This is a genomic window from Fervidobacterium sp. (genome assembly GCF_059913585.1).
The window spans coordinates 1-230,686 of record NZ_DBOLZL010000014.1 but is presented as its reverse complement, the minus strand read 5'-3'; the positions used below and the strand labels follow the sequence as shown (position 1 = coordinate 230,686).

Sequence of the window (230,686 nt, the reverse complement as noted above, 5' to 3'; positions counted from 1 at the left end):
AAGTGATTTTTGGACAACTTCTGGATTTTCATAGTTCAAATCAGGCGAAGAGCCTCCGAATACTCCATAATACCACTTTCCATTTCTGTTGTGCCAAAGTAATTCTTCGTCCCAGTGCCTCTTTTCGTTTAGATTAAAGTGTGGCTGAGCCCAGAGGAAATAGTCTACGTATGGTTTCTCACCGTTCATCGCTGCTTTAAACCAAGGATGTCTGTCTGAGACGTGATTGAGTGGAAGGTCAATGACGACCTTTATGCCTTTTTCATGGAGCGTATCAACCATCGCTTTGAAATCTGAAAGTGAGCCGAAAGAAGAGTTCGTGTCAAAATAATCAATAATATCGTATCCATGATAACTTGGTGATTTGAAATGTGGTGTGAGCCAAACAAGGTCAACACCGAGCATCTTTAAATAGTCTGCTTTCTGAGCTATACCTTTGAAATCACCTATCCCATCATCGTTTGAATCTGCAAAGGATCTAACAAATATCTCGTAGCCAATCATCTACCTTCCCTCCAATTTGAATATTGAACGCATTTTTGAAATTATTGTTCCATAATCTTTTTAACTATCGCTTTGAAATGGTCTCCGCGTTCTTCGAAGTTTTTATACGCATCGTAACTTGCACCAGCTGGTCCCAAGAGCACGTAATCACCTTCTCCTGCCATTTTTGATATTTCAATAACGGCTTCTTCGATATCTTTGTATCTTTTGTAATTAATCTCTCGTTCTTTCAAATATGGTTCAATCTGGTCCGCGATAGGTCCGACTATAGCAACGTGTTTGCACTTTTTCTTTATCTCGTCTGCCAAGTTTGTGTAGTCTTCGTTTTTGCCCTTTCCTGCAATTATCAAGAAAAGATTCCCGTCGAAATTTTCGAGAGCTTTCAATACTGCCGCAGCATTTGTGGCTTTTGAGTCGTTGTAATAATGTGCGCCGTTTATTGTCCCACAATACTCCATTCGATGTGGCAATGGCACAAAGTCTTTGAGCATGTCCATGTCGAATGGGAGGTTCAGCACTTTCAAGACGGTCTTTGCCGCTGCGATGTTTTCAACGTTCTGTTTTGTGCGGATATGGAATGGAATATCTTCGAACTTAAAATCGGCGGTGAATGGAACACGTTTGGCTTGGATGAGCGAGAGCCTTTTGAATGTTTCCATATCTTTTGGATTGTAGATGAAGTGGTCTTCGTTATCTTGGAATTTTGTTATTTTAAATTTCGATTCAACGTAGTGTTCCATAGATGGATGCCAGTCGAGGTGGTTCGGATATATGTTTGTGATAACTGCTACTTGTGGTTTGAAATATTGTGCCCAGTAGAGTTGGAAACTGCTGATTTCTATGACAAGATACTCAGGCTTTTTGCCTTCAAGAAGAACCTGTGCAATGGGAATACCTATATTGCCTGAAAGTTGAGATGTGGCACTCTTTGAGATGAGATGGTGAATCATAGATACAGTTGTGCTCTTTCCAACGGAACCTGTGACAGCGATGATGGTTGGGTTCCAATCAAGATTTTTCGTAAAATAAGTGATTTCTGTGTCAACGTGTTTGCCCAATTCTTTTGCTTTCATGAGGATGGGATGGTTGTATGGAACGCTTGGGCTGGTTAGTATAACGTCTGCTTCGAGGATTTTTTCACTGTTGATCCCCTCTTCGTAAGGTATGCCCGCTTCTTCTAAGTATTTTTTATCCTCTTCTGAAAGCTTGCCCGATTCACTTACAAAAACTTCTTCTCCAAGTGATTTCAAATATCTTGCTGCATATTTGTTACTTAACCCAAACCCCAGGAGTGCGAATTTCAAACAGCTCACTCTCCTTTTTAAGTCTAAATTTGTCTGAATTTTCTCAAATTCTGGATATATTTTATCACAAAGTAGGTCGTGAAACCGATTTTTGTGGAAATGTTCAATGAATGTTCATATTTCTAAGCTCTATATTCTTAATTCGAGATTTTCCAATATTGTTTGACTTTGATAATCGTTTTGTGGTATACTATACTTTAGTAAACTATACAAATGTTAAGTATATATTGTCAAACATCATTGATGAATTGATGAATGATAAGCGGGGGTGACATTTGTGCTTTACAAATGCGTTGCTTTGCTTGATATGGATGCTTATTTTGCTTCCGTTGAGGAGGCGAAGAATCCATCGTTGAGGGGAAAGCCGTTTGCGGTAATTGGGAATGGTGAAAGACCTATAGTGATAAGTGCAAATTATGTGGCAAAGAGCTTTGGGGTGAAGACTGGAATGGGTATAACACAAGCACGAGAGCTGTGTCCGAAGATTATTTTTGTAAAGGCGGATTTTTCGCAATACGAGTTTACAACGCTAAAGATTATTCAACTTGTTGAGAAATACTTTCCTGTCTACAAAGAGGCAAGCATAGACGAGGTGTATATCGCTGTTGATAGAGTTGGAGATGTATTATCGTATGGGTTAGAAAGGCTCAAAGAACTGAAAGAAGAGATAAAAGAAAAGCTCAACCTTACTTGTACAATAGGAGTTGGTCGAAATCCGATAATTGCAAAGAGCGCATGTGAAGTAGCCAAGCCAGATGGTTTCTTTGTCGTTGAAGATTTTGAAGGATTTGCAAAGGATTTGCCAATAAAGAATGTAGTTGGGATAGGCAAGGAAAGTGCGAAGATTTTGGAAGAGTTAGGAATAGAAACATTGGAGCAATTTTTGAACGACAAAAGGTTAGACAGTTTAAATGGATTTCAAAAATTGAAGACGTTGATTTTAAAAGAATACACAGAGCCTGAGTTTTTCAAATTTGTTCCTCCAAAGAGCGTGGGGCATTCACTTTCGTTGGATAGACATGTGAAGGATTTGGATGAATTAATTGAAGTGTATAAATATCTTACGTTCGGTCTATACGCAAAGCTTTTGAGAGGTCGGATGGGAACAAAAAGCGTAAGTTTGTATTTAAAAGACAGGTTTGGCTCTTTTTCAATCTCCCGTTCGTTTATTTTCTACACAAATGATTTTTTGCTCATTTCGAAAGTTGTTGAGAATTTAGTCGAAAAGTTGTTCAGGGGGTATCCCGTTTCGAAAGTAGGTATCTCTCTTAATAATTTGAAGTTAATCGAGGGTGTTCAGAGTTCGTTGTTTTGGGACGAACAACAAAAAAAGTTTGAGAAGTTGGCAGAATTTGAGAATATCTTTTTTGGGGGTTATTTTGTGTTGCGCACAAAGAAGATAGTTTAAGGTTAGTTTGAGATAATTTGGACAGTTGGAAATGTTGAGGTGTTATAATTAGATTGGAAAAGAACAAAGCAAAGGAGTTGAGAGAGTGTATGAGGTAATCGATGTAACCGAATCTGTAAAGGTGTTGAGGGCGCCTGTTAATGTTGTGTTTTTCTTCAAATCTACTTTGGGAAAAAGCGAGTGCCTGGTTATAGATTCTGGAAGTAGCAGTGAATATGGGAAAAAGATATTGAAATACCTTGAAAGCCAAGGTGTGGCTAGGTTATCTATACTCAATTCACACTCCCATGCAGACCATATCGGAGGAAATAGCTTTTTGCAGGAAAAACTCAAGTGTAAGATTTACGCAACAGAGTTTGAGAGCGTTTTCATCGAACATCCCCAGCTTGAACCGATGTATCTTTGGGGAGGACCTATTTTTGAGGGGATAGATAACAAATTTCTAATGGCGAAACCTTCAATAGTTACGGATACTGTGGAATACGGATGGTCTTCTGAACTCGGTGTCGAAATCATACCACTCAAAGGGCACTCTTTCGATATGGTTGGAGTGTTGATTGATGATAGTGAAAAGAGGGTATTGTTCATTGCTGATGCTGTCGTTTCGATGCAAACGATAGAGAAGTATAAGGTTTATTTCTTATACGATGTGCACGAACATCTGAAAACTTTGCAAGGTCTAAATAGATGGGTAGAAAACATAGATGTTGTCGTGCCAAGCCACGGTGAGGTTTTTGACTTTAGTAAGGGCAATTGGGAAAGCACAAAAAAAGATTTTCTGAAACTAATTAGGGAAAATGAGAAAGTTATAGAAGACGTTTTGAACTTGATTTTGGGAATTGTCGTGGAACCGAAGACGATAGATGAGATTTTGAGTGAGGTTGCTTCCAACTTCTCAATCCCCATTGATGCCACGTCTTACGTGTTGCTACTCCAAACTCTCAAAGCCTATTGTGGTTATTTGGTTAGTGTAAACGAGATAGGTCTTACTTTCGAAAGAGGGAAATTAGAATATATTAGAGTATATTAGAATGCATTGAGCTAGGAACGAGAAATCGGAGGTTTGAGCGTAATGGCGGAATTTTTCAAAAAACGTTCGGAAAATGTGCGTAAGGCTATTTCAATAGTGTTATTCGTTAGTGTTTTGTTTTGGGTTGCTACTATATTTTATTTCTCAACCCGACCACCGGAGAAATCGCACCAGCAATCGAATTTTGCGTATAGGGTTATTAAGAAAATCGATAATGTTTTAGATTTTTCCAATACGCAGATTTTCAAAAGAGTTGAGAGGAAGTTGAAGTTGATTTGGTTTGGAACAGAATACGTGCCGGCGGAGATGGTGATTAGAAAGACGGCACATTTTGGACTGTACTTTGTATTTGGATTTTTAGTTGCCTTAACATTTTTTTGGTGGAAGAGGGATATAATAATTTCTATGATAACAGGTTTCACAGTTCCTTCAACTTATGCGATTTTTGATGAATACAACCAAATTTTCTATCGACGTGGTTCTTCACTTAACGATGTTGTTATCGATTCTTCCGGAGCATTAGTTGGTGTTATCGTATTTCTATTGTTACTTGCTATTTTTTGGGTAGTAAAAAGGTTAATTCAAATTCTCAAATGAACTTGTTTGAAATTGCTGATTATATCTCAACTGCTCTTTTATTTGAGGGGTGATAACATGTGTATGAAAAGCATGCTTAAGGTAGTTTTTAAAATTTTTATAATGCTTACTTTGTTTTTCACAGGTTCTTTAGTGATTGGTCAAAAATTTCTCTACACATATGCTCAAAACGTTGAACCAAAATTCATGTTAAGTGGCGGCAATATAACAGGGCTTTGCCACGACATAATTCAAAAGTTGAACGAGGAACTCGCAGGTCAAGGAATTCGAATCGAATACAAATCAAAAGAGCTGAAGAGTATCTCTGAGATTTTTGATGCGCTTTCAAAAAATGAAATTCAGATATTCGTTGGGGCTGCTTACAGTAAAGAACGCGAAAGTTATACTACATATCTCCAACCTCCGCTCTACGGATTGAGAGAGATGTTCATTATTAATTCAAATGAGTCTAAAAAGTTTGACAAAAGGCAGTATGTAAGGATAGGTGTTATCGGTGGCACAGTAACATCGGAAAGTTTACCTTCCATTGCGTTAAGACAGGAAGTTGTTCCATTCAAGAATATAACCGAGGCTATTAAAGCTCTTGAACGAAAAGAGATAGACACGGTGTTTTATTCCAGCTTAACGCTTGGATATATGCTTAAAAATTCGAAAGGAAAATTTGAAACCTTGAAAGGTCCTTCGGAAAAGTATTACCATTACATCGTTCTTTCAAAGAGCGTTAGCAGAGATGTTGCGTCAAAACTTGAAAATACGCTGGGGAGATTGCACAAAAATGCGGTGGTGAAGGAACTTATAAAAAAATACGATCTCGATGATTTTGTTGTTCCTGGAAATGTTGTTGAGATACTTACAGCTGATTGGAAGCCATACGAGTGGTATGATACCACAAAGAAAGAATGGGTAGGCGTGGATGTCGACGTTGTGAGGGCAGTTTTAAGTAAGATGGGATACAAAGCAACTTTTTTGACATTTCCATGGACCAGATGTGTTGAACTGATGAAAATAGGAGCTTACGATGGAATTATGAGTTTAAGGGTTACACAAGAGCGCTTAGCGTTCTTAAGCTTTCCGGAAGAACCACTTAGCACGGGAAATGATGTTTTGTTTAAGCTTAGAAATTCGAAAATTAACCTTTCACGCTTGGAACATATACCAAATAGTGTGTTATGTGGTTATACCGAGGGTTACGCCTATGGCGACTGGTTCTGGAATGCAAAGTTCAAAAAGATAGCTGTCCCAGACGATGTGACGGGGTTTAAACTTTTAAAGAGTGAAAGGATACAGCTTTTTGTCTGTAACTTAATTGTTGGAAATGAGTTAGCAAAAGAGTTAGATGTTGATGTTGAGCACTCACCCGTTTTTGGAGAGCAGATGATTTATTACTTGGCTTTCTCAAAAAACTATCAGGGAAGTTATCTATCAAACGTTTTCTCTCAAAGATTGAAGGAGTTTAAGCTTACAAATGATTATTTGAGAATCTTGAAAAGATATGGGATAACTTATGATGATTTTTGGAGATAAACAAGCTTGTGGTATAATGATATAAAGTGCTAAAATAAAGAGTGATAAGTTGTTTTTTATTTGTTACTCAATTTTTTTTGACGACTTTAGAAGGTGATGAAATGATAAACAAAAACAAAAAAAGAGAGTCAAGCAGCTTTTATTTAATCATCAACATAGTTATATTAATACTTATCACCATCATTTTTGTATTGTATGCAACCAGTTACTACAAAAACTGGAAAAATGGAATGGAAAATTTTACGAAAACAATGGCTGTTAGCCTTTCTTATCCTGCTTGGACTTACGACAAGAGGATCGTTGAACAATTTACCGCAGTTATGATTGAAAAAGAGGAAATAATATCAGTGGTAGTCTACGATGACAAAGACAACAAATTTGCGGTCAGAGAAAAAGAGTTTAAGCTGACAACTTTTGATTTGTTATTTGGAACAAGGCAATTGAGTAAAGCGTATAGCTTAATCTACGCAGATACATATGTTGGAAAGGTTGTTTTCACTTATATGGATCGTACAGCCAGGAGATTTTTGGTTGTCTCGGGGTATGGTGCTGCGCTGCTTTACTTAGTGTTGGTGCTTTTGATTTTAAATTTAAAAAAGAATAAAGAGCTTGCAGCGATGGTTAACGAGCTCAATGAAATGAATACGGAACTTGAAATGGCATTTAACGAGCTTGAGGAGACACAGAATAAAGTAATCAATGCGGAAAAAATGGCTGCGTTAGGGAAGCTAATGGTGAATATCGCACACGATATTAACACACCTGCGGGGATTATATATTCCTCACTGACCGAACAGCAAAATAGACTTGTTAATATATTGAAGAAATTCGAAGCAGATGAACTCACCGAAGAAGATTTCAAAAGCTGCGTAGACACAATATCAGAATTAACCCAGATAATGCTCAGAAATGCGAAAAGAATCATAGAGCTTGTTCAAAGTTTGAAACGCACAGCTATGAATGAGATGACGCAAACTTGGTCGGAAGTCAACATAAAGTCCGTTGTTGATGATGTTTTGAACGCAATGCATCCGAGGTTGAGAAAGACAAAGATAGAGGTTGTCACAAAGATAGATGATAACCTTGTAGTTTACACCATCCCAGGCGCAATAGCACAGATATTGATGAATTTGATAGACAACGCGATAGTCCATGCTTTTGAATACGACAATCCTGGCAAGATAATGATAAGATTTGAGAAGATAAAGAGCCAAAATGATAAAGAATATCTGCTTTTAACATTTTCGGACAACGGGAAAGGTATGGATGAGGAAACGAAAAAACGAGCTTTTGAGCCGTTTTACACAACTGATAAAGAATCTGGAACTGGTTTGGGATTGAGTATCGTTTACAATCTTGTTGTAGATATGCTCGGTGGTGATATAGAACTTGAAAGTAAAGTTGGAAAAGGAACAACCTTCCGTATTAAAATACCTTTGACCAAAAAGAACGCGTGATTTTGATGTGTAATTTTACCCTTATAAACACCAGTAACCTTTTTTGTTATTTGTGAGGTGAAGAAACATGCCTAGTTTTTTGAAGAAATCGACCTCAAAGGATAGTAATGGTGAATTTTGGAAAATATTAGTTGTAGATGATGAACCCGATGTGCATGCTATCACATCGGTCGTCGCGAGGGATATAGAGTTCGAGGGAAAGAAGGTGAAACTTTACAGTGCGTTTTCTTCAGAGGAAGCTAAGAGAATACTTCAAGAAGTGCCAGATATAGCCTTGGCTATAATTGATGTTGTTATGGAAAAAGATATGGCAGGACTTGAATTAGTTAGATATATCAGAGAGGAGTTGAAAAATCCGTACATAAGGCTTGTAATCAGAACTGGTCAACCAGGGTTTGCTCCTCCAAGGGAGATTGTTCTGAAATACGACATAAATGACTATAGGGAAAAGGCAGAGCTCTCAAGTAACGGTTTGTTTACCATGATAATCGCAAGATTGCGTGAGTACAGAGACATTGTGGAACTTGAAACCCAAAAGAGACTTTTAGAACGTAGCTCTTTCTATTCTTCTGTCGTACTGAATTCTAACGTTCAAGATTTTGAGGACACGCTAACAGAAGCATTGGACAGTTTTTCCAAAATCCTGGGACTGACTGTGAAGATTGAGAAACTTGGCGAAATAAGAGAGGATAAATTCAACGGAAGTCTTTCGGTTGTGAATCTTTCTTGGAGTCAAGACAAGAGTGTAGAATTTAGCTTGAGGAAGGAAATAAACCTAAGCGAGAGAATGAAAGTAGAGTTTTCTAAGCCATTGACACTCCATCAGTTGGAAATCGTGTCCATGTTTTTAGAGCGCTACTTAGTTACCGTGAATAATTACGTGCTATCTAAAGATTTGATAGAAACACTCTACAAAGTAATTTACATTATTTCAGAGGTTACTGAAACAAGGTCTCTTGAAACAGGCGAGCATGTAAGAAGGGTTGGAAGGCTTGCGAAGTTGCTGGCGTCAAGATTTGGGTATGAGGGAGAATACCTTGAGTTCTTCGAAATTGCCGCAATGCTCCATGATGTTGGAAAGATAGGTATACCGGATGCTATTTTGAATAAACCTGCGAAGTTATCGGATGAGGAATTTGAAATCATGAAAAGACACACGGTCATTGGTTACGAAATTCTTTCCACTGTCGACCATCCACTTTTTGAATTGGCTGCAAATATCGCACTTTATCATCATGAAAACTGGGATGGAACAGGTTATCCGAAAAGATTAAAAGGAGAACAGATACCACTTGAAGGTAGAATTGTTAGTATAATTGACGTCTACGATGCGTTGGTTTCTGACAGAATTTATAGACCTGCCTGGAGTGAAGAGGATACGGTTAGATACATAAAGGAAAACTGCGGTAAGAAATTTGACCCAAAGGTCTGTGAAGTATTTTTTGAGAATTACGAAGAAATTAGAAACATATATGGTTTCAAAAAGTGAGAGAAGTGAGAAAATTTAATGCACTGTTATTAAATCTTTCAGTTTTTCAAATGTTTTTTCACCTATCCCTTTAACGTTTTTTATTTCTTCGATATCTTTAAAAAGACCATTGGTAGTGCGGTAATCGATAATCGCCTGCGCTTTTGAAGGACCAATACCAGGGAGCTTTTCAAGTTCTTCCAAACTTGCTGTGTTAATGTTAATCTTTTCGTTCTGCAAACTTACTCGAGTAGGTTGTAATTCGTTGCTCTTTTGCTCAATTGTCACGTTTTTATTTTCTTTTTCAAAAGTGGTTACATTTTGAATAGCGTTGTTTTGAATCTGGGCACTGATATTCTCAACTTTTATTCGTTCTTTCAATTTTTCATAAGTTTTTTGACCTATCCCGGGAACGTTCATCAGGTCTTCTGGTTTTGTAAATGGGTGCTCTTTTCTGTATTCAATTATCGCTTGTGCTTTCGCAGGCCCTATACCTGGCAGTGTTTGGAGCTCCTCGATAGATGCAGTATTCAAGTCTATTACCGAAGATACGTATTTACGCTGAGTCTGTGTGGTTAAGCTATCTTGGTTTGCACCTGGTTGGGCATTTAAACTGGCAACTTGTGATTTGAGCCTGTCGTAACTGGGATGAAAGAACACACCGGAGAAAACTATCAGTGCAGAAAATATCAAAAAGAACGTTCGCTGTTCTTTTGAGAGGTTCTCATAAGCACTTTTAAAGAATTCCACAATGGAGTTTAAAAATGAACCCGAGGTATGAGAATCAGAAAGGTTGCGATTTTCCTCTGGTCCAGAACCATTAGAAAAATTCCTAAGCGTTAACATGAGTTAAATCCCCCTGAGACACACCCCGTTCGTTTCGTTTATTCTTTACCCTCCTATTCTACTTACCTTTGCTCCTGCTATATGACCATATTTTGATAGTTCTGCCCAGTCTTGAGAGTAATAAAAGCTCTTTGCCTGGTTATCGTTGGTAAAAACACCAAGACAGATGACATATCCCTCGTTTGTGGAGATGCTGAATGCACTTATACCCAGCGTTCTTAAGTTAACTACTGATTTGAACGCTTCTTTCGAACTGGATATCGGGTCAGTTTTTATCGTCCAGAATCCTTTGGATGGATTTAGCTCAGGCATTACATTGGTCGGTGTCACGATAACATATTTACCAGCACTAACACGATCTAACACATAGTTTTGTGTTAATTTGGCGATTTTTAAAGCAGTTTCTCCATCAACAAGATATACGTAAGCGTTAGTTAAAATACTTGCCGGTAAATTTTCAGCCATTCTTGAAACTAATAAGTTGTAATCGAATTTTGTGATATCTTTGAGAAATTTGTTTTCATCTTGTGCAAGCTTTTGTTGTTGAATTTCCGAAGTAGGTGATGTAGCTTCCTGCACTGTTTTACTTTCGGAAGTTTTTGCGCTTTCAATAGAAGCTGTGTTTGTCGCTTGTATGAGAGGTATCAATTTGTCTGTCTGCTCATCTTTTTGAGTTGGAACCTGTGAAGACTGTTCGAGTTTAGCTGTGGTAGTTGTAGTATCAATTTCATCAGGTTCATCAGATTCATCAGATACCGATGGTGTGAGTTGAGAAAGTGTGCTTTCCGGAGCTGGCTCAACGATTATTATAGTTTGGGTTGCCGTTGTCAGAGTTTTTTCAACGGGCGGATTGGTGTTAGCACCTAAGTCTTTTATCACAACCTCCACTTTCGATTTTTGCATTTTTAAGTAAAATGCATACAAAGCCAGCGATATGGTGGCTAACGAAAGGACTATGATAACGACCGAGAGGACTTTCAAATCAAAATCTGTTATTTCTTTCCATTTTCTTGAGCCTATTGGAATTCTTTGCTTCATCCTGAATTATAGCCCCTCTTCACAATATTTTATGGTAAGTTCTATCGCAGCTTCCACATCTGGTTCGTATACCATTTCATTTGGAGTGTGGATATACCTTGTAGGTATCGATACTGTAGCACTTGGTATACCTGCTTTTGTTGCCTGATAACCTGCCGCATCTGTACCTCCGAATATCAACACTTCCATCTGGTGTGGTATGTTGTGTTTTTCAGCAAGTTCTTTTAGTTTGTCAACAATGTATCTATTGCTTATAGAAGCCATGTCTTTGATTTTTATGCAAGCACCTTTTCCAAGTTCCATAGGTACTCTCTTCAATCCTTTTGGCGTATCTCCAACACCTGTAACATCAATGGCTATTGCAACGTCAGGGTCAATATCGTATCCAGCCACGTGAGCACCAATAAGTCCCACTTCTTCTTGAACGGCAAAAACACCGTATATGTTGTTAACAGGTTCTTTGATACGTTTGAATACTTCAATGATAACTGCACATCCGATTCTATCATCCATAGATTTGCTTATTAAATATTCGCCTTGTTTGTGGAAGTAGCTATCAAACGTTCCAAATGTCCCTATTGGGCAAAGTTTTTGAGCTTCTTCTTTGGATTTTGCACCGATATCGACAAAGAGTTTTTCAAACGACATCTTCTGAATGTTGTTTTGGAGTTCTTCAGGAGTTTCCCCTTCGATTCCCACGATACCAATAACATCTCCGAATCTCAACCTCGATTGGTATATCGTGTATGGAGAAACACCACCGACTCTGTCTATTTTGAGAAAGCCTTTATCATCGATATTTGTAACAACAACACCGATTTCATCCATATGAGCATCAAGAAGGACTTTTTTATCACTCTTTCCCTTCTTCCATACGATTAAATTGCCAATCTTGTCTATTCTATAACCATCGATATGTCCCTCGAGTTCTTTGAGGATTATCTGGGTTATTTCCGATTCTCTTCCACTTGGACTCTTTGCCATCGTTAGTTTTTCAACCAATGTCTCCAACACAATGAACACCCCCGTTTTGCTTTTAGTTTTGTGCTTGTTTTTTCACTAAATGCAATTATACCACAACTTATGGATGGGACAAACAATTAATTAAGGTTTAAACAACACAATCTAAACACAATCTAAATTTTTCGAGCACTTTTGTGTGGTATAATCAAAATTGCGAAAATTTCCGATTTAATCTGAGAGGTGCTTGACGGATATGGGAATTGGAATAGATGCTCTCAACGAGTGCACTTTATGTCCAAGAATGTGTAAAGTGGATAGAAGAACCACCAAAGGTGTTTGCACAGTAGGTTATCTCCCAAAGCTTTCCAATATTGTCTTGCATAAAGGTGAGGAGCCACCTTTGTCAGGAGAAAAAGGTGCCGCTGCCGTGTTCTTTACAGGATGCCAGATGAAGTGCATTTATTGTCAAAACATGGGCTTTTCACAGAAAGGCGTGGGGTTTGAGATTACAGTTGAGGAGTTAGCTTGTGCATTTTTAAAGGTCCAGGAAGCTGGTGCAACAACGCTCGATTTGGTCACTCCAACCCCCCATCTACCTTGGATTATTAAGGCATTGGATATGGCTAAGGAAAGAGGCTTTTCATTACCTGTTGTTTACAACACATCAAGCTACGAACGTGTGGAAATACTCAGAGAAATCGAAGGATATATCGATATATATCTTGCCGATATAAGGTACACCGATAACGAATATGGTAAAAGGTATTCAAAAGTGCCGGATTATTGGGATGTTGCACAGCAGGCGATTGTTGAGATGTATCGACAAGTTGGTCCTTTCGATGAAGAAAGAATGAAAGGATTGATAATTCGAATACTTGTTTTGCCAAACAACGTCAGTGGCCACGAAAAAGCCCTCGAGTTCGTTGCTAAACTTGACAAAAGGATACCCGTTGCCTTAATGTCTCAATACATACCGCACTTTGGTGCAAAAAACGACCCACTGATAGGCAGGAAGATAACAAAACAAGAATATGAAAGTGCCCTTGATAAATTAATTGAACTTGACCTCGATGGTTGGATGCAACTCGATGAAAAAGAAAGAGTTACAACAGCACCGCTTGATTGGAGATGTAAGCTGTAACAGTATAAAGATTCACAGTTTTTGAAAGGAGAGCCATCACATGAACAAAGGTTTATTCATAGGGATAGACCCGTCCACTACATTATCTGTTAGCGTTACTCGAGGATGTCCTCTTAACTGTGCACACTGTGGAGGCCATTATTTGAAACATATGATTTATGTCGAAGAGCTGGAAAAGTATGTGGATAGGTATAAATCTTTCCTCGTCAGTGGTGGGATGTTACCAAATGGTGAAATACCTTTTGGCAGATATATAAGCTATTTAAAAGAACTCAAGGAAAAGTATGGGTTGAAGTATAACTTTCACATTGGGTTTCCTTTACAGCCACCTTATGAAATTGAAGAAGTTGCCGACGTGGTGAGTTTTGATTTCTACGCTGATAGGAATGTTCTTAGAGAAGTATACGGTATAGAGAGGGAACCTGAGCAAATTCTGAACGCAGTTTTACCATTGAAGGTAAAAAAAGTGCCACATATTACGATAGGTGTGTTATGTGGTAAAATATCTCACGAAGAAAAAGCGGTAGAAATACTTTCGAAATATTTTGAAAGCATTGTTTTGAACGTGTTTATTCCTACTCCATTAACAAAGTATGCGAATTGTCAACCACCACGAATCGATGATGTGGAAATTATATTTGCAAAAGCAAGTGATTTGTTTAAGAATGTTGTGCTCGGTTGTATGCATCCAAAAGGTGAATACAGAAGAATGCTACAAGAAAGGATACAAAAGTACGCAGGGTTCATTGTAAAACCAACAACAAAGAGCTATGATTACCATGGGTGTTGTTCGTTTTATGTTTGATTTATATGATTTTGGAGATAAAAATACGAAGAGGTGAAGGTGATATATATGAAAAAGAACATTCTTGATTTTAGCTATGAAGAATTGGTCGAAGAATTTTCAAAACTTGGACTTGAGAGATTCCGGGTTGACCAGGTATGGGATTGGATATTCAAAAAGAAGGTATTTGATTTTAACGAGATGACGAATTTATCGAAGGAACATAGGACTCTGCTTTCGGAAAGATTCTACGTAGGAATACCTGAGTTATTGGATATGCAAGTTTCGAAAATCGATAAAACTACGAAATTTCTCTGGCAGCTGGAAGATGGTAACACCATAGAATCTGTTTTGCTGTTCCATCCAGATAGAGTAACTGCTTGCATTTCATCTCAAGTTGGCTGTCCTGTTAAATGTGCATTTTGTGCGACCGGTCAGAGCGGTTATGTCAGAAATCTTTCCGCTGGTGAAATAGTTGCTCAAGTTATTGCGATGGAAAAAGAAAGGCGTGTGAACATCGGTAATATCGTTTACATGGGTATGGGAGAACCATTTCTGAATTACAACGAAGTGGTGAAAAGTGTGCGGATATTGAATCACAAAAAAGGTAAGAATATAAGTATGAGAAGAATTTCGATATCAACGGTAGGTATACCGGAAAAGATAGTGCAACTTGCGAACGACTTGCCCGAGGTCAAGCTGGCAATCTCGTTGCATGCACCAACCAACTACAAAAGAGATATGATTATTCCTCTGAACAGAAAGTATTCCGTCGAAGAGATAATCCATGCTGTCAAAGAATATCAAAAGATTACCAAAAACCGTGTCACGTTTGAGTATATTCTTATTAGGGAATTCAACGATTTTGCGGACGATGCTGAAAAGCTTGCAGAACTTCTCAGAGGTATAGGTGCTTACGTGAACCTTATTCCTGTTAATCCCGTTCAGACCGATAGTGGAATAAAAATGGAAAGACCACACCACTGGGCTATTGAACGGTTCAAAGAAATCTTAGATAAGCATAACATCGAAAACGAAATACGAAAAGAAAAAGGAACTGATATAGACGCGGCTTGTGGGCAACTGAGAAGAAGACACATCACAAGCATTAAAACGAGACAGGCTAAATAAGGGAGTGGTGCTGTTGATAGACAAGAGAATCAAGAAAGCAAAAAATGGTTCTTCAAAGAAGAAAAAACACATTGGCGTAACTGTCATTTCTTTCCCAGTCTTAGTTGTAATGACCATAATTTTGGCGGTTATTTCGGGATTACTCGCTTTTTATCTGGTGATGTTCCTGGAAACGAAAAGGGGAACTGTGCTCCTTCCAAATTTTGTAGGGACTGATGTTCAAACTGCAGAAAGACAGCTGAAAGATTTGGGGTTCAAGGTTGAGAAAATTGGAGACGTGGGAAGAGTAATTAATATGGACCCTCCAGGGGGCACGGTTGTTAAGAAAGGAAGGAAGGTAAAACTTTTTGTAGAAAATGCAGTCCAAAAATCTCTAATTCTCCCAGATTTTAAAGGGACATGGTATGGGAGTGTTCAAAAGATATTTGATTTGATGGGAATACATTCAACCGTTAAAAAGGTTCCAGAGGCGGAATTGGATGGCACAGTTATACAAACATCACCAACTCCAGGTAACAGGGTTGTCACGGGAGATGTTGTTACATTGTTTGTAAGTAGTGGAGCTGGTAGGACAGATACGAGCGTCCCTGAAAACAACCAGCAATCAGTTGAAGAGACCGATACACAGTCCACATCTTCTGTCTTAGAAAATTCACAGGAAGTTATACCCCCATCTGTGCCCGTTGAATCTCAATCTGTGCCTGTTGAATCTCAGAACTTTGATGAGACTGCCCCGGGACCAATTTATATGCCGGAAGATAATTGGGAACGCCCTGAGAACGAAGAAGAAGATGGTGAAGATGAAGAAAGTCCAATCATCCAAGGGGGGCAGTTTTAAAATATGAAACAAGAAAGAAGATTGGGGAGAGTTATCAAATTTTATTCTAACCTTTTAGTGGTGCAAGACATTGAAAGTGGTGAGAAGCTTCTGTGTAAGTTACGGGGTAAATTCAAAAAGCAAGGTATCAGACCCATTGTGGGAGATGTTGTTGAGTATGTAAGGGTGGTTGGTAACGAAGGTGTAGTGGAAAATATTCTCAACAGAAACAACGAACTTAAAAAACCGAGTGTTGCTAATGTAGACCAGGTAGTCATAGTTACCACTCTTGAAAAGCCGGAAGTTCCATACGATATACTTGATAGATTTATTGTATTGGTAGAATATGAGAATTTACCTATTGTTATAGCTCTCAACAAAGTGGATTTGCTATCCAAAGAACAAATAGCAAAATTCGAATCTATATATGGGAAGCTTTATCCAATAATAAAGACAAGTGCAACTCAGAAGATAGGTTTGGAGGACTTAAAAAGGTATCTTACAGGAAAGGTATCTGTCTTTGCGGGGATGTCTGGTGTTGGGAAGAGCAGCTTGCTAAACGCTTTAGAAAGCACACTTAGACTAAGAACGGGCGAAATTTCTGAAAAACTGGAACGAGGTAGGCACACAACAACTGCAGCTGAACTGCTCTCACTCTCTTTTGGTGGATGGGTGGTTGATACTCCCGGATTTGCAAGTCTTGAAATTTCACACATAAAGCCTTTGGAACTTCGCGAATTATTTATTGAATTTGAAAACGACAAATGTTTCTTTCCAGATTGCTTGCATTTGAACGAACCAGAATGTTATGTAAAAAAGGCAGTTGAAAAAGGAAAAATAAGTCCTACAAGATACGAGAGCTATGTGAAATTCTTAAATGAATTGCTCGAGATTGAAGAAACAAGCGGACGAGATTAAAAACGCAAGAGCTGTTGTGTTTAAAAACAAAAGCGCTCCACATGATTTTTGGAGCGCCTTTCATTTTCTATTTAATCGAAGAGTTCAATGAGCTTTTTGAATATAGCATTCAGTTTCAATTGTAATGATGTGTTGATTATGGATGGCATTGTAAAGTCTATGAATCCTTGTTGCAATGCGGTTTGATAGATTTTTTCCAACTTATCAACCATAGTATTCATCGACCAGTATTTTTCTACATATTCAATGCCCTTCTTAGAAAGTTCTTCTCTTCTATCCAAAGCAACTTTTATTGCGTGATAAAACTCCTCTTCATTGATGCCAGTGGTTATAGCTCCTTCACCATTCACAAGCACGTTTGCTATACCTTTGTAAGCTATTGCAACAACAGGTGTGCCACTTGCTAAGGCTTCGAGAACAACTAACCCTTGAGTTTCTGTAAGAGATGCGAAGACAAACAAATCTGCAGCTTTGTAATAATCCTTAATCTCTTTATGGGGAATGTATCCTGTAAAGATTGTCCGGCTCGTAAGACCTTCATCTTCAAAGAAGCTCTCAAGAGCTTTTCTTTCTGGTCCATCACCTACGATTAAAAACCAAACGTTACTATTTTCATGCATGTAACGAGAAACCACTTTTGAAAGGAACTCTAAGTTCTTCTCCTTTGCTAGTCTTCCTGCGTACATTAGTAGTGTGGCATTGTGTGGTATGCTGTACTCTTTCCGGATATCCTTTTTTGGTAGTTGGGAAAATTCTATTGTATCGATGCCCGTTGGAACAACTTCAATGGGTCGTTGAACACCGTAAGATATGAGTTCCTGCTTTATTTCTTCCGTTGGGGCTATGACTATGTTGACTTTGTTGCAAAACCATTTTGAAAATTCTTCGACGGTTCTTCTATCTGGAGTAAACGGTGGCGGAACGTAATGTCTGTATTCCGTTAAAAGTGTGTGATAGGTATGAACATGTGGCAATTTTAAATCTTTTTGGACCTTTAATGCCCTCATACCAAGAGCCATGGGGTCGTGGCTGTGGATTATCTCTATTTTGTTTTCGAGTGCAAACTCTATAATTTTTATATGATTTGCAAAAACTACTTTGTGTTGTTTTTCTAGAAGAAAAGGTATGCCGGGAACTAAAAGAATTTTTTCTTCACCTTCTGGTTTTACAGGAGCAACTATAAAAACCTCATGGCCTCGCATCTCCAAATATTTTTTTGATAAATAAATCGAGGTAGCCACACCATTTATTTGAGGTAAGTATGTATCCGATATCATCAATATCCTCATCACTTGTCCTCCTTATTGATGGTAAAGTTCGATGCTTCAACTTTTTTGAATTCACGATACGATTTCTCCGCTGTGTTAAGATACCAGCACAAGGAAATAAGCAAGGCACCTATGAGACCTGCCGATGTGACAAATCCAAACTCTCTAAGTAACTGTCCCTGGGCGAATACAAAACTACCAAATGAAGCAACCGTTGTAATAATGCTCATAATGACTGCTTTTTCTGTTTTTATAATACTCTCTTTCCCGTATCGAATGCTGTGGTCTAGTTCAACTAAACTATCGACACCTATTCCTAAGAATATTGGTAACACTATGAAGGTTATGAACGTTGTTTTGATGCCTACAAGATAAGAAATACCAAAAGCTGCAAGAGTGTTTAGCGTTGTCAGGAATATTATATTCCAGGATTTTCTAACATTTCTAAAGTCAATGTAAAGGATTATAAATTCTATCAGGAAGACGATACCAAAAACCCAAGTTGTGGAGATTAGCAACTCTTCTATGATTCCATAAAAGAGTGTTGTGTATCCGTAAGTTCTTATGTTTCCTATTTTTTTAATCGACTCAAAGAAAGTTTTTATGTTGTTGCCCTTCCAAATTTCTATTGCGGGTGTCACAAACGCAAGTAGGTATTTTTTCCCGTGGATGTCTTCGTAGAACAAGCTGGGGATATCTTTCTCCATGAGTTTAAAGAGGTCTTCTGTTGACGAGATATTTCTTATCACATCAACTGTTGAGACAAAGCTTTCATAAAGCCCATATTTTCTAAAGAGAATCTCTAAAAATGGGGTGTTAGTTATTTCAAGAACTTGAACGTAAATATTGGACTTTTCTTCCGCTATTTTTTCGGGATTTTGGATGAATGTAAGTATCGAAAAATCTGAAGTTATTAATCCATTTTCTTTGAGCTTTTCAAGAAAGTTCTGTAGTTCTTCAGATGTTTCTGCAGCTATAACCACATCACTGGAAGCGATACTACCAAATTTTTTAGATATTAGTTCACTGGTGATATTTGTTTCGGATTTCTTTGGAATCAGGCTAGAAGTTGTATATGAGAAATTTATGATTGAGTAAATTCCAACAGCTGACAAAAGCAACGTAGTTATTATTGTCAATGTCATTAGTACACGGCTCTTTCTTACTATATCAACCACTCTTACATAAGTTTCCCTTTGACGACCTTTGAATTTTGGAAGGAGCACATCGTGAGCTATTGGAACAAGCGTATTAAAGACAAAGAAGTAAACAACAACACCTAGAGCTACGGAAAAACCCATCTGTTTAATTGCATTAGAAGGACTCAAGAGCATTCCAAGGAATGCAAGCGATGTTGTAGTCATGGATATGAACGCTGGCCTAAAATTTTCAATAAATGCATCTACTATGCTTTGACGCGAGATACCTTCCATATTAAATCGTTCCTGAATTCTGGTGACAATGTACATGGCGTAGTCTATACCCATTCCCAATAACATGGCGTTAACGAAAGTGGTTACTATATTCAATTCTTTTAGGAATAAAGCTATAAGTCCAAGTGTTATGCCCATCGCCATTAGAAGTCCTGTGAAGAGAATAAGGAGCTCGAATATATTACCAAAACCGATGATTATTATAAGTATGATGGCGACAAGAGATATGAAAGTAGTAAGCGTAAAGTCTTTCGATGCCTGGAGGTTTGCTTCGTATGTAGACATCACACCTCCGGTAAAATATATTTTTACATTATGTTGGTCTTCGAATTTCTTGGACAACTTTTTCAGCTCTCGAACTGCTTCGGTAACGAATTTTACATCAGACATTGGCTTTTTCATGGAGAAATTCATGACTAAAAGTTCTTTGTCGGGTGAGAGCAAATAGTATTTCTTTATACCACTTTTTTCTACTATACCTTGTATATAACTGTGCAAATCGTAAAGTGCAGAACCTACATTTCTCCAGAATCTGAAGTCAACGAGAGTTTTTGGTTCTACCCTCGTAAGTGACTGGTAATATCTAATGGTATCGTTGATAGTCCCCTCACCAAAAGAAAGCATTCCATATTTAACCAATGTTTCTGGATTGTCAAATGGCTCTGCGTGGTTTACATACGGGGTGTTCTCAAAAAGTTCTTTAATCATTTTGGCAATGCTATCTGGGTTACTTGTTTTCACACCATCAATGGCAACTATTAATGTATTAGAAGTTACCTTCTCTGAAGTATATTTTACAAGGTCCTGGAATCTGGGATCGTCCTTTGGTGCCAATCCAGTTATATCTGCGTTGATTCTCAAGCCCAAAACAGCGTAAAGACCCAAAAGTACGGAAATTACAATTAATGTCAGAGTAACTAATTTTTGTTTGCTAAGAATAGTTTCCACATACCATTTCGCAAACCTTTCCAATTCAGCTCGCCCTCCATACTAAAAGTAGTAACAACGCTATTCCATTGAATATAATTACGGGGAAGCGCTTTTGGAAATGAGGTTTTATGAAATTACCAAGCACATAACATACTACATAACCATACTGGAAAGAAAATCCATACCATCCAAGCCTAAAAGCAAAAATTGGAACCATTGAATATACGATAAGCCTTTGCACTTCCTGGAAAACTTCTTCTACGTTTAGGAACAAACTTGAGAAAAAAACGAGGGTTGGAAGGTAAAGTATGAAAAAATTAAAGACTTCAATGTCTAAAAGAAATACTCCAAGGTTCAAGTATTTAGCACACCATGGGTAAAGAACGATTAAGAATAAGAGTGCTATAAGCGATTTTAGCATTTCTTTAGTTGCCTTTGATTTTATTTTTGCCATTAACCGGCTCTCCCCTTGTTTTTCAAGCATCTGCAAATTTTGATCTAATGAGCTGGAAATTTGGTCTCCACCACAAATTCCACGTTATATTTTTCCGCAATTAGTCTTGCTATCTCTTCATCTGATTTGCCAAGTTGAAAAGATGTATTTGTCCCATTGAGCGCTTTCCACAGAGCATCACCAAAGGTTTTGCCTGGAAAATAAGAACCTTCACTCATGTATATTCTTGGATACCATAAAAGGTCAATATGCTTGATTTTATATTTTATCCATTCTACTCCATATCCCCACCAATAGTGCCAAACCTTTTTTGTGATATACTTGGCAGCGCGTCTATCTTGAATCGAAAGTATCGTTTGCTCAAGTGCTTTTGAGTCGTCATATACTTTTATTCTTTTTCTGTACTCGAGAAAGAATAGTTGCTGATTTATCTCGTTTGTTTTTCTTAAAATGAGATACTTATAAGGATTTCTCAAAAAAAGAGACGGAGAAGGTAAAACCTCCTCCATCGTTACGGGTTTTCTCTCTGAAATCAAAATACTTAAGGTAACAGCTGAGAAGAGAAAAAAGACAAATGCATAAAATTCTAACCTCATCTCTCAAACTTCGCTTTCTTCTTGTAATACAGTCCTTTCCCAATTTAGTAAGAAGACATTTTCAAAGGTGATTAAGCCTATTACTTTGCTTGATTTACAAGGTAGTCGAGTGCAACTTTTATAACCGGGTCATTTTGGTCAACTTCTATCTCGGTTAACGTGTATGTTTTAGCATCAAGCTTTTTAGAAAAACTCGTTGTTCCTTGGGATTCCTCCACGCTAATATTCGGCTCAATTCCTACTTTGTGTATATCTTTTCCAGATGGTGTTAAGTAATGTGCGATTGTCAAAAAGACAGTTCCGCCGTTGCTAAGTGGGAAACCTCTCTGAACAGAACCTTTTCCGAAAGTCTTCTGACCTATGAGTACTGCTCTTTTGTTTTCTTTGAGTGCAGCAGCAACGATTTCCGAAGCGGATGCAGAACCATTGTTTATGAGCACTACCATAGGAACCTTTGGATAATTGTTACCCTGACTAATATATCGCTCGGTAATTTTTCCATCTCTGTCTTTCACTGAGACGATAACCTTGCCCGCGTCTAAAAATTGATTTGCCACGTGAATTGCAACGTCAAGCAACCCACCAGGATTATTGCGCAAATCAAGAATCAATGCGTCTATTTTCTTATCATAGAGTTTTCTGAGAGCTTTTTGTAATTCATTTGGGACAGGTTCGTTAAACTTAGTTAAAAGAACATAACCTATCTTTTTGTTTTCATACTCCGTTATTCCTGACTTAACAGGAATTATCTGAATGATTTCTCGAACTATAGTAACTTCGATAATCTCATTTCCTCGCTTTATTGTCAATTTTACGGAAGTTCCAGGTTTTCCTCTCATTTTGTTAACCGCTTCCATGTATTCCATTTCGCTGACTGGTTGGTCATCGATACCGATGATAAGGTCTCCTGCTTGCAATCCTGCACGCCATGCTGGTGTACCATACATTGGACTTACAACTTTAACGGCTTTGTTCTCACTGTCGTAGGTTACCTCGATACCAAGCCCGCCGTATTGACCTTCCATTTCTATTTGTTGTTCAGTCATTTGTGATGGTGGGTAATAGTAACTGAAATCATCTCCGAGCCCTTTAATCATACCATCTATGGCAGAATCTATGAGTTTGTTGAAATTAACGTTTTTGATGTCGTAGTAGTTGTAATTAATTCTATAAAGTGTTTCATAAAGCGGTGAAATGTAATTCAGTAGCTCTTTGTCAGAGGCACCGGATAGAATCATACTTGATGCAATAACTACAATAGCCAAAAAGACGTATGAAAGAACTCCCTTAAAAATGCTTCTCATACCTCACACCTTCCTTCTAAATTACAGAATTTTAAATATTTGCATTCTCGTTTGTGTTTTCACTTTGAATTATTGGTTCTGTTTCTTTCGTTTGCTCTTTGCTTGACTCTTCTTTAATTTTGACGAAAGCATTCACCTTTCTTGCGAAAATCATATAGGTTGTGTGTGCAACCATTCTGTCAACAGGTCTCAGTCTATTCGGGTAAGGTTTGAACTGTCGCATTAAAGATTCCCAAACTTCGACATCTATGAAAGGCAGTTCGTACATTTTTTCAAGCACCATAGAGACTTGATTAACTGTTGGACAGATTACACCTATCCGTCCGCCTCCACCTAACGCTTCCCAGCAGACTTGTATGTAGTTCTCCGGATCAGGTACGTCCAAAAGCAATGCATCTACGTTTGTTTCGTCAAATCCGAAAGCAATATCACGCAGTTTTAACTCGACTCTATCTATAAGTCCCCATTCAGTGAGATTTTGAGTTGCGAGTTTGTAAAAATCTTCCCTTCTTTCGTAAGCGTAGACTTTTCCTTCGTTTCCCACAAGCCTTGCAATCGCTGCGCACATAGCACCACTACCAACGCCGGTGTCTATAACCCTGCTGCCTGGTTTAATGTCTAGTTTCATTACAATATAGCTCGAATCCTTGGGATAGACAATTTGTGTTTTTCTTTTCATTGAGAATATGTCATCGATGTAAGTGGGTTGTAAGAGGTAGTAGGATTTGTTTGTTTTTCCTATAGTAATTACATCCCCGTAGTTTTTTCCAATAATTGTATCAAATTCGACAACGCCAAGGTGGGTTCCTTTCTTTTTTCCCGCTTCAACTCTGACAAGGAACTTCGTTCCATCTTCACCATATAGCAAGACTCTGTCTCCATCCTTTATCAATTTATTCACACCTGCCTTCTTTTTTCAATCACTGTTGGTTATTTTTAATTTTAGCATGGGAGTTCAAAAGTTCAATAACTACTAATCCAGCGATTAATAGACCAAGAATGTAACTTGATGATTGTATACCAATGACATCTATGAAAATCCCTGTTAAGATGATAGATATGTATACCACAAGAAGATTTACTGGGTGGATTTTAAATCTGTTCGTTTCATTATTCGAATTGTATTCTGATAGAAATCTCACTATTCCCGGAAGGGTAAAACCAAGGCGTTTTTGTATTTGGTGACAGATGAAGAAACCAACCAAGAAAACAGACGTAAATAACCAACCTGTTGTTGGAAATATGAAAGTTGTTGCATAAATAAAGAATGCAAGCGCAATAGTCACAGGACCCAATAGGTCGAGCTTCTTAGAATAATTTTTGAAAAAAGTAACTAAAATTGTATTTAAAACATAGCCTAAAACAAAGAAATATAAGGCTTTAGCAGACGCAAATTCGGCAGGTATACCTTTACGGATATTTAGTTGATACCACGCATGCAAAGGTAATAGGAATTCTATCTGGTAAAGAAACACCTTTGCAAGTCCCTCTGTTACAATTTGCTGGGGACTAAAGTTCAGTTGTTTCCAAGAAGTTTTCTTTGCTTGGAATTTATCGTATATTTCTGTTTTTTCACTGATAGTAAGCTTTACTTTGTATTTCTTATCTTCAACTATCAAAAACGCTACAGCAAAGACGGAAATGAAGAATAAAAGACTGACGTGCGAGACTATTTCGCTATTTGAATCCGTTGTGAAAAGTCTGAATGAGTTACCGTATGACCAAAGAGCGCCAAGGATACTCCAGAGCATGGGTTGAATGCTTAGTAACCTTTGGTTAAAAAAGTTTTTCTTATCTTCCAGCATTCCAAGTAAGGATAGTGCATAAATAAACAACGAAAAGTTGAAAGTTATCACAATCAAAATGAGACCTAGCAAATTCTGTCCAACTGTTAGCAAGTTAGAAATTGTGGAAAGCAAAAAGGCAGACATTGTTCCAAACACAAGTATGTATGGTGTTCTTCGACCTATAGCTGTTCTTGTTATTTCAAAAAGGAAGAGTATTTTATCTTTTAGGAAAGCGATTAGTATCAGCTCCGAATAAAAGCTTCCAAGCAAAATCGACTTGGGAATAGAAGACCTCAGCAAGAAGTTGAGCATTATGTAAATGTATGTTGGTATGAAAAAACCAATCCCAAAAAAGCCAAACGATAGGACGACCATGTCTTTAATATCTTCCGTCCTCAATTTTCTTAGGTTGTACCTTTCACTACCTTTTGTTGCCATCAATTACTCACCTCCGTGCCGTTTAGTTCACGGCACTGCCGTGTAACTACATTTTTGGCTTCTGAAAACATCATTTGTATCTTTCGACTGTGAATTTGTATATTTCAAAATCATCGTCAAATATCCCTGCTTTGAGTTTAGCTATGCGTATTTGTTCTTCAACTGTATCTACGCCTTCTATATCTGGCAAAAGTAATCCTCTTCTCCATCCTTTTTGAACGATTATTCCATACTTTTTTGGGTCAAGTTCAGCGATACTTCTCACCGGTTCATATGGGCTAAGAATGTCAACATTAACGATGATGTTATCAAGCTCGTAAGGTTGGACTGGTGGAAACCTGGGGTCACGAGTTGAAGCTGCTATTGCGTTGTCACGAATCTCGTATGCAAGATTTTCACGAACGGGCATGAACGTTCCAATACATCCTCTTAACGAGCCATCTGTATTGTGTAAGGTTACAAAACATCCAGCCCTTCTCTCGAATAGTTCTTTAGGTAATCCTTCGTGTGGTTCTATAATCCTTCTGTGCTTAACGTAATTTTCTATCACTTCTATAGCCCATTTTACGTAAGGGTGCTCGCCTATCATATTGGTCCCCCCTTACCACACTAATCTCGCCTTTTGATGTTAATCATGGCTTTTGCCTTTTCATAAGGTCGATTATCAACTGAACTTCTCCAACACCCATCTTCATTTTCTTGGCGATTTCAATTGGTTCCAAACCACTTAGATACATGTCGAATATTAATACTTCTTTCTTGTTTTTTGCAACGTCATCGTCATATTCGTTCTTTTCATAGTTTGCATATTCGTCAACAGTTTTTTTCATTGTTTCAAGAACACGCGTTGAGGAGGTTGATTTGTTTTTGAGAACATATCCTTGTATTAATGCCTTTTCGGCAGCGGAAAGCTCTGTATCGATGTCGGAGATCTTTTTAGTGGCCTCATTTTTGCTATTTTCTTTGAAGCTTTCGTTTTTGAGTTCTTGGTTAGATAATGTTTCACTTGAGATTTCTGTTTTTTGCAATTGGTTTTGCAACTGGACTGCTAAGGCGGATAATGATACATACTGCTCGTTAAGGTCTTTAATCAAAGCTTTCGCTTCTTCCATTTTCCTATCGAGTTGTTCAAGTTTTGAGTCAACGAAGATTCTTACCTTTCCAATAAGTTCCACAGGTTTTTCTTCTTCCTCGTCTATTTCGCTCTTTTCTGTCTTTTTCTTGAAGCTTTCCAATATATAGGTAGCCCACGCAAACACAAGGGAACTTACTGATGCCAAAACTACAAACCAATGGAAGGCGGACATCTTTTATTCACCCTCCTTTTGATAGTCTTGGAGGGACAATCTTTTGTATCCAATTCTCGGAAATGTCTTTATATCTTCTCCGCTCCAAATAATCAAGGTTCCAAGATTTTTCGTTGGTGTTGGTTCAATACTTTCAACGCGAGCATCTTCTGGCAAATGCACCTTGAACGTGGAATTCGCAACAGAATTCATGCGAATTTGTCCCATGTCAAGGATGTAAGTATCGTTTTCTGATTGCACAATACCTTTTAGAACAACCGTTTCAGTGATTTCTAAGATGTTTCCGTTGTTCTTTATATTTGACTTGAAATCCAATACTTCGATATTCTTGCCTATATCCTTTGAGACTTCGCTGAAATATTTTCTGAACGTATCAAGAGAAGTTTGGTTATACGTAGTGATATATTCCTCTTTCTTTTTCTCACTTTTGAACTTTAACCCGCTCACGGTTGTTATTGTAGCAAACTCGCTGTAACCAACTAAAACGTCTGAGTTGTAGTATTCAACAGTAAAATTAGGACTTCTGAATATCAGTGTAATCACATCGGTAATTAAAAAGAATAGGACTATGAGTATAAGTAAATAGATCACCGTTTTATTTCCCATATCAAACATCCTTTCCCTACTGGTATCATTCAATTGAAGAACCTGAGCTTATTCTTTTTGATAGCCTTTTTTCGTCAATTTTTTCGTTTAAGTCGTTTATTACTTTCATTATAGCATATATCACTATCAAAAATTCGAATCTTCCGGCGAACATTCCTATTATCAGTGTCCACATGGCTGTTAATGGCATATTTGGAGATGTAATACCACAGCTAAGTCCGACACCATCCATTGCTGAAGCAAACTCAAACATCGAGTTCAAAGCACCGTATCCGTGTAGCATGAGTATAAATGAGCCAATAACAAATGTCATCAGGAAGAGTGATACGACAAGCAAAGCTTCACGGATATTGTCGTCACTAAGGATAATTTGTTGCTCTCCTTTAAATATTATCTTTTTCCTCACCGTGCCTCTTGGCATAAGGAACCCTTTTACGCTATCATGCAGTGTGTTCAGTATGACCCAGATACGGAACTGTTTGATGCCACTAGATGTTGAGTCCATCATACCGCCAGATAGCATAAGTACTATTAGAATAAACATAAATGGCGAAAAAGCTATCCATTTCTCTTCATTTAACGGCAAGGTTTGGAAACCTGTTCCACTTACAGCCGAGACCGTTTGGAAAAGTATATACCTTAAAGCATCTCCAAAGTTTTTGTAATACTTTCCTACAGCGTAAGTAGATAAGATAATTGCTGGAACAAATGAAGAACCTATCAATAACCAAGGCTCACCATTCTTCAAAACAGCCTTAATATTTCCTTTCCAGAGAGCGTAGTGTATTCCGAATCCAGTTGCCCCGATAATCATGAGGACTATTGTTACAATTTCTATCGCTAGGTTATTGAACTCTCCTATACTACCGTTGCGAGTAGAAAATCCACCAGTTCCTAATGCGGTCATCGTATGGTTAAGTGCCTCAAACCAATTCATCCCAGCTAATCTCAAGGCTATTGTGCCAACAACCGTGTAGGCAAGGTAAATCTCTAGTATGAGCTGGGCGGACCTTCTTATATTCGGCACAAGGTTGTCGGACCTTCCTTCTGATTTATAAAATCCCAAAGCCCTAGGACCCAAGACCATGCCCAGCATCAAGACCGCGAAACCCGCACTACCTACGTATTGTGTAAATGACCTCCAAAATAGAAGAAGTTTAGACAATTTGGTTACGTCTGTGAACATCGTCAATCCTGTACCAGTTAGTCCACTTACTGATTCAAAGACAGCTTGAGAAAACGAAAGATTTCCTAATAAAATATGTGGGATGGCGGAAAGTAGCGAAATCATAATCCACGTGAAGACCGTAAGTACAGCGCCTTCTCTATATCTTATGGTTTCTATGTCTTCAACTTTAACCGCGAAACCTGTGAAGTATATGATAAAAGAAAGCACAGCTGTAATTAAAAACGGATAAGTATTCTTGATTTCTTCTGGATAGAAGATGCAAAATACTGTAGGAACTAAAACGATGAATGCATACTGAAATATAACGAGTGTGAATGCCTTATATATCCTTAGATAGCTTTTCATCATTTAGAACAACCTCCAGAAAATTCGGTCGCTTGTAGATATGTGTTTCATTAACTACCTCAGGAGGAAAACAAGCTGTTCATGAGCTAAAAAATGATAGAACTTCCATTCGCTTTTCTTCTCGACAAACAAGGATAATCTCGTCACCGGGTTCAAGTGTAGTTTCTCCGCGAGGTATCAAGAAGCTATCGCCTCTTTTTAACCCAACTATAACCACATCCTCTGGTACACTAAGTTCCTTGATTTTTTTGCGGATGATACTCGAGTCCCAGGTTAAAGTGATTTCCAATACAACTACACCTTTGGAGAATGTCTTCTCTTCAAGGTCGCGTGTCAACTGACTTCCAAAAAGCAACGGTTCCAGATTTCTCATAATTAAGTCTGTCACGCCAAGTGTTCTGATGCCAAAGCGTTCAAATAAGTCGAGGTTTTCAGAGTTGTTCAATAGAGTAACCACGTTCTTTACCCCATAATACTCTTGTACCAAACGAGCGATAAAGAAATTTTTTCTGTCTCTTTCCATAAGTAAGACTACAATATCATTAGGCTCAATTCCAAGCTGGTCGAGGACTTTCTTTGATGTGCCATCCCCGTTGACGATTGTAGCGTTCAGCGTCTTCGAGTATTCTTCACATAGATCTTGGTCTTTGTTAACAAAATAGACGTCGTAACCTTGTGCTATCAATCTCTTAGCAAGAAAGTAAGGAACTCGTGCACCACCAATGATTATTATCTTCATCGTTTTTCACCAACCTTTGGTTCAACGTGTTCGAGGATGTTGTGTTCAAAGGTATCTACTGTTAAATCGATTGGTGATATTACATCAATACCGCTCTTTATGAAAAGTGGCACATTCTCCCTGTTGTTTACAAGCGAGATAACCCTGGGTATCCCAAATATCTTTGCTCCAACCAACGATACAAAGTAATTAGTTGAATCATCGCCTGTCGTTGTCACTAGTAAGTCCGCCTTTATAGCTTTTGCCCTTTCCATTGTTTCACGCTCGGTAGCATCACCTATAACTACAAAACCACCGTAATCTTCGGGCAGTAGGTTTAACGTATTGGGGTTTTTATCGACCATAGTGACGTTAAACCCTATTCTTGAGAGCCTAGTTGCTACTTCGAGACCAACCTTCCCACATCCAACCACGATAACATAAAACTTAAGCCCGACAGGTATGTTTATGTTAATCGGAGTCAAGCTCATCACCCTTTCGATATCCTTTCATGTTTACATCTAACGCTTTTGCAGCGTTTCTGTGACGTTCAGCTAATTCAGAATTTCCACGCTTTTCAAGTATTTCTGCCAGTAAATAATGCGGTATCGGTGACGATGGCATGAGAGAAAACATAGTTCTGACAAGTTGTTCTGCTTTATCCAAGTCACCAGGGAAGTTAGAATGTATTAACCCTTCAGCCTCTCTTAAGTATCTTTCAAACGAATCTTTCTTATAATCAAGCAATCCTTTTATTTTTCTTCGTAATTCATCTTGGGTAAATGGTTTAGCTAAGTAATCTATAGGATGATATTTGCAAACTTCTGCAATATTCTCCGGCGTCGCAAAAGCCGAAATAATCAATACAGGCGTAAATATTCCTCTTAATCTTAATCGTTTTATGAATTCAATTCCATCAAGATTTGTTTCATTCTCAAACCTGATATCCGTTGTGATCAAGTCGAATTTATATTTGTCACAAATTTTCAGAGCTTCCTCTGCGTTCGCTGCTTCAACAGGATTGCATTCGTAAGCTGTGGAAATCATTCGAACCAACAAATTCCTCACATGCTTTTCATCATCAACTACCAGGACATCTATCATCTTCAATCGCCTCCTTCTTTGGAAATTATACCACACCTTCGTTTTTTATGCACTTTCCATGGTAGAATAAGAAAAGCTTCGGTAGGACAATCCATAGGAGGTAGAAAGTATGAAAAGAAAGAGGACTTTTACAAGTTTCCTAAGTTCTGTGGTGATTTTGTTACTTGCTGGACTGATGTTCAGTTACATTTTAGGTTCTGTAGGCTTTGCCGACGTGCTAACTCAGTACAAAGGCGGGTGGGCTGATAAGGTTTTGTACATGATAATGATTGATCGTTTTAACGATGGGGAACCTTCCAACAACAACCAAGGAAAAGGTGAATACGACCCTCGTGATGGAGCGAAATACAGCGGAGGAGATTTGAAGGGTATTATTGACAAGATTGACTACATAAAAGGTCTTGGTGTCGATGGAATTTGGATAACACCACCCGTGGCGAATCAATGGTGGGACCCTTGGGTAAATTACGGTGGATACCATGGTTACTGGGCAAGGGATTTTAAAAAGGTTGACGAACACTTTGGAACACTTGAAGATTATAAAGCTCTTGCTGAAGCACTGCACAAGAATGGAATGAAATTAATCCAGGATATAGTTGTTAACCATGTTGGGAACTATTTCAGGTTTAGAAATGGGAAATTCGAATTAAACGTTGGAAGTGTACCAACGTCAGCACCTACTCAATATCCATTCAATTTGAACAACTACAACGATCCTGAACAAAGGCAAAGGGCGATATACCACTGGACGCCAGATATCAACAACTACTCAGACCCAGAGCAAAAGCTCAACTACCAAATGAGTGGGTTAGACGACCTTAACACTGAAAATCCAGAAGTTGTTCAAGCGTTAAAAGATTCTTACGCTTACTGGATTAAAGAAGTTGGAGTTGATGGTTTTCGTGTGGATACAGCAATGTACGTTCCCAAAACGTTTTTCGACGAGTTTTTCAAAGGTGACGGTGGAATGTTCTCTTTGAAAGAAGACTTCATTGCCTTCGGGGAAACCTGGCTTTCTTCAAAACCATACGAGAATAAATCTGACCTGGAGATAGCTTCCTACTTTGACCATGGTTTCAATTCTATGCTTGATTTTACCTTGATGGAGGAAATCAGGCGCGTAATAAAAGGTGGGCAACCAACCGATTTTCTTGCTTACAGACTCAAAGTGCGAAACGAGATATTAAAAAAAGGTCTACTTGTAACATTTATTGATAACCATGATATGGAAAGGTTTGGAAAAGGGGTAACACCTAATATCACTATGCAAGCTCTTGGATTGTTGTTAACACTACCCGGTATGCCAGTCGTATATTATGGTACAGAACAGTATTTTGAAGAAACACGTGCAAGCATGTTCAAAGGTGGTTGGGGTTCGTTCGGTCAGGATCACTTCAACACCGAGAGCGATATGTACAAGTTTATCAAGAACGCTATCGAATTTAGAAAATCACACCCTGCAACAAGGTACGGAGAAGTTAACGTGCTTTTGTCCGAAAAACGAGGTGCGGGGTTGTTGGTTTATACTTTGAAATGTGATGAAGAAGAACTGCTTGTTGTTTTAAATACAGCAAACGATCCAAGAATTGCGAACTTCAAAACAGGTTATGAACCTGGAACCACCTTAGAACCTATTTACAATTTCAGTGGAGGCGTAAGTACTCCAATTGTTGTGAAAGATGGGGGCTATGTGACTTTGCGAATTCCAGCGCGAACGCTAACTGTTTTCGGTATATCGAGCGAGAAATCAGAAGTTTACAAACCAACCACGACTATCAATTTAAACCTGACAAACGCTGAAAAGATAACCGCGCTGAGAGAAATAACTGGGACAACAAATGCGAAAGCAGTTTATGTTTACATAGACAGAAAGGTTGAGAACGAAATTAAGATAGAACCAAAGGATGGAAAATTCGCAATTACAATAGACCCTTTCAAACTTGACCCAGGTGAACATACACTACTTGTCAGAGCGGTTGGAAAAAACGTTAAAGATACAGTGTACACAGATGAAATAAGATTTATAGTTGAGCTGGAAAAGAAATTATTAGCGGAAACAAAGGACCCACTTGATGATGATATAGGCTTCACGGGGACATATCTTTACCCAACAGATGCAACATTCAAACGACAGATGGATATTGTTGAAGCGAAAGTTGAAAGTATCGGTAGCACGTTAGTAATTTCTGTTAAACCGAGGGACTTAACAAAAACCTGGGGACCACCAAACGGTTTCGACCATGTTACATATCAAATATTCATCGATGACCCAACAAAGAAAGGCACGGGAGTTTTGCCGTTACAGAACTACGAGTTCGACAATTGGGACTGGGATTGGGAAGTCTTTGCAACAGGTTGGTCTAGTGCGATTTACACTTCGCAAGGAGCATCAAAAGATAGGTTTGGGACGCAGATAGGTTCTCCTGAAGTTTTTGTTGAAGATGGCTGGGTGAAGATAATAATAAAGGGTGACTGGCTTGGCAATCCATCATCTTTCGAAGGATGGACGATATATGTAACAAGTTGGGACTACGATGGTATCGAAAACAAATTCAGACCACTCCAGCAAGAACCAAAAGCCTACATCATGGGTGGAGGAAATCCAACGGATCCATTAATAATGGATGATCTGTGGTTAGAAATTAAATAAACAAAGCCCGCCGATGGCGGGCTTTTCAGTTATCGTTTTTCTTGAAAACTTTTGGAATCGTTGTCAAACTGAATGAATATCCATCTTTTACAATTCTGACCTCAATAAAAATTGCTACGTTCTTTTTTATGTTGCTTTCTTTGAGTATGAACTCAACTATTTTGTCTCCGTTTTCACTAACTTCTATTTGCAAATCTATACTTTCCCATCGTGCCTTTCTGAAGTCCAGCGTCTCTGAAATAGCAACCCACCCTTTTGCGTATTCTAACTCCTCGGCTGTTCTAAGAACTATCCCGTTTTCGGTCTCTTTCCACGATATCTCTGGAAGTTTGTTCAATGTGGACAGTGAAAAAAACGCTTTGAGAGTGTTGAAAAATTCAATCTGATTACTTACATTGTGTGCTTCATTTGGCATAACGTATGCATACCTTGGGGTAGGTAGGTCGTAGAAATATAGCTGGGAAGAATCAACAACCCAATACGGGTCGTTTGTCCCTATAACGATAAGTTTTGGTATGGTGAGTTTATCTTTGTAATAGAAAGGGTCAATTGCCTTAACAATTTCTGGAACTTCGTTTGGGGAAGCGTCCGCTATCATTTTCGTGAGACCATACCTTGTGTAATCTCTTATTTGTTCACTGAACGTTCCGTAGTATTCGAGTTGTTTTCGCATCTGTTCAGGCATGTTTAAATTATCGTATACAATAGGAACAATCACAAAAATTCTTTGGTCGACAGCTCCTGTTAGATATGTGGTCCAACCTCTTTTGGATGCACCAGTTACTAAAAACTTTTCAAGGTCAAGGTTTAATTCTTTTTTGAGAAAGTCTTGAACACAGTCCATGGTTGCGGTAACGCCTTTTACCATGGGAAAGAGCAGGGGCCAATCTTCCTCGCCTGTTTCTAGGTATTTTGCTAAAGTGTAAGCAATCAGAGCGTCTTCTTTCAAACCAAATAGTGGTTGGTTGGGTATATCCCACAGTATCACAAATGGAGCACCGATACTTTCAATAACAAGAGCGTATTGGTTGAGTTTAGACATGGGATCTTTAGGTGCTGAACCTGTCACCATAAGGATTCCGTGGTTTTTGTAAGCTAAATTTCGTGGGATGTAGATACCTACTTTATGGTTCCATTCGATACCTCTCCAGGTTTGACTCTTCACGTTCAGAAGAAAGAACTTCCCGCCGAAAAGAGAATTTGAAGAAGAAATTACAGTATAAGTCGGGATACCTGAATTTTTAAGATACTTTTCCAGAGAAACAGCCAAGTGTTTGGCGGGAAAAATCAAGTAGAGAAAAATGAGAATTACGATTATCCTAGTCTTACTTCTTGATACTTTACTTTTCTGAGCTTTTGTTGCCTTCTTCATTAGGTTCCACTTCCTTATTTTCGGGTATTTTAATGATTATCCTTGTGCCTGTTCCAAGTGAGCTTTCCAATTCTATTTCTCCTCCGAGCTTTTCAACAACTAATGTGTAGACTATACTCAGACCAAGCCCTGTGCCAATATCTGGATTTGTGGTGAAGAAAGGTTCAAATGCGTGCTTTTTTGTCTTTTCGTCCATCCCTTTTCCATTGTCAGCAAATATTATCTTTAGCACTTTTTTGTTTCCATCTGTGATTATTTTTTCCGCCTTTATAAGTATCGTTCCTTCTGCATCTTCTTCAAATGCGTGTGTCAACGCATTGTCTATGAGATTGATTAAAACTTGTGCTAGTGCACCCGGGATAGTGTGGACAACTAAGTCATCTGGGATTTCCGTGTGTATTTGTACACTTGATTCTCTAAGCTTTGGATATATTGCTCTTACGACATCTTCAACCAAAGCTTTCAGATTTACGGAAGAATAACTTTCTACCATTTCGCTCATTGCAACGCGTTTAAGGCTTTGAACGAGGTCAATGATTCTCCTAATATTTCTGGTCATTATTTCTGTCAACTGTGTTAGGACATCGACCTTGTCCAGGAAATCACTTTCGGTTAGTTCTTCTGAGAAGAATTTATTCTTCATATCATTTAATGTGTGTTCAACTTCTGTTAGTGATGAATAAATCACTCCGGCTGGTGTGTTAACATCGTGTGCTATATTTACAATCATCTTGCCCAATGCCGCCATCTTTTCTGCGTTGATTATTTTGCTCTGTGCTTCCTCCAGTTCATTAAAAGCAACTTCAAGTTCGTTATTCATTTCGTTTAGTTCTTCAACCATTTTCTTCAATCTTTCGTTTTTTTCAACGTTGATGGTAAAAAGAATGAATACGAACGAAAACAAAATTGCCAAAGCTGTACTGAGCGTTATTATTGCGTGGGAAGAAGCTCTTAACCTAACTACATTGTTAGCTTCCTCAACTATCTCAGAATATGGAATAACTGCAACTACCGTGAGATTGTATTTCCCAACTCTGCGAAATGTTGCGAACTTTTTGGTGTGATAAGTGTAAATTCCATGGCCTTGAACAGATTTTGTTATCATTTCAGCAAAAGATTTAGTCCAAGGATTATTCATCAAATCGAAAGTCTCCACATATTCCTCGACAGGGTGTGCTACCGTTAATGTGCCGTAGACTAGCCCTACGTAACCAGATTTTCCAAATTTTGTCTGAGCTATCAATTTTTGCAGTCCATCTGCCGGGTAAAGTCCCATCAAAATCGCTTTTGTTTTCCTATCTGGACCTTTGATTCCTACTAAAACAACGATGTTTTTCTTTCCTTTGTATTCATGTATCATGTAAATATCATGTTCTTTTTCACCGGAGAAAATCTTCTCAGTTACCTCGGCAGGTATAGAAATTTGGACTAATCCATCTTCGGAGACAACACGGTTATCTTTCAGCATAATAAATGTTTCCAGGTAACCTTCCAAGCGCATAACATTGTTAACGTTTGCAACTTCCCATTGCAATAGCCCGGTCGATAATTCATCCATAGGATCCTTTATGTAAATTGAAAGGTCGTTGTCAGAAGTGTATTTTCTAAGAGGACTTGCTAGTTGTTCTAAATAATGCTCTATATCTGACGATATTTTTTCAACAACAGTTGTTTGGATTCTGGATATCAGATGGATTGCAACTGAGTTGGCTAACAGATTTGCTATGAGTATTACTATTCCGATAGAAAGAATACTTGAGATCATGATGGTTATTATTAGGACTGTTTTTTTATATTGAAAAATCTTTGACACTCTATCGCCTCCGTGGATTTTCTCGTTTTGTAATCTTTCACAGGGTTTGGGCAAGCTGAATATTTCTACCAATATTATATACCATGTGATATAATATCAAACAGAGGAAAGTATCAAACTCTTGGTTAAAAAACTTGCGATTAGGAGGTGAACAGATATGGAAAATTTTGTTTTTCACAACCCAACGAAACTGGTTTTTGGAAAAGGAACCGTTGAAAAGATAGGTGAATACTTGAAAAAGGATGGTATAAGAAAGGTTTTGATGCTTTACGGTGGAGGCTCAATTAAGAAGAACGGCGTTTATGAAAAGGTCGTTAGGTCGCTTCGTGATAATGGGATAGAGAAGGTAGAAGTTTCAGGTGTAAGGCCTAATCCTGTTCTTTCAAAAGTTCACGAAGCTATACAGGTTGCGCGTGAGAACAACGTTGAGGCGATTCTTGCAGTAGGTGGAGGAAGTGTTGTCGACAGTGCAAAGGCAATAGCAGCAGGTTTTTATTACGAAGGTGATATCTGGGATGCGTTCACAGGTAAATACAACGTAAAAAAAGCACTTCCTTTGTATGTTATCCTTACAATGTCAGCCACAGGCACTGAAATGAACGGAAATGCGGTCGTGACAAACGAAAAAACTCAGGAGAAATTTTATTTCAGCTCAAAACATGTTTATCCAGTTCTTTCGATAGTTGATCCAACTACACAATACAGCTTGCCAGCAAATCAAGTTGTATATGGTGCGATAGACGCAATAAGTCATGTTATGGAATACTACTTCGATGTTGCTGGTAGTGATTTAATCGATAGAATAGACGAGGGTATAATCAAAACGCTGATGGAAACTACAGAAGTCCTACTCAAAGAGCCTGAAAACTACGAAGCGAGGGCAAACTTCTGCCTTGCTACCACACTGGCACTTAATGGTTTGACAGGTATGGGTACAACAGGTGGAGATTGGTCTTCTCACGAACTTGAGCATGCTATAAGTGCGTTCAACCCGGATATCGCTCACGGTGCAGGTCTTGCAATTGTGTTCCCTGCCTGGATGACTTACGTGAAAGACCGAATATCTGAAAAGCTTATCAAGTTTGGTAAGAATATTTTCAATATGAGTGGTGAGTTCTCACCAGATGATGTTATCAATCAACTTAAGGCTTGGTACAAGAAAATTGGTGCTCCCGTGACGTTAAAAGAGGTTGGTATTAGCAAGGAAGATATTGAAAAGCTTACTGAACTTGCCAACAAACACGCTCCTTTTGGAACAGTTAAGGAACTGAAGATGGAAGATATCAGAAAGATATACGAAATAGCCTATGAATAATCAAAGACATACTAAAAAATGCAAAGACGGGAGGTATTAGGAGTGCGAAAAACACTTGATGAACTAAAGAAACTAAGCGTTCAGTGTCGTGGTGATATTCTGAAGATGACCTACGTAGCGAACTCTGGACATCCCGGTGGGTCGATGTCTTCTATTGATATGCTATTAGCCCTTTATTCATTTGCCAATGTGCATCCACAAGACCCTTGGAATGAAGATAGAGATAGAATAGTCATAAGCCATGGTCACATCTCACCAGCTGTTTATTCAACTTTAGCGGCTTTTGGATTTGTTGATAGAGACGAAGTGATAGCAGGTTTCAGACATCCAGCATCTATATTTGAAGGACATATCACTCGCGGGATTCCTGGTGTGGAGTGGACCACGGGAAATCTTGGACAAGGTTTGTCTGCTGGTGTTGGTTTTGCTCTTGCTGCGAAGTATAAAAATAAGAATTACCATGTTTACGTAGTAATGAGCGATGGAGAAAGTGCTAAAGGGCAAGTTCAAGAGGCAAGAAGGACTGCAAGAAAGTATAAACTCGATAATTTAACTGTGTTGGTTGATTACAATGACATTCAAATTAGCGGACACGCACATGAGATTATGTATGTGGATATTAAGGCAGAGTTTGAAGCGGCGGGTTGGAAGACGATTGAGATAGATGGTCATGATTTTGAACAAATACTTGCAGCCCTGAAAATTGCAAGAGATGATGGTTACCCAACGGCAATAATTGCTCATACCGTAATCGGTAAAGGCGTAGATTTTATGGAAGATAAACCTGATTACCACGGGAAGCCTTTAAACAAAGAAGAATTGGAAAAAGCGTTAGCTCAACTTGGGGTTGAGAACGACGTTGAGAAATATTTAGAGATGCGCAAAAAATTACCAGTTGAGGCTCACAAAAAAGTAAAGCTTTATTACCAGGTGCGTTTGGATACGGGCAAAGCCAGGGTATACGATAAGTCAACGGACAACAGAAGTGCGCTTGGTAGGGCAATCGCGGACCTTGCCGTGATTAATGACAACGTGGTTGCTGTAGATTGTGACTTGAAGGGTTCTGTGAAATTGGATTTTTTGGACAAGGAAAGACCTGACAGAATAGTCGAAATAGGGGTGCAAGAGCATAACGCAGCCGCTTTGGCTGGTGCGATGTCTGCGGATGGTATCGTTACATTCTTTGCCGATTTTGGGGTTTTTGGGATTGACGAGACGTTCAACCAACACAGATTGAATGCTATCAACAACACAAATCTTAAAGTCGTTGTGACGCACTGTGGTATTGATGTAGGCGAAGATGGTAAAACACACCATGCACTTAACTACATCGGTGCACCGCTTGCTTGGTATGGCTTCAAAGTCATAGTCCCGGCTGACCCGAATCAGACAGATAGGGTAGTTAGATACATAGCCAAAGAATATGGAAACTTCGTTGTCGCGGTTGGAAGAAGTAAAGTTGAACCTGTAAGGAAAGAGGATGGAAGCTTATTCTTTGATGAAAATTACGAGTTCATGTATGGAAAAATGGATATCCTGAGGGATGGAACTGATGGTGTGATATACGCGATAGGTTCTGCTGTTCCATACGCACTTAAAGCGCATGAAATTCTGAAGAGCAAAGGGGTCAATTTTGCGGTTATCAACGTGAGTTGCCCGTATGACTTGGATGAAGAAGTGCTCAGAAAATACTCGAACTTTGTTGTCACTGTTGAAGACCACAACGTGCTGAACGGTTTGGGTAGTCTCATAGCCCAAAAACTTTTTGAAATGCGCATACTACCAGGTCAGTTCATCAAACTTGGCTTAAATGATTTCCCTGTCTCTGGTGAGGCAAAATTGCTCTTTGAAATCTATGGACTAAGTGGAGAAAGAATTGCTGAAACTATTCTTTCAAAACTTCAGTGAACTGTGTTGTAAGATTGTAAAAAAAAGTGCGGGAGGGATACTCCCGCATTTATTTTTAATTTTTAGTGAAATACTTGGAATTTTTGGAAATTTAATGTATAATAGTATCAGCAAAGTGTAGGAGTGGTCTAAATGCCCAGAAGTATGACAGGATATGCAAAGGTTCAAAAAATACTTGAAGATTACAAAATTACGTGCGAAGTGAAGACGTTGAACTCAAAGGGACTTACAATCGACGTCTCCATGAATTACTTTCTTAACTCAAAAGAGCTTGATGCCATAACAAAGATAAAAGAATACATTTCCAGAGGGAAAGTTAGTGCAAGGATTTGGGTTAAATTCATCAAGCCAATCCAAGTTTCTGTTGATTACTCTTTGCTTAAAACGTATTACGATGCTCTTTCCGACATCAGAGAGAATCTGAACATCCCAATGCCTGTTAGCTTAGAACACCTACTTACTTTCAGGGATGCATTTCAATTTGAGATAAGTAACGAAGAGATTGAAAATGCGTGGCAACACGCAAAGGCAGTTTTAGAGGAAACACTGATTGAGGTAGTCAAGGAGAGAAAAATCGAAGGTGAAAAACTAACAAAAGATTTGGTAGAAATGGTAGAAAAGATGGAGTCAATCGTGGAGAAGATAAACGAGAAAGCATCGGAGATTCCAAAAGTAGTTGCGCAAAGGATTAAAACAAACACACGTGATTTGCTACCTGATGATGTTGAACTTAATAGAGAACTTTTTGAAAGTGCAGTTGCGCTCATTGCCGATAGGGCTGACATACGCGAAGAACTCGTCAGGTTGGATAGCCATCTCAAAAGAACGCGCGAGTTGCTCTCAAAGGACGAACCTGTAGGTGACATGCTGAATTTCATATCACAAGAAATTCTAAGAGAGTTCAATACGATATTATCAAAGAGCAGATTCACCGATATCACGAATCTCGCACTCGAAGGGAAATATTTGGTTTCCCAATTCAAAGAGCAGATAATGAACATCGAGTAACAATTTAACCGTGATTTTGAAAGTAGGTTCTACCAATTTGGGAGGTGTAGATTATGTTTGGATTAATCAACATCGGTTTTGGTAATGTCATCGCTGGTGACAGGGTTATTGCTATAGTCAACCCTGAGAGTGCCCCACTTAAGAGATTGAAAGAAGATGCAAAGAACGAAGGAAAACTCATAGACGCAACATACGGAAGAAAGACAAGGTCCATACTCATTACGGACTCAAACCACATCATACTAAGTGCTATCCAACCTGAAACAATTGCCCAAAGATTCATCGAATCTATGGTTGAAATTGAAAAACAACTCGAAAAGATAAGAAAGGGCTAAGACGGGAATGGATGGTAAGGAAAAGGACTTTGATGTGCAAAATGAAGTCCATGCTGAAGGAATACTGTTTGTTATAAGCGGTCCAAGTGGCGTTGGTAAAACAAGTATTATTAGATCCGTTCTTGAAAGAGTTGAACGAGTTGTCTTTTCCGTCTCGTGCACAACTCGAAAGCAAAGACCTGGCGAGATACACGGAGTAGACTATTTCTTTGTGACGCACGAAGAATTTGAAAGAATGATAGAAGAGAACAAATTTATTGAATGGGCAAAGGTCCATGACAATTACTACGGAACACCTGCAGAGATGGTCTACGACAACATAAGAAAAGGTTTGGATGTGATACTTGATATAGATGTCCAAGGTGCTTTAACTGTTAAGAAGAATTTCTCGGGTGCCAAGTTTATTTTTATCGCACCACCAAGTTACGAAGTTCTTAGAGAGAGGCTTAAGAAAAGAGGAACTGAAACAGAAGATAAAATACAAAAAAGATTAGAAACTGCCAAGAAGGAACTTAAGTTCATCCCAGAATTTGAATACTTAATAATTAACGAAGACTTAGAAGAATCGATAAGAAACTTGATGTCCATAATTTACGCAGAGAGACTAAAGTTTGAAAGAATCAAAAATACTTCAAAAGTGAAACGTTTAATGGAGGAGGTGCAATAAGTGAGCAGACTAGTTATACAATACGACAAGCTTTTGGAAAAGATACCCTACAAGTACGCAATACCAATAGTTATTGCAAAGAGGGCAGAAGCGATAAACGATTTTGCCAAACCTTTTGTCACAACACCTGATAACTACTCTGTTAGCATCGCTTTCAAAGAACTCCAAGAAGGCTACATCAGAATCAAGAATGAAGACATCTTGAGAATACTACTACCTGATGTGAAATAAGGGATAAGTGTGCGCAGAGGAACCGGTTGGTTCCTCTGCGTGTTTTTAATACCGTAAGCAGAGAAAAAAATACGTAGAAAAAATAAAATCTTAGATTCACGTGGGGGGAAAAAGATGTGTGGTATAGCCGGTGTATGGAACGTTGACGAGGCGTATAACGTTATTCATGATGTTTTACTTGCGCTCCAGCACAGAGGTCAGCAATCTGCTGGTGTAGTTGTGAACGGGTTCAAATCAGTAAAAGGTGAAGGGTTGGTTGAAAATGTTTTAACTTCAGAACGTTACATTCCTGGTACCAAAGGAATTGGGCATGTGCGGTATTCCACCTATGGCTCGCTTGACGAAATCCAGCCGATAACAGCCCACACTCTGAAAGGGAGAATTTCTGTTGCACATAACGGAAATATAGTTGATGCAGACGAAAAAAGAAGGTTCATAATGGAAAGTGGAGGTATATTCGCAACCACACTTGATACAGAGATTATCATCCATTATTTTTCAATCGCTCCCTACTCAAATCCGCGTGAATCACTCCAGTGGGCACTTTCCAGGATAAAAGCAGCGTATTCTATAGTGGTTCTTCACGACTCTTTCCTTGCAGCGGCAAGGGATTCGTTTGGTATTCGTCCACTCTTTTACGGTAAGTTTCAAGAAGGCTATATCGTAGCGTCCGAAGATGTAGCATTAAGGGTTTTAGGTTGTGAAGAAATAAAGGAAGTCGAGCCTGGAACTGTTGTGTTTTTTACCGATAACAACCCTCCTGAAATTGTTAGATTTGCTAAGCGAGATGATAGGTTTTGTTCATTCGAGTTCGTTTACTTTGCTCGTCCTGATAGTAATTTTTATGGCGTGAACGTACACGAAGTTAGAAAAGCATTGGGAAGAAAATTATACGAGGAACACAAGCTAGTTGCAGATATCGTTGTTCCTGTTTTAGATAGTGGATTTTCCGGTGCGCTTGGTTACAGTCAAGCATCTGGGATACCGATAGAGTATGGATTGATAAGGAACCATTACATTGGACGAAGTTTTATCATGCCGAAAAATAGGCAAGACATTGTTCGAAGAAAACTGGCGGCTTTAAGTGCTGTGCTCGAAGGTAAGGAAGTTTTGTTAATTGACGACTCAATTGTTCGCGGAACGACGATAAAGTTGATAGTCGAGATGGTGAGGGAAGCCGCTGCTAAAAAGGTTTATGTTGGTATCCATTCACCGCCTGTGGTTGGACCTTGTAACTATGGAATAGATACATCAAGAAGAAGTGAACTGATAGCCTCTCAAAATGACATTGAAAAACTCCAAGAGTATGTTGGAGCCGATAAGCTGGTTTACTTGTCTGTTAAAGGGTATCGAGAAGTCTTTGAAAGCTGTGGGGTGCATGGAATATGCATGGGATGTTTCGATCTGAACTATCCAGTATAAATGCTGAACAATCTAACAAACCAAGCATAGTTGTTCTTGCTTCTGGTAATGGTAGTAACTTCCAAGTGCTGGCAGAAAAATCGCTTTCCGGAGAACTAATAGCAGATGTGAGGGCACTTATCGTCGACAGAGCATGTGGAGCAATTGATAGGGCAAAGAAATTAGGTGTAGAAGTAATAATTCTTTCGAAACCTTGGTATGAGGACTTCGAAAAGGTTATCGGTAACTTAAATCCAGACTTGATAGTTTTAGCAGGGTTTATGAGGATTATCCCCGAACATATCGTGGCTAAGTATTTTCCTAAGATTGTGAATATCCATCCATCTTTGCTTCCAGCCTTTCCAGGAAAGGATGCGATAAAACAAGCGTATGACTATGGGGTCAAGGTAACAGGAATTACTATACATTTCGTCGATGCTGGTGTTGATACCGGTCCGATAATCTTTCAAAAAGCTATAGAGATTGAAGAGAGTTGGGATTTGGAAACGCTGGAGTCAAAGATTCATGAGCTTGAGCATGAGAACTATTGGAGGGTAATCAACAATCTGCTTCAAAAACCATGCAAGATAGAAGGAAGAAAAGTCACGTGGGGGGTGTAAGTTTATGGAATTTTTGAAAGTGGAAAGTGTTGAGAAACTTGAGCTTGAGAGATACGATATCGAGTTGAGGTATGGTGAAAACGCACATGAGAGGGCTTTTATCTTCGGAAAGCCTCAGTTTGAATTGCTGCATGAAGGGAAACAACTTTCATACAACAACATATTGGATGCTGAGGCAGCATGGGTCCTTGCCAAAAACTTGCAGACCATTGGCGGTGGTGTGGCGGTTATAAAGCATCAAACACCTTGTGGAGTATCGTATCTAAGAACCGATAGCGATGAAGAAAAGATAAATGCTATCACAAGGGCAATTGAAGCGGATAGTGAATCAAGCTACGGGGGTATACTCGCAACAAGTTTTCCATTTACTTTGGATATGGCTAAAGCTATAAACACCTACCTTGAAGTTATCGTTGCACCGGAGTTTGAACCACAGGCAGTGCAATACTTATCGAAAAAGAAAGTCAGACTAATACAACCTAAGGAATACACACCATACGCAGGAAAAGTTGCGTTTGGTAGTTTGGTTTTATCTGAAAGAAAATTCGAAGGCGAACCAGAATTACTTTTCGGTGAGCCGTGTGATGTTAAAGACGTAAAATTTGCGCTCATTGTTGTAGAAGCGGTGAAATCTAACGCGATAGTGATTGTCAAAGATGGTGTTACTGTTGGTATAGGCGGAGGGCAGCCATCAAGAAAAAGGTCAGCGTGGATAGCCACAACTCTGGCTAAGGATAATGCAAAAGGTGCGATAGCAGCATCTGACGCATTTTTCCCATTCACAGATGGTTTGGAAATACTTATCGATGCAGGTGTTAAATGCGTCGTTGCACCACTCGGTTCTATACGAGATGAGGAAGTGCTGAATTTTGCACGGGAGAAGGGCACAACGTTCTACAAATCCCCAATAAGACTCTTCAGACACTGAAAACGTATTTTTGGGAGTGAAGATGTATGAGTGGAGTTGGGAAGGTTAAAAGAGTGTTGGTCCTTGGGAGCGGTGGAAGGGAACACGCTATTGGATGGGCGTTCAAAAAAGCTGGTTGTGAAGTTTCTTTTTACCCAGGTAACGCTGGGACAAAGTGGATAGGTAAAAATTTAAGCATTAATGAATCAGAACTTTTTAATGGCAACATCTTAAGTGATTTTGATTTGGTAATTCCAGGTTCTGAGGATTTCCTGGTGAAAGGTGTTGCAGATGGAAGAATAAATGTCTTTGGACCAGATTCGGCTGGTGCGAAACTTGAAGGCTCGAAATGCTTTGCAAAGCTCTTTATGGAAAAATACAATATACCTACTGCAAAATTCCAAATTGCACGAAATAAGGTCCAGCTTGTTGATGCACTCAAATCATTTACACCTCCTTACGTCATTAAAGCGGATGGGCTTGCGCAAGGTAAAGGTGTAGTAATAGAGGATAACATTTCAAATGCAATTGAAAAGGGTAGCAAACTTATGGACGGCACTCTGATTCCAGGGGTTAGTGGTCCCGTAGTCGTGGATGAATTTTTAAAGGGTTGGGAGTTATCTGCTATCGCCATCGTAAGTGGACGAAAATTCGCCCTGCTACCGTTTACACGTGATTACAAACGTGCTTTTACAGGTAACAAAGGACCAAACACTGGTGGAATGGGAGCCTATGGACCTGTTGAAATAAATCAGAAACTGGTTGAAAAAATACGAACTATATTTGATAAAACGTTGTTCGGATTGGAAAAAGAAGGGATTTACTACAAAGGTTTTCTCTATGTAGGTCTTATGATTGTAGAGGACGAACCTTACGTTTTGGAATACAACGTCCGACTTGGAGACCCAGAAACGGAAGTGATAGTTGCTATGGAACCTGAAAAGTTTGTGGAAAATGTTCTGAAGGCTTTCAACAATGATGATTTTGAGGAATATAAAGCATCAAAATTCGCGGTTGATGTGGTCGTCGCATCGGAAGGGTACCCAGAAAACCCAAGGAAAGGGCAAAAGATTGTGATTGAGAATATAGAAAATATTGAGAATGAGGGAAACATACTCTTCTTCGCTGGTGTGAAAGAACAAAATGGCGAATTAGTCGTCTCCGGGGGAAGGGTTCTACATTCAGTTGGAATCGATAAAAAATTGGAAAAGGCAAGAGAAAAAGCATACAAAAACATCCAAAATATGCACTTCGAAGGTATGTTCTACAGAGATGACATTGCTTTGTAGTTTGTTACTTCAAGCAGTTTGCGAGGTGAAAATATGAATGGAGAAGGAAAAAAATACACATACTCAGGCTCGGGTGTGGATGTTCTTAGAAACGATGAATTTACCGATTATATCAAAAGCATCGTCAAAGTCCCAGAATGGGTGGTTAAAGAACCTACAGGATACGCCACAATTTTGAATTTCACAAATCCTCCGATAGTATTGACGGCAGACGGTGTTGGTTCAAAGTTGTTGTTACATATTGAACACAACAGATGGGAGGATGCAGCTCAAGATTTGATAGCAATGAACTACAACGATATCGTCTGCGTGGGCGGACTTCCGAAGGCATTTGTTGATTATTTAGGTGTGAACCATATAGACAAAGACCACTACGAATTTATTAACGCACTCACTAAAAAACTTTCAGAGTATGACATGGCACTTGTTGCTGGTGAAACGGCAGAGATACCATCTATTTACGGCGAAAAAGATTGGGATGTTGCAGGTTTTTGTATAGGCACACTCCAAAGAAGGATGCCTGTTGAGACGATAAATTATGAAGACGTAATCATAGGGCTACCAGCCAGTGGGTTTCATTCCAACGGATGGTCACTGATAAGAAAAATTTTAAAAGAAGAAAAGGTAAGTATCAAAGAGTTGAACTTTGACCTTTTGAAGGGGACAAAGATATACAGTGAGGTTACTAAAGTTTTTGAACTTGTTAAAGGTATCGCCCATGTTACAGGTGGGGGTATTTTAAGAGCATTAAGAAGGGTTTTAAAAGAAAAAGGATGGGAAATTACCGTAAGATTACCAGATTACATGCGATGGGTGTTGAAATATGTGGAAATTGAAGAAGCAGTGCGCACATTTAATATGGGGTATGGGATGATTTTGATTGCCTCAAGGGAGAACTTAGACAAGGTTTTGGAATTAGTGGATGGAGAGATTATAGGTGTCGTTAGTAAAAATACGAAAATTGTGATACAATAGTGACAAAGCGAACGTATAAAATTGGAGGTGGAGAAATTGAAGTTGAAACCATGGGCGATAGCACTGATTGTGGTACTTATCATCGTTCTTATATCAATTTTTTGGGTGATAGGTACGTACAACAAAATGGTTGCTTTAGAACAGAAAGTTCAAGAGAGCTACAGCCAAATTCAAAACCAACTGCAAAGAAGGGCGGATTTGATACCAAACCTTGTTGAGACTGTAAAAGGTTACGCTGCACATGAAAAGGAAATCTTTGAAGCGATTGCTGATGCAAGGTCTAAGTTAATAGGAGCAAGGACTCCAGAAGAACAAGCGACAGCTGATGCACAATTAAACACTGCTTTATCAAGATTGCTTGCAATTGCTGAGAATTATCCAACACTTAAAGCCGATGCGAATTTCAGACAGCTAATGGACGAACTTGCAGGAACGGAGAACAGAATAGCCGTGGCAAGAAAGGACTACAACGAAGCTGTTAGGGAATACAATGCGTTTATAAAAAGATTTCCAAACGTGTTAATTGCAAATGCGTTTGGTTTCAAGGAAAAACAATACTTTGAGGCAAAACCTGGAGCAGAAGAAGTGCCAAGTGTGAAGTTTTGAGAAAAATAAATAACAAGAAAATGGCCTGGTCTCCAGGCCATCTTTTTTATAACGTCCGACATGAGCGAAAGCTTGATAGTGAAAGTCGGCTATGAGTTTGTTTGGCGAACCCCGTCAATACACATCGGTAAAACAATATGAGAAAGCATATTTTGACTAACGAACCATCATATACCGGTCAGTACATACGGTCGCGTGAAAAAACGATGGGTAAATTAACTATCTAGCTTCCACTTGATTATTTTTTTGTAATTTTACGAATCATGTTTGGTATTAAGTATTCTTCAATTACGGCATAAAGCGCACCATACAAATACGTGTCAGTTATAAAAGTTGAAGGCAAGACTTTTAAAATCTTTGCAGCATGTTCAAGTGAATAACGCTTTGTAAATTCTTCTAGTATTTCGTAAAATTCACCATCGATTCCGGAAAGGTCTCCGCCAATTATTATGTACTCCGGGTTCAACGCATTAACTATATTTGACAGGGCTCGGGAAAGCAAATTGATGTACTCAAAAATCTTAGGATTTTGTTTCCAATCTTTTTCGGAAAAATAAGACTTAAAAAACCCATAATTTTCTCCAAAGAAGGAGGACAGTGATACATAAGTTTCCACACATCCTGTATTTCCACAATGGCATATATTCTTACTAAATAAATCAAACGTTGTATGCCCAAATTCGCCAGCTGTAAAAGAAGGTCCACGAAAGATAGAGCCGTTAATCCACAAACCTGTTCCAAATCCTTCTCTGACAGTCACAAAAACGGAACATTTTGAACTGCGAATCTCCTCTCTTTCGAAAGCTTCTGATATCATGGCAAGATTTGCTTCGTTATCTGCGTATACTATCTTTCCTTCAACCTCTATCTTTATATTGCGCCAGCCCTTACTTGGAACAAACAAAATTGTGCTGCTATTTACATCAACCATTCCAGGAATTGAAAATGCGACGACTTCTACTCTTTTGTACGAATTCAAAAGTTTATTTACTTCGTTCAATATCTCTTCAAAAGAGTTTGGTGTATCCAAAGATTGAAGTTTTTCTAACGTTCCATCTGAAAAGCCGAGAGCGTAGTTGGTTTTAAAAGCTCCGATGTCAACTATTAACACATTAAAAGCTTCTGGATTGATTTTAAGTTTTACAGGCTTACGACCAAGTTTTGTCCTTTCAGAGGTTCCTACTTCTGAAATAAAACCGGCATCTATTAGTTCTGCAATACAACGTGTAACTGTACTTGGTGATAGACCAGTTTGCTGTACCAGACATACTCGTTCGATTGGTTGGAGATGATATAAAGTTCTTAAGATAAAAGAATAATTGTTCTCTTTCATTGTCTCATGAAGAATTTTTGCCAGTTTGGATACCCCCAACTAATGATTTTTTGTTTTAGCAGTAATATCAGCTAATTTTACTTCTTGTCTTGATATCAAACACAACTGCAGCTATAAGTACTCCACCTCGGATTATGTACTGCAGTGATATTCCCACACCAAGGAGGTTCATACCGTTAATCAGTGAAGCCATGACAAGGGCACCTATTAGTGAGTTAGTAACTCTACCAACACCACCTGCAGCAGAGACACCACCAACGTATGCAGCTGCAATAGCGTCAAGCTCAAACAATGTTCCAGCGTCAGGCGCAGCAGACTGAAGCCTTGAGGTATAAAGTATACCTGATATCGCTGTCAAAAATCCCATAGAACCAAAAACGAAAAGAGTGATTTTTTGAACATCAATACCGCTTAAACGTGCAGCCTCGGGGTTACCGCCAACAGCGTATATATGTCGTCCAAGGACAGTTTTTGTTGTAAGTACGTGGTATATAAAGGTTATAGTGATGGTTATGACAAATGTCCAAGAAAGACCATTATAATTAGCAAGAATCCAGAAGATATAGAATACGATAGCACTTACAAACAGAAGCTTAAGTATGAAAATAGGAGTTGATAGTACCTCAAAGTTGTATTTTATTTTGTTGTTTCGCGTTCTTATTTCACTATAAATGTAGAATCCGATAATTGCGATTCCTATCGTTAGTGTTAAGAGATGGACATCGCCCTTTCCTAAAACGTCTGGTATAAATCCATTGCCTATTTGGTTAAAGGTATCGTTTGTGACAATAATTGTTCCCGTGGATTGAGTGAAGAGGAGTAAAGCGCCTCTGAATATCAACATACCTGCAAGCGTGGCAACGAAAGAAGGCAATCCTACTTTTGCAACCCAGAATCCATTAACGAGTCCAAAAACCGTACCAAGTGCAAGCACTATCAAAATAGTTGGTAACACAGGCATGCCTTCTCTCAAAAGCCTAGCAGCGATGGCACCAAGAAAACCAGCCATGAAACCAACCGAAAGATCTATATGTCTAATAACAATGACCAGTGTCATACCAACTGCGAGGACAGCTATATATCCCATTTGATTAAACAGGTTACTTATGTTTCTTGAGGAAAGGAAAAGTCCATCCGTTAGAATAGTAAATATCAGCATTATAACACCAAGAGCGATATACATCCCGTAGTCTCTAATGTTCTTTTTTATAACTTTACCAAGTTCAGCAAAAAAACCCATGTTCTGGTTCCCTCCTTTGTCAATTATTAGTAATCAACTGCCATGTGCATTATCTTCTCTTGCGTTGCTTCTTCCCTGTCAAGTTCGCCTACTATTCTTCCACCAGCCATTACATAAATTCTATCGCTCATTCCTATGATTTCAGGTAATTCGGAGGAAATCATTATTATGCTCATCCCTTCATCTTCCACCAACCTATTCATAAGTGTGTATATTTCATACTTAGCGCCAACATCTATACCACGTGTTGGTTCATCCAGGATAAGAAGTTTTGGCTTTACAAATAACCATTTTGCAATTGCAACCTTCTGCTGATTACCACCGCTGAGGTTCATAACTTTTTGTTCAACCGTAGGTGTTTTTATGCGTAATGACTCCTTAAACCTTTCGGCTACTATGATTTCCTCGTTTTCATTTACGAAAAGACCGTTTTTGAGTTGTTTTAATCCAGTTAAGGTGATGTTTGTCTTTACATCAAAATTTAAGATCAATCCTAAAGCTTTTCTATCTTCCGATAGATATGCAAAACCTGATTTAATAGCCTCAGATGGTGATTTGAATTTTACCGATTTCCCATCGAAGTAGATTTCTCCTTCTACTATATATCCCAAAGGGTTTCCAAATAGGCTCAGTGCGAGCTCTGTCCTTCCGGCTCCCATCAAGCCAGCAATTCCAACAATCTCACCTTTTCTTACGTAGAAATTAGCTTCCTTAACTATGTACCTGTTTAACCTTGGGTCGTAAGCTTTCCAATTCCTCACTTCAAATATCTTCTCACCAAATTCTCTCTTTTTTCTTTTTGGATAAATATCTTCTATTTCCCTACCAACCATATACCTCACTATATTGCTTTCGGTGAACTGTGACTTGTCTTCCAGTCTTGCGACCATTTTTCCATCGCGCAAGACAGTAATCATATCCGCCACTTCTATGACTTCTTTAAGTTTGTGTGAAATAAGAATCGAGGTAATACCTTTTTTCTTCAATTCTTTTATAATCCTTAGCAAGTTTTCGCTATCATCCTCATTTAGGGCAGATGTTGGCTCGTCCAATATTAGCAGTTTCACATTCTTGCTAAGGGCTTTCGCTATCTCAACAATTTGTTGCAATCCAACACCTAAGTCTTTAACTTTTCTTGATGGATCTAAATCGGGACGGAGAGCGTGGAGGATTTCTTTAGATTTAGCAATAGTCTCGTTCCAGTCGATGAATCTACCTTTCTTTATCTCGTGACCCAAGAATATGTTTTCATAGACGGTAAGTTCAGGTATTAAGGCTAATTCTTGGAATATTGTTACAATACCTGCATTTTCACTGTCATGTATGTTTCTGAAATGTCTTTCTTGTCCATCAAAAATTATCGTGCCTTCATATTCCCCATACGGATAGAAGCCGCTTAAAATTTTCATAAGAGTTGATTTCCCAGAACCATTCTCACCTACTAAACAGTGAATTTCTCCCCGTCGAACTTTAAAATCTACGTTATCGAGAGCTCGAACACCGGGAAATTCTTTTGTTATACCTTTCATTTCCAGAATAAAATCTTCTGCCATTAAATCACCTCCAAAAACTTTTACGACAATCTAAAGTATTTTTCTAGAAACTGGGTGGTGATATTTCACACCACCCAGTTTTGATTTAGTTAAAGCAGCAAATTATCTTACTTCTTTGGCCAGATAAAGTCCTTTTCAGAGTAGTAACCAGAATCAATAAGAATCTGTTTTACATTGTCTTTCGTAACAACCTGAATTTCAGATTGTATTGCAGGTACTTTTTTCTTTCCGTTGTCATAGACAGCTGTCGTTGTTGGTTTCTTCCCTTCCAATAGCAGTTGTGCGGCATTTATAGCATCTTTGACAAGGAGCCTGACGTCTTTAAAGACGGTCATTGATTGCTTTCCATCAATTATGTATTGTACGGATGCTTTCTCAGCATCTTGACCAGTGATGTAGTATTCCTTGACAGCTTTATCAGCTCTAAAAGCATCGGCAATTGCTCTGGCAGTTCCATCGTTTGGAGCAAGGATGTAGACTGTTCCCTTATCAGATGCTTTTGCTCTCGTAAGGTCGTCTTCTGCTTTTCTCTTAGCGACGTTAAAATCCCAATTTGTGGTAATCTGACCAATTATTTTTGCCATCTCGTCTCTTGTAAGATTTTTCTTGTCCTGAACTTTTCGAGCTTCCGAAGAGTTGATTATCCTAAATGTGCCATCAGCAATCTTTGGTTGTAGAATTTCCCATGCGCCTTGGAAGAACAAGAAAGAGTTATTATCTGAAAGAGCACCTGCGTAAAGGTAAAGTGGGTTATTCTTTGTCCCGGGCTTAACTTTTTCCACAAGGAACCTACCCATGGCTCTACCAACTTCTACACTGTCAAATGTTACATAGTAATCAACTGCTTCGGTGTTCATGATAAGCCTATCGTAAGAAATGACATATACTCCTGCTTTTTTAGCGAGCTCTGCTGATGCTGCAGCCGCAACTGCATCATGTGGACAAATGATTAAAACTTTCATTCCTTTTGCGATAAGTGCTTCAACGTTTTCTCTTTCCTTTGCAGGCGAGCCTTGGCTGAATAGAATTTCAACAGAGTACTTCGTGTTCTTTAAAGCTTCTCTAAACCTGGTTTCATCCTGAACCCATCTTGGTTCTACGTTTGTTGGGAGCACAACCCCAACATCAACTGCAAAATGCAAGACTGTGACAATCATAAGTGCTGAGAACACAGCTAAGAGTAACCACTTTTTCATACGTCTCCCTCCCTAAAAGTAATGCGTTTTTTGGGTGTGACCACCCTCGACGCAAAGTATAACATACACAGCCTATGAAAACATAATTCACAAGTTTTCTTAAAATATTTCTTTCAGAAAGAAAAAAATAGTTCATAAGAAGAATCCTTTTGATTGCTTATTTTTTCGTTTATTTTCATCAAAATTCACCTGACATTATTTGATAACTCTTTTAGAACAACGATGAGTGCAATTCTTGTGATATATAAGTTTTAATTTGTCAAATGGATAGTATAATACTATTAGTGTGGATAACTTGTTAGAACACTATCTGGAGGGATAGGTTATGAAAATCGATTTACTATTTGCAGAAATAGGTTCGACAACAACGGTTCTAACAGCTTTTCATTTTGGTTTTAAACCGAAAGTAATAGCCCAGGCGGAACATTGGACCACGGTTAATGAAGGTGATGTGACAATAGGTATAGAACGCGCTCTTAGAAAGATTAAAGAGCAACTTGGTGAAGATATCAGTTGGGAGAAGTTTGCAGCAACGAGCAGCGCTGCGGGCGGTTTGAAGATGACTGTTCACGGGCTTGTTTACGATATGACCGTTCGCGCGGCAAAGGAGGCAGCCCTCGGTGCGGGAGCAGTTATCAAATATGTGACGGCTGGAAAAATGGATGAGTTCCATTTGAAAAAGGTAGAGTCCATACAACCCAAATTGATTCTTCTAGCAGGTGGTGTTGACTACGGAGAAAGTGAAACGGTTATCCATAATGCGAAAATGTTGGCTAAGTTGCCACTTGATGTGCCTATTGTTTACGCAGGAAATGTTGCAGCGGCTGAGCAAGTAGAATTCATACTCACCAACGCAGGGAAAAAGGTCTATGTTACTGAGAATGTCTATCCAAGAATTGATTATCTCAATGTAGAACCAACAAGAAATGTGATAAAGGAAGTATTTGCCGAGCATATTGTAAGGGCACCCGGAATGGATAAGATAAAAGATATGGTGAACTACGAAATTATTCCCACACCCGCCTCAGTTATGATAACGACAGAGCTTGCCTATGAACATTTTGGTGATTGTTTGACGATAGATATCGGTGGTGCAACAACAGATGTAGATTCTGTTACCGATGGCTCTCCCGAAATCCAGGAAATGCTCATTTCTCCTGAACCTTTTGCAAAAAGGACAGTTGAGGGCGATTTGGGACTATACGTAAACGCACACAACGTTATCGAGATGATTGGCGAGGAGAATTTAAGAAAGCAATTTGAAGATTACGATGAGCTTGTCAAGAGAATAAGTCCGTATCCTGCAAGTGAGCGTGATGAATATTTTATAAGCAAGCTGGCAACGTTCTGTGCACAACAAGGATTGAGAAGACACGCGGGAAGTAAAAAGCACCTTTACACTCCAACAGGTAGAAAGACGATAGCTGAAGGAAAAGATTTGACCGCTGTTCGTGTAATCTTTGGCACAGGTGGATTTCTATCAAGGTCTAAGCATGCAAAAGAGGTTTTAGAAAGTTTGAAACATCTTTCAAAACTGCACCCAATGGAGTTGTTACCCTCGGAAGAGGTAAGGTTGTACAGAGATAAACACTACATATTTGCCGCAATAGGACTTATTGCGAGTAAAATAGATAAAGATATAGCGAAGCAACTTCTTGAGATGGATGTTGAAGCATATTAAGAGTAGGAGGAGAGAACAATCATGAGCGCTGTTGAGAACAACGCAATGAAAGAAAAAGTACTCGTTATAAAGGCAGAAGAAGTGGAGAGATTGTGTAAAAGTAGAACAGGAGTCGTTGAGGTTCCTCAAGAAGAATTCTTCAATGTACTAAAGAACGGATTTTTTGTTGAGCGGGGAATAGCAGAATACGACGAAACGATAAGGCAAGTGATTCCATACATCGTTCTGAAAGAAGGAGACGAATATATATTCTTTAGGCGAACTGCAAACCAGACTGAGAAAAGGCTTCATAACCTGATTACACTTGGAGTTGGTGGACATTTAAATATAGAAGATTCACAGGACCCAGTTGAGTGTTTCGAAAATGGTTTAAGAAGAGAATTATCAGAAGAAGTCGATGTTGAAGTGAAATCACTGAACTATGTAGGTTTGATAAACGAGGTTGAGAATCCCGTAAGTCGCGTTCACATTGGCGTGCTCTATATTGCAGATGTTAAATACAACGGGATAGTCGAGAAGGAAAATTTTGTAGAAATCAGGTCAAAAAGATTAAAAGATTACATCGAGGAGATGGAAGGATGGGCAAAGGTGGTAGCATTATACTTAGAACATTCGCAAAGTTGAACCTTTGCCTGGATGTTTTGAGAAAAAGGGAAGATGGTTATCACGAAATAGATTCGTTGTTTCAAACGATTTCGCTTTTTGATAGGATGACTGTCAAAATAACACGTGGAGATGGATGTTTGAAATTAGAATCAAACGTGGAAATTGAAAACAACATAATCGAAAGAATTTGGAGATTGGTTAACATCACCGACTACGATGCACATGTTTTGCTTGAAAAGAATATACCCATCGGTGCAGGACTTGGTGGGGGTAGTAGCAACGCCGCGGGATTTTTAATAGCTTTAAAGGTTTTCAGGTTTATAAGCGAAATAGATGCATTTGAATTGGCAAAATCTGTAGGTAGTGATGTGCCTTTCTTTTTATACGGTGGTACTGCAATTGTTTCAGGCAGAGGGGAAGTAATTGAAAAGGTCGAACCACTTGAAGGTTTCAATGTAGATGTGTATTTCCCTGGTTTTTCGATATCAACAAAAGAGGCATACGGGAAGCTGAGAGCGGAGTGGTTTGGGAAAGCACCGATGAAAGCAACTGAACTATACGAAGCTTATCGTTCCAAAGATTTGGAAAAGATAAAGTCGGGGACCTACAACATCTTTGAGAAAGTTATCCCTGAGGAATTGTTAGATAGGATAGAAGTGTTAAGAAGTGAAAACCCTGCAGCACTCACTGGTTCAGGAAGTGCCTACTTTGTTCTGACACCACAAGGCAAGTACCACTTCACTAAGAAAGGAGTGGAGATTGATGCCTTTGAGGAAGATTAGATGGGAAGAATTGGTCGTAGATAAACGTATCGTTCCGCCGATAGAATCTACCGAAGAAGTTAAGAAAACTCAATCCTTCATTGGGCGTGAAAGAGCTGTAAAGGCTTTGCGTTTTGGATTGGATATGGACAAGGATGGATACAATGTCTTTGTCGTCGGACTACCTGGCACCGGTAGGAAGACCTTTGTCAAACATTTCGTTACCGAATACGCTCAGAGAAAACCCGTGCCGTCGGATGTTGCCTACGTAATGGATTTTGATGACCCACAAAAAGCAAACACACTCTTCTTGCCTGCAGGAAAGGGTGTTGATTTCAAAAAAGATATGGAAAAACTTGTGGAAAACTTAACGGAAAAGATTTCAAAGGTCTTTGAGGGAGAAGATTACAAAGCACGAAGAAGAGAGATAGATGAAGAGTTCGAAAGTGAACAAGAACGTATAACGAAAGATTTGGTTGAAAAAGCGCAAGCCTTGGGCTTTTTGATTAAGTTCACACAAACCGGTGTGAATTACTATCCCGTTATGAATGGCAAGGTCTTGAAAGAGGAAGATTTTACAGCTCTGAGCGAAGATGAAAAAAGAAAGATAGAAGAAAATGAAAAGAAAGTTCAATTATTAATTGAAGCTGCTGTGGAAAATGTACGTAAACTTGAGAGTTTATACAAAGAGCGTGTGAGAGATTTAAATCGGTACGCGTTGTTGTTTGCTACGGAAGAGTTTTTCTCCGTAATTGAAGCAAAGTACCCATTTAGTGATGTGAGGGAGTTTATACACAAAATCAAAGAGGACATAATAGAAAAAGTTAGTTCAACGAAAAAGCTTTCGGACCTTGAGTATTATTTTAGAAGGGCTTACAACGTCAATCTTGTGGTTGATAACTCGGATTTGAATTGTGCTCCAGTGGTTTTCGAAGACACACCGACGTATCATAACTTGTTCGGAAAAATCGAATATATCGAGCGTGAAGGAATGCTTTATACGGACTTCAATATGATTCGCCCTGGTTCTTTGCACAAGGCAAACGGAGGTTTTTTGATTGTTGATGCAAGGGAACTACTCGTGCATCCGTTTGTATGGGACAGGCTAAAGAAAATCCTTTTTTCAAAACAACTCGAGGTTGAGAACATCGATACAGCGTATGGTTATTCGACGATAGCAACTTTAAGAACGGAACCTATACCGTTGAAAGTTAAAGTGATACTCATAGGAACACCTGAGATATATGAACTATTATATGAATACGACCCTGATTTTGAAAAGTTATTCAAGGTCAAAGTGGAAATGGACTGGGAACTTGATGCTACCGTTGAAAACATCTCGGATTTGGTTGCTTTCATTACAGATTACACTCGAGAAAGAGAGCTTTTACCTGTGAGAAGAGGTGCGATAGAAAAAGTAATCTGGTATTCGGCAAGACTATCTGGCGATAGAACAAAACTTTCGATGAGACTTGGGGCATTGATTGACCTTTTGGAAGAGGCAAACTTTTTTGCCACAAAGAGGAATTCTAGGTATATTGAATACGAAGATGTTGCACGTGCTTTAAAGGAACGAGAGGAACGTTTGAAGCTTGTTGTAGAAAAATATGATGAGATGTTTCGAAAAGAGGAACTCATGATAGATGTATCTGGTAAAGTTGTAGGACAGGTGAACGGGTTAACTGTTATGAACTTCGGTGATTTTGAATTCGGTTTGCCAGTGAGGATAACAGCAAAGACGTATCTTGGTAGTTCTGGTATTTTGGATATCCAGAGAGAGGCTGACTTGAGTGGTCAGATACACAGCAAGGCTGTGATGATTTTAACAGGATATTTAGGTAGTAAATATGCCAAGAAAGTGCCGTTCTCGATAGGCGTTTCAATTTCTTTTGAACAGGTTTACGGATATGTTGAAGGTGACAGTGCATCACTTGCCGAAGTGTTAGCGATTATCTCTGCGATTTCCAAAATACCGCTAAAGCAAAACATAGCGGTTACAGGATCGATAAACCAACACGGACACGTTCAACCAGTCGGTGGGGTTACCGAGAAAGTGGAAGGTTTTTACCGTATTTGTAAAATAAAAGGTCTCACAGGTAATCAGGGGGTTATCATACCAAAAGCGAACGTAAGGAACTTAGTTTTGTCTGATGAGGTGCTTGATGCGATAAGAAACGGGTTGTTCCACATCTGGACCGTTGATGATGTGGACGAAGCAATTGAGTTAATGACCGATATGAAAGCAGGAATTATGAACAAAAACTACGAATATCCAAGGGGGACGGTGAATTATTACGTTGTCCAAGCACTTAAACGTTCTCACGACATAGCTGAGGGAAAAGGTAAAGAGAAAAAGACAAAGAAAAAACGAGAAAGAATGTAATATGTTTTGAAAAGACTGATAATATGGGATTAAGTAGACTATTCTAAAACTTGTGGTATAATTTTCCTTGTCTTGAAGTAAAATGTAAAATCCTTTTTTAGGAGGAGGCGGTCGAATTGAAAAGGATAGCAGTGATGACAAGTGGAGGAGACTCTCCAGGAATGAATGCCGCTATCAGGGCTGTTGTAAGATATGGTATCAAGTCCGGTTTGGAAGTTTATGGAATTAAACGTGGATACGCTGGTCTTCTTGATGAGGATATCGAACCGATGACGTTTGCATCCGTTGGTGGCATCATGGAAAAAGGTGGAACTATTTTGAGGACGAGTAGATGTCCAGAGTTTGTTAGGAAAGAGACAAGGGCGGAAGCGGCAAAAATTCTAAAAAAACATGGTATTGAAGGTTTGGTTGTCATTGGTGGTGAGGGTAGTTTACATGGTGCGATGTTCTTGGAGGAAGAACAGAAGATACCTGTTGTTGGAATCCCCGGAACTATAGATAACGATATTGCCATGACCGATATGAGTATAGGTGTAGATACCTGTCTCAACACAGTTGTTGATGCAATACAAAAACTAAAAGACACTGCCAGTTCACACGAAAGGGCATTTATAGTCGAGGTTATGGGTAGGTCTTCGGGTTATATTGCAACGGTAAGTGGATTAGTAACCGGAGCAGAAGCGGTAATTATCCCAGAGGTTCCAGTGAATTACGAAGAATTGGCAAATAAATTACTGGAGGAAAGGGAAAGAGGAAAGATTAATTGTATCGTTGTTGTTGCTGAAGGTGCGGCGAGTGCATACACCGTTGCAAGGCACTTAGAACACAGAATAGGATACGAAACAAGAATCACTATACTTGGTCATATCCAGCGAGGAGGTTCTCCAACAGCGTTCGATAGGCTCCTTGCTTCGAGGATGGGAGTGGCAGCCGTTGATGCTTTGCTGCGTGGAGAAAGCGGTGTCATGACGGCACTCCAAGGTGGAAAGATAGTAACGGTGAAACTTGATGAGGTGTTAAAAGAGAAGAAACGACTCGATATGGAATTGGTAAAGCTCGCTGGGATACTTTCATAAAAATGACAGATAGAAGGTGTGAGTTTGATAGTTAAAGGCGGTTACGTTTGGAACGGGACGATTTTCGAAAAGAAAAACCTTTACATCGAAAATGGTAGGTTTGTGCCTTATTCAGATACCGGACCTGTGGTGGACGCCACAGGTCTATTTGTAATGCCTGGATGGGTAGATTCGCATGCGCACGTCATAGGGACTGGAATGAAATTTTTGACACACGACTTGACGAGAGAAAATCTTTTCGACGTCCTTACAAAAACAAGAGAGTCTTCAGAGAGCTTTGTTATTGCGCGTGGTTGGGAAAATCTTCCAGAAAAACAACTCCTCGATAAAGCGAATGAACTGAAGATTCCCGTTTTGTTAGTGCGAAAATGTGGACATGTTGCCTGGATAAATAATTATTTGAAAGAGAAAATAGGAAAGAACAGAGATGAGAATAATTTACTCTTTGAAAAAGAGATAGAAAAGGTTTGGAATTTCCTCGGAGATGAGTTTTTCTCAAAGGCATTTGAAAAAGGGCAGGAAGAATTTCTGAAATACGGTGTTACCCAAGTGCACTCAGATGACTTTCATGGTGTTAGTTTTGAGACGCTGAAAAAGCTCTTAAGAAACAGCAAAATTAGAATTTTTGAAAAGCTCTACACCTATGAGCCGTGGAATTACGAGTTCGGAGAATTTGGCATTTCGAAAATTGGTGGTATAAAGCTGTTTGCCGATGGTTCGCTTGGTGGAAGGACTGCATGGATGTTTTATCCATACAAAGACACAGGCAGTTTTGGTATGAATACGTTGCCGGACAATTTTGATGAGATAGTGGAATTTGCAGAGAAAAGAAATATACAATTAAACATACACGTGATTGGTGACAGGGCACTTACGGAAGTTTTAAACAGACTTGAAAAAGCTAAAGTCAAGACAAGACACAGGTTAATTCATTTGCAATTTATTTTGAAAAAAGATTTTCCAAAGTTGAAAAGTTTTTATCTCTCAGTCCAACCACACTTTTACTTTGAAGACATTCCGCTATTGGATAACGTTTCTTTTGAACTTGCTTATCCATTTATCCAAATGCACAAATCAGGATATATGATGGCATTTTCTACAGACTCTCCTGTTTCACCAGCTGACCCAAAGTATGTGCTTGAGTATGCGTTTAAGATGGGGTTTACAATGGAAGAAGGGATTTATTACTATACCGAAGCAGGTTCTAAGATTGCTGGATATCAATGTGGAAGAATAGATATAGGGTACTGCGCAGACTTTGCTTTATACGATGGTGACCCTTTTGAAGAAGACCCTGTTGCCGTATTTGTGAATGGTGAGGAGGTAATAAGAAGATGAAAATAGACTATGGCAAATATTTTGAAAGACCAGAAGATGATTACTCTTTTGATGTCATTGTAATTGGTGGTGGGCATGCTGGAATTGAGGCAGCGCTTGCGTGTGCAAGGCTTGGATTAAAAACAATGCTAATAACAGGAAACCCTGACAACGTAGGCTGGGCTTCATGTAATCCTGCAATTGGTGGTTCAGCCAAAGGCATTGTAGTCCGAGAGATAGACGCACTTGGCGGAGAGATGGCAAAAACTACAGATGAAACCATGATAAATGTGAGGATGCTCAACACAAGTAAAGGTCCAGCGGTTCAAGCATTGAGGGCACAAATAGATAAATACTCTTATTCTCGAACGATGAAAAGAAAATTGGAAAATCAAGAAAACCTGCTTTTACGTTATGGGATTGTAAAAGAACTTCTCGTTGAGAATGGAAAGGTTGCAGGTGTTGTCGATTCGTTTGGGATAGACTACCATGCAAGAGCAGTCATAGTAACCACAGGAACGTTCCTTAGAGGGCGGATATTCATCGGCAGAGAAACGATGGAAGCTGGAAGAATGGGCGATTTTTCTGCACATGGATTAACAGAATCACTGATAAATCTTGGCTTTAAAGTTGGGAGGTTTAAGACAGGAACCCCAGCGCGTGTACTGAAAAGAAGTATCGACTTTTCAAAAATGGTAAGACAAGATACAGATGATATACCTTGGGCATTTTCACATTTCAACGAACCTAAGGTTCTTCCGAAAGACTATCCATGTTGGTTAACTCATACCCTTCCTGAGACGCACAAAATCATACGTGATTACCTGATATTCTCACCACTGTATGGTGAAGTAAAACTTATCCAAGCAAAAGGACCTAGGTATTGTCCATCAATAGAAGACAAAGTTGTGAAATTCGAACGTGAAAGTCATCAAGTTTTTGTTGAACCAGAAGGGAAGGACACGGAAGAATACTATCTGAACGGTTTGTCTACGAGCCTACCTTACGCCGCTCAGATTAAGATGCTCAGAACAATCCCAGGACTTGAAAATGTTGTCATTGTTAGACCTGCTTACGCTGTTGAGTACGACTACATCGACCCAACGCAACTGTACCCAACCTTGGAATCGAAGCTTGTGGAAAACCTCTACTTTGCAGGTCAAATTAACGGAACCAGTGGATACGAAGAAGCGGCTGGTCAGGGAATTATAGCCGGAATCAACGCAGCGTTGAAATTACGAGGAGAAGAACAACTAATTTTAAAAAGGTCTGAGAGTTACATTGGTGTCATGATTGATGACCTTGTAACAAAGGGAACAGACGAACCTTACAGATTACTCTCCTCGAGAGCGGAGTACAGATTGCTTCTTAGACACGATAATGCACACCTCAGGTTGGCAAAATACGGTTACAGAGTTGGTTTAATTCCAAAATGGTTTTACGAAAGAGTTTTGGAGATAGAGCGCGAAGTAAAAAGACAATTAGAGAGACTTGAGAACGTCAAAGTCCCACTTTCAGGGCAGGTGAATGAACTTTTGGTAAGGCTTGGTTCATCTCCTTTGAGTGAAGGGACAAGATTAGCAAAGCTACTGAGAAGACCTGAGATTAAATACGAAGATATAAGAATCTTGGACCCGGAACCTATTACGGACAGAGAAGTTCTTACACAAGTTGAAATACAGCTTAAATACGAAGGATATATAAAGGCTATGTTGGACCAAGTAAAAGTATTTGAAGAATACGAAAATTTACATATTGGAAACTTAAATTTTACAGAGGTGCCTAACTTATCGACCGAAGCACGTGAGAAGTTAGAAAAAATTAGACCGTTCTCAATTGGACAAGCAATGCGAATTCCTGGTGTAACACCAGCTGATATTATGGCATTGTTGACCTATATTAGGAAAAAATAAGAATTTTTAGAACTTGATGGGTGAAAATGGTCACTGGTACTCAGATTTTGACATAATGAAATTTTATGGTAAAATATAACAGGATTTTTTTGTAACAATTAGAATAAGGGGTGGTAGGAGTGCGAAAAATACTAGTATTTCTGATGCTAGCAATGGTTGGAATGGCATTAGCTTTTTACATAAACTATCAAGTGCAATCAGGGGACACTTTATATGGTATCTCAAAGGGTTTTGGGATACCTATTCCTGTTATTCTTGATTGGAATCCAGATATATCACCCTCGAGTTTAAAAGTTGGGCAGAAGCTGAAAATACCATTTGTTCCTGGCATAATGTACAAACCGGTTAGAACTTTGTCACTCTCAACTTTGGCTAAAGTGTTTTTTATTGACCCAGAGGAGATTTTGGAAATAAATCCTGCGATTGGAAATAGTGTACCAGCTGGTAAAGAAGTTTTTGTGCCACTTGGTAGAGTAAATACTTCGTTTACTCAACTTGTAGATTACGTATGGCCAGTTTATGGTAGTATCACCTCGGAGTTTGGTTGGAGAATCCATCCGATATACAACAAAACTATGTTCCACAACGGGTTAGATATAAGAGCAGATACAGGTAATCCTGTATTTGCCGCCAGGTCGGGGGTCGTTAAGTTTGCTGGATGGAAATCGGGCTATGGAAATTTAATAATCATCGACCATGGTGGTGGTATCGAGACTTATTATGCACATCTTTCGAAAATCAATGTCTTTGTTGGTTTGAGGGTTGAAAAAGGTGATTTTATCGGAAGAATTGGAAGCACGGGTACATCAACAGGTCCGCATCTACATTTTGAAGTTAGAGTCGCTTCATCGCCGAAAGATCCCGTAGCTTATTTGCCAAGAAACAATACTTACGTTATGAGGAGGGTAATTTCTGAGTAATTTAAAGAACAACAAAGTTTTCAAAGAGATAGTCTTTACTTTCGATGAGTCAAAGCAAGACATTGTAGATGAAATATTATATGGTGAATACGATTATTACGAGATAGAAAGCAGCGAGGGAAAGTTCCTCGCTGTTGTTTCGCCATATGAGGAGAAATTGGAAGAGGTCAAGAATACGCTCACAAATGCTGGATTGGTTTTTGTTGGATATAGGGAAACAAAGCCTGAAGATTGGTTTAAGAACATAATAACTGAGCCTTTTGAGATGATAGAAGGTGTCTGGGTAGACCCGGAAGAACATCATTTGGAAGAAAAGGATGGAATCGTCGTTTTGAAAATACCACAAGGCTTGGCTTTTGGGACAGGATTACATCAGACAACTAAAATGTCTGCGATGTATCTTAAAAAGTATCTAAAACCAGGAATGGATGTTCTCGACCTTGGTTGTGGAAGCGGAATATTGGCAATACTTGCAAAGAAACTGGGAGCAGGAAGGGTTTTGGCGGTTGATAACGACCCTCTTGCAGTTGAGGTTGCGCAGGAAAATGCTCTGAGGAACAACGTGGACATTGAAGTGAAATGGTCTGACCTTTTTTCAAACGTTGATGGAAAGTACGATATAATCGTCTCAAACATCATTGCGGAAATACTTGTTGAGATGTTAAAGAGTGCTAAGAACTATCTGAAAGAAGATGGTTTATTAATATTATCTGGAATCATCGTTCAAAAGGCTAATCTTTTTGAAGGGTACAATATCGTTGAAAAAATGGTGATGGACGAGTGGAACGCGTTAGTGATAAGGATCTAAAAGTTATCCACTCGCAACTCGGTAGAAGTGTTGATAATGTTCTGGGAGTTGAAAAACACTGCTCTTGTGGTTTTCCACAGGTTGTCCTTAGCTATCCCATCAGAGATGGCAAACCTTTTCCCACAATTCATTACCTCACATGCCCTCATTTGAGAAAAGAAGTTTCCAAGTTAGAAGAAAAAGGTTATATCACCAAGTACGAAGAACTAGTTAAAAGTGACCCAGAACTTTTCGAGAAACTTCGGATTGCACATGAGAAAGTTATATCAAAAAGACTGGCTTTATTGAAACCTGAGGATTCTACATGGTCTTCCGTTCTGTCTTCTGTTGGGACAGGTGGAATAAGGGATTGGAAAACGATAAAATGTCTTCATCTCCATCTTGCAGATTATCTCGCAGGAATTGATAATCCAATAGGTGAGTTGGTGTATAATCTTATTGAACAAAAAGAATGTGATAACTGCTACTGTAAAGATTTTTAAGCTTTAGTTCTGGCTTTTAAAATCGCGAAAAACATTTGGGGGGAAGAGGTGAGCAAAATGGAAGGGGCGGGTCTTTCCACTTTTTCCAATATCTTCCTACTTTTTGATTTTCAGAATCAACCGGTTGATGTCCAGCTTGTGTACAAAGAAGCACAGAAATACGGGAGAATCGTTGGTGGAAAGGCGTACGGTTCTTGGTCGAAAAATAAAATAGCAGCATTTGCTTTGTACAACTACGGTATAGAACTTGTCGAAGTGCCAGAAGCAGAGTTTTTACCAAACAAGAAAGGGAACGATATAAGGTTAGCGGTGGATTGTATAGAACAGGCGCTCAAGAATAACATCGTTGACACATTTTTCCTTGTAACCGGTGATGCAGATTTCACCGCACTGGTGTATAAACTCAAATCGTATGGAAAGCGCGTAATTGCACTTGCAAGGACGAAATCAACAAGTTATGAGCTCGTTTCTGCCGTTGATAAGTTCATACCCTACGAGGACATTGTGAAAAACGAGAATCTCACGGACCCTGTGGACAGGTTGGCTGAAGAGATGGAGATATTCTTAAAACGTTCCGGAAAGGAATTTACTCGTGACAACCTCTCACGCTTTTTAATTTCTTTTAACATCAACCCTTCCAAATACGGTTTCCAGACTATGCACGAGCTTGTTGACGAAGTTTACGAGAGAAAAGTCCAGAAACCTGAGAGATTAAAGAATATAAAGCTAATGATTTTGAGAGCTGTGTTGTATGAGTCATTAAGTGAAAAGAGACTTCCGCAATTTGCGGAAGATAACAAAATTCCCATAGGTGACCTTAAAGCGGCAATTGATATCCTGGTTAATGACAAAGTTTTATTACTTTCAGAAAGTGGTTACGAGATAAATAGAAATAAAGCCTTCTTTGCAACACTACTTGAAAAATATCCAGTAGTTGCGGAACATCTTTTGGAATTTGTTGAAAAGACTTACAAAGCGTTTGTCAATGGAAGAGTCAAAGCCTTGAACCAACTTTTGCAAAGCGAGTTTAAAATCTCATCAAGCGAATTCAAAACTTACGTCGAGGCTGTGAAAAGAAGCGGATGTTTGAAAGGTTTGGATGAAAGTGACTACATATCATATTCAACACCTGCAAAAATAGTGTGTGACCTGGAAATGCTCAAGGTCTCTACATTTGCCTATTTTGTAAAGCGCATACTGTCTCAAACATTCGTTTTCAAAGAAGAAATGCCTTACATAAAAGAGTTGGTATTTTCGAACAATGAGGCATTGTTTGAGAAAACACTGGACTTTTTACAACAAACAGGAGAGGTTATAGAAATAGGAGGTGTGTATTTCTACTCACCAGTATGAGAATAGAAATCATCATCCCAGGGAAAATTTCCAAACATCTTGTGCCAGCTCAGGAATTCTACGAAGAAAAAATCTCGCGTTTTGCAAAAGTTGAGGTAAACTTTGTCCCGCTCGGAGGAGATATCAACACACTTGATCCAAAGGTAATAATCTCAAAAGAATCAGAGCACATATTGAAAAGGCTAAAGGAACGTAAATACACACTTATTGACCTTTGGGGGAAACAGATGACCAGTGAAGAATTTGCACAATATATGGATAAAGCTTTCATGAAAGATTCTGAACTGGTCTTCGTCATAGGTGGTCCTCTCGGTATCGATGAAACTCTGCGAAAAAACGCAACCGAGAGGATTTCTTTTTCTAAGATGACATTTACTCATGAGATGTGCCTGATTCTTTTGCTTGAGCAAATTTTCAGAGGGTTTAAAATTCTAAAAAACGAAAAGTACCATTACTGATGTCGGCACTCAAGAAAAGATGAATTATTGCCGATAATTAACTTGGGAATGGTTATAAATCTTTGAAAGGATGGTGAGGTGCATGATTGACAAAATCAACAAAGCAGGATTACAGGGTGCTCAGAACGTACAGGAAGTTAAAGGAAAAACAGAAAAGAACGTAGAAAAATCTAAAGTGAAGGGCGAAGTAAAGAACGTAGCCGATTCTATTATTCTCGAGGAAGGAAAGAAAGTTGCCGAATACATTGAGATGGCTAAGAGCTATCCTGAAATCAGAGTTGAACTTGTTAACCAAATTAAACAAGCGATTGAGAATGGAACTTTCAAAGTCGATGTGGAGAAGATAGCAAAGAAGATATTGGAGGGATGAGATAGTGTTAATTGACAACTTGAAAAATGAAATTCGGGTGTTTGACAGTATGATTCAAGCCTTCAGGGGGCTTGAAAGTGCTGTTCTTAATAGACAAACGGATATGCTTTCGAGGTACGCAGTCACGATAGAAGAGCTATCTTTGGAAATTTCGAGGTTGGAAGATGAAAGGGATGTTATTTTAAAGGAAATGGGTTACCAAAGCGTCAAGGATTATATCGATAAATCAACTGCATCTGATGTTCCACAGGTAGCTTACCTTGCTGCTGAGATTGTTGAGAAACTCAATGAATTGACGATTGTTATGGAGAGTATAAGACAGATTTTTGAATTTGAAAACCACTATTTCGAGTTTCTCAACAATCTTGTCAGAGGTGTTAACCCATCCCCAAATTATTCTTTTAACCAAAACAAACAAGGTGTATCTGCATATACTGCAAACTACAACACTTCCAGATACGACAGTTTAAAGTAAATGACCAGTAGTTTTGTTCCCAAGCCAATAAAGGGAGTGATACAATTTGCCAGACATCAGCTTATTTGGAACACTAAACACCGGACTCCTTGGAATTTACGCAAGTAAGTTGGCAATGAACGTTGTTGCACATAATATAGCAAATGCAAATACACCTGGTTTTTCAAGGCAACGACCGGAACTACTTACCATGCCCCCAATTCCTATAAGTTCGCTCACCCAACCCTCAATTCCTTTGCAGATAGGAACGGGTGTATACGTTCGTGACATCAAAAGGGTGAGGGATGCGTTCCTCGATATCCAGTTCAGACAAACGAACAACAAATACAATTACTGGGACACAATCACTGCAAATTTACACTTCGTTGAACAACTCGTTGCTGAACCTTCCGAAGCGGGAATTAGGTATTTGTTTGATTCCCTCTGGTCGGGAATTGAGGAGGTTATAACAGACCCAACAAACACTGCTGCGAAACGTGGACTTGTAAGCAGGGCTGAAGAGTTGGTCCAGCATATCCAGGATTTGTATATGCGTTTGGAACAGTTACGTGTTGATTTAGATAACGAAATTGCTCAACGCACACAGCAAATAAACGCGATGGTCAAAAGGCTTGCTGATATAAATGCGAAAGTAAGAACAGCGGTGAGTTTGAGATACACGCCGAACGACTTACTTGACGAGCGAGACAGAATATTGGATGAGTTGTCAAACCTTACTGACATATACTACTACGAAGATAACGCTGGTCAAATAACACTGAGGATAGGCAACCAGATTGTTTTAACAGGTCAAGATGTTGTTGAATTGAGGGCTTTGGAAAGACCGTTTGGCAAGGGATTCAAAGAAATCTTTGCAGGGAATTCAAAAGTGGTATTCAACGATGGAAAGTTGAAAAGTTTGTTTGACCTTCGCGATGAAATTCTTGTCAAATACATGAATAGGCTCGATGAGTTTGTGCTTTCTCTCACCGATGAATTCAATCTAATCCACCAAGATGGTTTTAACGGCGATGGAAGTGTTACCGGCTTAAAGTTTTTCAACGACATTTCCGCTGAGAGGATTGAGGACTCTAAATTGTATCGTTTGGCTGGAGCGAAACGTGTTGAAAACGGTCCTATCAAGTTCATCTCTGGTATGAGTGATAGGAAGGATTTCAGCGATATTTTAACCAAACCTTTTATCGAAAAAGGTGCGATAGTGTTCTTTGATGGAACAGAAAAAATCTTCGCTGCACGGGTTAACCCATACGATAAAGTTGAGGACTTCCAAAGTACTATTTCATCGATTTCAGATAGGTGGTTTGATTTGAAAGTTGGTGCACACGGTGATGGTGGATACAGGCTCTACTTTGAATCTAATCAGAACTTGAGAAATACACTTGCACTTGACTTCAACGGTAACATGTTCAACACTATGGGTTTTGTTACGAAAAACGTCGATGTTTTTGTGGTTGATAGAAAAGATTTCAAAGTCAGTTCTGGGAGTTACAAGATAGCTATCAACGGAAAAGAGGAAATCTTAAACATCACAGCATCTACAACACTTGAGGACCTGGCAAATCAGCTTAACACACATTTTGGGAGTGATATAAAGGCATTCGTGCACGATGATAAGTTGCTTATAATCCCAACCAAAGCGAACGAATTTAATCTAAAGAACATAAAATTATCAGATTCGGGGGGATTATTCACACAAGCGAACATCCACATAGAAACATATAGAGCTCTTGATACATCTCGTGAAACGCTTGAAAACATCGTTGGTAGAAGCCAAGCATTTTCCATCAGAATTGGTGCAACGGAGATAAGAATTGACCCAACAAAGACTACACTACGAGATTTGGCAAAAATGATAAACGATGCAAATACAGGTATCATAGCGGATGTTACACCACACGGAAAGTTTGTTTTGCGTGGCTCAAGGTCTTTAGATTTTGAACTTAAGAAGGTTATCCAAGGTCCTGAAGCACTTTGGACGGCACTTGGATTTATAGACCCGGACGGAAATCCTTTGAACGATTGGAACGAAGGATTTGTATTTGTTAATCCTTTCGAGCCACCAAAAGACCAGAGGATGAGGTATATCAAAGCTGACGCATTATTCATAGACAAACAAGTGCCAAAAGACCCATACAGGTTTGTCGAAAAATTCGCTGTTAACTCAACGATAAAAAGTAATCCCGAAACGTTGGCTGTGGATATTGGATACACTGAGGAAAATCCAAACTGGGATGCAAAGGTCTTTAAACCTTCCGGTCGTGCAAACACAGGTATTGTAGAACTTCTTTCGGCTTTGAGAAACAAAAAAGTTCTCAACGATGGGTTGGAATCATTTAACGAATATCTTGGTAGTGTTGTAGCAGAACTCGGTGTTGAGAGTGAAACTGCGATGAAGATAAAGAGCAATACCGATTTGATGAAAAAGGAAATTGATGGTGAGAGGGAAAGAGTAAAAGGGGTTTCTTTAGATGAGGAAATGGCGAATATGATAAAATACCAACAAGCGTTTAACGCGGCTGCAAGGGTGATGACCGCTGTAGATGATATGATTTCAAGAGTTATTGATAAATTAGGTTTGGTTGGTAGATAATATATTTCTTTGTCTGGATAAGCTGAAGAGGTGATAGGTATGAGAATTACAAATAACATGATTAACGAACGAACACTTTTCAATATTCAGCAAAGCTTGTACAGAATCGCACGAATGCATGATAAACTCTCTTCTGGAAAGGAAGTCCAGTATCCCAGTGATGATGCTGTTATTGCTACAAGGGCTTCCAATATATCGAGCCGTTTGAGAGAACTTGAACAGTTTAAAAGGAACGTTGACCATGTCAACAATTTTGTCCAATCTTACGATACCACACTCCAAGAGCTATCGAATGTCTACCACAGAATTCGTGAGTTGATGGTCCGAGGTGCGAATGGCACAAATACCGTTGACGAACGAAACTCAATAGCAGCTGAGCTTAAGGCGTTGAAAGAGCATCTCATCGAGATAGCCAATACAAGAGTAGGGGACGAATATATCTTCGGTGGTGCACGATCTGAGTTGAGACCTGTTGATGAAAATGGTAACATACAAACGCCGATAGAAGCAAATGTAAGAAGGAGAATCAATGCGTTAGGTTACACCATTACTTATGGAGTGACGGTTTACGATGTCTTTACCCTCGAAAACGGTAAGACAGTTTTTTCTACTATCGATGATGCAATAAACGCGTTATACGAAGGAAATGAAAGAAAGCTTTCTGAGATATCTTTGAAAGAAATCGGTGTTTTGGAGCGTTCAGTTATGGAGCATTTTGCATCCGTTGGTGCAACGTCACGAATGGCAGAGATGGTAGCCTCCAGAATAGAAGATTTGAAACTCTTCAACACTGAATACCTTTCTAAAGAGCAAGATGCTGATTTGACAAAGGTTTTAACGCAACTGAATATGCAACAAGCTGTACTTGAGGCATCTTTAAAATCAGCGGCCATGGCTATACAAAAATCACTAGTCGATTTCGTTGGTGGATAATTGTTGGATAATTTTAAATAAGGGGAAAATTTTGAGATGAATCTTGGAAGATTTTCTTCAGAGATTTTGCGGGGAATAAAAACTATCGATACACCACATCACAAGCCGACGCACGCGTCGGCTTTTTTAGTTTGGTATTCTAAGCCAACAAGCGATGTGAGAACCGTTGTAGAACTTGGAAGTGGAACAGGGATAGTTGCGTTTGCACTTGCCAAACTGTATAATCTTACTGTTGAGGGAATTGAGATTCAAGGTGAGCTTGTTGAGCTTGCAAATCTTGGTGCAAAACTAAACGAGATTGATGATAAAGTAAGGTTCAGAAATCTGGACGTTAGGGACGTGAAAGACTTTTATAAACCCGAGATGTTTGATATGGTTGTGTCGAATTTTCCGTTTCATTTATCAGGGAAAGGTAAGGAAAGCCCAAGTAAAATACGACGTTTGAGTCGCACAACTGATTTAGAAACCATAAAGGTTTTTATACAGAGCGCTTCGTATTTGATTAGGAACCGTGGAACGTTTGTATTTGTCTTTTCACCGAATATCTTAACCACAGTCTTGAGTTATCTAAGTGAGGTAAATCTCACTGTTCAAAGAATGTGTTTTTTACATGGGACACCTGAAAAAGAAGCAAAATTGGTAGTTGTTAGAGGAAAGAAAAACGGTGGGCAACATTTGGTAATTGACCCACCACAGTGGGGGGTGTAGTAAGATGGTAGAGCGATACGCACTTGAACCATTGAAGAGTTTATGGACTTTGAAAGCTCAGTATGAAAGATGGTTCGAAGTTGAGCTTGCAGTGGTTGAGGCATACGAGCAAATAGGGATTGCACCAAAAGGAACGGCTGAAGAAATTAGAAAGAAAGCGGTTATCGATGTAGATGATATACTAAATACAGAGCAAGTGGTTGACCATGATGTTATTGCGTTTATAAAGTCCGTAACAAAGAATATGGGAGATGAAGCCAGATACTTTCATTATGGGCTAACTTCGTCTGACGTTGTTGACACAGCAAATTCACTTGCACTTGTCCGAGCAACGGATATCATTTTGGAATCGATGGAAAGACTGGGCAAAGCTCTTTATGAAAAAGCTCTCCAATACAAGACTCTTCCTACGATTGGTAGAACGCATGGTGTCCATGCAGAACCCACATCTTTTGGGTTGAAGTTTCTCTCATGGTATGCGGAACTTCTCAGAGATATTGAAAGACTGAAAAGTGTTCGTGAAGAGATAGCTGTTGGAAAATTAAGTGGGGCTGTTGGGAATTACGCAAATATCTCTCCGGAAGTGGAGAAAATTGCTCTTGAAAAGCTTGGATTAAAACCGACACCTGTAGCCACACAAGTCATTTCGCGTGATTACATAGCTCATCTGCTTGCAACGTTTGCTCTAATTGCAGGCTTAATTGAACGCATAGCAATTGAAATAAGGCATTTACAACGCACGGAAGTACTTGAAGCCATGGAACCATTCAAGGAAGGACAGCGAGGTTCTTCAGCCATGCCTCATAAGAAAAATCCAATCCTTTGTGAACGACTGACTGGTATGGCGAGGTTGATAAGAAGCTACGCGCAGGTTGCGTTCGAGAACATGGCGTTATGGCATGAACGTGATATATCGCATTCTTCAGCAGAGCGTTATATACTTCCAGATTCAACAATGACAATTTATTACATGTTGGAAAAAGTAAGGTATATCATTGAAAACATGAGGGTGTTTGAGAAAAACATTCTGAGAAACATTGAGCTAACAAATGGCCTCGTGTATTCTCAGCGGGTGCTCCTTGCGTTGGTTGAGGCAGGTATGAGTAGAGAAGAAGCCTATCTGCTTGTTCAAAAATTAGCGCTGGAATGTTGGGAAAGTGGTGAATCGCTCAAGGATAAACTTCTTTCTGAAAGTGGTGTATTAGAACTACTTGGTAGGGAGAGAATAGAAGAGTTATTTAAGCCGGATTACTACCTTAGAAATGTTAATAGCATATACGAAAGATTTAGTAAATAACGATAACGATAATATAAAAAGAGCGGGTTTAAAACCCGCTCTTTTTTGTTAACAACTTTTTGATTATTGATTCTCTTCTTCTTCTGTTGTGTAATCCTCAGTTGTGTATTCTTCTGTTGTGTATTCTTCTGTTGTGGGTTCTTCTGTTGTGTACTCTTCAGTTGTGTATTCTTCTGTTGTGTACTCTTCTGTTGTGTATTCTTCTGTTGCTGGTGCTTCTTCCGTAACTGTTGTTTCTTCAACCGTTGCTTCTTCTGTTGCAGCTGCCTTGCTCTTGTTTGCTGCTACTGCCCAGATGATAGCTACTACAATGATAGCGATGACAATAAGTGTTACCGTTAAACCTTTTTTGGATGCCATAGCTCCAACCTCCTTTTAATAAGTTATGAAAAAATTAAGCACTATATCTTTAGTTTTCATGCCTATTATATCATTCGCAATGTAACTTTCAATGAGTAATTAGTGAAAAAAGTATGTTAAATCCACATTAAGCAAGTCTCAACATCGCACCGATATTATAGTTGTGTTGTTTTACATCTTTTTGAAAAGAGTTCTAAATCAGAATTTTCAGAAGCCTTGGAATTCACTTTGCATACTGAAGTATAAACGAGCATAACAAAGAGAAAGTGAGGATAAAAGGGCTATAATTGTATCTCTTTGGTTATAGCAACTATCATACACTTAGAAACATTTGAACTTCAATAGTGAAATTGTGTAAAATTAATAACAGAGTGCTTTTGATTTAGCAAAAAGACAATTTTAAAATGGGAGGGGATTGAAGTGAGAATAGTAACTTGGGGCTTTGGTGCCATGGGGCGCGGTATTGCAAAGAATATTATCGAAAGCAAGTTCATGAAACTGGTGGGAGTTATCGATAAAAATCCAGAATTCATAGGTAAAGACGTTGGTGAATTGCTCGGGCTTGGAAACTACGGTGTTCGTGTGAGAGATTCTATTGATGTCATCGAGGAAACAAACCCAGACCTTGTTGTTATCGCAACAAGTTCATTTGTTAAAGACGTTCTTCCACAGATTGAGTATGCGGTTAAGAACCATGCAAATGTTATTACAATAGCTGAAGAAATGGCATTCCCATTTGATTCCCATCCGGAAGAATCACTCTACATGGACAGCTTAGCAAAAAGATACGGAGTTACGATACTTGGAACCGGTGTCAATCCTGGATTTGTTCTTGATACGTTAATCATTGCCCTCACGGGAGTTTGCACAAGAGTTGACAAAATTGTTGCAAAAAGAATAAACGACTTATCACCGTTTGGAAAAACGGTCATGGAAACACAAGGAGTTGGCACAACACCACAACAATTTGAAGAAGGATTAAAGAAAGGCACGATAGTTGGTCACATTGGATTCCCACAGAGTATTGCTATGATAGCAAGAGCATTAGGTTGGAACATCACAAAGATAGAAGAGGAAAGAAAACCTATAATTTCTAACGTCCACAGAGAAACCCCTGTCGTTAAAGTCGAACCTGGCATGGTAGCGGGTTGTAACCACTCGGCGAAAGCATACGTTGGAGACAAATGTGTCATTGAGCTTTACCATCCGCAACAAATACACCCACACCTTGAAGGTGTCGAAACAGGAGACTACATAGAAATATACGGAGACATAAATATAAACCTTTCTATAAAACCAGAAATTCCTGGAGGAAAAGCAACGATAGCGATTGCAACCAACATGATTCCAATAGTAATAGGTGCACAACCTGGTTTGAAATGTATGGCTGACTTGCCAGTTCCAAGGTCTATCCTTTCATTCACAAGATAAATACGGAGGTGAGCTCAGTGCTCGCTAACCTTGCCAAAAAAGGTGATTGGGTGCAAATTCAGGTTACTATACTGCAGCCCCATGAACGTGCACCACAAGTGCCTGAGGATACAAAAAAAGTTCCACTCGAGATGAGAGTTAAAGGCTTTTTGCAGGATGAAGAGGCGCAAATAGGAGCGACTGTTACCATAAAAACAATGACAGGAAGATTGGTTACAGGAAAACTTGTGGCTGTCAACCCAAAATACGAGCACGATTTCGGTGAACCTGTCCCTGAGCTCATAACGATAGGTTTGGAGTTAAGGGAAATCTTGGAGTCATCGGATGGTGATGACAAATGAGCAAAGATAGGTCTTATGCTGCAGTAATGGCAAGACGTGCCGAGATAATGCGAAAGGCTGTAGGTATAGATTACGAAAAATTTATCATAGAAGGTATCGCATTTGACTACGAAAAGATGATGGAAGAAGTTGGGTATTCAATTGAAGAAGTTAGAAAAATCCAAGCTGAGACATGCGTTGGAAACACACCTTTGGTGGAGCTTAAAAACATAAATAAACTAATCAAAAAGATAGCTCCGAAAGGCAAAGGTGCAAGGATATTTTTGAAAGATGAAGCAACAAATCCATCGGGAAGTTTCAAAGATAGAAGAGCGGCGGTAAGTGTATACCACGCCCAGAAACTCGGCTATAAAGGAGTTATAGCAGCCACAAGTGGTAATTACGGTGCTGCCGTTGCTTCTCAAGCTGCGAAAAGAGGCCTAAAGTGCATAATAGTCCAGGAGTGCTACGACAGCCAATGGAGAGGTCAACCTGAGATTCTTGAAAAAGGACGTGCGTGCGAAGCATATGGTGCAGAGGTTGTGCAACTAACAGTAGGACCAGAACTATTCTATTATACATTGGTCTTACTTGAAGAAACAGGTTACTTTAATGCATCGCTCTATTCTCCGTATGCGATAGCAGGCATTGAGACACTTGGGTATGAAATTGCCGAGCAAATGAAAGAATTAACCGGAAGATTTCCTGATGCTGTTGTTGTGACACATGCCGGTGGAGGGCTAATAACAGGGACCGCACGGGGGCTAAGAAAAGCCGGAGCAACGCAAACAAAGGTCATCGGCGCAAGTGTTGATTTGAGAGGACTACATATGGCAAGTGACACAGATTTTAATAGGAAATACTTTACAACAGGGCACACAGGATTCGGCATACCGTTTGCAGTATTTCCAGACAGGTCCGATGTGCCAAAGAACGCAGCAAGACCTCTAAGATACATGGACAGATACGTACTTGTGACCCAAGGAGAGGTCTTCTACGTTACAGAAATGCTTGCTCACCTTGAGGGATTGCAAAGAGGACCTGCAGGCAACACATCGCTCACAGCAGCGATAGCACTTGCCCTTGAGATGGATGAAGACCAAACGATAGTAGTTAACGAAACGGAATACACAGGTGCTGGTAAATTGCCGTCAGCTCAACTCACATTTGCTAAAAAAATGGGAATGATTGTAAAACGTGGAGACCCCATAAAAGAAGATATTCCCGGAAAAGTCATCGCAATTCCAGAACATCCTTCGCAAATTGGTGTTATTGAATATCCTGTTGAAGAAATGAAAAAGAGCTATTTGAAAGAACTTATCAAACGAGAAAATAGAAGTGAATTTACTGAAACCGAAATGAAATTCCTTGAAGAAGATTTAAGAGCAACAAGAGAAGAAATAATCAGGTGGATAGAAGAAGTCAAAAAGAGCTTGTGAATAAGAGCAAAGAGCTTGATGGGGAGGGAAACGGATGAAACCAAGACCGGATGATTTCGCAGAAAGGTCTAAACATCTTCAAAATATGACCGACGAAGAACTCAACGCTTACTTTTGGCATCTTGTTGAAAAAGTTGTAGACCCACTTGTCGAACTTGCCAAAACGCACACAAGTCCATCGATTGAGAGATCGGTTTTGTTGAGAATGGGCTTCAACAGTCTGGAAGCTAAAAAGCTTGTAGACATGATTTTCGAAAGGGGACTCCTTGGTAAAGGTGCCGGTCACATCGTCTGGAGAATAGCAAAAGAACACAACATCGATTACATAGAAGCAGGGAGAAGGATGATAAATGGAGAATTCTGGGACGATGTCGACAGGATATTCAAAGGGGTGAAGAAGAATGGATAAACTCGACCCAAAAATTCCAATCGATGTTGAAGAAATATTAAAAGACCTCGATAAATACCGTCCAAGAAGAAGAGGATGGACATGGAGAAAGAAACTTCCTGAAGGAACAAAGGTCGATAGATACGAATATTACCAAATAAGCGAACCTTTGAAAAACAGCATTCCGTTGCCAGCTGCACATTATTTCAACAACATCGACCCACAACCGGACGTTGTCATCACGAGTGAAATCGCCTCTGGAAGGTTCGAAGATGACATCAGAAGAATGCGTATGGCAGCTTGGCATGGTGCTGACCATATAATGGTTATTAGAACCCTTGGTCAGTCACACTTTGATGGGCTTATCGAGGGAACACCGGAAGGTGTTGGTGGGATACCCATCACAAGAAAGCAGGTTAGAGCAACAAGAAAAGCTTTAGATTTGATAGAAGACGAAGTTGGAAGACCAATTAACTTCCATAGCTACGTCTCTGGTGTTGCAGGACCTGAGATTGCAGTATTGTTTGCTGAAGAGGGAGTTAACGGTGCACACCAAGACCCACAATACAATATTCTCTACAGAGGTGTTAACCCTGTTAGGTCTTTTGTCGACGCAGCGGTTGCTAAGAAGATAATGGCATGGGCAAACATGCTACAAATCGACGGTGCCCACAACGCAAACGCATCAGCGAAGTTGGCGTGGACCGTTATGCCTGAACTGCTTGTCCAACATGGTATAAACTGTATGTTCTCAGTAAAGGTTGGCATGCCTAAAGAAAACATCGCGCTATCAACTGTTCCTCCAGTGATTGCACCGCTACCGGAGATGAGAATAGATTTACCATACGCTGTAGCACTTAGAGAACTCTTTAAAGGTTTCAAATTCAGAGCACAGATGAACACAAGATACATCGAATCAGACTTGTTTGACGCAACGAGGGTACACGTTCTGAATGCCGTACTTTCAAGGTTGACAAGTGCAGACTTACAATCAACAATTACCCCGGACGAAGGAAGAAATGTGCCATGGCATATAAACTCTATCAGAGGAATTGAAACAGCAAAGCACACTCTTCTTGCAATGGATGGTATAAAGAAATACGTAAAGATTGACCAAGAAGCAATCAGAGAAAAGGTCAGAGAGCTGAAAATGAGAGCTATTCTCATGCTTGAAGAGATTCTTGAGATGGGCGGTTATTTTGAAGCGCTCGAAGCTGGTATGTTCGTTGACAACGGTTATTACCCAGAACGTCTTGGTGATGGAATTGCGCGAAAGAAAGACGGGGAAATTGCTGCTGGAACAGTTGTTCCAAGAGACCCAGATTACATGGCTCCAGTTTGTGAGCACTTTGGATACAATAATCTGCCTGAAGGCATAGAAAAACCATGTGACCTCATTGGTGGTTGCACATTCCACAAGCCAGAAAAGATACAGTTCATCGATGAACTCGACGAGACAGACAACGTAAACCTCAGATTACAGCGCATAAAAGACATGAAAGCAAGGAACGTCATTAAACCGGAAGTCGAATGGTACTCCGATGGATGGATTCAAATCGATATGACATTCGCACTACCGGAAGAATATGCAGAAGCAGCAGCACTTGCAGTTTGTGAAAAGCTCGGACTTGAGGACCCAACCATTATTGCAAAAACCGTGCTACATCCTGCTGAAGGCACGTATGTTGAAGTCAAAGCGAAAGTTCCTTTTGAAATCAAGATAGATGAACTCAAACTGCCGAAAAAACCAGAAACCCTACCAGAAGAAGAGATATTCGAATATGTTGCCAAACGTCCAATTAAAGTGGTTGCCGCAACGGTTGGTGAAGACGAACATTCAGTTGGATTGAGGGAAATCCTTGATATTAAGCATGGTGGCATTGAAAAATACGGAATCAAATACGTATACCTTGGTACGAGTGTTCCACCTGAAAAACTTATCGATGCTGCAATCGAAACTGGTGCAGACGCAATCCTTGCGTCCATGATAATCACACATAACGACGTTCACATAAAGAACATGCGAAGGCTCAACGAACTTGCAATAGAAAAAGGAATCAGGGATAAAGTGCTAATCATTGTTGGCGGAACGCAGATAAACAACGACATGGCTGTAGAAAACGGTGTCGATGCTGGATTCGGAAGAGGCACAAAAGGTATCCATGTCGCTTCGTTTATCGTGAAGAAGCTCAGAGAGAGGGAAGGAAATTAAAAAATACTGGGAACTCAAATCTATTCCAGGGGGGATTGGGATGTACGAGGCAACAGATTGGACGATTATACCACCTTTTAAAAACGAACCATATGTTGATTTTTCCATTCCTGAGAACGAGCAAAGGATGAAAGAAGCACTTGAAAAAGTCTACAAAGAGTTTGGTAAAGAATACGACATAGTCATCGGAGGTAAGCCATACAAGACTGAGAAAAAGATTAAATCAATTAACCCAAGCAAACCAGACGAAGTTGTTGGTGTAGTAAGCAGTGCCAATGAAGAACTGGCAGAAAAAGCATTGGAAGCAGCATGGGAAGCTTACAAAACATGGAGCAGAACACCTGCGCATGTAAGGGCAGAGTATTTACTCAAAGCTGCAAAAAGAATTAGAGAACGCAAATTAGAGTTCGATGCAGTTATGGTATACGAAGTTGGAAAGAACTGGGTAGAAGCAGATGCAGATACGTCTGAAGCAATCGACTTTTTAGAATTCTACGCACGCGAGATGTTGCGTTATGCGTCGGAACAACCACTTGTCAGAATTCCGGGCGAATACAACGAATTAAGGTATATACCACTGGGTGTTGGTATCATCATTCCACCATGGAACTTCCCACTTGCGATACTCGTTGGTATGACAAGCGCAGCGATAGTCACAGGTAACACTGTTGTCTTAAAACCAGCAAGCGACAGTCCGGTAATTGCTGCAAAGTTCTTTGAAGTGCTTCAAGAAATTGGATTGCCAGACGGTGTGGTCAATTTCTTACCCGGAAGTGGTGCGTTGGCGGGAGAATACTTGGTCAAACATCCAAAAACGAGATTCATAAGTTTCACTGGTTCAAAAGATGTTGGACTTCGTATACATGAACTTGCCGCAAAACCACAACCAGGACAGATTTGGATCAAACGAACGGTCCTTGAAATGGGTGGAAAAGATGCCGTGGTTGTTGACGAAACAGCAGACTTAGATGCAGCAGCAGAAGGAATCGTTGTCAGTGCATTTGGATTCCAAGGTCAAAAATGTAGTGCAGGTAGTAGGGCGATAATTGTTAAAGATGTATACGACAAAGTAATTGAAAAGGTCTTAGAAAAAACATCGAAGATAACGATAGGAGATGTTAGATACAAAGAAAATTGGCTTGGTCCGGTAATAAACAAGAGTTCGATGGAAAAGATAATGGCCTACATCGAGATTGGCAAGAAAGAAGGACAGCTAATTTATGGTGGAAACGCAAGAGACGACCTTGGTGGTTACTTCATCGAGCCAACGATATTCAAGGATGTTGCCTGGGATGCAAGGATAGCTCAAGAAGAAATCTTTGGTCCCGTGCTCGCGATAATCAAAGCGGAAGATTTCGATGATGCCTTGAGAATAGCAAACGCAACAGAATACGGGCTTACAGGTTCACTCTATTCAAGAGATAGAAAACGCATCGAAAGGGCAAAAGAAGAATTCCACGTTGGTAATTTGTATTTCAACCGAAAATGCACTGGTGCGCTTGTTGGAGTCCATCCATTTGGTGGATTCAACATGTCCGGAACCGACAGCAAAGCAGGAGGAAGAGACTACCTTGGTTTGTTCTTGCAAGCAAAGGCGATGAGTGAGAAGATATAAACAAAGCGGAAAATTGATAACATTTTTAAACTTGGCTGGTTTTAGCAAACCAGCCAAGTTTTTTACATGTGTCCGGAATGAGCGACAGCATGGTGTTGGAAGTCTGCTAAGGGCTTGGTAGTGGGAATCAGAACAATTTCAAGCAAAAGTCAGAGTGTAGTAGCGGATAATAACTAACCGCCGATACCGTTCGATGGATGCGGTAGTGTGAGAAAAAACTGTGTAAATCACCTAATTCCCCAGCTTTTGTGTGATTAATTTTTTTGCCTTCTGATTGTTGGATAGCCCTGTGTATATCTGACTTCTCTTATTCTTCCTTAGGACATGGGATGTTGTGTGATATAAACTGAAGATGAGTTGCAATTTTTGCATGTGTGAATAGATAGAAACCCTGAGTAGCACAAAAGGAAAATCGAGACTTCTTTTGAAGGCGTATCTTTGAAATGACGTAAAAAACAAAGAAACTCTGAGAAAAACTTTAAGTAATCTCAGATTACTGATTGAATTAGAATTTCAAGGTTGGAAACCAACGGTCTTTTTTTTAATAATACCTTAAAAATTGTGATATAATTATAAGCTACGGTGCTACATTCCTTTCTTTGAACAATTAGAATTGAGAAGAAAAAATGAATATACTTATATCTACCCTATAAAAGGAGGAGGGGAAACTATGAAGAAAAAGAGTTTAGTTCTTTTGATGTTCTTAGCGGTTTTTGTATTCCTTTACTCATGTACAACACCTACTCCACTGCAGAAGCCCAACGCTCCTACAAACTTAAGTGGTGAGTATGACTATCAAACACACAAGTTGACGTTGACATGGTCTTCTTCGGGAACGGGTGTAAAGTATAGGGTCTACAAGAAACTTTCAGACTCAGATTATGTCCTTGTTGAGCAAAACATTAATACCACCGAGTTCACATTTGACTTGTCCGAAGATGAGTGGGATAACCTCGAAAAGGTAGCTGTGAGTGCATATAATGATGCGGGAGAAAGTACCAAAACTGAACTTTCCAAATCGCAAATCTCAGAGAAGAACAAACCAACACCACCGAATGCTCCTGAAAATGTCTCTGGAAGCTACAAAGCAAGTACCAGAGAATTAAAACTGAGCTGGAGTACAGTAGCGGGCGAAGGAGTAAAATACAAAGTTTACAAGAAACTTTCAGGAAATGATTATACGCTAGTTGTGGAAGAACTTACCGAGACAGCAACAACGATTATCTTAGAAGAAGGGGAATGGGATAACCTCGAAAAGGTAGCTGTGAGTGCATACAATGACGCAGGAGAAAGTGCTAAAGCAGAACTTGATAAAGAATCAATAACCGTTGAGCAAGAAGCACCGAATGCTCCTGAAAGTGTAACAGGAACCTACGAAGATTATTCACAAAAACTTTCCTTAAGCTGGAGTGAAGTCCAAGGGGAAGGTATAAAATACAAAGTCTATAAAAAGCTAAAAACAGAGAGTGATTTCACACTCGTTCAGGAAAACATTACTGCAACAACCGTTACTTTAGACCTTCCATTGTCTGAATGGGACAACCTTGAAAAAGTCGCAGTTAGTGCGTACAACGAAAACGGAGAAAGTCCAAAGACAGAACTCCCACAATCAAGCATTACACTCCTTGACTTTGCGGGTGGAAATGGAACGGAAGAGGATCCATACCTCATAGGAAATGCAAGGCAGCTGCAGAATATAGGCAAGCCTGAATATTTGAATACAGGTAAGTATTTCAAACTGATTGATGATATTGACCTTACAGGTGTAACTTGGACACCGATTGGAACATATAGCTCAAATCTTTCAACAACTGCATTTGTTGGAGTGTTTGATGGAAATGGAAAGAAGATAAGGAACCTAACATACAATGACTCATCTAAACAAAACGTTGGTGTGTTTGGATACATATACAACGCGACTGTGACGAATTTGATAATTGAGAGTGCAAACATTACGGCGAAACAATACGTTGGAGCTCTTTCTGGTGGTGCTAAGAACTCCACGGTTGAGAAGGTAGGTGTAAGAAACTCCACATTGAGAGCTGAAAATAGCAGTGGTAATGCTTACGTTGGAGGTTTAATAGGCGATGTTAATGCTGATAATTCCTCATCAAATGCAATGATTATCCGACAATGCTTTGCGAACAATGTGACGGTATCAGCTCCAAATTACGACAACGCACGTGCTGGTGGATTGATAGGAAGGTTTTATGCAAATACAGTTGAGACGGGAGTTATTGAGAATTGTTATGCCATTGGAACTGTTAACTTTAAGTCGACAAATAGCTCAAACATAGGTGGTTTGATCGGATTGTTATCGACGAATACTTCTTCAGGTGGAAAGGCAAAGGTAGTTAATTGTTACGCAGCCGTAGCTCCTGGAACTGACGGTGCTAGTAAGTGGAAAGGTTTTATTGGTGGCGACTACAGTCCAGCAACAACATCCGATAGTGGTAATAACTATTTTGATAAAGAAGTTGCTAAGGAAGAAACTGGTTCATTGAATAATAACCTGCAGACAGGAAAGACGACGGCAGAAATGAAGAGCGGCACACCATATGATGAAACATGGTCTACAACTATCTGGAAATTTGTCACTGGACAATATCCAACACTTCAGTGGGAATATTGATAAATACCTATAGTATGATAATCCCAAAAACTCGGGGCTCTGCCCCGGGTTTTTGACCAGATGACGAAGATAATTTATTCCTCATATTTCGGAGGTGGTATAGGTGAAAAGGGGTTACATTGCACTTCTGGCTCTTTTAAGCGTGGTTTTGGTTTTTGTCATAACAAGCTGTGTTCCACAGCATCCATCACTTTTGTCGGTTAAGAACATCTACGATGCAAAGCTAAAGATTTTGAACTCAGCAGGTCCAGTATCGCTCGATAAAGTTGAAGGAACGATTATCTACGTTTCGGGAAGCGATGCGATTATTCACGACGGGCAAACCGGTATTTACGTTTACAAAGCAGGGTTTTACTCTTCAGATGTTGGAAAGAAGGTCACGTTGACTAATGTCATAGGGACAACGTATAGGGATTCTGTGCAAATAGATTTCAGTAAAGGTGGGTCTAAAAGCTTTGCAACAGAAACGTTTACAGTTGAACCTACCGATTTGACAATCGATATTGCAAATAATGTCAGTGTTCCTACTCGTGCTCTTTGGGATTTCCAATACGTTAAGGTATACGGTATACTCAACGGTGGAAAGATGACATTTACATACGAGTATGATAAGGTAAACAATAGAAAAGCAACTATCGATGTTGTTTCATTGAATTCGAGTCTCTCTCTTCCTTACACCTACGACACGGAAGCCACGTTGACAGGATACCTGCAATTTTCAAATGGTGCTTGGAGTTTGAAAATTCTAAGTGCAGAAATTGGGGATAGTTATCCTGGAGTCGGTGCCATGGTTGATGAAGTTATTGATGGGAAAACGTTTAAAGTGGACGGACAAACTTACGAACTTATAGGAATAGACGATAGTGTAGATCCTTCAGCGGCAAAGACAAAGTTGGAGGAGTTTATAAATTCCCAATCCGAAGGAATTGTCCAAGTTCTTGTGAAGGGTGAAAAGAATGGAAAGAAATATGCTTTCTTGTTCAGCAAGGATGGTAAGACTTTGTATCAAGAACAGGCGCTAAAAGATGGGGTGGTTGTTCCAAACCTTGCTGAAGAATGGGAAGATGCAACGATATATGAAATGCTGAAGAATGCCTACAAATCTGCGTATTCTTCTAAAAAAGGCGTTTATTCGACATTCTCTGGAGCAGCAGTCATTACAGTTGAAAGTTCAAACACATATGTTGAAGGCAATTATGCAATCTTTTCTGGAGCAGTATCAGATGTAACTAAAGACGAAACAGGAAACATTGTTATTAACGTAAGTAACTGGCTCAAAGTAACAATTTCGGCGGGTAATTTCAAATATCTGTTCAGTTCTACGTTTGAACAATTTAAACAGTCGCTCGAAGGTAAAGTTATTAACTTCTACGGTAAAGCCAAAAGAAACGAAGGAATACTTGAGATGCCGTTGTATGCAGAATGGGAAATGTTCTCGTTCGAATCAGGTTCTGGAACGCCAGATGACCCATACATAATCACGAAACCTGAGCACTTGGTTAGTGTAAGGGCATTTGCAAGTGCTAATAAGTATTTCAAACTTGGAGCGGACATAGACCTTGCAGGAGTTGATTGGACTCCAATAGGAACATATAGCTCAAATCTTTCAGCGAGTGCATTTGTAGGAACGTTTGATGGGAATGGGCACAAAATAATGAACATATCTTTCAACGATACAACAAAGAGTAATGCAGGTTTGTTTGGTTACTTGTACAACGCAACGGTGACGAACTTAATAATTGAGAATGCAAACATCACTGCAAGTAGTCGTGCAGGAGCATTAGCTGGCGCTTCTCAACTTTCGAAAGTTTACAGGGTTAAAGTCGTCAATAGTTCGGTCAGGGTAACATACAACGGTTCTGGCTATGGTGGCGGGCTCATTGGAGAAGCGATAGATGGAACAGAAATCGAAGAATGTGCGGTTAGAAATACGACAGTTTCTGGAGTTAAATACGCAATCGGAGGATTGCTTGGTAGACTTAGAGTTAACTCTGGAAAGCCTGCGGTTGTGGTTAGGAACTGCTATGTAGAAGGTGGGCAGGTCAGTAGTGATTATTCAAGTTCAACAGCTGCAGCAGGTTTCATATGTAATTACTACAGGGCTTCCGAAACGAATGCAGTTATTGAAAACAATTATCTAGCAACTCAGGTAACTAACGGAAAAGCGTTTATAGCGTATTTAGAATCAGGTAGTCAAACACCAGTTGTGACAAGTTCCTACTATGACACGGAGGTTGTAGGCTCTGGTGTCAGTGATTCATATGCAACGGGTAAAACGACAGCAGAAATGAAGCAACAAGCTACATTCTCTGGCTGGGACTTTACGAACGTTTGGACAATCGATGAAGGTAATGACTATCCAAGATTGAAATGGGAAAATTAGTTTTTGTGGGGAGGGAGCTAAGTTGAGAGGCAAATTAATTAGACATACTGTCTTGTTTTTTTCGGTTTTCTTGGTCTTACTCTCGTTTGCGTTTAGAATCGACTTTAAGCTAACAGGGTATTTAACCTACGACATGAACTTGGGAAATCTCGATAATTTCCCAATAGCATACTGGACAATCACACCACCAGCACCTTTTGATTCTGTAGCAATCAAATTCACCGATTATCTAACATATTCACATGGTACCTTTAAACTCTTTGACTACGACTTCATCGTTCCTAGGTATTATTTTGTCGATACGAAGCTTTCGGTTAATATCCCATACGTTCAGACTATCTATCTTGCGGCAGGTAGGATGAGGCTTTCAAGAGGTCTGACTTCTCAATATGAGGGTGTTTCGCTCGGGGGATTAAAGTTTGATACATACAACACATCAAATACAACACCGGGGCTTGGTGGATTTGTCGGTTATGTCTACGGTAAATTTGGTAGTTATTCATACGAAGTGGGTGGTGCTTACAGCACAGAACTGAATAAATTTGCACTTTATGGGACCATTACAACCAGTTTTGGTCGTTTTGGTGCATACTACGAAACTCGCTACTATCAAGTTTCTTTGAATTACTCCAATTCACGGAAGTTCTCATTTGGAACCGTTGATTACTGGGCAGGTATTGGTGCAGCAACGAACACTATCAATGAGCCAAGCTTTTTGGTTGGTGCCAAACTCACATCTGGTCCTTGGTTTGCAGCCGGTCAGTTTGCTTGGATTGGTGCGAATAAATACGATGTGAGCTTTGCAACAGGAGAACCTTCAAACCCGAACATGCCACGCTCTTGGAACGTTATGGGCGAACTTGGATACAACTTCCCAGGATTTTATGTTGGAGTTTTTGCCAAATACAACAGCAACTGGGCAAGTAGTGGTTGGTTACCACTGTATGGTGTAAAGCTGAATGTTGCGGATTTCTCACTCTCATTTGCCAACGGTGATTTATATGCTTCTTCTGCACTTCCAACAACTCAGTTTGCCCTGCTTAAGCTCACGTATACATACCAAACAAGCATAGACCTACTCGGTGCGTTGCAATCGCTTGTCACAAGTCTTACCCCAAGACCAGTAGTTCAGGAAAGCAAGCAACCGACAACAATCAAAATTGCAGACCTTTACAGTATGCCAGAAGGCTCAAAGGTTACCGTCACTGGAACTGTCCTTGCACCAGTTGGATTGCTGAGCAATTCGGTAACATATATCCAGGATGAAACGGGAGCGATAATGCTATATGGAAGGTCCATTCCTACGAGTTTGAATGTAGGAGATATCGTTGTTGTGAGTGGCTCAACGAAAGTTTACAACAACATTCTTGAGATAGTCGTAGATAACGTAACTGTGGTTGGTAAAGGAAATGTAAAACCTGTTGAATTAAAGTCACTTGACAAGTCTTACCTTTCAAATCTTGTATATGTAACCGGAACAGTTGAGAGCGTTGGAAAGGATAATTTCATTGTAAACGCCGGTGCTTTTAAAGTAAAGGTCTACATTAAGAGTGCAACAGGTATTAGTTTAGCTGGTATTTCAGAAGGAAAAACTGTTAAAGTAACGGGTATATTGACATTGTTCAAAGATGAGCTTGAAATCCAGCCATTGAAGCAGGCAGATATTGAAGTAAAATAAAAACAATTACACACTGTAAGGGAGTGGATGTGAGGAAATGATTTTTGGAAAATCCAAAATAAACGCACTATATATTCTTGTAATTACCATCAGCCTGGTTCTTGCTCTAACACTGAGTTCTTGTTCTACTCAAGAAACAGCGATAAGTAGTGTTGAAGTACTCGATGGGGATACACTAAGAGTTTCAGGACAATCATTTAGAATTCTTGGCATCGATGCGCCAGAAATTCATGAAGGCGACAAACCTGTAGGCGAATATGGGCAGGATGCAAAAAATTACCTTTACTGGTTCGCAAGTCAATTTGAACTTTCGTATGAGCAAAAAGGAAAAGATAGCTATGGAAGGATTCTGGTTTACCTTTTTGGAAAAGATAGTCAAACTGGTGCGAAGTACTTGTATGAAGCCTCGGTTACTGAAAATGGATACGCTCGACCTTTGATTTACGACAATACATCGGTTCCAGAATATACCAAGGCAATTGTCGATGCTTACAAAAGAGCATACGAAAACAGAAGAGGTATATTCTCGAAATACGATAATGCACCGGTTATCGACAAAACCAAGGCAAGCCAGCTGAGTTCATACAAGGGAAAGATTGTATGGCTTGAGATGGATGTTAACAACGTAAAATTTTCTAACGATACTTACTACATATATTCTGACTTTGCGCTTGTTAAGATAAGAAGTGGTGAGTACAACAATTTATTCAATGGGTACAACCTCTATGGTCTAAAGGGTAGAAAAGTAAGGTTCTATGGTGAGCTCTGGTATGACAGCTACGAAGGAAAGTATATGATTATGCTTCGCGCACCGTTTGAAATTAAAATCGTCAACTAAAAACAAAAGGGAGGGACTGACGGTATGAAGAAGTTTTTGGTAGTGTTTTTGTTGGTAGTGAGTGTTGTATTCTTTTCCCAGAACTTGGTCAAAATCGCCGATATTTACAAATTGAAAGTTGGAGAAACGGTTGAGGCAACCGGTATCATTCTTGCGCCAGTTGGTGTACTTGGAAGCTTGACAACGTATATGCAAGACGAGACCGCTGGAATCATGTTATACGGCAAGGTCTTACCTGTTGACTTAAAGATAGGCGATGTCGTCAAAGTTGTTGGAAAAACAAAGGTCTACTATGGAATTCTTGAGATTATACCAGACAAAGTAGAGGTCATTGGCTCAGCAACTCCAACAGCTGTCGAGCTTAAAGACGCAGACTTCGAAAAATATCTGTCCAATCTGGTTGTAGTTACGGGAACTGTGAGCTCTGTTGAGAAGTATCAGTTTAAAGTGAAAACGGAAAAGTTTGAAATTTTGGTGTATATAAGAAAAGAAGTGCCATTCAAAGTTAACACGCTAAAAGTCGGAGACAAGGTTTCGGTAACAGGTGTTATGTATCTATACAAGGATATGTATGAAATACTTCCAAGGATGCCAGAGGATATAAAGAAATTCTAAAAAAATGAGTGTAATTTGCATGATGCATGAGAAATCCAGCTGGGAGAAAACCAGCTGGTTTTTTTAGTTTCTTAACAGTTTTAAAACGTCTGCTAATAGAAATATGTTAAGGTTCTTCTGGACAACTCCCAGGGAGGAAACGGGGGAAATCAAAACGATGGAGGTGTTGAGTATGAAACTTAGGGGTCTGGTTTTGTTATTTTTAGTATTTGTGACCATTATCTCGTTTGCGCTGAACATTATATACCTTGTAGGAGATGGTATGAGTTTTAACCAGCTTCTTCTTGCAAGTATGCTTGAAGGACGCGTTCTTACAACTATGACTCTTCCTTACACAGGTATTACAACAACATACTCCTCTGACTCGTGGGTAACTGATTCTGCTCCAGCAGGAACTGCTCTCTTTGCCGGATACAAAACGTTGAACAAAGCGATAGGCGTATTACCAAATGGTACACCAATGCCTTCGATATTTGAAATTGCAAAGAGTGCTGGTTATAACATTGGTTTGGCAGTTACGTGTAGAGTAACTCACGCTACTCCAGCTTCTGTATATGGTCATGTGAAAAACAGAGACGATGAAGTAACCCTTGCTAAACAGCTTGCTGAATCTGGAATCGTTGATGTTATCTTTGGTGGCGGATGGGATATGTTTGTCCCAACTGCGCAAGGTGGTAGAAGAACAGATGGGCTTAATCTCATAGAAGTGATGAAAAGCAAAGGTTATGAATACATAACAAAAGTTGAAGAGCTCAACACGACTCAATCTTCAAAGGTTCTAGGCTTATTTGCTAAAGGACATCTAGACCCGGTTTCTAACAGGTCGTCAGCTCAACCAACCCTCGATGTTATGACCAAGAAAGCAATCGAACTTCTCTCAAAAGACGGAAAACCATTCATGCTCATGGTCGAAGGTTCACAAATAGACTGGGAAGCTCATTCAAATGATTTCTACGGAGTTTGGAAAGAGGTTGTGGAATTCGACAATGCTGTCAAAGTTGCACTCGAATTTGCAGCTAAAGATGGTAACACACTTGTGATTGTTACCGGTGATCACGAAACAGGTGGATTGTCACTTTCAAAAGGTGGTTACACAATTAACGTAGAACTTGCAAGAAGTGCAAAGGGAACTACACAGATGTTCTTAAGCCAATACAATATCGCGGACAAAGAAAAATTTATTGCGGGTCTTAAAGAATGGTATGGTATATCTATCACAGATGCTGAATACGAAAACTTGAGAAAGATTCCTTCAAACAATTTGAGAAGAGAACTTGCAAGATTTGTCAGTGAGAAAGTAGGTTTTGGCTGGACAACATTTGACCACACAGCCGCACCTGTTCCAGTCTACGCTTTTGGACCTGGTGCACATTACTTCACAGGTTTTATGGACAACACGGACATTCCTAAAATTATTATGCAGCTAACGAAACTTTCGACAATCTCATTCCCTGCGATTAAAACGACAGGTAGTGGGTATTAAAATAGGGATGAAAATTATTATTCAGCGCGTTACTTTAGCCTTCTGCAAGCTTTTCTTCCCCTGCACGTCTCTATGTGCAGGGGTTTTCTTAATTTTGATGTTTTGTTATCTGTTGAAAATGTTGTACAATAAATTGTAGGATGAAGTTATAAGGTAGGATACATATCAAGGGGGAGTTAACATGTCAAGAATGGATTTTCTTAGTTACCCACTTCCGGATGTTTTGAAAAAATACATTTACCAAGGTTTCTTCAAAAAAGCCCGTGAGCAAATTGATAATATATTAGAACACAGATTACCACCGCAGATGAGAGAAAGGCTTAAATTTGAATTGTTTAGAATGGAACTGCTCAAAAGAGCTTACAAATACCCTCAAGACGAAGCGCTTAAGATTTTTAAAAAGACGTTTAAAGGTGCTACAAAGTCGGAGTTTGAGCAGCTTTGGAGGGAAGGGAGACTAGATTGGATATACATCGAGACACAAAGATTTTTTGAAAGCAGGTTTGATAAGAACCTGGCTTTCAATGAAAAGGAATACAAAGCAAGGCAAAGGGTAGATAAACAAACGCTTAAAAGACGTGAGCTAATAAATAAAGCAGTTGAGCGGTTACTGAAAAGTGGGAAACCAAAGAGCTATCGTGTGCGAGCAAGAATAACTGTTGAGAAAGAGAACCCGAGGGAAGAAAAAGTTCGTGTATGGTTGCCTTTTCCAAAAGAAGAATTTCAGCAGAGCGACGTCAAATTGATAAGTGCAAGTCACGAGTACGAAATTGCGGACAATTCAGTTGGTCAAAGAACAGTGTATATGGAAGGAAAGGATAATGAAAAATTCTACGTAGAGTTTGAGTACACAGTTCATGAGTGGATTGGACAACAATCACTCTATACACAAAAGCCCTCAAAAGAAGACATCAGTGAATTACCACCCCATATTGTCTTTTCTCCTTTTCTAAAAGAACTCCTCCATACGATATTCCACAACGAAGATTGGACCAAGCTTGATGATTTAGCACGTGCGAGAAGAATATACGACTTTGTCACACTAAATGTGAACTATTCATACGTTTTGCCTTATGCCCTGTATGATAATATCCCAGAATACGTAGCAACAACCTTCAAAGGTGATTGCGGGTTCCAAGCGCTCTTATTTATTACTCTGTGTCGCATGGCTGGTATACCTGCTAAATGGCAATCTGGCTGGAGTATAACTCCGCTTGGGGCTTCTCCGCACGATTGGGCACTTGTCTATCTTGAAAGATACGGATGGGTGCCAGTTGACCTTTCGTTTGGTGGAGGGAGAAGAGAACAAGAACCGATGCGTATATTCTACTTTACGAATCTTGATGGATTTAGAATGTTTGCGAATACAGAATTTCAGGGGGATTTCTATCCTGAAAAGAAAGCATGGAGGTTGGATCCTTACGACAATCAGACTGGGGAAATGGAGATAATTAGCAAGGAAGAAGATGGATATGTAATTGATTTAAAGAGCGAAATCGAGGTTCTTGAATTTGAAGAGTTAAAAAATTGAAAAAGAAAATAGGGGGTGTTTAAGGTGGGAAAAATCAAATCGGTAAAGTTCAAATTGAACCGCTTTGAATATGTGAAGCCATTTCATATCACAAACAATGTTTCATACGACACGGAAAACATAGAAGTTATTGTTGAGCTTGATAATGGAGTTGTCGGATACGGAGAGGCTTCACCATCGTTTAGGGTGAATGGTGAGAAGGTTCCTGCTTTATTAGGGCTGGAACAAATTGTAAATGAAATGATTGTTGGGATGGATGTTAGAAATTACCGCCAGATTTTCGATGTGACCGACAAACTTTTTGGTGCACCAAGCATTAAAGCTGCAGTTCAATATGCCGTTCTTGACGCATTCAGTGAAGAAATTGGCGTCCCAGTTTACCAAATACTTGGTGGTGCGAAGACGAGAATAGAGACAGATTATACGATAAGCATAGGGAGTATCGAAGAGAGAGTTGAAGATGCAAGAAAGATTGTAGAACGTGGGCACAGCGTGATAAAGATAAAGGTAGGGGAAAACCTTGAAGAAGATATCCAAGCGATGATGGCAATTTATGAGGTTTCAAAGGGATGCAAATATATCGTAGATGCTAACACAGGTTATACACCAAAACAGGCAGTGAAATTTGTAACCGAGTTATACAGGGCTGGGATAGATATACATGTTTTCGAACAACCAGTTGCGATGCACGATATAGAAGGACTTAAATACGTAAGATGGAACTCTCCATTCCCCGTTGCAGCAGACGAGAGTGCTAAGACAAAATATGATGTGATGAGATTGATTAAAGAAGAAGCGGTGGATTACATAAACATTAAACTTATGAAATCTGGCATCAGTGATGCACTTGCAATTGTCGAGATGGTGAAAGCTGCGAATTTGAGATTAATGATTGGTTGCATGGCAGAATCGAGTCTTGGAGTAAACCAAAGTGTCCACTTCGCTCTTGGAACTGGAGCGTTTGATTTCCACGATTTGGATAGTCCACTAATGTTGAAGGAACCAGAGTTTAGAGGGAAGTATAAGGTAGAGTTGCCGTATTACTATTTTTGATTGCAAAAAAAGAAGCAAAAGAAAAAGGCTCCCTTAAACAGCAAGGTTGCTTTCCATCCCTTAAGCGTTAAAATATACTAAATTTTTGAAAGAGCGGTGCAAATATCAATGAAACCACTGCCATTATCTTTATCAGTATGTCAAGGCTTGGACCAACGGTGTCTTTTAATGGGTCTCCAACTGTATCACCCACAACCAACGCTGAATGTTCCACAGAGCCTTTACTTAAACCTGGAATCTTACCTTGTTCAAGATGTTTTTTTGCGTTGTCCCATGCACCACCTGCGTTAGCTGTAAAGAGTGCGAGCATAATTCCGCTCAATGTGGTTCCAACAAGCAGTCCACCAACAAAATTAACACCAAAAGTGAAACCAGAAACTAGTGGTGTCAGTATTGCTATCATCGCTGGTAAAACCATCTGTTTGAGTGCTCCATCAGCACTTATTTTGATACACCTTTCGTAATCTGGAGTTTGACTACCATCGAGAATCCCAGGCATTTCCTTAACTTGTCTTCTTATCTCATCAACCATCTTTGAAGCAGACTTTACAACAGCTTCAATTAATATTCCACTGAATAGATAAGGCAGTGCTGCACCGAGTATAGCCCCTCCCAGAGTTCTTGCATTTATTATGTTTAAATTCAAAAGTTCTTGTATACTTCTTACATATTCTCCAGGCGAGGTCTGAGAATATATGTATGAAGCAAAGAGTGAAAGTGCTGCCAAGGAGGCAGAACCGATAGCGAATCCTTTACCAATTGCAGCAGTTGTGTTTCCAACCATATCAAGTCTGTCTGTTATATGCCTTACTTCAGGTTCGAGCTCTGCCATCTCACTTATTCCACCTGCGTTGTCTGCGATTGGTCCGTACGAGTCTATTGTAACCGATGTAGCTACGAAAGAGAGCATACCTACAGCACCCATGGCAACTCCGTATAAACCTGCGAAATGGTCAGCAAGAACAATAGAAACGAAAAGAACAAAAGACGGTAAGAACGTACTCTTCATACCAAGTGCCAATCCACCGCTTATTACCATACCTGTTCCTTGGAGAGATTTGTAACTTAACTTTCTTGTGGGAGTAAAGTTATCTGAAGTGTAGTATTCTGCTAATAATCCAATTATAATCCCGGCGATGATTCCTGTGATTGCTGAAAAGTAAGCAGAATAAGGACCGTAGCGAAAACCAAAATTAACAAGCGCATCATTTGATTCGCCTTTCAACATGTACCCTGTGAATATAAAGTTCCCAATACTAGTCAGAAGAGCTGAAATAATAAGTGCTATGTTTAATTCCTGGTGAGGTTTGTCAGACAAATTACGTATAACTACAAAGAGAATACCAATAGAACAAGCTAACAAACCGATTGTGGTAAATCCAATTGGATAGAATATTAATTTGAGTGCAGTTTCATAATATTTACCAGAAAGTACGTAGTTGTACGAAGCAAGAACAATTGAAGAAAGAATTGCACCAACAAAACTCTCAAGCAAATCTGCACCAAGTCCTGCTACATCTCCAACATTATCTCCGACATTATCAGCAATTGTTGCAGGATTTCTTGGGTCGTCTTCCGGCAATTTCAGTTCTGTCTTACCGACCAAGTCAGCTGCCATATCGGCAGCTTTCGTGTAGACTCCTCCACCAACTCTATCGAACATTGCAACAATAGAGCACCCCAGTGAATAACCTGAAATCGTCATGGCAAATGGTATAAAGTTTACTCCAATGTGGTTTGTAACTATTATTAACTGTTCCTTTGATAGCTGACTTTTGAAAAGGTTTGCTACTACGTTCAAACCAAGCAAGGCAAGAGCACCAACTGAAAGTCCCATTACCGAACCACCTTGAAATGCTACTTTTAATGCAGGACCTATCCTCTTCTTTGACCTTGCTGCTTCAGAAACACGGACATTCGCACGTGTCGCTGCTTTCATTCCGAGGTACCCTGCAAGTGAACTCATGAACGCACCAATGACAAAAGCTACTCCAACATACCATGCGGTTAGAAAACTAAGAACGAAGGCTATTATTGCAACGTAGATAGCAACTGTTCGATACTCGTGATTAATAAATGCATCAGCTCCCTGGCGGATTCTCAGTGAGATTTCTTTCATGCGTTCATTTCCTTCTGGTTCTTTTAAAAACGAAACAAAGTTGAAAACCATGAGTCCGAAAGCAAGAATCGGTCCAAAAAAGAACAATAATTCCATATGCACACCTCCCCTTATCAACCTATTTATCTTAGATTTTACCACATTAAATCCCAAAAACAAAAAAGCGGGACATATTTATAATGTCCCGCTTTACTTTGGTCGGGGTGACTGGACTTGAACCAGCGACCTCTTGCGCCCCATGCAAGCGCGCTAGCCACCTGCGCTACACCCCGGACACACTGTTCAACTATCAGTTTGCAAGGTTATTCTACCATACCGTGTTCAAAAAATCAAGATTGAGTTCCTTTAACAAAACGGGTCTTAATTGTGGTATAATACACAAAAATATGATTGTAAGGAGGTGGGTATCATGGCGATATTCGAAGAGATTAAACGATCTATCTTTGAATTAAGAAAGGCGTTTGAAGTTTTTAGGATGACTAACACCGTCCAGAAAAACAAAGCAATAAATTCCCTTGCCAAAGAACTCGATAAAAACAGAACCTACATTTTGAGAGAAAACGAGAAAGACGTTGAAAGGGCAAAGCAAATTGGGATCCGACATGCATTGATAGATAGACTGGTTCTCAATGATAAAAGAATTGATGAGATGATAGAAGCTTGTAAAGTAGTTTTGGGTTTGAAAGATCCTGTTGGAGAAGTTGTTGATTCATTTGTGAGGGAGGATGGGCTGAAGATATATAAAGTAAGAGAACCTATAGGTGTTATCGCAGTAATTTATGAGTCCAGACCAAATGTAACAATCGAAACAACACTATTAGCACTTAAATCGGGAAATGTTGTACTGTTAAAAGGAGGCTCGGATGCTTTAAATTCAAATATTGCTTTAGTAAACGTTATTAAAAAAGCGCTTTTGGAAGCAGGACTTCCACCAAATGCTGTTGAACTTGTTCAAACAACAGACAGGGAAGTAGTCGACTACATAATATCACAACGAGGTTTAATTGACCTTGTTGTTCCACGTGGTGGTAAACAACTCATAGATTACGTTACTTCTAATGCAAAAGTCCCGGTCCTTGAAACAGGTGCGGGTGTTTGTCATATCTTTGTTGATGAGAGTGCAGACATAGGAAAATCCATATCAGTTATAGATAATGCAAAAACACAAAGACCAGGAACATGTAATGCTGTAGAGACGTTGCTGGTCCATGAGAAAATTGCTCCAAGGCTGTTACCTGAGCTGAAGAAGGTATTCGATGAAAAGGGGGTTGAGATTAGAGGATGTGAAAAGACAAGAGAGATTATTGACTGTAAACTTGCTACAGAGGAAGATTGGAGCACGGAATATCTTGACCTTATAATATCCATAAAAATAGTATCTTCTTTAGATGAAGCAATAGAACACATCAACAAGTACTCGACTAAACATTCAGAAGCAATACTAACAGAAAATTACACAAATGCTATGAAATTTCTCAACTCAATCGATTCATCTACGGTCTATGTGAATGCTTCCACAAGATTTACCGATGGTGGTCAGTTTGGGATGGGAGCGGAGATTGGTATTAGTACCCAAAAACTTCATGCACGTGGACCGGTGGGACTCAAGGAATTAACAACTACGAAATTCATTGTTTTTGGTGATTACCATGTGAGAAAGTAAAGCATCTGGGAGGAATGAATGATGCCGAAGATAGTTTTGAAAGTTGGGAGTAACCTTCTAGTTAAAAGTAAGGATATCGATAAAGGGTTCATAATAAGACTGGTTTCTTTAACTAACGAACTCATTGAAGCTGGGAATCAGGTTGCAATAGTTTCATCTGGAGCAGCTGCATCAGGGATGGCTTTGATTTCACCACAAAATTTAGCGAGAAACATGATATCCAAACAAGCGTTGTGTGCTATAGGTCAACCTGTGTTAATGCAAATCTATCAACAAGCGTTTGAATTTTATGGTAGACATGTTGCTCAGATCCTTTTGACGAAAGATGATTTTATCAATCGTCAGAGATTTTTAAATTTGAGAAACACTTTGATAGGATTAAGTGAATTGGGGATTATACCTATTGTTAATGAGAATGACTCGGTAGCGGTTGATGAAATAAAGTTTGGTGATAATGATGTTCTTTCAGCGATGTTTTCGGTATGTTGGGGAGCAGATATTCTGTTCTTGATGACTTCGGTTGATGGAGTTATTGGAGAAGATGGCAGGGTAATTTCAGAATATCCTGTTGATACAGAGAACCCAAAATTGGCAGAGCTCGGGAAGACATCTTTTGGTTCTGGAGGAATTTCATCGAAGATTATGGCAGGCAAAATCGCTGTTGAAAGTGGCGTCAAAGCCTACGTTGTCAATGGTAGGTCTTTCGAATGTGTAAAGAAAATTATCTCCGGTGAACGATGTGGTACCGAGTTTGTGCTTTCAAAGCAAAGAAAACTTAGTAAAAAAGAATCGTGGGTTAAGTATATAAGCAAACCAAAGGGAATTATACGTATCAATGATGGTGCCTATCTTGCTCTGCTTGAAAGAAAGAGTTTGCTTCCAGTTGGTATAACCGGCGTTGAAGGTAAATTTGAAAAAGGCGACGTGGTATTAATAACTTTTGGCGACAAAATAGTTGGTCGTGGGATAACGAATTACTCAAGTGATGACTTAAATAAAATAAAAGGGATGAAAAGTTCCGAAATTCCTGAGGAAATCTACACTTACGACGAAGTAATTCACGCGGACAACTTGATTTTGGAAGAGAACTGAAAACTTTTATTTTAAGAGGTGTTAATAATGAAGTTAGGTATAGTAGGTGTTGGGAATATTGGAAGCATGATTTTGGAGGTTCTCAATGAAAAAGCTGAGCACGAGTTTTACATTTATAACAGGTCTATTGAGAAAGTTAGAAAGTATGAAGTTTTTGAAAACATAAAGATTTGTTCAGGGGTTAGCGAAGTATATCTAAATTCGGACTATACATTTTTGTGTGTTAAACCCCAGCAATCCAAAGAAGTTTATGATGCATTAGCAAAAATTCAAGATGAACACGGCATTCTTGTTAGCACGGCCGCTGGCAAGAGAATTGATGAAATTATGAGCTCAACTAACAAGAAGATGGTTATCAGGATAATGCCAACGATAACTTCAAGAATTTCAATAGGTATAACTGCTGTGTGTTACAGCAGAGATATTCCTTGGGAAAAGCGCCATGAATTTGAGAAGCTTATCTATCCATTGGGAGAATCCATAGAGTTAGAGGAAGAAAAATTTGATGCGTTTACCGTGTTGAACAGCAGTGGTCCGGCTTTTGTTGCTTTCATCTTGGAAAGTTTTATAGAGGGGGCTATAAACATAGGTGTTAATCCAGATTATGCACGCGACATAGTTTTGCGAACGTTCGAAGGTTCCATAAAACTGCTTGAACATATGAGTATCGAACCCTCAAGATTGAAATATCTTGTCTCTTCGCCCGGTGGTGTCACAATACGTGGCTTGTATGAACTGGAAAGGAACGGCGTTAAAGGTGCAATAATGTCGGCAATATACGAAGCGTATAAACGTAGTCAGGAATTATAGCCTTTATTTGTAATACCCGTTTAAGAATAGGCTTTCTTTAATATCTTTTTGAAATTTTGAAAATGATTGAAGCATTTTTTAAGAGTATGCTATAATGGTTGAAAAGAAGTAAGGAATGAGGTCACACTTTGAAAGGGGGGATTGCTGTGAAACATATGAAGTATCTACTGGTAAGTTTGTTAATTCTTGCGGTTGTTAGTTTTGCATTTGACCCCACTATCTATGTTTCAGCAGGTGTTGGTGAACCGGATACCCTTGATATTCATCAAGCTTATGACACTGTTAGTGGAGAAGTGATTTACAACGTCTACGAAAGCCTTATTGCTTATAAAGGCAGTAGTTTGACAGAATTTGAACCAAGGTTGGCAACACAAGTTCCAAGTGTTAAGAACGGACTTATCAGAGACGGCGGAAAGACATATGTGTTTCCTATAAGGAAAGGAGTTAAGTTCCATAACGGTGCAACGTTGACACCAGAAGATGTTGAGTATTCTTTTGAAAGGGGATTGCTTTACGACCCTACTGGTGGTCCAATGTGGATGCTTTGGAACGCCATTTTCGGTGTTAACTCACTCAACGAGATGATACAAAAGTATGTTGGAAAACCTGTTTCTGAGGTATTTAAAGATGGTGAGCCACTACCTGAATACAAGGACAAGTTGGTTCAAATGTACAAAGAAGTTATAGACCCAGCTATTGAAGTTGAAGGAGACAACATTATATTTAAACTTGCAAGGCCATATGGTCCGTTCCTGACGATAATTGCGCACACAGTTGGATGGTCCGCTGTGCTTGACAAAGAAACATCTATTAAGATGGGACTATGGGATGGAAAACCGGATACTTGGTGGAAGTATAGAAACATAGCTAAGGAAAAATCACCACTGTATGCAACAGCAATAGGGACGGGACCATACAGACTTGTAGAATGGGACAGAACAAACAGGAAAGTCGTTCTTGAAGCCTTCAAAGACTACTGGCGCGGTGAACCAAGACTTAAGAAGGTTATTCTGCTCACTGTTAGTGAGTGGGGTACAAGAAAACTTATGCTCGAAAAAGGTGATGCTGATGATATCGCCGTTGTTCTTGAATATCTTGACCAGATAAGAGGGAACAAGGACATACAAATTATAGACAACATTCCATCTATGTCAGTCACCGTTGTGGGATTCTCCTGGTCAGTTTCACCAAATAGCAAATACATAGGTAGCGGAAAATGGGATGGAAACGGAATGCCTCCAGATTTCTTTAGCGACGTCAACGCGAGAAAAGCGATATCCTATATCATCAATTACGACGCAGTGATAAGGGATGTTCTAAAAGGGTACGGAACAAGAATTCCTGCAGCATTGCCCAATGGACTTTTAGGGTTTGACCCAACATTGCCACTCTATAAGTTCAATCTGACCGAAGCAAGAAAGGCGCTTGAAAAAGCATGGAACGGAAAAGCCTTAAAGATAGGTCTCAAGTTCACACTAGCTTACAACACTGGAAACTTAATGAGGCAAAGGATAGCGGAAATGATAAAGACATATCTTGAAATGATAGCTCCTGGAAAAATCAAAGTTGATATAGCAGCACTCAACTGGCCAAGTTACCTTGATGCTATGAGAAAAGCAGAACTTCCAATGCCAATCTTCAACTGGCTTGCAGACTTCCCAGACCCAGATAATTTCATTTTCACGTTCTACCATTCTGCCGGGACTTACGCACCAAGGCAGGGAGATAATTTCAAAAAATTTGTCAGCACACCGAGAAAAGAACTTGGTGGTAAGAGCTTGGATGAGCTTATAGAAATGGCGAGAAATTCATCAGATCCAGAAGAACGAGCGAGGTTGTATGTGCAGATACAAAAATTCGCAATAGATAATTACATCAGTATTCCTATTTATCAACCAGTTGGTGTAAGGGCTCAAAGAGCTTGGGTTAAAGGTTGGTATCCAAACCCAATGAGACCCGGTAACGACTACTTCGAACTTTACAAACAGCAATAAGTACGAAACTATTTTCTTCATGCAACGCAATTCAACATGGCTCCGGCGAACCGGAGCCATGTTGCTTAATCTTTAGGATTTTTGTATCTGCAAGATTCTATAGGACATGTTTCACACAGCGGTTTTGTTCTGCAAAACGTCTTGGCATGTTCAACTATAAGGCCATGGAATTCTTGATAAAGTGCCACATCTTTGGGATACGTTGTTTCGAAAAGTAATCTATACTCGTCATATTCTTTTAATTTGATACGTAAGAGCCTTTCAAGTAACCTTTTTGTGTAAGCATCTACAACAAAGATGGGCAACTCTAATGCGTAAAGTATTATAGAATCAGCAGTTTCCTTTCCAATTCCTTTTACGGACAGAAGTTCATTTCTTATCTCTCCGATGCTTTTTGTTTTGATTCTCTCTAAATCAAAGTCATAGCTTTTCAGCCACTTTAAAAGATTTTTCAGTCTTTGGGCTTTTACATTGAAAAAGCCTGCAGGTTTTATCAAAACAGATATCTCCTCGGTGCTCATTTTTGCCAGACAATGTAGAATATCGTTTTTGCAGTGTTTTTTAATGTTCTCAAGTGCCTTTTCGACATTCTTCCAGTTGGTATTCTGCGTAAGTAACGCTGAAACTATAATTTCTTTAGCTGTTCCGGGCCACCATTTGCCTTGGGGACCGTGTATGTCTCTTAGCACTTCATACAAATTCTCCAATTTCATACAGGAAACTCTCCTTGCTATATCTGGATGATTCTACAAGCTGGGTTCCAAATAAAGATTATAACACATTCGCCTGAGAAAAACAAAAAGCGGAGGGTGACCTCCGCTTTTCACTTGCGCTATTGCTTTAATAATTTTCTTTTATTACCCTCCAAGATATGCCTTTCTCACTCTCTCATCTTCCAGTAGTTCTTTACCTGTGCCTTGCAAGACAATTCGACCTGTTTCAAGTACGTAGCCATAATCACATAGTTTTAATGCTTCATAAGCATTTTGTTCAACAAGTAATATAGTAACTCCCTCGCTGTGTATCTTTTTGATCATTTGGAAAACTTCCTTAACTAGCACTGGTGCTAGACCTAGGGACGGTTCATCCAACAGAAGTAATTTTGGACGCGACATTAATGCTCTACCTATTGCAAGCATTTGTTGTTCGCCACCAGATAGTGTTCCTGCGCGTTGGTTGATTCTTTCTTTCAATCTTGGGAAGAGTTCAAATACGTACTCTATGTCTTTTTTTATACCATCCTTATCTTTTCTTAGGTAGGCACCTGCAAGCAAGTTTTCGTAGACGGTGAGATTGGAAAATACGCGCCTACCTTCTGGAACCATAGTTACCCCAAGTTTAACTATCTCACTAGTATCAAGTTTGGTAAGTTCTATTCCTTTGTACTTAATACTACCTCTGGTGGCTTCCTTTAGACCACATATCGTGCGCAGTGTGGTTGACTTACCTGCGCCGTTAGCCCCGATGAGTGATATGATTTGACCTTCCTCAACTTTCATCGAGATTCCTTTTAGCGCATGAATTCCACCGTAATGGACATGGAGGTCTAATATCTCAAGCATCTTCATCACCTGCACCTAAGTAAGCCTTTATAACAACTGGATTTTTCTGTATCTCTTCAGGTGTTCCTTCGGCAATGGTTACACCGTGGTCGAGCACAATGATTCTCTCACAAATGTTCATTATAACTTTCATGTCGTGCTCAATAACTATAATTGTGAGTTTGAACTTTTCTCGAATGTCAAGTATCAATTTGTTCAATTCAAGTGTTTCATCAGGGTTCATACCTGCGGCTGGTTCGTCAAGCAAGAGTAGTTTCGGTCTAGTTGCCAGTGCACGTGCGATTTCAAGCTTTCTTTGTAAACCATATGGTAATGAAGTTGCCTTATAGTCAGCCAAATGGTCAATTCCAACTTCTTTCATTAGTTCCAAGGTCATGCTATGGATGTATTCTTCCTCTCTTTGGTAATTTGGTAGAAATGCGACTGCGGAGAATAAATCAGACTTCAAGTGTGCATGAAATGCAGTCATTATATTTTCTTTGACAGTCATACTTCCAAATAATCTTATGTTCTGAAATGTTCGTGCAATACCTAGTCTTATAATTTTGTCGGTCTTTAACCTTGTGATGTCTCGTCCCATAAATTCAATTCTACCTTCAGTGACTGGAAAGACGTGTGTGATTAGGTTGAATATTGTAGTTTTCCCTGCTCCATTGGGACCTATGAGACCTAATAACTCTCCTTCTTTGAGGTCTAAATTAAAGTCAGAAACTGCTAAAAGACCGCCAAAACGTTTTGTTACGTGTTCCATTTTTAAAATTGTTCTCTTTTCATTCGTTGGTTGTTGGATAGTTTGGGTTACTGTCATTGTTGGTTCACCTTCCTTTTAGTAAACAAACGAACAAATCCTTCCCACGTGAATTCTCTCTCTCCAAATAGTCCTTTTCTAAAGAAGAGGATTGTAATCATAAGCAGTATTGAGAATATGAGCATACGCATACCAAGTATTCCAGGGATTGTAATACCAAAGATTTTCATAGGCATTTCCACGAATCTTAATGCTTCCATAAGGAAAGCGAAACCGATTGCAACGACAACGCTACCTGTTATATTACCAAGCCCGCCCAAGAGTATTATTGTTATTATTTGATATGTGAAGAGTATGCTGAACGAGTTTGGATCTATAGTCATAAGCAGACTTCCGAGTAATCCACCTGCGACTCCTGCAAAGAATGCACCAACTACAAATGCAAGAACTTTGTGCTTGAAAAGGTTTATTCCAAGATTTTCTGCAGCAACTTCGTCATCCCTAATAGCCTTTAAAGCTCTTCCATAAGAGCTGTCGACTATTCTTCTGACTACTATAACGGTGATAATTGCCCAACTAACAGTCCACCAAAGGTTAGTGTATGTTGGAAGCCCTTTAAGACCAAGAGGTCCGTTTGTGATATTTTGAAGGTTGTTGAAAAGCGAACGAATAATCTCAGAAAAACCATACGTTACTATAGCAAGGTAGTCTCCGCGAACTCTCAAAGAAGGAGCACCTACTATAAAACCTGCAAGTGCAGCCATTAATCCACCAACAATTAAAGCCCAGAAAAATGGTATCTGGATCCTGTCCAAAGGAGATATTAGAGGTTCCATGAAAAAGTTTGACATTTTGTTTTCTGGCGACATGTAAAGTAACGCCGATGTATATGCACCTATTGCCATGAAGCCTGCATGACCAAGAGAAAATTGCCCTGTGAATCCATTTATTAAATTCAAACTAACCGCAAGAATGACGTATATGAACCCTGTATTCAGTATCCTTTTAATGAACGGGTCCATATGTTTTTCGGCAAAGAAGACAAACACGTATATCAAGATTATAAACAAGATACTAAGCACAATTCTCGTTGAACGTTTCATAATTTCTCACCAACCTCTTGACCAAAGAGCCCATTTGGTTTGAAAATTAAGACAAGCACCAAAAGCAAGAATATGAACGCTTCACGGTACCCAGAATATTCGGGAAAGAAAGCAGGTATTAAAACCGTTAGTAAGCCTAAGACGAACCCACCGATAAGTGCTCCCTTAAGGCTACCAATGCCACCAACTACAGCGGCTATAAATGCTCTACTGCCTGGATATTGCCCCATAAACGGGAAAATCTGGGGGTACCTGAGCGCCCAGAACACGGCGCTGACTGCAGCAAGAGCGGAACCAAGAGCGAAGGTAAAAGATATAGTTCTGTTTACATTTATTCCCATTAGCCTGGCTGTATCGAAATCTCTTGAGAGAATTCGCATAGCAAGTCCTATTTTCGTTTTTTGTAATATGAACGTCAGTATGAGTACAACTATAATGGAAAAGATGATAGTGTAAATCGAAACTGCTTGAACCCTTATTTCGCCAAATATTAGTGTTTTCTTCATCGGTTCGGGAACTGGAAATGACCTTTGAATACCACCGAAAACCACAACGGCGAAGTTTTGCAGCAAGAAAGACATACCTATCGATGAAACAAGTGAATTTATCCTTGGATACTTTCTTAAAGGTTTGTAGGCAACTTTTTCGATACCAACACCCAATAATGAAGTGAGAACGATACCTAATATAACAGCACTTAGCCATGGTGCACCGAATATGAGCGACGTGTAAAACATGAAATAAGCAGCCATCATGAATACATCACCATGTGCGAAATTAACCAGCTTAACAACACCATAAACAAGGGCGTATCCAACAGCTACCAAACCGAAGACGAAACCAAGAGAAATGGCGTTAACAAGATGTTGTAAAAACAAGCTTATATCCATTATGAAAACACCCCCAAGATTTGTGAAATCTACTTGCAAAACTTTGAACCTCATGCATTGGTTCTTTAAAACGTGGGAATGGCCTTTAACCATTCCCACGCAACAAGCTGATGATTGTATCATTCACCTTTGATAACTGTCACGAATTCAAATTTTCCGTTCTTGATGGTTTTAATAACAGCATCTTTTATTGCGTCACGGTTTTGGTCAAATCTTATCCTTCCAGAAACACCTATAAAGTCTGTTGTAAGCAACGCTCTTCTGATTTTTTCTGGATCGTCTGAACCGGCCCTCTTAATAGCGTCTACCAACACCATGTATGCATCATAGGCAAGAGCAGGTAAGTACCCTGGGTCTTCGTTGTATTTCTTTCTGTATTTTTCCACAAACGGTTTTGTTTTGTCTGAAAGTTCGGCTTTAACATCGAACATTGTGCTATAGTAGGCTCCTTCAACGGCGCTTCCGCCAATTTCAATCAACTGTGGCAAATCCCAAGTGTCTCCGCCAAGTAGAGGTTGTTTGAGTCCGAGTTCTCGAGCTTGCTTAGCGATAAGTGCGGCATCACCAACTATGCCAGCAGGTATGAATATGACATCTGGGTTCGCTTTTTTAATCGCTGTTAATTGTGCTGTGAAGTCTTGGTCTCCTCCTTGGTAGGCGATATAAACTTTGACAGATTTTGGGTCACCTGTGAGTTTTACGAAAGCGTCTCGGAAGTAGTATGCAAGTCCAACTGAATAGTCATTTGAAACATCGTAGATTACTGCTGCCGTCTTTGCTTTCAAATGTTGAACTGCAAACTTTGCCATCACTGTTCCTTGGAAAGGATCAATGAAACATACCCTGAATACAAAAGGTTTATCCTTTGTCACAAGTGGGTTTGTATTTGACGGTGCTATGTATACTACTTATTCTTGTTGGCAATTTCCGCACCAGGAATTCCAAGCGCACTCGAGTAAGTTCCTAAAATAGCACACACTTTGAATTGCTCTATTAGTCTTGTTACGACATTTGCCGCTTCTATTTTGTCACTTTTGTTATCGAGAACTACCAATTTGATAGGTCTGCCGAGCACACTGGGAACTTCTTCGTAGGCCATTTCTATACCTCGCATTCCAAGTTGTCCACCCATTGCATAGTTTCCTGTGAGTGGTTGTGTGACACCGATAACTATTTCGTTAGCCGCAAAAATAGCAGAGAAGATCAATAAGAGTCCAAGAATAGTAAATAAACGCTTTAACATATGCATCACCCCTTCTCTCTAATAACGCCAACAATTATGGTTTAACGATACTTACGAGTTTGAATTTCCCATTTTCAATTTTCTTTACTATTGCATCTTTAATTGCGTCACCATTTTCGTCAAACGTGATTGAACCAGTCGCACCTTGGAATTTCTTTGTTTGTGCAAGAGCATTCTTTATATCTTCAGGTTTCGCCGATTTCGCTCTATTTATTGCGTCAATGATCACAAGGTAAGCATCAAAACCAAGAGCAGCAAATGCACTTGGTTCTTCGTTGTATTTCTTCCTGTAAGCTTCTACGAACTTTTTTGTCATCTCAGTTGTCATGGCCTTTTCATCAAAATGTGTGCTGAAATACGCACCTTCAACAGCATTACCACCAACTTCCACAATTTCTGGTACTTCCCATGTATCTCCGCCAAGGAATATCGACTTTATTCCCATTTCTCGTGCTTGTTTCATAATAAGAGCTGCGTCTCCGTATGAACCTGCCGGGATGAACAGAACATCTGAGTTTTTGGATTTTGCAAGAGTGAGTTGAGCTGTGAAATCTTGGTCACCGCCTTGGTAAGATGCTACTCCAACTACAGATTTAGAGTTCTTTGTGAATTCTATGAACGCATTTCTGAAGTAATGTGCCAAACCTACTGAGTAGTCGGATGAGATATCCTGTATGATGAAAGCAGTTTTGGCACCAAGCGTTTCAACTGCGAACTTTGCCATGACTCTTCCCTGGAACGGGTCGATGAAACATACCCTAAAGACATACTCTTTGTCCTTTGTCACTAGTGGGTTCGTTGGTGAACAGCCTACCATTGGAACTTTCATCTTATTAGCAACTTCACTTCCTGGAATTGCCAGCGAGCTACCGTAACTACCGATGATGGCGCTCACGTTATAAACTTGAATCAGTCTTGTGACTGCGTTAGCAGCCTCAACTTTGTCGGTCTTGTTGTCAAGAACTATCAGTTCAACTTTTTGGTTTAGAACAGTTGGGTACATTTCGTTAGCGAGTCTGATGCCTTTCAAAGTGAGTTGACCGCCTGCAGCAAAAGCACCGGTAAGTGGTTCAAAGACACCTATCCTAATCGCCGAAAGTGCAACGACCGCAAAAAGAATCAGCAAAACAAACAAAATCTTCTTCACAACTACCCCTCCCTTCGAAGAGTTGATAAACTAACAGGCAGTTCTCAAGAGCCAGATACATGCTTTACTAAGCTGCATGTAACAATTTTCTATTTTTTGTCACATTATACAAAAAAGAGTCAAAATTTTGAAAGCTTAAAACAGTCCTTAAAAGCATATTTAAAGCCAACCGTTACTGAATATATGCATAATCTCTGTAGGATCTCATGTTTTCAACCTGATGGATAAAAAAACCGGGGACCTTTCGGCCCCGGTTAATTGTTCAATGATGTTGGATTGTCTTCAGAAAGGATAAAATCCAAGTTCAAGGTTGTTTTTCTCAATTATTGCTTTGATTTGGTCCTCGATTATCTTTTTGTGTCCTTCTTCCCAGTCTCTCAAAGTTGTCAAAATCTTTTTTACTTTTTCGTTGGGTTCTTTCTCAGCTGCCTTACCGTAAAATTCCATGAAGTCTTTTTCAATCAAGTAAGCCATTCTTAAAACAGAAAGGTCTGCAATGTCGTCTTCTGGTGATGTTTCTGAAATCTTCTGACCTTCATAGCGTGATTTAAAATAGCTCGTGCTTTGATCAGGCATTTCAGATATTTCTCTACCTTCCTCAAGAGATTTCATCAGGTTTCGGATGAATTCGGTATGTTCTTTTTCCATCTGCGCAAGGTATTCAAAAATTTCAGCGACGGACTTGTTTTTAACTTCCTGTTTTTTTGCAGTATAGAATTTGTATCCTTCGATTTCGAATTGTTCCGCTAATTTAAGCACATCGTACATGTAGCCCACCTCCCAATGTGAGGATAAGATAAGATTAGCGTTCTTATTTCTGTTCTCTTAGATACTGGTCAATACCCCTTGCTGCCCAATATCCATCTGCAACACCATGTATTATGTCTGGTCCGTTAACTATGTCTCCACCAGCGAACAACCATGGAATTTGCGTTTGCCGAAGGTTATTTGTCAGTATCCTTGGACCAACGAACTGGAGTTTGGATTTCCATTCCTCTGGTAGATATGAATAATCTGGTGCTTGACCGATAGCTTCAATTATCATATCACCATCGTAGTATTGGACTTTTGATTCGTCAAATTTTGGGTTAAACCTTCTGTTTTCATCGAATACTTCAACACATTTGACACATTCAATACCTTTGATGTTATCCTTGTCGTCAAAGACTACCCTTCGTGGACCCCAACCCGGGCAGATTTTGACTCCTTCCTCAATAGCTTCCTCGATTTCTTCCATATCAGCAGGCATTTCGTCGTGTGTTCTCTCAAGACAAGTGACAGTTACGTTTACTTCCCCGTATTTCATCTTTTGTAACCTTGCCATGCTCCTTGCAATATCCATTGCAACATTTCCACCACCGATGACTACGACACGTTTTGGTATTTTTGGCTCAGGACCTTCACCACGTAGGTAATCTCTGATAGCCCTCAGCAGTGGTAAAGCTTGGACAACATCTGGATGGTCTGAACCTGGTATTTTTGTTGACCTACCAAGTGTCAAACCTGTTGCCAAGAATATCGCATCGTATTTGTTTTTCAACTCATCAAAAGTGATATCTTTTCCTACAGCAACACCAGTGAGGATTCTTACACCAAGTGATTCAATGAACGCGATGTCTCTGTCAAGTGCTTCATCTGGAAGCCTGTATCTTGGGATACCGTATCTCATCACACCGCCAGGGCGATTAAGTGCTTCGTAGATATCTACTTCGTAGCCCATTGTTGCTAAGAAATAAGCAGCAGACAATCCGGCAGGTCCACTGCCAACGATAGCAACTTTTTTGGGTTGTTTTTTGACATCAAAGGTCACAATCTCATGCCATTTCTCAGCCGGAACGCTATCTGTTATGTATCTTTTCAACCATCTAATAGCAATTGGTTCTCCTCTGTGACTGATTGCACAGACTTCTTCACAGCGATGTGTACAGACTCTACCACAGACACCGGAAAGTGGATTTGCACCAAAGTTATTTTGGTCTTCCACACCCTTAAGGAGCCATTTTAGTGCATCTTGCAAATCATCTTTCCAGATAGCCTTTATGTATTGTGGAATTTGCATGTGTTCAGGACATCTGTCAACACATATACCACACTCCACACACCTTGCCGCTTCTGCTATAGCTTGTTCTTTGCTGTACGCTTTTACAAATTCGACAAAGGAATTTACACGTTCTTCTGCTGATAACATTTCCGGCATTACTCTATCAAGGTCGAGAAGTTCACTATTCTCGTCCCTTGTCCAGCCAATTTTGATTTCCTCTGGATTCTTCTTGAGCAACCCCTTTTCAGTTGGTGCAAAGTAGAAATCTTCGGGGTTAGGAGAAACAAAGATGTATTCTCTGGTCATCTTCAGTGAGCCTGTTGTACAAATGTCAACACACATCGCACAGAAACTGCAGCGTCCGTAATCTATAGTAGGTCTTTGCGGTTTCATACCGTATTCTTGTTTCATATCCGGTACTTCGACCATCGTTATTGCATCTGTCGGACATATTTTCGCACAGGTTCCACAACCAATACATTTTTCCCAATCGTTCACATGGAAACCCCTGTATCTTGGTGCCGCTTCTCTTTGTTCTTTCGGAATACGGATAGTAACCGGTTTTTCAAAAAGGTTCTTCCAAGCAATCAAAGGTGCGAAGAAACTTTTCTTTGGGGTTTCTATTCTATTTTCTTTTATTTCCATCATCGGCACCTCCCATTACCTATCAATTTCTGGGGCACAAACGCCCATTGTATCAAGCCAGATAGGTACATCGTCTATTCTTGTTCCAGGCAGTAGGTGTTCAACACCATACAAGCCTTGCGGATAGGAAGCGCCTCTGACCGCTACTCTGTAGGGTGTCTCTCCACCGTTGGAAACGACAAGATAGCCATATTCTCCACGCGTAGATTCAACACGCGCATACGCCATTCCCTTCGGAACTCTAATTCTCAAACCGTTTCCATCACCGATTTTTGTATTGACAGGACCAGATGGCATCTTTTCAAGCGCTTGCCTGATGATTCTTATACTCTGCCTTATTTCCTTTGGTTTTAAACTTATTCTTGCAAGTGCATCTCCTTCTGTAGCAGTTGGGATTTCGAATTCTACCTTGTCGTAGAATAAGTATGGGTCAACTTTTCTGATGTCATATGGAACCCCGGTTGCTCTCAACCCTATACCCGTTACTCCAAGTTTCAAACAGGTTTCTGTATCTATCTTTGCAATACCTTTGAGCCTTGTGTGGAGTATTCTATTTTTAAGAATGAACGTTTCATATTCAGGCATTCTTTGTTCTAAGTAGTCCAGAAGTTTCAAAATCTTTTCTTCGAGTTTTGGTGGTAAATCTTTTCTTACTCCGCCAGGTATGATGTACATGTGATAAATCCTTGCTCCTGTTAATTCTTCAAAAATATCAAGTACTCTGTCCCTATCAGCGACACTCCAGAACATACTTGTGTACATTCCTAAAGGTCCTCCAATACCACCAAAGGACCACAGATGGTTTGCAATTCGCGCAAGTTCGAGGACTATCATCCTTATCCATTGCGCCCTTTCAGGTACTTCCACTTTAGCTATCTTTTCAATTGCCATTGCATAGCAAGCTTCGTTTATATCGGGCTCAGGCACACATATTCTCGGTATCAATGCAATGTTCTGATACCAAAGTCTTCTTTCCATCAACTTTTCAAAACCACGGTGTAAAAACCCTGGAAGTGGTCTTGCTTTAACAACTATATCTCCCTCGACGTACATGTGAACACTGAAATTACCGTGCATTCCAGGGTGATTTGGACCAAAGAACAGTTTTACTTCACCCATTTATATCACCCCTCGCATCTTCCAAATCAGCTCTTATTATCTTTGCTTCATGTATGGCATCTTTCTCGTATTCTCTGTCAGGGAAGTGTTCTTTAGAATACTTCAATGGGTCGAAATCTTTCCTCAATGGTGGTAAATCGTTCCAGAGTTCGAGAATGAGCGGTAGCTTGCATCTTTCGTTTCCTTCAAACTCTACACCAAAGAATTCATGGACATCGCGTTCATAATACTCAGCCGTTGGCCACATGTCTTTCACAGTATAGAACACAGGTTTGTCTCTATCGATAAACGTCGAGACAAGGAACGTCACTCCGTTGGACCAGTTAAAGAGTATGTAGACAAGTTCAAACTTTTTCTCTTCTATCCAGTCAACGCAAGTGAGAATTGACAAGTGTGAATAACCCGATTCTTTTAGAAAAGCGAGCAGAGGAATAGTCTTATCGTTTTCTGCTATAAGTTTGTATTGCCTTTCTGCAACGTCTTCAACTTTGACATTGAAAAGTTCTTTAACCTTTTCGAGTATTTCAGCGACAGGTTTACTCGTGGAATTCGTCATGGACAATCACCTCGCCGAGGCTTCTAATTTGATTTTGCTTGTACCATTCGTAATTTTCTTTGTAACGTTTCCAACCGTTAGCCTCACCTTTTCTAATCATTTCCATCAGGGTATTAAAAGCATTCAGTATTGCCTCTGGTCTTGGCATACAGCCAGCGATGTAAAGGTCAACAGGGATATAGTAGTCAAGTCTGTTGATTGTAGAGTATGAATCGTAGTAAATTCCACCGTTTATGGTGCATGAACCGAAACCGATAACATATTTCGGGTCAGCCATTTTTTCGTATGTGTATATAACCCTTCTTAGAGTTTTTACACTAAGGTATCCTGTGATTAAGAATATATCGGCCTGTCTTGGAGTTGCCATAGGTCCCATTCCAAGACGTTCCATATCGAATCGTGAGGTCATTGATGGTGGCAGTTCCACCGCACCACAACCGGTACAGTAATGCAACATCCACATAGATCTACTTCTGAGTTGGTCAGCAATCTTTTCCCACACACTTCTTTCGTCTATCTGAGCCATCTATTTCACCTCCGCATTAATCTATTTGTCTTAAAATACCCAACCATTTACAACTAGGAACGCTTGCACGAAAGCAAGGAGTATCGGAACCGTCCAGTAGAAAGCGACCGCTTGCTCTATTCTGAACCTCGGAAGTACTGCGGAAATCATGACCGCAAGAGTCCAAACGACAAAGTATTTGAGTAAGAACTCGAAGTAATTACCACCTCCGAGGAAGAAATTAACAAAGAGAGAAATTTCAATGAATTCCATGAAGGTGTTCATAAGCATCAATAATCCCATGTATTTTGCTGAGAGTTCGACCATAGGACCTGATGCAATTTCCGCTGGTGCGATAGGTGCCTCAAACGGTTCTTTACCGAGCATGCCCTGGAGCGAAATGAGAGCAACAAGCGCACCTATTGGGAATTTTACTATATTCCATTGACCAGATTGTGCCTGTGCCATTATTATGTCAGAAATATTTCCCGTTTTGTAGTAATACATGAGGGATGTTATAACAATCAGGAAAGGAACTTCATATCCTAGCATGAGTGTAAGAGCCCTTGCAACACCTATAGATGCCCAGGGGTTTCCAGTTCCAACCATACCCATTGCCATACCGAGTGCACCAACTGTGAAGAGGTATGCGATAACAAAGAAATTATCAAGACCTGGGAATGCAACAAGATTACCAAGAGGCACGAACGAGAGCGTTGCAATTACTCCTCCAAGCGCCATTAGTACGCCGAAATCAAATATCCAACCGTGCGTCCAACCATGTTTTGTTAATGTTTTGAAGACATCGATAAAATTTTGATACCAAGGTGGCCCGTATCTTTTCTGTATACGTGCGGTTATCTTTCTACCGATACCTTCAAACGTCAATCCAAAAAAGAACGCTGTAAACAGTATTCCTGCTACTCTTCCAACAGTTGCTACTCCTGTCATCGCTTACCACCTCACCCACATAATTAACGCAAGAACAATTGCTGCCCAGAAAATGTAAGCTGAAGCCGTTCGGCGAGCCAAATAATCAACGAATTTTCCGAACGCTTTCAATGCATTCACAATGGATAAGTACCAGTCCTCGAACGATGGATGACCTTCGTATTCTCTTTCAAGGAAAGCATAGAACTTAGTTGCATAGTGGTACAAATCATAGTTGTGGAGGAATTCACCAGATGTGTACTGGTCTTCCAAAGGTATCTTCTTTCCTTTCGGCATGAGTATGTAAATAACTGCTGCGATTATGAAACCAACTGCGAACATAACAAAGACTGTCCATGTGTCCCAATAGCCCATGCTTGTTTTTAACACGGTGCCTTCGAATTCAAATGGTTTCATGCCAAATTCTTTTTGGACATCGGTAATCCAAACAAGTACTTGCTGTGGGAATACACCCCAAAGAACTGTTAACGCAACAAGGATTATCATTGGAATTTGCATAATTATAGGTGCTTCTTTAACTTCTTTGTGTTTGCTCTTTAGTTGACCAAGGAAGACACCAGCAAGTGGTCTGAAAACATAGAGGAATGAACCGATACTTCCTATAAATACGAACATTTCTGTAACAAACATTCCCCTTGATACAAGTGACTGGAAAATCATCCACTTTGAAATAAATCCACTTGTTGGTGGAATTCCAGCCAACGAGATAATACCAACAAGGTATGTGACAAATGTTACAGGCATCCTATGAATAAGTCCACCCATTTCGTCAATCTTTGTCGTTCCTGTTCTGTAAACAACTGCGGCGAATGCAAGGAATATCATTGTTGCGGCAAGCGCGTGATTGATTATATGGAACAAGCCACCTGCGTAGCCAACCTGATGAAGCGTAGCCAAACCTATAAGTATATAGCCTCCGTTTGCAACAGTTGAGTATGCTATTAGCATCTTCATATCATTTTGCTTTATTGCCATCAGTGTTCCAACAAGAATGGAGATATTACCAAGCCATATAAGTATGTAGGAAAAGATATTTACTCCATTGTAGAACTCTGAGAACATATTTGCTATAGGGAATACACTCAAAATTAAAGCGATTAAGTAAGACCCCATCTTCACAAGTTGACCAGAAAGGACTGCACTGAACGTATCTGGCGCGTTGCCATGGACGTTTCTGAGCCACACGTGGAGTGGGAATATACCACTTTTTGCTATACCTGCCGCAAGTAACAGTAAAACGACAGTCCATCTAAATCCAGCCGAGGCATTTTGAATGTGTTGAGCGATTTCGAATATATCAAATGTTCCATACTGTTCATGAAGCATGAAGACACCGTATAGGAACAGATAACTACCTATTGAGCTTATAACTACGTACCATATAGTCGCTTTTTTCGACTCTTCTTTTCCCATAGGGACTATAAAGAGTGATGCAAGAACAGCAATTTCCCAGAATATGTAAAGCACTATTAAATGAGCAGAGAAGAACACACCAATTGTGCCGAGTAACGTTAATATAGAAAGTGCATTGAACGCTGCTGGACGTTTCGCTTTTGAAATCCAAGAAATGTTGAAAAAGCCATAGCAAGCAAAGACTATCAGGGTAACAATTGAAAGGTATTTAGATAAGGCTGTGAATTTCAGAACACCTTCGAAGCCAAAGAGTGGCTCTGTCACCCCTGTTGGCATTCCCCAAAGAGCGTAAAGTCCGAAAATGGATAACGCAAAAAGCACAATAGGTCCCAGATGCTTATTTATCTTTGACAGGAAGTAACCGATAAGTGTTCCTACTGCAAGATAGATTATCAGACTTTGCAAACTTTGCATTATCACATACCCCCTTTCAGTATCGTGTCGAAGTATGTTTTGAAATCAAAGATGTGGGATGCTATCTTGTTTGTGTAAGCAATGATTAAATCTGGCATAAAACCTATTACAACGAGTGCGAGAGCAAATAACAAAACAACGACTTGTGCTCCGAATGGAAGATAAATTTCTTCAGTTTCGCTATCGTTATCGACATACCAAAGGTCAACGTTCCATTTAATTAAGTATCCTGCTTCAATAACTGTTGCAGCGAGTAGTATAGCCGGGAGTATGTAATCCCCTGCCTCAAAGAGAGCAGTGAGTAAGTTAATCTTAGCCCAAAAACCGGCAGTTAGCGGGAATCCAATGAGTGATATTGAGGCAAGCGAGAACGCAATACCTGCAACTGAATTATTTTTGAAACCTTTGTGGTTGAGGTAACCGTAAATTGTGAAAAGAATGAACATAGAGATTGCTTCGTTGAAAAGGTATAGATAAGCAGCGGATGCGATAGTTTCTACTCCAAATGCACCGGAAGAGAGCGCTGCCATAACCGTGCTTGCTCCCGCAATCGATGCATATGCAAGGGTCCTGCCCAATGTTTTTTGTTTCATTGCTGCTAGCTGAGCAAATGCTATTGATATCAATGAGAGTATATAAACCGGCATGGGCTTGACAGGTTCCAAAACATTAAAGAATATCCTGGAAAACAAGTAAAAGATAGCAACTGTTATCGCACTGCCAAGTGCAACGGGTGTAACTGTTGAACCGTTAGAATAAACATCAGGAGCCCAAAGTCCCAATGGTAGTATCTTTAACTCGACAAGGAGGGCTATAACAATCAAAATGCCCGCAACTTGAACGTATTCAGGTGAAGCGATGAAACCCGCATATGCCATATTAAGTGTCCCGGCGTAGACATACATCGAAACAACACCTATAAGGTAAAGTATGCCGGCAAAAGAACCGAAGATAAGGTATTTAAACGCAGCGTAAGAATTCTTGTTCTGAGACGCCAACACATAAGCAACCGCAGCGATGATTTCAAGGAAGACGAATGAGTTGAAGAAGTCGCCTGTTAAGAGTAAGCCATTCAACGCAGCTGTTAAAACAAGCAAAAGCACGCCAAGTTTGTCTTCATAGGTTGCTGAAATGGAGAGTGCAAATAACACTAAGTTAACGAAGATAAGGAACGGATAGTTAACATTATCAAGCACAAGAACAATACCGTATGCCGCAGGCCATTTGCCTATTTCCGTAACCTGGGTTGGATGAACGAAACCAAGCAAAAGCACCAAGTTGAAAAGTGCAACGAATGGGAGAATGTATCTACTCAGTTTGGGAAATGCAACAGTTGCAAATCCAAATGCAAGAGGAACAGCAATGAGCAACGCTATCATTCTATCACTTCCTTTGCTGCACGAATTTCTTCGGCGTCAACTGAGCCATACTCTTCATTTATGTGTACCAACAGCATAGCGGCAATTGCCAACGTTCCAACACTTATAACAATTGCTGTGAGAACGAGAGCTTGTGGAAGTGGGTCGACGAAGTTAGCTAAGGGAGTTACAGAAGAATAAATAGGCGCTTCCGCACCGTGCAAATACCCAAGTGACACGATGAAGATATTTACAGCCGTGTCTATTATTGTTAACGAGACGAGTTGTTTAAACAGATTTTTCTGGGAGACTATTCCGTACAAACCGATACCGATGAGAATGAAGGCAATGTAGTATATCATGCTTTATCCCCCTCCCTCATATCAGATACAAGACTCGACAACTCGGCTCCAACTTTGAAACCGATAAGCGAGTAGACAATAGGCACTACACCTGCACTAAAGAGATTTCCGATAGTTCCTGTTGGGAGGAAGTTTGCAAGGAAAACACCAACCACTGCCATACCAATAAGTCCAGTTAGCACATAGCCAGAACCAGCGATTTGTTCCGTGTGTTTGGCAACATCTGTGACTTTAAATTCGTTTTTGGCAAGAATTAATAACAAGACACCTAAGGCGATAACCGTACCTCCCGGGAATCCGCCACCTGGAGTAAGGTGACCGTGGATGAATACGTAGGCACCAAAGAGTAGTATCAGTGGGAAAATTATACCTGTTGCGACGGATAATACCTTATGTTCTTCGAATTCAATTCTTCGTTTTTTGATATTTGCGAGAATTCCTACTCCAAGTGCTGCTGCAAAGAGGACGGTAACTTCTCCAAGTGTGTCGAATGAACGGTAATTTACAACGATTGATGTAACAACGTTTGCACTACCCTCTTCTAACCCTTTGGATTTCTTATACTCAACAGGTTGATAATTTGTTGTTGTTGATTTGCTGATATAGTCAAAGGATACCCTTCTAAACATGTCGATGTTTCCAAAATCCGGTAGCGTTGGAAAGTAAGTTCCTAAAAAGAAGTAAAGAAACACAGCACTTATAAGAATTGCCCAAATCCTTCTCATTTCTTTTCACCTGCCTTCATTCTGAAGAGGGCGAAAATCATGACAGCACTTGCAAGACCAGAACCCACAGCGGCTTCAGTAATAGCAACATCTGGAGCTTTCAACACAATGAAAAGCAAAACCGAAAGTAAACTCACAGCAGAAAGAGCGAGAACCGAATCAAAAATTCTCTTTGCTTCGACTGCAAATATTGAAAAAACAATCATGAGTCCACCTATCAGGTAAAATATCCAATCGATAAGTTCAAGATTGGTAAAGAATTCTACAAGTTTACTCATGACTCTCACCACCGTTTCCTTGACTTTCTTGAGTTGTAATTACCGAAGCAATTTCGTCAACCGTTGTTTCTTTGCAGACAGGTACTTTGTTTTTGTACGCAGCCCTAATCATAACGGAAGAGGCTACCGGGTTCGTGAGTGCAACAAAAACAATCAGCAACAGAGATTTACCAAGGAAAGATGGGTTAAGTATTCCAATCCCGAGCACCAGTGAGAATGTACCAAGTGTTGTTGCTTTTGTTGACGATTGCAATTTAGTATAGAAATCAGGCATTCTCAAAAGACCGAGCCCTGCGTAAAAATAGAAAAGTGCACCGAGTCCTGTTAATGTGTAGCCTACCATCTGTTGTATTAACTGTATCATTTTGCATCACCGTCCACTGATTTTGCTTCAGCACCATCGTTGAATGTTTTAGCTTGATTTTCCAAATATCTTGCGAAGACTATGGTTTCTATGAACCCAAGCAATCCATAAAGTATTGCGATATCCATGTACATGTTGTTTTTAAACATATATGCCAAAAGTGAAATAAGCCCGATTATCATTACATTCATCATGTCAATTGCCATAAGTCTATCGAAACTTGTTGGTCCAATAAGAAACCGCAAAAGTGAGAAGAAAATTCCAAAACCTGTAAGGCCGAAGACGATAAGGTCTATTAAGAGGCTTCCACTCATTCGTACACCCCCTTCAGTATACGTTCAAACTTTCCATAGAACTCTTTCTTGGACTCTTCATCAGTCCCCTTAACTTCAATCCAATGAACATAAAGTTCGTCATCTTTAATATCAACAGTAATCGTTCCAGGAGTGAGCGTTATCGAATTCGCAAGCGTCAACTTTGCAACATCGCCCTTTAGACCTGTTTTAATCCGAACAAAGCCAGGTTTCACCCTCACTTTTGGTTCAACAACCCTTGAAGCTACGTCGAGGTTTGCCTTCAGCATCTCCCAAACAAAGACCGGAACGTACATGAAAAGAAATTTGAACAACCCAGGGATGAACTTCCTGCTGAACTTGATGTTGTAGTACTTTTTGAATACCAAGGAGACGACAAACGAGACGATGAGACCTACAACGATTTCCTGAGGGTCAATCGTCCATGTGAGAACCAACCAAGTGAAAAATGTCACAATAAAAACTGAAAAACTCACAAACATCCCTCCCACTCAGGATTAAGATATTTTTCACAAGATGTCCAAAAACAAAAAATGAGACTTTTAAATAGTCTTGTGGTCTTTTTTTGTGAAATTAAATTAGACAACAATACTCCAATTTTCAGGTATATTCTAACCATGTATTTGAGAAGTGTCAAATACGAAAATTGGACAAAAAATATCTGAAATTATAGATATCTACCTAATTCTTTGGTTTTGTTGTTAGTGTTTTTCATTTTTAAATTGTGGATGATTACCAAGCGTATTATACCAAATTTCTTTTTTAAAACAAAACTGACACTGTGGAACTTTAAAGAACAAAAAATGCCGCCGTGTGGCGGCTTTTGTATAATAACCTGATTCTTATTTGCTATATTCTTTTACCATTTGAACGAAATATTCGTGTATTCTTGTATCATCTGTCAATTCTGGATGGAAAGATGTAACGAGCACGTTGTTCTGTCTTAGCATGATTGGATGGTTATCAAGGAATGCGAGAGTTTCTACCCATTCACCCCAGGCTTCAACACGTGGTGCACGGATGAAGATAGCTTTGAATGGTCTGTCAAATCCATTGATTTCAATGTATTCTTCAAAGCTGTCAACTTGTCTTCCGTATGCGTTTCTGCGCACCTTTATGTCTATAACCCCCAACGACTCTTGCGGGTAGTTTTCAATTTCTTTTGCAAGAACGATAAGTCCTGCGCAGGTTCCGTAAACTGGAAATCCTTTGAGAATTTTTTCCTTTAGCGCATCAAATAAGCCTATGCGTTTCATTATTCGAATCATTGTTGTTGATTCACCACCGGGAATAATTAGACCATCAACTTTCTCCAGGTCTTCCGGTGTTCTCACAACGTAGGTCTCTATTCCGAGTTTTTCTATCATCCATTTGTGTTCTCTGAAATCACCTTGTATGCCAGAAACACCGATTACCATTTTTCACCAACCTCTCTCTTGTAGTCTTACTTCGAGTGTTTCTATTTCCAAGCCTTCCATTGGTTCTCCGATATCTTCGGAAATCTTCAAGAGCATTTCTGGGTCGTTCCAGTATGTAACCGCCATAACGATAGCTTTTGCCATCTTCATTGGGTCTTTTGATTTGAATATACCGCTTCCTACGAAAACACCATCTGCTCCAAGCATCATCATGAGTGCAGCGTCTGCTGGTGTTGCAATACCACCTGCCGCGAAGTTGACAACGGGAAGTCTACCAAGTTCTTTTACTTGTTGGACAAGTTCGACAGGAGCACCGATTTCTTTTGCGTAAGTGACTATTTCTTCATATGGCATGTTTTGAACTTTCCTTATTTCGGCCATGACAGTTCTCATGTGTTTAACAGCTTCGACAACGTTTCCTGTTCCTGCTTCACCTTTTGTTCTTATCATTGCAGCGCCTTCTGCGATTCTTCTGAGTGCTTCTCCAAGGTTTCTTGCACCACATACGAATGGAACTTTGAATTCGTGTTTGTTAATGTGGTATTTGTCATCAGCTGGTGTAAGGACTTCCGATTCATCAATAAAATCTACACCAAGGGCTTCAAGAATTTTTGCTTCTGCAATGTGTCCGATTCTGACTTTTGCCATAACTGGTATGGAAACAGCTTCCATGATTTCCTTAATTTTTGCAATACTTGCCATCCTTGCAACTCCACCGGCTTTTCTTATATCCGCTGGCACTCTCTCAAGTGCCATAACGGCAACAGCACCTGCTTCTTCTGCAATTTTGGCTTGTTCTGCCGTTGTGACGTCCATTATGACTCCGCCTTTGAACATTTCAGCAAAACCCTTCTTAATTTCCCATGTGCCCTTTTCCATATATATCAATCCTCCTTTCAAATATATTAAACTACCTTTGTCAATATTTTCAAGACCACCAGCTTTTGAATGCACCTAAGTAACTAGATTATAACTGTTTCTGTGTACTCTCCAAATACTTCTCTCAGTGCGTTACTAATTTCTCCAACCGTTGCGTAAGCTTTGACCGCCTCGAGCACGTATGGGAAGAGGTTCTCATCTGTTGTTGCAACTTCTTTGATTTTGTTGAGTAACTTCTTCACTTTTTCGTTGTCTCTTCGTTCTTTTAGTTTCTTCAACCTTTCTTTTTGTTTCTTTTCAAGCTCTGGATCTACTTTGAGAATTTGTGTTTGTTTCAAGTCTTCCTCTATCTGGAACTTGTTGACTCCAACGATTATTTCCTCACCCTTTTCAACAGCAAGCTGGTGTTTGTATGCACTTTCATGGATTTCTTTTTGCACGTATCCAGATTCTATCGCCTTTATCATGCCGCCCATTTGGTCTATCTTTTCTATGTATTCCATTGCACGTTTTTCGATTTCGTTTGTCATTGCTTCCACTACATAGGAACCACCAAATGGGTCTATTGTGTCAGCGACGCCAGATTCATAAGCGATTATTTGTTGAGTCCTCAGCGCGATTCTTGCGGATTCTTCCGTAGGTAGACCAAGCGCTTCGTCGTAGCTGTTGGTGTGCAGCGATTGCGTTCCACCGAGCACGGCCGCAAGCGCTTGAATCGTTACGCGAATGATGTTATTGAGTGGTTGCTGGGCAGTTAGTGTGGAACCTCCTGTTTGTGTGTGGAATCTGAGTTTCATTGCTTCTGGGTCTGTGACTCCGAATCTGTTTTTCATTATCTTTGCCCATAATCGTCTTGCGGCACGGAATTTCGCAATTTCTTCTAAGAAGTTGTTGTGGGCTGCAAAGAAGAACGAGAGCCTCTTGCCAAACACGTTTGGATCAAGTCCTTTTTTCATTGCAGCTTCAACGTATGCGATACCGTCGGCGAGGGTGAACGCAACTTCCTGAACTGCTGTGGAACCTGCTTCTCTAATATGGTAACCACTGATGCTGATAGGATTCCACTTTGGCATATACTTTGAACAGTATTCAAAAATGTCTGTGATTAATCTCATGGAAGGTTCGGGTGGATATATGTACGTTCCACGTGCGATGTATTCTTTCAGAATATCATTTTGAATTGTTCCACTAAGTTTATCTTGTGACACCCCTTGTTTTTCAGCTACCGCGATGTACATTGCAAGCAGAATCATAGCAGTGCTGTTGATGGTCATCGACGTACTGACTTGGTCAAGTGGTATGCCGTCAAAGAGTATTTCCATATCTTCAAGCGAATCTATCGCGACTCCAACCCTTCCGACTTCTCCTTCCGCCATTGGGTCATCTGAGTCATATCCTATTTGTGTTGGAAGGTCAAAAGCAACTGAAAGTCCGGTTTGCCCCTGTTGCAAGAGGTATTTATATCTTTTGTTCGATTCTTCTGCGGTTCCAAAACCTGCGTATTGGCGCATTGTCCAGAACCTTGCACGATACATTGTAGGTTGGACGCCACGTGTATATGGATAGTCTCCGGGAAATCCGAGGTCTTCCACGTAATCAAGGTCCTGAATATCTTCGGGTGTGTAAACCCGCTTGATTTCGTATCCCGATGTGGACATGAACGGAGATTTTCTTTCAGGGACTTTTGCTATCGACTTTGCAACAGCTTCTTCGTATTTAGCTTTTGCCTTCTGATATCTTTCGTCCATCAGTGTTCTCCCCCTTCACTCAAAATAGCTATATATTTCATATTTTCTCATTTCTTCGCTATTTTGCTTATACCCACTTAACCACGTCTATCTATTTCTTGGCCCTTGTCTTCTGTTTGAATGTAAGACTGAACCATCTTTTTTCCTGTTTCCGTTTTTATTGCAGTCTCTTTAAATTTCTTCATTTTCTCTTCAAGGACTCTCATACGCTGTTGGTCGCGTTGATAGATCTCCCTTAGCTCATTTTCTGTAAGTTTTGGAAGTAACTTTTCACGCTCATCAAGCAAGGTATTCAGTTTTTCGTAATCCTCACTTTCTATGGCTTCGTCGATTTCCTTTTCGATAGTTAATATATCACGTTCTGTTTGATTTTCCATAGTGAATCACTCCAAATTGTCTTAAAATTACCATTTGTTTAATGTGTGGGTGTTACTATCTGAGTTTTTGCTTATTAACTCATCAAATATCTCGCTCATTGTTTTCAAAGAAATGGGATGGACAAAATCAGGCGCTATTTCAAGCATCGGCTTTACAAAGAATATCCTGTTTTCAAAATCATAGTGCGGAACCGTTAGCTTTTCATTTTTGACAACTAAGTTCCCGTAGAAGAGAATGTCTAAATCGATAATCCTTGGTCCCCACTTTTCGATACGTTCCCTCCCCATCTCCTTTTCTATTCTAAGCAGTTCTTCCAAAAGAGCATTTGGTGATAAGTTAGTGGCTATTTCTACTACACAGTTCAGAAATGTTGGCTGGTCTGTTTTTCCATATGGTTCCGTTTCTATTATATTCGAAACTGACACTATCTTTGAAATTTCGCTAAGCTTTTTAAGAGCCTTTTGTATGTTTTCTTCTCGCTTCCCAAGGTTTGTCCCTATACCGATAAATACCTTTCCTTCAATCTTTTCAAGCAATACAGTGGCATATGCGAATGAATCATGTGAAAGTGATGCGTAAACGAAGTTGTAGACTCCATTTTTCGAAGGTCTGTATTTGTGATGCATTAAAAACACACTGCCGTCGCTTCTGTTAAGAAAAGAAATGTCTTGAAAAGAATTACCAGATATACCAGTATAGAGAGCCTTGAAATAACTTTCTTTTAATGCAAATCTACCAGCTATGTATTCTTTCGTTATCTTTCCTTTTTTGTTTTTCTTTTCTTCTTCGGTTAGAATTCGTTTTTCGAGTCTTTCCTCAATACGTGAGATATCGACGATGTCGTTTCCCAAACCAACAATCAAACTGGATAGCCTCCTTCGTATTCATTTACAAGCGACCAATCGACGTATATTTTTTCATCATATCGTTTTTTTAGATACTGCCTACCAACTTCTCCCAAAATCGCATAGATAAGTAAATCCTCGTCAGTTTCAGCTAAAAGACCTATCTCTCTTTTTCTCTTTTCTAACTCTGGTTCGATGTAATCAGCAGGTCTTCCTTCTATAGGTTTTTCATCTCCCAATATTTTCATTACAAGTTCGGGGTCAATGGGTGCAGGTGGTCTTCCATACAGCCCACGCACATAGTCTTTGACTTCTCTTGTTACTTTTGAGTAGCGTTCGCCTGTTAAAACGTTTAGGACAGCTTGAACACCAACTATTTGACTAGTTGGAGTGACCAGAGGTGGATAGCCTAAGTCCTTTCTTACACGTGGAATTTCCTCAAGCACAGCGTCAAGTTTATTGAGCATCTTTTGTTCAGCGAGTTGTTTGACAAGGTTTGAATACATCCCACCTGGCACTTGTGAGGTTATTATCCTGTGGTCTATGCTATACATCTTTACATCGTATTCTTCGTATTTCTTTCTTACTTCGGTCAGATATTTTACAATCTTATCGACCCTTTTCCAGTCTATCTCGGGAAGAGGTTTATATTCTGACCAAGCGTGATAGATAGGTTCAAAAGCGGGTTGGCTTGTCGTCATTCCGAATGGGGAAAAGGCTGTGTCAAGGATGTCTGCGCCTGCTTCAATTGCTGCAAGATAAGCAAGTTCTCCGAGTCCTGCCGTTGCATGTGAATGGACCTCGACTGGTAAATCAAACCTTTGTTTTAGGTTTCTAACCAGTTCACCAGCAACTTTTGGTGTCAATAATCCTGCCATGTCTTTGATGCATATGGAATGAACCCCACGTTCGACAAGCTGTTGGGCGTAGTCCATATAGTACTCAATGGTATGGACGGGGCTAACGGTGTAAGATATTGCTCCTTGAACATGTGCGCCACATTTTAGCGCTACTTCTATGCTTTTTTCCAAATTCCTGATGTCGTTAAGTGCATCGAATATCCTAATTATTTGAATACCATTTTCAATTGCCTTTTTAACGAAGAGTTCTACAACGTCATCGGCGTAATGTCTGTATCCGACAAGATTTTGACCACGAAGGAGCATCTGTGCTTTTGCATTTTTCAGTTTTGACTTTATGAGTCTTAGACGTTCCCAAGGATTTTCGTTTAGATACCTGACGCAAACGTCAAACGTGGCACCGCCCCATACTTCCAGTGCTTGAAAGCCCAAACTGTCCACTTCGTCTATTATTCCTAATATATCTTTTGTTCGCATTCGAGTAGCTATCAAAGATTGATGACCATCGCGAAAAGTGGTATCTGTAAACATGTTCAAGATAGCCAATGAAATCACCTCTTTTTTGAAGAGCTCTGTCAAAGATAATTATAACACCTTATCTGAAAGTATAAAGTTATGTATTGATAAGCAAACAAAAGAAAAGCAAAGCACCGACTACGTTTGTTTAAATAGACCTAATTGTAAAAATCTGGTATAATTTAAAACGAAATGAGAGTAAGTTAAAAGGAGGATGCCGAGATGAGCCAAGAGAATTTCAGCGCTGATGTCCAAAGGGAACGTCACTCAAGACATTCTAAAAGTAGTCGGGTTTTTGGCAAAGAAAAATCGAAATTACCGAAATGGGAGTTTTATTTGATAATCCTTGTGGGGTTCATAACCTTTGTCTTTGGATTTATATCCACAGCTGTTTATTTTGCTGTGATGTACATTTCACCAATTGTATCAAACCTCACAGGGTTCACGTTCTTAGATTCGAGATTTTTACTTTTCACGTTAGCGATGATAACGTTAAGTGGATTTTTATTGGCAGTGTATCCTTATTCAAAAGCAGCAGATGGAAATTCCTCTTTGTTTATAATCCTTTCATTTATAGCTTCCGGCATAGCGTTAGGCGTTCAGGTGTACAAACTGGCATTTAATGGACCAACGTGGATAGGGTTGGATTTACTTGGCGAACATGGAAACACCGTTGAAATGATGTACTTGGGCGCTGTTTATTTTGCGTATAATTTAATACTCTTTGTTTTGATATACACGATAATGAGAAGAGAGTTCGAGGAGTAAGGAATATGAAAGTGCTTGGAATTGTTGTAGAGTATAACCCGTTTCACTATGGTCACTTACACCATTTAAGAGAATCGATAAAGCTTGTCAACCCAGATTACGTGGTCGCTGTAATGAGTGGGAATTTTTGCCAACGTGGTGAGCCCGCGATTGTAAATAAATACGCACGTGCCAAGATAGCCTTACTAAACGGTGTAGACCTTGTCTTAGAACTTCCAACGGTTTATGCGATTCAAGATGCTGGAGGATTCGCATTAGGCTCCGTTGGGATACTCCACAAAACCAGGGTTGTTACAGATATCGTTTTCGGGAGCGAAAGTGGTGATATCGAGTTTCTGAAAAAAGTCGCACATATGCTTGTCAATCAAACGCCTGAGTTTCAAGCGGAGTTCAAAAAGCAACTGAAGATGGGATTTTCTTACCCAAACGCACGAAAATACGCTCTAATGGGCGTGTTGAGCGAGGAAGTAGTGAAACTTTCCAAATCTAACGATATCCTCGGAATTGAATATTTGAAAGCTTTAATGAAATACAACAGTTCAATAGAGCCCCACGTAATTAACAGAATAGGAGCTGATTACAATGACCCAGTATTCAAAGGAAAGTTATCTTCGGCAACGGCTATCAGAAAAGTCATTAAGGCAGGGGAGTTTGAAGCGGCAAAAGATGCGATTCCTCCCACGACGTACGAAATACTAAAAGAAGAATTTAGCAAAGGGAGAGGACCTATCTTTTGGGAATATTTGGAGTTTGTGATTGCTATGTTTAGAAAGATGAGAAGAGAAGATTTTGAGAAGATATACAGTTTCAACGAGGGGCTTGACCTTAGATTTTGGGAAGCGGCAAGGCAAACTGGCGATTTGCAACAGTTTGTAGAATTAGTAAAAGCCAAAAGGTTCACGTATTCAAGAATTAGACGCGCCATCTTGCATGTGTTATTTGATTTAGAAAAAGAACAGATGGAAAAATCAAACGTATTGGGTCCACAGTATTTGAGAATTTTGGGATTTAATAACAAGGGACGAGAATTGCTCAAGGAGATAAAGAGAAAATCGGAAATACCTTTAATCGCCACAGCATCACTTTACAAACAAGTTTTGGAAGAGGTTGAAAAGCAAAGAAATGAAGGAAAACGAGAATGGCAAGTAGACCGTGAGTTGTACTTGTGGCAGTTTGAAAAGGACATCCTTGCCAGCGATATATATACGTTCCTTTACCCTGATAAGTCAGTCCGCTCAGCGGGTATGGATTTCGAACAACAACCGATAATGGTGTGAATAGTGTGAATAATGTGAATAAACAGAAGAATTTGACTCGATGGAACCTATAAGTATTTAAATGGAGGTGTTTTATTAGTAAAGTGATGAATGAAATTATCATTGTTCCAACAGAAAAAGACTGCGAGATAGAGGGTTATTATTACATACCGGATTACGATGTGCTTCCTTACGAAAATCTAAGCCCCTCTTGGTATGTGAGAGCTCGCCGAGTATTTGCACTCCATCTTGCAACACAGGGAGAATTAAAAGGAGTCTGCACACTGCGTTCTATTCTCCATCACGTGATGCCTCCAGAGACGTTGAAAGAAAATACATATCTTCTCAGATTAGGAGACAAGCTTTCGGAACCTGAAAAGCTGTTTGCAAAACTTGGTTATGAAAGGGTCTTCAACGTCCGCGAAGGCGGGACGTTTTCTATAAGGGGAGATATAATCGATTATTTAGGACCGGACGGTGTGCCGGTTAGAATTGAGTTATTTGGTAACGTCATCGAGGATATACGAAAGTTTAATTTAAAAACTCAGCGTAGTGAGGAAAGGTTACAAAGTGCACTTTTGCTTCCTGCACGTGAGTTTGTACTTAGAGAAGAATATTTTAAATCAACTGACGAAGTATTATTAGAGCCTATAGAGAACCAGTTTACCGGAAAGTTTGTGAATGGAACGATACTTAATTACGGAGTGGAACTTTACATAAAAGACAAAAAAAGTGTGCTTGAGCATTTCACACGCTTCGAACGAGAACTACGCAAGTCCATGGAAGAAATGGGACATGATGATAGACTGAGGGATTACAAGCGCTTCGGAATATTAGACTACGAAACGATTTTATCGAGCGCCAAGGAGTTACCTACGGAAAAAGCGCTCTTTGTTGTAAAGAAGGTTCAGGAGGAAGAACACATACCTTCCGAGCCTATAATTTCAGAAGAGGAATTACAAATAGGGGATATAGTTGTCCACAAAAAATACGGGATTGCAAGGTTTAGTGAAATCAAGAAAGTAGACGTGAACGGTGCTCAGAGAGAGTTCTTAGTGTTGAATTTTGCCGATGCTGTTTTATACGTGCCTATCCAAAGGATAGACTTGGTAGAGAAATATGTCGGGGATGAAGTAAATGTAAAGCTTGACTCACTCAAAAAAGGAACTTGGTCACGCAAAGTGGAGAAAGCAAAGAAAAATATAGAGCAACTTGTTCGCGAACTTGTGTTGATACACCATGCACGAAGCAATATCAAAGGGCTTTCGTTACCCGGAGATGCGGAGCTGGAGGAAGAATTTGCAAAGACGTTCCCATTTGTGGAAACACCAGACCAGATAAATGCGATAAATGAAGTGCTCGAAGACCTTGCCAGTGAGAAACCGATGGATAGGCTACTTGTTGGAGATGCTGGTTATGGTAAGACGGAAGTAGCTATCCGTGCGATATTTAGAACGATTGTCTCCGGTAAGCAAGCAGTTCTTCTTGCACCAACAACTATTTTGGCAAAGCAACATTACGACAATCTCGTAGCAAGGTTCAAACCATTTGGTATCAATGTAGCTCTATTGAACAGGTTTTCGACAAAAAAAGAACGTGAGGAGATTTTGGAAGGTGTTAAATCAGGAAAAATTGATTTACTTGTTGGAACACACAGTGTGCTCCGAAATGTGAAATTTGCGGACCTTGGTTTGGTTGTTATCGATGAGGAGCAAAAGTTTGGTGTTGAGCAAAAAGAGAAATTCAAAAAATTACGTGTGAATGTCAATGTGCTTTCTATGAGTGCAACACCTATCCCAAGGACCCTGCACATGGCTTTGTCTAGTTTGAAGGATTTGTCTGAAATAAAAACACCACCACTTGGGAGAAAAGAAATACAGGTCCATATTGGTCCATTCGATGAAAGAATAGTAAGACTTGCAATACTGAGAGAGATAGGACGAGGAGGCCAGGTTATTTACGTTCATAACCGTGTTAATTCGATATACGGAGTTTACGAAAGGTTGAAGGAGTTAGTTCCTGAAGTGGATATCGTTATCGCACATGGTCAGCAACCAAAGAGCGAAATGAAAAAAGCGATAGATGCATTTTATCACAAGCGTGCCGATGTGCTACTTTGCACGACGATAGTTGAGAACGGGGTAGATGTTCCTGATGCAAACACACTTATTGTAGACGACGCACACAGATATGGACTTGCGCAGTTGTATCAACTACGTGGTAGGGTTGGAAGAAGCGACAAAATAGCCTTTGCTTACTTTTTCCATGCAAGGAACGTTAATGATAAGGTTTTAGAGAGACTTTATGCAATAAAATCATACCAAGGTCCCGGAAGTGGTATGAAGATAGCGATGAAGGATATGGAGATAAGAGGCGTAGGTGCTATCTTCGGTGTTGAACAGCATGGGTTTGTCAATGACCTTGGACTTAAATACTACCTTGACTTGTTGAACGAAGCGGTCATGGAGTACACGGGACAAGTCCAAAGTAAAATCGATACAGAACTCGAAGGCATTCCTGGAAGTATCGTAATACCAGAATTTTACATATACGACCCATTCGAACGCATGAGGTTTTACAGAAGAATTGCTTCGGCAACGAGTGAGCAGGAGATACAAGATATCTATGAGGAGCTTGTTGATAGGTTTGGTAAGATGCCTGAGAGTGTTGAGAACCTTTTAAAATATGCACTCTTACGGATAATCTTGTGGAGAAAGAACGTTGCAAAAGCAACAATATCGGACGTCGGACTTGTGGTTAAATTCAAAAACGGCTCCTTCGGGGAGATATCCACAAATTACATATACAACGAGAAAGAAGATGTTTACTTGTTCTTTGTTAATATAGATGAACTGATAGAACAGTCAAAGGTGGTTGTATAAGGTGTGAAAATTTTTGGGCTTGTCGTGGAGTCTTATGGGAAATATGTAAAGGTCAAAACATCCGATGGTGAGTACATAATCAAAAGTGGAAAGAAAGCACCTAAGGAAGGTGCAAAAATTGAATTGAAAGATTTTGGCGTTGGTGATTACGTAGCAAAGGTTTTAGCAAAAAAACCTTACAACTTTCGGGAATTGCCTAGCGTCAGGTTTGTTCAACTTGCTGAGGATTTGGTTGAAGGGTTTGATATTTCCTCCAAAGAGCGACTCATTGTTGCAATTGCGCTATTTTTAGAGGAGATTTCTAAACGAAGAGAAATAGATAAATCAATCCTCCAAAGGCTAAAAAGAGCTCTAGGGAAACTGCAAACTGTGAATGTGGCACAACAAAGCATGGAAAAGAAGGAAAGTGATAGTGACCGTCAAGAATTAGAGGATTTTTTGAATTATCTGAACATTTTGTCTGGTAAATACGGTCTAATTATTAATGAAGGAGTAGTTTTTCTTGACAGAGAGGCTGGGACTTTCGAAGTTTTTTTGAAAGATAACCGTATCTACGGAGTAGCCCAGCAAAATTCATTGAGCTCAAGTGTAACACTTTACTTTGAGAAGATTCCTGAAAACGTGGCGGAGTTAGAAAGACGTCTTAGGAACAATTTCAATGTTGTGTCTATAAAACTCGAGGCGATGCGGGATGGAACGTATGTATGATAAAGAAAAATACGATAAAGATTGCACACAGAAGTTGGCTGTTGCTTTGAGATACAACCCGAAAGAGGACTATGTCCCATTTGTTGTGGCAAAGGGCAAATGCCATTTGGCGGAAATGATAATAAGGAAAGCGACGGAAAGTAACGTACCGATAGTGAAATCAGAAGAACTGGTCAAAGAGCTTTTCAGACTTGACTTATTGGAGCCTATACCAACGAAACTCTACGTTGCTGTAGCAGAGGTACTTGCATTCATCCAGCTTGGTTTGAATAAGTGAAGCATTTTTAAGGAGGTGTACGAATATGAGGATTATAGGTAAAGGTCCTGTTAATGTTGCGATGTTTGGAGTGGTGATATTTATAATACTGACAACGGTGATATCGGTTTCTGCATTTTCCGAATTTTCCTTTCAAATAATCATCGGCATAGGAAATGTGCCTAACATTTCGCTCAACGATTTACCTGATTATTCGGTTTTACTCTACACAGATGAACCATTTGCCGCTGTATATATCGATGGAAAATATGTAGGAAATACTGATGGCTTTGGAAGAATTGTCGTAAAGTTTGATGTGGAAGGTTATCATTCAGTTTGGATTGTTAGCTCGAACAAGTATGTTGTGTTTGACAAGATAGTGTTCTATGTTGAGAAACAGCCAAAGATAGTCTACGTGCCTTCAACGCGCTTGGGTGAAGTTACGATTTTTTCAAACGTCTACCCCGTTTCTGTGTATTCCCCCAAAGGTTTGCTTTATGGTGTTGTGAACAAAGATGGGGAAAAAGTCCTGGCACCAGTTGGGCTTCAAGAACTGGTCTTTTCTTCTCCTGGATTTGAAGATATAAAGCAGAGCGTCAATGTTCAATATGGAAAAGAGAGTCCTGTTTGGTTGAAATTTAGCCCTGTCCCATTTAATTTGGAACTTGTTGTGTCTGAGAAATTCTCACCGAACGGCGATTGGACCGATGATGAGTGCGTTATCAAAATATACTCATCAAGACCTGCAAGCGGAAGTATTCAAATTGTGGATAATTCTGGTATAATTGTGTATGAAAAGCCTTTAAAAATTAATGCCGGGACGACACAACTAAAATGGGATGGAAAAGGTTATCCAGACGGTGTTTATACCGTCAAGGTTTTGTTATCAGATGGTTTGACAACAATCCAAAAAGAGGCAAGAACGGTTATAGATAATTCTGTCTATACGTATGCAAAAGAAATCACAATAGCAATACTACTTCTTATGACTGGGGTCATTACTTACCTGATATTGACTGGAAAATAATAGTTAGGAAATAAAATTTGCAAGGAGAGGTGTGTAAGTGTGATAACGTACGAACAAAAACAACGAATCGAAGAACTTAAGAAAAAGTTCGATGATATTATTGAGGTTTTCCACCCCGAGGATAAAAAGGCAAGACTCAAAGAACTCGAAGAAGAGAGCTTAAAACCCGATTTTTGGAACGACCAAAAAAGGGCACAACAAGTTAATAGAGAGATACAAAGGACAAGGAAGATAATCGAAGATATGGAGCGTATCAAAGCACTTTTCGAAGACATAGAAGTCGGTATAGAACTTTCAGAAGAAGACCCTTCGATGCAGGAACACTTAGAAGAGATGATAGAAGAGGTGTCAAAAAAGATAAGGGAATTCGAACTTGAGATGATTCTCAACGGGAAATTCGATGCCTCGAATGCGTATCTTTCCATTCACCCGGGTGCTGGTGGAACGGAGTCTCAAGACTGGGCTTCTATGCTCTTGAGAATGTATATGCGCTGGGCTGAAAGGAAAGGCTACGATGTTGAGATAGTCGATTATCAAGAAGGTGAGGAAGCAGGAATAAAGAGTGCAACAATATACATTAAGGGTGATTTCGCATACGGATATTTGAAATACGAGCGTGGAGTACATAGGCTTGTGAGAATTTCACCATTCGATGCTAATAAAAGAAGGCACACATCGTTTGCTTCAGTTAACGTACTTCCAGAAATAGAGGACGATATTGACATTGAGATTAAGCCAGAAGACTTGAGGATAGATACATACAGAGCGAGTGGTGCTGGTGGACAGTATGTAAACAAAACGGAATCTGCTGTAAGAATTACACACTTACCAACAGGCATTGTTGTAACGTGTCAAACGGAGAGGTCACAACTTCAAAACAGGGAAACTGCGATGAAGATGTTGAAAGCAAGGTTGTACCAACTTGAGCTTGAAAAGAGAAGAAAGCAGATAGAACAAATTCAAGGTGAACTAAAAGATATTAGCTGGGGTAACCAAATTAGATCCTACGTCTTCCATCCATACACAATGGTGAAAGACCACAGAACGGATGTAGAAACGGGAAACATTGAAGCAGTTATGGATGGGGATATAGATATGTTCATAGAAGCCGAGTTGGTTTACTACGCAAAATTGGGCTTGAATGAATAGTGTGCTTTTCTCTCAATAAGACCAAAGGGGTGGGGCATGTGAACAGACCTAAGGTATTTGTTGTTACATCAGGGAAAGGTGGTGTGGGTAAGACAACCTTCACCGCAAATCTTGGTTGTACATTAGCCAAGATGGGAGAAAGAGTGTGCTTGATAGATGCTGACATAGGTTTGAAGAACTTGGACGTAGTCTTGGGATTGGAAAATAGAATCATTTACACATCTTTTGATGTCGTAAACGGGACTGTCTCAGCCAAGGAAGCACTCGTCAAACACAAGCAGTTGAAAAACCTATACTTACTTGCAGCTTCTCAAGTTGCTACAAAAGAGATGATGTCACCAGAAGACATGAAGCGAATAGTTCAAGAGTTGTACGACGATTTTGATTTTATACTCATCGATTCACCGGCCGGCATAGAGCGAGGTTTCAGGAATTCTGTTGCACCAGCCGAGGCAGCATTTATCGTTACTACGCCAGAGCTACCAGCAATTTCGGATGCGGACAGGGTTATAGGATTGCTTGAAAACTATGGATTTTCTGAAGACAAGATGTACATCGTCCTAAACAAATTTAAACCTCACATGGCTAAACGTGGTGAGATGCTCGATAAGAGTGACGTTGAAAAAGCTTTGGCAATGAGGATAATAGGTGTAATACCTGACTCTGAAGAGGTCATCGTAGCGACGAACAAGGGTATACCAGTTGTTCTTGAGGATGGTGTAGTTATCGGTAGAAGCTTTGAAAATATCGTCAAAAGAATCAAGGGGGAAGAGGTACCAATAGAGGAAGACCTTAAGGGTGTCTCTAAGGGGTTCTTATCTTCATTACTCTCTGTGTTTAAGAAGAGGTGATTGTGATGTGGATTATCGATATATTCAGAAAGAAAAAGCACAAAAATACAAAATCACCGAAAGAGGAAGCGGCAGAAAGACTTGAAACGATGCTCACAAGAAGAAGAGAGATTGTCAAGATGATACCTGTGGAAGAGTTCGAAGCGAACTCTGAAGAGATTAAATATGCGGTTATTGAAACGATTTCAAGGAAGTTCAACATACCACCGGAGAAGGTGAAAGTAGATTATCACGAACAAAATGGATATATTGTCATCGTAACGAATGTCAATTTCAAATAGGTCAAAAGTTCGCAATAAGCGAGGCGAAATAACTTGAAAAGAGTATTATTTGTTTTTGTAACGGTTAGCATGATACTTATTTTATCTAGTTGTGCTTATTTGATAAATAATTTTCTGTCTGGAACGGGTAAGCAGACCTATACATTTTATTTTTATGTTAATGGCCTTCCAGAAGAAGTTTTGAGAAGTCTGCAGGATATAGACACCGCTGGCAGTTTGGTTATATCATCGATTGAGCACGAAGCAACGATAACAATCGAAAATCCTTTCGAAGTTTCGAGTGCAACTACAAACATTTTTGGTGATATGCTCGGTAAGTATGATATAGCTACAACATCAAAAGAGAATTTGGATTTTTCATCCAGATTAAAGATATCTTTTTCTACAGACACAACTCTACCTGCCACTACCGTTGCAATAAACTTTCCAAAAAAAAGTTACGATATAAGTGGGGCTAATGAATTTTATGTAGTCTACGATTTCACCAGTGAGAGTTCTGAAGTTAAGTTTTTGAAAAAAGTTAACGGTTACATCTTTGAAATTCGCACAAGGTCTCGTGAATTTGTTGAAGTTTACGATATTAACTCTGGAAAAAGCTACAAAATGTTCACAGAAAATATTTCTGGAACATTTAAGGCATTTTTCGTTGCTGAAAGAGGCAAGACTTACACATTCAAGGCTGTCGAGCAAGGTGTAGAGCAGACGAAAAGTGTACCTTACTATTCTGATAGGGACACTGAAGTTGTTGATTTGACTGGAACAAGCTCTATGTAAATGTCTAAGTGTATATGTTTTTTCAATCCGTTTCTTCCGAGGTGTCGGCACTTGAAAGTAAAAAGCGATAAAGGAAAAAAAGAAGATAACATACTCCTAGTGCTTTTCATTATTATATTCATCATTTTCCTAGCTTATTTTCTAACTAGTCTTTTGCGGTATGTATTAATATCGAAAGAACTTCAAGAGCTAAAGCGTGCTTATGAAATTGAGAAGGAACAGATTGCTGATAAAGAAAAGACTTTACAGAAGCTGAGACAGTTGGTAGAAGCAAGTGATACCACGGATAATAAGGAGGTTGGCGAGATAGAGAATGGTCGATGATAATTCAATGGACATAGCAACTCGGGAACGAAACGAATCAAAAAGTGAAGACTATGGTGTAGTCATTACTACATCTCATAACCCATCAAGAGAGGCTGTAGAGTTGGCAAAGGAACTTTCACAAGATTTTGGTATCCCTTATTACAACCGAAGGCATTTGTCTGAGAGAGTGAAGGAAGGGAAAGTGAAAATTTACTATGTTGTTGACAACAATCTCCAGCTTTCAGTAGTTACATCAACTGGTAGGTTATTTTTCCATCCAGGAATGGCGAAGATACGGATGGAAAATTACAAAAGGGATGGAAAAGACTTACTTTTGGAAGCATTAAAGCCATCTTCGGAAGATATCATCTACGATGCAACGTTTGGATTAGGAATGGATGCAGTGTTTATGGCACATTTTGTCAAACAAGTTGTTGGAACGGAAGTATCAACACATATTTACAGGGTAGTTTCATATGGACTTGCCAAATATCAATCAAAAGAAGAATGGATAAATACGGCGATAAAGAAGATAGTTTTGTTCAACGAAGATATGAAAAGCTTTATAAAAAGGCAACCTGATAAATCCTTTGATATAGTCTACTGTGACCCGATGTTTGAAAACCCTGTGTATGAAAGTTCAGCTCTCAATCCGCTTAGACCTTTAGCAAGTTACGACACGATAGATACATCAACTGTTGAAGAGATGATGAGAATTGCAAGAAAAAGGATAGTTATCAAAACATTGGTAAAAGACAGTTTATTGGAAAGGATTTCTGTTCAGTTTGATAGGGTAATCACTAGCAAGCGAAGTGGATTAGTGTATGCATGTATCGATTTGGACAAATAAAACGAAAGCTTTAATAAAGTAGAAAGCAGGGAGGTCACGTATAACCATGGGATTTTTTGACAAACTAAAAGAAGGACTTAAAAAAAGTAGAGAGACATTTTTTAATAAGATAGGTCAGATACTGAAGACAAAAAGGTTTGACAGAGAGACACGTGATGAAATTGAAGAGCTTTTGATTCTTGCAGACGTAGGAGTGGAAGCTACCGAATATATCCTTGAAAGACTCGAAGAGATGAAACCAGAAGACGCTTTTGAAGCTTTAAAGGAAATCTTGATTGAGATACTTTCAAAAGACAACAAACTCAACATTCCTGATGAAAAGCCTTTTGTGATAAGTATGGTCGGAGTAAATGGTTCGGGAAAGACAACAACGTGCGGAAAATTGGCGTATATGTTTAGAAGCGAAGGTAAGCAGGTTGTGCTTGGTGCTTGTGATACGTTCAGAGCAGCTGCTATAGACCAACTGAAAGTTTGGGCGGAAAGAAGTGGAGCAACGTTTATCGCACACATGGAAGGTGCCGATGCCGGTGCCGTAGCATACGATGCTGTTAATCATGCCATTTCTAAAGGGAAAGATGTGGTTATTCTCGACACGGCGGGTAGGTTACACAACAAAAAGCACCTTATGGACGAACTCCAAAAAGTTCATAGAGTAGTTCAAAAGCTTATTCCATCGGCGCCACATGAAGTGCTTCTGGTTATGGATGCCGTAACTGGGCAAAATGGATTGCAACAAGCGAAAATATTTAAGGAAGTTGTTAACGTCACGGGTATAGTGCTCACAAAACTTGATGGGACAGCAAAAGGCGGAATTGCCATTGCAATTGCAAAAGAACTTGGAATACCAATTAAATTCATAGGTGTGGGTGAAGGAATTGATGATTTGAAGCCATTTGATGCCAAAGATTTTGTGGAAGCCTTGTTGGCAGGAGATGAAATTAGTGAATCAACTCCCGCAAGTGTATGACAAAAGATACAAGTGTCCTATTTGTTCAAACATTACAATTTCAAAAAGGGTTTTCACAGACAGGATAAAGATAAAAAGTTACGACGAAGATATGAAGCCAAACTATGAGGGCGTTAATCCTCTTTTGTATTCCGTAGTTGTTTGCTCTCAATGTTTTTATTCAGCATTGGAACAAGATTTTGAACATCAGGTATCTCCTATTTACATGGAGGAAGTAAAAAAGGTCCAAAATGAAATCAAAATACCTGAAGGTATATCATTTTCGCAGGAGCGTGACCACAAAACTGCCATATTTGCCTATGCGCTTGCGACCTTGTTCTATAACGCCAAAAAACAGCCTTGCCGAGTAGCAGAGATGTATCTAAGAATGGCATGGCTCTATCGGGAAATGTCTGACAAAGAAAATGAATTAAAAGCACTTGCAAGAGCTTTGGTGTATTTTGAAGAGTGCTACACAAAAACAAATCTTGATACCGAAAAAGAACCTATGATATTGTTCTACCTGGGTGAGATATCGTATAAGCTTGGAAAAATTGAAGATGCAACAAAATGGTTCTCAAAGCTTGTTACAGACTATAGAGACGTAAATTCTTTTTATGTCAAGGCAGGGAGGGACAGATGGCAGAGTATAAGAGGAGAAATGAAATAATATTAGCCATGAGAAAGAACACTTCTACATTTTTGTTATTGCCAATCCTACTGCTTTTGTTCATGACGTACTCGTGTATGCCTTTGGGAAATTATTTAGAGTTATCTTTGCAAGTTCGGAGCATTGAAGAGCGAGTTGAAAAACTCGAGAAATCGAGAACATCACATAATGTTACCGATTCGCAAACACAAAAAATTCAGCAGATGCAATCACAGTTGTCTCAAGTTAGGGATTCTGTTGCTAAACTCGAAAAGTCTGTGACGGACCTGCAAGTAAAAGTTACATCGATAGAAAGTATTCAGCAGGCTTTGGAGAAGCTTTCAAAAAGGGTAGAAAAAGTAGAATCATCGAACACTAGCAACGCAAACGCCATAAATGAGTTATCGAAGAAAATTACCACCGTGGAAAAGAGTAATAGTAATATGCAAGGAAAAATTGCCAGCTTTGAGAACCAACTGAAACAAATTGAGAACCTGCAAAAAAGCGTAGATTCACTTAGTGCTCAGGTCAGAAATATTCAACAGAATATGCCTCAGAAAATAAGCCAGAGTGATATTGAATTTTTAAGGCAGTTACAACAGCAAATAAACGAGTTAAAAACGGCAGTTCAGAGCATTGATACATCAACACTTCTAAAATTAAACACAGGCTACATATACTATATTGTAAAATCCGGTGACACACTTTCATCAATTGCCTCAGCTTACAAAGTAGACATGAACACGCTTGCAAGTGTAAACAGCATAAAGGATCCATCGAAACTTTTTGTTGGTCAGTTGATTAGGATTCCTGTTGATGATCCAAAAAAATACGTTCGTGTTCCTGTAAAAATACAGCCTACGGATATACTCTCATACCATGGTCAGGAAAGAAACGGTGGTAAGACCATTGGTATGGATATCTACGCAAAAGGTAAGGACATATTTCCAATTCTACCAGGCAAAGTCTTGAGCATTGACAATAACACAGTAACAATCGACCACGGAAATATGATATTGGCCGTATACGGAGGGATTAACACTTCACTTAAACCAGGCACCTTTGTCACAGTTGACAAACCCATCGGGCAGTGTATCGATGTCTTTCATTTCGAACTTTACATAGAGGGTGAACCAAGGGATCCTCTTAGATTGTTTACAGAGTACAAGGGTATCTTTACTGTGACTTTTTACTCCGAATGGGATGATGGCAAAGTGCCAATGCATCCTACATTTAGGATAGCGCGGAATGGAAGAGTGCCTCAGCAGTTCTTAACGATAGCGGTTGACCCTTCAGTAATCCCGCTTGGTTCGCTCGTTTATATCCCAACATTGGCTAACGTGGTTTTTATCGCTGAAGACACAGGCAGTGCGATAAAAGGTAACAGAATAGATGTTTATGTGAGTGACGTAAGACTTGCGCTCAACAATGGAATTACTCCACATCCTGTTTATATAATCAGGCCGGATTTGAATAACTGAAAGAAATGATATATTAAACAAGAGGAAGGGTGATATATTGGCAATTACGATGAAGAGTGAGTACGCAATAAAAATAATGATACTAATTGGTTTGGAGAATAGACGTGTTTGTGCGCGTGAGTTAGTGAAAAAATGCCGGGCAAAATTACCACTTGAATTTGCTGAAAAAATTTTGGCAGACCTTGCAAGGAATGGTATTCTGAGGGCTTACAGAGGCAGGGGCGGAGGCTATGAATTGGCAAAAGATACTGAAGAAATAACAGTTTACGATATAGTCACGGCGGTAGACAATCCTACCGACGCTATTAAATGCTTTGTTGATGTAGCTCCAGAGCACGAAAGTCCAGAGACTTGCACAGTTAGTAAAATATGGGAGGTTGTTTTAGAAAAGATGGAAGATACGCTTAAAAGCATAAAACTTAGAGATTTGATAGAAGACTACAAAGCGAGGTGCAAAACTTGAACCGTGAAATAAAGAAAAAAGGTGTCAAGGTTGGGGTATTACTCAGCGGAGGCGTTGATAGTGCAGTTGCTTTGTATTTGCTTTTAGAGGAAGGATACGATGTTACAGCTTACCACATGAAGACCGTTAGAGATGAACTCTACGTAACCAAGCAGATTAAACACAAAGTTTGTTGTAGCCCATCAGACACATTCGATGCACAGATGATAGCGAAAAAATTCGGTGTTCCGTTTAAAATAATTCACGTTGAAGATGTTTTCAAAGAGAGGATAATTGATTATTTCATAAACGAAAACCTGAGAGGTAGAACACCAAATCCTTGCTTTTTTTGCAACGATTATATAAAATTCGGAGCTGTGATGGACGTTGCATTAAGAGATGGAATGGAATACGTAGCTTCCGGACACTACGCAAGGATAATCGATGGGAAACTTTACAAAGCTGTTGATGAAAGTAAAGACCAGTCGTACTTTTTAGCTTCAATAAAAAAAGAGAAATTGAGAAGGATAATTCTCCCAAATGGATATTACACGAAAGAGGAAATAAGAAAAATCGCTCAGCAGCAGGGCATACATGTGGCGCAGAAGATAGATTCCCAAGATTTGTGCTTCTTACCGGATAACGATTTGAAAGGCTTCTTTAGAGATTTAGGGATAGATGTCAAACCGGGAAACATAATTACAACTGACGGAAAGATTATTGGAAAACACGAAGGATTACCATTTTACACAATAGGACAGCGAAAACTTGGTATAGCTACTGGAAGCAAATTGTATGTGAGGGCAAAAAATGTTGATGGTAATTTCATATTAGTTGCACCTGTTGATGAATTATACGACAAACATATGGTTGTTTCGAATTTGAATGTCTATGACGATTATTTACCAAATGAGTTCCGAGCCAGTGTAAAGATACGCAAAAAGTTCAAAGAAGTTGGATGTACAGTCCAATACAAAGATGAAGATGGTGGAAAACTCTTCGTAACGTTCGACGAACCTACATTTGCGGTAACTCCAGGACAAATTGCAGTTTTCTACGACGGACCAAGGGTTATCTGTGCGGGGGTTATTGAATCAGGAAAGTGAGAGCGTATTCCTCACAAGTTAGAAATCCAAAAAGCCAATTTGAGCCAATTTAGGAGGGGATTTCCTTGATAGAGGTTATGATATCCAGTGAACAAATCAGACAGCGTGTAAAAGAACTTGGAAGAGAAATCACGGAGTACTACAAAGACAAAACCGATACATTGCATGCGGTTTGTGTTCTTAAGGGTTCTATACACTTCTTCAGCGAGTTGGTACAGAACATAGATATGAACGTGGAGTATTCATTTATCCAAGTTTCAAGCTATTCTGGAGTTTCATCAACCGGACGTATCAGGGTGAAGAGCTGGATTGATGAGCCAATTGAAGGCAGGTACGTTATAGTAGTTGAGGACATCCTTGACACCGGACTAACACTTTCATACATACTGGAGTATTTGAAAAGGTATCGTCCAGCCGATTTAAAAGTAGTGACCCTACTGAAAAAACTTGGTAGAACCCCTCAGGTTACTCCTGATTTCGTAGGTTTTGAGATTGAGGATAAATTTGTGATTGGTTATGGGCTTGATTATAACGAAAAGTACAGAAACCTCCCATACATAGGTTGGGTCAAGGGAGATATAAAGTAATATGAAGAACGTCCTTTATGTTTTTGTAATATTCATAGGTATGGCTGCTGCGCTCTTTGTTTCCACAATTTGGATAGAGATGTTTCTAAGGATGTTTTTTATTCCCACAGAAGACCCTGTTAACATCTTAGTTTTAGGGTTGGATAAAGACATTGGTGGGACAAGACGAACCGATGTCATACTTGTTGCCAGTGTAGACCTTGAAAAAAAGAAGATGTTGATTTCCAGCATCCCGAGGGATTTAATAGTCGATGGTAAAAAGATAAACTCTTACTATCAAAAAGAAGGGTTGGAAAAATTTAAGAAGAGAATAGAAGAAATAACAGGGATTAACATAAAGAGGTATTTCATTGTTGATTACGACATTTTCAAATTCCTTGGCGACGAACTTGGCCCAATCGAAGTTTTCGTTGATAGACCCATGCACTACAAAGATGTAGCGCAGAATTTGGAAATTGACTTTACACCTGGTTATTACAAAATGAAGGGAAAGGAACTACTTGCTTATCTACGTTTCAGAAAAACAGCGGAAGGAGACATAGGAAGACTTGACAAACAGCGGGTAATAATAGAAAAGCTTGCTCAAAAAGCCTTACAAAAAAACGTGTTCGCTTTAACGGAACTTTATAGGGAAATCAAAAAACGCACAGAATTCAACATGGAAATAGGGGAAGTTGTTTACATCTTTTCAAAAGTAAAAAAAAGCTTGCAAATTGAAAGCGTCCCATTTCCATTCTACATAGGAATAGACGGCAATTTGTACCTTGATGAATCTAAGATAGAAGAATACCGAGCAAGTTTTGCAACCAGAGAGAAGAGGTTGGAGGAAAGATACAGATACTACGTTATAAACAACACTAAGAACAGAACAGCCATCTTTGGTGAGAAAATTGGGAGTCTCTTTGCTTCTAAAGGTTACAAACCCAACAACATTTTCTACGAAGGAGTAGACGTAGATATAAAGAAAAATGCGGTTTTGATATTGAGAAAAAACGAAGGAGTGAAAAACTTTGTTGATAACCTATTGGTAAACGTGTTCCCTGAAACAGAGTTTGAAGTCGTATACGTTGAAGACAGGCTTGATTATATTTCTAAATATCTTGCTATTATAGGCGAATTAACAAAGAACGGTAAAAAAATTGTCTTTCCAATAGATTTCATAATAATTCTAGTTGGAGATTTGAAGATTTAGAAAAATTGGGAACTTTTTGAATGCTTTAACGAGGTGAGCATCTTGTTTAAGTGTAAGAAAATTTTCTTGGCTGTTGGAATTATTGTTTTCTTATTTACTCTCTTTACCAGCTCTGTGTATGCGCAGAATACTTCGCAATTGCCTCAAACAAAAACATCTGATGATGGTATGAGTGTTTACGGTTTCATCGAAAAGTTGGCTGGAAATCGTAACTTCAACATAACTACGGTTCTAACTTTTGATGTTATGGATGGACAGCAACATAAAAGAATTGCTTTCTCTTTTGATATGGTTGTTAAAAACTTGGAAAAATTCACATTTTATCTTAAGTCTCCCGAAGTTGTCAAAGATATCGTTATTCGATACGATATAATTTCCAGAAAAGTGGAATACATATACAAAAACTACAAAACAACAGAGAACGTAGTTCCAAATGTTTCGCAAATAGGGGATATACTAACATCGATAACAGATTTCCTTTCAACGCCACTATTCAACGCGACATACGAAAGAGATTATATCGAATTTAGACCAAAGAATGCGGCAATCCTTGCAAGATTCGGTGTTCAAGCGATAACAGTTAGACTTTACATGGAAATGGAACTTCCAAAAAAGATAGAGATACTTAACGATAAAACAGATGAAAAAGTAGTTTTGGAATTCACTAAGTTTGTAATAGGATAGTTTAAACTATTAGGCAAAAAGAGGGGGCTAAAAGATGTTTAAAAGGTTGTTTATCTCTTGTTTTCTTGTGATAATCACTCTTGCGTATGCTTATTTCAACATAGGGGTTGGATACAATTACGGGGAATTTTCGAACTGGGTTTTAAGGGTTGGCTACGAGGACTACGGTTTTAACCTGAATGCTGACTGGACCGTAGACAGACTGTGGAATATTTACGCTGGCGTATCCTTTGAAACAGCCCTTGGATTTTGGGTCGGACCGGCAATTTATGCAACATACGATTACAATACATCTTCGAATGCGTTTTCTGTTGTATACGGTCCTGTTTTGGGGTTTTCAAACAAACAACTCTTTGTTCAAGTAGGTTATTTCAGTGATTTTGCGACTTTCATAGATGTTTCAGATGCACTATTTGCAAGCTTGAGATTTTACGTTCCAGACCCACCGGGGATGAAGATGGTTGATAAACTTTACATTGAGGCACAATACTTTAGGGGAAGTTTCAAAATCCTTGTCGGTTTATTGGAACCATATTTCTGAACGTCAGAAATCTCTACCTAAGCGTTAGAGACTTGAAAACTTTCACTTGTATGGTATAATAAACCTTGCTGATAGATAGAAATAGATTTGCCGAGGTGGCGGAATTGGCAGACGCGCATGACTCAGGATCATGTGGGGTTTCCCGTGCGGGTTCAAATCCCGCCCTCGGCACCAAATGGGTAGGTCAGCAAGGGTCGGAGTAACCGACCCAAATTTTTTAATTTTCTGCGGTTCGGTGGTGGTATTTTGACACAGGTTCAATTTTATGACTATAACGTCCTTTGCGGGAAAGCTGAAGATGTTAGAGGATATCTTGTTGAGCTCATAGAGAAAGGCGAAAAGCTATTTGTGGTAACGTTGAACAGTCAGATATTTTTGAAAGCAGAGCAAATACTTGATTACAAAGAAGCTTTACAAAACGCCTCTTTTCATCTTCCAGACGGTGCAGGTGTTGTGTGGGCGATAAAAAGACACTGCGCACTCCATACCGATAGGATACCAGGTATAGATACAATGATATACCTTTGTAATGAGGCTGTAAACAGAAAGTGGAGTGTTTACTTGTTGGGCGCAAAGCCAGATGTCATACCAAAGACTGCCGAGAACTTGAGAAAAAAAGGTGTGAACGTTGTAGGTTATCATCATGGTTATTTCGAAGACCAAACACCTGCTGAGGAAATTGAGAGATTAAAACCGGATCTTCTATTTGTTGGAATGGGCACTCCAAGGCAAGAACTTTGGATATACCAACATAGACATCTACCATTCAAACTTGCCATGGGAGTTGGCGGAAGTTTCGATGTTATCGCCGGTGTAAAAAAACGAGCACCTGTTTTCTTTCAAAAACTGCGTCTTGAATGGTTTTATCGTTGGTTAAACGAGCCTATAGCGCGTGCGCGTGTTCCTCTAGATGTTGCTAAATTTTTCTTCAAGGTGGTTCTTGATGGAAAAAATGGAACTTGTCAAAAAGTACGTTGAGGAACTTATAAATGCTCCCATAAATCTTGTTGGCTACAGAGACTTTAACGAAGCTTTTCATTATCTATATATGGATTCCGTTCTTGCTGTGAAACCAGAAGACCTTGGAAATACTTTCTTAGATGTAGGAACAGGTGGCGGAGTTCCCGGTGTCTTTCTTTCAATAGAATTCGGCGTTCATGGTTTTTTAATTGACAGCGTATGTAAAAAGATAGATTACGTGAAGAACTTGTGCAAAAAATTGGGTTTAAGTAATGTGGAATTGATGTGTGTCAGAGCCGAAGAACTTAAAGATAAAGGAAATTTCAGGGAAAATTTTGACAGTGTGGTGTCCAGAGCTGTTTCGAAGATAGCAACAGTTTTAGAGCTTACAGCACCATACGTGAGAGTTGGCGGGAAACTTCTTCTCTACAAAGGTCCCGGATACAATGAAGAATTGGGGCAGGCAGTGAACGCTATGAAAGAGCTGGGAGTAAAACTGTCAGAAGTTAGAAAATACAGTATTTTGGGGAAAGATAGATTTTTGATTATCTTTGAGAAAATATCGCCAACCCCAGAAAAATATCCGCGAAAAGTTGGAATACCAGAGAAAAGACCTATCAGGTAGTTGAATTGCAAATCCCCGAGGAGTAAAAAAATCAAAAGTTCGTTCTTGTTGCCTCGGGGATTTTTTATGGTATAATGTATATGCATACATTCATTCAATGAATGAATATGTAAAAGGGGTGCGAGAGTAAAATGAGCGAGAGAAAGCTGAAAATGGCGCTTGTAGGGTGTGGAAGAATAGGTTCGTCTAAACATGTGGAAGCGATAGTGAAGAATTCCGATGTTATCCAAGCGGTTGCAGTTTGTGACATTGTTATAGAAAAAGCAGAACGAGTCGCACAAAGTATAGAAGAACGGGCGGGCTACAAACCAAGAGTTTATCAAAAATATGAGGAAATAATAAAGAACGAAGATATTGACTTTGTCGCGATTGCCACGGAAAGTGGTTATCATTACGAAATCTCTATGGATTTTTTGAGAGAAGGCGTTCATGTTTTAGTTGAAAAACCTATGGCACTTTCGACGAAACACATGGATGAGATGATAAAGACTGCTAAAGAAAAAAGCGTAAAATTAGGAGTTTGTTTCCAAAATAGATTTAATCCTCCTATTGTTGAACTAAGGAAAAAAGTTGAAAGTGGTGCATTTGGACGGATAAACTACGGAGTTGCGAATATCAGATGGAACAGAGATAAAAATTACTACGAACAAGCATCTTGGCGTGGAACATGGCATCTTGATGGAGGTTCGCTCATGAATCAATGTACACACAATATTGATTTGCTCCAGTGGATGCTTGGAGGAGAGATAGATGAAGTATACGGAGTAATTCGTAACTTTCAACATCCTTACATTGAGGCAGAAGATTTCGGTGGTGCGATTGTGAAGTTTAAAGATGGAAAGGTTGGTATCATTGAAGGGACATCGACAATTTATCCAAGAAATTTAGAAGAAACCCTTTCGATTTTCGGTGAACAGGGCACAGTAATTATAGGAGGGCTGGCTGTTAACAAGATTTTGGTCTGGAAATTCCCAGGTGAAGATAGCCATCCATTTATGGAACTACCTGATCCAGATACCGTTTATGGCTTTGGGCATGTTCCACTTTACAGAGACTTCTACGAATCGATAATTTACAATAGAGCACCCAAAATTCCGGGTGAAGAAGGTAGAAAAGCGGTTGAAATAGTTTTGGCGATATACAAATCCGCACTTGAGAACAAACCTGTCAAATTTCCAATTGAGTTTGACTCAACTCAGATGAAAAATTGGAGTGGTCATTATGTTGTGCGTGGTTAAGGAATTCACGTTTGATGCTGCTCACAATTTAGTCCAGTATCATGGAAAGTGTGAAAAACTACATGGACATACTTACAAGCTCCAAATTGTCGTTTGTGGTGAAAAAGACGAAGAAGGAATAGTCATCGATTTTGTTGAATTAAAAGAGATAGTAAAGAAAGAAGTGCTAAATTATTTAGACCATGCTTACATAAACGAAATAATACCTCAACCAAGTGCTGAAAACATTGCTGAATGGATATGGGAAAGGTTGGAAAAGCATCTGACAACAGAAAGATACAAACTTAGCGAAGTAAGGCTCTGGGAGACGCCAACATCGTGGGTGGTTTATAGGAAAGATTGAAGAGTAAAATCGGAAACCTATAAAATAAGCGGCACCTGAAAAAGGTGCCGCTTTTCAGTTTCGTATAATCAATTATGCCAACTTTTCTTTTTCTTCGAGCGCATGTCTTGGTGTTTCTTCATACTGGATGTTTGCAAATATCTCAAATCCTGTTCCAGCAGGTATGAGCTGGCCAACGATAACGTTTTCTTTCAAACCCTTAAGATAATCGACCGCGCCTTTGATTGCTGCGTCTGTTAATACTTGTTGTGTTTGCTGGAAGCTTGCTGCACTCAACCAACCTTCGTATTCAAGAGATGCTTGTGTAATTCTGAGTAGTTTTCTTCTGTATTTCACAGTTTCTTTTGGCATTATCTGGTAAACTTCTCTTTCTTTGTCATAGTTAATCACAAGAATGTCTTTTACATTATACTTGATGAGTTGTTCCAATAGTTCTTCTGTTATTTCTTCCCCTTCTTTTGCAAGTTCTACAACTTGACCTTCTTCGTTCTTTATAAGGATGTGCTTTGCGAGTACTTTTCCGATAATGCGTTTTCTGTTGAGCTCTATGTTAGCATTGCCTTCCATTATCTCTCTGTTAACTTTGTTGAGAATAGTGATTGGTACAAGGTCTCCTGGCAAGAAGTCAGTATCGCCTGGTTCAATGACTTCCGCTTTGTTAAGCATCTGCCTGATTATCAGCTCAAAATGCTTATCATGAATATCGACACCTTGTTGGACGTAGACTTTCTTAATTTCTCTTAGCAGGTACATCGCTGTGTCTTCTACTCCAAGTTCCTCGAGAATCTTTCTTACTTTGAGAGAACCTGTTGTAAGTGACTGACCGGGTAAGACCTTTTGTCCGATGGTTACGTTTACTCTCACCCTTGATGGAACAACGTATTCGTGTATTGTTCCAAGTTCGTCTTGTACATAAATCTTCTTTGGTTCATCTTGAGAGATATCAACTACAACACCTTTAACTTTGGAGAATATACCTTCTGGGTCTTTTGTCTTTTTCCTTGCTTCGAAGAGCTCCTCAACCCTTGGCAAACCTTGTGTGATGTCAGCTGTTGTAGCGATACCACCTGTATGGAACGTCCTCATTGTAAGTTGTGTACCCGGTTCACCGATAGATTGAGCTGCTACAATACCTACAGATTCACCAACACTCACAACTTTGTGGTTCGAGAGGTCAAGACCGTAACATTTCGCACATACACCATGTTCTGCTTCACACGTGAGTGGCGAGCGGACATAGATTTCAGGTCTGACTACGATGCTATCTATGTTATTTTCTTCAAGCATTTTCGCAACCGTTACATCTATTTGTTCTTCCTCAACGGCGAGTTGTTTTTTCCGTTCTTTGTCCCAAATAACCTCTTCTGCAACAACACTGCCAACGATTGGGTAAAGTTTTACTTTTACAGATTTAACGCGAGATTCTCTTAGCTTTTTGATAACTTCCCAATTGAGTTCGCTTTCAGATGGTAGAACTTCTGTGCCAAGGTCGACATCTTCAGCAAGTTCTGCATAAACCTCAGGAATATTAATATCGCTCAAATCAAGAACTTTTTCTTCAACAACAGGCACTCTCTTTTTGTAATTTGACAAGAACTTAGCATCATCGTCAAGTATCACTGTATCTCTCTGGTAGACCTTTCCTGTTTCTGGGTTGACTAATATATTACCAGTTCCTGGTTCGTAGACGTCTTTTGCCAGCACTCGTCCAAATATGAAGTCTTCTATTTTTTCGACAACGAAGTTATCGGAACTTTTAAGTATAGCTGCCCTAACACCTTCGTGTGTTCCACAATCTGGTTGCGTGATAACGACACTCTGAACAACGTCAACGAGCCTTCTTGTAAGGTATCCAGCAGAGCTTGTTCTCAGTGCGGTATCGGCCGAACCTTTTCTTGCACCATGTGTACTGATAAAGAATTCAAGGACCGATAGCCCTTCTCGGAAGTTCGAAAGAATCGGAATTTCAATGGTTCTACCAGATGGGTCTGCCATAAGACCACGCATACCGGAAAGTTGTTTAAGCTGGTCCTTGTTACCCCTAGCTCCGGAATCAACCATTATGAACACTGGGTTGAATGGATTCTCACCAAGGTATTTGTAGGTCTCTTCTTGGACCAAATCTGTAGCTTTTGTCCAAATCTTTATCGTTTCTTTGTATTTCTCTTCATCGCTCAATAAACCTTCCTCGTAGAGTTTCTCTATCTCATCAATCTTTTTCATTGCTTCAGCAATGATTTCGTTTTTCTTCGGAGAAATGAGGAAGTCTTTCAAACTAACTGTCAAACCGGAAATCGTTGCGTAGTGGAACCCAAGTGTTTTTATATCATCAAGCAAATCTGCTGTCCTGTCAATACCGTGCTTTTTGAAAGTCTTGTAAACAACATCTTTGATTCCGTTCTTTCCGAACGTTTTGTTATAATCTCTAAGTTCCTCTGGAAGAATCGAGTTAAATATGACCCTACCGAATGTTGTTTTTACCACTTTATCGTTGATTTTCACAAGTATTGGTTCATGTAGTTTTATGTAACCAAATTCGTAAGCGATTTCCGCTTCTTCTGGGCTTGCGAATTTCCATTTGATATCTTCTGGTTGAACTTTATCGTAGTTCTTATCGACCATCGTTAGGTAGTAAACACCGGCGACAATATCCTTACCGGGCATCGATATAGGCTTTCCATGCGCCGGAGAGATTATGTTATACCTCGATAACATTAGTAACCTTGCTTCCGCTTGCGCTGCTGGCGAAAGCGGTAAATGGACCGCCATCTGGTCACCATCGAAGTCTGCGTTGAACGGTGGACATACCAATGGATGCAGTTGTATGGCGTTACCTTCTATAAGTTTTGGCTCGAAAGCTTGGATAGACATTCTGTGTAGTGTTGGAGCTCTGTTGAGTAAGACAACTCTTCCTTGGATAACCTTCTCAAGTTTTTCCCAAGCTTTCGGGTCTTCTCTTTGGAGTTCTTTTCTATATTTTTTAACTTTTGTCTGTGTAGCTTCCGCATTTTCTTCTTTTGAAAGCTCGGCAATAACGAACGGTTCAAAGAGCTCGAGAGCCATCTTCTTTGGCAAACCACATTCGTGTATCTTCAAATGAGGGCCAACGACAATAACGGCTCGACCCGAATAGTCAACGCGTTTACCGAGTAGATTTCTTCTGAAGCGTCCTTTCTTTCCTCTAATGAGATCGGTAAGTGATTTCAGTGGTCTACCATTTCTATCTGTATAGGCTTTTCCAATTTTTCCATTGTATATCAGATTATCAACAGCTTCTTGTAACATACGCTTTTCGTTTCTGATTATGACCTCGGGAGCGTTCATTTCATACAATCTCTTGAGTCGATTGTTTCTCATTATAACCCTTCTGTAAAGGTCATTGAGGTCTGTTGTTGCGAAACGCCCGCCATCTATCTGTATCATTGGCCTTATTTCTGGTGGAACAACTGGTAAAACTTCCAGGACCATCCACTCAGGTTTTGTTCCACTTTCCATTAAATCTTTGACTATCCTTAGTTTCTTTAGCAACTTTTTGGCTCTGACGCTGCTTTTTGGGATTTTGTTAAGTTCGTTCTCAAGCTCTGTTTTCATAACTTCGAGGTCAAGTTGTTGCAACAGCTTCTTTATAGCTGCAGCTCCAGTCTCAGCTTCAATCTTTCCTGGGTATATCATGCTGTAAGCTTCGTAATCTTGCTGAGTGATAATCTGACCTCTTGTGATACCAGTTTCTTCTGCCATCTCTGGGTCAATGTATGTGACCACCATTATTGGTTTATCGTTTTCAACTTGTTCTTCAACAACAAACATGCCATGGTAGTGCTGGCTGAAGATTTTGTATTCTTCAATGGATAGTTTCTCATCTTCGAAGAGGAATCTATCAGCTATAACATCGCCAGCTTTTACCATTTCCCCGTCCTGAACATATATAGTCGCTCCTTCAAAGACAGGATACGTCTTAGATGACTGGACGTTTTCAATGTATATCGTTCCAGTTGTAATGACTTCATAGCTTCCATTTTCAAGGGGTCGCAGGTTGAGATTCCTGCTGAATTTCACGGTTCCTGACAACGGTGCTACGATACGAGGCAATATAGTTTCTGTTGTCAATTGTTGCCCTTTCTTTATTTTATCTCCGTTCTTTACCAAAGTTCTTACGCCGTAAGATAGCGTGAAGGTTATCGGTGTATTCTTACTTGTTGGGAGTGGATTAAGAGTAATAGTTTCTGAAATTTCGTCGACTTCTACGGTTCCATCAAATGGTGCGAAAATAGCATCAACCCTTTTTTCCGGAACTATTTCATCACCTTGGTTGACGAAATCTCCATCTTTAACCCTAAGTTCCATTCCGCTGTAAACACGAAGTTCGGTTCTTATAACGTTCTTTATTGTTATCCAATAGATATCTCTGTCTGTGTGTGTTCTTTCATGCTTTATATGGACCTCGCCATCTATATCAGCTACAAGTGGAGCCCTAGGTTCTTTTACAATGTATGCAGGTGATACTTCGAAATCCCATTTTCTCGCGTAGATTTCGTATTCAGTTTGGTTTAATATAGAACCTTTTACAAAAGGAGTGTTCTTCGGGTCAGTAACTATCAGGACCCTTTCATTTACCCTTCTACTACCAAAGTAAACGATATTTTCTATATCCTTTACTGTCATGTCAAGTAATGTGGCGATGACACTTGGAGTGTTTTTAAGATACCAAACGTGCGTGACAGGAGCAGCCAATTCGATGTGTCCGAATCGGCGCCTTCTTGCATCTCTTGATTCAACCCTAACTCCACATTTCTCACAAACTGTACCTTCATACTTTTTACCACTATACTTTCCACAGGCACATTCGTAATCTTTTACAGGTCCAAATATCCTTTCACAGAATAGTCCATCTCTTTCTGGTTTAAAAGTACGGTAGTTTATCGTTTCCGCTTTCTTTACTTCTCCACTCGACCAGCTTCTGATGACTTCTGGAGATGCCACCGCCACTTTTACTTTCGCAATTTTCCTTTTGAAAGAAGAACTCATTCATTTTCCCTCCTCTTAACGTCGGGTAAAAAACTTATAAAACTTACCAAACCTTACAGTTTTTCGATATCTATTTCATTACCGTGCTCGTCGTAAACACGAACATCAAGTGCGAGACCTTTCAACTCTCTAACAAGGACCTTGAAGCTCTCTGGTAAACCTGGTTCTGGTAAGTTCTTACCTTTCATGATAGCTTTGTAAACTTCGGTCCTACCTTTGATATCGTCACTTTTTACCGTAAGCATTTCGTTCAATGTATAGGAAGCACCGTATGCTTCAAGTGCCCAGACTTCCATTTCACCGAACCTTTGTCCACCAAACTGCGCTTTACCTCCGAGTGGTTGCTGGTGTATCAGTGAGTAAGGTCCTGTCGCCCTTGCGTGAATTTTGTCTCTTGCAATGTGGATGAGTTTCATGATGTACATGTAACCAACGAGCACCGGTGAATCGAATTCCTTACCTGTTCTTCCATCTCTGAGAATAACCTTACCTGATGGATTTTCTGGGTCATCTCCATGGTGCAAATTAAGTTTTTCTCGGACTTTGTAAAGTTCTGGCAATATTTCGTCTTCCTTAGCGCCATCGAAAACAGGTGTGGCAAAGTGTCTATTCGTCAATTTTGCAAGCCAACCAAGAGAGGTTTCGAGCACTTGACCAATGTTCATACGTGATGGAACACCCAATGGGCTAAGGACTACTTGGACCGGCGTTCCGTCTGGTAGGAACGGCATATCTTCTTTTGGAAGAATCATTGAAACGACACCTTTGTTACCGTGCCTACCTGCTAGTTTGTCACCAACTTCAAGTGGTTTTCTTGTTGCCAGATAGACTCGAACAAGTGTGTTCACACCAGGACCGAGGTCTCCGACTTCTTCTTTGTGGAATACGTGCACACCGATGACTCTACCTTCAACACCGTGTGGGACTCTGAGCGAAGAATCTTTGACGTCTTTACCTTTTTCTCCAAAGACGGATCTCATGATTTTCTCTTCCGGTGTTGCATCACTTTCACCTTTTGGTGTTACCTTACCAACAAGGATATCTTGCGAGGTAAAGTATTTTTGTTTACCAACGTAAGCACCTATTCGGATAATTCCGTTTTCATCGAGATTTCTCAAGTTTTCCTTAGAGACATTTGGTATTTCCGCAGTGATTTCTTCTGGACCAACTCTTGTTTCTCTTGCTGTTGTTTCATAGACTTCGATGTGTACAGACGTGAATGTTTCTTCTTCGAGTAGTTCTTCGCTTACCAGTATAGCGTCTTCGAAGTTGTAACCTTCCCATGGAAGGAACGCAACGAGCACATTCTTACCGAGTGCAAGTTCTCCGTTATCTGTTGCTGGACCATCAGCTATTGGTGTCCCTTTCTTTACAAAATCTCCAACATTAACAATGGGCTTCTGATTGATACATGTATCTTGGTTTGACCTAACGTATTTCAAAAGAGTATACTCATCAAGTATTGGATTTCCTTTCTTATCGTGAAGTGGATTGCCATTTTCGTCTGTTCTGTGGATAACTATTTTTCTGGCATCGACCTTTTTGACGATTCCATCGTGTTTTGCCAATACGACATGTCCAGAATAGATAGCAGCCGGGTATTCCATACCAGTTCCAACAAGTGGAGCTTCGGATTTGATAATTGGAACTGCTTGCCTTTGCATGTTAGAACCCATCAAAGCACGGTTAGCGTCGTCATGTTCGAGGAATGGTATCAGTGATGTTGTAACACTGACGATTTGTTTTGGTGATATATCAACGAAGTCAACTTCGTTTTTGTGCACGTAGACTACTTTTTCAAGATATCTAACCGGGACTTTTTCTTGCAATATGTTACCATTTTCATCTCTTGGTATAGTTGATGATGCAATTCTGTAGTTTTCTTCTTCATCTGCAGCAAGGTAAACAATTTCGTCAGTGATTCTACCGTTGACAACCTTTCTGTATGGAGTTACAAGAAAACCGAATTTATCGATTGTGGCATAAACAGCGAGTGAGGTGATAAGACCTATGTTACCACCTTCTGGTGTTTCAATTGGACACATTCTTCCATAGTGAGAGTGGTGAACGTCACGAACTTCGAACCTTGCCCTTTCTCTCTTCAGTCCGCCAGGTCCGACTGCTGTGAGCCTACGTTTGTGTGTTAATTCAGCAATTGGGTTAACCTGGTCCATAAATTGTGAAAGTGGGTTCGTTGCAAAGAAACTATTAAGCGATGCAACAACGTTTCTCAAGTTAATCAAACTTGGAATGGATATCTTATCTAAGCTTGTATATGTTGCGAGTTTTTCTTGAATCTGATGGACAGATTTCGAGAACGCCCTTTCAAACTCTGAACCTATCAATTCACCAACTGTTTTGACCCGCTTATTTGAAAGGTGGTCTTTTGTATCTAGGGTTTCCGGATGTTTTTCAACTTCAAGCAACATCCTGACAACCAAGATTATATCCATTGGTGTAAGAGCGTTTGAAGTCTCTGTGTACTCAACGTTCTCAACGCTCTTTGGATTTCTTCCTTCTATTTCAACAAGGTATTTTCTGTATGTGTTTGTTAATTTCTTGTTCATTTTGTACCTACCGACTTCGGTAAGCTCAAATCGTTCAGGATTAAAGTAAAGGTTATTCCAGAAGGATTTTGCTGCGTTGTATCTAAACACCTCACCAGGGCGCAGTTCTTTGTATATCTCCATGTAAGCCCTAAGCTCACTGATATTCTCTTCAAGAGGCATTTTCAGCCTTTCCTTAAGTTTCAGGTAGGTCTTATATATGTACTTATTTGCAACTTTTATCTTGTCAATTCCATGTTCTCTAAATATCTCAGCAAGTGTGGGCGTTAGTGTTGAACCTTTTTCAGCGAGGACTTCTCCAGATTTTGAGACAACCTTCTCGAGAATTATTACCCCTTCTGCTTGCTTCAAAGCATAATCATCTTCGACATCTATGTAAGTTGGGAATAGAGAAAGGATATCGATATCGTTTTGATAACCAAGGGTTTTTAAAACCAAGAAAAGGTTCAGCTTTTTCCTTCTATCGATTCTTGCATACAAAGTTTCATCGTTGAGATTGAGCAATACTTCAAGCCACACACCTCTCACTGGTAGGAAGTGTGCTACATATATTGGTTTTGCTCCTATGTTTTTGGTTGGTTCTTCGACAAAATAGACTCCTGGGCTTCTTACAAGCTGACTGACGACAACTCTTTCAACACCGTTTATCACGAACGTTTGATTTTCAGTCATGATAGGATAATTGCCAAGACTTACTTCTTCTTCGCGCATTTCTCCGGTTGACAAATCGGTAACTCTAACCGTTGCGTAAAACGGTGCGACATACGTGAGAAGACGCTGTTTACACTCTTCGACCGAGTGCAGAGGTTCACCTACACGAAATCCAACAAATTCGAGGCTGAAACCTTTGTCTCTTCTACCCTCGGTCTTTACTGAAGTTATGGGGCTGAACTTCTTGAGGATACGTAAAATACCGTGATCCAATAACTCCTTGAAGGATTTATGCTGGATTTCTACGAGGTCTGGGACGTTGAGAATTTCATCAACCTTTCCGAAGGAGTACCTTATCCTCTTGCCCACTTGATAAGTTTTCAATCTGATCACCTCTTCCTAAAGTGTCGATACAGAATGGTTGGAAATTACGCACTGTGAGGGGTTAAAGAACTGGGTATATAAATAAAAAACGTAGGGTTCCATCGAACCTGTCCATTGCTGGAACTCTAGGGAGTTTTTTATAATGTTCATGCATGTTTATTTTCATCATTCGGGTCATGGTAGACAATAATACCGCAATTATATATTAAACCATAAAAACCCCGCACTGTGTAGTACTGTGCGGGGTTTGATACACAATATTCTTTGTTTTGAAAAATATGTTACTTAATTTCAACTTCTCCGCCGACTTCTGCGATCTTTTTCTTGATTTCTTCCGCTTCTTCTTTCTTAACTCCTTGTTTAATGAATGCATCTGGTGCGCCAGCTTTTTCAACAAGGTCTTTTGCTTCTTTGAGTCCGAGGCCTGTGATTTCTCTAACAACTTTGATGACTTCAACTTTCTTCTGACCGAAGCTCTTGAGGAGAACATCGAATGTGTCTTTTTCTTCTGCTGCCGCTGCTGGAGCTGCCGCTGCCGCTGCAACTGGCATTGCTGCCATAACTGGAGCTGCTGCGCTAACACCAAATCTTTCTTCGAGCATCTTAACAAGTTCTGCAAGTTCTGCCACCGTTAATGACTCAATAGCTTTTACGAGTTCTTCCAATGTCATAATATACACCTCCTGATAAGTTTGCCTTAAGTTTTTTGGGCTTAACCAACTAACACTTAACGTTTGAAATTACTGTTTTTCTTTTTGTTCCTTAATAGCGTTAAGAGCATACAATACGCTTCTAAGCACACCTGCGAGAGAGTTGACAAGACCACGAATAGGTGCTTGGATACCACCAACAACCATCGCAAGTAGTTGCTCTCTTGATGGAAGCTTGGACAAGTTTTCGAGTTGGTCGCCTGCAAAGAATTTTCTTTCCAAATACAAACCTTTGCAAACAGGCGTCCCTTTGTTCTCTTTCACGAAGTTGTGGAATATCTTGATAGCTTCAACAGGGTCTGCCTTTGCGTTCACATACAGAACAGCGGTTGGTCCAAAAAGAACGTTATCATGACCTTCAAGGTCATACTCTGCATTTTTGAGAGCCATTCTTAAGAGAGTGTTCTTAACGACCGTAAATCTTGCGTCGCTGCCAAGTTTTTCTCTTAAGGCTCTTCTAAGTTTTGTCATCTGTGCAACTGTAAGCCCGGTAAAGTCTGCGAAAAGTACCAATGATGAATTCTTAAAAGTTTCTGTTAACTCGTTAACAAGTTGCTCCTTCTGTGGTCTCTTAAGCACGTCGTCACCTCCCATATCAAATAAAAAATGCCTCTTTACGAGGCACAGCGGAGGGAAAACAGCACCAATACGGAAACGATAATCCGCTGAACAGGTGCTTTTCGTATCCCTTCCGTGCCTCCTGCAGGCGCCCTAGTTTGTTTGGGGCTTTATTTGACCTGCAATCTACGGCAAATACTTATTTTAGGACACCGTCTATTTTACCAAAGTTTTCTGTTCTGTAGTGAACAATGAGTTACATCTGTGTAAAGAAATAAGCTTATTGAACGATATTCTTCAAACTTATCGGGCTATTCGTTAGCCAGACTTCTACAATAGTTACGTTTGTTGCGTTGAGTGTTGTGGATGTTGCGTATTTCTCCACATATAAACCTGTACCGTTTAATTTTAACACGATACCTGTTGCTTCAGTAAGTTCTTTAAGTTGCGAGATATTCCAACCTGTGATGTCAGGAAGAGTTGTATAGGATTGATTCCTTGGGTTCATCAAATCATCCTGGTATTGCTTTAATTTCAAAACAACTTCCTTAAAGAACGGCGCAGCAACGATACTACTTAGCTTTTCCGTCTGAGGAGAATCAACCCAGACCATTATAGTGTAAGGCTTGTCTAAGATAGCTTGCCCTACGAAAACTGCTGTGACATCCTTTTTCTGGTTTTTTTGCGCTGTACCAGTCTTTCCTAGTATTTTTACGCCATCTATTTTTGCATTTATACCTGTTCCTCTTTCCACGACATCTTCGAGCATTTGTTTTACAATGTCAGCGGTTGATTTTGATATGACTTGTTTCTTTGTCACTTTTTTTTCCTCATCGATAGTAGGTGCGACGTAAATTCCGTCGTTAACTATAGTATTAAAAGCTACTAGTAACTGGATAGGTGTGACGCCTATTGATTGTCCAATACTCATAAACGCCCAATCAGCTTTGTACCATTTATCTGGAGTGTTAAGTTTTCCTGGTATCTCCCCTTGTAATTCTATGCCTGTCTCCCTACCCAAACCAAAAGCCTGGAAAATTTCATAAAGCTTTTCGACCCCAAAAGAATCAACGATTTGCTTTGTTGTGAGAACAGAAACGACGTTGCAGGAATGAACTAATCCATCGTAAAGATTGATGTCCTTATGGACTTCAAGGTCCTTGATTGTTAAATTCAAACCCTCGATAGGTTTCACATAACCAGGACAGTAATAATGAGTGTTTGGTGTGACAAGTCCTAGCTCTAATGCTGCTGAGAATATAATAGGCTTTATTGTGGAACCGGGTTCTATATATCCCATATAATAGGTGGGCCAACTCTGGGTGGTTAATGCAGCTCTTACTTTCCCAGTATTACTTTCCATTACCAGAACTCCGACTTCTGTTGCCTGCTTTTTCTCCTTGTAATCCCGTGCCAACAAGTAAAGTTGCCTTTGAAGTTCACTATCTATCGTAATCCTGACATTTTTTCCGTTTTCAGGCTCTATTTTCACATAGTTCAAAGGTCTGCCAATTACTCCTGAATAAGTTACTGAGACAACGCCATCTCTGACAGGTCTCAGTATTTTATCGAAATAAGCTTCCACACCACTGATTCCGTGTCTTTGATCCGTTTTACCAACGATTGCAGAGAGACCAAAATCTGATAAGGAAATACGGCGTTCCTCTGGAACAATCGCAACAAATTTCAAAAATTGAGTTGGAATCTTTCTTATTGCTTCCTGCCTGCTACTAACAATACCGAGTCGGAGAATATTTTTTTTATCGAGTTCATTTAATTGTTCAGACACTCCAAAAGCGTTTAACAGTCTCAGAAAATCTGGCGATTTTTTGAATGCGTTGCCTGCAAAACTTCGCAAGTAATTCAAATCCAAATAAACACCGTAAACAATCTCACTTGTAGCGAGCAAACGCCCGCGAGAATCGTAAATATTACCACGCAGTGCAGGAATATAACTTTTAACCGCGTACCGGTTAGTATATATATTTGTATAAACCTTTACAAGCAAAATAATTATCAAGACCGAGACAAATAATAATACTAGTCTATAGCGGTATCTACCTCTGCTCAATTGATTACATCACGTCCTAATACCAATTTCACTATTTGAACATCTAAAACTTCGTTGTGTTGTCTTAAATTCGATAAACCCTCTCTATACATCTCAACTTGCCTTAACATCTCCGCTGTTCTCAAGTTAAGTTGATACGCACCGAGAATCAGACCTGTGAACAAAGAAAATGCAAAGATGTACTTCAACACACGAAAGAAGGTCTTATGCTGCTCTTGTAAACCTTCAAGTGCGACTTCTCTTCGCTTGCTTCTTACGAGTGTCATACTCTATCCCCCTTCGCTCCGCTAAGTTATGAAAAAAACTGAAATTAAGAACTTACTAACGGAAACGAAAACATAAGCCCATATATTACGGCTTTCCTCTGCTCCGCTTAGTGAAGCATCGAACATTTGGAAAATGTAAAAAGTAAAAGAAAAATCAAAAGCCTAACCTTCCAGAAAAATACTAACTTTCTCCGCTTTTAGTTGAATTAAGTTATTTGTGGTCTAACAGTAAGAAACTCATACTCTCCTAGCTACCCTTAACTTTGCACTCCTCGACCTTGGGTTCTCCGCTATCTCTTCCATGCTTGGTGCTATAAAATCGCCTAAAGGTTCTAGTCTCGGGTCGTTTTTAAATGTGTGCTTTACTAATCTATCTTCCAGTGAATGGAACGAAATTATAGCAATTCTACCTCCGGGTGTTAACAAATCAGGCGCGAATGAAAGGAATTTCGCCAAGTTTTCAAGCTCCTTATTTACTTCTATCCGTATTGCTTGGAACGTTTTAGTTGCAAAATGCCTTTTTCGGTTGTGAATTTCTTTGTAAGGTAGAGCTTTTCGGATGGCTTCAACCAACTCTCGAGTTGTATTTATTGGTCTATTTTGAACAATAGAATGGGCAATTTTTCTGGCGAAGCGTTCTTCACCGTAATTGTAGATAATATCGGCTAATCTATCCTCGGGGTAGGTATTAACAACATGGTGGGCGGTTAATTCACTTTCGAGGTTCATTCGCATATCGAGGGGTTCGTCCTGATTAAACGAAAACCCTCTACCTTCTCCTTTTAATTGGTAGGTAGAGACTCCTAAATCAACAAGTAGTCCATCAACTTTATGGACTTGTAACAGGTTAACCAAGACGGGTAAATCTACGTAGGAGAATTTGAAGAGCTGAACATTGGGGTAGGCTTCCAAGTTTCGCTCCGCTATCTGTAAAACCTCGCTGTCAACATCTATTCCTATAACCCTGCCACCCGTTTCCAATATCCGCTCCGCTATCGCCTTGGTGTGTCCTCCTTCTCCTACCGTACAATCCACATACACCCCGTCCGGCTTCCATACCAAGCTGTCTACAACTTCCTTCAACAGTACCGGGATGTGTCGTTCACTATAAATCCTATTCATGCTTCACTCCGCTCCGCTAGTTTAGAAAAAGACTACTTACATTGTAGAACAAAATGTGTAAATTTTGCAATTTTTTCCAAAAAAATCAACAGTTAAAAAAACCTTTATTTAAGCGACTTTTGGAATTTTTGCGAATATATACTTAAGTATAGTAAAATTTAACATTTATTAAATAAAACAAACAGGGGGACTCCCCCTGTTTGTTATTGACGTATATGGTAAGAGTGATGCACTACCCTTTTCAAAGAGTTATTCTTGTTCCAGTAAGTCCTTTTAATGCCTTATCGAGAACTGCCATATCGGTAATCAAACATTCTCTTCCAGTTGAGGTTACGAAATCAATTGCTGCTTCGATTTTTGGTCCCATGCTACCTGATGGGAATTGACCTTCGGCAAGGTACTTTTTCGCTTCTTCGACTGTAAGGTGGTCCAGAGCTTTTTGATCCGGCTTGTTGTAGTTGATGTAGACTTTTTCAACTCCGGTAAGAATTATGAGTATATCTGCATCAATTTCTTTAGCAAGCAAAGCGCTTGCTCTATCTTTATCGATGACTGCTTCAACCCCTTTCAGTGTTCCGTTTTCTTGTATGACAGGTATTCCGCCCCCACCAGCAGCTATGACTATCATGTCTTTTTCAACCAATGTCTTTATGACGTTCTTTTCAACTATGTCTAGTGGGATTGGAGAAGGAACAACACGTCTCCAACCTCGTCCAGCATCTTCTTTCATTATCCAACCTTTTTCCTGTTGTAGTTTCTCTGCCTCTTCCTTTGAATAAAATGGACCAACTGGTTTTGAAGGTTTTTGGAAGCCAGGGTCATTCTTATCAACGATAATTTGTGTGACGACGGCTGCGATTTCTCTTTGTATATTCCTTTTCCTTAGCTCATTTCCAAGAGTTAATGCTATCATGTAACCAAGACTACCTTGAGTTTGTGCATCGTTAACGTCAATAGGGAACGGTGGTATAACGTGCTTTGCTAATTCTTGTTGGACTAAAAGATTACCTACTTGTGGTCCGTTTCCATGAGTTATAACTATGTCGTAATCATCGAGCATAGAAACCAAAAATTTGGCGGTTTCGGAAAGGTTTTTCATCATGTTTTCTGCTGTTGCTTCTTCACCAGGTCTGTTAACTGCGTTTCCACCAATAGCCACAACTGCTAGTTTCTTCATGTGCACACCTCCAACTACGGATATGGAATTTTAGATTTAAGAAAGTGCGATTGCCAAAGCGATAGATGCGAATTTCGACTCGCTTGTATCTGCACGTGATATGACGATAACTGGTGCCTTTGCTCCAGCTATGATACCAGCAATTTTTCCATTTGCAAAGTATACAGCAGACTTGCCAAGGAAATTTCCACTATGAATGTCTGGAACAACTAGTATATCAGCATGACCTGCGACATCCCCCTTGACGCCTTTGACTTCTGCTGCATAAACGCTCAGAGCGTTATCTATTCCAAGTGGTCCGTCTATCTTACAATTCTTTATCTGACCACGCTCGTTCATCTTGGCTATAATAGCAGCTTCCATTGTCTCTGGCATATCTGGATTTACTGTTTCAACGGCAGCTATGAGTGCAACTTTAGGCATCTCGTAACCAAGTTTTCTGGCAACAGCAACTGCGTTTTCTATAATTTGCACCTTCTGTTCCAAAGTAGGTCTAATTACCATACCACCATCTGTGATGAAAATCAAACGGTTCACACCAGGAACCTCAACAACCGCAACGTGTGAAAGCAATCTCTCTGTTCTGAGCCCTTCCTCTTTGTCTAAGACGGCTTTTAGTAATGTGGAAGTTTTTACAAGTCCTTTCATCACTATGTGTGCTTTTCCTTCGACAACTGCTCTCACTGCACCTTTGGATGCCTCTTCTTCAGAACGGCAGTCAACAATGGGAAAATCGGCGTTGAGTTCTTTCAAATTCTCTTCAATTATTTCTTTCTTTCCAAAAAGAATAGCAGAGACGCCTAATTCCTTTGCTTCGACAACCGCTTTTATGGCTTCTTTATCCTCTGCTCCAGCAATAGCGATAACTTTCCCCTTACCCTTCGCCATCTCGATGATTTCGGAAAGAGTTCTTATCATCGTCAACACCTCCACAGGGCTTGTTCTTAGATTTTTTTAAATTTAAACTAATATCCTTGCAGCTGCACAGATATATGTCATAGCTAACAATGCTTCAAAGATGACCTTGTAGTCATCGTGCTTAATCTGAACTTTCCTTCCATCTATTCTCTCGACGAGGGGCATGGAAGAGACAAGGTCAGCTCTAAGTGTATCACTGAATTCCACAACCATTTCAACAGGCGATGAGAATCTGAAAATCTCGAAATCTTTTCTGGATTTTGTTGAAAGCTTGTTAGCGCATTGTTCCAGTTCATTGAGCAAAATCCTCATTGGTTTCATAATAGCGCTGTGCCTTCCGATAGACTTTTTGGTCTCCACAGTAAGAACCTTTGGTAGAATTTTAGAAGTTTGGGCAATAACTTTGTCATCTCCAATTAGACATCCAAGAGGAACACTGAACAAACCAGCAAAAGCTGCGTTGATAAGTGCTTCGTTCATCTCCATACCGTTTATCCAAATATTGTGTATTGAAGAACTTGAGTATGTATGGTCCATGTTTGCATGAATGGTGCCAATACCTGCATGGTAACCGAAAAAGACAGCAAAATCAAAGGATTCGTCTATACCGTACATCATATAGTATTGCCTAATGCCACCACTTACCAATGTTACGTATGGAAATTCCTCGGTAATCTCCCAAGGGATGTTATCACCTGCAGCATGCGAATCTACGAGCGTTACTTCGCACCCTTCTAATCCTTTTAAAAACGCTTTCAGCTGTCTCAACATCTCATACCTTTTGTATTCATTACTTCTCTTCTCAACGTCATTCCAACTAGTTACACCAGCAAGTCCTTCGTAATCAAACGATATAAAGATTTTCTTCTTGCTCCTTGTCATACCACCCACCCCTGTTGGTATTATAAAACAAAGTGTGTTTGTTATGAAGTCTGGTAAAAAAGAGCATACTGAAGCATACAAAAGCATAAACAAGTATCGATGAGGATTAATTATGATTGAAGAATGAGCACTGTTTTGGAGTGGATAGTAGCAATTTTCAAAGTCTGCAGTGAGTGACTACTTAACGTTTCTTAATTGATTCTTTACAGTAAACAATTTCGAAACAAAACGTCATATACCATTTCTTGTGGGTAAAATATCATTCATGAGTTAACATAAAGTTTGTCTTGATTTTTAACATAGACTTATGAGATAATACTCAATGCACAGTAATCTTACCCCCGCCCCTGCCTTGTTACTTTATAACTTTTATAAACATTTTCCTTATAATTGCACGTCTCGAGGTGTACTTATGGATAATGTAGAAATCAAGGAAAAGATTTTATCCGCACTTAAGGAGAAGGTCAGCCGCCAACAATGGGAACACTGGTTTATAGACTTCTATGTCAAACGTGTAGAGGGAACCCACGTTGTATTCGAAGTGGGTAACCTCTTTCTTAAAGGTTATATCGAGAAGAAGTTTGATAAGGTTATCAAAAAAGCTATTGGTGAGGTCGTCGGGCAAGGAGCAACTTACGAAATTGTTTACGCTCAAGTTGTCAATCCTGACAACTTTGAAGATGAAGTTCCAGACAATGTTGCATTAGTCAGGAAAAAGCCTGTTTTAATAACCCCACTAAATCCTAAGTACAGATTTGACAATTTTGTTGTAGACGAGTTCAACCGATTTGTTTACAACTTACTTCTTGAAGCAGCGAAAAAACCTGGCACTTACAATCCGATATTTATCTATAGTGAGGCCGGAATGGGAAAGACTCATCTTGTTCAAGCTTATGGCAATTATCTCCTATCTCAAAACCCCGACCTGAGGTTTGCATACTTAACTAGTGAGAGTTTTATGAATGAGCTCATCACAAAGCTCAAGTCCGGTAATATGGAGGAATTCCGAGAAAGGTATAGAAAGAAAATCGATGTGCTTGTAATTGACGATATCCAGTTTTTGGCAGGCAAAAAGGGTGTTCAGATAGAACTTTTCCATACTTTCAATGCACTTTACGAAGCAGGAAAACAAATTATCGTATGCTCTGACAGGTCTCCAAAAGAACTTAAAGATTTCCAAGATAGGGTCATTTCAAGGTTCCAAATGGGCGTTGTTGCGCAAATCAAGACTCCTTCCCAAGAAGCTATGTACAAAATAGCAAGAAAAGTTGTTGATGACGAAAAGGCAGATATCGATGATGCAGTGTTGCGATACGTTGCTACGCACATTAGGGGAAGTATAAGAATTCTAAAAGGTGCTGTGATAAAGTTAATTGCTTACAAGAGCATGTATGGAGAGTTAGACATTTCAATTGTGAAATCTATACTGCGAGACGTACTTACTGGTGATGTCAATACAAGCTCAGATGGAGATATCATAGAAATTATCGCTAAGATGTTTAAAACAACGAAAGATGGTATTCTTTCGGGTTCAAGGGACAGAAATACTTCTTTAGCACGACAGGTGTGTATGTACTTTATGGTAAAAAAATACGGTTTATCAACAAGGAAAGTTGGCGAGATATTTAACAAGACACATCCGTCGGTGATAAATTCCGTTAAAGTTGTTGAAGAAAAAATGAGAAATGAAAAAGATTTTGAATTGCTATTGAAAACTGTGGAGAACGAACTTCAAAAAAGTGTTGGAAAAGCTTATTCATAATAAGGTACGAACAGTAGAGAGTGATAGATTAGAGTCTGTTGAAAAACTAAAAAAATGTGATATAATCAATAATGACGTCGAAGAGGAGGTGCTAAGGTATGAAGGTAAGAGTAGATGAAGCAACATGCATTGGTTGCGGAGTATGTGAAAACCTTTGTCCAGATGTATTCAAACTTGGCGATGACATGAAGGCAAAGGTTTTGCAGCCAGAAACAGACCTTTCCTGCGCAAAAGATGCTGCTGACAGCTGTCCAACGGCTGCTATCACTGTTGAAGAGTAACTTGGGGTTAAATCACGTTCGGATTTCGTTGAGGGGGCGGAAGCCCCCCTTTTATTTCAAATGTGTTAATTTACCTTGCTCGAGGTTAAAACCTGGTCAGAGTTGGAAAAAAGGAAATTATAAGAATAGAAATACAAAATTTTCCTTCTTTTTTGAATATTATTGTATTTGCTAAGGGTTAGTGTGATATAATATAATCAACAAGCGGCATTCAAATTTCGAAATTAATGATAAATATGAAAAAGCTTGTGAAAAGGAAGGTGTAAAGAAGTGCACGTAGCAAAGCATTCAGAGCGACTACATAAGTTTTCCTACTTACTTATAACCACTTTTTTGGTTTTGGTTTTTTCCTCGCTGGTTTTTGGCTTGGACATGACAAAAGCTCAGGAGATTTACAAAAGTTATTTTTCGCCTTCTTCTGATTTTCACCAGTTTGTTATTTCACACATCAAGAGTGACCTACCTTTGTACAGGTTTTTGAAGATTTACATGGTAGGTTCAACGGAGAAAACAGAAACTACAAAAAAGACAGGAGATTATTTGGAAGCGCTCAAACCAATGGAAGGTGCCAATTCTGATGAAGAAAGGTTAGCGCGCTCTGTGTATCTTTCTTATTGGGAGGCGAAATTGAAAAACCGTTCTTTCGATAAAGAGCTTGTAAAGAGTTCTCCTATTTTTAACTCCTTTTTCAACGATTATCAGATTCGTCTTGTAGATGCCTTTGGCAATTACGCCCAAGACCTTGCTGCCTACCTTTTCGGTGCGGATATTGACTTGGTTTATGTTCCAGAAGAATTGAAAAAGCTAAGAATCAACGTTATTGGAGATTACGAATACGCTCCCGTCTACAATGGTGAAGAACTACAAGCGATAACTTTGATAGTAGAGAAACCTGAAGTATCAAAAACTTTGGAAGAGATAATTTTAGAAGCGGCAAATTCGGCAAAAGATTTTGATCCAGAGATGTTAATTTTAAGAACGCGTGGAACCATATTCAGAAGTACATATACACATATTGCAGGTATAAAAGATGAGATTGCCAGAGAGTTTGTTATGATAACTCCAAAAGAATTAAACTTAGCGTGGATTAGATGGTTAGTGTATGCTGTTGTATTCTTTATCTGGTTCTACTTATTTAAAAACATTCAGATTCCACTGGCGTTGATAATAGCCTCGGAAACAGTCTACATAGGTGCGTTTCTGAATATTCAATCCACATCGGACGGAATGATTTACGGAATAGTTATGACTATAGCTTTACTTTTCTCAATGTTCTACTTTCTATTTAAGAAGCAATTCACTCTTTTCCTGATAAGCCTTGCTACAGTGCTTGTGGTATTTCTACCTTCGTATGCAACAAAAGACCTCTTAATGCCAGAAACCTTTGGTGAATCTCCATTTTACAACTCGTTGGTTTCTGAAGTTCTTCAAGAACCTTTGAGTATTGTACAAAGAAGGTTGAAAGAGTACAATACTACGGTAAATGAATCCATTGAAAAGTTCAACATTCTTCTGAACGACGTAGGTGTTGATACGTTCAGTCTTTCGGAGGAGTATTTCGCTCCGGAAGGTTTTGAAAAAAGGATCTATTACGCAAAAAGTTTGTTAAGCAAAATGACGGACAAAGTGTTGGTAAAAGAAGTGAACGATTTTATCTACTTTGAAACGAAAAGATACAAAAAAGTAGAAAAGCTCATATCAGAATTCGAAAGTGATTTCAGAAGATTTGTCTCTGTTGGTTCAAACGATTTTAGAAAAACGCTCAGTGAATTTGTTGACTCCAAGTTCGAAGGAACACACAGAGACAGATTACTAAAAACCATCTCATCAACACAAAGAAAATCATACATAATACTGCCTACTTACAAGATTTACTATTCACTTTCGGCAGTTATATTAATATCTCTTTCTTTGTTCTTAATTGCGCTCAAAAGAGATGAAGCGTTCGTCCCTCTTGTTGGTTCGTTTGCAGTGTCAGTTCTCACGTTATTCAGAACGCAAACTGTGTTCATCCAAGTTGGCGTTCCTTCTATTAGTGTTTACATCAGTTGGGTAATTCCATACACTTTAATACTGGCGGTTATTCTGGGTTATTATTGGTTGAAGAAAAACCTTATTATCCTTAAAAGGAGGGAGAGAGTATGAAGAAGTTCTTCGTATTTATGCTTCTTGGGGTCGTTTTAACACTTGGTTTCTCTTTTAAAGCTATCATGGTAACTGACACTGGTGGACTTGGTGACAAGTCATTCAACGATGGAACGTGGGCAGGTATACAGAGAGCGGCTCAGGAACTCAAAGTGGAAGCAAAAGTTATCATGTCACAAGAACAGTCAGACTATATTCCAAACCTTACAAAAGCAGCGGAAGAAGTCAGAAAAGAAAAGGACGGCGGTATTGTTTTTGCAGTTGGTTTCATGATGGCAGATGCTCTTATGAAGGTCGCACAGCAGTACCCAGATGTTTATTTTGTCGGTATTGATATTGATTTCGAGGGTAAAGTGCTTCCAAACGTTATCAACTTCCTCTTCAAAGAACAGGAATCTGCATTCCTCGTTGGATACATCGCGGCCGCTATGACAAGGACAGGAAAGGTCGGGTTTGTCGGTGGTATTCCAATTTCTCCAGTTGAAAGGTTCAGATATGGTTACGAAGCAGGTATAAAGGCTTACCAAGATCTCAAAGGAAAGAAAATTACAATTTTGAGAGGCTACACAAACGAATTCAGCGACCCAAAGAAGGGTAAAGACCTTGCAAATTCACAGTTCTCACAAGGTGCAGACATTATCTTTGCAGCAGCTGGTGCTTGTGGTAACGGAGTTATCGAAGCAGCTAAAGAAAGGTCAGAAAAACTTGCAGGTAAGGGCTACGAAAACATTAAGAAATACGCCCTTTCTGGGAAACCACTCTACTATGCAATTGGTGTTGACGTTGACCAAGACTACATGGCACCTGGAGTAGTTCTTACAAGTGCGATGAAAGGTATCGATACGGCAGGATACTACGGTGTCAAATGGGCATTTACAGGACAATTCAAAGGTGGAACCAGAGTTCTCGGTTTGAAAGAAAACGGTGTGAGAATGTCAGAAATGAAGTACACAAAAGAAATAATTGAAAAATTAGCTCCAAACGCTATTAAAGAACTTGAATACCTTAAACAGCTCATCATTGAGGGTAAGGTTGTTGTTCCAGATTCAGAAGATGCACTCAAGGCATTTACAGTTAAGGGTATAAGACTTCCAAAGTAATCTACCCAAATAAGCGAAATAATCATTTTTCTTCTCATTTTTTTAAGCCGGGGGCAACATGCCCCCGTTTTGATAGACTATACGGATAAATCCGTAAGTCTATCAAAGCGGGAAAATGTCTAGCTGTTTAAATGTTAATCATTACTAACCGGAGGTGGACTCGTAGTGGACGATTTGAGAAAAGATACAAGACGTTCTGAACTTGAAGGTCACGATGACCGTTCTGAGTACGCTGTTGAGATGATAGAGATTACCAAGAGGTTTCCTGGTGTTCTCGCAAATGACAGGGTAACGTTAAGGATTAAAAAAGGTGAAATCCATGCGATAGTTGGAGAGAACGGTGCTGGGAAAAGTACGTTGATGAACCAACTCTACGGTCTCTATCATCCAGATAGCGGTGAAATACGTATCTTTGGTCAAAAAAAGGTCTTTACAGGTCCGAGGGACGCAATAAAAGCCGGTATTGGAATGGTCCACCAGCACTTCATGCTCGTGAACACATTGACCGTGGCTGAGAACGTGGTGCTTGGTAACGAACCTGTGAAAGGTGTTAATTTTGACCTAAGAAGGGCAAGGCAAGAGGTTAAGGAATTATCTGAAAAATATGGTTTATACGTTGATGTCGATGCAAGGATTGAGGATATACCAGTAGGAATGCAACAACGTGTGGAGATAATAAAGACGCTTTACAGAGGTGCTAACATAATTATCCTGGATGAACCTACGGCAGTTTTGACACCGCAAGAAGTTGAGGAACTGTTCGAGATTATGAGAAACCTCCAAAAGAGTGGGAAGACTATCCTATTTATCTCACACAAACTCAACGAAGTCATGGAAATTAGTGATAGGATAACAGTTATGCGTGGTGGAAGGGTAACTGCAGAGCTTATCACGAAAGAAACAAACGAACGCGAAATAGCACGTGCAATGGTTGGTAGAGATGTTGTTTTGAAACTTGATAAGGCGCCGCATATTCCTAAAGAAGTGGTATTTGAAGTTAAAGACCTTTGGGTGAAAGATAATAGGCATCTCGATGCCGTAAAAGGAGTTTCTTTCCAGGTGAGAAAGGGAGAGATAGTGGGTATTGCAGGTGTTGCAGGAAACGGGCAAACAGAATTAGTTGAGGCAATCACTGGTTTGAGAAAAGCAGAAAAAGGACAGGTACTATTTGAAGGAATAGATGTGACAAATAAACATCCGAGGGTATTACGAGAGTTGGGAATGACACACATAGCGGAGGACAGATTGAAGCATGCTTTAATAAAACAATTCCCTGCCTATTACAATGTAATCCTCGGTAGACACTACAAACGTCCGTTTGCGAATGGTGCATTTTTGAATCATCAAGAAATAAAGAGATACACAGCGGAATTGATGGAAGAGTTCGATGTGAGACCAAGGATAATAGAGCACTTAGGTGGTAATTTCTCTGGTGGTAACCAACAGAAATTGGTTGTTGGAAGGGAGATAAAAGCAAGTCCAAAATTCATGGTCGTTGCTCAGCCAACAAGGGGATTGGACGTTGGTGCAATTGAATTCATTCACAGACAGATTCTGAGAATGAGAGAGCAAGATGTGGGTATACTCTTAATCTCAATGGAGTTAGAAGAGATATTCTCCCTAAGCGATAGGATATTGGTTATGTACGAAGGTCAAATAATGGGAGAAGTTAGGCCAGAAGAAGCGACCGTTGAGGAAGTTGGACTAATGATGGCTGGTAAAAGACTGGAAGAAATTCGAGGTGGTAAGAGATGAAAAAGACTGAAACGAAAAAGATTTTGGAAAGCATAGCTGTTCCTGTCTTTGCTGTATTGATTGCTTTGTTGATTTCTGGGCTCATCATCCTTGCTATTGGTAAGAACCCGATAAAGGCTTACGGTGTTCTATTACATGGTGCTTTTGGTAGTAAGCAAGCTATAATTGATACCCTTATAAAGACAACTCCTTTGATTTTAACAGGTTTGGCTGTTGGGTTCGGATTTAGAGCAGGTGTGTTTAATATAGGTGCCGAAGGTCAAATGGCAATGGGGGCTTTGATAGCTGCCACGTTTGCTAGTAATTTTGGTGGATTACCACCTGCTGTTGCGATTCCACTTACGATATTAATTGGTATGAGCGCAGGTGCTGGATGGGCTGCTATAGCTGGATTTTTGAAAGCAAAGACCGGTGCTCATGAAGTTGTTACAACAATTATGTTGAACTGGATAACGACTTACGTAGCATCGTTCATGGTAACTGGACCTCTTGCAACGGGCTCGGGAACACCAAAAAGTCCAGAAATTGCTCAGTCGGCGCAACTCCCCATTTTAATGAGAGTTGGTGCAATGGAATTGAGCGCTGGAATACTTATTTCCATTGCGGCTGCTGTATTTATGTACGTTTTTCTCAACAAAACAACAACGGGATATGAGATAAAGGCGGTAGGTTTCAATCCGTATGCTGCAGAATACGGAGGAATAAGTGTGGCGAAAAACATAGTTCTTGCAATGGCAATCAGTGGGGCACTCGCTGGACTTGCGGGTGTTACCGAGCTTATGGGAGTGCACCATAGGTTCTTGGGAGAGTTATCGGGCGGTAAAGGTTTTGACGGTATTAGTATCGCACTCATAGGGCAAAATAATCCGATAGGTATCATCTTTGCAGCACTTCTGATAGGTGCGCTGAGGACTGGTAGTAATGAGATGCAGTTCATGGGGGTTTCAAAATATATCGTCATCATCGTTCAAGGTATCGTTATCTTCTTAGTAGCGGCAGACAGAATCGTTAAGGCAATATACGCGAGAAAGAAGGTGAAAGCATGAGAGTTTTAACAGCAATCCTTTCGATATTTATAAATCCGCAATTTTACAAAATAGCTCTTACGGCTGCAACACCTTTGATTTTTGCATCACTTGGTGGTGTGTTTAGTGAAATTACAGGTGTAGTTAACATTGCACTTGAAGGCATTATACTTATGGGGGCGTTCACGTCTGTTGTGTTCACGTATTTAACCGGAAACGTGTGGTTTGGTGTTCTCATGGCAATTGTTAGTGGTATACTTCTTGCATTGTTGCATGCATGGGGCAGTATAAAATGGGCAGGGAACCAGGTTGTTTTAGGAACGGCTATAATATTAATCTCCCAGGGTTTAACAGGTTTCCTTATGGAACCCATCTTTGGTCAGCCTGGTCAGACGGATTTCGTCGGAAAGGTGGATGAAATTACCATCCCAGGACTTGTAGATGTTCCATTTTTAGGGCAGGTAATAGGTGAAATCAGCCCGTTTGTGTATATAGCATTTGGTTGTGTTGCTTTTGGTTGGTGGTTGATTTACAAAACTAAGCTGGGGTTGAGGATGCGTTCGGTTGGTGAAAATCCTGAAGCTGCGGATACACTTGGAGTTAATGTTTATGCGATAAGATACTTTGGAGTTATAATGAGCGGAGTTTTCGCTTCACTTGCGGGTGCTTACCTAAGTGTTGGGGAAATTGGACAGTTCAAAGAACTCATGTCCGGAGGTAGAGGTTTCATAGGATTGGCAGCGATGATTATCGGAAAATGGAATCCTGTTGGAGCGATGCTCGCGAGCTTATTCTTTGGTTTGTTCGGTGCATTTTCAAACCAGCTCCAGAGTTTGCAAGAGATAACAGTTGCCGTCAACGTTAAGTCACTTTTCGATACGATTCCGTTTGTTTTGACAATAATCGTTGTTGCTGGGTTTGTCGGTAAATCAAGACCACCTGCTGCAGATGGTGTGCCATACGAAAAAAGCGAGTAAGCTTTCAAACAATTGGGTGGTGATAAAATGCTCCGCAGGTTTTCCGTGAGAACAACAAAAAGGGTTGAATTTGTTGATATAACTGCCCAAGTTAAAACAATAGTAAGGGAAAGCGATGTAAAAGAAGGGATTGTAGTTGTTTATGTGCCACATACAACTTGTGGCATAACTATAAATGAACATGCGGATTCATCCGTTGTCGAGGATATCATAAGCCAGCTTTCGAAATTAGTTCCGACAAACGGAGGATACCGACACCTGGAAGGAAATTCGGATGCTCATATTAAGGCTTCAATTATGGGAAGCAGTGTGACCGTAATTGTGAGCAATGGAAATCTTTTGCTGGGAACATGGCAAGGCATTTTCTTGTGTGAATTTGATGGTCCAAGAACACGCGAAGTTGTTGTTAAAGTTGTCGGAGGATGAGAACAGTCTCTAATAATCTTTTGAAAATTATGCCTTGTGGAACAAAAAATATTGACAAAATTGTCCGAGATTATGATAAAATAAAAGTGAGTGAGACATAGCACTAATAGTTCTATTTAAAGAGTTCCTTTATATTCTGAAAAAAGCCAATTTTATGCGAAAAATAAAATTCATTGTCAAAATACTTGATTTCTTCGTATGTTTTGTGATATAATTTGCGCAGAATTAGTATTCATCACAGTCTTGACTTTTCCTCATCGAAAGTGCTATTATATACTTGATTTTCCACACCATCATGAGAAGGAGGGGGATTTATGAACAAAAAAGAACTTGTCAACGCGGTAGCTGAAAAAACACAACTCAAGAAAAAAGACGTAAAACTTGTCATCGACACACTCTTTGAAACGATAGCAGCAGCTCTCGAAAAAGGCGAAAAGGTTCAACTTGTCGACTTTGGTACTTTCGAAGTTAAGAAGATGGAAGGCAGAACAGGTGTCAACCCAAGAACAAAAGCAAAGATTAAGATTCCTGCAAGAAAAGTTCCAAAATTCAGACCTGGAAAAGTTCTCAAGACAAGAGTCAACAAGTAATTGTAGAAGCACAATCAAAAGTCGGGGCAAAAGCCCCGACTTTTTTGCTTGTGACCTATTTTTTAATTTTCGTTGAGTTCTTTAACACTCTCAAGTAATTTTTCAAAAACATCTTTTGAGAATTTTCCTTTTTCCACATCTGCTTCAATTATTCTCAGAACTTCCCCGGAATCCCAAGCTTCTTTGTACGTTCTTTTCGATGAGAGTGCATCGAATACATCCGCAATGCCTATAATCTTTCCAAATAAGGATATCTCTTCACCTTTTTTTCCATAAGGGTATCCACTTCCATCGAGCCTTTCATGGTGTTCCAATGCACCACTGAGTATGGCTTCGTCAACGTATTTGACTTGGGATAATATTTCTGCGCCGTAAACCGTGTGGTTTTTGATTATTTTGTATTCTTCATCAGTGAGTTTCCCTGGTTTCAGTAATATGCTATCAGGAATGCCTATCTTTCCAACATCGTGTAGTATAGCTGAGAACTCGAGTTTTTCTAATTCTTGTTGACTCAGTCCCATTCGCTTACCAATTTCCAGCGATATTCTTGCCACGTTTTTCGAATGCAGGTGTGTGTAATTATCTCGCTTATCTATAGCAGTCGCTATTGCTAAGAGTATCTTCTTGAATGATTCGGAGAATTTTTCGTATCTCCACGTGCTGAGAAGCTTTCGTCCAATCAATTTAGCGAAGAGTTCTACCGTTTCAGCATCTTCCTCGGAAAAACCACCATCTTTGTTTAGCACCTCTATAACACCTATCTTTTCATCTTCTACCCAGATGGGCGAACCAACGATATTTTTTGTTTTAAAATTTGCTGCTTTATCAACTCCCTTAAAGTGAGCAGGATTTGTTTCCAAGTCGTTAAAAACAAGAGCTTTTCCTTCGAGAAAAATCTTCCCTGCGATCGATTCCATAGGAACAGGTATACTCTCAATCTTACCACTCACTTTCCCAACAGTCACAAGAAACCGCAGATGATCAGCTTCGTACATAAGAATAGAAGCGGCTTTTGCATTAACTATGGTGCATATTTCTTGCTGGATATCTTTTAGGAGTTCATTCAACCTAAGGTTACTATTCAGTTTTGCTGCGATGTAAACAACTTGGTCACGTAAGCCTGCAGGATTAACCTTTACACCTTTTTTAATCAGTTCTGCAAGCTTTTTTAAAAGGTTTTGAGAGTAATTGCCAAGGACGTAGAATTCTATATCTTCGATAGCCACTTTGTTTTTAGATACTCTTCCTACTAAATGCCTGTTGTATTTATACCCGCAAAGCCAAGTCGGAGCTTCTACAAGTTTCTCTTGCTTAAGATTAGACAATGTTTGACGCCTCCTTTTTGACTCTTAAAAGCGATACCTTACCAATTAATCTCATTACCGATATAGACACTTTGCACCCATTTTGTACCATCCCAATTGTACACAATACCTGCAACAAGATTACGTTCCATAATTGGGTATGTAATTCTCAAGAACGATATAGTGTCGCTATCAAAGAACTCGCCGTTTGAAAATGGTGTTTGATCGAAATAATATCCGTAGATGAAGAGGCCTGCAACAGCTCCTATCTGCGGTATTGTTATTCTAAACTCACCGAGTGCGTCCATGTCTCCACTGAAGTCACCGTAAATGTAAAATCTGCCGGTAGCGATATCATGGTAGAAACTCAAGCCTGCCAGGAAACCAAACGAGGTTTGAACATTATCCAGTGTTGGTAGTTCGTTTCTGGACTTTTGAATAGTGTAAATCCTGCCGAAGTGGAAAGGTCTAAAACCATTCCAGGTTCCGTAACCACCGACGATGATATCTGCTATTCCTATCTTTCCACTCAAACCACCGAACGCACCAATACCGAACTTAGACATATCAGCTAACCATTGTGAACCAACTTCCAGACCAAAGTAGAAGTTGTTTAGTAGTGGATATCTCAAAAATGCTGACAGTGAAAGGTTTATTGGTGTATCGTCAGATGTAGGTTCCGTATTTTCGTTGGTAACGTCAATATCATGCAGTGCGGAAATTCCCAAATCCATACCGAGAACTGCTGATTTCAGCTCCATTTCTCCTGCAAGCACTGAGTCTGACTGAACAATTTCCGGCATCCACAATTTCGTAAGCTCGTAGGGAATATGCAAAAAGAGGGCAAAACTACCAAAGGTTATCTTGGTATCAAAAGACTTAGCGTATGGTTTGAAATAATCCCTTACGGAAAAGCCCATACCTAATGAAATCGGAGGCATATTTCCGTATCTCAAATAGAAATTTCCCAGATTCAAGGCAACATGGTTGATCGTTATCATGTTTATTATATCTGTGCTTGGATTTTCAGAGGGTATACCATAGTACAAAGTTCCACCAACTTCGGTAGCATAAGCGGTTAGTCCAATGCCCAGTGTGATGGGACCTATTGTAAATTCTGGGGAAATGCTGTAGACAATATATTTTTGGTTATCTTTGATAGCTGTTTCAACACCGAGAGGTGGTATGTATGCCTTTGGTTGCGGTTCGGATTGAGGCTGAGGTTGTTGAATCTCTCCTGTTGTTGATGGCTTTTCTTCTTCCGGTTCTTCTGGAGTTTCTTCGAACAATTTCTCGATTTCTGGCATGACCTCTTTAAGAGGTTCTAAGGTAGTTGAGTCAAAGAGCTGAGAAATATCTTGGACAAGTTCAGTTCCGAGCTGGTAGATGAGTGTTTGACCTGCTGTTACCGGAAGCACAAAGTCATTTCCAAGGAACGCAAATACCTCTCCACTCCAAACCTTTATAACAGGCTTATCATCGATATTTTCTACGCCAAATTCCGTTCCTCTCACACCAGCTGTAACGCTACCTGCTTTAACTTCGAAAGAAGAACCTGCCATCATCTTTTGAACAATGTTGTATGTTCCACCCTTTTGGATAACTATCGATACAAGAATCTTTCCTTCTTTAGATACTCTGAGTTTTTCAAAAAGAACCTGTGTGTTCTCAGTTATCTTTGTCATAGAACCGTCTGGAAATTTTACAACAACGTAAGATTTTTCCAGCGTCAGAACTTCGTCTCCTTCTTGAATTTCCGTGTTTTTCTTAATTGGTTCCCATGTCTTTTTGTTGAATTTTTTTATCGCGACGCTCCCTCTGAACGAATCAATCCGGGCTTTCAGCTGTTCTGAGAATTCACTCTCATCTTTTTCTGTTACTTTTATGGAAACTTCTTGAGAGAATATACTCTTGTCTGTTGTCTCAGCTGTAAACGTTATTTTTATTTCACCTGCTCTCTTTGGAGCCAAATAGTTTAAGACCACCTTCCCATTTCCGGTTAGTCCTTTCGTCAGTACTTCTGGTTTATCGAATCCACCGAAGTTGAGCTTGGCTTTCAAAGTGAACTGAGCAGGTTTTCCATCTTTGTCGGTTACTTCTACTGTAATCGGCAACTTTCCTCCGATGACAACAGTATCGCTCTGCAAAGAGACTTTTAGTTCCGCGAACACTGAAATAACGAGGAGTGTGAGAAATGTCAGAACTAGCATCCTGAACATCTTCCTCATAACATCACCCCCATAAGTATTATCGTAGAAACTATTGTTATGATGTAGTTCAGTACGTTGAACTTAAAACCCCGCTTATTGAACTTGAAAACGGGAATCAAACAAAATAGTGCATAGATTATTAAAAAGAATGGGTTCAGCAAATAAACAATAGGTGCTATCATTCGTAGTGCGTATCCGATGTAGTCTCGTTGGTACTTACCATTGGATGTTATAAGATGTACAAGTATACTTACAAAATATCCGTTGAATATCATCACCGATAAGAGAACTGCTAACGTTCTTGGAAGAAAAGGTTCTAAATGAGTTAACTGTGAGCTTATAAAGAGCAAAAATAATATGTGTAAAGTTTGGTCAAAGAGATAATAATACCAAGTATAGCAAAATTTCTTTCTGCATAAGAACTTAAGTAAATCAATCAAAAAATGAATACCAGAAAGAAGACCAATCATGGTTAAACTTTGAACACTGAAATTTTTACCAACAATGAATAAAACTTGAGAAAGAAATACTAAAACTATGTGAAGTCCAAGGACGTTTAAGTTTTTCGACTTGTTAGTTGCTATATAACTGAATTGAAGAACGTAATCTCCAAAAAGATGTCCCAGAAAAAGGTAAGGGAAAATAAGGCTCATTGTAATTCACCTCTGGAATCTATTACAGCTAAGTAACTATCTGGATATTTGCCTTGTAGTTTTGAGATATCCCACTTCAAAATCACAACATGTTCTGCAAAACCAACTGCTAAGGCTATTTTTGGAATTTCATACCCTTTCAATCCCTTTATACCAGAACCGTCTATAAACTCGTGATGATACAAACAAGTATCCAGAATAAAATGTGGAACATCCATTTCTTTGAGAATCTCATAGCCGAAATCAACGTGTTTCAGAAACTCTCTGTAATCCTCGTTTGTGAAATCTCCGGTAAAAATCCTTTCAAATAGTTCATCCCGTAAACCCACAAATCCAACATTCGCTATTCTTAGAGCAAAGTGCACCTCTTCTTGATTTAATTGTTCTATTTGTGCAATTCTCAATGCGATAGCTTCCATTCTATCTATGTCACCCTCATTTAATCGAACGCGTTTGTTCAAAGCGACAAACAAGGTATCAAGTGCACTTTTTAACAGTTGTTCCAAACGGTAGTTGATTATTATCCCTTCAACAATGGAAACGAAAGAATCGTAAAATGCAAGTAAACCCAAGACCTCGTCAAGCATTAGAGAACCTTGTAAAGTTATCATCCCTAACTTGCCTGAATTCTTGCTCACTATTGGTAGCGATGCATAGTTATTTTGAATTTCCATCTGTGAGGTTTCTTCTGAATAGGTTACCTTAACGTCTTTGTGCAATTTTGATTTGAAAAAACCCTCAACTTTCTTTTTTACACTATTTAAATCTTCCGCCTTTAACAGTTCGTGCACCATATCAAAGAGTTTCTCGTTTACTGGCACACCATAGTTCATTGCCAACTCGTAAATCTCGTCTTGGGTTGGTAAGTTGCCGGATATTTGGAATGTACCGTCGTTTTTAAGAACGAACTTAGTGTTACTGAGTTCAATAATCAAATCATTGGCGCTTTTCAATTTAATTCCCCCTGTCTTCTTTGTTTTCTTCAAGTTTTTTACTCACAAGTTTGTACAGCTTCAACTTTTGACTTTTTCCTTTCACGGCAAATTCGCCGAGATATTCAAATAAAAACTTGTCAGTTCGAGTTGCAACTTCTTCCGAGACTATAATTTCCGCATCAACCTCTCGTGTGAGATGCTCAATTCTTGATGCGGTATTTACTGTGTCTCCGATGCACGTATAATCCATTCTAAATGGTGCGCCGATATTTCCTACAATTGCTGGTCCATAGTGTATACCAATCCCACTGTCAAGATTGAATCCATACTCTTTGTTAAGTTCCTTCAAAGCAACTCTCATATCCAAAGCACACGAAAGAGCACGTTCGATATCATCTTCGTAAGAAACTGGAGCCCCGAATATCGCCATTATTGCATCACCTATGAACTTATCGATTGTTCCATCATACTTGTAACGTATAATCTCGCTCATTCTTGTTAAGTAAACGTTCAAGAACGCAACCACTTCTTCTGGCTTCATTTTTTCCGAAATGCTTGTAAATCCCTTTATATCTGAGAACAAAACCACAACGTTTCTTGTTTCCCCACCGAGTTTCAGTTCACCTTTACTCACCAATTCTTGTGCAACCTTATCTGGAACGTACCTGTAAAGAAATTCTTTCATCCTTCTTTTTTCAGCACTCTCTGAGAGAAAGTCACTTACCAGCTTAACAGAGCCGACAACGATGTAACCAAATACTGGGTAGAAAGTTGATACGTAGACGTGTTTTAAAAAAAGGATGTATGATGTTACTACAAACAAAGCCGGTATGGTTGGAATTATTACGTTAACATACCTGTTCTTAAAATTCGACAGGATTCCAAGCAGCGTCATTAAAAATACCACCAATAGACTGTTATAAAAAGGGGACAAAAGTTTTAGAAAGTCACCTCTTAACATGTTTTCTATCGCTGTTGCATGGATAAAAACCCCTGCTTCTTCATTTGAAAAAGGGGTTAGTCTTAAATCATAAAGGCCTTTTGCAGTTGCTGTGTATCCAACAAGCACAACTTTGTCTTTAAAAATTCCTTTTTCAAAGTTTCCTGATATCACGTCGTAAAATGGAATCTCTTTGAACACGTTGGACGATTTACCGTAATACCAAAGATGCATGTATCCTGAATTGTCAAATGGAATCTTTTTACCATTCAATTCCACAAAGCGTTTTGAAAAATCAAGTAACATTTCTTCGGGGTTTGCATCAAGGTAAAGAGCGCAAGCTATGACATTCATGTGTGGTAAAATACCGGAAGAGATTCCATTTTCGTTTGCCCATTCTTCAACGATAAGTAATGGCATTCTCCTTACGGTTCCGTCTGCATCAAGCGCTCCAATTTCATAAGTTGCACTGTAAGCTGCTACTGCGAATGGTTCGTAAACAGGCCGTATTTTGTAAACCTTAAAAGGTTTCATCAACGAAAGTTCTCGAAAGTTTTTCATTTTGTACGCGTAGTCAAGATAAGTACGATTTTGTTCTATCTTTTCCCTAAGCTTTTGATTGAATAGTTCGTAGGTCTTTTTGTCGTTTATCAGATAAGTTCCCAAAACAACGTTTCCGTACATAAGAAGCATGCTGGCAAAGTAAGCATCTGTCTCTTCGTCCATAGGTTCGGTAAATGAGACATCAAAAGCTACAACTTTCGCTCCATCTTCGAAGACTTTTTGCAGTAAATTTCCGTAAATGTCTCGATTCCAGGGCCATGTATCACCCTCGATTTCCAGAGTGCTTAATGAATACTCGTCAATTCCAATAACAATAACTTGAGGAGAGATAACAACCTCACCACGCATTTTGTAAAACAAATCAGAGATTTTGAGGTCTAAAACTTCTGTCATCTCAAACTTAAACATGATTGCCCACAACATGAAGAGTGTCAGCAATATGTTCAAAATGTGTATTTTTTTCATGCGTCCCCCTTTGTTTTTGCTTCAAATTGTCAGTTGGTTGTTTCAAAAAGTGAATTTATCTAGTATAATTTTTAGCAGAGGTCTCTATTAATTAGACCACGGAATTGTCAAAAACGTTGAATAATTTAAAAAATCATAAAGGGAGGTCTTTATATGAAGAGCTACACTGAATACCTTTGGTTCAACACAAGTAAGAAGAGAGAACTTGTCCACATAACCGACAAAATCCAGGAAATTGTTGAAAAAAGTGGCATCAAAGAGGGCTTTTGCTTGGTTTCTGCGATGCATATCACCGCTGGAATAATTGTGAACGACAACGAGTCAGGTTTGCACCAAGACATCTGGGAATGGTTGGAAAAACTTGCACCAGCGGGTAATTACAAACATCACTGGACTGGTGAGACAAACGGAGATGCTCATCTAAAGAGGATACTAACACACCATCAAGTCATCCTGCCAGTGACAAACGGAAAGCTAGACTTAGGTCCTTGGGAAGAGATATTCTATGCGGAATACGATGGCCAGAGGAGAAAAAGGGTTGTAGTCAAGGTGATTGGTGAATGATAACTACGATGGAGATGAGCGAATGGAAAGGATTTACAAGATAGTCCTTGATTCAATTATTGAAGGTATAATCATCGTCGATAAAGAGGCAAGAGTGCTTTACGTAAACAAAAATGCGCAAAAACTTTTGAGCTTACCTTCGGATATTATCGGCAAGAAAGTTGACGAGGTCGTTAAGAATACTCGTCTACATATCGTTGTACAAACCGGTATCCCTGAGATTGACCAAGTCCAACATACGGAGAACGCTGTGATTATCACTTCAAGAATACCTATCAAAGACGAAAATGGAAAAATCATAGGTGCGGTTGCTGTCTTTAGGGATATAACAAGTATCAGGAAACTTGCTGAAGAGATAACAAATTTGAAAGAAATAGAAGCCCAGCTCAAAGCGATAATTGATTCTACCAACGATGCGATAAGTGTCGCAGATGAAAATGGGATAGTAAGGTTGGTCAACAAAGCGTACACAAAAATTACAGGTTACTCGCCTGAAGATGTTATCGGTAAACCTGCTACAGTTGATATAGCAGAAGGCGAGAGCATTCATATGCTTATCGCTAAACTCAGACAACCGATATACAACGCGAGGTTGAAGGTTGGTCCTGCAAAGAAGGAGGTTATAGTGAACGCTACCCCATTGTTTGTAAAAGGGAAGTTCAAAGGTAGCGTTGCGGTAGTCCACGATGTTTCAGAGATATTGAAACTCACAAACGAACTTGAAGAAGTGAAAAGATTAATCCGTCATATGCGTGCACAATATACATTCGATGATATCATAGGAGACAGTAAGTTAATCCAAATCGCGAAAGAACAAGCGAAAAAAGTTGCCCAAACACCGGCAACAGTGCTTCTAAGGGGAGAGAGTGGAACAGGTAAAGAGCTTTTCGCACACGCGATTCACAACGCAAGTCCAAGAAGGAACAAACCATTTGTTAGTGTGAACTGCGCAGCGATACCAGAAAGTATCTTGGAATCCGAACTATTTGGTTACGAAGAAGGTTCGTTTACAGGCGCATTACATGGTGGGAAAAAGGGACTTGTAGAAGAGGCAGATGGTGGCACGTTGTTCCTTGATGAAGTTGGGAAACTCCCATTGTCTTTGCAACCCAAGTTGCTGAGATTTATCGAAACCAAAGAATACGTTCCCGTTGGTGGAAGAAATGTGAAAAAGGTTGATGTGAGAATCATCGCTGCAACAAATATGGAGCTTGAGAAAATGGTCAGAAACGGGGATTTCTTGCCCGATTTGTATTTCAGACTCAACGTATTCCCAATATATCTACCTTCCTTAAAAGATAGAAAAGAAGATATCCCAAAGCTTGCTATCCATATTGTGAAAAAGCTCAATCAACAATACGGAAGAATGGTGGAAGGTATAAGCCCTGCAGTAATAAAGTACATTATATCGAGGGATTGGCCCGGGAACGTGAGAGAACTTGAAAACTTCCTTGGCAGGGTTATGATAAACATGGGACCTGAGGAAAGATATATCGAACTCAAACATCTTCCAGAAGATAGTGGACTAAAGGTTGAAAAGAAAGATGAAGAATTCACAGACATAGGTGAGAAGTCTCTCAAAGACTTAGTTGAGGAATACGAAAAAAAGATTATCCTTACGGCGTTAAAACAAACAGGAGGGGATAAAGTAAAAACTGCAAAGATGCTTGATATCAGTATTAGGACGTTGTATTACAAAATGGAGCGGTATGGAATAGATGGTTAGAAAGGAGTGAGTAATTTGGAGAATCTTTATCCTATGCTCGTCATATTCTCTTATTCACTTGTCTTAAACTCAATGCCTCCGTTGTTAAGTTCGTTTAGGGAATTGTTTAACATCTCGATAGCGTTATCTTCTTTCTTGCCATTCTTTTCTTTGACAGGCACTGTAATTTCTAACATCTTCACGGGTATTTTTCTCAACAAACTGGGCATCAAACGGGCGTTGCTTACAGGTTACTCTTTAACAATCGTAGGAGCTCTTATAGTTGCTTTCTCCGGTAACTATTTACTTTCAATCCTTGGGCTCTTTGTATTCGGACTTTCAACAGGATTTGGATTCACAGGTTCGACAACACTTCTTTCGCAAGCTAAAAATCCTAATTTTGGATTCTACCACGGAGCTTATGGGCTTGGAGGAATACTTGCGCCATTTTGTATATCCTGGGCGACGAGAAGTTTTGGTGATTTTAGAAATGTATATCTAATGTATGCGATGATGTTTCTACTATTGGCCTTTTACACAGTTATAAAAACTTTCCCAGTACTTCAAAATGTGCAAGGTGGGTTCTCGTTAAGAGGTATATCGAATGCGTTTAAAAACGCGGATTTTTTAATATTCTTGTCACTTCTCATACTCTACTCTTCTGCAGAAATAGGTGTGATAACATGGGCAGGGACTGTTATGAAAGATGTCATCGTTTCCTCATATGTTGCTTACGCACTCTTTTGGCTCGCATTTACACTCAGTAGGTTCTTTACAAATTACTTAGAAAAGGCTGTTCCAACACTTTTAAGAACCAATGCGATAATTTTGGGGCTTACCATATTTCTGTTCTTTTGGTTAAGAAATCCTCTCTTCTTTGCTCTTTCCGGTTTTTTCTTCGGACCACTTTTCCCTTACATGCAAAAGAACGCACTTGGGAAGATAAAGAAAGAACATCTCACATTATTCAACGGCGCAACGTATGCGTTTACATCGCTTGGAGGAAGTGTTGTTAGCATACTCATGGGAATGATAATAGAACGTAACATCTTTTTGGCTCTGATTGTGCCGTTAGTTATCATTATTTCTATGGAATTGATAAGTTTGAGGACAGGGAAAGTAAAGTGAGTACTATTAAACAACCCCCAGGCAGGAACCTGGGGGTTTTTGTTAACTTAACGATTTTCTTCAAGCGTTTATGTGTACTTATTTCACATCAACTTTCTCAAATCTTTCAATCCTTGGTGCGGACGTTGCAGGGATAGGTAGCTTAACATAGATTTCATCTGGTGACCTGTTCAGTCCTTTTTCACCTGTGCCTTTTCCAACACCGATGAGCCAGCCACCAGCAAGAAGCGTTTGATTTTCGTTGAGATGAACATATGTAAAACTTGAGAGCCTATCTTTGAGCCAAATTTGGAAGTAAGGTGTATCTGTATAGCCGAATGCGTAGAACATAAGTTCACCATCCGCTGTTCTAAAGATTCCACAACCTTTTGAAGCCTTTTTTTCAAGAACAATATTAACCTCTTTACCATCAAACTCCACTGATTTCACAGTAAACAATTGGTCAATTGGTTCTTTGAACGAATACTTTTCCACAGCGTTTATCTTCGCTTCAATGTAAACACCATCTTTATCGGCTTTCAATGGGAAATTATTAATTGTTCCGTCAACAAACAGCTTATTTCCGTAAGGGTCAAATATATTAACAGGAGTTTTTACCTTTGGTGATGAAGAGTTTGACCCTGGATTGAATATATTACAGCTTGAAAGCACAATCAACAAAGAAAGCACGCCTATCAAAATTATCGTTTTCTTCATACTAATCACCTCTCTTTACTCGTGAGCAATTATTCCACACGTTCAGAAGCTGGAACAGCAAAGCCGAACATACTTGCGAATATGTAGAAATCATTAACATCAACAACATTTGAAGTATCTGTCAAGAAACCCGCGCTGTAACTTTCGTAATTGGGGTATGGTGGAATAAACCCATCTCTTGGACCGATATTGTAAATAATTTCAGCACCGCTAACTGTAGTTCCAAGTTTACCGACGAAGAGATTCCAATCATTTAGATCAACAACGAAGTCACCATTAAAATCACCAACTACGTAAAGGAATTTATTAGTTCTAAAGGCTCTCTTTGCTCGGAGCAGTTCTGGTTCGACGTCCTGACCCAATGTTTGCGCATAACCGTACAGATCAAAGAACTGCAAATAGTAATCACTATCGATACCTGTGAACTGTGTTCTTGTTGGGAACATAAGATTGAGTGCTACAGTTGCAACCCTAGTTGTCCCAGCTAATGGTAATTCAAAATTATTCAAAACTATCTGCAGTGAAGTATCGGTTAGAGTACTCAAACTATCTAGTTTTGTAACATTCGGTGCATATTCTTCACTGACAATTTCGCTTATAGTTATTGAAGCTAATGTTGTCAATCTTAACGTTTCAGCTACAGAGTTTGTTGCAGCATCAAGGAACAAGTAGGCTCTTGTCTTGCCGTATGCAAATTCTGGTAGTAAAAGTGTTATTGTAGCGTTAAGTTCTGCGTAGTGGACTTCGAGATAAGCAGGTCCAGAAAGTGGCAACGTTACACTATCTTGGTCATAGAGTGTCCTTCTTGTATATCCAGTTGATTGTCCGGGATCCCATTGATATATTTCCCACTTGTATGGGAAGAAAACCTTTCCAGATTGCACAGGACTTGCGTTAATTGTCTGAATAGCGGCGTCTGGGTTAGTTCTAAATGTGTTATAATCAAAGAATCCAAATATAGTTTGAGTTCCTTCGTTATTTGAGTCAAGTGGATATCTGTGGTAGACATAGAACGTATAAGTTGCATCGGTAAATAACTCAATCGTTCTATCACTAAATCGGAAAGTTATAGTAGCTGGATTGTCAGCCTCTGAGCCTTCGTAAGCTCCTGGACCGGTCTTCCAGAATCTGAATCTGAACCTCGAATCTGTTGAAGGTGGAGTACCGCCACGAGGAGTGACATATCTTCCAATCAAAAGTTTGGCATCAGTCGGTGTTGCGAACTCTACTACAAGCTTTTCTGAACCTGGTATACCCTCAATAACGTTAGCAGGATCTGTTTCATTTGTTCTGTAATTTCTGTAAGTACGCAACGGGTAATCATCCGCATCGACAACTGTTGCATCGTAGAGCAGACCGTAAGTTGAACCAAGCAGCGAGTCAGAGAGTTCTCTTCCGTTGTAACCTTCTTTTGCTATCAAGAAGATTCTTGTTCTAAACGCGATTGCAGTTGAATCGATAAAACCGGTGTTGTTTATATTCTGTCCATACTTTGCCCAAATACCGTAAGGACCTCTTGCATTCATCCGCCAAGCGTAAACTGTGCCGTTGTTTGTAGCTGTCACGAAATAATAGTTATCGCCATACAGTGCACCAAGTGGTCCAACATTGACCGCTGCACTAATTGGGAAAGTATCAGAAACGTTGTAAGTCCAGACCTCCGTAAACTGACCAGTTGTTGGATTGAACGATAGAATTGTTATCTTTCCAACACCTGTTGTATCTGATGTTGGGATAATCAAGTAAGTAACTCCATCCAGTCCTTTTACAATAGCAGGAGTTGTCGTTACCCTTTGTCCCAAAGTGTACTCACCAAGTTTTAATAAATTGCTGTTCAGAGCAACAACTCTACCGTTGTCTCCGAAGATATATATAATACCATCGCCGTCGATAAGTGGTCCTGATGAATTTGCCGAAGACAGAAATCTTTCGTGCTCTTCTCTTCCGTCTGCATCAATTTTATAAATAGTGCCATCGTTACTTAACGCATAAAGATAACGTTCATCCATCGCCATTGGTGTTGTGAATTCACCAGCAAGTGTGAAATCCCTCACAGCAGTAAGGTCAGCTGCATTGCGTACATAAAACCTTCCATTTTGTGTAATCACAAAAACTCGATTACGTGCTGGATTCAAAACAGGAGGCGCTTTAATTGGTCCAGCGAGATTAACTGTAACAGAGGCTGCGAAAGTTGGGTTATTTGGAGTTGAAATATCAACTGGCGCTCTGATCAACGTCCCATTCATAGTGCCTGCGAATATAATTATATTATTAGTATCAATGTACGCAGTTACACCGTAAGATGCATTGTTTATACCTGTAACAGCTATGTTTCCACCAGTTGAAGATGTAAAGTGGTGCACAACGATCCTATTTCCCGCTGTTCCCTGAGCGGTTGTGTAAATAATGTAGTAATTTCCTGATCCAGCATCAAAATATGTTGGGGGAGCTACGATATTTGTGATTCCACTTGGTTGACCTTTTGGGACAAGTCCTCCAGCCATTGTAAGTTCATACAAAGCACCATCTTTCGCAAGGTAGAGCAAGTTTCCACCATTCTTCGCTATTATAGCTGGTCCTTGCTTGTCTGGAACCGATTTTGAAAAGGTTGTAGCATTCCACAGTCCTGAGAGATTGAGTGATGAGAAAGCGAGTTCAGGCAAGACAATCAGAGCTGTAATTAAAATCCACAATAAGATAAACCGACGCTTCATAAGAACACCTCCTTTGTGAAAATCCCAAAATAGCTTTCATCCAGTCGTAGTGTTGCTTTGAGATGCCTAAGAACATAAAAACTTGAGAACCTCTTACCCAACCGTTGTTTTTGCGAAAATCTCTTTCTGCATAAACCCAAACATAACCAAAGATGCATCCGTGCAAAACTCTTTTCCTTATCACCCCCTCTGGAGCGTTCTTATATACAATTGACACAGGAGAACAACTATTGCACATACAAAAGGAATTGACCCATGTCTCTCATAAGGTTTCCCGATAAATCCTGAATGTTAATAACCGTTATGTAATAATATCCAAGAGCCATAGTCGTAGTAACTGAGAATACAACCGTTTTTCCATCTGAAGAAATCTCTTCTGCTTCCATCAACAAATCTCTGTAGTAACTTTCAAACTCATCTTCTTTGATTAACAACCGCGGTTTCACGCCTGTGTTAATCCCACCAGGGTCGTATACTTTTATCCTGAACGTCACAAGTCCTGGGAAGACATAACCGGGCTTATCTTTCTTTAGCTCAACATCGTTTGCTGTTAAGGATATAAACTTTGGACCATTGTAATCTGGAACGCTTGCGATCGTTTCAGCTATACCACTTCTATTATCGTCCGATTCCGCGTAAATTGTAATGATATGTGACCCTTCTTCTACATCCCATATTGTAGTTCGTTTAGCTTCTTGTCCATCCGATGCAATACTAGTATCAATAGTCTTTCCATCGACAAAAAATACAATCTTTGAATACTTGACGTTCGTTTCCTGTGATACAAGTGCTATAACAGCACTTCCGCCAGCAGTCAAATTAGCCGGACTAACTTCAACATCAAAGCTAAGCGCAGCAGAACCAACGTATATTCTCTTTGAATAGTAAGCTGGATTACCTTCTTTGTCTTTCACATTTATATTTAGCGTATGAGTTCCACGCTCTCTTTTTCCTATTCTCACGGCTTTTTCAAATGTCTTGCCGCTTATTGAACCTTCCTCAATTATTTCACCGTTGAACTCTATCTGGTAGCTACTCAACTCTTGGTCGTCGAAGAATTTCACTTCGAAGCTGATGTCAGAAGTTTCAGGATAGAACGTTTTTGTAAAGACATTGATAACAGGTTTTACTCTATCAACTTGGTTAACTTCGAAAGTTACTTTAGTGGCATCCTCCATGTTGTATGCTGTGGTCTTTAAGAAAAGTTCCACCTTTCCAGAGGAATTGATAGGTGAAAGTTTTTGGTAAACATAACCTGCTTTTCCAACTATTGTTTCTTTTATCCAACTACTATCAGTTGTTTTTCCATCCAAGGTATAAGTCACTACCGGATTCTGACTCTTGACTTTCATCTGCAACATCACTTCATCACCAACGTATGGTCGTTCCGGCAAAATCCGAACTTCTTCGATGATTGGCGGAATCACATCGTAGACAGTTATCGTTCCGTTTGCTGTATACCATTTATTTTCAGTAATCGAATATCCTTCAACAACCAAAGAATAAATACCAGGTTTTTTGAAAACCCAAGGAATTTCATACGGGTATTTTTGAACGCCAATCGCCTCTTCATAGACTTGACTATCGGCATTTTTTAACTTGATGCGGATATTTTTCAATCCAGGTTCCAGTGGCTGTACCGAGATAGTAATGTTCGTATTTACTACCGTTGTTTCAGGGTATACTATACTGAACTTTGGAACATCGGATGTTGATTGGTTTGAGGTGCAGGAAGATAGGAGTATAATAAGAAACACAACAAGTAGGAACATTGAATAAAAGCCTTGAGTTCTTAATTGCCAGAAATAATTGGATGTCTTCTTCACAAACAAACCCAGCCATCTTTTAATATCAAGATATTCAAGATATTTCATCGTGCACACCTCCGCACTATGCTTTTTATTTTTTCTTCAGCACAGTAAACTTCTCCATCTTCTTATTCTATCTGAGGCGTGCTTCTTCCTAATTTTTGACAACTCTTCGTTGCAGACTCTTATATACATTTAGACTTCCGATTATGGAATTTCGTTTAACATTTTATGAAAAACTCCTGTGGAAAAACCTTCTTGATTTTTTTCCGGCAGGATGGTATAATTCTGATGCACGATGTGGACTTAGAAGTAATGTAGTATGGTAACTTGTGGGGCCGTAGCTCAGCTTGGGAGAGCGCTACCATGGCACGGTAGAGGTCGTGGGTTCAAGTCCCATCGGCTCCACCAAAACTAATCTACTTGAGCCCTGGGAATAAACCAGGGCTTTTATTTTTGCCGATGTATCCTTTTATTCCCTTTAATTTTTTCATCAAACATTAAGTGTTACCTTATTTACTGTAAGTTCTGCAAAATGATGAGAAAAAATAAGAAAGCTACACTTTTTCGTCTCTAAATCTATGTAAACGCTATTAACTTCGGATTATGGCTATTCACATATTTCATTTTTCTGTTATACTAAAATTAGCACACTGGATATAAGAGTGATAATCCAACAAAAAACGTGACAGGAGGGGGTTAGAGTATGAAGGTAAAACCACTTGGTGAAAGGCTTTTGATAAAGCCCATCATTGAAGAAAAAAAGACAGCAGGTGGAATAGTTCTTCCAGATGCTGCCAAAGAAAAACCGATGAAAGCTGAGATAGTTGAAGTTGGAAAGCTTCCAGAAGATTGCACACTCAAAGTTGGTGACAAGGTAATTTACAACAAGTATTCAGGGACAGAGATTAAAATCGACGAAGAAGATTACATCATTATCGATTTAAACGATATCCTTGCAAAAATAGAAGAATAAAATAAAGGATAAGAGGAGGTGTGAGATATGGCAAAGTTGTTGAAATACAGTGAAGAAGCAAGAAGGGCACTCGAAGCTGGTGTTGACGCGGTTGCAAATGCGGTGAAGATTACACTTGGTCCGAAAGGTAGGAACGTCGTTATTGAAAAATCTTGGGGAAGCCCAACAATTACGAATGACGGAGTTTCTATTGCAAAGGAAATAGAGCTTGAAGACAAATTTGCAAATCTTGGAGCTCAGCTTGTTAAAGAAGTTGCAAGCAAGACAAACGATGTTGCTGGTGATGGTACAACCACAGCTACTGTTCTTGCTCAGGCAATGATAAAAGAAGGTCTCAAGATGGTTGCAGCGGGTGCAAACCCAATCCTTGTAAAACGCGGAATTGACAAGGCTGTGGCAAAAGTTGTAGACGAAATCAAAAAGATTTCCAAGAAACTTTCTAGCACAGAAGACATTGCACATGTTGCTGCTATCAGTGCAAATAGCGAAGAAATAGGTAAACTCATCGCAGAAGCGATGGAAAAAGTCGGAGAAGACGGTGTCATCACAGTTGAAGACAGCAAGACAATTGACACATACGTTGAATTCACAGAAGGTATGCAGTTCGACAGGGGCTACATCTCACCATACTTTGTAACAGACCCGGAAAAGATGGAAGTTGTTTACAATGAACCATTCATACTTATCACAGATAGAAAACTTTCAAATGTAAAACCACTTATCCCAATTCTTGAAAAAGTTGCTCAAACAGGTAAACCACTCGTAATCATTGCAGAAGATGTTGAGGGTGAAGTGCTTACAACGTTAGTTCTCAACAAACTCAAAGGAACACTCAACACAGTTGCAGTTAAGGCTCCTGGTTTCGGTGACAGAAGGAAAGCAATGCTCCAAGACATCGCTATCTTGACAGGTGGTATCGTTGCAAGCGAAGAAGTTGGAATCAACCTCGAAGACCTCACACTCCAAGACCTTGGAAGAGCTGACGTTGTAAGAGTGAAGAAAGATGAAACGATAATCGTTGGTGGAAAGGGCAAACCAGAAGAAATCAAAAAGAGAATTGCTCAGATTAAAGCGCAAATTGAGCAGACAACAAGCGAATACGAAAAAGAAACACTACAGGAAAGAATGGCAAAACTTGCTGGTGGCGTAGCAGTTATCAAAGTCGGTGCCGCAACAGAAACCGAACTCAAAGAAAAGAAACATAGAATTGAAGACGCACTTAGCGCAACAAGGGCAGCTGTTGAAGAAGGTATCGTTCCTGGCGGTGGAATTACGCTCTTGAGAGCAAGAAAGGCAATCGAACCACTCTTCAACGAACTGACTGGCGATGAAAAACTTGGTGCACAGATTGTCTACAACGCACTCGAAGCACCAATTAAACAGATAGCTCTCAACGCTGGTTACGATGGTGCAATCATTGTCCACAACGTCCTTAGCAAAGATGATGTAGCATACGGTTTCGATGCTCTCAAAGGTGAATACTGCAACATGTATGAACGCGGTATAATCGACCCAGCAAAGGTTACAAGAAGCGCACTCCAGAACGCAGCTTCCATTGCAGGAATGCTCTTGACGACGGAAGTACTCGTAGTCGAAAAACCAGAAGAAAAGAAAGCTTCAGTTCCAGAAATGCCAGAATATTAATCTGTTCGCTAAGCAAACCAAATCAAGGCGGTACCCAAAGAGGGTACCGCTTTTTTTGTTCACATTCTTGTGTTAAAATTTAGCTTGGAAAAATAAGAAGGGAACGGTGATGGATACGAAAATCAGGTTGCTGGCAGTAACAGATATACGTGGCACAATCGCTATTGCTGAGGATGACAGAATCGAATGGGGTAGTCCAGAAGATAAAAGACTTTTCAAAGAGCTAACAACCCAATCTGGTGTTGTTGTAATGGGAAGAAAAACATACGAGGCAATCGGCAGAAGGTTGCCTGATAGGTATAATATTGTTTTGAGCTCAAAAGGATATTTTAGATGCGAAGCACCTGATTTGGTACTAAATGGGAGTGTAAACGATGTGGTGAAAATACTCTTCGAAAGAGGTTTCAGAGACATATGCGTTATCGGTGGGCAAGCGGTTTTCTCACAATTTTTGAAATCTGGAATGGTGACGGACTTACATCTGACAATAGAACCCATAATCCTGCCTGATGGATTGAACCTTTTTTCGAATATAGATAAGCAGTTCTCGTTACGCCTTGAAAAAACGCATATTTTGAATTCTAAGGGAAGTATCTACATCCATTATCGGATTGAAGAAGTTGGAAGCAAAATATAGGGTTTGAAAATTCGAAATATTCTGGTAAAATATACCACAGTGACATTTTTTATCATATACGGAGGTGGGGACATGGTTGCGAAGGACAAACGTACGGTGGCTTTGGTAGGCCACAACGGTTCTGGAAAATCCGCTTTGATGATAACAGCTCTTAACCTTGGTGGTATGAACGTAACAAAGAAAGAGGTTGATTTTGATCCAATAGAAGCGCAGAGAGGTGCAAGTATAAATTCACACGTTGGAACGTTCAAGTTCGAAGGCAAACAGATTACATTGATTGACACACCAGGTTTCAGTGATTTTATAGGTGAAGTCATTAGTGCTATTTTTGTTTCCGAAAACGTTGTAAGTGTTGTTAACGCTGTTGCAGGTGTGGAAATCCAAACAGAGAGAACATGGGCAATTGCAACAGAAATGGAAAAACCAATTATGGTTTTCATCAACCAGATGGACAAAGAAAGGGCAAGTTTTGATAATTCGCTTGCCTCTCTTAAAGAACGCTTTGAGGCGAAGATTGTACCAATAATTTACCCGATTGGTGCGGAAGCGAATTTCAAAGGTGTAGTTGACCTTGTGTCTGGAAAAGCATACGTTTACGAAAATGGCAAAGCGAAGGAAACAGACATTCCGGAGGAAGTTAAGGATAAAGTGGAAGAAATAAAGATGTCCATAATGGAGGACATCGTTTCTCTTGACGATGCTCTTATGGAAAAATACTTTGCAGAGGAACCTATCACACCTGAAGAACTCTGGGCAGCTCTCAGAAAGGGATTCATTGAAAGACAGATAGTCCCAGTCTTGGCAGGTTCCACTGAAAAGAATATAGGTGTTGATATATTGCTTAGAACAATAAACAACATTGGAGCATCCCCACTCGATGCAAAACCTTACAAAGCAAGACTTGAAAGTGGAGATGAAGTGGAAGTTTTGGCTTCTGAAACGGACCCATTTGTTGGATACACATTCAAGGCTGTTGTCGACCCATTCGTTGGAAAATTGAGCTATATCAAAGTAATCTCTGGGGTTCTCAAACCTGGAGACACATTTGTCAACGTGACCAGAGGTTCTCAAGAAAAAGTTGGTCACCTTTACTTTGCAAAAGGTAAGGAAACTTACGAGGTTGAAGAAGTATCCTGTGGTGATGTTGTAGTTCTACCAAAACTCAAGGAAAGCGCTGTCAGAGATACTTTGACACACAAAGACAGAAAACTCACAATAGTTCCACCGGTGTATCCAGAACCGATGATTTCAAAGAGCGTCAATCCGAAATCGAAATCAGATATCGACAAAATTAGCAACGGTTTGAGCAGATTGGCGGATTCGGATCCAACGTTTGCATGGGAGTTTGACCCAGAAACGTCCGAAACCGTTATCTCTGGTATCGGTGGTATGCATCTTGATGTTATGGTCGAAAGGCTCAAGAACATATTTGGTGTTGATGTTGAAGTTGGAAAACCAAAGATTGCTTACAGAGAAACAGTAACAACAAAGGCAATTTCTGAGCACAAACACAAAAAGCAGACAGGTGGACACGGTCAATACGGTCACGTCAAGATTGAAATAGAACCACTCGAAAGAGGTGCAGGGTTCGAATTTGTCGACAAAATCGTTGGTGGAGTCATTCCAAGAAACTTCATACCATCTGTTGAAAAAGGTATTCGCGAAGCTATGAAAAAAGGAGTTCTTGCAGCGTATCCTGTTGTTGATGTTAGGGTAACGCTCTTTGATGGTTCATACCACGAAGTAGACTCTTCAGATATATCGTTCCAGATTGCGGCAATTCAAGCGTTCAAGAAAGGTATGCAACAGGCAAGACCTGTGCTCCTGGAACCTGTAATGTATGTCGAAGTCTTCACACCAGATGAAAACGCAGGAGATGTCATGGGTGATATTAGCTCCAGAAGAGGAAGACCAATGGGTATGGAACCTGCTGGTAAAGGTATGACCGTTGTTAAAGCAGAAGTTCCTTTGGCAGAAATGCTCGACTTCCAGAGCAGATTGTCATCCATCACAAGTGGTAGAGGTTACTTCACCATGAGGTTTGCAAAATACGACATCGTCCCACCAAACATCCAGGAAAAGATAATAGCAGAGCGCAAGAAGTATCTTGAACAGCAAGCGGAAGAGTAATAACTTACCCTCGCAAAAAGACACAAAAGGGTCGGCTAACACGCCGACCCTTTTGTTTTTAATAAAAGTTTTTCACACTTAGGAAAAATGTACAAAACAAAAGAAATATTGAAATGGAGGTGGAGTGATGAAATCAAAAAAGGTTGTGTTTATAATATTGGGAATAATCTTTGGAGTTCTCTTAGTTGGTCTACTGTTTTTTTACGGTTATTCTTCCTTCCTCATAAATCAGATATACGGTCAGGAAGCCTCTACATTTCAGGCATGGAGGAATTATTTTGGATACTTATTTTCCAAAGTTCCTTTTGTAAAGAACTTTGTTCAATATGAACCGATTAGTGTTTTCACTGCAAAGGAGTATTTTGAAAAGGCATACGAAGAATATGCTTCACAACTGGATGCCAAATTGAAAGAACTCGAAGAAAAAGAGACGCTCTTAGCTCAAAAGGAAGCTCAAATCGATAAACTTATGGAAACTTTAACAACTGTTGAGAACAACTGGAAAGAACAAAGGTTAAAAGAAGAACTTAACAAGGTCAAGGATACTACGACATTGAAACGCTTGAATGATATTGTGGATACATTCCTCAACTCTGAGCCAGCACAACTTAGAAGGTTAATGAACGCAGATAACATGTCCGTCGAGACGCTTGCACTGGTATTTTCCAAACTACCAGCAGATACAAGAGCAGAGCTAGTCCAGGAACTTACAGCGGTCAACCCGGTGAAGGCAGCTCAGGTGATTGAAAAAATGGGTGGCGTGGACCAATTAATTAGTGATATAGAAAATAAAATACAAGATTTAGAAGAGAAGATACACGAAATAGTTTCATACGAAGCTCAAATAGTGACCATTGACGGTTTTAGAAAAGGACTTTCAGCGTATCTGTCTGAGATGCCATACGAAGAAATCTGGAATATGGTTGAAAAGATAAGCAAAAAACCAGATTTAGTGCTTTTCATCTTATCAAATGTGGATGATCAGACACGAATCAGATTGTTGAAAGATATAAAAGACAAAAATGAAGAACTCTTTATCGAAGTGTTGAACTTGGGGGCGAGATTTTGATAGATTTGATTAACCTTACGAAAATTCTTGGTAGTTCTGAAAAAATACAAGATGTGCTCTCTGAGATAAGCAAAAATTCTCAAAATGGAGAATCTTTTGAGAAGATTCTCCAAAAAATTGTTCAAGAGCTTTTAAAAAGCAATGCAGAGAATAATCAACCCAACGACAATTCAACACAGAAATCTGCAAGCGGACTGCTAAAAGAAAATGTAAGAAAGCCGGTGGAATTGTTAAAAAATGTGGATGGTCAAAGCGAAAGAAAGCTTAAAGAAATAACTGCCGGTGATGGAATTGAAAATAATAATGTAAAAGAAGAGTTGAAAGAACCAGAAATAGAAAAGGACAATTTTATATTGCCAAACAAAACACAGTTAATGACTAAATACGAAATGGATAAGACAGTGGACAGGATAAAGCAAGCCAAAGCAACTGTGGAAACAACGGATGATATAAAGCAAAACACATCTACTTATGGAGATACTGTAGTTGCTGAGGTGGAAAATGCCGAAATCATAAGAGATACGGAAGAAAACAATGATTCTCTTGTTCTCAACAAAGAGAACAAAGAGAAAAAAGAAACGGCTTCAAACCTGAAAGAAAAGTTTATAGAAGAATTTTCTCCGAAAGTTCTGAAAGATGGCGGAAAAACGGTTATCGTTGTGGATGCCAGTGCGAAAGTCCAAAGCACCAGCGAAAAAGAAAATGTTGTTGTTCATGATGGCACTGGATATCTCTCTAACGCACAAAAAACTTTCGGTGCTGAAGATAATATCACAAAGCCAGCAACGGTGTTAACCGAACAGGAACAAAGAACTAAACCAAACAGCTCTCTACAATCAAGCCAACCAGTTCAATCGACTCGAGCAAGCAAATCGACAGGAGAACTGACCGGGAAAGGGCAAGTTAGTCAATTAAGTGAACAATCGCCCAATAACAAAACGTACAACGGATGGCGTATATCCTCTCACTCTCAATCTCAAGCATCAAGAGCATTGCAAGATGTGAAATCATATCAATCTTGGCAATCAAAACAACCACAGCAAGTAGCCGAACACATAGCCAAAGCAAAGGGCAACTATGATAACAATGTTCCAAGTATTTCACAGGATGGCAAAAAAACACTAAATATTCGCCAAAATTTTGGTGCTGAAAATGAATCGATGAATGCAAAAAACAGTTTAAAAGGCTTAGCTTTTCAAACTCCAAATTCTGGGATGGTCGTTAATAATCTTCAAAACATACATGGAGCGAATATTCAAAACGATTCATCTAAGTCTGTAGATAGGTCCATTGATAAAAGAACAACTGAAGGGGAAGAAAGAACGGTTGAAACGGTTGGAATATCGAAAACAGTTACAGCTAACAAAGATAACTTTAGAAGCAATATGAGCGACAAACCACAAGTACTTCAGACTCTTGTTGTTGAGATTTCACGAATAGTTCAAATGCAGCAAGTAATCAGCGCAAATTTATCGGATGTGAATCATGTGAATAGTGGGAAGGACAATTCATCTCATGCTGTTGTGATTACAGATTCGAGGAACTCAAAATCAGATTCTCTGAAGAATGTTGTCGGCATTAGCCAAAATACTCTAGGTTCTCATAAAGTAGTCCAGATTCAAACAGAGCAAAAGAAGAATTTTGCGTCTCAACCCAGGCTCGATATACCACTGAATGTTGTTGATAAAAACAGTTTTGAAAAAGTGCAAAGAGTCAGTCAACAAAACATATTAGCGTTTCCAGTAGTTCAAACAACTTCACAGAAAGCTTTAAATGATAATAGCAACAAGAATATTTCAGGAAAAGGTATAGATGATAACATCTTGCAAGTGATTAATTCTATAAAGGTAATCACTTCCGAACACTTAAAAACACTTCGCATTTTGGAAAACAAAAATGAAAAAGGTACAGTTGTAGAAGTAATAGACTCAGCTGACTCAAAGGTTACCAACGGTCAACTGATTCTCTCGGCTGAGCTCGTTAAAAATATTGCAACAGAAAAACCGAAAATCCACTATAACAAAACTATAGAAAACACCAAAAATATTGACAGTGAAAAACCCTTGAAAGTTGAGGACAAAATAACCCTTTCAGAAGTGGTTCAATCGGAGAATAAGAAAGATACGGTTAATCAGGTTCAAATTGATTCGCAGGGTGAAGAAGCTCGTAAGGAAAAATACGATGCTCAAGAATTTAGGAATGAAATAGTCCAAGCATCGAAGAATAAATTAGAAATAAAGTCTTTCGAAGTTGAGTACAAGGTGAAAGAAGAAAGCAAAAAAGAAGAATTTCAAGAACGTCCGAATATCTCTAACAAGTTTTTGGAAAGACTTGCTGAGTTGACTTACAAAGCATCTGAGTCTAAAACCGAGCAGACTTACCAAATCAACAACAGATTTGAACTTGTAGAACGTTTACAGCATTCCCAGAACCTTGAAGAAATTTACAAAAAGATTAGGGACTTCGGTTTCTCGAACAGGTTGGAAGAAAACGTAAGGATGAAACTATACCCAGAACAACTTGGAAACATCGATGTTGAACTTAGAAAAGAAGGAAGAGCGATAACCATCGTCTTTGTTGCAGAGAACGAGAAAAGCAAAGAGTTGCTTGAGAGAAACATCGGTTTACTGAGAGATAGATTAACGGCTTTGGATTTCGATGTGAGGAATATGGAAGTGAAGATGAAAGAAGAGAGCAACTATTACGAGGATGCAAGACACCATCAGAACCAGCAAAACCAAAAACATGGAGAACAAAATCATGAAAATAGAAGAAAGGCATTCAGTGAAGAGGTGATAGAAGATGATAATGAACGTGAACGCAACGGCTAATCTCTTCTCTCAAGTGGCTGAAAGAACGACAAAAAAAGACATGGACAAAGAAGCCTTTTTGAGATTGCTTATTACACAACTTAAAAACCAGGACCCCCTTGAACCAATGAAGGATAGGGATTTCATTGCTCAAATGTCTCAACTTTCATCTCTCGAACAGATAATGAACATGAGTAAATCAGTCCAACAATTCGTAGATACCGCAGCTCAGCTTTATAGAACACAAGCAGTTTCAATGATAGGAAAGACTGCTGTTGTCAAGACAAACACAATCACGGTGTCAAATGGGATACCGGAAACTAAGGTATTTAAATTGGACACCCCAGCAACGATAGTTGTTAGAATTTTTGATCAAAATGGTAAGCTTGTAAAAGAGCAAAAGCTGGGAAATGTTGATGCTGGGATGCAACTGATTGCGTGGGATGGGAAAGATGAGAACGGAACAAAAGTAAAGGATGGAAAATACACTTTTAAAATACTTAAGCTGACAGCTAACGGAGATTACGAAGAAATTCCAAGTGTTGAAAGTGGCGTAGTTTCTGGTGTTCAATTTGATGGGAACAAAATCAACGTTGTTGTAAATAGCAAGATATACGAAATTTCAGAAATATCAGAAATCTATGCGTAGGGGTGAGGATATATGATGAGGTCTCTTTACAGTGGTGTTTCTGGACTTCAGGGTTTCCAGCAAGAGATTGACGTTGTAAGCAACAACATTGCGAACGTTAATACGATAGGTTTCAAAGGTGCAAGGGTCACCTATGCGACTAACTTTTCCCAAATTCTTGATATTTCCAGAAGGGCAACTGATAGAACAGGTGGAACAAACCCAAAACAAATTGGTTATGGTATTCGTGTTGCATCCATTGACAAAATAATGAATCAGGGAAGCTTCCAAAACACTGGAAAGAAAACAGATTTGGCAATCCAAGGTGAAGGATTCTTTATCCTTTCCAATGGTCAGAGATATTTTTACACAAGGGCAGGTAACTTTGACTTAGACCTTAATGGAACCATCGTTCAACCGACAACAGGTCTGAAACTCCAAGGATGGGTTGCAGAAGTAGACCCCACAAGTGGAAGAAGATACGTTGATACCAACAAACCAATAGGTAGTATCCAAATATCAGCAGGTCTCAGCATGGCTGCAAAACAGACATCGAGAATGACACTGGCAGGAAACCTTGATGCAAGGGTAGGACCTGAGAAGTTTGTTATTGCGATAAATGGATACGGTGGTAGGACAATTAACACAAAAGTCACCTTTGAAAGAGACTTCGGAGGACTCCAGGATACGTTCAGTGATTATCAAATATATCTTGGTAAGATAGATGCAAACTTGGATGATAAGATTGATGGAAAGATATACATAAAATTTGACAAATTTGGGAATGTCGTGAGTGCTGGTGCCATTAAACAAAAACTTTCTGGAACAGCTTCAAGTGGTACTATTACGCTTACAGAACCAATCCAACAGCAAGATGGAAATTATTTGTTCATTATAAGGGATAGCGAAGGAAGAATAGTTGATACACTTTCTCGAAACGTGCTCAATGGAAACGTCACAGAGGCAATCGCCAGTGAAAAACTTATTGACGGGCAAACTTACTTTGTGGAAATAGCAGCTTCTACCCAAGAAGTGGCTCCGCTTGATTTAGAACTTGATAGTGCAAACGTTGCATCAACCATTGCAGGCCAACTTACGAGAAACTATACAGTTCAATATGTTGTTGAAAACCTTGATGGAACATTAGTTACTGGGATTGCCCCGCAAGACATAAACAGTGCAGGAACACAGAGTTTAACAGATGCAAATCTTGTTGCAGGTAGGCAATACAGGGTACGTGTAATTGTTAATGGAAAAACGCTTGGTTCAGAAGTTGTGACAGCAATTGACGATGGCGGAAATGGTAAAATAAGCTTTGAATATACACAGGGAAAATATGGAGTTGTGAGAGTGATTAGAGATTCAGTTACTGGGGATGCAATTGGAACATACAATGTGCTTTTGTTAAACGGAGATAACACGATATACGATGCAAATCTTTTAAGTGGAAATTCATATCAAGACATTGTGTACCAACCGGCAAAGGTTGACCAGTTAACTATTCCAGGCGCTGGTGAACCAAGGTTCTACGAAGCTGATAATCCGACCAACTTCTCTGTTGTTTCGTTCAAATCACCGTTCTATACAACATCAACTCAAGTTTACGATTCGCTTGGAAATCCATACACGTTATACATCGATTTTGTCAAACTAGCATCAGTTTACGGCGATAAAGAGAATGTTTGGGCGTTCAGGATTAGAAGTGCAACAGGGGAGAACATAAAATACCTTTCAAACTACGATACAGGCACTGAGATTACCGGTGGTAGCTTTGGTGTATTAAGGTTCGACAAAACAGGAAGACTACTTGGAGTTAATTCCTTCGACCCAAACACTGGTCGCATATCTGAGGGCGAAAACATTGATGCCATCATGTTCAATGCTGGTGAAAATGGTGATGGTATTGTAAAAATAAAGCTCGATATGAACAGCATGACACAATTTGCCGCACTTGCAGATGCATTTGTTAAATCACAAGACGGTAACGCTCAAGGAGTGCTTGAATCATTCTCAATTTCTGAAAACGGAGACATAATTGGTTCCTTCACCAACGGTCTGGTTGACGTGCTTGGAAAAGTTGCACTTGCAACATTCAATAACCCGGCAGGATTACTCGAACTTGGCAATTCACTCTATGGAGAAAGTGCAAACAGCGGAACAGCACGTATTGGTCAACCGGGCAAGGGTGGGTTTGGTTCCCTTGTTGCAGGTGCACTTGAAATGTCCAACGTAGACCTTTCCGAAGAGTTCACAAAACTCATAATTGCCCAAAGAGGTTTCCAAGCAAACGCAAGAACGATAACCACAGCTGACCAAATACTCCAAGAAGTGGTTAATCTCAGAAGATAATCGGGTAAAATAATCTGAAACCCATAGGGGTGAAAAAGTTGATAAAACTGACAGGACTGAACGGGAAAGAGTTCTACTTAAATGCTGAATATATAGAAAAAATTGAAGCCAACCCAGACACCACTATAACCTTATACAATGGTAAAAAATACATAGTTCTTGAACCTGTTCAAGAAGTCGTTAATCGAATCATGGAATACAAAAAGAAGATATTCTTACCTCCGATGGTAGGTGAGGAATAATGGATATAACCGTTTTACTAGGCGTCGTTCTAGGTTTTGGTATGATGGTGTATGGTATTATCAGCGGAGCTGGTGATTTCGCTACATTCATTAATATCCCTTCCGTAATTATAACTGTTGGTGGTGCAGTTTCCGCTGCTATAACCGCAAACAAAAAGAACGTAGTTTTTGGTATTGTTAAAGTTATAATGGGAGCTATCAAAGAACCAAAAATTGATTATGTCGGAACCCTAAGAACGCTTGTGTCGTTTTCAGAAAAGGCAAGAAGAGAAGGTTTGCTATCGCTTGAAGCGAATTTGGAAGAAATTCAGGATCCGTTTTTGAAAAAAGCAGTGCAGTTAGTTGTTGATGGAACTGAGCCAGAAGTTCTGAGGTCCATGATGGAGATAGAAATTGAGATGGCAACAGCTGAAATGATGGATCAAAAAGGATTTTTCGACGCTCTGGGAACCTTTGGTCCAGCATTTGGAATGATAGGAACTCTGGTCGGGCTTATCCAGATGCTTAAGAGTTTGAACAACCCAGAAACACTGGGACCGTCTATGGCGGTTGCACTCATAACCACGCTGTATGGTTCTATTCTTGCCAATATCGTGGGGCTTCCGGTAGCCGAAAAAATAGCAAGACGTGCGGCGGATTTGGAACTTGCCAGAAGGATGATTTTGGAAGGTGTGTTGTCTATTCAGGCTGGAGAAAACCCAAGGGTGCTTGAAGAAAAGCTGAAATCGTATCTACCAAGCGCCGAAAAGGTTAAGTACGAAGCACAAGTTCAGGGAGCTGGTGCCTAATGGCGAAAAAGCAGAAGTGTGTTTGCCCCTCGGTACCAGCGTGGTTGAATACATATGGAGATATGGTCACTCTGCTTCTTACGTTCTTTGTCCTTTTGTTTTCAATGTCGAGCTTGAGCCCAGGAAAGTTTCAACAGGTGGTAGTTGGATTGACATTAGCTTTAAGTGGAAATCCCCCAAGTGTCTTAACTGGTGGGCAGACAATGAGCGAGGAAGCGCTTATATCTTCAAAGCCAGGGGTTTATCAGGAACTACTGAGAATCTCTGAAGAATACAAGGGCAAGGTAACAATTGAAGAACGAGACGAAGGAACACTTATCACATTGACTAATTTTAAGATTTTCGAAACGGGAAGTGCGAGACTAACAGCTGAAGCTAAGGAAATAATTGAAAAACTGGGCGCTATAATTCTGGAGCACACATCAAACATCATAGAAGTTAGAGGCTACGCTGATGACAGGCCAACAACTCCAGACTCCATTTATCCATCGAACTGGCACCTGAGCAGTGCACGGGCTTCTTCAGTAGTGAATTTCATGCTAACGGAATTAAAGCAAAAAAGGTATGCGTTGAGGTATGCAGAAATAAGGTCAGGCTTATTCGATATCGATTATTTCTATTCGCCTGATAGGTTTGTTCCGATAGGAAAAGGTGATGTCGATGTAAACAAAGAATTGAAATCTATAAAGGCAAACTACGACTACGACATGTCAAAACTACAAAATGACTATGAAAGTGGTAAAATATCTACAGAGGAATACCAGAGACAGCGAACAGAGCTTACCCAGAAATACTATAGAGACGTTGAGCAAACACGTGCAAAATATAGGAAAATAGAAATCGTAATCAAGAGAGAAACTAAGGGATACTGATAAATTAAGAAAGCTAAGGAGGGCGAAGTATGCCTGAAGAAGTTGAACAACAGCAAGAGCAAGCTAAGAAGAAAGGCGGTTTAATGGACTTAATAAAGATGATAGTAATCCCATTAGTTATTTCACTTGTTGTAAGTTTGGTTGTTTTCTTTATGCTTGGTTCGAATAAGCAACCAAGTCAAACCCAGCAAGAACAATCAGCTGTCGCTGCGGCACCAGTCCAGATAAAGGCAGTTGTTATTGCCCAAGGTAAGTATCAAACCTTTATGCTTAAAGGTGGAAGGGATGTTGTGGTTGTAGATTCTTTAACCTTGCTTGTTGGTAGTGAACCTTGCAGAGCGGCTGTAGCTGAAAAGAATGATGAGATAATGGACGCACTTGCAACCATATTCTTGAGCAAAGAGCGTTTTGACCTTGTAACTCCAGCGGGTTTAGACTTATTAAAAAAGCAAATCAGGGAAGCTGTAAACCAGATTACCGGGTTTACTGGCGAGAAAGAAAAATTTGGAGTTTTGAACGTTTACATATACATAAAAGCAATAAGCACAGTCCAGTAATAATATCACAATCCCTTTAACGGGAGGTTGTTGGTTTTGCCGGATGTACTGAGCCAGGAAGAAATAGACCGATTGTTGGCGGCACTTTCGCAAGGAGAAGTTAACATCGAAGAAGTGAAAAAAGAGGGCGAAGAAAAAAAGATTCGCACGTATGATTTTTTGCGTCCTCAGAAGTTCTCGAAAGAACAAATTAGAACCGTTCAGATGATACATGAAAACTTTGCACGAAGTGTATCTACGTATTTATCTGGTAAATTAAGATCCTTCACCTCGGTAAATGTTGTCGGTATAGACCAGCTTACCTACGATGAATACATGAAATCCATAGGTAACCCGTCTTTCATAACCATATTCACGGCAAGAGAATTGGTGGGTAGCGCAATATTCAATATGAGCTTAGAAATATTTTACGGTATTTTGGATGTTCTACTTGGCGGACCTGGTGAACCTGGCGATGTCAAAAGAATCCCAACAGAAATCGAAATGGGGATAATTAAAAAGGAAGTTGTAAACCTACTTACCGCACTTTCCCAAGCTTGGATGTCCGTTCACCCGTTTATTCCTGTTGTTGAATCTACAGAAACAAACCCACAGTTCGTCCAGATAGTTCCCAGTAGCGAAATGGTCTTAGCAATTACGTTCTTTGTAAGTTTTGGAAAAGTGGAAGGTTACATGAGTCTTTGCTGGCCCTCTTCTGTTATAGAGCCAATAGGAGAAAAACTCACAACACAGAGTTGGTTCAAAGTAAAGCAAAAGGAGATAACAGAAGAACACGTTGGAAAGCTTAAGGAAAATTTGCAAAGAACGAAGATAGATGTTATTGCAATCATTGGTGAAACTGTGCTGACCTTGGGTGAAATATTAACACTTGAGGTTGGCGACGTAATAAGGTTGAAGGAACACTACGATGAACCGATAAGAGTAGAAGTGAACGGTCGAACAAAATTCTTAGGCAAACCTGGTCAGTACAAGGGGAACTATGCTGTAAAGATTACAGAAGTGATAGAAGAGCCTAAAGAGGAAGGTGAAGAAGCATGATAGCAGATGACTTCCTAAGCCAAGAAGAATTAGATGCGTTACTCAAGCAAGTTGTGCAAGATGATGGACTTTCAGATATTGAAAAATCAATGGTGGGCGAAGTTGGAAATATAATCCTTGGTGCGGGTGCAACTGCGCTATCTAACATTTTGGGCAGAAAAGTGGACATTTCAACACCAGAAGTTGAAGTTATGACACTCAGCGAATTAAGAAAAGGTATAAGCGGTGAGAAGGTTTGTGTAACGATACATTTTGAAGGCGAAGTAGAGGGCTTGACTGCGATGGTTCTTGAAAAACAGTTGGCAGCTGAAATCGCTGATATAATGATGGGTGGTCTCGGTAAGCCAGAGAGTGATGAACTTGACGAGTTCAAGCTTAGTGCCGTTGGCGAGGCCATGAACCAAATGATGGGTTCAGCTGCTACTTCACTTTCCGATATGATAAAAAAGCCCGTTAGTATCACGCCACCGACGACGGAGATTCTAAATTTCGATGACCAGAGCGTGAAGTTTCCACCGATAGGCGATGAAAACGACAAAGTTGCAAAAGCAACGTTTACAATGACCATCGAAGAATTGAAACCTGCTAAGTTCTTTTTGGCAATGTCTATCCCGTTTGTCAAAAAACTATATGAATTGATATTCGGTGCACCGACTGTTGAACAAAAGCAATCAGGCGTATCAGTTCCAGAAACAGTTCAGACTTCCACTTCAACGGCTACAACTTTTGTTCCACCTACTCCAAAGAGAGAAGAAAAGCAAGCGGTTGCAGCAAGACCTGTCCAATTTGAAGATTTCGGAAAAACTCAGCAGCCATCCGAAAAACCCCAAGTTTTGGATGAAAGACTCCAGTTGCTCTTTGATGTGCCGTTAAATGTTACCGTTGAACTTGGACGCACAAAGCTCACTTTGAAAGAAATTATGGAACTTGGCGTGGGGTCTCTCATAGAATTGGATAAACTTACGGGAGAACCTGTGGATATCTACGTAAACAACAAATTGATTGCACGTGGAGAAGTTGTTGTCATTGATGAAAACTTCGGTGTGCGTATTACAGAGATAGTGAATCCTAAAGAAAGGCTTTACAGCTTAAAATAAGAACATTAAGCCCATCCCACAAAAGAAGCCCCTTTCGGGGCTTCTTTTCTTTCGAACTTTTAAGATTTTAGAAATTCCTTCAACCACAACGCTGAATCTTTCAGTATCCTTTTTTGTGTATTGTAGTCTACGTAGATTATACCGAAGCGTTTTGAGTATCCGTATGCCCACTCGAAGTTGTCCATCAATGACCAAATGAAGTAACCTTTCAAATCAACACCTGCATTGATTGCTTCAAGTGCTTTTTCAAAGTGCTTTTCCAAATATTCAATTCGGTAGTTATCATGAACTCTACCATTTTCCAACTTATCAGGTCCAGCCATCCCGTTCTCTGTTATATAAAGCGGTAGTTTATATCTTTCCTTAAGATAGACCAGCATATCAAATAAGCCTTGCGGGTAGATTTCCCATCCCATTTCGGTCTTCGGAAGGTCGCCTTGCACATACGAAAATCCAAGTGGGTTGTTCATATCAAAAACGACAAGTGTTCTTGTGTAGTAATTCACACCAAAGAAGTCAATGGGGGTTGAAATAATGTTCATATCGCTATCGGGAACCTGCAACCCTTTTTCCGTATAAAGTGCAACTGCTTCTTCGGGATATTTACCGAAAACAACAGGGTCATGGAACCATGCATTAACAAACTTATCAACAAGACTGGCAACCAAGAAACTTTCAGGTTTCGCATCGCCTGGCTCTATTTTCATTACAACGTTGGTCAAGCCAACTTTTCCATCCTTTACTTCTTCTCTAAACGCTTGAACAGCATGCCCGTGTGCCCTCAACAGGTTGTGTGCTGCACTTATTGCTTCTTGTAGATTTTGATGACCCGGGGCATGCTCTCCTGTGTAGTAACCCAAGAAAGAAGAACACCACGGCTCGTTCAGTGTAATCCAATGTTTCACACGGTCACCGAGTTCGTTGAACATAAACGTTGCGTATGCTCTGAAATAAAGTGCTATATCAGGGTTGAGCCATCCACCTTTTTCATAGAGTGCGTAGGGTAAGTCCCAGTGATAGAGGGTTATGAATGGTACGATATCATTCTTCAAAAGTTCGTCAACAAGTCTGTTGTAGAAGTCCACACCCTTTTGGTTGATGTTCTTCCCATCTGGCATGACTCTGGGCCAGGAGATAGAAAACCTGTAAGCATCTAAACCTATTTCTTTCATCAACTGGATATCTTCCTTGTATCGATGGTAATGGTCACACGCAACGTCTCCTGTGTCGCCGTTCAAGGTTTTGCCAGGCGTGTGTGAAAAGACATCCCAAATTGATGGCCCTCTACCATCCTCGTTTGCTGCACCCTCAATTTGGTATGCTGCCGTAGCCGTTCCGAAGATAAAATCTTTTGGAAAATCGGACCTTCTTATCATTTTTCCACCTCCTGGTTTAGTTCAAAATTTTCCACAATACTATGCGTTTTCACAGCCAAGAAAGCATTCGCAAACGCACTGAATGTACCTAACGTCATCACTACTGGTAGGAAGATGAAAATAGCTTTTGAACCGATTAAGAAACTGCCGATGGCGAACTGCACTAAATTGTTTGTCACCATCCCCAGAAAGCTTATTCCAAATACACTTAAGAAGTTGAACTTTGAGAGAAAACTTTGCACTATCGCAGATGCCACACTGCCGAAAAAACCCATGAAAAACCCCGGAGTAAATATGGTGCCAGAAAGAATAGAACCGAGCAGAGATTTAGAAACGGAAAGAACCACCGCGTCTGAAAGACCTGAAAAAACAGACATATACAACACTAAGAAATTTGAGAACCCCCACTTACCCCCCGGTACAGGAAATGGTATTAAACCTTCGACAACATATACTACGCTGCTCAATGCAATCATCAGCCCAAAAACTACCACGTTTCTACGTCTACTTCTTTCTTTTCTTTTTTCTCGTCTGTCTTGAACTCTATTATCATTCTGTTTGGCACGCAAATTATACTCCCTCCTGGTCCTATCTTCCCTGTTTTTTCGCAAATCTTATCTGGACAATCCGAATCGGTAACCCAGGCCTTATTTCCATCGAAGTGTAATGTTGTAACGTACTTTCCTTCTTGGTTTCTTATTATGAATTCGCCAGGTTCTTCGACCTTGAACACCTCTTCACCTTGGATTCTCACAGAAAGTGTTTTCTTCCCTGGGACATTACCATGGTTGTGTCCAAGGCGGAAAAAATACCAGCCTATTCCAAGAAGAATTGCAATTGTAACAAAGGCAATATCAGTTACTTTAAGGAATTTCCTCCCAGCCATGATTTAAAGGACCATCCTTCCGTCTATAAAAACATGCTCCACAAAATTCTCTTGCCACATGTATGGAATGTCCAGAAATTCTGGAGTTTTCCAGAGCACCAAATCTGCGGGATACCCTGGTCTCACAATCCCGGAAGTAAAGCCAAGTAAATATGCTGAATTAGCCGTGTAAGCTGTTAGTATCTCTTCTGGTTCCATTTTCAAAAATCTTATTGCAAGGTGCATTACAAAACTTGGCATAAAAATGGGAGAAGAGCCTGGGTTGAAGTCAGAGCCAAGAGCTACTGGTATACCTGCATCGATTATTTCTCTTGCCGGTGCAAACGCTTCACCGAGATAAAAGCTCGTGTTTGGCATTAGCGTAACGATAGTCCGACTTTTCGCTATTTCCTCGATGTCCTCTTTTGTAACTTTCAAAACATGGTCAACACTGACAGCATCAAGTTGTGCACCGAACCTGGCAGCTCCGACGTTCTCTATTTCATCAGCATGCAACCGAATTTTAAAACCAAGTGATTTAGCAAAATTAAAGAACTCTCCAATCTCATCGGGAAGGTATGCACCTTTATCGCAGAACACATCTACAAAATCAGCAAGGTTCTTTTCTGAAATATCTTTGAGTAATTCTTTCATTTCGACAATGTAATCTGTGACAGATTTATCCTTTGGTCTTGCGTGTAAACCGAGGAACGTAGCTGTAATCTTGTTTGCAAGTGTATCCTTGAGTCGTCTTATTACTCTCAGCTGCTTCATTTCATTTTCCTTATCCAGTCCATACCCACTTTTGCATTCAATTCCAATTACACCGTGTTTTGTGAATTCTTTAATATATCGAACGGAAACATCGTAAAGCTCATCTTCGTTAGTTTGTTTTACTAGAGTTGAAGTGTAATGTATGCCTCCGCCGGCTTGCAAAATCTCAAGGTAAGTTTTTCCACGGGCTCTCATGTAAAACTCTCTTGCACGCGAACCAACGAATGGGATATGAGTATGCGCGTCGAAAAGACCAGGGGTAACAAGCTTAGCTTTTATATCTGCACTTTTGTGTGGGCGTAAATCTTTGATTTGACCATCTTCAATAACGATATCTTTATCCACATATTCTTCGACCCTCTTCATGTCCAAACCTCTTATGGGAGGTTCAAAGACCGGGGTCAAAATCCTTTCAGCGTGTATGACAAATCCTTTTCCGTTGCTCATATTCCAATCTCCCCAACTTTCATCAGAGTATCGAACAACTTTTTAAACGCCACACTCCTGTGGCTTATGTGCTTTTTCACCTCTTCACCGAGCTCACCAAAGGTCTTGTCGTAGCCTTTTGGGATAAATATGGGGTCATAGCCGAAACCTTTGTTTCCGCGTATTTCTCGACTGATGGTCCCTTCAACGTATCCTTCTACAGAAATCAAGAAATTCTTGATAGGATTGAAATATGTAGCAGCGCACACAAACCTTGCACTTCGTTCTTCGTAATTTCTCATCAACTGAAGAATACTTTCCATCTTTTCAACATAACTTGCACCTTCCAGATATCTGGCGCTCATAACTCCGGGAAAACCACCCAACACGTCTATGGAAAGGCCAGAATCATCGGCTATTACCGGCTGACCTATTTCCTTTCCATATTCAAGTGCTTTGATGATTGAATTTTCAATGAACGTTTCACCGGTCTCTTCAACATCCATCTCCCAGTTCACTGTTTCGAGTTCTACAAATTCTGGGACAACAAGTTTTATCTCTTCGATTTTGTGCTTGTTCTTTGATGCAACGTAGATTTTTACCTTTTCTTGACTTGCAGGTTTTGCACTGTTCAAACCGTTCACGATGCTTCCCCCTCATCACAGCATAACAAAGTAGGTATTGTGTATGTGGAGTCATTTGAATCTGAAAATATCATCCTTAAGTATTTTCCAGTCCATGAACTTTCAACCTTTGCGACTTCTTCTGGTGTGCCTGTTGCAACAACGTATCCACCTTTATCTCCACCCTCAGGTCCGAGGTCTATAATATAGTCAGCGGACTTTATAACGTCCAGGTTATGTTCAATAACAACCACGGTGTTTCCTTTATCAACAAGTCTATTAAGCACTTCTATTAACTTCTTTACATCATCAAAGTGTAGTCCAACTGTTGGCTCATCCAATATGTACAATGTTCTTCCCGTAGCTTTTTTTCGCAATTCCGAAGCCAGTTTAACTCTTTGAGCCTCTCCACCGGAAAGCGTTGTTGCGGGCTGACCTAATTTAATGTAACCAAGACCAACATCTGATAGAACTTGCAATGTTTCCCTAATAGTCGGGATATTTTGGAAAAATTCAAGCGCTTCATCGACAGTCATGTCTAAAACATCTGCGATATTTTTCCCCTTGTAGGTGACTTCCAAAGTTTCGGAATTGTACCTTTTACCTTTACATACCTCACATTCTACATAAACTTCTGGTAAGAACATCATCTCAATCTTTACAACACCTTGCCCTCCGCAAGCCTCACACCTTCCACCCTTAACATTAAAACTGAACCTTCCCTTATCATACCCGCGTGCTTTTGCTTCCGGAGTCATTGCAAACAACTCCCTAATTGCATCGAATACTTTGGTGTAGGTTGCAGGGTTACTGCGCGGTGTTCTACCAATTGGCGATTGGTCAATAGCGATGATTTTGTCGATGTTTTCAAGTCCTTCTATCCTGTCATGTTCTCCCACTTCGTATCGGGTTTTGTGGAGTTTGTTTGCTATAGCAGGGTAAAGGGTGTCGATAATCAACGAACTTTTACCAGAACCACTCACGCCGGTAACGCATATGAAGGTCCCAAGTGGAAATTCAACAGTTATATTCTTCAAATTGTTATGCCGTGCACCAATTATCCGTATGAACTTCCCATTTCCCTTTCTTCTGGACTTAGGTACCTCTATTTTCAACTTTCCGGAAAGATACTTCCCAGTAAGCGACTCTTCGCATCTTAAAAGGCCATCCAAAGTTCCAGAATAAACAATTTGTCCGCCGTTTACACCTGCTCGAGGTCCAACATCTACAACGTAATCCGCGCTCCGTATAACCTCTTCATCGTGTTCAACAACAAGCACGGTGTTTCCCAAATCTCTCAGTTCTTTGAGCATAGATATCAATCTGTCGTTATCTCTCTGGTGCAATCCGATGGTTGGTTCATCGAGTACGTATATTACGCCAGTCAGTCTTGAGCCTATCTGTGTCGCGAGTCTGATTCTTTGCGCTTCTCCTCCAGAAAGTGTGCGCACATTTCTTGAAAGACTTAGATAACCCAATCCTACCTGTTCTAAGAAATCTAAGCGTTTCTCTATCTCGTTTAACAGCTCCTTTACTGCTTCTCTTTGCTTTTCTGAAAGTTCTGCAGGCAACGCCCTGATGATTTCCAGCTCTTTTGATATGGGAAGCTCTGTAAAATCGATGATACTTAGGTCCTTTATCGTGACGCTCAAAGCTTCTTGACGCAATCTTTTTCCTTTACACGTTTGACATGTGCGTTCCACAAAAAAGTTTTCAACTATCCATTCGCGCATTTCTTCCGACGTGTATTCCTCGTATCGTTCCTTTACAAGGGCAACTAATCCCTCAAAATATTCCGTTCCGTACAAAAGTGCCTCTTTAACTTCTTCGGGTTGTTGTTCAAAAGGTTTGGAAGGATCTCCACCGTATTCTCGAACGATTCTTTCGATTCTTCTTGGAAGCCATCCGTCCGCTTTATGTCCTATTCTTAGACCTTGGACAACGGGAATATCTTCTTCAAAAAGGGTGCGTTCATCAACTTCGAGTTTGAAACCCAATCCGTGGCAATCAGGACAAGCACCATATGGTGCGTTGAATGAAAAGAACTTAGGATTAATTTCAGGCATTGAAAAACCACAAGAAAGACAAGAAAGTTTTTCTGAGTAAAGGTGTTCATCGTCATCGGCTCTTACTAAGACAAAACCATTACCCTCTTTGAGGGCGAGTTCAACGGATTGGAACAACCTATGCACGTCGGTACCGGACAGGTCCAACCTATCGATAACTAAATTTATCGTGTGTCTGACATTTTTATTTAATTCCGGAACTTCGTCGAGTCTGTATATCTTTCCATCAACCTCAACCCTTGTGTAACCTTTGTTAAGGAAATTATCGAATTCATCTTTAAATGTGCCTTTCTTTTCTCGTGCGATAGGTGCGAGTATGATAACACGCTTGTTTTGAAAATGCTTTTGTACGTGTATTATAATTTCATCCACTGACATTCTCTGGAGCTCTCTGCCACAATAAGGACAATGTGGAACACCTATCTGCGCATACAACACGCGTAGATAGTCGTAAATTTCAGTAACGGTTCCAACAGTGGACCTAGGGTTGTGGGATACGCTCTTTTGGTCAATTGCTATAGTTGGAGAAAGCCCTTCGATACTATCCACATCGGGCTTTTTTAGCTCACCTATGAACTGTCTTGCGTAAGTAGAAAGACTTTCCAAATAACGTCTTTGCCCTTCGATAAAGATTGTATCCATCGCAAGCGAGCTTTTTCCAGAACCAGACAACCCAGTGATAACAACAAGCTTGTTCTTTGGGATTTCAACGTCAATATTCTTTAAATTATGCACACGCGCACCTTTGACAATTATCTTATCCATCGATTAACCTCTGAACCTCCTTGAAATTGTAGACCACAACATCATTATGAATATTAACCCAAAAAAGAGTGCTTCAACACTCAGAGCAACGATTTTCCTTTGAATATCATCGATGCTTAAATAGCGATACGCTGCTGCTTGGAATGGAAAGAACCAGGTAACTGCCATGACGACAAAAACAATCGTGAAGATTATAACCATAGTTCTTAGGTTATTCCATGTGTTGTCTAACTCCTCTTGTAAGCGTTGAAGTCTAAGGTTAATATTCTCTACGTCATCCTCATACCTTTTCAAATGTTCTTCAAGTTTTTCAATGGATTCAAGCAACTTTTTTTCAAGCTCTTCTCTCTCCATATATCTCACTCCCTATTCATATAGGAAGGGAACAGCATTATTTTATTCCAAGCATACGTGTGGCAACGGCAAAATATATCCAGATACCAGCAAGGTCTGCTACCGTTGTTATGAGTGGACCGGCCATAACAGCAGGGTCGATTCTCATCAACTTACCGAGGAATGGTAGCATTGCGCCTACAACATTTGCGAAGATAACAATAACAAGTAATGAGATTGCTGCAGATATATTAACCATTACATCGTGTGAAATCATGAATCCGCGCACAAAGAGAACAGCACCGAGTATTGAACCAAGTATCAATCCGACGTAAATCTCTCTGAGTAACACTTTCCACCAGTCTTTAAGTTCGACATCCCCTAATGCCATGCTGCGGATTATAAGTGTGCTACTTTGCCCACCTGTGTTTCCTCCGGCATCAATCATCGTTGCCATAAAGGCTGCAAGTATTGGCACAGCAGCTATAACACTCTCAAAACTGCTGATTATATAAGCACTAACACTTTGGAGCAACAATAATCCTACAAGCCATGGTAATCTGTTTTTGATAAAAACCAGTGGTGAAGTGTGAAAATAAGATGTAGTCGTAACACTCATACCGGCCATCTTGTGAATATCTTCCGTTGCTTCTTCATCGATAACATCAACGATATCATCTATAGTTATAATCCCAACAAGTCTCATATCGTTGTCTACCACAGGAATAGCGTTTAAATCGTATTTCTTCATCAGTTCAGCGACTTCTTCTTGGTCTGTATTCGTTTTAACATAAATCGGGTCGGGGGCGTATATTTCGTCAATCAATGTATCGGGTTCGGCGAAGAGCAAATCCTCGAGTTTTACAGTTCCGATGAGTGTTTTGTCTTCTTCCACTACGAAAATCGTGTAAATTGTCTCTGCGTCTTTTCCAAACTTGCGCACCTTATCGAGTGCTTTTTGGACAGTCATGGACTTTGTTACATATATGAAATATGGTGACATCAAACGACCCGCGGAGTTTTCGGGGTAGTTCAACACTTCAAGTGTCTGTTCTCTTTCACTTTTAGGTAGGAACGAAAGCAACTTGGTAACAACATCGGCGGGCAGTTCGTCGAGAAGTTCAGCTCTATCGGAAGGGTCCATGTTCTTGAAGATAGATTTGATTTCGTCATCTGTGAGCATCTTTACCAATTCATATTGCTCGTCGGGCTCAAGTTTGGAAAAGACTTCCGCAGCAAGATCTTTATTCAGAAGGCGGAATACTACAGCCTTTTCTGATGTTTCGAGTTCTTCAATCATTTCGTAGATCACGTTTGGATCTTGGTCTTCAAGTAGCATTTTCAGTGTTCGAAAATCACCGCGTTCGATGAGCTTGCGGATGTCGATCTGGATTTTTACCTTCATCCTCTTTACCCTCCTTTGCAAGAGATTTATGGTGGTTTGTTACTGGAATAACTCGGGTATTCCACAAATAATCACCTTCCTTTCACCTGAAGAATTATCGTAGAGAAAACTCTCGAAAGTTTTGGAAATTGTACTAAGTCAAAAATCGCAGTTTAGGAATAGATATACGGATTTTTTCGTGCTTTTGTTTTCCTATGCTTTTTTTGGTGTTTTAATTATACCAGAAAAAGTAACTTTCCGTGCAGGTTTGTATATGAATTTTCTGTGAAGAAAATTAGAATTCTTGGATATTTACTCAAGGAAATAAAATGAGTGAAAAAATCGCATTTTATGGTATAATGTATAAGAAATCAAAAAAGTGATGCGAAATATGACAACTTAAAACGCAAAAAACTGAGCCTTGGAGGGAAAAGGTATGAAGGAGTATCGTCCACAAGAGATAGAACCAAAGTGGCAAAGAGTCTGGGAAGAGAAAAAGGTATTTGAAACTCCTCAGTATTCCGAAAAGCCCAAGTATTATGCACTCGTGATGTTCCCTTATCCATCGGGAACATTGCATGTTGGTCACGTTAAAAACTACACGATAGGTGATATCGTTGCAAGGTATAAAAGAATGCAGGGATACAACGTACTACATCCGTTTGGTTACGATGCTTTTGGATTGCCTGCAGAAAATGCAGCGATTGCTCACAAGATACACCCGAAGAAATGGACTATGGATAACATAAACACTATTCGTGGGCAAATAAAAAAGATGGGGATTAGCTACGATTGGAATAGGGAAGTTATTACGTGTAATGAAGATTATTATAAATGGACACAATGGATATTTTTGAAACTCTACGAGGCGGGTTTGGCATACAAAAAGCCGGGTGCAGTAAATTGGTGCCCAAGTTGTCAGACAGTTTTGGCCAACGAACAGGTGAAAGATGGAAAATGCGAAAGGTGCGGTACCACTGTTACAATGAAACACCTGGAACAATGGTATTTCAAAATCACAGATTACGCAGAAAAGTTGCTCGAAGGGCTCGACAGACTTCCAGGATGGCCGGAACATGTTAAAACAATGCAAAGAAACTGGATAGGGAAGAGCACAGGCGCGGAAGTTGATTTCCCAGTCGAAGGTCTCGACAAGAAAATCAGAATCTTCACAACAAGACCAGATACAATATACGGCGTGACGTTCATGGCAATCGCACCGGAATCTCCACTGGTGCTCGAACTGGTGACTGATGAAAAGAGGAAAGAGGTAGAAGAATTCCTGGCGAAAGTTGCTCTTGAAGATAGATTCAAGCGAACGAGTTTGGAAGCAAAGAAAGAAGGTGTCTTCCTTGGCAGGTATGCAATCAACCCGTTAACTGGAGAAAGAATACCAATTTACGTTGCCAACTACATACTCTATGAATACGGAACAGGTGCAATCATGGCTGTTCCTGCCCATGACAAACGCGATTTTGACTTTGCGAAAGCGTATGGCTTACCGATTAAACAGGTCATCAAACCGAAAGAAGGTAACTGGAACGTAGAAGAAGCACCTTACGAAAATGAAGGGATAATGATTAACAGCGGTCCATTTGACGGTTTGGACAGTAAGAAAGGCATTGAAGAAGTCACGAAATATATGGAGGAAAAAGGTTTTGGAAAAAGAAGTGTCCAGTACAAGCTCAGAGACTGGCTTATCTCAAGGCAACGTTACTGGGGTGCTCCAATTCCAATAATCTATTGTGACAAATGTGGTATTGTTCCTGTTCCGGAAAAAGATTTACCGGTCAAACTTCCTGAAAACGTTGAATTCTTACCAACGGGTCAATCGCCACTTACACTAAGCGAAGAATTCAAACACACGACATGTCCAAAGTGTGGTGGTCCAGCCCACAGAGAGGTAGAGACGATGGACACATTTGTCGATAGTTCTTGGTATTTCTTAAGGTATGTCAATCCAAAACTGGAAGATAAACCATTTGATACAAACGATGTAAATTATTGGTTACCTGTTGACCAATACATTGGTGGAGTTGAGCACGCTGTTTTGCACTTACTCTATTCAAGATTCATCACAAAGGTCTTACACGACCTTGGATATGTTGGTTTCGACGAGCCATTCCAGAATCTCTTTACCCAAGGTATGATTTACAAAGATGGGTGGAAGATGAGTAAGTCCAAAGGCAACGTAGTCTCCCCGGACGATATGATAGAAAAATACGGTGCGGATACACTGAGAATGTATATACTCTTCATGGCACCCCCAGAAAAAGATGCGGAATGGAGCGATGCGGGAATTGAAGGTGTGAATCGATTTGTTAAAAGACTTTGGAACAACTACTACAAAATGCTTGATATCATAAACTCACAAGATGGTGAAGAAAGTGAATTTGGAAAAGAAGAAAAAGCGCTCAGAAGAAAGTTGCACGCGATGATTAAGAAAATAAAAGAAGATATCGAAGGGGGGTTCAAATTCAATACTGCCATCGCTGGATTGATGGAATTCAACAACCAACTTTCCGATTACCTCGAAACAGTCCAAAAGCCAAATAAAAAATTGTTAAGAGAAATAGCGGAAAAAATAGCGCTTATAATTTCACCATTTGCGCCACACATGGCAGAAGAAATGTGGCATGACTTAGGCAAGGAAACACTCATCGTTGAAGAACGCTGGCCAGATTACGATGAAGAAGCACTTAAGGAAGAAGAGATAACGATAGTTGTCCAGGTTAACGGTAAAGTGAGAGGTAGAATCACTGTTCCGGCAGACTATTCGGAAGACCAAATAAAGGAAAAGGCTGTTGAAAACGTTAAGAAGCTGGTAGAAGGCAAACAAATAGGCAATATCTTCTACGTGCCTGGAAAATTGGTGAATATTGTTGTTAAGTAATTCTAATACCATAAAAATCGGGGGGAGTTAAGATGAAGAAACTAACAGTGTTTTTGGTGTTACTCATCAGTTTACTCACGTTTGCTCAGCAAGACATCGTTGCCGTTGTCAATGGAAGAAACATCACCATGGATGAATGGAACAGGGAGGCAAATGTTCAGAAATTGCTTTTAGAGATTCAAAACTCAAATCCAACGTTCTACAAGGTTTTAACAACTTCTACAGAAGGGGCTATTTTGATAGAAAGATACAAATTGGAGGTCCTAGACCAACTTATTCGCAAGGTCTTATTCATCCAATTTGCTGAAAAACTTGGGGTTGCACCTGACGATAAAGTTGTTAAAGAAGATGTTGACAACGAAATAAACAAGATGCTTAGTGAACTCAAGATGACCGAGCAACAATTCGACGAATACTTGATACAGCTTGGGATGGGCAAATTGGAAGACTACAGACAAAAACTCTATTTCCAAAGAAAATATTCGCTATCACTTGCTAACGTTTACGCATACTATCTTAAAAACGTTGCAGTTACAGATGAAGAAATAAGTGCTTACTACGAAAAAAACAAGGACAAGTACACAGTTCCGGCTCAATATGACCTACTTGTCTTCAAAACAAACAACAAATCAACAGCGGATACACTAAGGATAGATGTTGTAAAAGGTCTTTCAAACGATGAGATATTGAAAAAATACAACCTCTCACCAGTTGTAAACGGATATGTCAATGCCAACGACGCATCAAAGATTCCACAATCACTCTGGATACTTGTCACCAGCGCTGTAAAAGGCACTACGTTACCAGTCCAGCAAGCGGGTAATGAATACTACGTTGTGAAGGTGAGAGACATAAAAATTGGTGGCACGAAAACTCTTAGTGAAGTTAGTGAAGAAATAAAAAACACATTACTTTCTTCAAAGCAAGAAGAAGTATCTAAGAAACTTTTGGAGGATTTCGAAAAATTTAGAAAAGATTCGAAGATAGAAATAAGGTACAAAAGTCCTGTTCTTAAATAAAAAGACTACTGAATTTCCCAAACTTGGCAAAATACAAAAATTAGGTGTGAAAAATGTCAAAGAGTAAGTCAAGAAACTTAGGGGTTATAGAAAGAAACCTGCTGAACCGAGTAAAAAAAGCCCTGGTTAGTGTCTTTCTTATATTTTTAGTCGGAACCTTGTATTACTGGTTGTTTGAAGGATACTCACTAATTGATTCTATCTTTTTTGTGGGTATAACGATATCTACAGTTGGTTATGGAATGCATGAGCAACTATCAACCTTCGGCAAAATTTTCACAATGTTACTCATACTTGCTGGTTTGTCTGTTGTGTTGTATAACGTGTCGTATGTAACGGCTCTGTTAGTCGAAGGCGAATTAATCAAACTGATGAAACAAAGAAGAGTGGAAAGAAAGGTGTCAAAGATGAAGGAGCATATAATAGTTGTTGGAGCAGGAAACATAGGGACGCAAGTGATAAACCAATTACTTAGGCTAAACGAACATGTTGTCGCAATAGACAACCTCGTGACAGAAGAAGAGCTGAAGGAGAAAATAGCAGATAGTTCAAAGGCTAAGAACGTAGTTTTCATAAGAGGTGATGCAACGAGTGAAGAGGTATTACTAAGGGCTGGTATTAAACATGCTAGGGCACTTGTCACCACTTTACCAAACGACGCACTCAACATCTTTGTTTCTTTAACTGCCAAAAACTTGAATGCAAATATATACATTGTTTCCAATATAACCAACTTGTCAAACTTAACAAAATTCATTTACGCAGGAGTAGACCATCCAATTGCAACAGCAGAAATAGCGGGGTTAAAGATTGTTGAAGCGCTAACTTTTCTCAAAAAGCGTGAAAACATAATAGATGTACTAAACATATCAGACAAAGCCTTTCAAGTTGAAATAATCGATATTAAAAACACAAAACTGGCTGGCAAAAAGATAGAAGAACTGAGACTTAAGGAAAAGTACAATGTTTACATAATCGGCTTGTTGAAAGATAAAGACTTGGTTTTAGGTCCTTCGAAAAATGAGGTTTTGGCGGATGATAGCAAGGTGGTTCTATTTGGTGAAATAAACGGCCTTTCGAAGTTCAGAGAAGAATTTTTAAACAGATAAAAAATTACAAAAATACGGTTAGGAGGGAGCAAACGATGAGGACGAAAGCTCAGGCAAAGGGTTTGAAAACCATGACCATGGAGTGGAATGGTGATGCTTTAATACTTATCGACCAACGAAGGCTTCCTTTTGAAGAAGTCTATGTTACTTGTGCGGACTATCGTGCTGTTGCGCTTGCTATAAAAGAAATGGTTGTTCGTGGTGCTCCGGCTATAGGTGCAGCAGCGGCATTTGGGTATGTGCTGGGAGCAAAAGAGATAACAAGAAAAACATACAATTACGAACAAGCTATGATGCAGCTGAAAAATGTGAAAGAAACCTTGGCGAGGACAAGACCAACAGCTGTGAATCTTTTCTGGGCTCTTGATAGAATGGAACGCAGAGCAATAGAACACGGAAAATTTGAGGGACTTGTTAGGGTGTTGGAAGAGGAAGCTTTGAAAATTGCGATTGAAGATATAGAAACTAACAAAGCCATTGGCAGATACGGTGCTCAACTACTTGAAGATGGTTTTACAGTCTTGACGCACTGTAACGCAGGCGCACTTGCGACTGTAGATTACGGAACGGCACTCGGTGTTCTGAGAGCAGCCAAAGAACAGGGCAAACGTATAAAAGTTTACGCAGATGAAACAAGACCATATCTACAAGGAGCAAGGCTTACCGCATGGGAATTGATGAAAGATGGTTTTGATGTTACGGTCATAAGTGACAACATGGCAGGATGGGTTATGAAGCAAGGGAAAATCAACGCAGTTATCGTCGGAGCCGATAGAATTGCTGCCAACGGTGATGTGGCAAATAAGATAGGGACCTATATGGTTGCCGTTCTTGCGAAAAGACACGGCATACCATTCTATGTTGCTGCTCCAACAAGTACGATAGATATGTCGATAAAGAGTGGTGCAGAAATACCAATTGAAGAGAGGTCTCACGAAGAAGTTGCAACTTGTGGTGGGAAAAGGATAGTCCCAAATAATGTGAATATCTACAATCCTGCTTTCGATGTAACTGACAACGAACTTGTTACAGCGATAATTACGGAGAAAGGAATAGTCTATCCTCCGTACGAAGAGAATTTGAAAAAGCTATTTGAAGAAGGAAAATAAAAGGTTTTTTTACAGAAGCTAAGGAGTGTGATGATATGATAGATCTCAAATTGCTGAGAAAGAATCCAGACTTATTCTACGAAGCCCTCAGAAAGAGAAATTATTCTACTGAAATTCTTGACAAAATCGTGGAGCTTGACAAAGAGTGGAGAAATTACGTCAACATCGTCAATAACCTAAAAGCAAAAAGAAATGAACTCTCTAAGATGGTCGCAAAATTGAAAGCAGAAGGTAAGAACGAAGAAGCGAATGAAATAATCGCCGAAAGCAAGAAATTGGGCGATGAAATCGCGCAATACGAGGCGAAGGAAAAAGAACTGGAAGACCAAATGTACAACTTGGCGCTTTACATACCGAACATTCCACACGAAAGTGTGCCTGTTGGAAAGGACGAAACTGAGAATGTTGAAGTTCGAAGGTGGGGCGAACCGAGGAAATTCGATTTCGAACCAAAGGCACACTGGGACCTTGGTCCTGAACTTGGTATGCTTGATTTTGACAGGGGTGCTAAGTTAAGTGGCTCGAGGTTCACTGTGATGTTTGGAGAAATCGCCAGACTTGAGCGTGCTCTTGCTCAATTCATGCTCGATACTCACACGCAAAACGGGTATATAGAAGTCAACGTCCCACATTTGGTTAAAAGGGAAACGATTACTGCGACAGGCCAACTTCCAAAATTTGCAGAAGAACTTTACACGTGTGAAAGAGATGATTTATTCCTTATCCCAACTGCGGAAGTTTCGCTTGCTGCGCTACATATAGATGAAATTCTTGAAGAAACTCAACTTCCGATAAAGTACACAGCGTTCACGCCATGTTACAGACGAGAGGCTGGAAGTTACGGTAAAGATGTGCGAGGCTTGATAAGACAGCACCAATTTGAAAAAGTCGAACTTGTTTGGTACACAACCCCTGAACGGTCTTTCGAAGACTTGGAACAACTTACCCGTGATGCGGAAAGGATTCTACAGCTTCTTGGGTTACCTTACAGGGTTGTGGCACTCTGCACTGGTGACCTTGGCTTTGCAGCTGCGAAAACGTATGATATAGAAGTCTGGTTGCCATCCTATAATGCGTACAAAGAAATCTCTTCGTGTAGTAACGACACTGATTTCCAAGCAAGAAGAGGTAACATGCGCTACCGAACGAAAGACGGAAAGCTGAATTTTGTCCATACACTCAACGGCTCAGGCCTTGCGATAGGTAGAACACTTGTTGCCATCATGGAAAATTATCAGAATCCAGATGGAACAATAACAGTGCCTGAAGTGCTTAGACCTTATATGAAAACTGATGTGATAAGACCTATGAAGTAAGTGGAAAATATAGGATAGAAACCAAAGGATAAGAGTAACAAAGGATGGGAGAATTTTGATGCAAAAGTTCAAGGTAATCTTCGATGAAGATAGAAGTTTAATAGAGAAAATTAGAAAAATGGATTATGAAGAGCTATCCGAATTTGCTGCAAAGATTAGAAAATACATGATTGATGTGACCTCCCTCAACGGAGGTCACTTGGCTTCCAATTTAGGAACTGTCGAATTAACCCTTGCACTTTATCGAGTCTTTGACCCATACGAGGACTACATTATCTGGGACACAGGACATCAAACCTACACTCACAAACTACTTACAGGTAGATGGGATGCGTTTAGAACACTTCGAACCTTCGGCGGAATATCAGGGTTTACGAACATATTTGAAGCGAAGGTAGATAGATTCGGTGCAGGTCATGTTGGAACTTCGATAGCAGCTGCATTAGGGATAGAAAAAGCGTTAAAGTTACAAAACAAAAAGGCCAACGTTGTGGTAGTCATAGGTGATGGTGCGCTGACAAGCGGACAAGCTTTAGAAGCGCTCAACCAAGTTAAAGCGCAGGACTCTAAGATAAAGATAATACTTAACAGCAATGGGATGAGTATTTCCAAAAATGTCGGCGGACTATCCCAACTACTTGAGACTCTCAGAACGAGCAAGATTTATATAACAATAAAAGAGAAACTGAAAAAAGGTCTCAACGAAGCTGTTGAGTTTGAATTAAAAAAGATTAGAGAGGCTTTAAAAGTTGCACTCATAGGTGAGGACTTCTTTGAATCCATAGGTTTAAAACATTTTGGACCTGTTGATGGACATGATTTAAGGTCATTAGAAGAAGCGTTTAAGCAAGTCAAGGACTATCCATACCCAACCGTGCTCACTGTATTTACGATAAAAGGTAAAGGTTACCATTTCTCCGAGCAAAATCCTACAAAGTTTCATGGTGTGGATAAATTTGATCCAGACTCTGGTATCTTTGAAAAGCCTGAAGGAACTTATTCCTACAGCGAACTTTTTGGAACAACATTGACGAAAATTGCTTCGCAGGATGATAGAGTTGTTGCATTAACTGCTGCAATGCCTGATGGAACAGGGCTTAGTAAATTTGCAAAGCAATTTCCAGAAAGATTTGTTGACCTAGGTATAACCGAACAATCTGTGGTTACCTATGCTGGTGGCTTGGCGACTATGGGTTTCAAACCTGTGGTAGCAATATATTCTACATTCTTGCAAAGAGCCTACGACCAGATAATCCACGATATCGCACTCCAGAATTTGGATGTTCTATTCGCTATCGACAGAGCAGGCTTAGTGGGAACAGATGGTCCAACACACCACGGAGTGTTTGATATAGCTTATCTCAAACTAATTCCAAATATGAAGATACTAACACCGCTTGATGGTCAAGACCTTGCCAATACGTTGTGGACAGTCCTAAAAGAAAGGGATAAGTACAGAGGTCCCATTGCTATCAGATACCCACGTGATGTGGAATTTGGCAATTTAGAAGAAATTTGTGGTAAAATAGAAATCGTAGAACCTTTTAAATGGCAGTTACTTGTGGAAGGAAAGGAAATAGCTTTATTAGCGGTTGGCGTGCTTGCAAAGAAATACTTAGATATTGCAAAAGCGAATGCTTGGACTTTGATTGGGGTAAGAAGTGTAAAACCATTAGACGAAGAGATGCTCGAAAAGATTTTCGAAACGCACAAATACGTTTTTACTATAGAAGAGGGAGCAGAACTTGGCGGATTTGGTGAGAGTGTTGCTACGAAATACCTAAAAGATTATGCAGACAAATACGAATGCAGACTGCAGGTTGTTGGTATACGCGACGAATTTATACCGCATGGTACAAGGTATGAACTTATAAAGTACGTAGGACTTGACAGCACCAATATTGAACAAATAATTAAAAAATACGTGATGAAAGGAGTGAGGTTATGAAGTTCCAAACAGAATACGGTGAGGTTGAAATTACCGTTAACGCTATAAGAAAACTTGTCTATCTTGCAGTCCTTGAAACTTATGGGCCTATAAGCATAGGTTCCGATAATTGGTTTTCAAGATGGTTTTCCTCTGAGGAAGGTAAGATAAAAGTTGAAGAAGACGAATACGGACACTTAAAGATTGATATATTTGTTGAAGTAGAATTCGGTACAAAGGTCACAGAAGTTGGTAAGAACATAGAAGAAAACGTCGTTCACAAACTCCGCGCATTCGCGAACTGCGAAAATCCTGAAGTGAACGTGCACATCATTGGCGTGCGGTGAAATGAGGTGATAGCTTGCTCACTACAATAAATGGGTCAGAAATGAAAGGCATCTTCATGAAAGGTGCCGAAAATTTGCTTGCTCATAGGGATGAAATAAATGCGCTGAATGTTTTTCCCGTTCCAGACGGGGATACAGGTTCGAATATGAGTTCTACAATGCTCGAAGCGTGTAAATATCTTGAAAACCTTACCGACGAAAAGCTGAGCAATGTCCTCGATGCTATAAAGCGAGGTACCTTGATGGGGGCAAGGGGGAATTCTGGAGTAATCCTCTCCCAGATATTCAGGGGTTTTTGTGAGACACTCTCGAAAAAAAGCAAACTCACGGTTGCAGATTTTGTAAAGGGCATAAAAGGTGCTAAAGAAACTGCTTATAAGGCGGTTTTAAGACCTGTAGAGGGTACAATACTGACCGTAATTCGCGTACTTGACGAACATTCGAAAGAACTTGCCAATCTCGAAAGTTTTGAAGCACTCTTCGAGAAGATGGAAGAGATTGCACTTGATACGGTGAAAAAAACTCCTTCGCTGTTGCCAAAACTAAGAGAGGCAAATGTTGTCGATGCAGGTGCGAAAGGTCTATATTACATCATCCAGGGATTCAAAATGTATGCCTTGGGTGATACATCAATAAACCTGGAAGGTGTTGAAACGAGACCTTCAGAAGAAATAACCATAGCGTATGAAGAACTAACATATCAATATTGTACGGAACTCATCATTAGAGCCAAGAACCCAATAACTAACGGTACGCAAAAGCAATTGGAAAACTATTTAAATTCAATGGGCGATTCCGTCGTTTTCTTTGTCCAGGATGATATCATCAAACTCCACGTTCATACAAACAACCCAGGACAAGTTATTGAAGAGTTCTTAAAACATGGAGAACTATTAAAGGTTAAAATCGACAACATGAAAGAACAACATGAACACGTTGTTGGAGAAGTATATGCAAAAAAGGAAAGAAAGAAGATTGCCTACGTTGCCGTTTCACCCGGCGAAGGGATTTCCAAAGTGCTTAAAGACCTTGGGGTTGATGAAATCATCTCTGGTGGACAATCGATGAATCCGAGTATGGCTGATATACTTGACGCAATAAGACGCGCCAATGCAGAAAATGTAATTGTCTTTCCAAATAACTCAAACATAATATTGGCGGCAGAACAAGCAGCAAAAACTGCTGAGCAAGACGGAATAAAAGTTTACGTTGTTAAAACAATCAACGTTCAGCAAAGCATTTCGGCGATGATTTACAGGGTGGGAGAAGAAATTGAAGAGATAATAACCAGTATAGAAGATGCGATAAAAAAGACAGTAGCCATATCGATTACAGTTGCTGTAAGAGATTCAAAATACGCGGGTGAAAAGATTAAGAAGGATGAATACCTAGGTTTCTTGAACAAAGAACTCGTTGCACACCACAAGAATTTGGTTAATGTTCTTGATAAGATTTACCAAAAATGCAGACTCGAGGAACACGAGATTCTTACGGTATTTGTCGGCTCAAGTGCGACCCCTATTGAGCAAAGTATTGTTGAAAAATACACCAAGAAGAAATATCCAAACGTGCAGATAGAATTCATAGAGGGAGGTCAGCCACACTATCCGTTCCTTATGATGGTTGAGTAGAAATTGAGCTGCCTACCTCTCTTGCTTTAGAGGTGAAGATATGAGGGAATTAATGACAGTTAAAAGTGTTGATGAGCGTTACGTATATCTTTCTTTAAACGTTGATAAAGTAGCATGTGCTTCATGTGCATTATCAGGTTCTTGTTCAATTCAAAGCGAGAGCTCCAAAAAGGGAATTTTCAAGATAGATAAAAGGAATGTAAACCAAGATTTACTTCCTCTCATGCCAGGTGATTTAGTAGTTGTTGATTTCAAATACAACCCTGGAATTCTATCGCTAATTGTTTACGGTATACCTTTAGCAGGCTTTATCCTTGGAACCCTTATCGGTTACCTGTTAAAACTTTCGGACATTCTTTCTTTCATACTTGCGTTGGCTCTCACAGGAGTTGGAGCGTTGCTAACAAGAATTTACGACAGAAAATACAAGATAGAGATAATAGATGTTAGAAGAAACGCGCTTACGATAAACACAAAACAACTTTCATAGCAAAGACCGACATAAATGCTGGAAGTTTTTTTTGCAAAAGTAGGGGGTAAGGGTATGGTATACCACTTCAAAAAAGGAACAGGTAATAACGGTTGGGTTGTTATAATACATGGCCTTGGTGAACACATAGATAGGTATGAGAAACTCATTAACATGCTTGTGGAAAATGATTTTGGTGTCATTGGATTTGATTTACCTGGTCATGGTAAAAGCTCTGGTAAGCGTGGGCATACATCCATAGAAGAAGTTATAGATTTAATCGATGAAATCACAAAGACGGTTAACTCCTTTGTTCTTTTTGGACATAGTCTTGGTGGGCTCATCGCTGTACGTTACACAGAGGAAAGACCGAACAAAGTTTCCAAACTTATTGTGTCTTCTCCTGCGCTGCAACTCGAACCAAAACCGAGCCAAATAGCGATGTTGAAAATATTCTCTGTTCTGGCACCTTCTTTAACTGTGAAGAATGGTATAAACCCAGACCTTTTATCTAGGAATAAAGACGCGGTCCATAGATATGTTACGGATCCGCTTGTTCATGACAAAATCTCGATCAAGCTTGGCAAAAGTATGTTGCAGAACGTCCAGCTAGCACATGAAAGAGCCCCAAGAATCAAATGTCCTGTGGTTGTTCTAATAGGCACAGAAGACAAGGTAACGCCTCCTCAAGGAGCGCGTAAGTTTTACGAAGAACTAGATACACAAAAGGTTATTGAAGAGTTTGAAGGTGGCTCCCACGAACTCTTTGAGGACCCAGAACATGGCGAAGAATTCCACAAGAAAATCTTACATTACATAAAAGATTGGGATACAGATAAGAGTGTTGAAGAATGAAAAAGAAAAAGTGTGTAACTGAAAGGATGAGCAAAAATGGGAGTTTACAAAACAAGGTTTGGTGAGCTGGAGATAAACGATAACGAAGTCATAATCTTTCCAAATGGAATACCAGGTTTTGAAGAACTGAGAAAATTTGCGATTTTGAAAATTCCGGAAACGCAACCAATTCAATGGCTTGTCAGTTTAGAAGATGAGAATACATCTTTCCCCATTATAGACCCTTGGCTGGTTTTGGAAACATACGAGGTGGATTTATCAAAACAAGACTTAGATATTTTGCAAGTTGAAGACCCTTCGGACTTAGTTGTGTGCAGTATTGTCACTATCCCTATCGGGAAACCTGAACTGGCGACGGTAAACTTAAAAGCTCCAGTTGTTGTAAACGTAAAAAAGGGAATAGGTATTCAGGTTATACTTGAGAAATACGAACTAAAACATCCCATAGTTTCTCCAAAAGAATCGGAAAGTCAATCTGAAGATAAAGATATAAAAGAAGAGAGTGGTGCTTGATATGCTTGTACTATCAAGGAGAGTTGGAGAGAGTATAATAATTGGTGACAACATACAGGTGAAAGTGCTGAAAATCGATGGTAATGCTGTTAAAATAGGCATAATCGCACCAGCTGATGTAAGGATTTATCGTGAAGAGGTCTACAAAACTATAGCTCAAAGTAACAAAATGGCTACTGATGTTGCTTCTCAAATAGAAACGGTAATGAAACTGAAGGAGGTTATCGGCGGTGATAAAGATAGATGACAAGCTTATTGAACACCTTTCCAAACTTGCACGTTTAACGTTTGAAGAATCGGAGAAACTAAAATCCGACTTACAGAAAATCATTGACTATTTTGAAATTCTTTCAGAGGTCAATACGGAAGGTATCGAACCGATGTACACACCTATAGAGGAACCATGCAAGCTCAGAGAGCTGGAGCCAAAACCACATGAGAATATTGAAGGTATTATTGCAAACTTTCCTGAAAAAGAAGGCCGATTCATCAAAGTTCCAAGCATCTACGGTTGATGTAATAAGCAACTGGAAAGAGGCGGAAGAACTCGCTGTCCAATTCTTAAAACGAAACGGCTATAAGATAGTTGAAAGAAACTATCGCACGCCATTTGGTGAGATTGATATAATTGCAAAGTTCAATAAAACCTATGTGTTTGTTGAAGTAAAGTCTGGCACAGGTGTTCGAATAAATCCTTCCGAGCGCGTTGATATAAAGAAGTACGAAAAAATAAACCGCAGTGCGGAATATTATCTGAGAGGTAAGCGGTATTTAAAAGCCCAGATAGACGTTATTGAAATTGTAAACAACGAGAAATTAGAAATAAGACACTACAAGAACATAGGGTGGGATTTTACATGAAGATAATAGCAACCAATAAGAAGGCATACACAGATTACATTATAGATGAAACATATGAAGCTGGCATCGTTCTCGTTGGCACAGAAGTAAAGTCTTTGAGGGAACACGGTGCAAGCTTCAAAGATTCATTTTGCCGAATAAAAGACGGGGAGATATATCTGCTGAATTTGCACATACCACCATACCGGTTTGGAAATATCTACAACCACGACCCTGAAAGACCTAGAAAATTACTCTTACATAGAAAGCAGATAGACAGAATTTGGGGAAAAATTAGACAAGAGGGATACACTGTGATTCCAACAAAAATCTACTTCAACGATCGAGGGATAGTCAAAGTAGAAATTGCGGTTGCAAAAGGTAAGAAGAGTCATGACAAACGTGAGGAAATCAAAAAGAAGGAAATCGACAGGAGAATAAAAGAGTACCTGAAAAGATAACAACTTTTAGAAGGAGTGATAAATATGGATGTAAGAAAGGCTGTTCTTGAAAAGTTGCAGGAATTCAGAGAAAATTACAAGCCAGAGACCGTTGAGATTAATTTGAAAAACATATCACTCAATGAATATATCGACCACACAAATCTTAAACCTACTGCTACGACAGCTGAGATAGAAACGCTTTGTAAAGAAGCTCTTGACTACAAATTCAAAGGTGTTTGCGTTAACCCATCGTTTGTTCCTCTGGTAGCACAAAGACTGAAAGATAGCAAAGTTCTCACAGTTACAGTTGTCGGTTTCCCATTGGGAGCTACCAGCACTTACGCTAAGGTAGAAGAAACAAAATGGGCTGTTGAAAATGGGGCTCAGGAAGTAGATATGGTAATTCACATAGGTAGATTGAAAGAGGGAGATTACGAATACGTCTACAACGATATAAAATCTGTTGTTGAGGTCGCGAAAGTCCCTGTCAAAGTCATTATCGAAACATGTTTCCTGACTGACGAAGAGAAGATTGCAGCATGTGTACTCTCAAGACTTGCTGGTGCCGCTTTTGTCAAAACATCTACAGGTTTCGGAACAGGTGGTGCAAAATTTGAGGATGTCCAGCTCATGCGATGGGCAGTTGATGGGAAAATCGAAGTTAAAGCATCTGGTGGAGTGCGCACATACGAAGATGCGATAAAAATGCTTACTGCAGGAGCTACAAGAATTGGAACAAGCTCTGGTGTTGCGATAGTTACAAATAAAGTTCCTGGGCAGGGAGGATATTGATAAGTTTTAATTTACTTTTGTAACACAGATAGTGTTAACTTGTAGTGATGGAAGTAGCTAATTGAGAAATGACATTATTGATATTGCTCTTGTTGATTTTCCAAAGATTCTTCACTATACAAAAGCCGTTAATATATAAATCAAGATTTTTCAACTTCTTCAGACCTCGCTTAAGTCGGAAAAAGTCTTTCAGTAGTGAGAATTTGGATTCACACATGTTTTTACCAAGCGATACTACTACATGATTGATATTTTTGAACAATATCAGTGCACTTTCATATGCACCAAGACCGTCGGTAATGAGTTCGATACTTTTGTCTTTTGAATCACCTAAGAACTTTTCAAGCAACACTTTTACTTGACCCATGTCACGATACTTTGAGACATGCCAGCAAAGGATAAGGTTAGTATCGTGGTCAACTAATAACCAGACATAATATTTTTGGTCTTTGAATACTACAATAGTTTCGTCGGCATGAACTCTGAAAACATCCTCAATGTCAAACGTTGGTGAAAGCACGGAGAATAAAGTACACAACTTAATAACCCATTTGTAGATAGAAACATGAGAGACCTTGATGTTAAGAGAATCTGCAACAGTGCGATAAGACATATTACGTTTCATATACAAAACGAAAGCTTTTAAGACAATAAAGATAGGGAAACGGAAGTATTTAAAGTAGTCAGAAAAGATAGTAACAGGTTCAGGGAGATTAAAAGGGACTCTATCTTTTGTATGACAAGTTCTACAACGGAAGACAACGAAAGAACGATGGGGTTTGTGGATTTGCATAGATTTGCCACAAGAAGGGCATTTAGGATAAGGGAAAGAGAACTTTTTGTGCTTGGGAGAATGAGAAAGTTTGAAAGTACGTTTGCAATTTTTGCAGAAGAATTGTTGGTTACCATATTTGTCATGACCGTTTTTGTAGAAGTTGGTAGAGCCACACTTTGGGCAAGAAGGTGTTGAGTTATTCATATCGGGATACCTCCTTTA

The 230,686-nt window shown here is 39.7% G+C and carries 207 protein-coding genes, 3 tRNA genes and 2 pseudogenes (1 of these 212 cut by a window edge); 129 read left to right on the top strand and 83 right to left on the bottom strand.

Features of this window, described 5'->3' with window-relative positions:
- Together AC3M61_RS05820 and murD are read right to left on the bottom strand one after the other, a co-directional pair.
- Nucleotides 1–504, bottom strand: the 5' end (the start) of a protein-coding gene (locus tag AC3M61_RS05820; RefSeq protein ID WP_500779935.1) for an alpha-amylase family glycosyl hydrolase. 861 nt of this gene lie to the left of the window's left edge; only the first 504 of its 1,365 coding nucleotides appear in the window; the start codon lies at nucleotides 502–504; its stop codon lies beyond the left edge, outside the window.
- Between the two features lie 41 nt (nucleotides 505–545).
- Nucleotides 546–1,808, bottom strand: a complete 1,263-nt coding sequence (gene murD, locus AC3M61_RS05815) for a UDP-N-acetylmuramoyl-L-alanine--D-glutamate ligase (protein ID WP_500779934.1) — start codon at nucleotides 1,806–1,808, stop codon at nucleotides 546–548.
- A gap of 277 nt (nucleotides 1,809–2,085) precedes the next feature.
- On the opposite strand from murD, the gene AC3M61_RS05810 reads away from it, so the two are divergent.
- From AC3M61_RS05810 to AC3M61_RS05785, 6 genes are all read left to right on the top strand, one after another.
- A complete protein-coding gene (locus AC3M61_RS05810; RefSeq protein WP_500779933.1) occupies nucleotides 2,086–3,216 on the top strand; it encodes a Y-family DNA polymerase in 1,131 nt (376 codons plus the stop codon).
- 85 nt (nucleotides 3,217–3,301) lie between these two features.
- Nucleotides 3,302–4,246: an MBL fold metallo-hydrolase gene (locus AC3M61_RS05805; protein WP_500779932.1), complete on the top strand. Its 945-nt coding sequence runs from the start codon at nucleotides 3,302–3,304 to the stop codon at nucleotides 4,244–4,246.
- Nucleotides 4,247–4,288: 42 nt separating this feature from the next.
- Entirely contained in the window at nucleotides 4,289–4,843 is a 555-nt protein-coding gene (locus AC3M61_RS05800; RefSeq protein WP_500779931.1) for a VanZ family protein, read from the top strand.
- Nucleotides 4,844–4,900: 57 nt separating this feature from the next.
- Nucleotides 4,901–6,367 carry a substrate-binding periplasmic protein gene (locus AC3M61_RS05795; RefSeq protein WP_500779930.1) on the top strand — a complete coding sequence of 489 codons (1,467 nt, stop codon included), beginning with the start codon at nucleotides 4,901–4,903 and terminating at the stop codon, nucleotides 6,365–6,367.
- Nucleotides 6,368–6,468: 101 nt separating this feature from the next.
- Entirely contained in the window at nucleotides 6,469–7,824 is a 1,356-nt protein-coding gene (locus tag AC3M61_RS05790; protein ID WP_500779929.1) for a sensor histidine kinase, read from the top strand.
- 67 nt (nucleotides 7,825–7,891) lie between these two features.
- Nucleotides 7,892–9,313 carry an HD domain-containing phosphohydrolase gene (locus tag AC3M61_RS05785; RefSeq protein WP_500779928.1) on the top strand — a complete coding sequence of 474 codons (1,422 nt, stop codon included), beginning with the start codon at nucleotides 7,892–7,894 and terminating at the stop codon, nucleotides 9,311–9,313.
- 15 nt (nucleotides 9,314–9,328) lie between these two features.
- Here AC3M61_RS05785 and AC3M61_RS05780 read toward each other — a convergent pair whose 3' ends face one another.
- Genes AC3M61_RS05780 through AC3M61_RS05770 form a run of 3 tightly spaced genes read right to left on the bottom strand, consistent with a single transcriptional unit; the run spans nucleotide 9,329 to nucleotide 12,187 of the window.
- Nucleotides 9,329–10,138, bottom strand: coding sequence for a ComEA family DNA-binding protein (locus AC3M61_RS05780; RefSeq protein ID WP_500779927.1), 810 nt, complete (start codon nucleotides 10,136–10,138; stop codon nucleotides 9,329–9,331).
- Nucleotides 10,139–10,183: 45 nt separating this feature from the next.
- Nucleotides 10,184–11,176, bottom strand: a complete 993-nt coding sequence (locus tag AC3M61_RS05775; protein ID WP_500779926.1) for a hypothetical protein — start codon at nucleotides 11,174–11,176, stop codon at nucleotides 10,184–10,186.
- Nucleotides 11,177–11,182: 6 nt separating this feature from the next.
- The gene (locus tag AC3M61_RS05770; protein WP_500780023.1) at nucleotides 11,183–12,187 is read right to left on the bottom strand and encodes a M42 family metallopeptidase; all 1,005 of its coding nucleotides are present in this window, start codon (nucleotides 12,185–12,187) and stop codon (nucleotides 11,183–11,185) included.
- A gap of 205 nt (nucleotides 12,188–12,392) precedes the next feature.
- Between AC3M61_RS05770 and AC3M61_RS05765 the strand changes: the two genes are divergently transcribed.
- The 5 genes from AC3M61_RS05765 to rsgA are packed head-to-tail and all read left to right on the top strand — an operon-like array spanning nucleotide 12,393 to nucleotide 16,930.
- Nucleotides 12,393–13,280: a radical SAM protein gene (locus tag AC3M61_RS05765; protein ID WP_500779925.1), complete on the top strand. Its 888-nt coding sequence runs from the start codon at nucleotides 12,393–12,395 to the stop codon at nucleotides 13,278–13,280.
- A 40-nt stretch (nucleotides 13,281–13,320) separates the two neighbouring features.
- Nucleotides 13,321–14,085 carry a radical SAM protein gene (locus tag AC3M61_RS05760; RefSeq protein WP_500779924.1) on the top strand — a complete coding sequence of 255 codons (765 nt, stop codon included), beginning with the start codon at nucleotides 13,321–13,323 and terminating at the stop codon, nucleotides 14,083–14,085.
- 48 nt (nucleotides 14,086–14,133) lie between these two features.
- The gene (rlmN, locus tag AC3M61_RS05755; protein WP_500779923.1) at nucleotides 14,134–15,195 is read left to right on the top strand and encodes a dual-specificity RNA methyltransferase RlmN; all 1,062 of its coding nucleotides are present in this window, start codon (nucleotides 14,134–14,136) and stop codon (nucleotides 15,193–15,195) included.
- Between the two features lie 13 nt (nucleotides 15,196–15,208).
- On the top strand, nucleotides 15,209–16,033 hold the full coding sequence (locus AC3M61_RS05750) for a PASTA domain-containing protein (protein WP_500779922.1): 825 nt from the start codon (nucleotides 15,209–15,211) through the stop codon (nucleotides 16,031–16,033).
- 3 nt (nucleotides 16,034–16,036) lie between these two features.
- Nucleotides 16,037–16,930 (top strand): ribosome small subunit-dependent GTPase A, encoded by an 894-nt coding sequence (rsgA, locus tag AC3M61_RS05745; RefSeq protein WP_500779921.1) that lies wholly within the window; start codon nucleotides 16,037–16,039, stop codon nucleotides 16,928–16,930.
- A gap of 71 nt (nucleotides 16,931–17,001) precedes the next feature.
- Here rsgA and AC3M61_RS05740 read toward each other — a convergent pair whose 3' ends face one another.
- The 14 genes from AC3M61_RS05740 to AC3M61_RS05675 form a co-directional block, all read right to left on the bottom strand.
- Nucleotides 17,002–18,219 (bottom strand): glycosyltransferase, encoded by a 1,218-nt coding sequence (locus AC3M61_RS05740; protein ID WP_500779920.1) that lies wholly within the window; start codon nucleotides 18,217–18,219, stop codon nucleotides 17,002–17,004.
- Nucleotides 18,219–20,603 (bottom strand): efflux RND transporter permease subunit, encoded by a 2,385-nt coding sequence (locus AC3M61_RS05735; RefSeq protein ID WP_500779919.1) that lies wholly within the window; start codon nucleotides 20,601–20,603, stop codon nucleotides 18,219–18,221. Before AC3M61_RS05735 ends, AC3M61_RS05740 begins: the two co-directional genes overlap by 1 nt.
- Nucleotide 20,604: 1 nt before the next feature.
- On the bottom strand, nucleotides 20,605–21,015 hold the full coding sequence (locus AC3M61_RS05730; protein ID WP_500779918.1) for a hypothetical protein: 411 nt from the start codon (nucleotides 21,013–21,015) through the stop codon (nucleotides 20,605–20,607).
- A gap of 44 nt (nucleotides 21,016–21,059) precedes the next feature.
- Nucleotides 21,060–21,611, bottom strand: a complete 552-nt coding sequence (locus AC3M61_RS05725; RefSeq protein WP_500779917.1) for a hypothetical protein — start codon at nucleotides 21,609–21,611, stop codon at nucleotides 21,060–21,062.
- Nucleotides 21,612–21,691: 80 nt separating this feature from the next.
- Nucleotides 21,692–22,915 carry a S41 family peptidase gene (locus AC3M61_RS05720; RefSeq protein ID WP_500779916.1) on the bottom strand — a complete coding sequence of 408 codons (1,224 nt, stop codon included), beginning with the start codon at nucleotides 22,913–22,915 and terminating at the stop codon, nucleotides 21,692–21,694.
- 31 nt (nucleotides 22,916–22,946) lie between these two features.
- Nucleotides 22,947–23,807 (bottom strand): tRNA (adenine-N1)-methyltransferase, encoded by an 861-nt coding sequence (locus AC3M61_RS05715; protein ID WP_500779915.1) that lies wholly within the window; start codon nucleotides 23,805–23,807, stop codon nucleotides 22,947–22,949.
- Nucleotides 23,808–23,835: 28 nt separating this feature from the next.
- Nucleotides 23,836–25,143, bottom strand: coding sequence for a hypothetical protein (locus AC3M61_RS05710; RefSeq protein WP_500779914.1), 1,308 nt, complete (start codon nucleotides 25,141–25,143; stop codon nucleotides 23,836–23,838).
- Nucleotides 25,144–25,210: 67 nt separating this feature from the next.
- The gene (gene amrA / locus AC3M61_RS05705; RefSeq protein ID WP_500779913.1) at nucleotides 25,211–25,729 is read right to left on the bottom strand and encodes an AmmeMemoRadiSam system protein A; all 519 of its coding nucleotides are present in this window, start codon (nucleotides 25,727–25,729) and stop codon (nucleotides 25,211–25,213) included.
- Nucleotides 25,730–25,772: 43 nt separating this feature from the next.
- Nucleotides 25,773–26,447: a hypothetical protein gene (locus tag AC3M61_RS05700; RefSeq protein WP_500779912.1), complete on the bottom strand. Its 675-nt coding sequence runs from the start codon at nucleotides 26,445–26,447 to the stop codon at nucleotides 25,773–25,775.
- Nucleotides 26,448–26,450: 3 nt separating this feature from the next.
- A complete protein-coding gene (locus AC3M61_RS05695) occupies nucleotides 26,451–27,053 on the bottom strand; it encodes a DUF4897 domain-containing protein (protein ID WP_500779911.1) in 603 nt (200 codons plus the stop codon).
- 25 nt (nucleotides 27,054–27,078) lie between these two features.
- On the bottom strand, nucleotides 27,079–28,590 hold the full coding sequence (locus AC3M61_RS05690; protein WP_500779910.1) for a TrkH family potassium uptake protein: 1,512 nt from the start codon (nucleotides 28,588–28,590) through the stop codon (nucleotides 27,079–27,081).
- A gap of 76 nt (nucleotides 28,591–28,666) precedes the next feature.
- Nucleotides 28,667–29,326, bottom strand: a complete 660-nt coding sequence (locus AC3M61_RS05685) for a potassium channel family protein (protein ID WP_500779909.1) — start codon at nucleotides 29,324–29,326, stop codon at nucleotides 28,667–28,669.
- Entirely contained in the window at nucleotides 29,323–29,796 is a 474-nt protein-coding gene (locus AC3M61_RS05680; protein ID WP_500779908.1) for a potassium channel family protein, read from the bottom strand. The genes AC3M61_RS05685 and AC3M61_RS05680 overlap by 4 nt, the downstream gene beginning before the upstream one ends.
- The gene (locus AC3M61_RS05675) at nucleotides 29,777–30,409 is read right to left on the bottom strand and encodes a response regulator (RefSeq protein ID WP_500779907.1); all 633 of its coding nucleotides are present in this window, start codon (nucleotides 30,407–30,409) and stop codon (nucleotides 29,777–29,779) included. The genes AC3M61_RS05680 and AC3M61_RS05675 overlap by 20 nt, the downstream gene beginning before the upstream one ends.
- Nucleotides 30,410–30,518: 109 nt before the next feature.
- Here AC3M61_RS05675 and AC3M61_RS05670 point away from each other — a divergent pair, with 109 nt between their 5' ends.
- Nucleotides 30,519–33,059, top strand: coding sequence for an alpha-amylase family glycosyl hydrolase (locus AC3M61_RS05670; RefSeq protein WP_500779906.1), 2,541 nt, complete (start codon nucleotides 30,519–30,521; stop codon nucleotides 33,057–33,059).
- A 25-nt stretch (nucleotides 33,060–33,084) separates the two neighbouring features.
- On the opposite strand, the gene AC3M61_RS05665 is transcribed toward AC3M61_RS05670, so the two are convergent.
- Both AC3M61_RS05665 and AC3M61_RS05660 read right to left on the bottom strand, forming a co-directional pair.
- On the bottom strand, nucleotides 33,085–34,431 hold the full coding sequence (locus AC3M61_RS05665; RefSeq protein WP_500779905.1) for a PhoPQ-activated protein PqaA family protein: 1,347 nt from the start codon (nucleotides 34,429–34,431) through the stop codon (nucleotides 33,085–33,087).
- Nucleotides 34,400–36,244, bottom strand: coding sequence for a sensor histidine kinase (locus tag AC3M61_RS05660; RefSeq protein WP_500779904.1), 1,845 nt, complete (start codon nucleotides 36,242–36,244; stop codon nucleotides 34,400–34,402). The genes AC3M61_RS05665 and AC3M61_RS05660 overlap by 32 nt, the downstream gene beginning before the upstream one ends.
- A gap of 157 nt (nucleotides 36,245–36,401) precedes the next feature.
- Here AC3M61_RS05660 and AC3M61_RS05655 point away from each other — a divergent pair, with 157 nt between their 5' ends.
- The 12 genes from AC3M61_RS05655 to AC3M61_RS05600 all read left to right on the top strand — a co-directional run bounded on the left by AC3M61_RS05655 (nucleotide 36,402) and on the right by AC3M61_RS05600 (nucleotide 47,506).
- Entirely contained in the window at nucleotides 36,402–37,559 is a 1,158-nt protein-coding gene (locus AC3M61_RS05655) for an iron-containing alcohol dehydrogenase (protein WP_500779903.1), read from the top strand.
- 42 nt (nucleotides 37,560–37,601) lie between these two features.
- Nucleotides 37,602–39,467 carry a transketolase gene (locus AC3M61_RS05650; RefSeq protein ID WP_500779902.1) on the top strand — a complete coding sequence of 622 codons (1,866 nt, stop codon included), beginning with the start codon at nucleotides 37,602–37,604 and terminating at the stop codon, nucleotides 39,465–39,467.
- A gap of 132 nt (nucleotides 39,468–39,599) precedes the next feature.
- Nucleotides 39,600–40,475 carry a YicC/YloC family endoribonuclease gene (locus AC3M61_RS05645; RefSeq protein WP_029683967.1) on the top strand — a complete coding sequence of 292 codons (876 nt, stop codon included), beginning with the start codon at nucleotides 39,600–39,602 and terminating at the stop codon, nucleotides 40,473–40,475.
- 53 nt (nucleotides 40,476–40,528) lie between these two features.
- Nucleotides 40,529–40,810, top strand: a complete 282-nt coding sequence (locus tag AC3M61_RS05640; protein ID WP_014452437.1) for a DUF370 domain-containing protein — start codon at nucleotides 40,529–40,531, stop codon at nucleotides 40,808–40,810.
- Between the two features lie 7 nt (nucleotides 40,811–40,817).
- On the top strand, nucleotides 40,818–41,477 hold the full coding sequence (gene gmk, locus AC3M61_RS05635) for a guanylate kinase (RefSeq protein ID WP_500779901.1): 660 nt from the start codon (nucleotides 40,818–40,820) through the stop codon (nucleotides 41,475–41,477).
- Entirely contained in the window at nucleotides 41,478–41,708 is a 231-nt protein-coding gene (locus AC3M61_RS05630; RefSeq protein ID WP_029683969.1) for a DNA-directed RNA polymerase subunit omega, read from the top strand. It begins immediately after the preceding gene.
- Between the two features lie 114 nt (nucleotides 41,709–41,822).
- Nucleotides 41,823–43,130 (top strand): amidophosphoribosyltransferase, encoded by a 1,308-nt coding sequence (gene purF / locus AC3M61_RS05625; protein ID WP_500779900.1) that lies wholly within the window; start codon nucleotides 41,823–41,825, stop codon nucleotides 43,128–43,130.
- On the top strand, nucleotides 43,094–43,729 hold the full coding sequence (gene purN, locus AC3M61_RS05620; RefSeq protein WP_500779899.1) for a phosphoribosylglycinamide formyltransferase: 636 nt from the start codon (nucleotides 43,094–43,096) through the stop codon (nucleotides 43,727–43,729). Before purF ends, purN begins: the two co-directional genes overlap by 37 nt.
- 4 nt (nucleotides 43,730–43,733) lie before the next feature.
- Nucleotides 43,734–44,657, top strand: coding sequence for a phosphoribosylaminoimidazolecarboxamide formyltransferase (locus AC3M61_RS05615; protein WP_500779898.1), 924 nt, complete (start codon nucleotides 43,734–43,736; stop codon nucleotides 44,655–44,657).
- Nucleotides 44,658–44,683: 26 nt separating this feature from the next.
- Nucleotides 44,684–45,925: a phosphoribosylamine--glycine ligase gene (gene purD / locus AC3M61_RS05610; protein WP_500779897.1), complete on the top strand. Its 1,242-nt coding sequence runs from the start codon at nucleotides 44,684–44,686 to the stop codon at nucleotides 45,923–45,925.
- Between the two features lie 33 nt (nucleotides 45,926–45,958).
- Nucleotides 45,959–46,900 (top strand): phosphoribosylformylglycinamidine cyclo-ligase, encoded by a 942-nt coding sequence (locus AC3M61_RS05605; RefSeq protein ID WP_500779896.1) that lies wholly within the window; start codon nucleotides 45,959–45,961, stop codon nucleotides 46,898–46,900.
- 36 nt (nucleotides 46,901–46,936) lie between these two features.
- Complete coding sequence (locus AC3M61_RS05600; RefSeq protein WP_500779895.1) at nucleotides 46,937–47,506, top strand: LemA family protein; 570 nt, start codon at nucleotides 46,937–46,939, stop codon at nucleotides 47,504–47,506.
- 238 nt (nucleotides 47,507–47,744) lie between these two features.
- On the opposite strand, the gene AC3M61_RS05595 is transcribed toward AC3M61_RS05600, so the two are convergent.
- The 4 genes from AC3M61_RS05595 to AC3M61_RS05580 form a co-directional block, all read right to left on the bottom strand.
- Nucleotides 47,745–48,839 carry an ROK family transcriptional regulator gene (locus AC3M61_RS05595; RefSeq protein WP_500779894.1) on the bottom strand — a complete coding sequence of 365 codons (1,095 nt, stop codon included), beginning with the start codon at nucleotides 48,837–48,839 and terminating at the stop codon, nucleotides 47,745–47,747.
- Nucleotides 48,840–48,906: 67 nt separating this feature from the next.
- Nucleotides 48,907–50,079, bottom strand: coding sequence for a sugar ABC transporter permease (locus tag AC3M61_RS05590; protein WP_500779893.1), 1,173 nt, complete (start codon nucleotides 50,077–50,079; stop codon nucleotides 48,907–48,909).
- A gap of 26 nt (nucleotides 50,080–50,105) precedes the next feature.
- Nucleotides 50,106–51,632 (bottom strand): ATP-binding cassette domain-containing protein, encoded by a 1,527-nt coding sequence (locus AC3M61_RS05585; protein ID WP_500779892.1) that lies wholly within the window; start codon nucleotides 51,630–51,632, stop codon nucleotides 50,106–50,108.
- Between the two features lie 107 nt (nucleotides 51,633–51,739).
- The gene (locus tag AC3M61_RS05580; protein ID WP_500779891.1) at nucleotides 51,740–52,828 is read right to left on the bottom strand and encodes a sugar ABC transporter substrate-binding protein; all 1,089 of its coding nucleotides are present in this window, start codon (nucleotides 52,826–52,828) and stop codon (nucleotides 51,740–51,742) included.
- Nucleotides 52,829–53,153: 325 nt separating this feature from the next.
- On the opposite strand from AC3M61_RS05580, the gene AC3M61_RS05575 reads away from it, so the two are divergent.
- The 18 genes from AC3M61_RS05575 to purB all read left to right on the top strand — a co-directional run bounded on the left by AC3M61_RS05575 (nucleotide 53,154) and on the right by purB (nucleotide 72,959).
- Nucleotides 53,154–54,509, top strand: a complete 1,356-nt coding sequence (locus AC3M61_RS05575) for a GlmL-related ornithine degradation protein (protein WP_500779890.1) — start codon at nucleotides 53,154–53,156, stop codon at nucleotides 54,507–54,509.
- Between the two features lie 21 nt (nucleotides 54,510–54,530).
- The gene (locus tag AC3M61_RS05570; protein ID WP_500779889.1) at nucleotides 54,531–55,133 is read left to right on the top strand and encodes an NUDIX hydrolase; all 603 of its coding nucleotides are present in this window, start codon (nucleotides 54,531–54,533) and stop codon (nucleotides 55,131–55,133) included.
- Nucleotides 55,088–55,897, top strand: a complete 810-nt coding sequence (ispE, locus tag AC3M61_RS05565) for a 4-(cytidine 5'-diphospho)-2-C-methyl-D-erythritol kinase (protein WP_500779888.1) — start codon at nucleotides 55,088–55,090, stop codon at nucleotides 55,895–55,897. The genes AC3M61_RS05570 and ispE overlap by 46 nt, the downstream gene beginning before the upstream one ends.
- Entirely contained in the window at nucleotides 55,878–58,259 is a 2,382-nt protein-coding gene (locus AC3M61_RS05560) for a Lon protease family protein (protein ID WP_500779887.1), read from the top strand. The genes ispE and AC3M61_RS05560 overlap by 20 nt, the downstream gene beginning before the upstream one ends.
- Nucleotides 58,260–58,375: 116 nt before the next feature.
- The gene (gene pfkA / locus AC3M61_RS05555) at nucleotides 58,376–59,335 is read left to right on the top strand and encodes a 6-phosphofructokinase (protein ID WP_029683979.1); all 960 of its coding nucleotides are present in this window, start codon (nucleotides 58,376–58,378) and stop codon (nucleotides 59,333–59,335) included.
- Nucleotides 59,336–59,359: 24 nt separating this feature from the next.
- Nucleotides 59,360–60,673: an amidohydrolase gene (locus tag AC3M61_RS05550; RefSeq protein ID WP_500779886.1), complete on the top strand. Its 1,314-nt coding sequence runs from the start codon at nucleotides 59,360–59,362 to the stop codon at nucleotides 60,671–60,673.
- Nucleotides 60,670–62,565: a tRNA uridine-5-carboxymethylaminomethyl(34) synthesis enzyme MnmG gene (mnmG, locus tag AC3M61_RS05545; protein WP_500779885.1), complete on the top strand. Its 1,896-nt coding sequence runs from the start codon at nucleotides 60,670–60,672 to the stop codon at nucleotides 62,563–62,565. Before AC3M61_RS05550 ends, mnmG begins: the two co-directional genes overlap by 4 nt.
- 119 nt (nucleotides 62,566–62,684) lie before the next feature.
- Nucleotides 62,685–63,485: a LysM peptidoglycan-binding domain-containing M23 family metallopeptidase gene (locus AC3M61_RS05540; RefSeq protein WP_500779884.1), complete on the top strand. Its 801-nt coding sequence runs from the start codon at nucleotides 62,685–62,687 to the stop codon at nucleotides 63,483–63,485.
- A gap of 157 nt (nucleotides 63,486–63,642) precedes the next feature.
- Nucleotides 63,643–64,293, top strand: coding sequence for a 50S ribosomal protein L11 methyltransferase (locus AC3M61_RS05535; protein ID WP_500779883.1), 651 nt, complete (start codon nucleotides 63,643–63,645; stop codon nucleotides 64,291–64,293).
- The gene (locus AC3M61_RS05530; protein WP_500779882.1) at nucleotides 64,266–64,775 is read left to right on the top strand and encodes a DUF501 domain-containing protein; all 510 of its coding nucleotides are present in this window, start codon (nucleotides 64,266–64,268) and stop codon (nucleotides 64,773–64,775) included. The genes AC3M61_RS05535 and AC3M61_RS05530 overlap by 28 nt, the downstream gene beginning before the upstream one ends.
- Nucleotides 64,776–64,832: 57 nt before the next feature.
- Complete coding sequence (locus AC3M61_RS05525) at nucleotides 64,833–66,128, top strand: NYN domain-containing protein (RefSeq protein ID WP_500780022.1); 1,296 nt, start codon at nucleotides 64,833–64,835, stop codon at nucleotides 66,126–66,128.
- Entirely contained in the window at nucleotides 66,125–66,586 is a 462-nt protein-coding gene (locus tag AC3M61_RS05520) for a 23S rRNA (pseudouridine(1915)-N(3))-methyltransferase RlmH (protein WP_500779881.1), read from the top strand. Before AC3M61_RS05525 ends, AC3M61_RS05520 begins: the two co-directional genes overlap by 4 nt.
- An 82-nt stretch (nucleotides 66,587–66,668) precedes the next feature.
- A complete protein-coding gene (gene flgM / locus AC3M61_RS05515) occupies nucleotides 66,669–66,956 on the top strand; it encodes a flagellar biosynthesis anti-sigma factor FlgM (RefSeq protein WP_500779880.1) in 288 nt (95 codons plus the stop codon).
- 4 nt (nucleotides 66,957–66,960) lie between these two features.
- The gene (gene flgN / locus AC3M61_RS05510; protein WP_500779879.1) at nucleotides 66,961–67,431 is read left to right on the top strand and encodes a flagellar export chaperone FlgN; all 471 of its coding nucleotides are present in this window, start codon (nucleotides 66,961–66,963) and stop codon (nucleotides 67,429–67,431) included.
- Nucleotides 67,432–67,477: 46 nt separating this feature from the next.
- The gene (flgK, locus tag AC3M61_RS05505) at nucleotides 67,478–70,021 is read left to right on the top strand and encodes a flagellar hook-associated protein FlgK (protein WP_500779878.1); all 2,544 of its coding nucleotides are present in this window, start codon (nucleotides 67,478–67,480) and stop codon (nucleotides 70,019–70,021) included.
- Between the two features lie 39 nt (nucleotides 70,022–70,060).
- Complete coding sequence (flgL, locus tag AC3M61_RS05500) at nucleotides 70,061–70,954, top strand: flagellar hook-associated protein FlgL (RefSeq protein ID WP_500779877.1); 894 nt, start codon at nucleotides 70,061–70,063, stop codon at nucleotides 70,952–70,954.
- 36 nt (nucleotides 70,955–70,990) lie between these two features.
- Entirely contained in the window at nucleotides 70,991–71,662 is a 672-nt protein-coding gene (locus AC3M61_RS05495; RefSeq protein ID WP_500779876.1) for a tRNA1(Val) (adenine(37)-N6)-methyltransferase, read from the top strand.
- A gap of 4 nt (nucleotides 71,663–71,666) precedes the next feature.
- Nucleotides 71,667–72,959, top strand: a complete 1,293-nt coding sequence (purB, locus tag AC3M61_RS05490) for an adenylosuccinate lyase (RefSeq protein WP_500779875.1) — start codon at nucleotides 71,667–71,669, stop codon at nucleotides 72,957–72,959.
- Nucleotides 72,960–73,022: 63 nt separating this feature from the next.
- Here purB and AC3M61_RS05485 read toward each other — a convergent pair whose 3' ends face one another.
- Nucleotides 73,023–73,319: a hypothetical protein gene (locus tag AC3M61_RS05485; protein WP_500779874.1), complete on the bottom strand. Its 297-nt coding sequence runs from the start codon at nucleotides 73,317–73,319 to the stop codon at nucleotides 73,023–73,025.
- Between the two features lie 420 nt (nucleotides 73,320–73,739).
- Between AC3M61_RS05485 and ord the strand changes: the two genes are divergently transcribed.
- From ord to AC3M61_RS05415, 14 genes are all read left to right on the top strand, one after another.
- Complete coding sequence (ord, locus tag AC3M61_RS05480; protein ID WP_500779873.1) at nucleotides 73,740–74,750, top strand: 2,4-diaminopentanoate dehydrogenase; 1,011 nt, start codon at nucleotides 73,740–73,742, stop codon at nucleotides 74,748–74,750.
- Between the two features lie 17 nt (nucleotides 74,751–74,767).
- Nucleotides 74,768–75,091: a 2-amino-4-oxopentanoate thiolase subunit OrtA gene (gene ortA, locus AC3M61_RS05475; RefSeq protein ID WP_500779872.1), complete on the top strand. Its 324-nt coding sequence runs from the start codon at nucleotides 74,768–74,770 to the stop codon at nucleotides 75,089–75,091.
- Nucleotides 75,088–76,509, top strand: coding sequence for a 2-amino-4-oxopentanoate thiolase subunit OrtB (ortB, locus tag AC3M61_RS05470; RefSeq protein WP_500779871.1), 1,422 nt, complete (start codon nucleotides 75,088–75,090; stop codon nucleotides 76,507–76,509). The genes ortA and ortB overlap by 4 nt, the downstream gene beginning before the upstream one ends.
- A 34-nt stretch (nucleotides 76,510–76,543) precedes the next feature.
- Complete coding sequence (locus AC3M61_RS05465; protein ID WP_500779870.1) at nucleotides 76,544–76,918, top strand: ornithine aminomutase subunit alpha; 375 nt, start codon at nucleotides 76,544–76,546, stop codon at nucleotides 76,916–76,918.
- Nucleotides 76,911–79,109: a D-ornithine 4,5-aminomutase subunit OraE gene (gene oraE / locus AC3M61_RS05460; RefSeq protein ID WP_500779869.1), complete on the top strand. Its 2,199-nt coding sequence runs from the start codon at nucleotides 76,911–76,913 to the stop codon at nucleotides 79,107–79,109. The genes AC3M61_RS05465 and oraE overlap by 8 nt, the downstream gene beginning before the upstream one ends.
- A 40-nt stretch (nucleotides 79,110–79,149) precedes the next feature.
- Nucleotides 79,150–80,724 carry an L-glutamate gamma-semialdehyde dehydrogenase gene (gene pruA, locus AC3M61_RS05455; protein ID WP_500779868.1) on the top strand — a complete coding sequence of 525 codons (1,575 nt, stop codon included), beginning with the start codon at nucleotides 79,150–79,152 and terminating at the stop codon, nucleotides 80,722–80,724.
- Nucleotides 80,725–81,394: 670 nt separating this feature from the next.
- Complete coding sequence (locus AC3M61_RS05450; protein WP_500779867.1) at nucleotides 81,395–83,356, top strand: hypothetical protein; 1,962 nt, start codon at nucleotides 81,395–81,397, stop codon at nucleotides 83,354–83,356.
- A 103-nt stretch (nucleotides 83,357–83,459) separates the two neighbouring features.
- Nucleotides 83,460–85,739 (top strand): M26 family metallopeptidase, encoded by a 2,280-nt coding sequence (locus AC3M61_RS05445; RefSeq protein ID WP_500779866.1) that lies wholly within the window; start codon nucleotides 83,460–83,462, stop codon nucleotides 85,737–85,739.
- A 22-nt stretch (nucleotides 85,740–85,761) separates the two neighbouring features.
- Nucleotides 85,762–87,417, top strand: a complete 1,656-nt coding sequence (locus AC3M61_RS05440; RefSeq protein ID WP_500779865.1) for a hypothetical protein — start codon at nucleotides 85,762–85,764, stop codon at nucleotides 87,415–87,417.
- Nucleotides 87,418–87,454: 37 nt separating this feature from the next.
- A complete protein-coding gene (locus AC3M61_RS05435) occupies nucleotides 87,455–88,255 on the top strand; it encodes a thermonuclease family protein (RefSeq protein ID WP_500779864.1) in 801 nt (266 codons plus the stop codon).
- Nucleotides 88,256–88,279: 24 nt separating this feature from the next.
- Nucleotides 88,280–88,870, top strand: a complete 591-nt coding sequence (locus AC3M61_RS05430; protein ID WP_500779863.1) for a nucleotide-binding protein — start codon at nucleotides 88,280–88,282, stop codon at nucleotides 88,868–88,870.
- Nucleotides 88,871–89,042: 172 nt separating this feature from the next.
- The gene (locus AC3M61_RS05425) at nucleotides 89,043–90,353 is read left to right on the top strand and encodes an alkaline phosphatase (RefSeq protein WP_500779862.1); all 1,311 of its coding nucleotides are present in this window, start codon (nucleotides 89,043–89,045) and stop codon (nucleotides 90,351–90,353) included.
- A gap of 181 nt (nucleotides 90,354–90,534) precedes the next feature.
- A complete protein-coding gene (locus AC3M61_RS05420) occupies nucleotides 90,535–91,884 on the top strand; it encodes a transglutaminase-like domain-containing protein (RefSeq protein ID WP_500779861.1) in 1,350 nt (449 codons plus the stop codon).
- A gap of 24 nt (nucleotides 91,885–91,908) precedes the next feature.
- Nucleotides 91,909–92,937 carry an L-Ala-D/L-Glu epimerase gene (locus tag AC3M61_RS05415; protein WP_500779860.1) on the top strand — a complete coding sequence of 343 codons (1,029 nt, stop codon included), beginning with the start codon at nucleotides 91,909–91,911 and terminating at the stop codon, nucleotides 92,935–92,937.
- 67 nt (nucleotides 92,938–93,004) lie between these two features.
- Here AC3M61_RS05415 and AC3M61_RS05410 read toward each other — a convergent pair whose 3' ends face one another.
- Complete coding sequence (locus tag AC3M61_RS05410; RefSeq protein ID WP_500779859.1) at nucleotides 93,005–95,158, bottom strand: sodium-translocating pyrophosphatase; 2,154 nt, start codon at nucleotides 95,156–95,158, stop codon at nucleotides 93,005–93,007.
- 93 nt (nucleotides 95,159–95,251) lie between these two features.
- Nucleotides 95,252–95,328: transfer RNA gene (locus tag AC3M61_RS05405), tRNA-Pro, on the bottom strand.
- A 137-nt stretch (nucleotides 95,329–95,465) separates the two neighbouring features.
- Here AC3M61_RS05405 and AC3M61_RS05400 point away from each other — a divergent pair.
- From AC3M61_RS05400 to AC3M61_RS05385, 4 genes are all read left to right on the top strand, one after another.
- Nucleotides 95,466–96,719, top strand: coding sequence for a glutamate-5-semialdehyde dehydrogenase (locus AC3M61_RS05400; RefSeq protein WP_500779858.1), 1,254 nt, complete (start codon nucleotides 95,466–95,468; stop codon nucleotides 96,717–96,719).
- A gap of 21 nt (nucleotides 96,720–96,740) precedes the next feature.
- Entirely contained in the window at nucleotides 96,741–97,811 is a 1,071-nt protein-coding gene (proB, locus tag AC3M61_RS05395) for a glutamate 5-kinase (RefSeq protein WP_500779857.1), read from the top strand.
- Nucleotides 97,812–97,838: 27 nt separating this feature from the next.
- Nucleotides 97,839–98,621, top strand: a complete 783-nt coding sequence (gene proC, locus AC3M61_RS05390) for a pyrroline-5-carboxylate reductase (RefSeq protein ID WP_500779856.1) — start codon at nucleotides 97,839–97,841, stop codon at nucleotides 98,619–98,621.
- 155 nt (nucleotides 98,622–98,776) lie between these two features.
- Nucleotides 98,777–100,615 (top strand): ABC transporter substrate-binding protein, encoded by a 1,839-nt coding sequence (locus AC3M61_RS05385; RefSeq protein WP_500780021.1) that lies wholly within the window; start codon nucleotides 98,777–98,779, stop codon nucleotides 100,613–100,615.
- 65 nt (nucleotides 100,616–100,680) lie between these two features.
- Here the strand turns inward: AC3M61_RS05385 and AC3M61_RS05380 are convergent, their stop codons facing one another.
- The 27 genes and pseudogenes from AC3M61_RS05380 to AC3M61_RS05250 form a co-directional block, all read right to left on the bottom strand.
- Entirely contained in the window at nucleotides 100,681–101,328 is a 648-nt protein-coding gene (locus AC3M61_RS05380) for an endonuclease III domain-containing protein (protein WP_500779855.1), read from the bottom strand.
- A gap of 144 nt (nucleotides 101,329–101,472) precedes the next feature.
- Nucleotides 101,473–102,177 carry an ABC transporter ATP-binding protein gene (locus AC3M61_RS05375; protein WP_500779854.1) on the bottom strand — a complete coding sequence of 235 codons (705 nt, stop codon included), beginning with the start codon at nucleotides 102,175–102,177 and terminating at the stop codon, nucleotides 101,473–101,475.
- Nucleotides 102,170–102,985 carry an ABC transporter ATP-binding protein gene (locus AC3M61_RS05370; protein ID WP_500779853.1) on the bottom strand — a complete coding sequence of 272 codons (816 nt, stop codon included), beginning with the start codon at nucleotides 102,983–102,985 and terminating at the stop codon, nucleotides 102,170–102,172. The genes AC3M61_RS05375 and AC3M61_RS05370 overlap by 8 nt, the downstream gene beginning before the upstream one ends.
- Complete coding sequence (locus tag AC3M61_RS05365) at nucleotides 102,982–104,028, bottom strand: branched-chain amino acid ABC transporter permease (protein ID WP_500779852.1); 1,047 nt, start codon at nucleotides 104,026–104,028, stop codon at nucleotides 102,982–102,984. The genes AC3M61_RS05370 and AC3M61_RS05365 overlap by 4 nt, the downstream gene beginning before the upstream one ends.
- Nucleotides 104,025–104,918, bottom strand: coding sequence for a branched-chain amino acid ABC transporter permease (locus tag AC3M61_RS05360; protein WP_500779851.1), 894 nt, complete (start codon nucleotides 104,916–104,918; stop codon nucleotides 104,025–104,027). The genes AC3M61_RS05365 and AC3M61_RS05360 overlap by 4 nt, the downstream gene beginning before the upstream one ends.
- 119 nt (nucleotides 104,919–105,037) lie before the next feature.
- Nucleotides 105,038–106,050 (bottom strand): annotated as a pseudogene (locus AC3M61_RS05355) (ABC transporter substrate-binding protein).
- Nucleotides 106,051–106,195: 145 nt separating this feature from the next.
- The gene (locus AC3M61_RS05350) at nucleotides 106,196–107,308 is read right to left on the bottom strand and encodes an ABC transporter substrate-binding protein (RefSeq protein WP_500779850.1); all 1,113 of its coding nucleotides are present in this window, start codon (nucleotides 107,306–107,308) and stop codon (nucleotides 106,196–106,198) included.
- A 282-nt stretch (nucleotides 107,309–107,590) separates the two neighbouring features.
- Nucleotides 107,591–108,076: a ferritin-like domain-containing protein gene (locus tag AC3M61_RS05345; protein WP_500779849.1), complete on the bottom strand. Its 486-nt coding sequence runs from the start codon at nucleotides 108,074–108,076 to the stop codon at nucleotides 107,591–107,593.
- A gap of 43 nt (nucleotides 108,077–108,119) precedes the next feature.
- Nucleotides 108,120–109,994: an FAD-dependent oxidoreductase gene (locus AC3M61_RS05340; protein WP_500779848.1), complete on the bottom strand. Its 1,875-nt coding sequence runs from the start codon at nucleotides 109,992–109,994 to the stop codon at nucleotides 108,120–108,122.
- Between the two features lie 15 nt (nucleotides 109,995–110,009).
- Nucleotides 110,010–111,113, bottom strand: coding sequence for an NADH-quinone oxidoreductase subunit D (locus tag AC3M61_RS05335; RefSeq protein WP_500779847.1), 1,104 nt, complete (start codon nucleotides 111,111–111,113; stop codon nucleotides 110,010–110,012).
- Nucleotides 111,106–111,669, bottom strand: coding sequence for an NADH-quinone oxidoreductase subunit C (locus tag AC3M61_RS05330; protein ID WP_500779846.1), 564 nt, complete (start codon nucleotides 111,667–111,669; stop codon nucleotides 111,106–111,108). Before AC3M61_RS05330 ends, AC3M61_RS05335 begins: the two co-directional genes overlap by 8 nt.
- Nucleotides 111,650–112,186: a NuoB/complex I 20 kDa subunit family protein gene (locus AC3M61_RS05325; protein WP_500780020.1), complete on the bottom strand. Its 537-nt coding sequence runs from the start codon at nucleotides 112,184–112,186 to the stop codon at nucleotides 111,650–111,652. The genes AC3M61_RS05330 and AC3M61_RS05325 overlap by 20 nt, the downstream gene beginning before the upstream one ends.
- A 39-nt stretch (nucleotides 112,187–112,225) precedes the next feature.
- Nucleotides 112,226–113,125: a respiratory chain complex I subunit 1 family protein gene (locus AC3M61_RS05320; protein ID WP_500779845.1), complete on the bottom strand. Its 900-nt coding sequence runs from the start codon at nucleotides 113,123–113,125 to the stop codon at nucleotides 112,226–112,228.
- A gap of 3 nt (nucleotides 113,126–113,128) precedes the next feature.
- On the bottom strand, nucleotides 113,129–114,952 hold the full coding sequence (locus tag AC3M61_RS05315; RefSeq protein WP_500779844.1) for a proton-conducting transporter transmembrane domain-containing protein: 1,824 nt from the start codon (nucleotides 114,950–114,952) through the stop codon (nucleotides 113,129–113,131).
- Between the two features lie 2 nt (nucleotides 114,953–114,954).
- Nucleotides 114,955–116,331 (bottom strand): complex I subunit 5 family protein, encoded by a 1,377-nt coding sequence (locus AC3M61_RS05310; RefSeq protein WP_500779843.1) that lies wholly within the window; start codon nucleotides 116,329–116,331, stop codon nucleotides 114,955–114,957.
- Complete coding sequence (locus tag AC3M61_RS05305; protein WP_500779842.1) at nucleotides 116,328–116,672, bottom strand: sodium:proton antiporter; 345 nt, start codon at nucleotides 116,670–116,672, stop codon at nucleotides 116,328–116,330. Before AC3M61_RS05305 ends, AC3M61_RS05310 begins: the two co-directional genes overlap by 4 nt.
- Nucleotides 116,669–117,397: a hydrogen gas-evolving membrane-bound hydrogenase subunit E gene (gene mbhE / locus AC3M61_RS05300; RefSeq protein ID WP_500779841.1), complete on the bottom strand. Its 729-nt coding sequence runs from the start codon at nucleotides 117,395–117,397 to the stop codon at nucleotides 116,669–116,671. Before mbhE ends, AC3M61_RS05305 begins: the two co-directional genes overlap by 4 nt.
- Nucleotides 117,394–117,675: a hydrogenase subunit MbhD domain-containing protein gene (locus AC3M61_RS05295; protein ID WP_500779840.1), complete on the bottom strand. Its 282-nt coding sequence runs from the start codon at nucleotides 117,673–117,675 to the stop codon at nucleotides 117,394–117,396. The genes mbhE and AC3M61_RS05295 overlap by 4 nt, the downstream gene beginning before the upstream one ends.
- On the bottom strand, nucleotides 117,668–118,039 hold the full coding sequence (gene mnhG, locus AC3M61_RS05290; protein ID WP_500779839.1) for a monovalent cation/H(+) antiporter subunit G: 372 nt from the start codon (nucleotides 118,037–118,039) through the stop codon (nucleotides 117,668–117,670). Before mnhG ends, AC3M61_RS05295 begins: the two co-directional genes overlap by 8 nt.
- Nucleotides 118,036–118,353 carry a cation:proton antiporter gene (locus tag AC3M61_RS05285; RefSeq protein ID WP_500779838.1) on the bottom strand — a complete coding sequence of 106 codons (318 nt, stop codon included), beginning with the start codon at nucleotides 118,351–118,353 and terminating at the stop codon, nucleotides 118,036–118,038. Before AC3M61_RS05285 ends, mnhG begins: the two co-directional genes overlap by 4 nt.
- A complete protein-coding gene (locus AC3M61_RS05280; protein ID WP_500779837.1) occupies nucleotides 118,350–118,835 on the bottom strand; it encodes a Na+/H+ antiporter subunit E in 486 nt (161 codons plus the stop codon). Before AC3M61_RS05280 ends, AC3M61_RS05285 begins: the two co-directional genes overlap by 4 nt.
- 360 nt (nucleotides 118,836–119,195) lie before the next feature.
- Nucleotides 119,196–119,771 carry a pyridoxal 5'-phosphate synthase glutaminase subunit PdxT gene (gene pdxT / locus AC3M61_RS05275; RefSeq protein ID WP_500779836.1) on the bottom strand — a complete coding sequence of 192 codons (576 nt, stop codon included), beginning with the start codon at nucleotides 119,769–119,771 and terminating at the stop codon, nucleotides 119,196–119,198.
- Between the two features lie 3 nt (nucleotides 119,772–119,774).
- On the bottom strand, nucleotides 119,775–120,650 hold the full coding sequence (gene pdxS, locus AC3M61_RS05270) for a pyridoxal 5'-phosphate synthase lyase subunit PdxS (protein ID WP_500779835.1): 876 nt from the start codon (nucleotides 120,648–120,650) through the stop codon (nucleotides 119,775–119,777).
- An 83-nt stretch (nucleotides 120,651–120,733) separates the two neighbouring features.
- A complete protein-coding gene (locus tag AC3M61_RS05265) occupies nucleotides 120,734–122,398 on the bottom strand; it encodes an acyl-CoA mutase large subunit family protein (RefSeq protein WP_500779834.1) in 1,665 nt (554 codons plus the stop codon).
- Nucleotides 122,399–122,475: 77 nt separating this feature from the next.
- Nucleotides 122,476–122,775: a flagellar protein FliT gene (locus tag AC3M61_RS05260; protein ID WP_500779833.1), complete on the bottom strand. Its 300-nt coding sequence runs from the start codon at nucleotides 122,773–122,775 to the stop codon at nucleotides 122,476–122,478.
- A gap of 27 nt (nucleotides 122,776–122,802) precedes the next feature.
- Nucleotides 122,803–123,639 carry a 2-amino-4-hydroxy-6-hydroxymethyldihydropteridine diphosphokinase gene (folK, locus tag AC3M61_RS05255; protein ID WP_500779832.1) on the bottom strand — a complete coding sequence of 279 codons (837 nt, stop codon included), beginning with the start codon at nucleotides 123,637–123,639 and terminating at the stop codon, nucleotides 122,803–122,805.
- Nucleotides 123,636–125,012, bottom strand: coding sequence for a pyruvate carboxylase subunit B (locus AC3M61_RS05250; RefSeq protein WP_500780019.1), 1,377 nt, complete (start codon nucleotides 125,010–125,012; stop codon nucleotides 123,636–123,638). Before AC3M61_RS05250 ends, folK begins: the two co-directional genes overlap by 4 nt.
- Nucleotides 125,013–125,219: 207 nt before the next feature.
- Between AC3M61_RS05250 and AC3M61_RS05245 the strand changes: the two genes are divergently transcribed.
- From AC3M61_RS05245 to queD, 26 genes are all read left to right on the top strand, one after another.
- Complete coding sequence (locus AC3M61_RS05245; RefSeq protein WP_500779831.1) at nucleotides 125,220–125,765, top strand: hypothetical protein; 546 nt, start codon at nucleotides 125,220–125,222, stop codon at nucleotides 125,763–125,765.
- A gap of 5 nt (nucleotides 125,766–125,770) precedes the next feature.
- A complete protein-coding gene (locus AC3M61_RS05240; RefSeq protein WP_500779830.1) occupies nucleotides 125,771–127,042 on the top strand; it encodes a nucleotidyltransferase in 1,272 nt (423 codons plus the stop codon).
- 86 nt (nucleotides 127,043–127,128) lie between these two features.
- On the top strand, nucleotides 127,129–129,903 hold the full coding sequence (locus AC3M61_RS05235) for a DEAD/DEAH box helicase (protein WP_500780018.1): 2,775 nt from the start codon (nucleotides 127,129–127,131) through the stop codon (nucleotides 129,901–129,903).
- 3 nt (nucleotides 129,904–129,906) lie between these two features.
- The gene (locus AC3M61_RS05230; RefSeq protein WP_500779829.1) at nucleotides 129,907–130,611 is read left to right on the top strand and encodes a hypothetical protein; all 705 of its coding nucleotides are present in this window, start codon (nucleotides 129,907–129,909) and stop codon (nucleotides 130,609–130,611) included.
- Nucleotides 130,595–130,888, top strand: a complete 294-nt coding sequence (locus AC3M61_RS05225) for an EscU/YscU/HrcU family type III secretion system export apparatus switch protein (protein WP_500779828.1) — start codon at nucleotides 130,595–130,597, stop codon at nucleotides 130,886–130,888. Before AC3M61_RS05230 ends, AC3M61_RS05225 begins: the two co-directional genes overlap by 17 nt.
- Nucleotides 130,889–130,913: 25 nt before the next feature.
- A complete protein-coding gene (locus tag AC3M61_RS05220) occupies nucleotides 130,914–131,894 on the top strand; it encodes a T9SS type B sorting domain-containing protein (protein WP_500779827.1) in 981 nt (326 codons plus the stop codon).
- Between the two features lie 39 nt (nucleotides 131,895–131,933).
- Nucleotides 131,934–133,043, top strand: a complete 1,110-nt coding sequence (gene prfB / locus AC3M61_RS05215; protein WP_500779826.1) for a peptide chain release factor 2 — start codon at nucleotides 131,934–131,936, stop codon at nucleotides 133,041–133,043.
- A gap of 38 nt (nucleotides 133,044–133,081) precedes the next feature.
- Nucleotides 133,082–133,894 (top strand): septum site-determining protein MinD, encoded by an 813-nt coding sequence (gene minD, locus AC3M61_RS05210; protein WP_500779825.1) that lies wholly within the window; start codon nucleotides 133,082–133,084, stop codon nucleotides 133,892–133,894.
- 5 nt (nucleotides 133,895–133,899) lie between these two features.
- Nucleotides 133,900–134,175 carry a trigger factor gene (locus AC3M61_RS05205; protein ID WP_014452511.1) on the top strand — a complete coding sequence of 92 codons (276 nt, stop codon included), beginning with the start codon at nucleotides 133,900–133,902 and terminating at the stop codon, nucleotides 134,173–134,175.
- 33 nt (nucleotides 134,176–134,208) lie between these two features.
- Nucleotides 134,209–134,949, top strand: coding sequence for a hypothetical protein (locus AC3M61_RS05200; RefSeq protein ID WP_500779824.1), 741 nt, complete (start codon nucleotides 134,209–134,211; stop codon nucleotides 134,947–134,949).
- Between the two features lie 51 nt (nucleotides 134,950–135,000).
- Nucleotides 135,001–135,273, top strand: coding sequence for a hypothetical protein (locus AC3M61_RS05195; RefSeq protein ID WP_500779823.1), 273 nt, complete (start codon nucleotides 135,001–135,003; stop codon nucleotides 135,271–135,273).
- Nucleotides 135,263–136,105: a class I SAM-dependent methyltransferase gene (locus tag AC3M61_RS05190; RefSeq protein ID WP_500779822.1), complete on the top strand. Its 843-nt coding sequence runs from the start codon at nucleotides 135,263–135,265 to the stop codon at nucleotides 136,103–136,105. The genes AC3M61_RS05195 and AC3M61_RS05190 overlap by 11 nt, the downstream gene beginning before the upstream one ends.
- Before the next feature lie 46 nt (nucleotides 136,106–136,151).
- Nucleotides 136,152–137,072 (top strand): signal recognition particle-docking protein FtsY, encoded by a 921-nt coding sequence (gene ftsY, locus AC3M61_RS05185; protein ID WP_500779821.1) that lies wholly within the window; start codon nucleotides 136,152–136,154, stop codon nucleotides 137,070–137,072.
- Nucleotides 137,047–137,721, top strand: coding sequence for a DUF2225 domain-containing protein (locus AC3M61_RS05180; RefSeq protein WP_500779820.1), 675 nt, complete (start codon nucleotides 137,047–137,049; stop codon nucleotides 137,719–137,721). The genes ftsY and AC3M61_RS05180 overlap by 26 nt, the downstream gene beginning before the upstream one ends.
- Nucleotides 137,691–139,181 carry a 3D domain-containing protein gene (locus AC3M61_RS05175; RefSeq protein WP_500779819.1) on the top strand — a complete coding sequence of 497 codons (1,491 nt, stop codon included), beginning with the start codon at nucleotides 137,691–137,693 and terminating at the stop codon, nucleotides 139,179–139,181. The genes AC3M61_RS05180 and AC3M61_RS05175 overlap by 31 nt, the downstream gene beginning before the upstream one ends.
- Nucleotides 139,182–139,218: 37 nt before the next feature.
- Nucleotides 139,219–139,644, top strand: a complete 426-nt coding sequence (locus tag AC3M61_RS05170) for an RrF2 family transcriptional regulator (protein WP_500779818.1) — start codon at nucleotides 139,219–139,221, stop codon at nucleotides 139,642–139,644.
- Nucleotides 139,641–140,729, top strand: a complete 1,089-nt coding sequence (mnmA, locus tag AC3M61_RS05165) for a tRNA 2-thiouridine(34) synthase MnmA (RefSeq protein ID WP_500779817.1) — start codon at nucleotides 139,641–139,643, stop codon at nucleotides 140,727–140,729. The genes AC3M61_RS05170 and mnmA overlap by 4 nt, the downstream gene beginning before the upstream one ends.
- A 65-nt stretch (nucleotides 140,730–140,794) precedes the next feature.
- Nucleotides 140,795–141,316, top strand: coding sequence for a hypoxanthine phosphoribosyltransferase (hpt, locus tag AC3M61_RS05160; protein ID WP_500779816.1), 522 nt, complete (start codon nucleotides 140,795–140,797; stop codon nucleotides 141,314–141,316).
- 1 nt (nucleotide 141,317) lies between these two features.
- Entirely contained in the window at nucleotides 141,318–142,508 is a 1,191-nt protein-coding gene (locus tag AC3M61_RS05155) for an LCP family protein (protein ID WP_500779815.1), read from the top strand.
- A gap of 42 nt (nucleotides 142,509–142,550) precedes the next feature.
- Complete coding sequence (locus tag AC3M61_RS05150) at nucleotides 142,551–143,192, top strand: hypothetical protein (RefSeq protein ID WP_500779814.1); 642 nt, start codon at nucleotides 142,551–142,553, stop codon at nucleotides 143,190–143,192.
- 34 nt (nucleotides 143,193–143,226) lie between these two features.
- Nucleotides 143,227–143,733, top strand: coding sequence for a hypothetical protein (locus AC3M61_RS05145; RefSeq protein WP_500779813.1), 507 nt, complete (start codon nucleotides 143,227–143,229; stop codon nucleotides 143,731–143,733).
- A gap of 89 nt (nucleotides 143,734–143,822) precedes the next feature.
- A tRNA-Leu gene (locus AC3M61_RS05140) sits at nucleotides 143,823–143,907 on the top strand.
- Nucleotides 143,908–143,979: 72 nt separating this feature from the next.
- Nucleotides 143,980–144,711 carry a WecB/TagA/CpsF family glycosyltransferase gene (locus tag AC3M61_RS05135; RefSeq protein WP_500779812.1) on the top strand — a complete coding sequence of 244 codons (732 nt, stop codon included), beginning with the start codon at nucleotides 143,980–143,982 and terminating at the stop codon, nucleotides 144,709–144,711.
- Nucleotides 144,677–145,318, top strand: a complete 642-nt coding sequence (gene rsmG / locus AC3M61_RS05130) for a 16S rRNA (guanine(527)-N(7))-methyltransferase RsmG (protein WP_500779811.1) — start codon at nucleotides 144,677–144,679, stop codon at nucleotides 145,316–145,318. Before AC3M61_RS05135 ends, rsmG begins: the two co-directional genes overlap by 35 nt.
- A gap of 131 nt (nucleotides 145,319–145,449) precedes the next feature.
- Complete coding sequence (locus AC3M61_RS05125; protein WP_500779810.1) at nucleotides 145,450–146,556, top strand: Gfo/Idh/MocA family protein; 1,107 nt, start codon at nucleotides 145,450–145,452, stop codon at nucleotides 146,554–146,556.
- Nucleotides 146,540–146,899, top strand: a complete 360-nt coding sequence (gene queD / locus AC3M61_RS05120) for a 6-carboxytetrahydropterin synthase QueD (protein ID WP_500779809.1) — start codon at nucleotides 146,540–146,542, stop codon at nucleotides 146,897–146,899. Before AC3M61_RS05125 ends, queD begins: the two co-directional genes overlap by 17 nt.
- Nucleotides 146,900–146,971: 72 nt before the next feature.
- Here the strand turns inward: queD and AC3M61_RS05115 are convergent, their stop codons facing one another.
- The 10 genes from AC3M61_RS05115 to AC3M61_RS05070 all read right to left on the bottom strand — a co-directional run bounded on the left by AC3M61_RS05115 (nucleotide 146,972) and on the right by AC3M61_RS05070 (nucleotide 163,230).
- Nucleotides 146,972–151,924 carry a DNA-directed RNA polymerase subunit beta' gene (locus tag AC3M61_RS05115; protein ID WP_500779808.1) on the bottom strand — a complete coding sequence of 1,651 codons (4,953 nt, stop codon included), beginning with the start codon at nucleotides 151,922–151,924 and terminating at the stop codon, nucleotides 146,972–146,974.
- Nucleotides 151,925–151,977: 53 nt separating this feature from the next.
- Complete coding sequence (gene rpoB, locus AC3M61_RS05110; protein WP_500779807.1) at nucleotides 151,978–155,526, bottom strand: DNA-directed RNA polymerase subunit beta; 3,549 nt, start codon at nucleotides 155,524–155,526, stop codon at nucleotides 151,978–151,980.
- 281 nt (nucleotides 155,527–155,807) lie between these two features.
- On the bottom strand, nucleotides 155,808–156,197 hold the full coding sequence (rplL, locus tag AC3M61_RS05105; RefSeq protein WP_014452530.1) for a 50S ribosomal protein L7/L12: 390 nt from the start codon (nucleotides 156,195–156,197) through the stop codon (nucleotides 155,808–155,810).
- A gap of 69 nt (nucleotides 156,198–156,266) precedes the next feature.
- Nucleotides 156,267–156,815 (bottom strand): 50S ribosomal protein L10, encoded by a 549-nt coding sequence (gene rplJ, locus AC3M61_RS05100; protein WP_500779806.1) that lies wholly within the window; start codon nucleotides 156,813–156,815, stop codon nucleotides 156,267–156,269.
- A 259-nt stretch (nucleotides 156,816–157,074) separates the two neighbouring features.
- Nucleotides 157,075–158,865 (bottom strand): penicillin-binding transpeptidase domain-containing protein, encoded by a 1,791-nt coding sequence (locus tag AC3M61_RS05095; protein WP_500779805.1) that lies wholly within the window; start codon nucleotides 158,863–158,865, stop codon nucleotides 157,075–157,077.
- Nucleotides 158,862–159,131, bottom strand: coding sequence for a hypothetical protein (locus AC3M61_RS05090; RefSeq protein WP_500779804.1), 270 nt, complete (start codon nucleotides 159,129–159,131; stop codon nucleotides 158,862–158,864). Before AC3M61_RS05090 ends, AC3M61_RS05095 begins: the two co-directional genes overlap by 4 nt.
- A 237-nt stretch (nucleotides 159,132–159,368) precedes the next feature.
- Nucleotides 159,369–160,253: a 16S rRNA (cytosine(1402)-N(4))-methyltransferase RsmH gene (gene rsmH / locus AC3M61_RS05085; protein ID WP_500779803.1), complete on the bottom strand. Its 885-nt coding sequence runs from the start codon at nucleotides 160,251–160,253 to the stop codon at nucleotides 159,369–159,371.
- Between the two features lie 241 nt (nucleotides 160,254–160,494).
- A complete protein-coding gene (gene arcC, locus AC3M61_RS05080; protein WP_500779802.1) occupies nucleotides 160,495–161,430 on the bottom strand; it encodes a carbamate kinase in 936 nt (311 codons plus the stop codon).
- A gap of 36 nt (nucleotides 161,431–161,466) precedes the next feature.
- Nucleotides 161,467–162,348 (bottom strand): bifunctional enoyl-CoA hydratase/phosphate acetyltransferase, encoded by an 882-nt coding sequence (locus tag AC3M61_RS05075; protein WP_500779801.1) that lies wholly within the window; start codon nucleotides 162,346–162,348, stop codon nucleotides 161,467–161,469.
- A 42-nt stretch (nucleotides 162,349–162,390) separates the two neighbouring features.
- Entirely contained in the window at nucleotides 162,391–163,230 is an 840-nt protein-coding gene (locus tag AC3M61_RS05070; protein ID WP_500779800.1) for a M55 family metallopeptidase, read from the bottom strand.
- A gap of 427 nt (nucleotides 163,231–163,657) precedes the next feature.
- Between AC3M61_RS05070 and dnaA the strand changes: the two genes are divergently transcribed.
- The 9 genes from dnaA (at nucleotide 163,658) to AC3M61_RS05025 (ending at nucleotide 173,291) form a co-directional block, all read left to right on the top strand.
- Nucleotides 163,658–164,992, top strand: coding sequence for a chromosomal replication initiator protein DnaA (dnaA, locus tag AC3M61_RS05065; protein WP_500780017.1), 1,335 nt, complete (start codon nucleotides 163,658–163,660; stop codon nucleotides 164,990–164,992).
- Nucleotides 164,993–165,090: 98 nt separating this feature from the next.
- Nucleotides 165,091–165,273: a ferredoxin gene (locus tag AC3M61_RS05060; protein ID WP_014450637.1), complete on the top strand. Its 183-nt coding sequence runs from the start codon at nucleotides 165,091–165,093 to the stop codon at nucleotides 165,271–165,273.
- Between the two features lie 270 nt (nucleotides 165,274–165,543).
- Complete coding sequence (locus AC3M61_RS05055) at nucleotides 165,544–167,418, top strand: hypothetical protein (protein ID WP_500779799.1); 1,875 nt, start codon at nucleotides 165,544–165,546, stop codon at nucleotides 167,416–167,418.
- Nucleotides 167,415–168,518: a BMP family lipoprotein gene (locus AC3M61_RS05050; RefSeq protein ID WP_500779798.1), complete on the top strand. Its 1,104-nt coding sequence runs from the start codon at nucleotides 167,415–167,417 to the stop codon at nucleotides 168,516–168,518. The genes AC3M61_RS05055 and AC3M61_RS05050 overlap by 4 nt, the downstream gene beginning before the upstream one ends.
- A gap of 240 nt (nucleotides 168,519–168,758) precedes the next feature.
- Nucleotides 168,759–170,273, top strand: a complete 1,515-nt coding sequence (locus AC3M61_RS05045) for an ABC transporter ATP-binding protein (RefSeq protein WP_500780016.1) — start codon at nucleotides 168,759–168,761, stop codon at nucleotides 170,271–170,273.
- Complete coding sequence (locus tag AC3M61_RS05040) at nucleotides 170,270–171,319, top strand: ABC transporter permease (protein WP_500779797.1); 1,050 nt, start codon at nucleotides 170,270–170,272, stop codon at nucleotides 171,317–171,319. Before AC3M61_RS05045 ends, AC3M61_RS05040 begins: the two co-directional genes overlap by 4 nt.
- Nucleotides 171,316–172,275, top strand: coding sequence for an ABC transporter permease (locus tag AC3M61_RS05035; protein WP_500779796.1), 960 nt, complete (start codon nucleotides 171,316–171,318; stop codon nucleotides 172,273–172,275). The genes AC3M61_RS05040 and AC3M61_RS05035 overlap by 4 nt, the downstream gene beginning before the upstream one ends.
- A gap of 27 nt (nucleotides 172,276–172,302) precedes the next feature.
- A complete protein-coding gene (locus AC3M61_RS05030) occupies nucleotides 172,303–172,701 on the top strand; it encodes a secondary thiamine-phosphate synthase enzyme YjbQ (RefSeq protein ID WP_500779795.1) in 399 nt (132 codons plus the stop codon).
- 314 nt (nucleotides 172,702–173,015) lie between these two features.
- The gene (locus tag AC3M61_RS05025; protein WP_014450644.1) at nucleotides 173,016–173,291 is read left to right on the top strand and encodes an HU family DNA-binding protein; all 276 of its coding nucleotides are present in this window, start codon (nucleotides 173,016–173,018) and stop codon (nucleotides 173,289–173,291) included.
- Between the two features lie 62 nt (nucleotides 173,292–173,353).
- Here the strand turns inward: AC3M61_RS05025 and AC3M61_RS05020 are convergent, their stop codons facing one another.
- The 5 genes from AC3M61_RS05020 to AC3M61_RS05000 are packed head-to-tail and all read right to left on the bottom strand — an operon-like array spanning nucleotide 173,354 to nucleotide 180,362.
- Complete coding sequence (locus AC3M61_RS05020; protein WP_500779794.1) at nucleotides 173,354–174,616, bottom strand: HD domain-containing phosphohydrolase; 1,263 nt, start codon at nucleotides 174,614–174,616, stop codon at nucleotides 173,354–173,356.
- A 38-nt stretch (nucleotides 174,617–174,654) separates the two neighbouring features.
- Nucleotides 174,655–176,823, bottom strand: a complete 2,169-nt coding sequence (locus AC3M61_RS05015; RefSeq protein ID WP_500779793.1) for a FecR family protein — start codon at nucleotides 176,821–176,823, stop codon at nucleotides 174,655–174,657.
- Nucleotides 176,820–177,458 (bottom strand): DUF3307 domain-containing protein, encoded by a 639-nt coding sequence (locus tag AC3M61_RS05010; RefSeq protein WP_500779792.1) that lies wholly within the window; start codon nucleotides 177,456–177,458, stop codon nucleotides 176,820–176,822. The genes AC3M61_RS05015 and AC3M61_RS05010 overlap by 4 nt, the downstream gene beginning before the upstream one ends.
- Entirely contained in the window at nucleotides 177,455–178,411 is a 957-nt protein-coding gene (locus AC3M61_RS05005) for an HD-GYP domain-containing protein (protein ID WP_500779791.1), read from the bottom strand. The genes AC3M61_RS05010 and AC3M61_RS05005 overlap by 4 nt, the downstream gene beginning before the upstream one ends.
- A gap of 1 nt (nucleotide 178,412) precedes the next feature.
- Entirely contained in the window at nucleotides 178,413–180,362 is a 1,950-nt protein-coding gene (locus tag AC3M61_RS05000; RefSeq protein ID WP_500779790.1) for a CHASE2 domain-containing protein, read from the bottom strand.
- 153 nt (nucleotides 180,363–180,515) lie between these two features.
- On the opposite strand from AC3M61_RS05000, the gene AC3M61_RS04995 reads away from it, so the two are divergent.
- Genes AC3M61_RS04995 through AC3M61_RS04985 form a run of 3 tightly spaced genes read left to right on the top strand, consistent with a single transcriptional unit; the run spans nucleotide 180,516 to nucleotide 183,759 of the window.
- Entirely contained in the window at nucleotides 180,516–180,926 is a 411-nt protein-coding gene (locus tag AC3M61_RS04995) for a secondary thiamine-phosphate synthase enzyme YjbQ (RefSeq protein ID WP_167843462.1), read from the top strand.
- 22 nt (nucleotides 180,927–180,948) lie between these two features.
- Nucleotides 180,949–182,652, top strand: coding sequence for a sigma-54 interaction domain-containing protein (locus tag AC3M61_RS04990; protein WP_500779789.1), 1,704 nt, complete (start codon nucleotides 180,949–180,951; stop codon nucleotides 182,650–182,652).
- Nucleotides 182,653–182,667: 15 nt separating this feature from the next.
- Nucleotides 182,668–183,759: an MFS transporter gene (locus tag AC3M61_RS04985; RefSeq protein WP_500779788.1), complete on the top strand. Its 1,092-nt coding sequence runs from the start codon at nucleotides 182,668–182,670 to the stop codon at nucleotides 183,757–183,759.
- A gap of 78 nt (nucleotides 183,760–183,837) precedes the next feature.
- Here the strand turns inward: AC3M61_RS04985 and AC3M61_RS04980 are convergent, their stop codons facing one another.
- The 3 genes from AC3M61_RS04980 to AC3M61_RS04970 all read right to left on the bottom strand — a co-directional run bounded on the left by AC3M61_RS04980 (nucleotide 183,838) and on the right by AC3M61_RS04970 (nucleotide 189,043).
- Nucleotides 183,838–184,455 carry a hypothetical protein gene (locus tag AC3M61_RS04980; RefSeq protein ID WP_500779787.1) on the bottom strand — a complete coding sequence of 206 codons (618 nt, stop codon included), beginning with the start codon at nucleotides 184,453–184,455 and terminating at the stop codon, nucleotides 183,838–183,840.
- Nucleotides 184,456–184,484: 29 nt separating this feature from the next.
- Nucleotides 184,485–187,169: an outer membrane protein assembly factor BamB family protein gene (locus AC3M61_RS04975; protein WP_500779786.1), complete on the bottom strand. Its 2,685-nt coding sequence runs from the start codon at nucleotides 187,167–187,169 to the stop codon at nucleotides 184,485–184,487.
- Between the two features lie 227 nt (nucleotides 187,170–187,396).
- Nucleotides 187,397–189,043, bottom strand: a complete 1,647-nt coding sequence (locus tag AC3M61_RS04970; protein ID WP_500779785.1) for a hypothetical protein — start codon at nucleotides 189,041–189,043, stop codon at nucleotides 187,397–187,399.
- 268 nt (nucleotides 189,044–189,311) lie between these two features.
- Here AC3M61_RS04970 and AC3M61_RS04965 point away from each other — a divergent pair.
- From AC3M61_RS04965 to fliY, 15 genes are all read left to right on the top strand, one after another.
- Nucleotides 189,312–189,388, top strand: a tRNA-Ala gene (locus tag AC3M61_RS04965).
- A gap of 295 nt (nucleotides 189,389–189,683) precedes the next feature.
- Nucleotides 189,684–189,953, top strand: a complete 270-nt coding sequence (gene groES / locus AC3M61_RS04960; RefSeq protein WP_448379056.1) for a co-chaperone GroES — start codon at nucleotides 189,684–189,686, stop codon at nucleotides 189,951–189,953.
- Nucleotides 189,954–189,980: 27 nt separating this feature from the next.
- Nucleotides 189,981–191,597 carry a chaperonin GroEL gene (gene groL / locus AC3M61_RS04955; RefSeq protein WP_500779784.1) on the top strand — a complete coding sequence of 539 codons (1,617 nt, stop codon included), beginning with the start codon at nucleotides 189,981–189,983 and terminating at the stop codon, nucleotides 191,595–191,597.
- Nucleotides 191,598–191,706: 109 nt separating this feature from the next.
- Nucleotides 191,707–192,234: a dihydrofolate reductase family protein gene (locus tag AC3M61_RS04950; protein ID WP_500779783.1), complete on the top strand. Its 528-nt coding sequence runs from the start codon at nucleotides 191,707–191,709 to the stop codon at nucleotides 192,232–192,234.
- Nucleotides 192,235–192,306: 72 nt separating this feature from the next.
- Nucleotides 192,307–194,364, top strand: a complete 2,058-nt coding sequence (gene fusA / locus AC3M61_RS04945; RefSeq protein WP_500779782.1) for an elongation factor G — start codon at nucleotides 192,307–192,309, stop codon at nucleotides 194,362–194,364.
- A 127-nt stretch (nucleotides 194,365–194,491) separates the two neighbouring features.
- Nucleotides 194,492–195,433 (top strand): coiled-coil domain-containing protein, encoded by a 942-nt coding sequence (locus AC3M61_RS04940; protein ID WP_500779781.1) that lies wholly within the window; start codon nucleotides 194,492–194,494, stop codon nucleotides 195,431–195,433.
- Entirely contained in the window at nucleotides 195,430–198,264 is a 2,835-nt protein-coding gene (gene fliK / locus AC3M61_RS04935; protein WP_500779780.1) for a flagellar hook-length control protein FliK, read from the top strand. The genes AC3M61_RS04940 and fliK overlap by 4 nt, the downstream gene beginning before the upstream one ends.
- Nucleotides 198,236–198,892, top strand: coding sequence for a flagellar hook assembly protein FlgD (locus AC3M61_RS04930; protein WP_500779779.1), 657 nt, complete (start codon nucleotides 198,236–198,238; stop codon nucleotides 198,890–198,892). The genes fliK and AC3M61_RS04930 overlap by 29 nt, the downstream gene beginning before the upstream one ends.
- Nucleotides 198,893–198,904: 12 nt before the next feature.
- Nucleotides 198,905–201,220 (top strand): flagellar hook-basal body complex protein, encoded by a 2,316-nt coding sequence (locus tag AC3M61_RS04925; RefSeq protein ID WP_500779778.1) that lies wholly within the window; start codon nucleotides 198,905–198,907, stop codon nucleotides 201,218–201,220.
- 38 nt (nucleotides 201,221–201,258) lie between these two features.
- The gene (locus AC3M61_RS04920; protein ID WP_448377187.1) at nucleotides 201,259–201,462 is read left to right on the top strand and encodes a flagellar FlbD family protein; all 204 of its coding nucleotides are present in this window, start codon (nucleotides 201,259–201,261) and stop codon (nucleotides 201,460–201,462) included.
- Complete coding sequence (locus tag AC3M61_RS04915; RefSeq protein WP_500779777.1) at nucleotides 201,462–202,250, top strand: motility protein A; 789 nt, start codon at nucleotides 201,462–201,464, stop codon at nucleotides 202,248–202,250. The genes AC3M61_RS04920 and AC3M61_RS04915 overlap by 1 nt, the downstream gene beginning before the upstream one ends.
- Nucleotides 202,250–203,122 (top strand): flagellar motor protein MotB, encoded by an 873-nt coding sequence (locus AC3M61_RS04910; RefSeq protein ID WP_500779776.1) that lies wholly within the window; start codon nucleotides 202,250–202,252, stop codon nucleotides 203,120–203,122. The genes AC3M61_RS04915 and AC3M61_RS04910 overlap by 1 nt, the downstream gene beginning before the upstream one ends.
- A gap of 29 nt (nucleotides 203,123–203,151) precedes the next feature.
- Nucleotides 203,152–203,679: a flagellar basal body-associated FliL family protein gene (locus tag AC3M61_RS04905; protein ID WP_500779775.1), complete on the top strand. Its 528-nt coding sequence runs from the start codon at nucleotides 203,152–203,154 to the stop codon at nucleotides 203,677–203,679.
- A gap of 36 nt (nucleotides 203,680–203,715) precedes the next feature.
- Complete coding sequence (fliM, locus tag AC3M61_RS04900) at nucleotides 203,716–204,717, top strand: flagellar motor switch protein FliM (RefSeq protein WP_500779774.1); 1,002 nt, start codon at nucleotides 203,716–203,718, stop codon at nucleotides 204,715–204,717.
- Nucleotides 204,714–205,814 carry a flagellar motor switch phosphatase FliY gene (gene fliY / locus AC3M61_RS04895; RefSeq protein WP_500779773.1) on the top strand — a complete coding sequence of 367 codons (1,101 nt, stop codon included), beginning with the start codon at nucleotides 204,714–204,716 and terminating at the stop codon, nucleotides 205,812–205,814. Before fliM ends, fliY begins: the two co-directional genes overlap by 4 nt.
- Nucleotides 205,815–205,873: 59 nt before the next feature.
- Here fliY and AC3M61_RS04890 read toward each other — a convergent pair whose 3' ends face one another.
- The 8 genes from AC3M61_RS04890 to mgtE are packed head-to-tail and all read right to left on the bottom strand — an operon-like array spanning nucleotide 205,874 to nucleotide 214,447.
- Entirely contained in the window at nucleotides 205,874–207,187 is a 1,314-nt protein-coding gene (locus AC3M61_RS04890) for a GH1 family beta-glucosidase (RefSeq protein ID WP_500780015.1), read from the bottom strand.
- Nucleotides 207,187–207,759 (bottom strand): Gx transporter family protein, encoded by a 573-nt coding sequence (locus tag AC3M61_RS04885; protein WP_500779772.1) that lies wholly within the window; start codon nucleotides 207,757–207,759, stop codon nucleotides 207,187–207,189. Before AC3M61_RS04885 ends, AC3M61_RS04890 begins: the two co-directional genes overlap by 1 nt.
- On the bottom strand, nucleotides 207,678–208,076 hold the full coding sequence (locus tag AC3M61_RS04880; RefSeq protein ID WP_500779771.1) for a NusG domain II-containing protein: 399 nt from the start codon (nucleotides 208,074–208,076) through the stop codon (nucleotides 207,678–207,680). Before AC3M61_RS04880 ends, AC3M61_RS04885 begins: the two co-directional genes overlap by 82 nt.
- Nucleotides 208,077–208,079: 3 nt before the next feature.
- Entirely contained in the window at nucleotides 208,080–209,276 is a 1,197-nt protein-coding gene (gene hutI / locus AC3M61_RS04875; protein ID WP_500779770.1) for an imidazolonepropionase, read from the bottom strand.
- Entirely contained in the window at nucleotides 209,273–209,899 is a 627-nt protein-coding gene (gene rdgB / locus AC3M61_RS04870) for an RdgB/HAM1 family non-canonical purine NTP pyrophosphatase (RefSeq protein WP_500779769.1), read from the bottom strand. Before rdgB ends, hutI begins: the two co-directional genes overlap by 4 nt.
- The gene (gene uvrA / locus AC3M61_RS04865; RefSeq protein WP_500779768.1) at nucleotides 209,896–212,709 is read right to left on the bottom strand and encodes an excinuclease ABC subunit UvrA; all 2,814 of its coding nucleotides are present in this window, start codon (nucleotides 212,707–212,709) and stop codon (nucleotides 209,896–209,898) included. The genes rdgB and uvrA overlap by 4 nt, the downstream gene beginning before the upstream one ends.
- Nucleotides 212,710–212,712: 3 nt before the next feature.
- Nucleotides 212,713–213,063 carry a hypothetical protein gene (locus AC3M61_RS04860; RefSeq protein WP_500779767.1) on the bottom strand — a complete coding sequence of 117 codons (351 nt, stop codon included), beginning with the start codon at nucleotides 213,061–213,063 and terminating at the stop codon, nucleotides 212,713–212,715.
- 37 nt (nucleotides 213,064–213,100) lie between these two features.
- On the bottom strand, nucleotides 213,101–214,447 hold the full coding sequence (mgtE, locus tag AC3M61_RS04855; RefSeq protein ID WP_500779766.1) for a magnesium transporter: 1,347 nt from the start codon (nucleotides 214,445–214,447) through the stop codon (nucleotides 213,101–213,103).
- Between the two features lie 415 nt (nucleotides 214,448–214,862).
- On the opposite strand from mgtE, the gene leuS reads away from it, so the two are divergent.
- Genes leuS through deoC form a run of 16 tightly spaced genes read left to right on the top strand, consistent with a single transcriptional unit; the run spans nucleotide 214,863 to nucleotide 229,689 of the window.
- Nucleotides 214,863–217,319: a leucine--tRNA ligase gene (gene leuS, locus AC3M61_RS04850; protein ID WP_500779765.1), complete on the top strand. Its 2,457-nt coding sequence runs from the start codon at nucleotides 214,863–214,865 to the stop codon at nucleotides 217,317–217,319.
- Nucleotides 217,320–217,351: 32 nt separating this feature from the next.
- Complete coding sequence (locus tag AC3M61_RS04845) at nucleotides 217,352–218,338, top strand: peptidyl-prolyl cis-trans isomerase (RefSeq protein ID WP_500779764.1); 987 nt, start codon at nucleotides 217,352–217,354, stop codon at nucleotides 218,336–218,338.
- A 53-nt stretch (nucleotides 218,339–218,391) separates the two neighbouring features.
- Entirely contained in the window at nucleotides 218,392–219,447 is a 1,056-nt protein-coding gene (locus tag AC3M61_RS04840) for a potassium channel family protein (protein ID WP_500779763.1), read from the top strand.
- A gap of 35 nt (nucleotides 219,448–219,482) precedes the next feature.
- Nucleotides 219,483–220,556: an S-methyl-5-thioribose-1-phosphate isomerase gene (mtnA, locus tag AC3M61_RS04835; RefSeq protein WP_500779762.1), complete on the top strand. Its 1,074-nt coding sequence runs from the start codon at nucleotides 219,483–219,485 to the stop codon at nucleotides 220,554–220,556.
- 35 nt (nucleotides 220,557–220,591) lie between these two features.
- On the top strand, nucleotides 220,592–221,872 hold the full coding sequence (serS, locus tag AC3M61_RS04830) for a serine--tRNA ligase (RefSeq protein ID WP_500779761.1): 1,281 nt from the start codon (nucleotides 220,592–220,594) through the stop codon (nucleotides 221,870–221,872).
- A 58-nt stretch (nucleotides 221,873–221,930) separates the two neighbouring features.
- Complete coding sequence (gene dxs / locus AC3M61_RS04825; RefSeq protein ID WP_500779760.1) at nucleotides 221,931–223,820, top strand: 1-deoxy-D-xylulose-5-phosphate synthase; 1,890 nt, start codon at nucleotides 221,931–221,933, stop codon at nucleotides 223,818–223,820.
- On the top strand, nucleotides 223,817–224,146 hold the full coding sequence (locus tag AC3M61_RS04820; protein WP_029684059.1) for an Asp23/Gls24 family envelope stress response protein: 330 nt from the start codon (nucleotides 223,817–223,819) through the stop codon (nucleotides 224,144–224,146). The genes dxs and AC3M61_RS04820 overlap by 4 nt, the downstream gene beginning before the upstream one ends.
- A gap of 41 nt (nucleotides 224,147–224,187) precedes the next feature.
- Complete coding sequence (locus tag AC3M61_RS04815) at nucleotides 224,188–225,777, top strand: DAK2 domain-containing protein (protein WP_500780014.1); 1,590 nt, start codon at nucleotides 224,188–224,190, stop codon at nucleotides 225,775–225,777.
- A gap of 40 nt (nucleotides 225,778–225,817) precedes the next feature.
- Nucleotides 225,818–226,267: a SoxR reducing system RseC family protein gene (locus tag AC3M61_RS04810; RefSeq protein ID WP_029684061.1), complete on the top strand. Its 450-nt coding sequence runs from the start codon at nucleotides 225,818–225,820 to the stop codon at nucleotides 226,265–226,267.
- A 54-nt stretch (nucleotides 226,268–226,321) separates the two neighbouring features.
- Nucleotides 226,322–227,101, top strand: a complete 780-nt coding sequence (locus AC3M61_RS04805; protein WP_500779759.1) for an alpha/beta hydrolase — start codon at nucleotides 226,322–226,324, stop codon at nucleotides 227,099–227,101.
- A gap of 36 nt (nucleotides 227,102–227,137) precedes the next feature.
- Nucleotides 227,138–227,614, top strand: a complete 477-nt coding sequence (fliW, locus tag AC3M61_RS04800) for a flagellar assembly protein FliW (RefSeq protein WP_500779758.1) — start codon at nucleotides 227,138–227,140, stop codon at nucleotides 227,612–227,614.
- Nucleotide 227,615: 1 nt separating this feature from the next.
- Nucleotides 227,616–227,861 carry a carbon storage regulator CsrA gene (csrA, locus tag AC3M61_RS04795; RefSeq protein WP_029684064.1) on the top strand — a complete coding sequence of 82 codons (246 nt, stop codon included), beginning with the start codon at nucleotides 227,616–227,618 and terminating at the stop codon, nucleotides 227,859–227,861.
- Nucleotides 227,845–228,129 (top strand): Asp-tRNA(Asn)/Glu-tRNA(Gln) amidotransferase subunit GatC, encoded by a 285-nt coding sequence (gatC, locus tag AC3M61_RS04790; protein ID WP_029684065.1) that lies wholly within the window; start codon nucleotides 227,845–227,847, stop codon nucleotides 228,127–228,129. Before csrA ends, gatC begins: the two co-directional genes overlap by 17 nt.
- A gap of 4 nt (nucleotides 228,130–228,133) precedes the next feature.
- Entirely contained in the window at nucleotides 228,134–228,475 is a 342-nt protein-coding gene (locus AC3M61_RS04785; protein ID WP_500780013.1) for a YraN family protein, read from the top strand.
- On the top strand, nucleotides 228,472–228,915 hold the full coding sequence (smpB, locus tag AC3M61_RS04780) for an SsrA-binding protein SmpB (RefSeq protein ID WP_029684067.1): 444 nt from the start codon (nucleotides 228,472–228,474) through the stop codon (nucleotides 228,913–228,915). The genes AC3M61_RS04785 and smpB overlap by 4 nt, the downstream gene beginning before the upstream one ends.
- 24 nt (nucleotides 228,916–228,939) lie before the next feature.
- The gene (deoC, locus tag AC3M61_RS04775; protein ID WP_500779756.1) at nucleotides 228,940–229,689 is read left to right on the top strand and encodes a deoxyribose-phosphate aldolase; all 750 of its coding nucleotides are present in this window, start codon (nucleotides 228,940–228,942) and stop codon (nucleotides 229,687–229,689) included.
- Nucleotides 229,690–229,723: 34 nt separating this feature from the next.
- Here deoC and AC3M61_RS04770 read toward each other — a convergent pair whose 3' ends face one another.
- Both AC3M61_RS04770 and AC3M61_RS04765 read right to left on the bottom strand, forming a co-directional pair.
- Nucleotides 229,724–230,227, bottom strand: coding sequence for a DDE-type integrase/transposase/recombinase (locus AC3M61_RS04770; protein ID WP_500780012.1), 504 nt, complete (start codon nucleotides 230,225–230,227; stop codon nucleotides 229,724–229,726).
- Between the two features lie 369 nt (nucleotides 230,228–230,596).
- Nucleotides 230,597–230,668 (bottom strand): annotated as a pseudogene (locus tag AC3M61_RS04765) (hypothetical protein); the annotation flags it as partial.
- Nucleotides 230,669–230,686: the final 18 nt, after the last annotated feature.

Excerpts from the sequence above, each read along its gene's own strand:
- AC3M61_RS05345 (WP_500779849.1), bottom strand. The coding sequence starts at position 108,076 with ATGTACGATGTGCTTAAATTAGCGGAACAATTCGAAATCGAAGGATAC.
- AC3M61_RS04930 (WP_500779779.1), top strand. The coding sequence starts at position 198,236 with ATGATAATGAACGTGAACGCAACGGCTAATCTCTTCTCTCAAGTGGCT.
- AC3M61_RS05050 (WP_500779798.1), top strand. The coding sequence starts at position 167,415 with ATGAAGAAGTTCTTCGTATTTATGCTTCTTGGGGTCGTTTTAACACTT.
- AC3M61_RS05675 (WP_500779907.1), bottom strand. The coding sequence starts at position 30,409 with ATGATAGATGTCCTGGTAGTTGATGATGAAAAGCATGTGAGGAATTTG.
- AC3M61_RS05250 (WP_500780019.1), bottom strand. The coding sequence starts at position 125,012 with ATGTTTACAGATACCACTTTTCGCGATGGTCATCAATCTTTGATAGCT.
- AC3M61_RS05785 (WP_500779928.1), top strand. The coding sequence starts at position 7,892 with ATGCCTAGTTTTTTGAAGAAATCGACCTCAAAGGATAGTAATGGTGAA.
- groL (WP_500779784.1), top strand. The coding sequence starts at position 189,981 with ATGGCAAAGTTGTTGAAATACAGTGAAGAAGCAAGAAGGGCACTCGAA.
- arcC (WP_500779802.1), bottom strand. The coding sequence starts at position 161,430 with ATGAAGAAACTAGCAGTTGTGGCTATTGGTGGAAACGCAGTTAACAGA.
- AC3M61_RS05690 (WP_500779910.1), bottom strand. The coding sequence starts at position 28,590 with ATGATGAAAAGCTATCTAAGGATATATAAGGCATTCACACTCGTTATA.
- AC3M61_RS05265 (WP_500779834.1), bottom strand. The coding sequence starts at position 122,398 with ATGGACGAAAGATATCAGAAGGCAAAAGCTAAATACGAAGAAGCTGTT.
- groES (WP_448379056.1), top strand. The coding sequence starts at position 189,684 with ATGAAGGTAAAACCACTTGGTGAAAGGCTTTTGATAAAGCCCATCATT.
- AC3M61_RS04805 (WP_500779759.1), top strand. The coding sequence starts at position 226,322 with ATGGTATACCACTTCAAAAAAGGAACAGGTAATAACGGTTGGGTTGTT.
- AC3M61_RS05030 (WP_500779795.1), top strand. The coding sequence starts at position 172,303 with ATGCTCCGCAGGTTTTCCGTGAGAACAACAAAAAGGGTTGAATTTGTT.
- gmk (WP_500779901.1), top strand. The coding sequence starts at position 40,818 with ATGGATGGTAAGGAAAAGGACTTTGATGTGCAAAATGAAGTCCATGCT.
- AC3M61_RS05190 (WP_500779822.1), top strand. The coding sequence starts at position 135,263 with ATGGTCGATGATAATTCAATGGACATAGCAACTCGGGAACGAAACGAA.
- AC3M61_RS05070 (WP_500779800.1), bottom strand. The coding sequence starts at position 163,230 with ATGACAAGGAGCAAGAAGAAAATCTTTATATCGTTTGATTACGAAGGA.
- AC3M61_RS05420 (WP_500779861.1), top strand. The coding sequence starts at position 90,535 with ATGTCAAGAATGGATTTTCTTAGTTACCCACTTCCGGATGTTTTGAAA.
- pruA (WP_500779868.1), top strand. The coding sequence starts at position 79,150 with ATGTACGAGGCAACAGATTGGACGATTATACCACCTTTTAAAAACGAA.
- AC3M61_RS05385 (WP_500780021.1), top strand. The coding sequence starts at position 98,777 with ATGAAGTATCTACTGGTAAGTTTGTTAATTCTTGCGGTTGTTAGTTTT.
- AC3M61_RS05330 (WP_500779846.1), bottom strand. The coding sequence starts at position 111,669 with ATGACGAATTCCACGAGTAAACCTGTCGCTGAAATACTCGAAAAGGTT.
- queD (WP_500779809.1), top strand. The coding sequence starts at position 146,540 with ATGTTGTGCGTGGTTAAGGAATTCACGTTTGATGCTGCTCACAATTTA.
- AC3M61_RS04975 (WP_500779786.1), bottom strand. The coding sequence starts at position 187,169 with ATGAAGCGTCGGTTTATCTTATTGTGGATTTTAATTACAGCTCTGATT.
- AC3M61_RS05655 (WP_500779903.1), top strand. The coding sequence starts at position 36,402 with ATGGAAAATTTTGTTTTTCACAACCCAACGAAACTGGTTTTTGGAAAA.
- rsgA (WP_500779921.1), top strand. The coding sequence starts at position 16,037 with ATGAAACAAGAAAGAAGATTGGGGAGAGTTATCAAATTTTATTCTAAC.
- AC3M61_RS05335 (WP_500779847.1), bottom strand. The coding sequence starts at position 111,113 with ATGGGTGAAGTAAAACTGTTCTTTGGTCCAAATCACCCTGGAATGCAC.
- AC3M61_RS05320 (WP_500779845.1), bottom strand. The coding sequence starts at position 113,125 with ATGACAGGAGTAGCAACTGTTGGAAGAGTAGCAGGAATACTGTTTACA.
- AC3M61_RS05375 (WP_500779854.1), bottom strand. The coding sequence starts at position 102,177 with ATGCTTGAGATATTAGACCTCCATGTCCATTACGGTGGAATTCATGCG.
- AC3M61_RS05760 (WP_500779924.1), top strand. The coding sequence starts at position 13,321 with ATGAACAAAGGTTTATTCATAGGGATAGACCCGTCCACTACATTATCT.
- AC3M61_RS04815 (WP_500780014.1), top strand. The coding sequence starts at position 224,188 with ATGAAAGGCATCTTCATGAAAGGTGCCGAAAATTTGCTTGCTCATAGG.
- AC3M61_RS05260 (WP_500779833.1), bottom strand. The coding sequence starts at position 122,775 with ATGGAAAATCAAACAGAACGTGATATATTAACTATCGAAAAGGAAATC.
- AC3M61_RS05605 (WP_500779896.1), top strand. The coding sequence starts at position 45,959 with ATGAATGGAGAAGGAAAAAAATACACATACTCAGGCTCGGGTGTGGAT.
- AC3M61_RS05240 (WP_500779830.1), top strand. The coding sequence starts at position 125,771 with ATGAAAGTGCTTGGAATTGTTGTAGAGTATAACCCGTTTCACTATGGT.
- AC3M61_RS05800 (WP_500779931.1), top strand. The coding sequence starts at position 4,289 with ATGGCGGAATTTTTCAAAAAACGTTCGGAAAATGTGCGTAAGGCTATT.
- proC (WP_500779856.1), top strand. The coding sequence starts at position 97,839 with ATGAAGTTAGGTATAGTAGGTGTTGGGAATATTGGAAGCATGATTTTG.
- AC3M61_RS05305 (WP_500779842.1), bottom strand. The coding sequence starts at position 116,672 with ATGATATACTACATTGCCTTCATTCTCATCGGTATCGGTTTGTACGGA.
- AC3M61_RS05040 (WP_500779797.1), top strand. The coding sequence starts at position 170,270 with ATGAAAAAGACTGAAACGAAAAAGATTTTGGAAAGCATAGCTGTTCCT.
- rsmH (WP_500779803.1), bottom strand. The coding sequence starts at position 160,253 with ATGAATAGGATTTATAGTGAACGACACATCCCGGTACTGTTGAAGGAA.
- ortB (WP_500779871.1), top strand. The coding sequence starts at position 75,088 with ATGAGCAAAGATAGGTCTTATGCTGCAGTAATGGCAAGACGTGCCGAG.
- AC3M61_RS04950 (WP_500779783.1), top strand. The coding sequence starts at position 191,707 with ATGGATACGAAAATCAGGTTGCTGGCAGTAACAGATATACGTGGCACA.
- AC3M61_RS05790 (WP_500779929.1), top strand. The coding sequence starts at position 6,469 with ATGATAAACAAAAACAAAAAAAGAGAGTCAAGCAGCTTTTATTTAATC.
- amrA (WP_500779913.1), bottom strand. The coding sequence starts at position 25,729 with ATGATAGGCGAGCACCCTTACGTAAAATGGGCTATAGAAGTGATAGAA.
- leuS (WP_500779765.1), top strand. The coding sequence starts at position 214,863 with ATGAAGGAGTATCGTCCACAAGAGATAGAACCAAAGTGGCAAAGAGTC.
- AC3M61_RS05430 (WP_500779863.1), top strand. The coding sequence starts at position 88,280 with ATGAAGAAGTTTTTGGTAGTGTTTTTGTTGGTAGTGAGTGTTGTATTC.
- AC3M61_RS04845 (WP_500779764.1), top strand. The coding sequence starts at position 217,352 with ATGAAGAAACTAACAGTGTTTTTGGTGTTACTCATCAGTTTACTCACG.
- AC3M61_RS05220 (WP_500779827.1), top strand. The coding sequence starts at position 130,914 with ATGAGGATTATAGGTAAAGGTCCTGTTAATGTTGCGATGTTTGGAGTG.
- rsmG (WP_500779811.1), top strand. The coding sequence starts at position 144,677 with ATGGAAAAAATGGAACTTGTCAAAAAGTACGTTGAGGAACTTATAAAT.
- ispE (WP_500779888.1), top strand. The coding sequence starts at position 55,088 with ATGGGCAAAGGTGGTAGCATTATACTTAGAACATTCGCAAAGTTGAAC.
- mgtE (WP_500779766.1), bottom strand. The coding sequence starts at position 214,447 with ATGAAGGTAAAAATCCAGATCGACATCCGCAAGCTCATCGAACGCGGT.
- AC3M61_RS05765 (WP_500779925.1), top strand. The coding sequence starts at position 12,393 with ATGGGAATTGGAATAGATGCTCTCAACGAGTGCACTTTATGTCCAAGA.
- AC3M61_RS05315 (WP_500779844.1), bottom strand. The coding sequence starts at position 114,952 with ATGCAAAGTTTGCAAAGTCTGATAATCTATCTTGCAGTAGGAACACTT.
- AC3M61_RS05285 (WP_500779838.1), bottom strand. The coding sequence starts at position 118,353 with ATGAGTGGAAGCCTCTTAATAGACCTTATCGTCTTCGGCCTTACAGGT.
- proB (WP_500779857.1), top strand. The coding sequence starts at position 96,741 with ATGCCGAAGATAGTTTTGAAAGTTGGGAGTAACCTTCTAGTTAAAAGT.
- AC3M61_RS05310 (WP_500779843.1), bottom strand. The coding sequence starts at position 116,331 with ATGATAGCGTTGCTCATTGCTGTTCCTCTTGCATTTGGATTTGCAACT.
- mtnA (WP_500779762.1), top strand. The coding sequence starts at position 219,483 with ATGAGGACGAAAGCTCAGGCAAAGGGTTTGAAAACCATGACCATGGAG.
- purB (WP_500779875.1), top strand. The coding sequence starts at position 71,667 with ATGGTAGAGCGATACGCACTTGAACCATTGAAGAGTTTATGGACTTTG.
- AC3M61_RS05595 (WP_500779894.1), bottom strand. The coding sequence starts at position 48,839 with ATGAAAGAGAACAATTATTCTTTTATCTTAAGAACTTTATATCATCTC.
- AC3M61_RS05435 (WP_500779864.1), top strand. The coding sequence starts at position 87,455 with ATGATTTTTGGAAAATCCAAAATAAACGCACTATATATTCTTGTAATT.
- AC3M61_RS05485 (WP_500779874.1), bottom strand. The coding sequence starts at position 73,319 with ATGGCATCCAAAAAAGGTTTAACGGTAACACTTATTGTCATCGCTATC.
- AC3M61_RS04910 (WP_500779776.1), top strand. The coding sequence starts at position 202,250 with ATGGCGAAAAAGCAGAAGTGTGTTTGCCCCTCGGTACCAGCGTGGTTG.
- mbhE (WP_500779841.1), bottom strand. The coding sequence starts at position 117,397 with ATGAGAAGGATTTGGGCAATTCTTATAAGTGCTGTGTTTCTTTACTTC.
- AC3M61_RS05025 (WP_014450644.1), top strand. The coding sequence starts at position 173,016 with ATGAACAAAAAAGAACTTGTCAACGCGGTAGCTGAAAAAACACAACTC.
- AC3M61_RS05730 (WP_500779918.1), bottom strand. The coding sequence starts at position 21,015 with ATGGCAAAAATAAAATCAAAGGCAACTAAAGAAATGCTAAAATCGCTT.
- AC3M61_RS05795 (WP_500779930.1), top strand. The coding sequence starts at position 4,901 with ATGTGTATGAAAAGCATGCTTAAGGTAGTTTTTAAAATTTTTATAATG.
- AC3M61_RS05015 (WP_500779793.1), bottom strand. The coding sequence starts at position 176,823 with ATGAGGAAGATGTTCAGGATGCTAGTTCTGACATTTCTCACACTCCTC.
- flgL (WP_500779877.1), top strand. The coding sequence starts at position 70,061 with ATGAGAATTACAAATAACATGATTAACGAACGAACACTTTTCAATATT.
- smpB (WP_029684067.1), top strand. The coding sequence starts at position 228,472 with ATGAAGATAATAGCAACCAATAAGAAGGCATACACAGATTACATTATA.
- AC3M61_RS05340 (WP_500779848.1), bottom strand. The coding sequence starts at position 109,994 with ATGGAAATAAAAGAAAATAGAATAGAAACCCCAAAGAAAAGTTTCTTC.
- AC3M61_RS04820 (WP_029684059.1), top strand. The coding sequence starts at position 223,817 with ATGAAGTTCCAAACAGAATACGGTGAGGTTGAAATTACCGTTAACGCT.
- AC3M61_RS05645 (WP_029683967.1), top strand. The coding sequence starts at position 39,600 with ATGCCCAGAAGTATGACAGGATATGCAAAGGTTCAAAAAATACTTGAA.
- purD (WP_500779897.1), top strand. The coding sequence starts at position 44,684 with ATGAGTGGAGTTGGGAAGGTTAAAAGAGTGTTGGTCCTTGGGAGCGGT.
- pdxS (WP_500779835.1), bottom strand. The coding sequence starts at position 120,650 with ATGGAAAAGGGCACATGGGAAATTAAGAAGGGTTTTGCTGAAATGTTC.
- purF (WP_500779900.1), top strand. The coding sequence starts at position 41,823 with ATGTGTGGTATAGCCGGTGTATGGAACGTTGACGAGGCGTATAACGTT.
- mnmG (WP_500779885.1), top strand. The coding sequence starts at position 60,670 with ATGAAAATAGACTATGGCAAATATTTTGAAAGACCAGAAGATGATTAC.
- AC3M61_RS05520 (WP_500779881.1), top strand. The coding sequence starts at position 66,125 with ATGAGAATAGAAATCATCATCCCAGGGAAAATTTCCAAACATCTTGTG.
- AC3M61_RS05425 (WP_500779862.1), top strand. The coding sequence starts at position 89,043 with ATGAAACTTAGGGGTCTGGTTTTGTTATTTTTAGTATTTGTGACCATT.
- uvrA (WP_500779768.1), bottom strand. The coding sequence starts at position 212,709 with ATGGATAAGATAATTGTCAAAGGTGCGCGTGTGCATAATTTAAAGAAT.
- flgM (WP_500779880.1), top strand. The coding sequence starts at position 66,669 with ATGATTGACAAAATCAACAAAGCAGGATTACAGGGTGCTCAGAACGTA.
- AC3M61_RS04810 (WP_029684061.1), top strand. The coding sequence starts at position 225,818 with ATGAGGGAATTAATGACAGTTAAAAGTGTTGATGAGCGTTACGTATAT.
- AC3M61_RS05380 (WP_500779855.1), bottom strand. The coding sequence starts at position 101,328 with ATGAAATTGGAGAATTTGTATGAAGTGCTAAGAGACATACACGGTCCC.
- AC3M61_RS05365 (WP_500779852.1), bottom strand. The coding sequence starts at position 104,028 with ATGAAACGTTCAACGAGAATTGTGCTTAGTATCTTGTTTATAATCTTG.
- AC3M61_RS05680 (WP_500779908.1), bottom strand. The coding sequence starts at position 29,796 with ATGAGCTTGACTCCGATTAACATAAACATACCTGTCGGGCTTAAGTTT.
- AC3M61_RS04860 (WP_500779767.1), bottom strand. The coding sequence starts at position 213,063 with ATGGAGAGAGAAGAGCTTGAAAAAAAGTTGCTTGAATCCATTGAAAAA.
- hutI (WP_500779770.1), bottom strand. The coding sequence starts at position 209,276 with ATGAGCAACGGAAAAGGATTTGTCATACACGCTGAAAGGATTTTGACC.
- rplL (WP_014452530.1), bottom strand. The coding sequence starts at position 156,197 with ATGACATTGGAAGAACTCGTAAAAGCTATTGAGTCATTAACGGTGGCA.
- AC3M61_RS05585 (WP_500779892.1), bottom strand. The coding sequence starts at position 51,632 with ATGGCAGAAGATTTTATTCTGGAAATGAAAGGTATAACAAAAGAATTT.
- AC3M61_RS05280 (WP_500779837.1), bottom strand. The coding sequence starts at position 118,835 with ATGTTTGTGAGTTTTTCAGTTTTTATTGTGACATTTTTCACTTGGTTG.
- AC3M61_RS05400 (WP_500779858.1), top strand. The coding sequence starts at position 95,466 with ATGGCGATATTCGAAGAGATTAAACGATCTATCTTTGAATTAAGAAAG.
- AC3M61_RS05175 (WP_500779819.1), top strand. The coding sequence starts at position 137,691 with ATGGCAGAGTATAAGAGGAGAAATGAAATAATATTAGCCATGAGAAAG.
- AC3M61_RS04970 (WP_500779785.1), bottom strand. The coding sequence starts at position 189,043 with ATGAAATATCTTGAATATCTTGATATTAAAAGATGGCTGGGTTTGTTT.
- AC3M61_RS05615 (WP_500779898.1), top strand. The coding sequence starts at position 43,734 with ATGGAATTTTTGAAAGTGGAAAGTGTTGAGAAACTTGAGCTTGAGAGA.
- ftsY (WP_500779821.1), top strand. The coding sequence starts at position 136,152 with ATGGGATTTTTTGACAAACTAAAAGAAGGACTTAAAAAAAGTAGAGAG.
- AC3M61_RS05205 (WP_014452511.1), top strand. The coding sequence starts at position 133,900 with ATGTGGATTATCGATATATTCAGAAAGAAAAAGCACAAAAATACAAAA.
- AC3M61_RS05370 (WP_500779853.1), bottom strand. The coding sequence starts at position 102,985 with ATGACAGTAACCCAAACTATCCAACAACCAACGAATGAAAAGAGAACA.
- serS (WP_500779761.1), top strand. The coding sequence starts at position 220,592 with ATGATAGATCTCAAATTGCTGAGAAAGAATCCAGACTTATTCTACGAA.
- AC3M61_RS05035 (WP_500779796.1), top strand. The coding sequence starts at position 171,316 with ATGAGAGTTTTAACAGCAATCCTTTCGATATTTATAAATCCGCAATTT.
- AC3M61_RS05695 (WP_500779911.1), bottom strand. The coding sequence starts at position 27,053 with ATGGGAAATAAAACGGTGATCTATTTACTTATACTCATAGTCCTATTC.
- AC3M61_RS05115 (WP_500779808.1), bottom strand. The coding sequence starts at position 151,924 with ATGAGTTCTTCTTTCAAAAGGAAAATTGCGAAAGTAAAAGTGGCGGTG.
- AC3M61_RS05235 (WP_500780018.1), top strand. The coding sequence starts at position 127,129 with ATGAATGAAATTATCATTGTTCCAACAGAAAAAGACTGCGAGATAGAG.
- AC3M61_RS04905 (WP_500779775.1), top strand. The coding sequence starts at position 203,152 with ATGCCTGAAGAAGTTGAACAACAGCAAGAGCAAGCTAAGAAGAAAGGC.
- mnhG (WP_500779839.1), bottom strand. The coding sequence starts at position 118,039 with ATGATACAGTTAATACAACAGATGGTAGGCTACACATTAACAGGACTC.
- AC3M61_RS05465 (WP_500779870.1), top strand. The coding sequence starts at position 76,544 with ATGAAACCAAGACCGGATGATTTCGCAGAAAGGTCTAAACATCTTCAA.
- AC3M61_RS05090 (WP_500779804.1), bottom strand. The coding sequence starts at position 159,131 with ATGACACTCGTAAGAAGCAAGCGAAGAGAAGTCGCACTTGAAGGTTTA.
- fliY (WP_500779773.1), top strand. The coding sequence starts at position 204,714 with ATGATAGCAGATGACTTCCTAAGCCAAGAAGAATTAGATGCGTTACTC.
- AC3M61_RS04925 (WP_500779778.1), top strand. The coding sequence starts at position 198,905 with ATGATGAGGTCTCTTTACAGTGGTGTTTCTGGACTTCAGGGTTTCCAG.
- AC3M61_RS04980 (WP_500779787.1), bottom strand. The coding sequence starts at position 184,455 with ATGAAGAAAACGATAATTTTGATAGGCGTGCTTTCTTTGTTGATTGTG.
- AC3M61_RS05000 (WP_500779790.1), bottom strand. The coding sequence starts at position 180,362 with ATGAAAAAAATACACATTTTGAACATATTGCTGACACTCTTCATGTTG.
- AC3M61_RS05010 (WP_500779792.1), bottom strand. The coding sequence starts at position 177,458 with ATGAGCCTTATTTTCCCTTACCTTTTTCTGGGACATCTTTTTGGAGAT.
- AC3M61_RS05450 (WP_500779867.1), top strand. The coding sequence starts at position 81,395 with ATGAAGAAAAAGAGTTTAGTTCTTTTGATGTTCTTAGCGGTTTTTGTA.
- AC3M61_RS05560 (WP_500779887.1), top strand. The coding sequence starts at position 55,878 with ATGCCTTTGAGGAAGATTAGATGGGAAGAATTGGTCGTAGATAAACGT.
- AC3M61_RS04995 (WP_167843462.1), top strand. The coding sequence starts at position 180,516 with ATGAAGAGCTACACTGAATACCTTTGGTTCAACACAAGTAAGAAGAGA.
- purN (WP_500779899.1), top strand. The coding sequence starts at position 43,094 with ATGCATGGGATGTTTCGATCTGAACTATCCAGTATAAATGCTGAACAA.
- rlmN (WP_500779923.1), top strand. The coding sequence starts at position 14,134 with ATGAAAAAGAACATTCTTGATTTTAGCTATGAAGAATTGGTCGAAGAA.
- AC3M61_RS05145 (WP_500779813.1), top strand. The coding sequence starts at position 143,227 with ATGTTTAAAAGGTTGTTTATCTCTTGTTTTCTTGTGATAATCACTCTT.
- AC3M61_RS04880 (WP_500779771.1), bottom strand. The coding sequence starts at position 208,076 with ATGGCTGGGAGGAAATTCCTTAAAGTAACTGATATTGCCTTTGTTACA.
- AC3M61_RS05670 (WP_500779906.1), top strand. The coding sequence starts at position 30,519 with ATGAAAAGAAAGAGGACTTTTACAAGTTTCCTAAGTTCTGTGGTGATT.
- oraE (WP_500779869.1), top strand. The coding sequence starts at position 76,911 with ATGGATAAACTCGACCCAAAAATTCCAATCGATGTTGAAGAAATATTA.
- fliW (WP_500779758.1), top strand. The coding sequence starts at position 227,138 with ATGGGAGTTTACAAAACAAGGTTTGGTGAGCTGGAGATAAACGATAAC.
- AC3M61_RS05685 (WP_500779909.1), bottom strand. The coding sequence starts at position 29,326 with ATGAAGATAATAATCATTGGTGGTGCACGAGTTCCTTACTTTCTTGCT.
- AC3M61_RS05575 (WP_500779890.1), top strand. The coding sequence starts at position 53,154 with ATGAAAATCGATTTACTATTTGCAGAAATAGGTTCGACAACAACGGTT.
- AC3M61_RS05720 (WP_500779916.1), bottom strand. The coding sequence starts at position 22,915 with ATGAGAAGCATTTTTAAGGGAGTTCTTTCATACGTCTTTTTGGCTATT.
- deoC (WP_500779756.1), top strand. The coding sequence starts at position 228,940 with ATGGATGTAAGAAAGGCTGTTCTTGAAAAGTTGCAGGAATTCAGAGAA.
- AC3M61_RS05640 (WP_014452437.1), top strand. The coding sequence starts at position 40,529 with ATGTTTGGATTAATCAACATCGGTTTTGGTAATGTCATCGCTGGTGAC.
- AC3M61_RS05665 (WP_500779905.1), bottom strand. The coding sequence starts at position 34,431 with ATGAAGAAGGCAACAAAAGCTCAGAAAAGTAAAGTATCAAGAAGTAAG.
- AC3M61_RS04990 (WP_500779789.1), top strand. The coding sequence starts at position 180,949 with ATGGAAAGGATTTACAAGATAGTCCTTGATTCAATTATTGAAGGTATA.
- AC3M61_RS05360 (WP_500779851.1), bottom strand. The coding sequence starts at position 104,918 with ATGGATATAAGCTTGTTTTTACAACATCTTGTTAACGCCATTTCTCTT.
- AC3M61_RS05295 (WP_500779840.1), bottom strand. The coding sequence starts at position 117,675 with ATGAGTAAACTTGTAGAATTCTTTACCAATCTTGAACTTATCGATTGG.
- csrA (WP_029684064.1), top strand. The coding sequence starts at position 227,616 with ATGCTTGTACTATCAAGGAGAGTTGGAGAGAGTATAATAATTGGTGAC.
- AC3M61_RS05570 (WP_500779889.1), top strand. The coding sequence starts at position 54,531 with ATGAGCGCTGTTGAGAACAACGCAATGAAAGAAAAAGTACTCGTTATA.
- AC3M61_RS05775 (WP_500779926.1), bottom strand. The coding sequence starts at position 11,176 with ATGAAGCAAAGAATTCCAATAGGCTCAAGAAAATGGAAAGAAATAACA.
- AC3M61_RS05125 (WP_500779810.1), top strand. The coding sequence starts at position 145,450 with ATGAGCGAGAGAAAGCTGAAAATGGCGCTTGTAGGGTGTGGAAGAATA.
- AC3M61_RS05245 (WP_500779831.1), top strand. The coding sequence starts at position 125,220 with ATGAGCCAAGAGAATTTCAGCGCTGATGTCCAAAGGGAACGTCACTCA.
- AC3M61_RS05495 (WP_500779876.1), top strand. The coding sequence starts at position 70,991 with ATGAATCTTGGAAGATTTTCTTCAGAGATTTTGCGGGGAATAAAAACT.
- AC3M61_RS05075 (WP_500779801.1), bottom strand. The coding sequence starts at position 162,348 with ATGATAAGAACTCTTTCCGAAATCATCGAGATGGCGAAGGGTAAGGGG.
- AC3M61_RS05060 (WP_014450637.1), top strand. The coding sequence starts at position 165,091 with ATGAAGGTAAGAGTAGATGAAGCAACATGCATTGGTTGCGGAGTATGT.
- fusA (WP_500779782.1), top strand. The coding sequence starts at position 192,307 with ATGGTTGCGAAGGACAAACGTACGGTGGCTTTGGTAGGCCACAACGGT.
- AC3M61_RS05525 (WP_500780022.1), top strand. The coding sequence starts at position 64,833 with ATGGAAGGGGCGGGTCTTTCCACTTTTTCCAATATCTTCCTACTTTTT.
- AC3M61_RS04915 (WP_500779777.1), top strand. The coding sequence starts at position 201,462 with ATGGATATAACCGTTTTACTAGGCGTCGTTCTAGGTTTTGGTATGATG.
- AC3M61_RS05740 (WP_500779920.1), bottom strand. The coding sequence starts at position 18,219 with ATGAGGATATTGATGATATCGGATACATACTTACCTCAAATAAATGGT.
- AC3M61_RS05725 (WP_500779917.1), bottom strand. The coding sequence starts at position 21,611 with ATGAGGTTAGAATTTTATGCATTTGTCTTTTTTCTCTTCTCAGCTGTT.
- AC3M61_RS05225 (WP_500779828.1), top strand. The coding sequence starts at position 130,595 with ATGGAACGTATGTATGATAAAGAAAAATACGATAAAGATTGCACACAG.
- pdxT (WP_500779836.1), bottom strand. The coding sequence starts at position 119,771 with ATGGTAATCGGTGTTTCTGGCATACAAGGTGATTTCAGAGAACACAAA.
- AC3M61_RS04840 (WP_500779763.1), top strand. The coding sequence starts at position 218,392 with ATGTCAAAGAGTAAGTCAAGAAACTTAGGGGTTATAGAAAGAAACCTG.
- AC3M61_RS05580 (WP_500779891.1), bottom strand. The coding sequence starts at position 52,828 with ATGAAAAAGTGGTTACTCTTAGCTGTGTTCTCAGCACTTATGATTGTC.
- AC3M61_RS05780 (WP_500779927.1), bottom strand. The coding sequence starts at position 10,138 with ATGTTAACGCTTAGGAATTTTTCTAATGGTTCTGGACCAGAGGAAAAT.
- AC3M61_RS05590 (WP_500779893.1), bottom strand. The coding sequence starts at position 50,079 with ATGGGTTTTTTTGCTGAACTTGGTAAAGTTATAAAAAAGAACATTAGA.
- AC3M61_RS05155 (WP_500779815.1), top strand. The coding sequence starts at position 141,318 with ATGAAGAACGTCCTTTATGTTTTTGTAATATTCATAGGTATGGCTGCT.
- AC3M61_RS05700 (WP_500779912.1), bottom strand. The coding sequence starts at position 26,447 with ATGTCCGCCTTCCATTGGTTTGTAGTTTTGGCATCAGTAAGTTCCCTT.
- AC3M61_RS04940 (WP_500779781.1), top strand. The coding sequence starts at position 194,492 with ATGAAATCAAAAAAGGTTGTGTTTATAATATTGGGAATAATCTTTGGA.
- AC3M61_RS05045 (WP_500780016.1), top strand. The coding sequence starts at position 168,759 with ATGATAGAGATTACCAAGAGGTTTCCTGGTGTTCTCGCAAATGACAGG.
- dxs (WP_500779760.1), top strand. The coding sequence starts at position 221,931 with ATGCAAAAGTTCAAGGTAATCTTCGATGAAGATAGAAGTTTAATAGAG.